This window comes from Pigmentiphaga sp. H8 (assembly GCF_003854895.1).
Lineage (GTDB): Bacteria > Pseudomonadota > Gammaproteobacteria > Burkholderiales > Burkholderiaceae_B > Pigmentiphaga.
Genome location: NZ_CP033966.1, coordinates 2930090 through 3156314, shown reverse-complemented (window position 1 = coordinate 3156314; position 226225 = coordinate 2930090). Strand labels below are relative to the sequence as shown.

At 68.4% G+C, this 226225-nt stretch carries 210 protein-coding genes and 1 pseudogene (2 of these 211 cut by a window edge); 111 read left to right on the top strand and 100 right to left on the bottom strand.

What is annotated here, in order from left to right; genetic code table 11:
- The 3 genes in view from EGT29_RS14985 to EGT29_RS14975 are tightly spaced (at most 60 nt apart) and all read left to right on the top strand, a layout consistent with a single transcriptional unit that may run on beyond the window.
- Positions 1 to 337, top strand: partial view of a DNA internalization-related competence protein ComEC/Rec2 gene (locus tag EGT29_RS14985; protein ID WP_124692372.1) — the 3' end only. It extends 2063 nt beyond the left edge of the window; the window shows 337 of its 2400 coding nt (coding positions 2064-2400); its start codon lies beyond the left edge, outside the window; the stop codon is at positions 335 to 337.
- Between the two features lie 46 nt (positions 338 to 383).
- Positions 384 to 1280, top strand: a complete 897-nt coding sequence (locus EGT29_RS14980; protein WP_124689736.1) for an alpha/beta fold hydrolase — start codon at positions 384 to 386, stop codon at positions 1278 to 1280.
- A 60-nt stretch (positions 1281 to 1340) separates the two neighbouring features.
- Complete coding sequence (locus tag EGT29_RS14975) at positions 1341 to 1688, top strand: RidA family protein (RefSeq protein ID WP_087837422.1); 348 nt, start codon at positions 1341 to 1343, stop codon at positions 1686 to 1688.
- A gap of 31 nt (positions 1689 to 1719) precedes the next feature.
- On the opposite strand, the gene EGT29_RS14970 is transcribed toward EGT29_RS14975, so the two are convergent.
- Positions 1720 to 2574, bottom strand: a complete 855-nt coding sequence (locus tag EGT29_RS14970) for a zinc-dependent peptidase (protein WP_124689735.1) — start codon at positions 2572 to 2574, stop codon at positions 1720 to 1722.
- A gap of 83 nt (positions 2575 to 2657) precedes the next feature.
- Between EGT29_RS14970 and EGT29_RS14965 the strand changes: the two genes are divergently transcribed.
- Positions 2658 to 4892 (top strand): bifunctional (p)ppGpp synthetase/guanosine-3',5'-bis(diphosphate) 3'-pyrophosphohydrolase, encoded by a 2235-nt coding sequence (locus EGT29_RS14965; RefSeq protein ID WP_124689734.1) that lies wholly within the window; start codon positions 2658 to 2660, stop codon positions 4890 to 4892.
- 41 nt (positions 4893 to 4933) lie between these two features.
- Here EGT29_RS14965 and EGT29_RS14960 read toward each other — a convergent pair whose 3' ends face one another.
- Genes EGT29_RS14960 through ompR form a run of 3 tightly spaced genes read right to left on the bottom strand, consistent with a single transcriptional unit; the run spans position 4934 to position 7648 of the window.
- Positions 4934 to 5491, bottom strand: coding sequence for a redoxin domain-containing protein (locus tag EGT29_RS14960; RefSeq protein WP_124689733.1), 558 nt, complete (start codon positions 5489 to 5491; stop codon positions 4934 to 4936).
- Between the two features lie 49 nt (positions 5492 to 5540).
- Positions 5541 to 6902 carry an ATP-binding protein gene (locus EGT29_RS14955; RefSeq protein WP_124689732.1) on the bottom strand — a complete coding sequence of 454 codons (1362 nt, stop codon included), beginning with the start codon at positions 6900 to 6902 and terminating at the stop codon, positions 5541 to 5543.
- A 17-nt stretch (positions 6903 to 6919) separates the two neighbouring features.
- On the bottom strand, positions 6920 to 7648 hold the full coding sequence (gene ompR, locus EGT29_RS14950; protein WP_087779290.1) for a two-component system response regulator OmpR: 729 nt from the start codon (positions 7646 to 7648) through the stop codon (positions 6920 to 6922).
- Positions 7649 to 7769: 121 nt separating this feature from the next.
- Here ompR and EGT29_RS14945 point away from each other — a divergent pair, with 121 nt between their 5' ends.
- From EGT29_RS14945 to EGT29_RS14930, 4 genes are read left to right on the top strand one after another with little or no spacing between them, the layout of a single operon-like run.
- Positions 7770 to 8204, top strand: coding sequence for a hypothetical protein (locus tag EGT29_RS14945; protein ID WP_124689731.1), 435 nt, complete (start codon positions 7770 to 7772; stop codon positions 8202 to 8204).
- 54 nt (positions 8205 to 8258) lie between these two features.
- Positions 8259 to 9029: a tRNA (adenosine(37)-N6)-threonylcarbamoyltransferase complex dimerization subunit type 1 TsaB gene (tsaB, locus tag EGT29_RS28650; RefSeq protein WP_124689730.1), complete on the top strand. Its 771-nt coding sequence runs from the start codon at positions 8259 to 8261 to the stop codon at positions 9027 to 9029.
- A complete protein-coding gene (gene rimI, locus EGT29_RS28645; RefSeq protein ID WP_202865539.1) occupies positions 9026 to 9559 on the top strand; it encodes a ribosomal protein S18-alanine N-acetyltransferase in 534 nt (177 codons plus the stop codon). The genes tsaB and rimI overlap by 4 nt, the downstream gene beginning before the upstream one ends.
- On the top strand, positions 9549 to 10406 hold the full coding sequence (locus EGT29_RS14930; protein WP_238159994.1) for a uracil-DNA glycosylase: 858 nt from the start codon (positions 9549 to 9551) through the stop codon (positions 10404 to 10406). Before rimI ends, EGT29_RS14930 begins: the two co-directional genes overlap by 11 nt.
- An 18-nt stretch (positions 10407 to 10424) precedes the next feature.
- Here the strand turns inward: EGT29_RS14930 and lplT are convergent, their stop codons facing one another.
- Entirely contained in the window at positions 10425 to 11744 is a 1320-nt protein-coding gene (gene lplT, locus EGT29_RS14925) for a lysophospholipid transporter LplT (RefSeq protein WP_124689729.1), read from the bottom strand.
- 127 nt (positions 11745 to 11871) lie between these two features.
- Positions 11872 to 12291: a preQ(1) synthase gene (queF, locus tag EGT29_RS14920; protein WP_124689728.1), complete on the bottom strand. Its 420-nt coding sequence runs from the start codon at positions 12289 to 12291 to the stop codon at positions 11872 to 11874.
- Between the two features lie 276 nt (positions 12292 to 12567).
- On the opposite strand from queF, the gene smc reads away from it, so the two are divergent.
- The 4 genes from smc (at position 12568) to EGT29_RS14900 (ending at position 20125) form a co-directional block, all read left to right on the top strand.
- Entirely contained in the window at positions 12568 to 16098 is a 3531-nt protein-coding gene (gene smc / locus EGT29_RS14915) for a chromosome segregation protein SMC (protein WP_124689727.1), read from the top strand.
- A 61-nt stretch (positions 16099 to 16159) separates the two neighbouring features.
- Entirely contained in the window at positions 16160 to 17251 is a 1092-nt protein-coding gene (locus EGT29_RS14910; protein WP_124689726.1) for a cell division protein ZipA C-terminal FtsZ-binding domain-containing protein, read from the top strand.
- A 20-nt stretch (positions 17252 to 17271) separates the two neighbouring features.
- Positions 17272 to 19329 carry an NAD-dependent DNA ligase LigA gene (gene ligA / locus EGT29_RS14905; protein ID WP_124689725.1) on the top strand — a complete coding sequence of 686 codons (2058 nt, stop codon included), beginning with the start codon at positions 17272 to 17274 and terminating at the stop codon, positions 19327 to 19329.
- A gap of 34 nt (positions 19330 to 19363) precedes the next feature.
- Positions 19364 to 20125 (top strand): S-methyl-5'-thioinosine phosphorylase, encoded by a 762-nt coding sequence (locus EGT29_RS14900; RefSeq protein WP_124689724.1) that lies wholly within the window; start codon positions 19364 to 19366, stop codon positions 20123 to 20125.
- A gap of 93 nt (positions 20126 to 20218) precedes the next feature.
- Here the strand turns inward: EGT29_RS14900 and gstA are convergent, their stop codons facing one another.
- The 4 genes from gstA to map all read right to left on the bottom strand — a co-directional run bounded on the left by gstA (position 20219) and on the right by map (position 26955).
- A complete protein-coding gene (gstA, locus tag EGT29_RS14895) occupies positions 20219 to 20821 on the bottom strand; it encodes a glutathione transferase GstA (RefSeq protein WP_124689723.1) in 603 nt (200 codons plus the stop codon).
- Between the two features lie 54 nt (positions 20822 to 20875).
- Entirely contained in the window at positions 20876 to 23392 is a 2517-nt protein-coding gene (locus EGT29_RS14890) for a glycogen/starch/alpha-glucan phosphorylase (protein ID WP_370282370.1), read from the bottom strand.
- A 136-nt stretch (positions 23393 to 23528) separates the two neighbouring features.
- Positions 23529 to 26129 carry a [protein-PII] uridylyltransferase gene (locus EGT29_RS14885; RefSeq protein ID WP_124689721.1) on the bottom strand — a complete coding sequence of 867 codons (2601 nt, stop codon included), beginning with the start codon at positions 26127 to 26129 and terminating at the stop codon, positions 23529 to 23531.
- Positions 26130 to 26142: 13 nt separating this feature from the next.
- A complete protein-coding gene (gene map, locus EGT29_RS14880) occupies positions 26143 to 26955 on the bottom strand; it encodes a type I methionyl aminopeptidase (RefSeq protein WP_124689720.1) in 813 nt (270 codons plus the stop codon).
- A gap of 316 nt (positions 26956 to 27271) precedes the next feature.
- Between map and rpsB the strand changes: the two genes are divergently transcribed.
- The 16 genes from rpsB (at position 27272) to EGT29_RS14800 (ending at position 43434) form a co-directional block, all read left to right on the top strand.
- A complete protein-coding gene (gene rpsB / locus EGT29_RS14875; protein ID WP_124689719.1) occupies positions 27272 to 28021 on the top strand; it encodes a 30S ribosomal protein S2 in 750 nt (249 codons plus the stop codon).
- A 258-nt stretch (positions 28022 to 28279) separates the two neighbouring features.
- On the top strand, positions 28280 to 29161 hold the full coding sequence (gene tsf, locus EGT29_RS14870; protein WP_124689718.1) for a translation elongation factor Ts: 882 nt from the start codon (positions 28280 to 28282) through the stop codon (positions 29159 to 29161).
- 209 nt (positions 29162 to 29370) lie between these two features.
- Entirely contained in the window at positions 29371 to 30102 is a 732-nt protein-coding gene (gene pyrH / locus EGT29_RS14865) for a UMP kinase (protein WP_124689717.1), read from the top strand.
- Between the two features lie 28 nt (positions 30103 to 30130).
- On the top strand, positions 30131 to 30691 hold the full coding sequence (gene frr, locus EGT29_RS14860; RefSeq protein ID WP_124689716.1) for a ribosome recycling factor: 561 nt from the start codon (positions 30131 to 30133) through the stop codon (positions 30689 to 30691).
- Positions 30692 to 30727: 36 nt separating this feature from the next.
- Entirely contained in the window at positions 30728 to 31507 is a 780-nt protein-coding gene (gene uppS, locus EGT29_RS14855) for a polyprenyl diphosphate synthase (RefSeq protein WP_124689715.1), read from the top strand.
- A 4-nt stretch (positions 31508 to 31511) separates the two neighbouring features.
- Positions 31512 to 32363, top strand: a complete 852-nt coding sequence (locus EGT29_RS14850) for a phosphatidate cytidylyltransferase (protein ID WP_124689714.1) — start codon at positions 31512 to 31514, stop codon at positions 32361 to 32363.
- A complete protein-coding gene (locus EGT29_RS14845; RefSeq protein ID WP_124689713.1) occupies positions 32360 to 33574 on the top strand; it encodes a 1-deoxy-D-xylulose-5-phosphate reductoisomerase in 1215 nt (404 codons plus the stop codon). The genes EGT29_RS14850 and EGT29_RS14845 overlap by 4 nt, the downstream gene beginning before the upstream one ends.
- 167 nt (positions 33575 to 33741) lie before the next feature.
- Positions 33742 to 35076 (top strand): RIP metalloprotease RseP, encoded by a 1335-nt coding sequence (rseP, locus tag EGT29_RS14840; protein ID WP_124689712.1) that lies wholly within the window; start codon positions 33742 to 33744, stop codon positions 35074 to 35076.
- Between the two features lie 120 nt (positions 35077 to 35196).
- Positions 35197 to 37491: an outer membrane protein assembly factor BamA gene (bamA, locus tag EGT29_RS14835; protein WP_238159992.1), complete on the top strand. Its 2295-nt coding sequence runs from the start codon at positions 35197 to 35199 to the stop codon at positions 37489 to 37491.
- Between the two features lie 157 nt (positions 37492 to 37648).
- Positions 37649 to 38212: an OmpH family outer membrane protein gene (locus tag EGT29_RS14830; RefSeq protein ID WP_087837430.1), complete on the top strand. Its 564-nt coding sequence runs from the start codon at positions 37649 to 37651 to the stop codon at positions 38210 to 38212.
- Positions 38213 to 38255: 43 nt separating this feature from the next.
- Complete coding sequence (lpxD, locus tag EGT29_RS14825; RefSeq protein WP_124689711.1) at positions 38256 to 39374, top strand: UDP-3-O-(3-hydroxymyristoyl)glucosamine N-acyltransferase; 1119 nt, start codon at positions 38256 to 38258, stop codon at positions 39372 to 39374.
- 52 nt (positions 39375 to 39426) lie between these two features.
- The gene (gene fabZ, locus EGT29_RS14820; protein WP_087837396.1) at positions 39427 to 39873 is read left to right on the top strand and encodes a 3-hydroxyacyl-ACP dehydratase FabZ; all 447 of its coding nucleotides are present in this window, start codon (positions 39427 to 39429) and stop codon (positions 39871 to 39873) included.
- A gap of 12 nt (positions 39874 to 39885) precedes the next feature.
- Complete coding sequence (gene lpxA, locus EGT29_RS14815; protein WP_124689710.1) at positions 39886 to 40674, top strand: acyl-ACP--UDP-N-acetylglucosamine O-acyltransferase; 789 nt, start codon at positions 39886 to 39888, stop codon at positions 40672 to 40674.
- A gap of 41 nt (positions 40675 to 40715) precedes the next feature.
- Positions 40716 to 41840 carry a lipid-A-disaccharide synthase gene (gene lpxB, locus EGT29_RS14810; RefSeq protein WP_124692368.1) on the top strand — a complete coding sequence of 375 codons (1125 nt, stop codon included), beginning with the start codon at positions 40716 to 40718 and terminating at the stop codon, positions 41838 to 41840.
- Complete coding sequence (gene rnhB / locus EGT29_RS14805; RefSeq protein WP_124689709.1) at positions 41833 to 42609, top strand: ribonuclease HII; 777 nt, start codon at positions 41833 to 41835, stop codon at positions 42607 to 42609. The genes lpxB and rnhB overlap by 8 nt, the downstream gene beginning before the upstream one ends.
- Positions 42610 to 42639: 30 nt before the next feature.
- On the top strand, positions 42640 to 43434 hold the full coding sequence (locus tag EGT29_RS14800) for an RNA methyltransferase (RefSeq protein WP_124689708.1): 795 nt from the start codon (positions 42640 to 42642) through the stop codon (positions 43432 to 43434).
- 4 nt (positions 43435 to 43438) lie between these two features.
- Here the strand turns inward: EGT29_RS14800 and EGT29_RS14795 are convergent, their stop codons facing one another.
- The 8 genes from EGT29_RS14795 to EGT29_RS14760 are packed head-to-tail and all read right to left on the bottom strand — an operon-like array spanning position 43439 to position 50540.
- A complete protein-coding gene (locus EGT29_RS14795; protein WP_124689707.1) occupies positions 43439 to 43852 on the bottom strand; it encodes a VOC family protein in 414 nt (137 codons plus the stop codon).
- Positions 43853 to 43883: 31 nt separating this feature from the next.
- Complete coding sequence (locus EGT29_RS14790; RefSeq protein ID WP_124689706.1) at positions 43884 to 44876, bottom strand: hydroxyacid dehydrogenase; 993 nt, start codon at positions 44874 to 44876, stop codon at positions 43884 to 43886.
- Between the two features lie 21 nt (positions 44877 to 44897).
- The gene (locus EGT29_RS14785; protein WP_124689705.1) at positions 44898 to 46148 is read right to left on the bottom strand and encodes a Zn-dependent hydrolase; all 1251 of its coding nucleotides are present in this window, start codon (positions 46146 to 46148) and stop codon (positions 44898 to 44900) included.
- A complete protein-coding gene (locus tag EGT29_RS14780; RefSeq protein WP_124689704.1) occupies positions 46145 to 46933 on the bottom strand; it encodes an aspartate/glutamate racemase family protein in 789 nt (262 codons plus the stop codon). The genes EGT29_RS14785 and EGT29_RS14780 overlap by 4 nt, the downstream gene beginning before the upstream one ends.
- A 35-nt stretch (positions 46934 to 46968) precedes the next feature.
- The gene (locus EGT29_RS14775) at positions 46969 to 47751 is read right to left on the bottom strand and encodes an HpcH/HpaI aldolase/citrate lyase family protein (protein ID WP_124689703.1); all 783 of its coding nucleotides are present in this window, start codon (positions 47749 to 47751) and stop codon (positions 46969 to 46971) included.
- A gap of 8 nt (positions 47752 to 47759) precedes the next feature.
- Positions 47760 to 48539 carry a creatininase family protein gene (locus EGT29_RS14770; RefSeq protein ID WP_124689702.1) on the bottom strand — a complete coding sequence of 260 codons (780 nt, stop codon included), beginning with the start codon at positions 48537 to 48539 and terminating at the stop codon, positions 47760 to 47762.
- 55 nt (positions 48540 to 48594) lie between these two features.
- Positions 48595 to 49551: a tripartite tricarboxylate transporter substrate binding protein gene (locus EGT29_RS14765; protein ID WP_124689701.1), complete on the bottom strand. Its 957-nt coding sequence runs from the start codon at positions 49549 to 49551 to the stop codon at positions 48595 to 48597.
- 38 nt (positions 49552 to 49589) lie between these two features.
- The gene (locus tag EGT29_RS14760; RefSeq protein WP_124689700.1) at positions 49590 to 50540 is read right to left on the bottom strand and encodes a tripartite tricarboxylate transporter substrate binding protein; all 951 of its coding nucleotides are present in this window, start codon (positions 50538 to 50540) and stop codon (positions 49590 to 49592) included.
- Positions 50541 to 50847: 307 nt separating this feature from the next.
- Here EGT29_RS14760 and EGT29_RS14755 point away from each other — a divergent pair, with 307 nt between their 5' ends.
- Complete coding sequence (locus tag EGT29_RS14755; RefSeq protein ID WP_124689699.1) at positions 50848 to 51762, top strand: LysR substrate-binding domain-containing protein; 915 nt, start codon at positions 50848 to 50850, stop codon at positions 51760 to 51762.
- Here the strand turns inward: EGT29_RS14755 and EGT29_RS14750 are convergent.
- A complete protein-coding gene (locus EGT29_RS14750; protein WP_087837383.1) occupies positions 51759 to 52607 on the bottom strand; it encodes a pyruvate, water dikinase regulatory protein in 849 nt (282 codons plus the stop codon). The two genes, EGT29_RS14755 and EGT29_RS14750, sit on opposite strands and share 4 nt — an antisense overlap.
- A 234-nt stretch (positions 52608 to 52841) precedes the next feature.
- Between EGT29_RS14750 and ppsA the strand changes: the two genes are divergently transcribed.
- A complete protein-coding gene (gene ppsA, locus EGT29_RS14745) occupies positions 52842 to 55205 on the top strand; it encodes a phosphoenolpyruvate synthase (RefSeq protein ID WP_124689698.1) in 2364 nt (787 codons plus the stop codon).
- 137 nt (positions 55206 to 55342) lie between these two features.
- Here the strand turns inward: ppsA and EGT29_RS14740 are convergent, their stop codons facing one another.
- Positions 55343 to 57271 carry a serine hydrolase gene (locus EGT29_RS14740; RefSeq protein ID WP_124689697.1) on the bottom strand — a complete coding sequence of 643 codons (1929 nt, stop codon included), beginning with the start codon at positions 57269 to 57271 and terminating at the stop codon, positions 55343 to 55345.
- A 145-nt stretch (positions 57272 to 57416) separates the two neighbouring features.
- On the opposite strand from EGT29_RS14740, the gene EGT29_RS14735 reads away from it, so the two are divergent.
- Positions 57417 to 57845, top strand: coding sequence for an NfeD family protein (locus EGT29_RS14735; protein ID WP_124689696.1), 429 nt, complete (start codon positions 57417 to 57419; stop codon positions 57843 to 57845).
- 53 nt (positions 57846 to 57898) lie between these two features.
- The gene (locus EGT29_RS14730; RefSeq protein WP_124689695.1) at positions 57899 to 58828 is read left to right on the top strand and encodes an SPFH domain-containing protein; all 930 of its coding nucleotides are present in this window, start codon (positions 57899 to 57901) and stop codon (positions 58826 to 58828) included.
- A 125-nt stretch (positions 58829 to 58953) separates the two neighbouring features.
- On the opposite strand, the gene smpB is transcribed toward EGT29_RS14730, so the two are convergent.
- Positions 58954 to 59412: an SsrA-binding protein SmpB gene (smpB, locus tag EGT29_RS14725; protein WP_124689694.1), complete on the bottom strand. Its 459-nt coding sequence runs from the start codon at positions 59410 to 59412 to the stop codon at positions 58954 to 58956.
- 57 nt (positions 59413 to 59469) lie between these two features.
- On the opposite strand from smpB, the gene EGT29_RS14720 reads away from it, so the two are divergent.
- From EGT29_RS14720 to EGT29_RS14700, 5 genes are all read left to right on the top strand, one after another.
- Positions 59470 to 59901 (top strand): type II toxin-antitoxin system RatA family toxin, encoded by a 432-nt coding sequence (locus tag EGT29_RS14720; RefSeq protein WP_124689693.1) that lies wholly within the window; start codon positions 59470 to 59472, stop codon positions 59899 to 59901.
- Positions 59894 to 60232 (top strand): RnfH family protein, encoded by a 339-nt coding sequence (locus tag EGT29_RS14715; RefSeq protein WP_124689692.1) that lies wholly within the window; start codon positions 59894 to 59896, stop codon positions 60230 to 60232. The genes EGT29_RS14720 and EGT29_RS14715 overlap by 8 nt, the downstream gene beginning before the upstream one ends.
- Before the next feature lie 122 nt (positions 60233 to 60354).
- Positions 60355 to 61815, top strand: a complete 1461-nt coding sequence (gene guaB, locus EGT29_RS14710; RefSeq protein WP_124689691.1) for an IMP dehydrogenase — start codon at positions 60355 to 60357, stop codon at positions 61813 to 61815.
- Positions 61816 to 61909: 94 nt separating this feature from the next.
- Positions 61910 to 63541, top strand: coding sequence for a glutamine-hydrolyzing GMP synthase (guaA, locus tag EGT29_RS14705; protein WP_124689690.1), 1632 nt, complete (start codon positions 61910 to 61912; stop codon positions 63539 to 63541).
- A gap of 112 nt (positions 63542 to 63653) precedes the next feature.
- Entirely contained in the window at positions 63654 to 64379 is a 726-nt protein-coding gene (locus tag EGT29_RS14700; RefSeq protein ID WP_238160454.1) for an HXXEE domain-containing protein, read from the top strand.
- Here the strand turns inward: EGT29_RS14700 and EGT29_RS14695 are convergent.
- A complete protein-coding gene (locus tag EGT29_RS14695; RefSeq protein WP_124689688.1) occupies positions 64363 to 64791 on the bottom strand; it encodes a helix-turn-helix domain-containing protein in 429 nt (142 codons plus the stop codon). The genes EGT29_RS14700 and EGT29_RS14695 overlap by 17 nt on opposite strands.
- Before the next feature lie 81 nt (positions 64792 to 64872).
- Here EGT29_RS14695 and EGT29_RS14690 point away from each other — a divergent pair, with 81 nt between their 5' ends.
- A complete protein-coding gene (locus EGT29_RS14690; RefSeq protein WP_124692367.1) occupies positions 64873 to 65367 on the top strand; it encodes a DUF2938 domain-containing protein in 495 nt (164 codons plus the stop codon).
- 13 nt (positions 65368 to 65380) lie between these two features.
- Here EGT29_RS14690 and EGT29_RS14685 read toward each other — a convergent pair whose 3' ends face one another.
- From EGT29_RS14685 to EGT29_RS14670, 4 genes are all read right to left on the bottom strand, one after another.
- Positions 65381 to 66358: an EamA family transporter gene (locus EGT29_RS14685; RefSeq protein WP_124689687.1), complete on the bottom strand. Its 978-nt coding sequence runs from the start codon at positions 66356 to 66358 to the stop codon at positions 65381 to 65383.
- Positions 66355 to 67899 carry a sensor domain-containing diguanylate cyclase gene (locus EGT29_RS14680; RefSeq protein ID WP_124692366.1) on the bottom strand — a complete coding sequence of 515 codons (1545 nt, stop codon included), beginning with the start codon at positions 67897 to 67899 and terminating at the stop codon, positions 66355 to 66357. The genes EGT29_RS14685 and EGT29_RS14680 overlap by 4 nt, the downstream gene beginning before the upstream one ends.
- A 283-nt stretch (positions 67900 to 68182) precedes the next feature.
- Positions 68183 to 69571 carry an ATP-dependent RNA helicase DbpA gene (dbpA, locus tag EGT29_RS14675; RefSeq protein WP_124689686.1) on the bottom strand — a complete coding sequence of 463 codons (1389 nt, stop codon included), beginning with the start codon at positions 69569 to 69571 and terminating at the stop codon, positions 68183 to 68185.
- Between the two features lie 85 nt (positions 69572 to 69656).
- Positions 69657 to 70805: a DJ-1/PfpI family protein gene (locus EGT29_RS14670; RefSeq protein WP_124689685.1), complete on the bottom strand. Its 1149-nt coding sequence runs from the start codon at positions 70803 to 70805 to the stop codon at positions 69657 to 69659.
- Positions 70806 to 70902: 97 nt separating this feature from the next.
- On the opposite strand from EGT29_RS14670, the gene EGT29_RS14665 reads away from it, so the two are divergent.
- Positions 70903 to 71868, top strand: a complete 966-nt coding sequence (locus EGT29_RS14665; protein ID WP_124689684.1) for a GlxA family transcriptional regulator — start codon at positions 70903 to 70905, stop codon at positions 71866 to 71868.
- Between the two features lie 76 nt (positions 71869 to 71944).
- On the opposite strand, the gene EGT29_RS14660 is transcribed toward EGT29_RS14665, so the two are convergent.
- The 5 genes from EGT29_RS14660 to EGT29_RS14640 are packed head-to-tail and all read right to left on the bottom strand — an operon-like array spanning position 71945 to position 76964.
- Positions 71945 to 72418, bottom strand: a complete 474-nt coding sequence (locus tag EGT29_RS14660) for a MaoC family dehydratase (protein WP_124689683.1) — start codon at positions 72416 to 72418, stop codon at positions 71945 to 71947.
- Positions 72419 to 72470: 52 nt separating this feature from the next.
- Positions 72471 to 73358: a hypothetical protein gene (locus EGT29_RS14655; RefSeq protein WP_124689682.1), complete on the bottom strand. Its 888-nt coding sequence runs from the start codon at positions 73356 to 73358 to the stop codon at positions 72471 to 72473.
- Positions 73355 to 75271 carry an iron-containing redox enzyme family protein gene (locus tag EGT29_RS14650; protein WP_124689681.1) on the bottom strand — a complete coding sequence of 639 codons (1917 nt, stop codon included), beginning with the start codon at positions 75269 to 75271 and terminating at the stop codon, positions 73355 to 73357. The genes EGT29_RS14655 and EGT29_RS14650 overlap by 4 nt, the downstream gene beginning before the upstream one ends.
- Positions 75272 to 75298: 27 nt before the next feature.
- Positions 75299 to 76198 (bottom strand): fatty acid desaturase, encoded by a 900-nt coding sequence (locus EGT29_RS14645; RefSeq protein ID WP_124689680.1) that lies wholly within the window; start codon positions 76196 to 76198, stop codon positions 75299 to 75301.
- Positions 76191 to 76964: a sterol desaturase family protein gene (locus tag EGT29_RS14640; protein ID WP_124689679.1), complete on the bottom strand. Its 774-nt coding sequence runs from the start codon at positions 76962 to 76964 to the stop codon at positions 76191 to 76193. The genes EGT29_RS14645 and EGT29_RS14640 overlap by 8 nt, the downstream gene beginning before the upstream one ends.
- A 494-nt stretch (positions 76965 to 77458) precedes the next feature.
- Here EGT29_RS14640 and EGT29_RS14635 point away from each other — a divergent pair, with 494 nt between their 5' ends.
- The 7 genes from EGT29_RS14635 to EGT29_RS14605 all read left to right on the top strand — a co-directional run bounded on the left by EGT29_RS14635 (position 77459) and on the right by EGT29_RS14605 (position 86605).
- Entirely contained in the window at positions 77459 to 78325 is an 867-nt protein-coding gene (locus EGT29_RS14635; RefSeq protein ID WP_124689678.1) for an AraC family transcriptional regulator, read from the top strand.
- A gap of 172 nt (positions 78326 to 78497) precedes the next feature.
- A complete protein-coding gene (locus EGT29_RS14630; protein WP_124689677.1) occupies positions 78498 to 81509 on the top strand; it encodes a molybdopterin cofactor-binding domain-containing protein in 3012 nt (1003 codons plus the stop codon).
- The gene (locus EGT29_RS14625) at positions 81506 to 82345 is read left to right on the top strand and encodes a xanthine dehydrogenase family protein subunit M (protein ID WP_124689676.1); all 840 of its coding nucleotides are present in this window, start codon (positions 81506 to 81508) and stop codon (positions 82343 to 82345) included. The genes EGT29_RS14630 and EGT29_RS14625 overlap by 4 nt, the downstream gene beginning before the upstream one ends.
- Positions 82342 to 82830: a (2Fe-2S)-binding protein gene (locus EGT29_RS14620; protein ID WP_124689675.1), complete on the top strand. Its 489-nt coding sequence runs from the start codon at positions 82342 to 82344 to the stop codon at positions 82828 to 82830. Before EGT29_RS14625 ends, EGT29_RS14620 begins: the two co-directional genes overlap by 4 nt.
- A 10-nt stretch (positions 82831 to 82840) precedes the next feature.
- A complete protein-coding gene (locus EGT29_RS14615; RefSeq protein WP_124689674.1) occupies positions 82841 to 84367 on the top strand; it encodes an AMP-binding protein in 1527 nt (508 codons plus the stop codon).
- A 39-nt stretch (positions 84368 to 84406) separates the two neighbouring features.
- Positions 84407 to 85213, top strand: coding sequence for an enoyl-CoA hydratase/isomerase family protein (locus EGT29_RS14610; protein ID WP_124689673.1), 807 nt, complete (start codon positions 84407 to 84409; stop codon positions 85211 to 85213).
- Positions 85214 to 85249: 36 nt separating this feature from the next.
- Positions 85250 to 86605: an MFS transporter gene (locus EGT29_RS14605; protein WP_192901755.1), complete on the top strand. Its 1356-nt coding sequence runs from the start codon at positions 85250 to 85252 to the stop codon at positions 86603 to 86605.
- A 28-nt stretch (positions 86606 to 86633) separates the two neighbouring features.
- Here the strand turns inward: EGT29_RS14605 and EGT29_RS14600 are convergent, their stop codons facing one another.
- From EGT29_RS14600 to EGT29_RS14585, 4 genes are all read right to left on the bottom strand, one after another.
- Complete coding sequence (locus tag EGT29_RS14600) at positions 86634 to 87035, bottom strand: OsmC family protein (RefSeq protein ID WP_124689672.1); 402 nt, start codon at positions 87033 to 87035, stop codon at positions 86634 to 86636.
- 10 nt (positions 87036 to 87045) lie between these two features.
- On the bottom strand, positions 87046 to 87921 hold the full coding sequence (locus EGT29_RS14595) for a sigma-70 family RNA polymerase sigma factor (RefSeq protein WP_124689671.1): 876 nt from the start codon (positions 87919 to 87921) through the stop codon (positions 87046 to 87048).
- A gap of 10 nt (positions 87922 to 87931) precedes the next feature.
- Positions 87932 to 88246 carry a putative quinol monooxygenase gene (locus EGT29_RS14590; RefSeq protein WP_124689670.1) on the bottom strand — a complete coding sequence of 105 codons (315 nt, stop codon included), beginning with the start codon at positions 88244 to 88246 and terminating at the stop codon, positions 87932 to 87934.
- Between the two features lie 109 nt (positions 88247 to 88355).
- Complete coding sequence (locus tag EGT29_RS14585) at positions 88356 to 89165, bottom strand: aminoglycoside N(3)-acetyltransferase (RefSeq protein ID WP_124689669.1); 810 nt, start codon at positions 89163 to 89165, stop codon at positions 88356 to 88358.
- A gap of 95 nt (positions 89166 to 89260) precedes the next feature.
- On the opposite strand from EGT29_RS14585, the gene EGT29_RS14580 reads away from it, so the two are divergent.
- From EGT29_RS14580 to EGT29_RS14565, 4 genes are read left to right on the top strand one after another with little or no spacing between them, the layout of a single operon-like run.
- The gene (locus EGT29_RS14580; RefSeq protein WP_124689668.1) at positions 89261 to 89524 is read left to right on the top strand and encodes a helix-turn-helix domain-containing protein; all 264 of its coding nucleotides are present in this window, start codon (positions 89261 to 89263) and stop codon (positions 89522 to 89524) included.
- Between the two features lies 1 nt (position 89525).
- Positions 89526 to 90866, top strand: a complete 1341-nt coding sequence (locus EGT29_RS14575) for a type II toxin-antitoxin system HipA family toxin (protein ID WP_124689667.1) — start codon at positions 89526 to 89528, stop codon at positions 90864 to 90866.
- Positions 90867 to 90885: 19 nt separating this feature from the next.
- Positions 90886 to 91623 carry an SDR family NAD(P)-dependent oxidoreductase gene (locus EGT29_RS14570; protein ID WP_124689666.1) on the top strand — a complete coding sequence of 246 codons (738 nt, stop codon included), beginning with the start codon at positions 90886 to 90888 and terminating at the stop codon, positions 91621 to 91623.
- 2 nt (positions 91624 to 91625) lie between these two features.
- Positions 91626 to 92396 carry a hypothetical protein gene (locus tag EGT29_RS14565; RefSeq protein ID WP_202865537.1) on the top strand — a complete coding sequence of 257 codons (771 nt, stop codon included), beginning with the start codon at positions 91626 to 91628 and terminating at the stop codon, positions 92394 to 92396.
- Here the strand turns inward: EGT29_RS14565 and EGT29_RS14560 are convergent.
- The gene (locus tag EGT29_RS14560; RefSeq protein WP_202865536.1) at positions 92377 to 93144 is read right to left on the bottom strand and encodes a glycosyltransferase; all 768 of its coding nucleotides are present in this window, start codon (positions 93142 to 93144) and stop codon (positions 92377 to 92379) included. The genes EGT29_RS14565 and EGT29_RS14560 overlap by 20 nt on opposite strands.
- A gap of 53 nt (positions 93145 to 93197) precedes the next feature.
- Between EGT29_RS14560 and EGT29_RS14555 the strand changes: the two genes are divergently transcribed.
- From EGT29_RS14555 to EGT29_RS14500, 12 genes are all read left to right on the top strand, one after another.
- Entirely contained in the window at positions 93198 to 94127 is a 930-nt protein-coding gene (locus EGT29_RS14555; RefSeq protein ID WP_124689665.1) for a hypothetical protein, read from the top strand.
- Between the two features lie 13 nt (positions 94128 to 94140).
- Positions 94141 to 95007: a glycosyl transferase gene (locus EGT29_RS14550; RefSeq protein WP_124689664.1), complete on the top strand. Its 867-nt coding sequence runs from the start codon at positions 94141 to 94143 to the stop codon at positions 95005 to 95007.
- Positions 95008 to 95172: 165 nt separating this feature from the next.
- A complete protein-coding gene (locus EGT29_RS14545; protein ID WP_124689663.1) occupies positions 95173 to 96141 on the top strand; it encodes a glycosyltransferase family 9 protein in 969 nt (322 codons plus the stop codon).
- Between the two features lie 181 nt (positions 96142 to 96322).
- Positions 96323 to 97699 (top strand): acyclic terpene utilization AtuA family protein, encoded by a 1377-nt coding sequence (locus EGT29_RS14540; protein WP_124689662.1) that lies wholly within the window; start codon positions 96323 to 96325, stop codon positions 97697 to 97699.
- A gap of 11 nt (positions 97700 to 97710) precedes the next feature.
- On the top strand, positions 97711 to 98037 hold the full coding sequence (locus tag EGT29_RS14535; RefSeq protein ID WP_124689661.1) for a hypothetical protein: 327 nt from the start codon (positions 97711 to 97713) through the stop codon (positions 98035 to 98037).
- A 12-nt stretch (positions 98038 to 98049) separates the two neighbouring features.
- The gene (locus tag EGT29_RS14530) at positions 98050 to 99654 is read left to right on the top strand and encodes a carboxyl transferase domain-containing protein (protein WP_124689660.1); all 1605 of its coding nucleotides are present in this window, start codon (positions 98050 to 98052) and stop codon (positions 99652 to 99654) included.
- 3 nt (positions 99655 to 99657) lie between these two features.
- A complete protein-coding gene (locus tag EGT29_RS14525; RefSeq protein WP_124689659.1) occupies positions 99658 to 101616 on the top strand; it encodes a biotin carboxylase N-terminal domain-containing protein in 1959 nt (652 codons plus the stop codon).
- Positions 101613 to 102881, top strand: a complete 1269-nt coding sequence (locus EGT29_RS14520) for a CaiB/BaiF CoA-transferase family protein (RefSeq protein WP_238159990.1) — start codon at positions 101613 to 101615, stop codon at positions 102879 to 102881. The genes EGT29_RS14525 and EGT29_RS14520 overlap by 4 nt, the downstream gene beginning before the upstream one ends.
- Before the next feature lie 36 nt (positions 102882 to 102917).
- Positions 102918 to 103433, top strand: a complete 516-nt coding sequence (locus EGT29_RS14515) for a MaoC family dehydratase N-terminal domain-containing protein (protein WP_124689658.1) — start codon at positions 102918 to 102920, stop codon at positions 103431 to 103433.
- Positions 103433 to 104395, top strand: a complete 963-nt coding sequence (locus tag EGT29_RS14510; protein ID WP_124689657.1) for a tripartite tricarboxylate transporter substrate binding protein — start codon at positions 103433 to 103435, stop codon at positions 104393 to 104395. The genes EGT29_RS14515 and EGT29_RS14510 overlap by 1 nt, the downstream gene beginning before the upstream one ends.
- A 55-nt stretch (positions 104396 to 104450) precedes the next feature.
- On the top strand, positions 104451 to 105242 hold the full coding sequence (locus EGT29_RS14505) for an enoyl-CoA hydratase/isomerase family protein (protein ID WP_124689656.1): 792 nt from the start codon (positions 104451 to 104453) through the stop codon (positions 105240 to 105242).
- A 2-nt stretch (positions 105243 to 105244) separates the two neighbouring features.
- The gene (locus EGT29_RS14500; RefSeq protein WP_124689655.1) at positions 105245 to 106057 is read left to right on the top strand and encodes an enoyl-CoA hydratase-related protein; all 813 of its coding nucleotides are present in this window, start codon (positions 105245 to 105247) and stop codon (positions 106055 to 106057) included.
- Here EGT29_RS14500 and EGT29_RS14495 read toward each other — a convergent pair.
- From EGT29_RS14495 to dkgB, 3 genes are all read right to left on the bottom strand, one after another.
- Positions 106054 to 106851, bottom strand: a complete 798-nt coding sequence (locus EGT29_RS14495; RefSeq protein WP_124689654.1) for an IclR family transcriptional regulator — start codon at positions 106849 to 106851, stop codon at positions 106054 to 106056. The genes EGT29_RS14500 and EGT29_RS14495 overlap by 4 nt on opposite strands.
- 2 nt (positions 106852 to 106853) lie before the next feature.
- Complete coding sequence (locus EGT29_RS14490; RefSeq protein WP_124689653.1) at positions 106854 to 107657, bottom strand: IclR family transcriptional regulator; 804 nt, start codon at positions 107655 to 107657, stop codon at positions 106854 to 106856.
- 87 nt (positions 107658 to 107744) lie between these two features.
- Complete coding sequence (gene dkgB / locus EGT29_RS14485) at positions 107745 to 108548, bottom strand: 2,5-didehydrogluconate reductase DkgB (protein ID WP_124689652.1); 804 nt, start codon at positions 108546 to 108548, stop codon at positions 107745 to 107747.
- Between the two features lie 240 nt (positions 108549 to 108788).
- Here dkgB and EGT29_RS14480 point away from each other — a divergent pair, with 240 nt between their 5' ends.
- The 5 genes from EGT29_RS14480 to EGT29_RS14460 all read left to right on the top strand — a co-directional run bounded on the left by EGT29_RS14480 (position 108789) and on the right by EGT29_RS14460 (position 111359).
- On the top strand, positions 108789 to 109088 hold the full coding sequence (locus EGT29_RS14480; protein WP_124689651.1) for a hypothetical protein: 300 nt from the start codon (positions 108789 to 108791) through the stop codon (positions 109086 to 109088).
- A 30-nt stretch (positions 109089 to 109118) separates the two neighbouring features.
- The gene (locus tag EGT29_RS14475) at positions 109119 to 109295 is read left to right on the top strand and encodes a ribbon-helix-helix protein, CopG family (RefSeq protein WP_124689650.1); all 177 of its coding nucleotides are present in this window, start codon (positions 109119 to 109121) and stop codon (positions 109293 to 109295) included.
- 1 nt (position 109296) lies between these two features.
- Complete coding sequence (locus EGT29_RS14470; protein WP_124689649.1) at positions 109297 to 109647, top strand: glyoxalase/bleomycin resistance/extradiol dioxygenase family protein; 351 nt, start codon at positions 109297 to 109299, stop codon at positions 109645 to 109647.
- A gap of 9 nt (positions 109648 to 109656) precedes the next feature.
- On the top strand, positions 109657 to 110517 hold the full coding sequence (locus EGT29_RS14465) for a class I SAM-dependent methyltransferase (protein WP_124692361.1): 861 nt from the start codon (positions 109657 to 109659) through the stop codon (positions 110515 to 110517).
- A 110-nt stretch (positions 110518 to 110627) separates the two neighbouring features.
- Entirely contained in the window at positions 110628 to 111359 is a 732-nt protein-coding gene (locus EGT29_RS14460; protein ID WP_124689648.1) for a hypothetical protein, read from the top strand.
- Positions 111360 to 111364: 5 nt separating this feature from the next.
- On the opposite strand, the gene ada is transcribed toward EGT29_RS14460, so the two are convergent.
- The 4 genes from ada to EGT29_RS14440 all read right to left on the bottom strand — a co-directional run bounded on the left by ada (position 111365) and on the right by EGT29_RS14440 (position 115253).
- On the bottom strand, positions 111365 to 112447 hold the full coding sequence (gene ada / locus EGT29_RS14455) for a bifunctional DNA-binding transcriptional regulator/O6-methylguanine-DNA methyltransferase Ada (protein WP_238159985.1): 1083 nt from the start codon (positions 112445 to 112447) through the stop codon (positions 111365 to 111367).
- A gap of 90 nt (positions 112448 to 112537) precedes the next feature.
- Positions 112538 to 113188, bottom strand: a complete 651-nt coding sequence (gene alkB / locus EGT29_RS14450) for a DNA oxidative demethylase AlkB (protein WP_124689646.1) — start codon at positions 113186 to 113188, stop codon at positions 112538 to 112540.
- Positions 113189 to 113197: 9 nt separating this feature from the next.
- A complete protein-coding gene (locus EGT29_RS14445) occupies positions 113198 to 113947 on the bottom strand; it encodes a 2OG-Fe(II) oxygenase (protein WP_124689645.1) in 750 nt (249 codons plus the stop codon).
- Between the two features lie 130 nt (positions 113948 to 114077).
- A complete protein-coding gene (locus EGT29_RS14440; protein WP_124689644.1) occupies positions 114078 to 115253 on the bottom strand; it encodes a hypothetical protein in 1176 nt (391 codons plus the stop codon).
- Between the two features lie 168 nt (positions 115254 to 115421).
- Between EGT29_RS14440 and EGT29_RS14435 the strand changes: the two genes are divergently transcribed.
- Positions 115422 to 116069: a TetR/AcrR family transcriptional regulator gene (locus EGT29_RS14435; RefSeq protein WP_238159982.1), complete on the top strand. Its 648-nt coding sequence runs from the start codon at positions 115422 to 115424 to the stop codon at positions 116067 to 116069.
- A 102-nt stretch (positions 116070 to 116171) separates the two neighbouring features.
- Positions 116172 to 118499, top strand: coding sequence for a mechanosensitive ion channel domain-containing protein (locus EGT29_RS14430; RefSeq protein ID WP_370282358.1), 2328 nt, complete (start codon positions 116172 to 116174; stop codon positions 118497 to 118499).
- Between the two features lie 10 nt (positions 118500 to 118509).
- Here EGT29_RS14430 and chrA read toward each other — a convergent pair whose 3' ends face one another.
- Together chrA and EGT29_RS14420 are read right to left on the bottom strand one after the other, a co-directional pair.
- Positions 118510 to 119727 (bottom strand): chromate efflux transporter, encoded by a 1218-nt coding sequence (gene chrA / locus EGT29_RS14425; protein WP_124689642.1) that lies wholly within the window; start codon positions 119725 to 119727, stop codon positions 118510 to 118512.
- Between the two features lie 5 nt (positions 119728 to 119732).
- Positions 119733 to 120668, bottom strand: a complete 936-nt coding sequence (locus tag EGT29_RS14420; protein ID WP_124689641.1) for a LysR family transcriptional regulator — start codon at positions 120666 to 120668, stop codon at positions 119733 to 119735.
- A gap of 99 nt (positions 120669 to 120767) precedes the next feature.
- Between EGT29_RS14420 and EGT29_RS14415 the strand changes: the two genes are divergently transcribed.
- The 3 genes from EGT29_RS14415 (at position 120768) to EGT29_RS14405 (ending at position 123171) form a co-directional block, all read left to right on the top strand.
- Positions 120768 to 121643 (top strand): aldo/keto reductase family oxidoreductase, encoded by an 876-nt coding sequence (locus tag EGT29_RS14415; protein WP_124689640.1) that lies wholly within the window; start codon positions 120768 to 120770, stop codon positions 121641 to 121643.
- Positions 121644 to 121696: 53 nt separating this feature from the next.
- Positions 121697 to 122176 (top strand): Rrf2 family transcriptional regulator, encoded by a 480-nt coding sequence (locus EGT29_RS14410; RefSeq protein WP_192901754.1) that lies wholly within the window; start codon positions 121697 to 121699, stop codon positions 122174 to 122176.
- A gap of 110 nt (positions 122177 to 122286) precedes the next feature.
- Positions 122287 to 123171, top strand: a complete 885-nt coding sequence (locus tag EGT29_RS14405) for an NAD(P)/FAD-dependent oxidoreductase (RefSeq protein ID WP_124689638.1) — start codon at positions 122287 to 122289, stop codon at positions 123169 to 123171.
- Between the two features lie 16 nt (positions 123172 to 123187).
- Here EGT29_RS14405 and EGT29_RS14400 read toward each other — a convergent pair whose 3' ends face one another.
- The 5 genes from EGT29_RS14400 to EGT29_RS14380 form a co-directional block, all read right to left on the bottom strand.
- A complete protein-coding gene (locus EGT29_RS14400; protein WP_124689637.1) occupies positions 123188 to 124393 on the bottom strand; it encodes an MFS transporter in 1206 nt (401 codons plus the stop codon).
- Positions 124394 to 124410: 17 nt separating this feature from the next.
- Positions 124411 to 125025 carry a TetR/AcrR family transcriptional regulator gene (locus EGT29_RS14395; RefSeq protein ID WP_124689636.1) on the bottom strand — a complete coding sequence of 205 codons (615 nt, stop codon included), beginning with the start codon at positions 125023 to 125025 and terminating at the stop codon, positions 124411 to 124413.
- A gap of 93 nt (positions 125026 to 125118) precedes the next feature.
- A complete protein-coding gene (locus tag EGT29_RS14390; RefSeq protein ID WP_124689635.1) occupies positions 125119 to 126621 on the bottom strand; it encodes a PepSY domain-containing protein in 1503 nt (500 codons plus the stop codon).
- A 9-nt stretch (positions 126622 to 126630) separates the two neighbouring features.
- Positions 126631 to 128829: a TonB-dependent siderophore receptor gene (locus tag EGT29_RS14385; protein ID WP_124692359.1), complete on the bottom strand. Its 2199-nt coding sequence runs from the start codon at positions 128827 to 128829 to the stop codon at positions 126631 to 126633.
- Positions 128830 to 128925: 96 nt separating this feature from the next.
- On the bottom strand, positions 128926 to 129336 hold the full coding sequence (locus tag EGT29_RS14380) for a DUF2946 family protein (protein ID WP_124689634.1): 411 nt from the start codon (positions 129334 to 129336) through the stop codon (positions 128926 to 128928).
- Between the two features lie 175 nt (positions 129337 to 129511).
- Here EGT29_RS14380 and EGT29_RS14375 point away from each other — a divergent pair, with 175 nt between their 5' ends.
- Complete coding sequence (locus tag EGT29_RS14375; RefSeq protein ID WP_161567823.1) at positions 129512 to 131044, top strand: M28 family peptidase; 1533 nt, start codon at positions 129512 to 129514, stop codon at positions 131042 to 131044.
- Positions 131045 to 131050: 6 nt separating this feature from the next.
- Here the strand turns inward: EGT29_RS14375 and nhaA are convergent, their stop codons facing one another.
- Both nhaA and EGT29_RS14365 read right to left on the bottom strand, forming a co-directional pair.
- On the bottom strand, positions 131051 to 132841 hold the full coding sequence (gene nhaA / locus EGT29_RS14370; protein WP_124689632.1) for a Na+/H+ antiporter NhaA: 1791 nt from the start codon (positions 132839 to 132841) through the stop codon (positions 131051 to 131053).
- Positions 132842 to 132918: 77 nt separating this feature from the next.
- A complete protein-coding gene (locus EGT29_RS14365) occupies positions 132919 to 134121 on the bottom strand; it encodes a low temperature requirement protein A (protein ID WP_124689631.1) in 1203 nt (400 codons plus the stop codon).
- A 155-nt stretch (positions 134122 to 134276) separates the two neighbouring features.
- Between EGT29_RS14365 and EGT29_RS14360 the strand changes: the two genes are divergently transcribed.
- Positions 134277 to 134909 (top strand): LysE family translocator, encoded by a 633-nt coding sequence (locus EGT29_RS14360; RefSeq protein WP_124689630.1) that lies wholly within the window; start codon positions 134277 to 134279, stop codon positions 134907 to 134909.
- 20 nt (positions 134910 to 134929) lie between these two features.
- Here the strand turns inward: EGT29_RS14360 and EGT29_RS14355 are convergent, their stop codons facing one another.
- Positions 134930 to 136834 (bottom strand): ABC transporter ATP-binding protein, encoded by a 1905-nt coding sequence (locus EGT29_RS14355; protein ID WP_124689629.1) that lies wholly within the window; start codon positions 136832 to 136834, stop codon positions 134930 to 134932.
- Between the two features lie 366 nt (positions 136835 to 137200).
- Here EGT29_RS14355 and EGT29_RS14350 point away from each other — a divergent pair, with 366 nt between their 5' ends.
- From EGT29_RS14350 to EGT29_RS14340, 3 genes are all read left to right on the top strand, one after another.
- A complete protein-coding gene (locus tag EGT29_RS14350; protein ID WP_124689628.1) occupies positions 137201 to 138094 on the top strand; it encodes a ketopantoate reductase family protein in 894 nt (297 codons plus the stop codon).
- Positions 138095 to 138163: 69 nt separating this feature from the next.
- Complete coding sequence (locus EGT29_RS14345) at positions 138164 to 138496, top strand: four-helix bundle copper-binding protein (RefSeq protein WP_124689627.1); 333 nt, start codon at positions 138164 to 138166, stop codon at positions 138494 to 138496.
- A gap of 106 nt (positions 138497 to 138602) precedes the next feature.
- The gene (locus EGT29_RS14340) at positions 138603 to 139493 is read left to right on the top strand and encodes an ion transporter (protein ID WP_238159978.1); all 891 of its coding nucleotides are present in this window, start codon (positions 138603 to 138605) and stop codon (positions 139491 to 139493) included.
- Between the two features lie 15 nt (positions 139494 to 139508).
- On the opposite strand, the gene EGT29_RS14335 is transcribed toward EGT29_RS14340, so the two are convergent.
- Genes EGT29_RS14335 through EGT29_RS14315 form a run of 5 tightly spaced genes read right to left on the bottom strand, consistent with a single transcriptional unit; the run spans position 139509 to position 144743 of the window.
- The gene (locus tag EGT29_RS14335) at positions 139509 to 140516 is read right to left on the bottom strand and encodes a TauD/TfdA family dioxygenase (protein WP_124689625.1); all 1008 of its coding nucleotides are present in this window, start codon (positions 140514 to 140516) and stop codon (positions 139509 to 139511) included.
- Between the two features lie 31 nt (positions 140517 to 140547).
- Entirely contained in the window at positions 140548 to 141447 is a 900-nt protein-coding gene (locus EGT29_RS14330) for an ABC transporter permease (protein ID WP_124689624.1), read from the bottom strand.
- A 34-nt stretch (positions 141448 to 141481) separates the two neighbouring features.
- On the bottom strand, positions 141482 to 142267 hold the full coding sequence (locus EGT29_RS14325; protein WP_124689623.1) for an ABC transporter ATP-binding protein: 786 nt from the start codon (positions 142265 to 142267) through the stop codon (positions 141482 to 141484).
- A 16-nt stretch (positions 142268 to 142283) separates the two neighbouring features.
- On the bottom strand, positions 142284 to 143261 hold the full coding sequence (locus tag EGT29_RS14320) for an ABC transporter substrate-binding protein (RefSeq protein WP_124689622.1): 978 nt from the start codon (positions 143259 to 143261) through the stop codon (positions 142284 to 142286).
- A 33-nt stretch (positions 143262 to 143294) separates the two neighbouring features.
- Positions 143295 to 144743, bottom strand: a complete 1449-nt coding sequence (locus EGT29_RS14315; protein ID WP_124689621.1) for an FAD-binding oxidoreductase — start codon at positions 144741 to 144743, stop codon at positions 143295 to 143297.
- Positions 144744 to 144939: 196 nt separating this feature from the next.
- Between EGT29_RS14315 and EGT29_RS14310 the strand changes: the two genes are divergently transcribed.
- Positions 144940 to 145665: a GntR family transcriptional regulator gene (locus tag EGT29_RS14310; protein WP_124689620.1), complete on the top strand. Its 726-nt coding sequence runs from the start codon at positions 144940 to 144942 to the stop codon at positions 145663 to 145665.
- Positions 145666 to 145678: 13 nt separating this feature from the next.
- On the opposite strand, the gene otsA is transcribed toward EGT29_RS14310, so the two are convergent.
- The 3 genes from otsA to EGT29_RS14295 form a co-directional block, all read right to left on the bottom strand.
- A complete protein-coding gene (gene otsA / locus EGT29_RS14305; protein WP_124689619.1) occupies positions 145679 to 147061 on the bottom strand; it encodes an alpha,alpha-trehalose-phosphate synthase (UDP-forming) in 1383 nt (460 codons plus the stop codon).
- Positions 147062 to 147072: 11 nt separating this feature from the next.
- Complete coding sequence (gene otsB, locus EGT29_RS14300; protein ID WP_124689618.1) at positions 147073 to 147840, bottom strand: trehalose-phosphatase; 768 nt, start codon at positions 147838 to 147840, stop codon at positions 147073 to 147075.
- Positions 147841 to 147978: 138 nt separating this feature from the next.
- Positions 147979 to 148935: a LysR substrate-binding domain-containing protein gene (locus EGT29_RS14295; protein WP_124689617.1), complete on the bottom strand. Its 957-nt coding sequence runs from the start codon at positions 148933 to 148935 to the stop codon at positions 147979 to 147981.
- Positions 148936 to 149058: 123 nt separating this feature from the next.
- Here EGT29_RS14295 and EGT29_RS14290 point away from each other — a divergent pair, with 123 nt between their 5' ends.
- The 8 genes from EGT29_RS14290 (at position 149059) to EGT29_RS28490 (ending at position 157536) form a co-directional block, all read left to right on the top strand.
- A complete protein-coding gene (locus EGT29_RS14290; RefSeq protein WP_124689616.1) occupies positions 149059 to 150027 on the top strand; it encodes a tripartite tricarboxylate transporter substrate binding protein in 969 nt (322 codons plus the stop codon).
- A 22-nt stretch (positions 150028 to 150049) separates the two neighbouring features.
- The gene (locus tag EGT29_RS14285; protein ID WP_124689615.1) at positions 150050 to 151351 is read left to right on the top strand and encodes a sulfatase; all 1302 of its coding nucleotides are present in this window, start codon (positions 150050 to 150052) and stop codon (positions 151349 to 151351) included.
- Between the two features lie 69 nt (positions 151352 to 151420).
- Positions 151421 to 152362, top strand: a complete 942-nt coding sequence (locus tag EGT29_RS14280; RefSeq protein WP_161567822.1) for a LysR family transcriptional regulator — start codon at positions 151421 to 151423, stop codon at positions 152360 to 152362.
- 162 nt (positions 152363 to 152524) lie between these two features.
- Positions 152525 to 154009 carry an aldehyde dehydrogenase family protein gene (locus EGT29_RS14275; RefSeq protein WP_124689613.1) on the top strand — a complete coding sequence of 495 codons (1485 nt, stop codon included), beginning with the start codon at positions 152525 to 152527 and terminating at the stop codon, positions 154007 to 154009.
- 73 nt (positions 154010 to 154082) lie between these two features.
- On the top strand, positions 154083 to 155057 hold the full coding sequence (locus tag EGT29_RS14270) for a tripartite tricarboxylate transporter substrate binding protein (RefSeq protein ID WP_161567821.1): 975 nt from the start codon (positions 154083 to 154085) through the stop codon (positions 155055 to 155057).
- A 344-nt stretch (positions 155058 to 155401) separates the two neighbouring features.
- Entirely contained in the window at positions 155402 to 156136 is a 735-nt protein-coding gene (locus EGT29_RS14260; RefSeq protein WP_370283041.1) for a hypothetical protein, read from the top strand.
- Between the two features lie 105 nt (positions 156137 to 156241).
- A complete protein-coding gene (locus tag EGT29_RS14255) occupies positions 156242 to 156625 on the top strand; it encodes a helix-turn-helix transcriptional regulator (protein WP_124689610.1) in 384 nt (127 codons plus the stop codon).
- Complete coding sequence (locus tag EGT29_RS28490) at positions 156622 to 157536, top strand: SRPBCC domain-containing protein (protein ID WP_161567820.1); 915 nt, start codon at positions 156622 to 156624, stop codon at positions 157534 to 157536. Before EGT29_RS14255 ends, EGT29_RS28490 begins: the two co-directional genes overlap by 4 nt.
- Before the next feature lie 182 nt (positions 157537 to 157718).
- Here the strand turns inward: EGT29_RS28490 and cyoD are convergent, their stop codons facing one another.
- The 9 genes from cyoD to EGT29_RS14205 all read right to left on the bottom strand — a co-directional run bounded on the left by cyoD (position 157719) and on the right by EGT29_RS14205 (position 166200).
- A complete protein-coding gene (gene cyoD, locus EGT29_RS14245) occupies positions 157719 to 158063 on the bottom strand; it encodes a cytochrome o ubiquinol oxidase subunit IV (protein WP_124689609.1) in 345 nt (114 codons plus the stop codon).
- The gene (gene cyoC, locus EGT29_RS14240; RefSeq protein WP_124689608.1) at positions 158063 to 158698 is read right to left on the bottom strand and encodes a cytochrome o ubiquinol oxidase subunit III; all 636 of its coding nucleotides are present in this window, start codon (positions 158696 to 158698) and stop codon (positions 158063 to 158065) included. The genes cyoD and cyoC overlap by 1 nt, the downstream gene beginning before the upstream one ends.
- A gap of 130 nt (positions 158699 to 158828) precedes the next feature.
- Positions 158829 to 160805 carry a cytochrome o ubiquinol oxidase subunit I gene (gene cyoB, locus EGT29_RS14235; RefSeq protein WP_124689607.1) on the bottom strand — a complete coding sequence of 659 codons (1977 nt, stop codon included), beginning with the start codon at positions 160803 to 160805 and terminating at the stop codon, positions 158829 to 158831.
- A gap of 4 nt (positions 160806 to 160809) precedes the next feature.
- Entirely contained in the window at positions 160810 to 161718 is a 909-nt protein-coding gene (gene cyoA / locus EGT29_RS14230; RefSeq protein ID WP_370283013.1) for a ubiquinol oxidase subunit II, read from the bottom strand.
- A 234-nt stretch (positions 161719 to 161952) separates the two neighbouring features.
- Positions 161953 to 162507 carry a response regulator transcription factor gene (locus tag EGT29_RS14225; RefSeq protein ID WP_124692356.1) on the bottom strand — a complete coding sequence of 185 codons (555 nt, stop codon included), beginning with the start codon at positions 162505 to 162507 and terminating at the stop codon, positions 161953 to 161955.
- Entirely contained in the window at positions 162507 to 163709 is a 1203-nt protein-coding gene (locus EGT29_RS14220; RefSeq protein WP_192901833.1) for an ATP-binding protein, read from the bottom strand. Before EGT29_RS14220 ends, EGT29_RS14225 begins: the two co-directional genes overlap by 1 nt.
- A gap of 82 nt (positions 163710 to 163791) precedes the next feature.
- Entirely contained in the window at positions 163792 to 164391 is a 600-nt protein-coding gene (locus EGT29_RS14215) for an HdeD family acid-resistance protein (RefSeq protein WP_124689604.1), read from the bottom strand.
- A gap of 73 nt (positions 164392 to 164464) precedes the next feature.
- Positions 164465 to 164962, bottom strand: coding sequence for an NUDIX domain-containing protein (locus EGT29_RS14210; protein WP_124689603.1), 498 nt, complete (start codon positions 164960 to 164962; stop codon positions 164465 to 164467).
- A complete protein-coding gene (locus EGT29_RS14205) occupies positions 164959 to 166200 on the bottom strand; it encodes an MFS transporter (protein WP_124689602.1) in 1242 nt (413 codons plus the stop codon). Before EGT29_RS14205 ends, EGT29_RS14210 begins: the two co-directional genes overlap by 4 nt.
- Before the next feature lie 166 nt (positions 166201 to 166366).
- Here EGT29_RS14205 and arsC point away from each other — a divergent pair.
- Positions 166367 to 166717: pseudogene (gene arsC / locus EGT29_RS14200) on the top strand (arsenate reductase (glutaredoxin)); the annotation flags it as partial.
- Between the two features lie 50 nt (positions 166718 to 166767).
- Here arsC and EGT29_RS14195 read toward each other — a convergent pair.
- On the bottom strand, positions 166768 to 167625 hold the full coding sequence (locus EGT29_RS14195; protein ID WP_124689600.1) for a PhzF family phenazine biosynthesis protein: 858 nt from the start codon (positions 167623 to 167625) through the stop codon (positions 166768 to 166770).
- A 10-nt stretch (positions 167626 to 167635) separates the two neighbouring features.
- A complete protein-coding gene (locus tag EGT29_RS14190) occupies positions 167636 to 168055 on the bottom strand; it encodes an Lrp/AsnC family transcriptional regulator (RefSeq protein WP_124689599.1) in 420 nt (139 codons plus the stop codon).
- A 188-nt stretch (positions 168056 to 168243) separates the two neighbouring features.
- On the opposite strand from EGT29_RS14190, the gene EGT29_RS14185 reads away from it, so the two are divergent.
- Together EGT29_RS14185 and EGT29_RS14180 are read left to right on the top strand one after the other, a co-directional pair.
- Positions 168244 to 169119 carry a dimethylarginine dimethylaminohydrolase family protein gene (locus EGT29_RS14185; protein ID WP_124692355.1) on the top strand — a complete coding sequence of 292 codons (876 nt, stop codon included), beginning with the start codon at positions 168244 to 168246 and terminating at the stop codon, positions 169117 to 169119.
- 9 nt (positions 169120 to 169128) lie between these two features.
- Positions 169129 to 170184, top strand: a complete 1056-nt coding sequence (locus EGT29_RS14180; RefSeq protein ID WP_124689598.1) for an ornithine cyclodeaminase — start codon at positions 169129 to 169131, stop codon at positions 170182 to 170184.
- Here the strand turns inward: EGT29_RS14180 and EGT29_RS14175 are convergent.
- From EGT29_RS14175 to EGT29_RS14155, 5 genes are all read right to left on the bottom strand, one after another.
- Positions 170174 to 171346 (bottom strand): putative sulfate/molybdate transporter, encoded by a 1173-nt coding sequence (locus EGT29_RS14175; RefSeq protein ID WP_238160413.1) that lies wholly within the window; start codon positions 171344 to 171346, stop codon positions 170174 to 170176. The two genes, EGT29_RS14180 and EGT29_RS14175, sit on opposite strands and share 11 nt — an antisense overlap.
- Before the next feature lie 83 nt (positions 171347 to 171429).
- Positions 171430 to 171786: an SRPBCC domain-containing protein gene (locus tag EGT29_RS14170; protein ID WP_124689596.1), complete on the bottom strand. Its 357-nt coding sequence runs from the start codon at positions 171784 to 171786 to the stop codon at positions 171430 to 171432.
- A 125-nt stretch (positions 171787 to 171911) separates the two neighbouring features.
- On the bottom strand, positions 171912 to 172949 hold the full coding sequence (locus EGT29_RS14165; RefSeq protein WP_124689595.1) for a nitronate monooxygenase family protein: 1038 nt from the start codon (positions 172947 to 172949) through the stop codon (positions 171912 to 171914).
- On the bottom strand, positions 172946 to 173389 hold the full coding sequence (locus EGT29_RS14160; protein ID WP_124689594.1) for an Rrf2 family transcriptional regulator: 444 nt from the start codon (positions 173387 to 173389) through the stop codon (positions 172946 to 172948). Before EGT29_RS14160 ends, EGT29_RS14165 begins: the two co-directional genes overlap by 4 nt.
- Positions 173380 to 173784 carry a group III truncated hemoglobin gene (locus tag EGT29_RS14155; RefSeq protein WP_124689593.1) on the bottom strand — a complete coding sequence of 135 codons (405 nt, stop codon included), beginning with the start codon at positions 173782 to 173784 and terminating at the stop codon, positions 173380 to 173382. The genes EGT29_RS14160 and EGT29_RS14155 overlap by 10 nt, the downstream gene beginning before the upstream one ends.
- Before the next feature lie 119 nt (positions 173785 to 173903).
- Here EGT29_RS14155 and EGT29_RS14150 point away from each other — a divergent pair, with 119 nt between their 5' ends.
- Positions 173904 to 174983, top strand: coding sequence for a sterol desaturase family protein (locus EGT29_RS14150; RefSeq protein ID WP_124689592.1), 1080 nt, complete (start codon positions 173904 to 173906; stop codon positions 174981 to 174983).
- A 10-nt stretch (positions 174984 to 174993) separates the two neighbouring features.
- On the opposite strand, the gene EGT29_RS14145 is transcribed toward EGT29_RS14150, so the two are convergent.
- Entirely contained in the window at positions 174994 to 175368 is a 375-nt protein-coding gene (locus EGT29_RS14145) for a hypothetical protein (protein WP_124689591.1), read from the bottom strand.
- Positions 175369 to 175571: 203 nt separating this feature from the next.
- On the opposite strand from EGT29_RS14145, the gene EGT29_RS14140 reads away from it, so the two are divergent.
- Genes EGT29_RS14140 through EGT29_RS14125 form a run of 4 tightly spaced genes read left to right on the top strand, consistent with a single transcriptional unit; the run spans position 175572 to position 178726 of the window.
- A complete protein-coding gene (locus tag EGT29_RS14140; RefSeq protein ID WP_124689590.1) occupies positions 175572 to 175883 on the top strand; it encodes a hypothetical protein in 312 nt (103 codons plus the stop codon).
- Positions 175884 to 175926: 43 nt separating this feature from the next.
- Positions 175927 to 176676, top strand: coding sequence for a glutamine amidotransferase (locus tag EGT29_RS14135; protein ID WP_238160412.1), 750 nt, complete (start codon positions 175927 to 175929; stop codon positions 176674 to 176676).
- Positions 176673 to 178001 carry a lytic murein transglycosylase gene (locus EGT29_RS14130; RefSeq protein WP_124689589.1) on the top strand — a complete coding sequence of 443 codons (1329 nt, stop codon included), beginning with the start codon at positions 176673 to 176675 and terminating at the stop codon, positions 177999 to 178001. Before EGT29_RS14135 ends, EGT29_RS14130 begins: the two co-directional genes overlap by 4 nt.
- Complete coding sequence (locus EGT29_RS14125) at positions 177998 to 178726, top strand: ROK family protein (RefSeq protein WP_124689588.1); 729 nt, start codon at positions 177998 to 178000, stop codon at positions 178724 to 178726. The genes EGT29_RS14130 and EGT29_RS14125 overlap by 4 nt, the downstream gene beginning before the upstream one ends.
- A gap of 11 nt (positions 178727 to 178737) precedes the next feature.
- On the opposite strand, the gene EGT29_RS14120 is transcribed toward EGT29_RS14125, so the two are convergent.
- Positions 178738 to 179073, bottom strand: coding sequence for a co-chaperone YbbN (locus EGT29_RS14120; RefSeq protein ID WP_087840277.1), 336 nt, complete (start codon positions 179071 to 179073; stop codon positions 178738 to 178740).
- Positions 179074 to 179157: 84 nt separating this feature from the next.
- Between EGT29_RS14120 and EGT29_RS14115 the strand changes: the two genes are divergently transcribed.
- The 3 genes from EGT29_RS14115 (at position 179158) to EGT29_RS14105 (ending at position 183337) form a co-directional block, all read left to right on the top strand.
- Positions 179158 to 179781, top strand: a complete 624-nt coding sequence (locus tag EGT29_RS14115; protein ID WP_124689587.1) for a DNA-3-methyladenine glycosylase I — start codon at positions 179158 to 179160, stop codon at positions 179779 to 179781.
- Between the two features lie 175 nt (positions 179782 to 179956).
- Positions 179957 to 181648 (top strand): aspartate-alanine antiporter, encoded by a 1692-nt coding sequence (gene aspT, locus EGT29_RS14110; protein WP_124689586.1) that lies wholly within the window; start codon positions 179957 to 179959, stop codon positions 181646 to 181648.
- 36 nt (positions 181649 to 181684) lie between these two features.
- Positions 181685 to 183337 (top strand): bifunctional aspartate transaminase/aspartate 4-decarboxylase, encoded by a 1653-nt coding sequence (locus tag EGT29_RS14105; protein WP_124689585.1) that lies wholly within the window; start codon positions 181685 to 181687, stop codon positions 183335 to 183337.
- A gap of 7 nt (positions 183338 to 183344) precedes the next feature.
- Here the strand turns inward: EGT29_RS14105 and EGT29_RS14100 are convergent, their stop codons facing one another.
- The 5 genes from EGT29_RS14100 to EGT29_RS14080 are packed head-to-tail and all read right to left on the bottom strand — an operon-like array spanning position 183345 to position 188384.
- Entirely contained in the window at positions 183345 to 184766 is a 1422-nt protein-coding gene (locus tag EGT29_RS14100) for an efflux transporter outer membrane subunit (RefSeq protein WP_124689584.1), read from the bottom strand.
- Positions 184763 to 185665, bottom strand: a complete 903-nt coding sequence (locus EGT29_RS14095) for an HlyD family secretion protein (RefSeq protein WP_238160452.1) — start codon at positions 185663 to 185665, stop codon at positions 184763 to 184765. The genes EGT29_RS14100 and EGT29_RS14095 overlap by 4 nt, the downstream gene beginning before the upstream one ends.
- A gap of 4 nt (positions 185666 to 185669) precedes the next feature.
- Positions 185670 to 185876, bottom strand: a complete 207-nt coding sequence (locus EGT29_RS14090) for a DUF1656 domain-containing protein (RefSeq protein WP_124689583.1) — start codon at positions 185874 to 185876, stop codon at positions 185670 to 185672.
- Positions 185866 to 187917, bottom strand: a complete 2052-nt coding sequence (locus EGT29_RS14085) for an FUSC family protein (RefSeq protein WP_124689582.1) — start codon at positions 187915 to 187917, stop codon at positions 185866 to 185868. Before EGT29_RS14085 ends, EGT29_RS14090 begins: the two co-directional genes overlap by 11 nt.
- Positions 187914 to 188384, bottom strand: coding sequence for a MarR family winged helix-turn-helix transcriptional regulator (locus EGT29_RS14080; RefSeq protein WP_124689581.1), 471 nt, complete (start codon positions 188382 to 188384; stop codon positions 187914 to 187916). The genes EGT29_RS14085 and EGT29_RS14080 overlap by 4 nt, the downstream gene beginning before the upstream one ends.
- A 131-nt stretch (positions 188385 to 188515) precedes the next feature.
- On the opposite strand from EGT29_RS14080, the gene EGT29_RS14075 reads away from it, so the two are divergent.
- Entirely contained in the window at positions 188516 to 190246 is a 1731-nt protein-coding gene (locus tag EGT29_RS14075; RefSeq protein WP_202865615.1) for a phosphoethanolamine transferase, read from the top strand.
- A gap of 20 nt (positions 190247 to 190266) precedes the next feature.
- Here the strand turns inward: EGT29_RS14075 and EGT29_RS14070 are convergent, their stop codons facing one another.
- Positions 190267 to 191283, bottom strand: a complete 1017-nt coding sequence (locus EGT29_RS14070) for a LysR family transcriptional regulator (RefSeq protein ID WP_124689579.1) — start codon at positions 191281 to 191283, stop codon at positions 190267 to 190269.
- 140 nt (positions 191284 to 191423) lie between these two features.
- On the opposite strand from EGT29_RS14070, the gene EGT29_RS14065 reads away from it, so the two are divergent.
- From EGT29_RS14065 to EGT29_RS14025, 9 genes are all read left to right on the top strand, one after another.
- Positions 191424 to 192662: an efflux RND transporter periplasmic adaptor subunit gene (locus tag EGT29_RS14065; RefSeq protein ID WP_124689578.1), complete on the top strand. Its 1239-nt coding sequence runs from the start codon at positions 191424 to 191426 to the stop codon at positions 192660 to 192662.
- 18 nt (positions 192663 to 192680) lie between these two features.
- Positions 192681 to 195872: an efflux RND transporter permease subunit gene (locus tag EGT29_RS14060; protein ID WP_124689577.1), complete on the top strand. Its 3192-nt coding sequence runs from the start codon at positions 192681 to 192683 to the stop codon at positions 195870 to 195872.
- A 16-nt stretch (positions 195873 to 195888) separates the two neighbouring features.
- The gene (locus EGT29_RS14055) at positions 195889 to 197364 is read left to right on the top strand and encodes an efflux transporter outer membrane subunit (protein ID WP_124689576.1); all 1476 of its coding nucleotides are present in this window, start codon (positions 195889 to 195891) and stop codon (positions 197362 to 197364) included.
- Between the two features lie 166 nt (positions 197365 to 197530).
- A complete protein-coding gene (locus tag EGT29_RS14050; RefSeq protein ID WP_124689575.1) occupies positions 197531 to 197989 on the top strand; it encodes a hypothetical protein in 459 nt (152 codons plus the stop codon).
- A gap of 126 nt (positions 197990 to 198115) precedes the next feature.
- Positions 198116 to 198838, top strand: coding sequence for a response regulator transcription factor (locus EGT29_RS14045; RefSeq protein ID WP_124689574.1), 723 nt, complete (start codon positions 198116 to 198118; stop codon positions 198836 to 198838).
- Entirely contained in the window at positions 198835 to 200511 is a 1677-nt protein-coding gene (locus tag EGT29_RS14040) for a FecR domain-containing protein (RefSeq protein WP_124689573.1), read from the top strand. Before EGT29_RS14045 ends, EGT29_RS14040 begins: the two co-directional genes overlap by 4 nt.
- A 15-nt stretch (positions 200512 to 200526) precedes the next feature.
- Positions 200527 to 202881: a CHASE2 domain-containing protein gene (locus EGT29_RS14035; RefSeq protein ID WP_124689572.1), complete on the top strand. Its 2355-nt coding sequence runs from the start codon at positions 200527 to 200529 to the stop codon at positions 202879 to 202881.
- 32 nt (positions 202882 to 202913) lie between these two features.
- Positions 202914 to 203108 carry a hypothetical protein gene (locus EGT29_RS14030; protein ID WP_124689571.1) on the top strand — a complete coding sequence of 65 codons (195 nt, stop codon included), beginning with the start codon at positions 202914 to 202916 and terminating at the stop codon, positions 203106 to 203108.
- Positions 203109 to 203181: 73 nt separating this feature from the next.
- Positions 203182 to 204390, top strand: coding sequence for an MFS transporter (locus EGT29_RS14025; protein WP_238160411.1), 1209 nt, complete (start codon positions 203182 to 203184; stop codon positions 204388 to 204390).
- A 19-nt stretch (positions 204391 to 204409) separates the two neighbouring features.
- On the opposite strand, the gene EGT29_RS14020 is transcribed toward EGT29_RS14025, so the two are convergent.
- A complete protein-coding gene (locus tag EGT29_RS14020; RefSeq protein ID WP_238160409.1) occupies positions 204410 to 206317 on the bottom strand; it encodes a choice-of-anchor I family protein in 1908 nt (635 codons plus the stop codon).
- A 138-nt stretch (positions 206318 to 206455) separates the two neighbouring features.
- Here EGT29_RS14020 and tadA point away from each other — a divergent pair, with 138 nt between their 5' ends.
- Positions 206456 to 206956 (top strand): tRNA adenosine(34) deaminase TadA, encoded by a 501-nt coding sequence (gene tadA, locus EGT29_RS14015; RefSeq protein WP_124689570.1) that lies wholly within the window; start codon positions 206456 to 206458, stop codon positions 206954 to 206956.
- On the top strand, positions 206953 to 207981 hold the full coding sequence (locus tag EGT29_RS14010; protein ID WP_124689569.1) for an LD-carboxypeptidase: 1029 nt from the start codon (positions 206953 to 206955) through the stop codon (positions 207979 to 207981). Before tadA ends, EGT29_RS14010 begins: the two co-directional genes overlap by 4 nt.
- A 10-nt stretch (positions 207982 to 207991) precedes the next feature.
- On the opposite strand, the gene mnhG is transcribed toward EGT29_RS14010, so the two are convergent.
- From mnhG to EGT29_RS13980, 6 genes are read right to left on the bottom strand one after another with little or no spacing between them, the layout of a single operon-like run.
- The gene (gene mnhG, locus EGT29_RS14005) at positions 207992 to 208426 is read right to left on the bottom strand and encodes a monovalent cation/H(+) antiporter subunit G (protein WP_124689568.1); all 435 of its coding nucleotides are present in this window, start codon (positions 208424 to 208426) and stop codon (positions 207992 to 207994) included.
- Positions 208423 to 208701 carry a K+/H+ antiporter subunit F gene (locus EGT29_RS14000; RefSeq protein ID WP_124689567.1) on the bottom strand — a complete coding sequence of 93 codons (279 nt, stop codon included), beginning with the start codon at positions 208699 to 208701 and terminating at the stop codon, positions 208423 to 208425. The genes mnhG and EGT29_RS14000 overlap by 4 nt, the downstream gene beginning before the upstream one ends.
- The gene (locus tag EGT29_RS13995) at positions 208698 to 209189 is read right to left on the bottom strand and encodes a Na+/H+ antiporter subunit E (protein WP_202865614.1); all 492 of its coding nucleotides are present in this window, start codon (positions 209187 to 209189) and stop codon (positions 208698 to 208700) included. Before EGT29_RS13995 ends, EGT29_RS14000 begins: the two co-directional genes overlap by 4 nt.
- The gene (locus EGT29_RS13990; protein ID WP_238160408.1) at positions 209186 to 210832 is read right to left on the bottom strand and encodes a monovalent cation/H+ antiporter subunit D; all 1647 of its coding nucleotides are present in this window, start codon (positions 210830 to 210832) and stop codon (positions 209186 to 209188) included. Before EGT29_RS13990 ends, EGT29_RS13995 begins: the two co-directional genes overlap by 4 nt.
- A complete protein-coding gene (locus tag EGT29_RS13985; protein ID WP_124689566.1) occupies positions 210829 to 211170 on the bottom strand; it encodes a Na+/H+ antiporter subunit C in 342 nt (113 codons plus the stop codon). The genes EGT29_RS13990 and EGT29_RS13985 overlap by 4 nt, the downstream gene beginning before the upstream one ends.
- Positions 211161 to 214076 (bottom strand): monovalent cation/H+ antiporter subunit A, encoded by a 2916-nt coding sequence (locus EGT29_RS13980; protein ID WP_124689565.1) that lies wholly within the window; start codon positions 214074 to 214076, stop codon positions 211161 to 211163. The genes EGT29_RS13985 and EGT29_RS13980 overlap by 10 nt, the downstream gene beginning before the upstream one ends.
- A gap of 382 nt (positions 214077 to 214458) precedes the next feature.
- Here EGT29_RS13980 and EGT29_RS13975 point away from each other — a divergent pair, with 382 nt between their 5' ends.
- Positions 214459 to 216060, top strand: a complete 1602-nt coding sequence (locus EGT29_RS13975) for an ABC-F family ATPase (protein ID WP_124689564.1) — start codon at positions 214459 to 214461, stop codon at positions 216058 to 216060.
- Positions 216061 to 216203: 143 nt separating this feature from the next.
- On the top strand, positions 216204 to 217133 hold the full coding sequence (locus tag EGT29_RS13970; protein ID WP_124689563.1) for a BMP family protein: 930 nt from the start codon (positions 216204 to 216206) through the stop codon (positions 217131 to 217133).
- On the opposite strand, the gene purT is transcribed toward EGT29_RS13970, so the two are convergent.
- The 8 genes from purT to EGT29_RS13930 form a co-directional block, all read right to left on the bottom strand.
- Entirely contained in the window at positions 217120 to 218343 is a 1224-nt protein-coding gene (gene purT, locus EGT29_RS13965; RefSeq protein WP_124689562.1) for a formate-dependent phosphoribosylglycinamide formyltransferase, read from the bottom strand. The genes EGT29_RS13970 and purT overlap by 14 nt on opposite strands.
- Before the next feature lie 81 nt (positions 218344 to 218424).
- On the bottom strand, positions 218425 to 218973 hold the full coding sequence (locus EGT29_RS13960) for a MarR family winged helix-turn-helix transcriptional regulator (RefSeq protein WP_124689561.1): 549 nt from the start codon (positions 218971 to 218973) through the stop codon (positions 218425 to 218427).
- Positions 218912 to 220624, bottom strand: a complete 1713-nt coding sequence (locus EGT29_RS13955; RefSeq protein ID WP_370283037.1) for an acyl-CoA dehydrogenase — start codon at positions 220622 to 220624, stop codon at positions 218912 to 218914. Before EGT29_RS13955 ends, EGT29_RS13960 begins: the two co-directional genes overlap by 62 nt.
- A 41-nt stretch (positions 220625 to 220665) precedes the next feature.
- Positions 220666 to 221403 carry an ABC transporter ATP-binding protein gene (locus EGT29_RS13950; RefSeq protein WP_124689559.1) on the bottom strand — a complete coding sequence of 246 codons (738 nt, stop codon included), beginning with the start codon at positions 221401 to 221403 and terminating at the stop codon, positions 220666 to 220668.
- Between the two features lie 11 nt (positions 221404 to 221414).
- Entirely contained in the window at positions 221415 to 223202 is a 1788-nt protein-coding gene (locus EGT29_RS13945) for an ATP-binding cassette domain-containing protein (RefSeq protein WP_124692348.1), read from the bottom strand.
- Positions 223203 to 223243: 41 nt separating this feature from the next.
- Positions 223244 to 224290 carry a branched-chain amino acid ABC transporter permease gene (locus EGT29_RS13940; protein WP_124689558.1) on the bottom strand — a complete coding sequence of 349 codons (1047 nt, stop codon included), beginning with the start codon at positions 224288 to 224290 and terminating at the stop codon, positions 223244 to 223246.
- A gap of 57 nt (positions 224291 to 224347) precedes the next feature.
- The gene (locus tag EGT29_RS13935) at positions 224348 to 225484 is read right to left on the bottom strand and encodes an ABC transporter substrate-binding protein (protein WP_124689557.1); all 1137 of its coding nucleotides are present in this window, start codon (positions 225482 to 225484) and stop codon (positions 224348 to 224350) included.
- Positions 225485 to 225565: 81 nt separating this feature from the next.
- On the bottom strand, positions 225566 to 226225 hold the 3' portion of the coding sequence (locus EGT29_RS13930; RefSeq protein ID WP_124689556.1) for an SDR family NAD(P)-dependent oxidoreductase. Its footprint extends 102 nt past the window's final position; only the last 660 of its 762 coding nucleotides appear in the window; its start codon lies beyond the right edge, outside the window; its stop codon occupies positions 225566 to 225568.

Genomic DNA, 226225 nt, shown 5'->3' with positions numbered 1-226225 from the left:
GCTGACGGGGGACATCGGCGCGGCCGAGGAAGCGGGCCTGGCGGGCGCCCGGGATCTGGCCGCCGATGTGGTGGCCGTGCCGCACCACGGGTCGCGGGGTTCGTCCAGTCCGGCGCTGGTCGCGGCCACGCGGGCCTCGCACGCCGTGGCGCAGGCGGGCTACCTGAACCGCTACCGCCACCCGCACCCCGACGCGCAGCGGCGGTGGCAGCGCGCGGGCGCCGTGTTCCACCGCACCGACCAGCACGGGGCGCTGGTGTTCACCTCGCAAGCCGGGGGGCTGCGGGTCGACCGCGAGCGCGAGTCCAGGCGCCGCTATTGGCACACCGCGCCGTGACGGCGGTGGCTACAATCCCGAGTCCGGCCCAGCAAGGAACGCCTTCATGAATCACGACGCCTCGCCCGACTCCCTCCAGCCCCGCCTGGAGTTCGTGACCTGCCTGAGCCCGGCGGGCCTGCATCGCATGGCGTACTGGGAGTGGGGGGATCCGTCCAATGACCACGTGCTGGTCTGCGCGCACGGCCTGACCCGCTCGGGCCGCGATTTCGACGCGCTGGCGCGGCGCATGGCCGGCCGCTACCGGGTGGTCTGCCCGGACGTGGTGGGGCGCGGCCGCTCGGACTGGCTCGTCAATTCCGCCTATTACACGGTGCCGCAATACGTGGCGGACATGATGCCGCTGCTGGCCCGGGTGCAGGCCGAGACCCTGCACTGGTTCGGGACCTCGCTGGGCGGCCTGATCGGCATGGCGCTGGCGGGCCTGCAGGCGTCGCCCATCGACAAGCTGGTGCTGAACGACGTGGGCCCGCATCTGGACCCGGCGGCGCTGTCGCGCATCGGGCAGTACGTGGGCAAGGCGCCGGCCTTCGGCAGTTTCGAGGAAGCACGGGCCTACGTCAGCACGGTATCGGCTTCGTTCGGCCCGCATACCGCGGAACAGTGGGACGAGCTGACGCGGCACGTGGTGCGCCAGGCCGATGGCCCGGCCGGTCCGTGGACCATGCACTACGATCCGGCCATCGCCGAGGCCTTCGCGGCCATGGACCCGGCCACGGCCGTCGCGGCCGAAGCCGCGCTGTGGCACGTCTACACCAACATCGAGTGTCCCATCCTGATCGTGCGCGGCGAACAGTCGGACCTGCTGACCCCGGACACCGTGGCGGGGATGCTCGCCCGCAACCCGCATGCGCAATACGTCGAGGTCGCCGGCGTCGGGCATGCGCCCACGTTCATGACGCCGGCGCAGCTGGATCTGGTGGACGGTTTCCTGCGCGACTAGCGGCCACCACGGCCTGCTATGCTTGCGGCTCCGAATCTGCTCCACAAAGAGGAAAACACCATGAGCATCGAGCGTTTCAGTGTCGGCAAGCGCATGTCCGAAATGGTCGTGCACGGCGGCGTGGCCTATCTGGCCGGCCAGGTAGCCGAGGATCCCTCCAAGGATCCGGCGGACCAGACCCGCCAGGTGCTGGCCGCCATCGACAAGCTGCTGGCCGCCGCCGGCACCGACAAGACCCGCATCCTGCGCGCGCAGATCTTCCTGGCCGACATCGCCGACTTCGCCGCGATGAACTCCGTCTGGGACGCCTGGGTGCCGGCCGGCCACACCCCCGCCCGCGCCACGGTCGAGGCCAAGCTGGCCGCGCCGGAATACAAGGTCGAGATCGTCGTCACCGCCGCGGTCTGATCCCGGTCTGCCCGGGCCGGACGCCGCCCGTTCAGCGGGGCAGCGCGGGCCCGGTTCCCAGCGGATCCTGCCGGTAGTACTGCGTCAGCAACGCATACCATTCGGGCATCGCGCGCCACAGCGGCTCGGGATGCACGAAGAACGCCTCGGAACTGACGGCGAAGAACTCGGCCTCGTCCGTGGCCGCATACGGATCCAGCGGCAACTGCGCATACCACTGATCCGCTTCCTCGGATTCCGGATCCACGTCGGGCGGGATGGCCGCCTCGATTTCCTCCAGCCGGGCCAGCAGGGCGTCGTAGCTGCGTTCCAGCACGCCGCGCCACAGCCTGGGCCGGATCCCCGCATGCGCGTGCAGGCTGGGCATGCCGTCGGCCTGACCGTATTGCAGGTCGAGTTTGTGGGCGAACTCGTGGATGACGACGTTGAAACCCGCCGGCCGCGCGAGGCCGGGGCTGGCGTCCTCCCAGGACAGCACGATGGGGCCGCCATCCCAGGCCTCGCCGGCGGCTTCCTCGACATATTCGTGCACCACGCCGTCCTCGTCCATGTCGGAGCGGGGGATCAGGAAGCCGCCCGGATAGACGATGACCTCGGACCACCCCTCGTACAGGCCCGGATCCAGGTACAGGATGGGCAGGCAGGCCTGTACCGCGATGGACAGGCGTATCTCGTCGGTCAGGACCTGGCCGGCCGCGCCGGTCATGGTCTTGCTGGCCAGGAACCACGCCGTCCGCGCCCGCAGTGCGTCGCGTTCGTCCTCGTTCAGGCGCGCGAGGAATGCATGCGAGGCCAGCGTTTGGGTCCATAATTCCGGATTGATGCGAGCCTGCATCTGCTCCACGCGGTGCTTCGATGCGCCGCGGGCAAACAGCCATCCCAACATACAATGAACTTCCCTGGTGGATAAGCGACTAGAGTACCGTGCCGGCGGCCAGGAAAGGCCGGCAGCGCCCCAAGTGTAAGACCATGAACTCATCCGCTCCCGAGACTTCCGCGACCGCGTCGGCGACCTTCGGTCCCGACTGGCAACAGGCGGCCAATGCCGGCCTGTCGGAGGCGGCGCAACTGGACTTGCAGAAGGCGCTCGAATGGTCGTTTCCCCGCTATGCGCGCGAACCGGCCGTGCCCGAGGGCGAGGGCTGGGCCGAGCACGCGGCCGGCGTGGTGGCGATCCTGGCGGGCTTGCAGGTGGACGGCCACACCCGCATGGCGGCGCTGCTGGCGATTGCCGTGGGCGACCGCGACGTCAGCGCCAATCCGCACAAGGATCCGGTCACGCTCCAGTTCGGTCCCGAGATCGGCAAGCTGGTGCACGGCTACCGTGCCCTGATCCGGCTGGGCCAGGTCACCCGCGACGCCAGCGATGCCTCGGCCGGCAGCGGCGCGCAGGCCGAGATGCTGCGCAAGATGCTGCTGGCCATGGCGGCCGACCTGCGCATCGTGCTGATGCGGCTGGCATCGCGCCTGCAGACCCTGCGCTGGCACGCCCAGCACAAGGTGCCGCTGCCCGAGGCGTTGTCGCGCGAGACGCTGGAACTCTACGCACCGCTGGCCAACCGCCTGGGTATCTGGCAGGTCAAGTGGGAAATGGAAGACCTGGCCTTCCGCTTCCTGGAGCCCGTCCGCTACAAGGAAATCGCCCGGCTGCTGGAGGAAAAGCGCATCGAGCGCGAAGCCTTCATCGCCGACGCCATCGCGCGGGTGCGCCAGGCATTGGCGGGCGCGGGCATTGCCGCCGACGTCACCGGCCGGCCCAAGCACATCTACAGCATCTGGAACAAGATGCGCAACCGGCGCCTGGATTTCGCCGACCTGTACGACCTGCGCGCACTGCGCATCATCGTCGAGGACATCCGTACCTGCTACACGGTGCTTGGGCTGGTGCACCATCTGTGGACGCCGGTGCCCGACGAGTTCGACGACTACATCTCGCGGCCCAAGCCCAACGGCTATCGGTCGCTGCACACCGTGGTCTACGACCACGACGGCCGGCCCTTCGAGGTGCAGATCCGCACGCGCGAGATGCACCAGTTCGCCGAATTCGGGATGGCCGCGCACTGGCGCTACAAGGAAGCGGGCGCCAAGGGCGGGCAGGTCAGCGCCGATTCGGAATACGACCGCAAGCTCAGCTGGATACGCCAACTGCTGGCCTGGAAGGCCGATGTCCAGGTCGACGACCAGATCGGACAGACGGCGCTCGACACGCTGGCCGACAACATCTACGTGCTGACGCCGCAGGCGCGGGTGATCGAACTGCCGCCGGGCGCGACGCCAGTGGATTTCGCCTACCAGGTCCATACGGATCTCGGGCACCGCTGCCGCGGCGCGCGCGTGGATGGCGCCATGGTGCCGCTGAACACGCGCCTGGCCACCGGCCAGACGGTGGAGATCATTGCCACCAAGTCGGGCGGGCCCTCGCGCGACTGGCTCAATCCCCAGCTGAACTACCTGGCCAGCCAGCGCTCGCGGGCCAAGGTGCGCGCCTGGTTCAACGCCATCGACATCCAGGAGCGCATCGCCCAGGGCCAGGGCATGCTGGAAAAGGAATTGCAGCGCCTGGGCAAGACCGCGACCAATCTCGAATCGCTGGCCCAGCAACTGGGCTTCGCGTGCGCCGAGGACTTGTACATCGCGCTGGCCAAGGACGAATTCAGCCTGCGGCACGTCGCGAGCGCCTTCGAGGCGCCGCCGCCCGATGCCGGTCCCGACCTGTCCGCGCTCACGCGCGACAGCCGGCCGGAAAGCGCGGTCCACGCGGGCAAGAGCGGCGTGCTGGTGGTGGGCGTCGATGCGCTGCTGACGCAACTGGCCAAGTGCTGCCGGCCGGCGCCGCCCGACCCCATCTCGGGCTTCGTGACGCGGGGCAGGGGCGTGTCCATCCATCGCTGCGATTGCAAGAGCTTTCGCTCGCTGGCCGCGCGCGAACCCGAGCGGGTCATCGACGTGACCTGGGGCGACACGCGCGACGCCGTCTATCCCGTGGACATCGTGGTGCTGGCCAACGACCGTCACGGGCTGCTGCGCGACATCTCGGAAGTCTTCGCGCGGCAACGCATCAACGTCATCGGCGTCAATACGCAAAGCAGGCAGGCCATCGCCCGCATGGTCTTCACCGCCGAGGTCGGCAACGGCGAGCACCTGGTGCGCGCGCTGGCGGGCATACGCGAAGTGCCGGGGGTGCTGGAGGCCGACCGGCGCTGATCCGGCCGGCCATGCAGCTCCGGTCGCGGCTTGCCTGGCGCTCAGGGCCTTTTCGACGGGGGATCGCCCACAGGGCGGTTGGGGGGGCAGAACTGGCCCGTCAGCAGGGCGTCGAGCACCCGCAGCGTTTCCTCCGGACAGCGGCCGACCTTCAGGTTGTTCACTGACACGTGCTGGATGGTGTTGTCCGGGTCGACGATGAACGTGGCGCGCAGGGCCACGCCTTCGCCGCGGTCGCGGATGCCTAGTTGGTCGACCAGCGCGCCCGCGCCGTCGGCGAACTGGTAGTGGTTCAGGTTCGCCAGCGCGGGCACGGCGCGGCGCCAGGCCAGCTTGGCGTATTCATTGTCGACGGACCCGCCCATCAGGACCGCGCCGCGCTGCGCCAGGGGCTCGGCCAGCGCGGCATAGCCCTCGATCTCGCTGGCGCAGATGTCGGAGAAATCCTTGGGGGTGAAATAGATGACCTTCCACTTGCCTGGAAACGAGGTCTCGCTCAGGGTCTCGAAGGCCGAGGCGCCGTTTTCCTCGGCCTCGTTGAAGCCTGGCTTGACGCCATGCACCTTGAAGGGTTCGAGCTTGGCTCCGATGGTTTTCATGCACGCTCCTCGGACAGCGCCGGCCTCGCGCGCCGGCGGCCGGGGCCGCCTACTTGGCGTCGACCGATTTTTGCGAGGAGGCCGGCAGGGTGATGCGGGCGGTCAGACCGCCGCCATCCCGGTTCAGGAGGTTTAGGGTACCACCTGCGCGTTGCAGCAGCCGCTTGACGATGGCCAGGCCCAGTCCGGCGCCGCCGGCGTTGGTCCGCGCATCCGAGCCCCGGGTGAAGGGGCGGGTCAGGCGGGGCACGTCCTCGGCCTTGACGCCGGGGCCGTGGTCGGACACGTCGATCAGCACGTTGCTGCCCTGGCTGCTGACGGTCAGGTCGATGTGGGGTGCTTCGCCCGGCTTGTGGCCGTAGCGCCGCGCGTTCTCGAGCAGGTTGCCGACCACGCGCTGCAGGTCGGGGGCGGCGATGCGCGCCCACTGATTGGGGGTGATCGTGACCTGCAGCGAACCGCCCAGCGTCTCGGTGTGGCTGCATTCGCGCTCGACCATTTCGGACACGAGTTCGGAAATATTGGTGTTGCGGTCGGGCGCGCTGGAGGGGCGGGCATATTCCATGAACTGCCCGATGGTGCGGTCGATCTGGGCCAGGTCCTCGTCCACGGCGTCGCGGCTGGCTTCGGAAACGCCGCTCAGCTCGATCTCCAGCCGCAACCGGGCCAACGGTGTGCGCAGGTCGTGCGAGATGCCCGCCAGCATCAGCGCGCGGTCCGCCTCGGCGCGGTCCAGTTCCTCGACCATGCGGTTGAAGTTGGTGTTGACCCGGCGGATTTCCTCGGGGCCGCTTTCCGGCAGCGGCGTCGGGGTCTCGCCGCGCGACAGCGCCAGCGTGGCCCGCGACAGGCGCGACAGCGGCCGGTTGACGAAGCCGACGATGACCGCCGCGCCCAGCAGCGACAGCAGCAGCGCGGCCGCGCCCCAGCCCAGCCATTCGACGCCGGGCACGCGTTCGGCGCGGTCGCGCTCGACCACCATCCAGTAGTCGTCGTCGTCGATGGAGAAGCTGACCCACAGGCCGGGGATGCGGTTGACTTCCCAGGCCACGATGGTTTCGGGCCCCAGGCGGTCGATCACCTGTTCTTCCACCCGCTGCAGGACCTGGCGGTCGGGCAGGCGGACGGTGATGTCATCCTTTTCATGGGGATAGATCTGGATGCCTTCGTTGGTGGCCAGGTCCAGAAGCAGATAGCGGCGTTCCTGCGGCGCGGAATGGATCAGGGCGGCGCGGGTGATGTTGACGACGGTGACGATCTGCTGGGCCACCTGCTGCGCGCGCGGTTCGACCTCCATGCTGCGGAAAGCCTGGAGCCATGCTGCCAGGCTTGCCGTCATCAGGACGGTAAGCAAAAGGAAGGTCCGGCTGAATAAACCCAGCCTGGACGCGACGCGCAGGGCGACCGACATGAATGCCTACGAGCGGATCAACTGCCCCCATCGGGCACGAATACGTAGCCGAGGCCCCACACAGTCTGGATGAACACGGGCTTGGCCGGATCGGGCTCGATCAGCTTGCGCAGCCGGGAGATCTGCACGTCCAGGCTGCGATCGAAGGCTTCGTATTCGCGGCCGCGCGCCAGTTCCATCAGCTTGTCCCGCGACAGCGGGATCTTGGGATGGCGGGCGAAGACCTTGAGCACGGAGAATTCGCCCGTGGTCAGGGCCACGGGTTCGTTGTCGCGCGTCAGGGTGCGGGTCGCCAGGTTCAGCACGTAGGGGCCGAACGTAACCGATTCATTGTCCTGGCTGGGCGCGCCGGGATGCTCTTCCGGACCCCGGCGGCGCAGCACCGCGTTGACGCGCGCCAGCAGTTCGCGGGGATTGAAGGGCTTGGGCAGGTAGTCGTCCGCGCCCATCTCCAGCCCGACGATGCGGTCGACATCCTCGGCCTTGGCCGTCAGCATGATGATGGGCGTGCTGTCGCGGGCGCCGCGCAGGCGGCGGCAGATCGACAGGCCGTCCTCTCCCGGCAACATCAGGTCGAGCACGAGCAGGTCGAAACGCTCTCGCTGCCAGAGCTTGTTCATGGTCTGGGCGTTTTCCGCGACCCAGACGGAGAAGCCCTGTTCGGCAAGGTAGCGGCGCAGCAGATCGCGCAGCCGCACGTCGTCGTCGACGACGAGGATTTTCTTGGGGGCGTTGGCTAGTGACATGGCGCGAATGTAACGGAGGAGTTTGTATCAATCCAGGGAGGGACATTGGTTGTTACATAAATGCCCGTTTGGTCACGCAGGCATCTATGACGCTGTCATGGGTACATCGTATGATTGAAACGTGAACAAAGTATTCGACTCCACTCGTACGGCAGGCTCCAGCGCGGCGATCATGCTGGGTGGGCTGTTCGTGATGATAACGGTATTGGCTGGTGGCGCGGCGATCGGCCAGGTCCGCGACCCCCGCGCAGCGCTGCCCCGTGCCGACGCGGTACGCCCCGTCGACCCCGCCTCCGGCGGATTCGCCGGCCAGGTCGAAAGCGCGGTTTCACGGGCCGACGAGCAGGTCGATGCGGCGCGCGCGGCCAACGTGCCCCCGGCGGGACAGTCCGGCGTCGTGCGCGCCTCCATGGATCCCTGGGCAGGTCCGGTCAGCCAGGACGAACGGCGGGTCGGGCCGCGCAAGCTGTCTTCCGAGGAAAGGGTGCTGTTGCGGCAGGAAATCCGCCGTGCCAGCGAAGAAGTGTACGAACCCTATCGCAAGCACAAGCACTGAAAACCGGGTGCAGATCCCGGTATTTCCCCTCATCTGGTCTTACAATTGCAGCCCATGTCGCTGCATATCCTTTCCCTGGAAACTTCCTCCGCCTGGTGCGGCGTGGCCTTGTTGCGCGCCGCGGATGCCGGTGCCGTCGACCTTCTCGTGCGCGAGCACCAGGGCGTGCAGGAGCACTCGGCCCGGCTGCTGCCCATGGTGCAGGAGGTGCTGGACGAGGCCGGCATCGCCCGGACGCAGCTCGATGCCATCGCCTTCGGGCAGGGGCCCGGGGGATTCACCGGGCTGCGGGTCGCCTGCGGGGTGGCGCAGGGTCTGGGGTTCGCCCTGGGCCGGCCGGTGATACCCGTGGTGTCGCATGCCGCCGTGGCGCAGCAGGTCCGGGATCCCGGCCAGCGGCCGCTGGTGGTGGCCATGGATGCGCGCATGCAGGAAATCTATCTGGCGGTCTACCGCCGCGAATCGGCCGACCGGCTGGCCTGCCTGATCGAACCGCAACTGATGGCGGGCGACGGGCTCGAGGCCTGGCTGCGCGGGCGCCTGGCGGCCCTGGGCGCGCAGGCGCCCTGGCTGTGCGGCGACGCGGCGGCCGCCTATCCGGAAGTCTTCGCCGGCTTCGGCCCGGACGAGCGGGCGGACGTTGCCCGGCCCACCGCCGCCGCGGTCGCCCGACTGGCGCATGGCGCCTACCTGCGCGGCGAAACCGTCGCGCCGGAGCTGGCCGCGCCCTTGTACGTGCGGGACAAGGTGGCTTTCACCACCGCGGAAAGGCAAGCCGGGGCGGGGGGCAATCCCCGTGTCGCCACATCGGGAGCGCAATCATGAACGCGGTGCAGGGCCGGGCATCGATCGACGCGGCGAGCATCCTGGCGGGCTGGGGGCAGGCCTGCCGTCCCATGACGGAACAGGATCTGGACCAGGTGGACGCGGTCGAGCGCCAGATCTATTCCTTTCCCTGGACGCGCGGCAATTTCGCCGATTCGCTGCGCTCGGGCTACGACGCCTGGGTGGTGCGCGACGGCGAACGCCTGCTGGGCTATTGCATCGTGATGGTGGCGCTGGACGAGGCGCACCTGTTGAACATCAGCGTGGCGCCGCAGGCGCAGGGCCTGGGGCTGGGCCGGCGGTTGCTGGCCTGGGTCGAGCAGTGCGCCGCCGCGCGCCAGGCGCACAGCCTGCTGCTGGAGGTGCGGCCCTCGAACCTGGTGGCCAAGGGCTTGTACGAACGCTCGGGCTACGAACGCATCGGCTTGCGCCGCGGCTACTACCCGTCGCTGCGCGGGCGGGAAGACGCGATCGTCATGCGCAAGGCGCTGGCAGTCCATCCCATTCCCGGAGGTTTCCATGGCGACTGAGCGCAACGGCGCCGATGGCATGAGCGCGGTCCGGCGCGCCTGGCTGCGCGAGCTGGGCGTGGAGCGGCTGTGGAACCTGCCCGGCGCTGCCGCGCCGGCGGCCGCACCCGAGCTTGCGCCGGCGGCGGAGGTGCCCGTGGCACCTCCGCAGAGTCCGGTGCGGGAATCCGTGGCGACCGTCCCCGCCGTCGAGCCCGAGAGGGCCGAACCCGTGGCCCTCGTGCAGGAAATTCCCATGCAGGAGCTCCCGGCGCCGGCCGCCATGCCCGCCGATCCCGAGCAGGCCTGGGCCGCGTTGCAGGACGAGGTGCGCGACTGCGTGGCCTGTGGCCTGTGCAAGGGGCGCACGCAAACCGTGTTCGGCACCGGCTCGCCCAAGGCGCGCTGGCTGCTGGTGGGCGAGGCGCCGGGCGAACAGGAAGACAAGCAGGGCGCGCCTTTCGTGGGGCGCTCGGGCAAACTGCTCGACAGCATGCTGGCCTCCATCGCGCGCTCGCGCCAGCACGATGTATTCATCGCCAACGTCATCAAATGCCGTCCGCCCGGCAACCGCGACCCGCTGCCCGAGGAAGTGGCGCGCTGCAGTCCCTACCTGATGCGGCAGATCTCGTTCATCAACCCGGAAATGATCCTGGTGCTGGGGCGGTTCGCGGCGCAGACCCTGCTGGAGACCGACGCGCGCATAGGCAGCCTGCGGGGCAAGGTGCACAGCCTGTCGGTGGCGGGAAGGAAGGTGCCGGTGGTGGTGAGCTACCATCCGGCCTATCTGCTGCGCAGCCCGGCCGAGAAGGTCAAGGCCTGGCAGGACTTGCAGCTGGCCCTGTCGGTGGGGCGGCCCGGGAACTGATGGCCGCCGCGCGCGGGGCTAGTCCCCGCGCAGCGCCGTGCCGTGCGCGCGGCTGCCTATCACCAGGTCGAGGTCCGGGTGGGTGCGGTGGTTGTGGCGGTTCCAGCCCATGATCAGCAGCATCAGGCAGGCTACCAGCGTGCCGAAGATGATGATGATGGTGTTGATGGGAATCTGCATGCCCAACATCAGCGAATAAACCGCCACCATCAGCAGGATGTTCAACTGCTCGTTGAAGTTCTGGACCGCGATCGAGTGGCCGGCCGACAGCAGCACGTGGCCCCGGTGCTGGAGCAGGGCGTTCATCGGCACGACGAAGAAGCCCCCCAGGCCGCCGATGGCGATCAGCAGCGCATAGACGAACCAGGGTTCGTAGGCCAGCGGCATCAGCATCACGACCAGGCCCATCACCACCCCCATGGGCAGCACGGCCAGCGCATGGTGCAGCGGCACCTTGCCGGCCAGCGTGGCGCCCAGGATGGTCCCTACCGACGCCACGCCCATCAGGATGGAGGCCTTGTTCAGCGGCAGCCCCAGCTGCACGCGGCCCCATTCGATCACGATCAGCTGCAGCGTCGCGCCGGCCCCCCAGAACAGGGTGGTCACCGCCAGCGAGATCTGGCCCAGCTTGTCGCGCCACAGCGTGGCCACGAAGCAGCCGAAGGTGGTCATGAGCCTGATGGGGTTGCGCTGCTGGCGCGGGTAGCACACGCCGGTGGACGGGATGAGCAGGTTGAAGAAGGCGGCCACCAGGTACACCAGCGCGATGACCATGATGGCGGCCTCGGCCGGCGTCTGGATGTCGGGACCGAAGCCGGGGCTGAGGTCCAGCGACAGCAGCCAGGCCGAGACCTTGGGGCTGATGAGCGCGCCGCCCAGGACCACGCCCAGGATGATGGACACCACGGTCAGCCCTTCGATCCAGCTGTTGCCCTTGACGAGCTGCTCGGGCGGCAGCAGTTCGGTGATGATGCCGTACTTGGCGGGCGAGTAGGCCGCCGCGCCTATGCCCACCAGCGCGTAGGCCGCGCACACCGTATAGACCTGGTGGTGGTCGGCCAGCCCGAAGCTGGCATGGGCGAACATGGTCAGGCAGCCGATGATCTTCACCGAGTTGGTGGCGAACATCACGCGGCCCTTGGGGAAGGAGTCCGCGAACGCGCCCACGAAGGCGGCCAGCAGGACATAGGCCAGGGCGAACGACCACTTGATCATGGGCGTCATCCAGTCCGGTCCGTCCAACTGCTGGATCAACGCGATCGCGGCGATGAAAAGCGCATTGTCGGCGAGCGAGGAAAAAAACTGCGCCGCCATGATCAGGTAAAAGCCGCGTTTCATCGGTAGGCGTGGACTCGTGTGCCTTTGAGTGGATCGGAAAGTGCCTCACTCGGGGCACTACGGCAGGAATGCGTGCCGCGCATCGTAGCGCAGGTTCCGCATCGCGTCCCGGCCGATCCGGTGGTAGTTACCCGCGGATATTGCTGCCGGGCGCGAATTCCTGCAGTTGCACGGCGGGCTGCGGTGTCCACCCGGGTTGGCGGTGCTCGGCGACGACGTTGGTGAAGATGCCGCCGCGCACGTACCACTTGGCGGTGATCCGCATGAAGCGCGGGGACAGCGCGCGCACGAGGTCGTCCAGGATCTCGTTGGTGACCGCTTCGTGGAACTTGCCTTCGTTGCGGAAGCTCCAGGCGTAGAGCTTCAGGCTCTTGAGCTCGACGCACAGCTGGTCGGGGATGTAGTCGATGATCAGCAGGGCGAAGTCCGGCTGTCCGGTCATCGGGCACAGGCAGGTGAATTCGGGCACCTCGATGTGGATCTGGAAGTCGCGCCCCGGGCTGGGGTTGGTGAAAGTGTCTAGGCTCTTGCTGGGTTGAGAGGGCATGTCTCTTGCGATCTATACGTAACGAAAATGAAAAAACAGGCTGGGCGGCGGCTCCTGGCGTAACCTTGCCGATGACCCTTTGGTATTATACGAAGGTGTATGGGCCCCACCCCCTCCGCGCTTCGCGCGGCCCCCTCAAGGGGGCGGCACTGGCGGACCGGCGGAGCCGGATCCTCGGTGCCCTGAGTCGGAGGTAGGGCGCGTTTTGCCATATCCGACCGGCTCGGGAGCGGATCGGTTCCTTTTCCTGTCTTTTTAAGCGAAGCTTCGTTTCCGGTGCGACTTACCCAGATCAAACTCGCAGGTTTCAAGTCGTTCGTCGACCCCACGTCCATCCAGGTGCCGAGCCAGCTGGTCGGCGTGGTGGGGCCCAATGGCTGCGGAAAGTCCAACATCATCGATGCCGTGCGCTGGGTCCTGGGCGAATCCAAGGCCTCCGAGCTGCGCGGCGAGTCCATGCAGGACGTGATCTTCAACGGATCGGTCAACCGCAAGCCGGCGGCGCGGTCCTCGGTCGAACTGGTGTTCGACAATGCCGAGGGCCGGGCGTCCGGACAATGGAGCCAGTACGGCGAAATCGCCGTCAAGCGCGTGCTGACCCGCGACGGCACCAGCAGCTATTTCGTCAACAACCAGCAGGTCCGCCGCCGCGACATCCATGACATCTTCCTGGGCACCGGCCTGGGGGCGCGCGGCTACGCCATCATCGGCCAGGGCATGATCTCGCGCATCATCGAGGCCCGGCCCGACGAACTGCGCGTGTTCCTGGAAGAGGCCGCCGGCGTGTCGCGCTACAAGGAACGCCGCCGCGAGACCGAGAACCGCCTGTCCGACACGCGCGAGAACATGACCCGGGTCGAGGACATCCTGCGCGAACTGGCCACCCAGCTCGAAAAGCTCGAGGCGCAGGCCGAAGTCGCCCAGCGCTACCAGGGATTCCAGGCGGAAAGCGAACAGAAGCAGCGTTTCCTGTGGCTGCTGAAGAAGCGCGAGGCCGACGGCGACCGCATGAAGCACGCGCTGGCCATCGAACAGGCCCAGACCGACCTCGAGGCCGCCATGGCCGGCCTGCGCAAGCTGGAGTCCGACCTGGAGGGCACGCGCCAGGCGCACTATGCCGCCAGTGATGCCGTCCATGCCGCGCAGGGCGGGCTGTACGAGGCGAATGCCGAGGTCAGCCGGCTCGAGGCCGAGATCAAGTACGTGGTCGAGGCCCGCAACCGCATGCAGGCCCAGCTGGCGCAGCTGCAACAGCAGATCGCCCAGTGGAACGAGCAGCACGAGACCGGCAGCGACCAGCTGGCGCAGGCCGAGGAAGACCTGGCCGTGGGCGAGGCCCGGGCCGAGGAAGCGCGCATCGTGGCCGAAGAGGCGCAGGCCCAGTTGCCCGACGTCGAGGCCAAGGTGCGCGATGCCGCGTCCGGCTTGTCCGAGCTGCGCGGCGCGTTGTCCCAGGTCGAGCAGAACCTGGCCCTGACCGCCCAGGAGCAGCGCGAAGCCGACCGCCAGTTGCAGGCCCTGGCGCAGCGCCGCGAGCGCCTGGAGCAGGAAGAACGCAACCTGCAGCGCCCCGATCCGGTGCGGCTGGAACAATTGACGGGCGACCTGGCCGATACCGAGCAGCGCGTCGAGCATGCCCGGCAGGAACTGTCCACGCTGGACGCCCAGCTGCCGCAGGTCGATGCCGGCCGCCGCCAGGCCCAGGAGCTGGTGCAGAGGGAAGCGGCCGCCGTCTCGCAGATCGAGGCCCGGCTCTCGGCCCTGACCCGCTTGCAGCAGGACGTGCAGAAGCAGGGCGCGCTGCATCCCTGGCTGGAAAAGCATGAACTGACGCAGCTCGGCCGCCTGTGGCAGAAGCTGCATATCGAGCCCGGCTGGGAAACGGCGCTGGAAGCCGTGCTGCGCGAGCGGCTGGCCGCGCTGGAAGTCAGCAATCTCGAATGGGCCAAGGCTTTCTTCGGCGACTCGCCGCCCGCGCGGCTGGCCTTCTACCAGATGCCGCCGGCCACGGCGCCGGCCGCCGCGCCGGCGGCGCTGACGCCGTTGGCCTCGCTGTTGCGCATCACCGATCCGGGCCTGCGTTCCCTGATGGCCGACTGGCTGCGCGACGTCTACACGGCCGCCGACGCCACCCAGGCGCTGGCCGCGCGCACCCAGCTGCCCGAGGGCGGCCAGTTCGTGGTCAAGGAAGGGCACCTGATCGGGCACAACAGCGTCCGTTTCTACGCCCCCGATTCCGAGCAGGCCGGCATGCTGGCGCGCCAGCAGGAGATCGAGAACCTGCAACGCCAGTTGAAGGCGCAGCAGCTCATCGCCGACGAGGCCCGCTCCGCCGTGGCGCGCGCGGAAGCCGGCTACCAGCAGGTGGCCCAGGCCTTGCCCGCCTCACGCCAGCGCCTGGCCGAGGTCACCCAACGGCTGCACGCCATCCAGCTCGAGCATTCCAAGCTGTCGCAGCAGGCTGCCCAGTCCGAGGAACGCGCCGGGCGCATCCGCGAAGAACGCGCCGAGCTGGAAGCCCAGGAAGAAGAAGCCCGCATCCGCAAGGAAGAGGCCGAAGGCCGCTTCGAGATCCTGGATACCCAGCTGGGCGACAAGCAGTCCGCGTTCGAGGACGCGCAGATGGCCCAGGAACAACGCGAAGCCGACGTCCAGCGCGCGCGCGACCGCCTGCGCGAACTCGAACGGTCGGCCCAGGAGGCCAGCTTCGCCGAGCGGGGCCTGCGCGCCCGCATCGACGAACTGCGCCGCAGCCTGCAGCTGGCGGGCGAGCAAAGCCAGCGCGCCGCCACCGAGGCCGAGCGGGTGCAGCAGGAACTGCGCGTGCTGGACGACGCGGCGGCCCAGGCCGGCCTGCAATCCGCGCTCGAATTGCGCAGCGAGCGCGAACAGGTGCTGAACCGCGCCCGCATCGAGATGGATACCCTGGCCGCGCAACTGCGTGCGGCCGACGAGCAGCGCCTGGGCATCGAGCGTTCGCTCGAGCCGCTGCGCAGCCGCATCACCGAGCTGCAACTGAAGGAACAGGCGGCCCGCCTGGCGCAGGAACAATATGCCGAGCAACTGGCCGGGCAGGAACTGGACCTGGCGGCGCTGGGCGAGCAGCTCGACGCGCTGCCCAAGGAGTGGCAGCGCCCCAACTGGCTGCAGGCGGAAGTGCAGCGCCTGGCCCGCGAGGTCGCCGCCCTGGGCGCGGTCAACCTGGCCGCGCTGGACGAGCTGAACGCCTCGCGCGAACGCAAGACCTATCTGGATGCCCAGCAGGCCGACCTGCAGTCCGCCATCGACACGCTCGAGGACGCCATCCGCAAGATCGACCGCGAGACGCGCCAGTTGCTGCAGGAAACTTTCGATACCGTCAACCGCAACTTCGGCGAACTCTTCCCGTCGCTGTTCGGCGGCGGCGAGGCCAAGCTCGTGATGACCGGCGAAGAAATCCTGGACGCCGGCGTGCAGGTCATGGCCCAGCCTCCGGGCAAGCGCAACAGCACCATCCACCTGCTGTCCGGCGGCGAGAAGGCCCTGACCGCCACCGCGCTGGTGTTCGCCATGTTCAAGCTCAACCCGGCGCCGTTCTGCCTGCTGGACGAGGTCGACGCGCCGCTGGACGACGCCAACACCGAGCGCTACGCGAACCTGGTGCGCCGGATGAGCGAACAGACCCAGTTCCTGTTCATCTCGCACAACAAGATCGCGATGGAAATGGCGCACCAGCTGGTTGGCGTGACCATGCAGGAGCAGGGCGTCTCTCGCATCGTGGCCGTCGACATCGACTCGGCCATGCAACTTGCCGTCGAGGCCGCCTGATGAGCCGGCAGCCCGCGAACCGGCACTCTTTCCACCATGCCCCGCCATCGGGAACACACCAATGAGTGATCTACAAACCGGGCTCATCGCCCTTGGCGTTCTGGCCATCGTCGTCGTGCTTGGACTGAACTGGTGGCAGGACCGCCGCGCCCGCAAGCAGATACAGGACGGCTTCCCGGATTCGGGCAAGGACCCCTTGCTGCACGGCATCGAAGCGGGCCTGCCCAAGGCGGAAGGCGTACGCCGCGAGCCGGGGCTCGGCGCAGCGGAAGCCGCCGAGGCCAACATCGTCGGGGGCATGGACGCGCCGGTGGAGGGCGCGGCCGCGGTGCAGCAGCACGACACCGACGAGGCCGACGAGGCCTGCGAGACCGTCATCGACGTCTCCTTCCTGGAACCCGTGCCGGGCGACGAACTGGCGGCCTTCACGCAGGGCATCCGCCACGCCGGCCAGAAATCGCTGCGCGTATTCGCGGAAACCGCCGAGGGTTCGCACCGCTCCGCCATCCGCGGCGGCGAGAACTATGCGTCGGTCCAGGTGGCCGTGCTGCTGGCCAATCGCAGCGGTCCGCTCAGCGCCGGCGAATGGGCCGAGGCGCTGTCGCGCTCGCGCGTGCTGGCCGATCGGTTCGACGGCACGGTGGAAGCCAGCGATACCCAGGCGGTGCTGGATCGCGCCAACAAGCTCGATGCGGTGTGTGCCGCGCTCGACGCGCAGGTCGGCTTGACCCTGGTGGCCAGCAGCCGCCGCTGGTCCTCGGGCGACGTGCTGACCGCCGCCCGTGAAGCCGGTTTCTCGTCCATCCACGACGGCCGCCTGCCCTGGGTCGACCAGGACGGCGCGATCCGCTTCACGCTGGGCCGCAGCGACGGCGTGTCGCTGGGTTCGGCCGGACCGGCCACCATCGGCCAGCTCAGCCTGATCCTGGACGTGCCCCGCGCGCCCGCCCATGAGCACGCCTTCGCGCAGATGGCCCAGGTCGCCCGCGGGCTGGCCACGCGCCTGGAAGCCACGGTGGTCGACGACAACGGCCGGCCGCTGGCCGACGGCGCCGAGGCGGCCATCGACAAGCAACTGCTGGCGCTGTATGCGCGGCTGGAGCAGTCCGGCCTGAAGGCCGGTTCGGTGCGTGCCCTGAGGGTATTCGGATAAGGCACGCAGGCGGAGTGGATATGGTGTCGGGGGTCGATCGGGAAAACCAGGCCATGCAGCGGGCGGCGCAGTTGCGCCAGGAGCTGGCCTTGCACAACGCCCGTTACTACGTGATGGACGATCCGCTGATCAGCGACGCCGAGTACGACGCGCTGTTCGCGGAGCTGGTCAAGCTCGAGCAGGAGTTCCCGCTCCTGGCCACGCCCGATTCCCCCACCCAGCGGGTGGGGGGCGCGCCGCTGTCGGCTTTCGGTTCGGTGCGCCACGCGGTGTCCATGCTGTCCCTGAACAATGCCTTCGACGACGAGGACATCCAGGCCTTCGACAAGCGGGTGCGCGACGGCCTGGAAACGGAATCCGCCGTCGAGTACGCCTGTGAACTGAAGCTGGACGGACTGGCCGTCAGCCTGCGCTACGAAGACGGCAAGTTTGCACGGGCCGCGACGCGGGGCGATGGACAGACGGGCGAAGACATCACCGCCAACATCCGGACCATACGATCCATCCCGCTCACCTTGGCGGGCCCCGTGCCCGACGTGCTGGAGGTTCGCGGCGAGGTGCTGCTGTTCCGCAAGGATTTCGAGCGCCTGAACGACGCCCAGCGCGAAGCCGGCGAGAAAGTCTTCATCAATCCCCGCAATGCCGCGGCGGGCAGCCTGAGGCAGCTCGATCCGCGCATCACCGCCCGCCGTCCGCTGCGATTCTTCGCCTACGGCTGGGGCGAGATACGCGGCAGCCTACCGGGCAAGGAGGCCCGTGCCGACGCGCCGCCCTTCGATACCCACATGGGCATGCTGGACTGGCTGCAGGAATTGGGCATGCCGGTCAACCGCGAGCGCCAGCTGGTGTCGGACGCGGCCGGTTTGCTGGCGTTCTACCGGCGGGTCGAGGGGCTGCGAGCCTCGCTGCCCTATGACATCGACGGCGTGGTCTACAAGGTCAACGCGCTCGAGGCGCAGCGCGCGCTGGGGTTCGTTTCGCGCGCCCCGCGCTTTGCCGTTGCCCACAAGTTCCCGGCAGAAGAAGCCACCACCGAGCTGCTCGGCATCGAGGTGCAGGTCGGCCGCACCGGGGCCATCACACCCGTGGCGCGCCTCAAGCCGGTGTTCGTGGGCGGCGTCACGGTCACCAACGCGACCCTGCACAACGAGGACGAGATCGAGCGCAAGGACGTGCGCATCGGCGATACGGTGGTGGTCCGCCGCGCCGGGGACGTCATTCCCGAGGTCGTGACGCCGGTGCTGGACAAGCGTCCCGCCAACGCCCGCAAGTTCGTCATGCCCAGCCAGTGCCCGGTGTGCGGATCGGCCATCGAGCGGCCCGAGGACGAAATCATCGCGCGCTGCACCGGCGGCCTGTTCTGCGCCGCGCAGCGCAAGCAGGCGCTGTGGCATGCCGCCCAGCGCCGCGCGCTGGACATCGAAGGGCTGGGCGAGAAACTGATCGACCAGCTGGTCGAGCGCGGCCGCGTGCACACGCTGGCCGACCTCTACACGCTGAACGAGGAAGAACTGGCCGGCATGGACCGCATGGGCGAGAAGTCCGCGCGCAACCTGGTCGAGTCCATCGCCGCGACCCGTACGCCGCCGCTGGGCCGGTTTCTTTTCGCGCTGGGCATACGGCACGTGGGCGAGTCCACGGCCCGCGACCTGGCGCGCCATTTCGGCAACCTGGACGCGGTGATGAACGCGGCCGAGGCCGAACTGCTGGCGGTGCCGGACGTCGGACCCGTGGTGGCCGCGTCCATCTTTCGCTTCTTCGCCGAACCGCACAACCGCGAGGTCGTGGCCGACCTGCTGCGCAACGGCGTGACGCCCGGCACGGAAACCGTCGTGGACCGCACGGCGGGCCCCATAGGCGGCAAGATCTTCGTGCTGACCGGCACGCTGCCCACGCTGGCCCGCGAGGACGCGGCCGAACTGATACGCGCCGCCGGCGGCAAGGTCACCGGCTCGGTATCCAAGAAGACCCACTATGTCGTCGCCGGCGCCGACGCCGGCAGCAAGCTCGCCAAGGCCCAGGAGCTCGGCATCGCCGTGCTCGACGAAGACGGCCTGAAGGCCTTGCTGCAGTCTTGACAGGGCGAAGCGCCGCTTCGCGGGAAGGAAAACCATGCAGGCAATCATCGGAGGCACCGGCCTCTACCATTTGACCGGGCTCGTCGTGACGCGCCGCCAGGTCGTGCGCACGCCCTATGGCGAACCTTCGGGGGCGCTGACCTACGGCCGCATCGGCGACGGCGCGGAAATCGTCTTCCTGGCCCGCCATGGATACGGCCATACGCTGGCCCCGCACCGCATCAACTATCGCGCCAACCTCTGGGCCCTGCACGAAGTCGGGGTGCGGCGCATCGTGTCGGTGGCGACGGTGGGCGGCATCACGGGTCCTCTCGTGCCCGGCGTCATCGTCGTGCCCGACCAGATCATCGACTACACCACCGAACGGCCCCGCACCTTCTTCGAAGGCGGCGACCAGCCGGTGGCGCACGTGGACATGACCCAGCCCTACGGGACCGCCATGCGGCACGACCTGCTGGAATCGGCGCGGACCTGCGGGATAGACGTGGTCGATGGCGGCGTCTATGGCTGCACGCAGGGCCCGCGGCTGGAGACCGCCGCGGAAATCCGCCGCATGGGGCGGGACGGCTGCGACATGGTGGGCATGACCGGCATGCCCGAGGCGGCCCTGGCGCGGGAACTCGACCTGGACTATGCGGCGCTGTGCCTCGTCACCAACGATGCCGCGGGCCAGCGCGCCAGCGTGGGCGAGATTTCCATGCAGGGCATGCGCGTGGTGGTGGACGACAGCATGCAGAACGTCCACCGCATCCTCGGCCAGCTGGTGGGCACCACCTGCGGCGACGGAGCCACCTGATTCGTCAGTGATCCAGGGCACAGCGGATCCGGCTTTGCCGGTCCGCCAGTGCCGCCCCTGGGGGCGCGCGTCAGCGCGTAGGGGGGGACCTATTCACAAGCCTTCGGCCTTGAGCGCCGCCTGCACGGCGGGGCGCTGCGCGATGCGCTCGCGGAAGGCCACGATGGCGGGCCAGCGCGACAGGTCGTAGTTCAGGCGCGAGGCCCAGCCGGTGGTCACGAACAGGTAGATGTCGGCCACGGAAAAACCGCCGGGCATCAGGTATTCGCGCTGCGACAGTTCGCTTTGCACGTAGTCCAGGCGCGTGGCCAGGATCTGGCGGAACACGTCCTTGCCTTCCTCGCTCAGCGCGGGCTTGAACATGGGCGAGAAACCCTTGTGGATCTCGGTGGCGATGAACACCAGCCAGGTTTGCAGCGCGTAGCGCTCGGCGCTGTCGGGCGGGGGCGCCAGCTTGCGCGCCGGCACGAGGTCCGCGACGTATTGCAGCAGCACGGCCAGCTCGGTCATCACCACGCCGGGGGACACTTCCAGCGCCGGCACGTAGCCCTTGGGGTTGACCTTGCGGAAGTCCTGGCCGGTCTCGGTGGTCTTGGCCCTGAGGTCGACCTTTTCCCAGGTGAAGTCGATGCCTGCCTCGCGCAGGGCGATGTGGGGGGCCTGGGAGCAGGCGCCGGGGGAGTAGTAGAGTTTCATGGGGCCTCGATGAAAGGGGGGTAGAGCGGCTATTCTCTCACCGCTTGCCAGCTTTCACCGCAGCGTGTGCTCCATTTCGGCCTCGTCGTACAGTTCGACCGGCACCGGCTTCACGTTCCAGATCTGCTCGGCGTATTCGCGGATGCTGCGGTCCGACGAGAACTTGCCCGAGCGCGCGGTATTCAGGATGGACATGCGCGTCCAGCTTTCGGTGTCGCGATAGGCCTGACTGACGAGATCCTGGCATTCGATGTAGGACTGGTAGTCCGCCAGCAGCAGGTAGGGGTCGTGCCGCAGCAGGTCGTCGACCAGCGGCCGGAACAGTTCGGTGTCGCCGCGCGAGAAGAAGCCGCTCTGGATCAGGTCGAGGCAGGTCCGCAGTTCGCTGTGGCTGTGGTAGTAGTCGCCGGGGTGGTAGCCCGCGGTCTTGATGTGGCGCACTTCCGCGGCGGTATGGCCGAACAGGAAGAAGTTCTCGGCCCCGACCTGGTCGCGCAGCTCGATGTTGGCGCCATCCATGGTGCCTATGGTCAGCGCTCCGTTCATCGCGAATTTCATGTTGCCGGTGCCCGAGGCTTCCTTGCCCGCCAGCGAGATCTGCTCGGACAGCTCGGCGGCCGGATAGATGCATTGGCCCTGAGTGACGTTGAAGTTGGGGATGAACACCACCTTGAGCAGGTCGCGCACGTCGGGATCGTTGTTGACCACTTCGCCCACCGAGGTGATGAGCTTGATCATCAGCTTGGCCGTGTGATAGCCGGGCGCGGCCTTGCCGCCGAAGATGAAGGTGCGGGGCAGGGGGTCGCGCGCCCGTCCGGACTTCAGGCGGTGGTACAGGGTGACGATGTGCAGGACCGCCAGGTGCTGGCGCTTGTATTCGTGGATGCGCTTGACCAGCACGTCGAACATCGAGTCGGGATCGACCTTCACGCCCGTGCGGCGCAGCATCAGCGCGGCCAGGTCCGCCTTGTTGGCGCGCTTGACCGCGCGCCATTCCTGCCGGAAGGCGGCATCGTCGATATAGTCCTCGATCAGGCGGATGCGGGGCAGGTCGGTCACCCAGCCGTCGCCGATGGCGCTGGTCACCAGCGAGGTCAGCCGCGGATTGCTCAGGACCAGCCAGCGGCGCGGCGTGACGCCGTTGGTGACGTTGGTGAACTTCTCGGGCCACATCTCGTAGAAGTCCTTCAGCAGTCCGTGCTTGAGCAGGTCCGAGTGCAGTTCGGCCACGCCGTTGATGGCATGGCTGCCGACGCAGGCCAGATGCGCCATGCGCACGTAGCGCTCGCCGCTTTCGTCGATCAGCGACAGGCGGGAGATGCGGGACTCGTCCCCCAGGAAATGGATGCGCACGTCATTCAGGAAGCGCGCGTTGATCTCGTAGATCAGTTCCAGGTGGCGCGGCAGGATGCGCTGGAACAGGTCCAGCGGCCAGCGCTCCAGCGCCTCGGGCAGCAGCGTGTGGTTGGTGTACGAGAAGCAGCGCGTGGTGATGCTCCAGGCCTGGTCCCACGGCAGCAGGTGCTCGTCCACCAGCAGCCGCATCAGTTCTGCGATGGCGATGGCCGGGTGCGTGTCGTTGAGCTGGATGGCGAACTTCCTGTCGAAGTCGCCGATGGCGCCGCCCCGGGCGAGGTGGATGCGCAGCATGTCCTGCAGCGAGCACGACACGAAGAAATACTGCTGCTCCAGCCGCAGTTCCTTGCCCTGGGTGGTTTCGTCGTTGGGGTAGAGCACCTTGGTCAGGTTCTCGGACGTCACCTTCTTGTTGACCGCGCCCAGGTAGTCGCCCTGGTTGAAGACGGAAAAGTCGAAGGATTCGGTGGCCTCCGCCCGCCACAGGCGCAGCGTGTTGGTGGTGTTGACGCGGTAGCCGGGGATGGGCGAATCGAACGGCACGCCCACCACGGTCTTCTCGGGGGCCCAGCGCACGCGCAGGTAGCCGGCGTCGTCGGTGTACTGCTCGGTGTGGCCGCCCAGCTTGATCTCCACCGCCCATTCGGCGCGCTGGATTTCCCAGGGGTTGCCGTAGCGCAGCCACTTGTCGGTGTTCTCGACCTGCCAGCCGTCGATGATGGTCTGGAAGAAGATGCCGTATTCGTAGCGGATGCCATAGCCGAAGGCCGGGATCTGCCCGGTAGCCAGCGAATCCAGGAAGCAGGCGGCCAGGCGGCCCAGGCCGCCGTTGCCCAGGCCGGGCTCTTCTTCCTGGCGCAGGATCTCGCCGAAATCCAGCTTCAGTTCGGCCAGGGCCTCGCGCACGCTGTCGGCGATGCCCAGGTTGATCAGGTGGTTGCCCAGGTGCGGACCCATCAGGAATTCGGCCGACAGGTAGGCGACGGTGCGCGGCGCGCTCTGGTTGTACTGGGCCGTGCTGCTGATCCAGCGCTGCAGGCTGCGATCGCGTATCGCATGGGCCAGGGCCAGGTAGAAGTCGTTCTTGCCCGAGATCTTCGGAAACTTGCCTATCGTGTAGAGCAGGTGGTCGAAGAAGGCGCGCTTCAGGCTTTCCTTGGAGAACGACGTGCGGTCGTCATCGTCATTGGCCGGCAGGGGAACGGGTGCGGACACGTGCGGAGCTCCCATCGGTACGCCGCCCCAGGAGCAGGGCAACCCGGCTATTGTTGCTTTTGGGATCCGGACGGCGCAAGCCGCGCTTTCAATTGGTTAAGCATGCGACAGCCCCGTGAACGGGGCTGGGCCCTAGTCATTGCAGCGCTTCCAGCAGGTCCTGCTCGAACTGGATCTGGCTGCGCGCGTTGTTCAGCGCGTCGCCGTCGATCAGGAAGGTGTCCTCGACCCGTTCGCCCAGCGTCATGACCTTGGCGGTCTTGAGGTTGATGCCGTGCTTGACGAAGGTGCGCGCCAGCGCGTGCAGCAGCCCGGTCCGGTCGGAGGCGGTCACGCTTAGTATCCACGACTGTCCGCGCTCGTCCGGCCGCAGTTCGATCGCGGGCGTGATCGGGAACATGCGCGACTGCCGCGACTGGCGGGGGCCGAGCGGCACGGTCTGGCCGGCCGCGGCGGGGCCGGCGGCATTGGGCGTGGCCAGCCGCTGGGTCAGTTCGTGTTCGACCAGGCTCAGCAGCGAGCGCTGCTCGCTGGGCGTGCCCTGGGCCAGCACGATGAAGCTGTCCAGCGCCCAGCCGTGGCGGGTGGTGTGAATGCGGGCGTCCTGGATGCTGAGGTGCCGTTCGTCGAAATAGCCGCAGATGCGGGCGAACAGGTCGGGCTGGTCCTTGACGTAGGCCACGATCTGCAGGCCTTCGCCGATGGGCGCCAGACGGGCGCGCACGATGGGTGCCTCGCTGTTGACCTTGTTGTACAGGTGCCGGGTCTGCCAGGCGATCTCGGGGGCCTCGTGGCGCAGGAAATAGGCCACGTCCAGCTGCTTCCACAGGGCCTCGTGGGCGTCCTCCGTCAGTCCCGCCAGCCGCAGCGCGCCCAGCGCCTCTTCCTTGCGGTTTTCCAGGATGGCGCGGGAGTCGGGGATCTCGCCGCCCAGCGCTCGTCGTGTCTTGACGAACAGGTCCTCGAGCAGCTTGCCTTTCCAGGCGTTCCAGACCTTGGGGCTGGTGCCGCGTATGTCGGCCACGGTCAGCAGGTAGAGCGCGGTCAGGTGCCGCGTGTCGCCCACCAGCGCCGCGAATTCCTGGATGACCTGCGGATCCGACAAGTCCTTCTTCTGCGCCACCGACGACAGCGTCAGGTGCTGGCGCACCAGGAATTCCAGCAGCGCCGCGTCGTCCTTGGCCAGGCCGTGCTCGCGCGCGAACTTGCGCGCTTCGGCCGCGCCCAGCTCGGAGTGGTCGCCGCCGCGGCCCTTGGCGATGTCGTGGAACAGGGCCGCCGCGTACAGGATCCAGTGGCCGTCGAAATTCGCGATCAACTGGCTGCACAGCGGGTATTCGTGCGCGTGCTCGGGCATCGTGAAGCGGCGCAGGTTGCGCACCACCATCAGGATGTGCTGGTCCACGGTGTAGGCATGGAACAGGTCGTGCTGCATCTGGCCGACGATGCGGCGGAAGGGCAGCAGATAGCGCGGCAGGATGCTGAGTTCGTTCATCCTGCGCAGTTCATGCACGATGCCGCGCTGCTGTTGCAGGATGGACAGGAACAGATGGCGGTTGACCGGATTGCGCCGGAACTGGGCATCGATGCGCCGGCGCGCGTGCCAGATGGCGCGCAGCATGCGGGCCGACATGCCCTTGAGCGCGGGCTGCTGCTGCATGACCAGGAAGGCGCGCAGCAGCAGCGTCGGGTTGCGCTCGAAGGCGTCGTCCCGGTACATGTCCAGCCGTTCGTGCAGGCTGCGGAAATCCTCGTCGATGGGCTGGGCCTCTTCGCCGGGCCGCGCGAACAGGCGCTCTTCCAGGTTCTGGACCAGGATGGTATTGAGCTGGGTGACCAGCTTGGCCGCCCAGTAGTACCGCTGCATCAGCATTTCGCTGGGGCGGCGCGCGCCGCCGGCCTCGATGCCGTACACCTTGGCCATGGCCGGCTGGATGTCGAACACCAGCCTGTCCTCGCGGCGGCCGGTCAGCAGGTGCAGTTCGATGCGCAGGCGCTTGAAGGCCTGCTCGGCGCGCCGCAGGTGGCGCGCCTCGTCGGCCGTCAGCAGCCCCGCGCGGGCCACCTGGGCCCAGGTCTTGCCGAAGCCCGCCGCCCGCGCCATCCACAGGATGACCTGCAGGTCGCGCAGGCCGCCGGGCGATTCCTTGCAATTGGGTTCCAGCGCGTACGGCGTGTAGTTGTACTTGGTGTGCCGCTGCTGCATCTCCAGCTGTTTGTCGTGGAAGAAGGCGCGCTTGTCCAGCCGGCCGCGCATCGCGGTTTCGAACTGGCGCATCAGCGTCCGGCTGCCGGCCAGGTAGCGGGCCTCAAGCAGCGCCGTCTCCACGGTGATGTCCCGGGCCGCCTCGGCCATGCATTCTTCCACCGTGCGGACGCTGTGGCCGGGTTCCAGCCCGATGTCCCACAGCGCCGTGATCAGCGCGCCTATCCTGGCCTCGTCCTCGGCGCCGGGCGGCTGGCGCAGCAGCACCAGCACGTCCACGTCGGAATAGGGGTACAGCTCACCCCGGCCGTAGCCGCCTACGGCCGCCAGCGTCGCACCCTCGGGCAGCGGATGGCGTTCCAGCAGCGCCAGCAGCGTGCGGTCGACGATGCGCCGCAGCTCCGTCAGCAGCCCGTCGGCGCGCAGGTTCTCGCGGTAGGTGGCGATCGCGCGTTCGCGCGCCGCCCGCATGGTGTTGCGCAAGTCCTGCAGTTCGTTCAGGGCGGGCGAGGTCAGCGTGGCGGTGGACATGGGGCGGGAGGGGTCAGGCGGCTTTGGCGGCGACGAAGCTGGGCGGGGCGGGCATGCCGGGCGAGACGGTCAGGGTCTCGTAGCCCGTGTCCGTCACCACCACCGTGTGTTCCCACTGGGCCGACAGGCTGTGGTCCCGGGTCACGATGGTCCAGCCGTCGGCCAGTTCGCGGATTTCCCGGCGTCCGGCGTTGATCATGGGTTCCACCGTGAAGATCATGCCGGGCAGCAGCTCGATGCCGGTGCCGGGCTTGCCGTAGTGCAGCACCTGCGGATCTTCGTGGAAGACCTGGCCGATGCCGTGGCCGCAGAACTCCCGGACCACGCTGTAGCCATGGGCTTCGGCATGTTTCTGGATGGCGTGGCCGATGTCGCCCAGATGGGCGCCGGGCCGGACCTGCTCGATGCCCAGCCACATGCATTCGTAGGTGACCTGCGCGAGGCGGCGCGCCAGGATGGACGGTTCGCCGGCGAAGAACATCCGGCTCGTGTCGCCGTGCCAGCCGTCCTTGATGATGGTGACGTCGATGTTGAGCGAGTCGCCGTTCTTCAGGACCTTGTCTCCGGGTATGCCGTGGCAGACCTGGTGGTTGACCGAGGTACAGATCGCCCCGGTGAAGGGCGGGTAGCCCGGCGGCGCATAGCCGATCGTGGCCGACTTCACCTTCAGTTCGTCGGTCATGTATTCCAGGCAGAGCCGGTCCAGTTCGCCGGTGGTCACGCCCGGCTTGACGTGGGGCGCGATGAAATCCAGCACGCTGGCCGCCGTCCGGCAGGCCTCGCGCATTTTCCCGATTTCCTCGGCCGACTTGATGGTGATGCTCATGATCTGCTTCCCGCGCTGTGTGCGCTCCATTATGGCCCCGGACCGCCCGTCGCGACCCCGCAGCCAGCCTGGAACGCCCTCCGAAGGGGGCGTGGCGAGGCTTTCTTGTAACAGGAAGCGACGAAGGCCAGGGCCGGGCCGGGCAGGTCGCTTGAGCAGGTGGTCCGGAAAATAGTAGAATTATAGGCTTCCTGTGATTTCAGGAAGTTTTTCAACGCTATTTTCAACCGCGCGCCGTGTCGTCCAGGGTGCCGGCCGGGCCTCATGTGGCCGGGCGGGTGCTGATACGGTGCAAGACCCAACCCTCGGAGTCAATATGTCCGTTAGCATGCGCGAAATGCTGGAAGCCGGTGTCCACTTCGGCCACCAAACCCGCTTCTGGAACCCCAAGATGGCCCCCTATATCTTCGGCCATCGCAACAAGATCCACATCATCAACCTCGAGAAGACCCTGGCCCTGTACCAGGACGCTCTGAAGTTCGTGCGTCAACTGTCGGCCCGTGGCGGCACGATCCTGTTCGTCAGCACCAAGCGCGCGGCTCGCGAGATCATCGCCGAGGAAGCGCAGCGCTGCGGCATGCCCTACGTCGACAGCCGCTGGCTGGGCGGCATGCTGACCAACTTCAAGACGGTCAAGACCTCGATCAAGCGCCTGAAGGACATGGAAGCCATGCAGGCCGAGGGCGCGACCGAGCGCATGAGCAAGAAAGAAGCGCTGATGTTCCAGCGCGAGCTCGAGAAGCTGAACAAGTCCATCGGCGGCATCAAGGACATGAACGGCCTGCCGGACGCGATCTTCATCATCGACGTCGGGTATCACAAAATTACCGTCACCGAAGCCAAGGCGCTTAACATTCCGGTCGTCGCCGTGGTCGATACTAACCACTCGCCGGACGGCGTGGCCCATGTCATCCCGGGCAACGACGACTCGTCCAAGGCGATCGCCCTGTACGCCCGTGGCGTGGCCGACGCCGTGGCCGAAGGCCGCGAGCAGGCCCTGCAAGGCGTGGTCGATGCCGTGACCGAAGGCGGCGACGAGTTCGTGGAAGTCGAAGGCGAGGAATAAGGTCCCCCCCTACGCGCTTGCGCGCGCCCCCCAGGGGGCGATGCGGGTGGACCGGAAGGGAAACCCACCCCCTACGCCCTTCGGGCGCCCCCTCAAGGGGGCGATGCGGGTGGACCGGCGGAGCCGGATCCACCGCATCCTGGGTCTGGGCCGGGGCTGGGCTTTCGCAGGTGAATGCTTGAAGGGGCCTTGTGCCCCTTCTTTATAGTCAAACTATATTTCCGCCTTTGTGAAGGGCGGAAGATGTCAGGAGTAATCATGGCCGAAATTACCGCAGCAATGGTCAAGGAACTGCGCGAGAAGACCGACGCGCCCATGATGGAGTGCAAGAAGGCGCTGACCGAGGCCGGTGGCGATCTGGCCAAGGCCGAGGAAATCCTGCGCGTGAAGCTGGGCAGCAAGGCCAGCAAGGCCGCCGCCCGCGTCACCGCCGAAGGCCTGGTGGCCCTGTATGTCTCGGCCGATGCCAAGACCGGCGTCGCCGTCGAAGTCAACAGCGAAACCGATTTCGTGGCCAAGAACGACGATTTCGTCCAGTTCGCCAACGATATCGCCGAGCTGATCGCCAAGGCCAACCCGGCCGACGTCGCGGCCCTGTCCGAGCTGGCGTTCCGTGACGGCACCGTGGAAAGCGTGCGTACCGCCCTGGTCGGCAAGATCGGCGAGAACATCTCCATCCGCCGCTTCACCCGCATCGCGACCGAGAACAAGCTGGCCCAGTACGTGCACGGCGGCCGCATCGGCGTGCTGGTCGAGTACTCCGGCGACGAAACGTTGGGCAAGGACATCGCCATGCACGTCGCGGCCACCAAGCCGAAGGCGCTGGACGCCTCGGGCGTGTCGCAGGACGACATCCAGCGCGAGCGTTCGGTGGCCGAGCAGAAGGCCGCCGAATCGGGCAAGCCCGCCGACATCGTCGCCAAGATGGTCGAAGGTTCGGTCCAGAAGTTCCTGAAAGAGGTTACGCTGTTGTCGCAACCGTTCGTCAAGGACGACAAGCAGACCGTGCAGCAGGTGCTCAAGGCCAAGAACTCCGCCGTCCAGCAGTTCGTGCTGTACGTCGTGGGCGAAGGCATCGAGAAGAAGGTCACCGACTTCGCCGCCGAAGTCGCTGCCCAGGCTGCTGCTGCTAAAAGCTGACCCCTGTAGTTTGACCCCCCTACGCGCTTGCGCGCGCCCCCCGGGGGGCGGCCTCGAGGGACCGGCGGAGCCGGATCCCTCGTGCCTCGTCTGGGGGAAGTGGGGCTGTTGTAAAGATGTAGATGTGACGCAGCGCAGAAGGGTGGGCCTCTGCGGGCGGGGAAGGGCCGGATGTCGGCGATTGCGCGGGAGCATGTATGACGGTGGAAATGAACGCATCTGGAACGAAAACGGGGGCGTACAAGCGCGTCCTGCTCAAGCTGTCGGGCGAGGCCCTGATGGGTGACGATGCGTTCGGTATCAACCGCGCGACCATCGGCCGCATGGTCGAGGAAATCGCCGAAGTGGCCGAGTCGGGCGTCGAACTGGCGCTGGTCATCGGCGGCGGCAACATCTTCCGCGGCGTGGCGCCGGGTGCCCAGGGCATGGACCGCGCCACCGCCGACTACATGGGCATGATGGCCACCATCATGAACTCGCTGGCGCTGCAGGATGCGCTCAAGCGCCGCGGCGTCGATGCCCGCGTGCAGTCCGCGCTGACCATCGAACAGGTGGTCGAGCCCTACATCCGCCCCAAGGCCCTGCGCTACCTGGAAGAGGGCAAGGTCGTGATCTTCGCGGCCGGCACGGGCAACCCGTTCTTCACCACCGATACGGCCGCCGCCCTGCGCGGCGCCGAGGTCGGTGCCGAAATCGTATTGAAGGCAACCAAGGTCGACGGCATCTATTCCGCCGATCCCAAGAAGGATCCCACGGCCACGCGCTACAGCCGCATCAGCTTCGACGAGGCCATCGTGCGTCGCCTGGAAGTGATGGATGCGACGGCGTTCGCGCTGTGCCGCGACCAGAAGCTGCCGATCAAGGTTTTTTCGATCAACAAGCCTGGCGCCCTGAAGCGCGTCGTCGCGGGCGACGACGAAGGCACGCTGGTGCACGTTTGATCGATTGTTCAGCATTTAGGAGACCGCAATGAGCGCTTCCGACGTCAAGAAAAACGCCGAGACCAAGATGGGCAAGTCCATCGACACCCTGAAGGGCAGTCTCGCGAAGATCCGTACGGGTCGTGCCCATGCCGGCATACTGGACCACGTCCAGGTCGAGTACTACGGCTCCATGGTGCCGCTGAGCCAGGTCGCCAACGTGAGCGTGCTCGATGCGCGCACCCTGAGCGTCCAGGCCTGGGAAAAGAAAATGGCGCAGGTGGTCGAGAAGGCCATCCGCGAATCCGATCTGGGGCTCAATCCCCAGTCCATGGGCGACTTGATCCGCGTGCCGATGCCGGCGCTGACCGAAGAGCGCCGCCGCGAACTGACCAAGGTGGTCAAGGGCGAGGGCGAGGATGCCAAGGTCGCCGTGCGCAACCTGCGCCGCGACGCCAACGAACAGCTCAAGCGCCTGGTCAAGGACAAGGAAATCTCCGAGGACGAAGAGCGCCGCGCGCAGGACGACGTCCAGAAGCTGACCGACCGTTTCGTCGCCGAGATCGACAAGGTGGTCACGCAGAAAGAAGCGGAGATCATGACGGTTTGAATTCCGCCATGTACATTCGGTCCCAGCGGAGCTGACATGGCCCTGAGTTCAACCCTCGGTGTTCCCCGTACCGACGCCGTGCCCAGGCATGTGGCGATCATCATGGACGGCAACGGCCGCTGGGCCACGCAGCGCTTCCTGCCCCGCGTGGCGGGCCACAAGAAGGGCGTGGATGCCGTCAGGGCGGTGGTGGAAGCCTGCGCCGCCCGCGGCGTCGAATACCTGACCCTGTTCGCCTTCAGTTCCGAGAACTGGCGCCGGCCGGCCGACGAGGTCTCGCTGCTGATGCGCTTGTTCGTCCATGCGCTGGAGCGGGAAGTCGCCCGGCTGGCCCGCAACGGCATCAAGCTCAAGGTCGTGGGCGACGTCAGCGCGTTCGAACCCCGGCTGCGCGAGCTGATCGCCGACGTGGAAGCGCGTACCAGCGGCAACGACCGCCTGACGCTGACCATCGCCGCCAACTACGGCGGACGCTGGGATATCCTGGAGGCCACGCGCCGCCTGCTGGCCGCGCGTCCGGACCTGGCCGCCCATCCCGAGCAACTGGACGAGGCCATGCTGTCGCCGTACCTGTCGATGGCCTACGCGCCCGAGCCGGACCTGTTCATCCGCACGGGCGGCGAAAAGCGCATCTCCAACTTCCTGGTCTGGCAACTGGCCTATACCGAGCTGTATTTCACCGATTGCTTCTGGCCCGATTTCGATGCCGAGCAACTGGACCTGGCGTGCAAGTCGTATCGCAGCCGCGAACGCCGCTTCGGCCGTACCAGCGCCCAGTTGAAGGCGCCGGCGGACGTCTCCTCCAACGGCGGCTGAGTCCATGCTCGGGCAACGCGTCGTCACCGCCATCGTCCTGCTGATCGTCCTGGTCGCCGTGCTGGCGGTTGCCGATCCGCGGCCCTTCGAGATATTGATGGCCGTGTTCGTGGGTTGCGCGCTGTGGGAGTGGTGGCGCCTGACGCTGTCGCCTCGCGGCGGCACCGGCCGTCCCCACCTGCCCGCCATCGCGGCGGGCGCGGCGCTGGGCGCGGCCCTGATCGCCTGGCGCTGGAACAGCGGCGGCGCCGACCTGTCGGCCGGGCCCGCCGGCGATGTCTGGCGCGGCCTGTGGATCGCCGTCTCGGCGGTCTGGCTGGGCCTTCTGGTGCCCATGCTGTTCCGCGCCAGTCCCGACGCCGAGCCCTGCAACCCGTGGCTGACCGCGCTGGCGCCGTTCGCGCTGCTGGCCGCCTGGTCGGCGCTGACCGCGGCGTTCGCGCGCAGCATGCCGTTCCTGCTGACCCTGATGGCGGTGGTCTGGATCGCCGACATCTCCGCCTATTTCGTCGGCCGGGCATTGGGACGCAACAAGCTGGCGCCGCACATCAGCCCGGGCAAGACCCGCGAGGGCGCGCTGGGCGGCATCGTCTGCGTGGCGGTCTTCGTGCTGGCCTGCGGCTTCTTCCCCGGTACCTTCGGCGCCGCCCTGGTCGCGCGCTGGGGATGGGCCGGGGCGCTGATCCTGGCGGTGGTGCTGGCGGCGCTGTCCATCGCGGGCGACCTGTTCGAATCGCTGATCAAGCGGCGCGCCGGCATCAAGGATTCCAGCAGCCTGCTGCCGGGCCATGGCGGCGTGCTGGATCGCATCGATGCCCTGATTCCCGTCCTGCCGCTGGCCGTCCTGCTGTCATGACCTTCCGTACCGTCACCCTGCTGGGCGCCACCGGCTCCATCGGCGCCAGCACGCTGGACGTGATCGCGCGCCATCCTCAGCGCTACCGCGTCCATGCCCTGAGCGCCCACAGCCGCATGGAGCAGCTTGCCGCCCAGGCGGAAGCCAGCCAGGCCGCCGTCGTGGTGGTGCCCGACGACGCGGCGCGCCAGCGTTTCGTCGACGCCTGGCGGGGCCGGGCACGGCTGCCCGAGATCCGCGTGGGTGCCGAGGCGCTGGCCGAGACCGCCGCCGACGAGGCCAGCGACACGGTCATGGCCGCCATCGTGGGCGCCGCGGGGCTGCCTTCGGCGCTGGCGGCCGCCAGCGCGGGCAAGCGGGTGCTGCTGGCCAACAAGGAAGCCCTGGTGGTGGCGGGGCGCCTGTTCATGGACGCGGTGCGCGACAACGGCGCCGAACTCCTGCCTATCGACAGCGAACACAACGCCATCTTCCAGTGCCTGCCGCATGGCGCCCGTGCTTCGGCGGCCCAGGCGCCGGCGCCGGGCGTGCGCCGGCTGCTGCTTACCGCCTCCGGCGGCCCGTTCCGCACCCGGCCGCTGGACAGCCTGGCGGACGTCACGCCGGACCAGGCCTGTGCCCATCCCAATTGGTCCATGGGGCGCAAGATCTCGGTCGATTCGGCCACCATGCTGAACAAGGGGCTGGAGGTCATCGAGGCGCACTGGCTGTTCGCGATGCCGCCGGAGCGCATCGACGTCGTGGTCCACCCGCAAAGCGTGATCCATTCCATGGTCGAGTACGACGACGGCTCGGTGCTGGCGCAACTCGGCCATCCCGACATGCGCACCCCCATCGCGTACGGCCTGGCGTTTCCCGAACGCATCGCCACGGGCGTGGGGCCGCTCGACCTGGCCCGCCTGGGCCGGCTGGACTTCGAGGCCCCTGACCTGGCCCGTTTCCCCTGCCTGCGGCTGGCCTTCGAGGCGCTGCGCGCGGGGCAGGGTGCCTGCGTGGCCCTGAATGCCGCCAACGAAGTGGCGGTCGAGGCTTTCCTGCGGGGCGCCGCCCCCTATCCGGCAATCGCGGCTATCATCGAGACCGTGCTGGAGGGCGCATGGACGAGCGTGGCGGGCCGGCTGGGCAGCCTGGATGGCTTGCTCGACCTGGATGGCGAGGCCCGCGCACGGGCCCGCGAGGCCCTGGCCCGGAACGCCGGGACGGGCCGCTAGGAGGCGCGCTTGCCGCGCCGCCAGGCTCCCGGTCACCGGCCTTTGGCCGATAATCCTGTCATGTTCGCTTACCGAGATTCCCCGCGTGTTTCCGGAGCCGGCGTGCATTTCCGTGTTAAATCGTCGGTTCGGCTGCCAGGGCAGGGCGCCGGAGCAAGGAGATTTCCATGTTGTTGACGTTGGCGGCCTTCGCCGTCGCGCTGGGCGTGCTGGTGGTGATCCATGAACTTGGGCACTACCTCGTGGCCCGCGCATGCGGGGTGCGCATCCTGAGGTTCTCGGTGGGGTTCGGCAAGGTGCTGTGCAAGCGCACCGACCGCCACGGCACGGAATGGGCCCTGTCGGCGATCCCGCTGGGCGGCTACGTGAAGATGCTGGACGAGCGCGAGGGCGAGGTCTCCGCCGCCGAACGTGGTCGGGCGTTCAACGCCCAGCCGGTGGGCAAGCGCATCGCCATCGTCGCGGCCGGACCGGTGTTCAACCTGGTGCTGGCGGCGCTGCTGTACGCGGCGCTGAACATGGCCGGCGTCAAGGAGCCCGCCGCCGTGCTGGGCGCTCCCGCGGCCGGCACGCCGGCCTTCGCGGCGGGCGTCCAGGCGGGCGACCGCATTCTCGCCATCGACGGCGCCGAGGTGGGTACCTGGGGCGACGCGCGCTGGATGCTGCTCAAGAGCCTGACCGACAAGGGGCGTCCCGCGGTCGAGGTGCAGACGGCCAGCGGCGAGCGCCGGGTGCGTCCGGTCGATTTCTCCCAGGCCGCGCTGGGCCAGATGGAAGGCGACGTGCTGGGCCGCGAGGGCTTTGGCCTGGCCAGCCCGAAACCCGTGATCCGCGGCATCATGCCCGAGAGCGCCGCCGCCCAGGCGGGCCTCCTGGCCGGCGACAGGGTGGTGGCGGTGGGCGACAAGAAGGATCCTTCGGCCACCGAGTTGATCACGCTGATCCAGGCCCACGCCGGCCAGCCGCTGCGCCTGTCCGTGGTGCGCGACGGCGCGGCGCTGGCGATCGACGTCCTGCCGCGCGAGGAACGCCTGGCGGACGGTACGCTGGTGGGCCGCATCGGCGCCCAGATCGGCGGCGACATCCAGCTCATCACCGTGCGTCACGGCCCGGTCGAGAGCCTGGCCATGGGCGCCCAGCGCACCGCCGAGGTGTCCTGGTTCTCGCTGCGGATGCTGGGCAAGATGCTGGTGGGGGACGTGGCGCTGAGCAACCTGAGCGGGCCGGTCACCATCGCCGACTACGCCGGCCAGACCGCCAGGATGGGGCTGGAAGCGTACATCGCCTTCCTGGCGCTGGTCAGCGTCAGTCTGGGCGTGTTGAATCTCCTGCCCATCCCCATGCTGGACGGGGGGCACCTGCTGTATTATCTCGTCGAGATCATCCGGGGCAGTCCGCCGCCGGAACGCTGGATGGAAGTGGGGCAGCGCGCCGGGTTCGGCATCCTGATGGTGCTGATGGCCGTTGCCTTGTTCAACGACTTTACGCGACTGCTGACCTAGAACCCATGCGCGCCGCCTTGCCCGCCGCCCCCGTGGACCGTGCCTCGACCGCCCGGGCCGGATCGAGCCGCACGCCGCGCTTTCGCATATCACTCAATTAAGAAAACTCCGGGATTACGCATGACCAATCGCACCCGGCGCATGCCGCGTCTGCTGTCCATTTTGCTGGCCATGGCGGTCACTCCGCTGGCCTACGCCTTCGATCCCTTCGTCGTCCGCGACATCCGGGTGGAAGGCATCCAGCGCACCGAAGCCGGCACGGTATTCGGGTACCTCCCGGTCAAGGTGGGCGAACGCTTCACCGAAGAGCAGGCCACGCAGGCGGTGCGCGCGCTGTATGGCACGGGCTTCTTCCGCGACGTGCGCATCGAGGTCGAGAACGACGTGGTGGTGGTCATCGTCGACGAACGCCCCGCGATCGCCGCGATCTCCTTCAACGGCATGCGTGAATTCGAGTCCGCCAACGTGCTCAAGTCGCTGGCCGAAGTGGGCTTCGCCGAGGCCCGCATCTTCGACCGCGCCTTGCTCGACCGCGCCGTGCAGGAGCTCAAGCGACAGTACCTGGCGCGCGGCAAGTACTCGGTCGAGATCGTGCCCACGATCACGCCGCTCGAACGCAATCGCGTCGGAATCACCTTCGACATCTTCGAAGGCGACGTGGCGCGCATCGCGGGCATCAAGATCATCGGCGCCAAGGCCATCCGCGAAAGCGAGCTGCTGGACCTGCTGCAGCTCACCACGCCGGGCTGGCTGACCTGGTACACCAAGGCCGACCAGTATTCCCGCCAGAAGCTGCAGGGCGACATCGAAACCCTGCGCTCCTACTACATGAACCGCGGCTACCTCGAGTTCAACGTCGATTCGCCGCAGGTCACGATCTCGCCCGACCGCAAGGACATCTTCATCACCCTGTCCATCACCGAGGGCGACAAGTACTCGGTCAGCGACGTCAAGCTGGCGGGCGACCTGCTGGGCCTGGACGAAGACCTCAACAAGCTGATCACGGTCAAGCCCGGCGAGACCTTCTCGGCCGAGAAGGTCAACGCTTCCAGCAAGGCCATTACCGACCACCTGGGCAAGCTGGGCTACGCCTTCAGCAACGTCAATGCCACGCCCCAGGTCGACCGCGAGAAAAAAACCGCGGCCATCACCTTCTTCGTCGATCCCAACCGCCGCGTGTACGTGCGCCGCGTGAACATCGGCGGCAACACCCGCACCCGCGACGTCGTGATCCGCCGCGAGATGCGCCAGCTCGAGAGCGCCTGGTACGACGCCGGCAAGATCCAGCTGTCGCGCGACCGGATCGACCGCCTGGGCTATTTCCAGAACATCAACATCGAGACGCCGCCGGTGCCGGGCACGCCCGACCAGATCGACGTCAACGTGAACGTCCAGGAAAAGCCCACGGGCATGATCAACCTGGGCGCGGGCTTCAGCAGTACCGACAAGGTGGTGCTGTCGGCGGGTATCAGCCAGGACAACATCTTCGGCAGCGGCACCACCGCCGGCCTGGAGCTGAACACCGGCAAGACCTACCGCACGATCGCGATCAGCCAGACCAACCCGTACTTCACGCAGGATGGCATCAGCCGGTCGACCAGCCTCTACTACCGTACGCTGCGTCCGCTGTCGATCAACACCGGCGACTACCGCATCAAGACCATGGGGGCGAGCCTGACGTTCGGCGTGCCCTTCACGGAAACCCAGCGCGTGTTCTTCGGCACCGCGCTGGAAGCCAACGACATCGACACCTACGACAGCAGCCCGCAGCGCTTCATCGACTACGTCAACACCTTCGGTGCGCGCAGCAACGCCGTCATCTTCTCGGTGGGCTGGAGCAACGACCGGCGCGACAGCGCGCTGGCGCCCACGCGCGGCACGTACCAGCGCGCCGCCGGCGAAACCTCGCTGTTCGGCGACCTGCGCTACTACAAGGCCAGCTACCAGCACCAGTACTACTGGCCCATCACGCGCAGCATGACGCTGGCGCTGAACGGCCAAGTCGACTACGGCAAGGGCTTCGGTGGCCGGCCGTACCCGCTGCTCAAGAACGTGTACGCCGGCGGTATCGGGTCGGTGCGCGGCTACGACGGCGGTTCGCTGGGCCCGCGCGACAGCAAGAACGGCGACAGCCTGGGCGGCGCCAAGCGGGTCATTGCCAATGCCGAACTGCTGCTGCCGTTCCCCGGCACCCAGCAGGACCGCACGCTGCGCTGGTTCCTGTTCGCCGACGCGGGTAACGTCTACGCCGACGAGGAGAACATCAACCTGGGCCAGCTGCGGTACTCGGCCGGTATCGGCCTGAGCTGGCAATCGCCCATCGGTCCGCTGAAGATTTCCTTCGGCAAGGCGCTCAACGCCAAGCCCCAGGACCGGACCCAGAGCTTCCAGTTCCAGATCGGCACGGGGTTCTGACGACGCGAAAGAGGCGGGTGGCCGCAAGGCCTATGCCCGCCCGGGAATTTTTCTGCTACAACCAATTACCAGGGCCAGGCCCCGGGCGCTTGCCCGGCCCGGCGCCATTAGTGGCAAAATACACGACTACCTTCCTAGCGAGAAATAAATGATCCGCATGTTTTCGACATCTGCTACCAGTCTGACCGCGTCCTCTGCAGTCAAGGGTGCCGGCCGGGTGCTGGCGGCTCTGGTGCTTTCTAGTGCCGCTGTCGGCGCGGCTCATGCCCAGGCATCCCAGGCCCCGGTCAAGATCGGCTTCGTCAACACCGAGCGGATCTTCCGCGACGCCGCCCCGGCCAAGGCGGCCCAGGCCAAGATCGAGGCCGACTTCAAGAAGCGCGATGCCGAGCTGCAAGACATGGCAAATCGCCTGCGCACCCAGTCGGAACAGTTGGACAAGGACAGCGCCGTGCTGTCCGAATCCGACCGCACCCGCCGCCAGCGCGACCTGAGCGACCTCGACAAGGACTTCCAGCGCAAGCGCCGCGAGTTCCAGGAGGACCTGAACCAGCGCCGCAACGAGGAACTCTCGCAGATCCTCGAGCGCGCCAACCGCGTGATCAAGCAGATCGCCGAGCAGGAAAACTACGACCTGATCTTCCAGGAAGCCGTCGTGGTCAGCCCGCGCGTCGACATCACCGACAAGGTCCTGAAGGCCCTGAACAGCGGCGCCAAGTAATTGCGCCGCTCTCGCATGTTCCTGTCGTCCGCGCGAGCTTCGCATGCCCATCCTGCTTGACACGACCGCGCCGGCGCTGCAACGGCTGCTCGACGAAACCGATACCACCGGGTTGACGTGGACGATCGAGCCGGGGGGCGCGCAAGCGCTTCCCAGCGGCGAAGTCGTGGTCGCGGGCATCGCGAACCTCGAGCATGCGGGACCGCGGGAACTGAGTTTCGTCGCCAATCCTCGTTACCAGTCGCAACTGATCGATGCCCAGGCAGCGGTCGTGCTGGTTACGGCCGAGGTGGCGCAAGCCTATCGCGAAAGCCTCGCGCAGGCCGGCCGCGCCGACCAGGCGCTGCCGCTGGTGGTGTGCAATTCGCCCTATCTGCTGTTCGCCCGGATCGGGCAATGGTTCGACCGGCAGCTGCATCCCCAGCCCGCCGGCGCCATCCACCCGTCGGCCGTCGTCGCGCCCGGCGCCAGCATCGATTCCAGCGCCCACGTGGGGCCGCTCGCGGTCATCGAGGCCGGCGCGGAGATCGGGCCGCGCGCCCGCATCGGCGCGGGCTGCGTCGTGGGCGAGGGCTGTCGCATCGGCGCCGATACGGTATTGCATGCGCGCGTCACGCTGTACCGGGGGGTCAGCATGGGAGCGCGCTGCATCGTTCTGTCCGGCGCGGTCATCGGCGGCGACGGCTTCGGTTTCGCGCCGGATCCGTCGCGGGCCAAGGGCGCCTGGACCAAGATCCCGCAGTTCGGCGGCGTGCGCATCGGCGACGACGTCGAGGTCGGCGCCAACACCACCATCGACCGCGGCGCGCTGGACGATACCGTCATCGGCAATGGCGTCAAGATCGACAACCAGATCATGATCGGCCACAACTGCCGCATCGGCGACCACACCGCGATGGCCGCCTGCGTGGGCATCGCCGGATCGACCACCATCGGCCAGCGCTGCTCCATCGGCGGCGCCGCGATGATAGGCGGCCACCTGAAGATCGGCGACGACGTCTTCATCTCGGCGGCCACCCCGGTGCACAGCAACATCGACAAGCCGGGGCAGTACACTGGTTTCTTCCCGATGACCGAGCACGCCCAGTGGGAGCGCAACGCCGTCGCTGTCAGGCACCTGGCCACGATGGCCAAGCGTATCAAGGCGCTGGAAAAGAAGTAAAAGGCGGGTGGGCGCCGCAGCGGCCCGCCGCGCATCAAATACTGGAATCTGTATGGAAATGGACATCAAGGGGATACTCGACCATTTGCCGCATCGCTATCCGATGCTGCTCATCGATCGGGTCATCGACGTCAAGCCCGGGGAATCGATCCTCGCGATCAAGAACGTGTCGATCAACGAACCGTTCTTCACCGGCCATTTCCCGCATCACCCCGTCATGCCGGGCGTGCTGATCCTGGAGGCCATGGCCCAGGCGGCCGCCATCACGTCGTTCACCGCGGCCGGCAAGAAGCCCGACGACAACACCGTGTACTACTTCGTCGGCATCGACGGCGCCCGCTTCAAGCGGCCGGTGGTCCCGGGCGACCAGCTCCGCCTGGAAGTCAATGTGGAACGTTCGTCGCGCGGCATCTGGAAGTACAACGGCAAGGCGCTGGTGGACGGACAGGTCGCGGCCGAGGCCGACCTGATGTGCACCATGCGCATCCTAGAACCCTGACGGAAGCTTTTCGTGGCGAGGATACATCCCACCGCACTCGTCGACCCGGCCGCGCAGCTGGACGACAGCGTGACGGTTGGCCCGTTCAGCATGATCGGGCCGAACGTGCGCATAGGCGCCGATACCGAGATCGGGCCGCATTGCGTCATCGACGGCCATACGACGATAGGGCGGGGCAACCGCTTCTTCCCGTCGTGCTCGGTCGGCGCCGAGCCGCAGGACAAGAAGTACGCCGGCGAGCCCACCCGCCTCGAGATCGGCGACCGCAACACCATACGCGAGTGCTGCACCCTTAATACCGGCACGGTGCAGGACGCCGGCGCGACGCGCCTGGGCAATGACAACTGGATCATGGCCTACGTGCACGTGGCGCACGACTGCCAGCTGGGCAGCCACATCATCCTGGCCAACGGCACGCAACTGGCCGGCCACGTGCACATCGGCGACCACGTCTTCCTGGGCGGCATGACCGGCGTGCATCAGTTCGTCAAGATCGGGGCGCATGCCATGACCAGCGTCCATTCGACGCTGCTGCAGGACCTGCCGCCTTTCGTCACGTCCTCGGGCAGCCCGGCCCGCGCCGTGGGCATCAACGTCGAAGGCCTGAAGCGGCGCGGCTTCACGCCGGCGCAGGTTTCCGGCCTGCGGGCGGCCTACAAGACGCTGTACCGCCAGAACCTGACGCTGGACGAGGCGCGTACGGCACTCCAGGCCAAGCGCGCCGAGGATCCCGAGCTCGACGCCCCGCTGTCCACCTTGCTGGCCTTCCTCGATACCGCCACCCGCGGTATCGTGCGCTGACGGAGGCCGGCGTGCCGGGTGAGGGCAAGGCGTCCATCGGCATGGTGGCGGGAGAGCCTTCGGGCGATCTGCTGGCGGCCACGGTGGTCGAGGCCCTGCGCGAACGGGCGCCGCAACTGGCGCTGGCGGGCATAGGCGGCCCCAAGATGCAGGCCCAGGGGTTCGATGCCTGGTATCCCATGCACAAGCTGGCCGTGAACGGCTACGCCGACGTGCTGATGCACCTGCCGGAACTGCTCGGCATCCGCCGCACCCTGCGCGAGCGCTGGCTGGCCGAACGGCCGGCGGCCTTCGTCGGGGTCGACGCGCCCGATTTCAATTTCGGCCTGGAGCATGCCCTGCGCGAGGGCGGCATCCCCACCGTGCATTTCATCGGGCCCTCGCTGTGGGCCTGGCGGGGCGAGCGCATCAACAAGATCCGCGAGGCCGTTTCGCACATGCTGGTGGTGTTCCCGTTCGAGGAACAGATTTACCGCGACGCCGGCGTTCCCGTGACCTATGTTGGCCATCCGCTGGCACGCATCGTCGACCGCGTGCCCGACCGTGCCGCGGCCAGGGCCCGTCACGGCATGGCCGCCGACGCGCGGGTGCTGGCGCTGATGCCCGGCAGCCGGGCGGGCGAGATGCGGCACCTTGCCCCGCGCTTCCTGGCCGCCGCCAAGCTGCTGCAGGCGCGCGATCCGGGCCTGCAACTGTGGGCGCCCATGGCCAATGCCGAGCGCGAGCGCGAGTTCCTGGCGCATGCCGCGGCCGTGGGCGGGCTGGCCAACCTGCACACCGTCATAGGCGGCACGCACGACATCCTGGCCGCCTGCAACGCGGTCCTGGTTGCCAGCGGCACCGCCACGCTGGAAGCGGCCCTGTTCAAGCGCCCCATGGTCATTTCCTACGTGCTGCCCAGGCTGTCCTGGTGGATCATGCGGCGCCAGGCCTATCTGCCCTGGGTCGGGCTGCCCAACGTGCTGTGCCGCGACACGGTCGTGCCGGAACTGCTGCAGGACGAGGCCACGCCGCGCGCGCTGGCCGACGCGGCCTGGAAGGCGATGACCGACGAGGCCGCCATCCGCCGGCTCGAGGAACGCTTCACCGCCTTGCACGACGACCTGGTACGCGACACGCCGGCCCTGGCCAGCCAGGCGATCCTGGAGGTGGCCGGCCATGGCTGAGAAGGGCTGGGTGCAGACCGAACTGGGCTGGACCGCCGTGGAATCGCCGGGCGCGGACCTGCTGTCGGCCTTCGATGCCGAGACGTTGCTGACCCTGCGCGTGGCCGGCGTGGACGAAGCCGGCCGGGGGCCCCTGGCCGGGCCGGTCTACGCGGCGGCCGTCATCCTGGACCCGGCTCGTCCGGTCGATGGCCTGAACGATTCCAAGATGCTGAGCGAGCGCGCGCGCGACGAACTCGCCCCCCTGATCCAGGAACGCGCGCTGGCCTGGTGCGTGGCCAGCGTCAGCGTGACCGAGATCGATACGCTGAACATCCTGAACGCCACCATGCTGGCCATGCGGCGAGCGGTCGACGGGCTGGGCTGCGTGCCCGACCTGGTGCAGGTGGACGGCAACCGCGCGCCGGCGCTGGCCTGCCGGGTGCAGACCGTGATCGGCGGCGATGCGCAGGTGCAGGCGATCTCGGCTGCCTCCATCCTGGCCAAGACCGCGCGCGACGCCGAACTGGTCCGGCTGCACGCCAGCTATCCCATGTACGGCTTCGATCGGCACAAGGGCTACGGTACCCCTGACCATCTGCGCTGCCTGCTGGAGCACGGCCCGTGTCCCGAGCACCGCCGCAGCTTCGAACCCGTGCGCCGCGCCCTGGGCATTCCCGAGCCCGAAACGCTGGTTGCCCAGGTGATGGACAGCCTGCTGCCCTGGGACGACCTGCCCGAACCCGAGGCGCCGGCTCCGCGCCGCCGCCGTGCCAAACCGCGCGCCTAGCCGCGCGGGCCGCCGCCTGGAATACCGACCATGAAACGCATCGCCTCGCGCGACAATCCGCTATTCAAGTCGCTGCGCAAGCTGACGCAGGCCTCTCAGGCGCGGCGCGAGGCCGGCCTGTCCGTGCTGGAAGGCGTGCATCTGTGCCAGGCCTACCTGCAATGGCGGGGCCTGCCCCGCCATGCGGTCTTCGATGCCCGGCGGCTGGAAGGCGAGCGGGCCAGCGCCGAAGTCATGGCCTTGCGCGACGAGATACCGGCCGACCGCCAGGTCTGGCTGGACGGCAACCTGATCGACGACCTGGAGCACGTGCAGGCCGGTCAGGGCGTGGTGTTCGTGGTCGAGACCCCGGCGCCGCCGCTGCCCGAGCGCGTGACGGACAACTGCGTGCTGCTCGATCGGGTCCAGGACCCGGGCAACGTCGGCTCCATCCTGCGTACCTGCGCGGCGGCCGGCGTGCGCCATGTCTTCCTGTCGGACGAGACCGCCTTCGCCTGGTCGCCCAAGGTGCTGCGCTCGGGGCAGGGCGCGCATTTCTCGCTGACCATCCATGAACGGGTCGATTTGCAGGCCCTACTCGCGCGCCTGGACGTGCCGCTGGTGGCGACCACGCTCGAGGATGCCGTCGGCCTGTACCAGGCCGCGCTGCCGCGGCACTGCGCCTGGGTATTCGGCAACGAAGGGCAAGGCGTGCGCGCCGGGCTTCAAACCGCCGCGGCGCTGCGGGTGCGCATCCCGCAGGAACCGGCGGCCGAGTCGCTGAACGTGGGGGCGGCCGTGGCCGTGTGTCTGTTCGAACACCGGCGCCGGTTCGCGCCGGACTAGATCCTCAGGCGGCGTACACCGACTCGAAGGACTTGAACCCCTTCACCTCGATGGGGTTGCCGAACGGGTCGGTGAAGAACATGGTCCATTGTTCGCCGGGCTGGCCCTGGAAGCGGACCTGCGGTTCCAGCACGAATTCCGTGCCGGCTTCCCGCAGGCGGCGCGCCAGCGCCTGCCAGTCGTCCAGCAGCAGGATCACGCCCAGGTGCGGCATGGGCACGAGCTTGTCGCCCACGTGGCCCGTGCGTTCGGTCTGGAACGGCGTGCCCAGGTGCAGCGAGATCTGGTGGCCGAAGAAATCGAAGTCGACCCAGGTGTCGGTGCTGCGCCCTTCGGCGCAGCCCAGGACGTCGCCGTAGAAGCGGCGCGCCTGATCCAGGTCGGTGACGTTATAGGCCAGGTGGAAGATCGATTGCATGATGACGGTCGGTGAATGAAGGATGACGGGGTCAGGCCGGAACGGGCAGGCGCCGGGTTTCCCAGACCTGCGGATTGACCAGATGGCCCGGCCGGCGTGCCGCCAGGACCTCGATGATCTGGTCGGCGCACTGCTCGGCGGCGGCGCGCAGGGCCTCGTCCGTGCTGCCGGCAGTGTGGGGCGTCAGCAGCGCGTTGTCCAGCCCGCACAGGGGATGTGCGGCGGGCAGGGGCTCCTGCTCGAAAACGTCCAGCGCGGCGCCAGCGATACGCCGGTCGCGCAGCGCCGCGGCCAGCGCGTCGGTGTCGATCAGGTCGGCGCGCGCGGTGTTGACCAGGATGGCCGTCGGCTTCATGCGCGCCAGCGCGCGCGCGTCGATCATGTGCCGGGTATCGGCCCGGGAAGGCCGGTGCAGCGAGACCACGTCGGCCTGCGCCAGCATGTCGTCCAGCGCCGGGCAGGCCAGCGCGCCTTGGGCGGTGATCTCGCCGGCGGGCACGGCCGGCGAATACACGATGACCCGCATGCCCAGGCCGTGCAGCGCGATGGCGGCGGTCAGCCGGCCGATGGTGCCGAAGCCGACGATGCCCAGGGTCTTGCCGTGCAGTTCCTGCAAGCCGGGCCGGTAGCGGTAGTCCCAGTCGCCGGTGCGTACCGCGTGGTCGCAGGCGGCCAGTCGCTTGCCCACCGCCAGCATCTGCATGATGGCGTGCTCGGCCACCGAGCGGGCATTCGCGGTGGGGGTGTAGACGATGGGAATCGACAGCGCGGTGGCGCGTGCCACGTCGATCTTGTTGGTGCCTATGCCATGGTTGGCGATCACGGCCAGTTGCGTGCCGGCCTCGACGGCGGCCGTGTCCAGCCCGGCGTTGCGCGTGATCACGGCCTGGCAAGGCGCGATCTCGCGGGCCACGGTGGCCATGTCGGCCGAGCTGGCCATGCGGGCTTCGATGCCGGCGGCCCGCAGGCGGGCGATGCCGGCGGGGTGGATGGGCTGGACGACCAGGCAGACGGGTGGGTTCATCGTGTTCCTAGGAAAAGAAAGTCAGGGAGCGGCCAGGACGTCGGCCAGCAGGCGCGTGCCCAGCGCGAAATCGTCCATGTCCATGTGTTCGTCGGGATTGTGCGAGCCGTGGTCGTTGCGTACGAACACCATGCCGGTGGGCACACCGCGCTGGGCGAACACCGCCGCGTCGTGCCCCGCGCCGCTGGCCATGCGGCGCGCGGCGATGCCGTGGCGGGCCGCGGCGGCTTCCAGCGCCTGCTGGATGCCCGCGTCCATCAGCGCGGGTTCCGAGCCGGTGCGCGGGCCCAGTTCGATGCGCGTGCCGGTCGCCTGTTCCAGCCTGCGCGCGTGGACCTCCAGCAGGGCATCGACCTCGTCCAGCGCCGGGCGGTCCTGGCTGCGCACGTCCACGCACAGGTCCACTTCGCCGGCTACCTTGCTGAACGCGTGCTGGGCGGGGTTGGTGCAGAACTTGCCGAAGGTCACGACCAGGTCGAGGCCTTGCGCCTCCAGCCGTTCCCAGTCTTCGTCGATGGCCGCCACCAGCAGGGCGGCGGCGAGCACGGCGTCGCGCCGCCCGGCGCGCGGCACCGCGCCCGAATGGGCGTAGCTGCCCAGGACCCGGGCATCGCGATAGCGCAGGCTGCCCCGTATGCCGGTGACGATGCCCACGGGCAGCGCCTCGTCCACCAGCACGGGGCCTTGCTCGATGTGCAGCTCGACGAAGCGGGCGATGCGCGCGGGATCCAGCCAGGCGCCGCCGAACGCGGCGGGGTCGCCGCCGCATTCGGCCAGATGCTCGGCCAGCGGGCGGCCGGTGTCGGCGCGCCGCAGTTGCAGCGCGTCGCGGCCCACCAGTCCGAAGGCGGCCTTGCTGCCCAGGTAGGAATAGGGGAACCAGGTGCTTTCCTCGGCGCGCACGGCCATCACCGTTACGTCCGCCGGCGGCACGAATCCGGCCGCCCGCCAACCCGCCAGCACCGCCAGCCCGGCCACCACGCCGGCGGCGCCATCGTAGTTGCCGCCGGCCGGCACCGAGTCCAGGTGCGACCCCGTCATGACGCGGGGCGCGCGCCGGTCCCGGCCGGGCAGCGTCAGGTACAGGTTCAGCGCGGCGTCGCGCGCGATCTCCAGGTCCAGCGCGCGGGCCAGGCGCACGGCCTCGTCATGCGCGCGCTGTTCCCCCGGGCCGTAGGCATCGCGCGTGATGCCCACGCCGTCGTGGCCGTCGCGGCGCAACTGCGCGAACAGCGCCGGGGCCAGCGCGAGGTCGGGAGGCGGGACGTTCATCGCGCGGACGGCAGCGCGTAGCTGGATTCGTCGATGGGATCGAGCTGGTGCTCCAGCAGCGTGCCGTGGCCGCTGATGGACGTGCGCAGGCCCAGGAGGCGCAGGCAGGCCCAGAAGCAGGCCTGGTTGCTGGTCACGACCGGCTTGCCCAGCTCGCGCTCGATCTCGGCAATGACGTCGAAGGTCGCGAGGTTGGTGCACGAAATGAAGATCGCGTCGGCGTCGGGCCGGTCGATCGCGCGGGCCAGCCGGAACACCATCTCGGGCGGCACGCGGCCGATGCCGCGCCGTTCCTCCTGGGTTTCACCCAGGCGCAGGCCTTGCAGCGTCAGCACGTCGAAGCCGTAGTCGCGCAGGAATTTGTCCTCGCTCTCGTTGACGAAATCGACGTAGGGCGTGCCCACCGCGATCTTGCGGGCGCCCAGCGCGCGCAGCGCGGCCACGACCGCGCCGGCGGTGGCGATGGCCGGGGTGCCGGTGCGCTGGCTCATGTTGCGGATCAGTTCCGGCAGCGGGCAGATGATCGAGCCCGAGGTGCAGCCGTAGGCCACCACGTCGACCTCGGCCGTGGCCAGTTCGTCGGCGGCGCCGTTCACCGCTTCGGCCATCTTGTAGTAGGACTCCTCGGTGGCGGGACCCAGCAGCATGGCGCGGGCGGTGTGGATGGTCACGCCCTCGGGCGCGAGGCGCCAGAATTCGGGTTCGTTGACGGTGTTGGTGGACGGCACGATCAGGCCGATCTTGGCCTTCCAGCCGTAGGGGCTGTACATGGCGACTGCTTTCATCGAAGACTCCTGGTCTCTATGAGGGAATGAGAGGATCAGCGGCCCGCCGCGCGCTTGAGTTCCTGCGCGGCCGAGCTGAAGGTGTTGAACAGTGCTGCGGCATCGTTGGCATAGGGCATCCACCGGATGCCGCGGGCTATCCATTCGGCGGCGCTGGCCGCGTCCTGGCAGCTGAAGCCCCAGGGCACGTCGTGGCGCTGGCAGGTGGCGATGACGTGCTCGGTGGCCTCGACCATGCGCGCATGTTTCATGTCGCCGGGCACGCCCAGCGCCTGCGACAGGTCGTCGGGGCCGATCATCACGGCGTCCAGCCCCGGCACGCCGCAGATGGCGTCCAGGTTGTCCAGGCCGCGCTGCGACTCCATCATCGCCACCGTCAGCGTGTGCTCGTTCATGGCCTGGATCTGTTCCAGAGGCCGGGTCAGCCGGACGTAGTCGGTGTGCGGGCCGCGCATGTTCAGGATGCGTTCGCCGCGCGGGTGGTACTTGGTGGCGCGCAGGATGGATTCGAGCTGTTCGGCCGTCTCCACGTTGGGCAGCAGGAGGCCCATCGCGCCGGCGTCCAGCGGCCGCGTGTAGTCGTGCGGCTGCATGCCCGCCGGCCGCACGATGGGCACGATGCCGGCTTCGCGCGCGACCAGGCACAGCGTGCCGACCTCGGAAATGGTGAAGTCGCTGTGCTCCATCTCGATCAGCACGAAGTCCAGGCCCGTCACGGCCAGCAGCTTCATGAAGCGTGGATGGTGCACCAGCGTGGCCCAGGTGCCGAAGGCCGGCTTGCCGGCCTGCCAGAGCGCTTTCAGCGGATTGGTGCGCATGGCCGCCCCTAGGCCTGGAACGACATCTGGCTGAACTTCCTGGCCGCCTCGGCCAGGTAGTCCACCGCGGCGTTCCATATCTGGTGCCCCTGCTCGGCGGTGGCGCCGGTCGGGTCGCCCTGGGTGCCGATGGGCGCGTAGTCGCTGATGTCGCTGAACACCGAGAAGCTGGACTTGCCCAGGCTGACCTTGCCGCTGGAGACTGTCTTGACGCCGTCCACGAAGGGCCGCAGCGATTCGGTGGCCTGGGCGCGGTCCATGAAGACCAGTTCGGGACACTTGGCCAGCGCGACCGATGTCACCATTTCCGAGGCATGGCCCGAGGGCGATTTCCTGGTCTTGAATTCGACGCCGCCGACGTCGCGCATCACCGTGAAGACGTCGATGGTGCCGCCCACCGCGCCGTGGCGCCGGCGCAGGTTGCGGCAGACGCTTTCGATGGGACCGAGCGAGCCGGCATGAATGTTGACGAACATGAAATGGCGAAAGCCCTGGCCGGCCAGGCCGTCGCACATTTCGTCCAGGTAGCGTTCGAGCGTGGCCATGGACACCGACAGCGTGCCGGGATAGTCCAGGAACATGGCCGAGTAATTGACCGGGACGATGGGCGTCACGGCCAGGCCCGTCAGCGCGCCGACCTCGGTGGCGATCATCTCGCACAGCCGCAGTTCCGTGCCCGTGGCCAGGTGCGAGCCGTACTGCTCGGTGGCGCCCACCGGGACCAGCAGGGTGTCGTGATTCTTCAGGTAGGCGCGGATGTCCGCGTAGGTGCTGTGGTCGGTTCTCATGAAGCGTTCGTCTCGTTCAGGGATGGCGGAAGGTCCGCCGTTGGGGTGAAAGGGGTCATTGGTTCCAGGGCTTGGCCTTCCACAGCTCGCGCAGCGAGGTGTCCAGCCGCCGCAGGCTGCTCAGGTATTCCTGCGGCGGCAGGTAGCGCACCGGCAGGAAGGATTTCTGCGCGCGGTCCAGGAACACCGGGTCGGCGGCGCAGGTGCGGATGGCGTCGGACAGGGTCTTGACCACCTCGCGGGGCATGCCCTTGGGGCCGGCGAAGCCGCGCATGGAGCCCGCCACGATGTCGTAGCCGGCTTCCTTGAAGGTGGGCAGCTCGGCGGCCACGGACGAGCGGGCGTCGCTCATCACGCCCAGGATGCGCCACGGCGAGCCGTTGCGGAAACTCACGGCCTCGTCCACGTTGGCCATGGTGGTGTCGATCACCTTGCCCAGCAGCGCGGTGCGCGCGGGCGCCGCGCCCTGGAACGGCACCGGGGTCAGTTCGATGCCGGCCGACTGCTCCAGCAGCAACAGGGCGATGTGCCCGGCCGAGCCCACGCCCTGCGTGCCCACGGTGATGGCGCCCGGCTTCGCCTTGGCCGCGCGCACCAGGTCCTGGATGGTGTGGATGCCGCTGTCGGCATGGACGCTGATCGTGCCCGGCGCATCGGCCACGGCGCCCAGGAAGTCGAAGCTCGCGACCGTATAGCGCGTCTGGCGCTCGATCGGGATGCTGACCACGCCGGGCGTGTTGACGATGCCCAGGGTGTAGCCGTCGGGCGCGGCCGTGGCCAGGGCCGACAGGCCGATGTCGCCGCTCGCGCCGGGGCGGTTGGTGACGACGATCGAGGCACCCTTGATCTGGCCTTCCATGCATTGGGCGACGGTGCGCGCGGTCAGGTCGGTGCCGGCGCCGGCGCTGAACGGCACGATCATGGTGATGGGGCGGTCGGGGTAGCCGGCGTGCGCGGCGCAGGCGCCGGCCAGCGCGAAGGCAAGGGCGAGGAAACGGAGGGCGGTTTTCATGGAGGCGGTCCGGTGCGTGGAAAACGAGGGGGTCGGCATCATTGGTTCCAGGGCGAGGCCGCCCACAGTTTCTCGAACCGGCCCTGCATGCCCGTCAGCAGGAGCGAGTAGTCGTCGCGCGGCAGGTAGCGGACGTTCTGCTCGGCTCCCTTGGCCGCCTGGCGGAAGTCGGGGTCGTTGATGGCCTTGTCCACCAGCGCGGCCAGCGCCTTGAGCGTTTCCGGCGGCGTGCCGCGCGGCGCGCCCAGCCCGCGCAGCGAACCGCTTTCGATGGGATAGCCGGCCTCGGCGAAGGTGGGCAGGTCCGCCGCCATGGGCGACCGGCCGGGCGCCATCTGGCCCAGGATGCGCCACTGCTTGCCCTTGGAGAAACCCAGGGCCTCGCCCAGGTTGGCGGTGGCGATGTCGATGTGCCCGCCCAGCAGCGCCGTGGCGACGTCCGCCGTGCCCTTGAAGGGCACGTGCCGCAGCCGTATGCCGGCGGCTTGTTCCAGCAACAGCATGGAAATGTGGCCGGCCGAGCCCACGCCGGCCGTGCCATAGGTCAACGTTCCGGGAGCCCGGCGGGCCGCTTCCACCAGGTCCTGCACGCCGCGCAGGGGGCTGTCCCCGCGTACGCTCAGGGTGCCGGGGTCGTCCACGATGTTGGCCACCACGTCGAAGCTGGACAGGCTGAACTGCGCCCGGCGTTCGATGGGGATGGTCAGCACGTTGGGCGTATTGAGGATGGACAGCGTGTAGCCGTCGGGCGCCGCGTTGGCCACCGAGGCCATGCCGATCTCGCCGCCAGCGCCCGCGCGGTTCACCACCACGACGCTGCGGCCCGCGTGCTTCTCCATGGTGCGCGCCAGGAGGCGGGCGGTCAGATCGGTGCCGGCGCCGGCCGAGAACGGCACCACGATGGTGATCGGCCGGTCCGGGTAGGCATGGGCCGGCAGGGCAACTGCCAGGGCCAGTGCGGCCGCCGCTACAAAGGAGGGGATCTTCATACCTGCTGTTCCATTCAAGAGAGAGGGGTGGCGTACGCGGGATTGCGTGCCGTCTCCTGGGTTATCAAGCAAGTGCTGTGCCATGAAGTTGGTTGGAATTGATGGAAGTTAAATTTATTTGTCTTCTATTGATTGTTTTTGGGTGAAGTTATTCCCACTGCGAGTAACCAGTGTCGGGGACGTCGAGAGTGGGATGGAATGCCAGGGCAGGCATCCATGGCACCCATGGTATAAACAAAAATCCTTAGACGAAAACGCTTTGTTTTTCGTCTGAGGTCAAATTTTTTAGATCAATTGGGGGCGGGACGTGTTGCGCGAGCTGAAGACGTTTCTTGCGGTCGTGCGCTGGGGCACGTTCGCCGCGGCGGGGGCCCGCATCGGCCTGACGCAGTCGGCCGTCAGCGCCCAGATGCAGCGCCTGGAAGAGGCGCTGGGCGCGCCGTTGTTCACCCGGACCGGACGCTCGGCCACGCTGAACGAGGCGGGCGAGGAGGCGGTGGAAATGGCCCGCCAGATCGTCGGCCTGTTCGACGAGCTGGCGGTGCGGGTGACCAGCCGCGATCTGCGCGGCACGGTCAGGATGGGGGCGATCCAGACCGCCCAGGTGGGCATGCTGCCGGCGGCGCTGGGCATCCTGCGGGACCGGCACCCCCTGGTGTCGGTGCGGCTGGTGCACGGTTCCTCGTTGTTCCTGATCGGCCAGGTCGACAGCGGCGAGCTGGATGCCGCGCTGATGATCGCGCCGCCCTTCATGCTGCCCCGGGAACTGCTATGGCAGCCGCTGGTGCGCGAACCCTTCGTCCTGGCGGTGCCGGGGGACGTCCCGGGCGAGGACTGGCGCCAACTGCTGGCGGCCCACCCCTTCATCCGCTACGACCGGGCGTCGTTCGGCGGGCGGGGGGTGGAGCATTTCCTGCGCCGGCACGACCTGCAGGTCGAGGCGATGCTGGACATCGAGGATGTGGATGCCATGGTGGCGATGGTGGCGGCCGGGCTGGGCGTGTCCCTGGTGCCGATCACGCGCCGGAACTGCCTGCCGCCGGGCGTGCGGGCGGTCTCGCTGGGCAAGGATATCTTCCACCGGGAACTGGGCATGGTCATGCCCCGCGAGCCCAGGCGGCGCGAACTGCTGAACGTGCTGCGCGAGTGCCTGGAGGTCGCGGCCCAGCCCCATGCGGCCGAGAGCGAGGCGCTGGCGCGCCCGCCGCAGCCGGCTGCTTAGTAGAAGCGGCCTTCCAGCCCGATCTTCTGTAGCACCGTGGTCGAGATTTCCTCTATCGACTTGGTGGTGGTCGACAGCCAGCGGATGCTTTCCCGGCGCATCAGCTTCTCGGCCTCGGCCACCTCGTAGCGGCACTGTTCCAGCGACGCGTAGCGGCTGTCGGGGCGGCGTTCGTTGCGGACCTCGGCCAGGCGTTCGGGCTGGATGGTCAGCCCGAACAGCTTGTTGCGGTGGGGCAGGATGGCCGAGGGCAGGGCGTCGCGCTCGAAATCGTCGGGGATCAGCGGCACATTGGCGGCCTTGATCCCGTACTGCATGGCCAGGTACAGGCTGGTGGGCGTCTTGCCGCAGCGCGACACCCCCACCAGGATCACGTCGGCCTGCTCCAGGCCCTTGATGAACTGCCCGTCGTCGTGTGCCAGGCTGAAGTTGATGGCTTCGATCCGGCTTTGGTACTGCTTGGTGTTGGCCATGTTGTGCGAGCGGCCGATCGAATGGCTGGACTTGATGTTCAGTTCCTGCTCGATGGGCTCGACGAAGGTCGAGAACAGGTCCAGGAACAGGCCGTTGGCCTGGCGCACGCGGGTGTTGATCTCGGAATTGACCAGGGTGCTGAAGACGATGGGGCGCTGCCCGTCCGCCGTGAAGGCGGCGTCGATCCGGGCCGCGACATCGGCGGCCTTGTCGACCGAATCAATGAAAGGAAGCCTGATATGGCGGAAACGGGCGTTCTCGAACTGGGCCAGGACCGAATGGGCGAAGGTCTCGGCGGTGATGCCGGTGCCGTCGGAAACCACGAAGACGGTGCGCAGGTACGAATTCGCGGCGGGGGCGGGTTGAGGCATGGGGTTTCTCGCAAAAACGGGGTTTCCGGGGATGGGAAAGGCAAACGAAGCAAGCGATGTGCAGAAAGGCCGGCGGCCGGCGTACAATTCGAGGATTACCCCCCGGTTACGCATGGCGCACGCCCAAGGCTTTCGAAGCCCTGGGCCGCGGCGGAGGCGGGTTTGGCCAGCACACCACGCACCGCGCGTGTGCTCGCCAAACAAGCTTTCTTGCCATTGTAATAGGGGACTTTCATGTCTTATGTTGTGCCGTTCGAGCAGCTCCGCATGACGGATGTTGACTCGGTAGGAGGGAAGAACGCTTCACTAGGAGAGATGATCAGCCAACTGACCGGCGCCGGTGTCCGCGTTCCGGGCGGTTTTGCCACCACGGCAGAGGCTTTCCGTGATTTCCTGAAGGATTCGGGCCTGGATGCCCGTATCAACACGCGCCTGTCTTCCTTGAATCCGGAAGACGTGCGCGCGCTGGCCGAAACCGGCGCGGAAATCCGGCAATGGATCATCGACGCTCCGTTCTCGGCCCGGTTCGAGAAAGACATCCGTGAATCGTTCGCCAAGCTCGACGCCGACGGCAAGGGCTCGTTCGCCGTCCGTTCGTCCGCCACCGCCGAAGACCTGCCCGACGCCTCGTTCGCCGGCCAGCAGGAAACCTTCCTGAACGTGGTCGGCATCGACGACGTGCTGGACAAGATCCGCCACGTGTTCGCGTCGCTGTACAACGACCGCGCCATCTCGTATCGCGTGCACAAGGGCTACGCCCATGCCGACGTGGCCCTGTCCGCCGGCATCCAGCGCATGGTCCGCTCCGACACCGGCGCGGCCGGCGTCATGTTCACCATCGACACCGAATCGGGCTTCCCCGACGTCGTCTTCATCACCTCGTCCTACGGCCTGGGCGAAACGGTGGTGCAGGGCGCGGTCAACCCCGACGAGTTCTACGTCTTCAAGCCCACGCTGGAAGCCGGCCACTATCCCATCGTCAGCCGCCGCATCGGCTCCAAGCTGATCAAGATGGAATTCGACCCGGCCCGGACCGAAGGCCGCGCCGTGCGCACGGTCGACGTCGCGCCCGAGCTGCGCAACCGCTTCTCGCTGTCCGACGAGGACGTGATCGAGCTGGCGCGCTACGCCGTCATCATCGAGAAGCACTACGGCCGTCCCATGGACATCGAATGGGGCCGCGACGGCAACGACGGCAAGATCTACATCCTGCAGGCGCGTCCGGAAACCGTGAAATCGCAGCAGTCCGGCAACGACGTGCAGCAGCGCTACCGCCTGAAGGCCACCGGCAACGTGCTGGTCACGGGCCGCGCCATCGGCCAGAAGATCGGCTCGGGCCCCGTGCGCCTGGTGGGCGACATCGCCGACATGGACAAGGTCCAGCCGGGCGACGTGCTGGTCACCGACATGACCGATCCCAACTGGGAACCCGTCATGAAGCGCGCCTCGGCCATCGTCACCAACCGCGGCGGCCGTACCTGCCACGCGGCCATCATCGCGCGCGAACTGGGCATCCCGGCGGTCGTCGGCAGCGGCGACGCCACCGATGTCCTGAAGGACGGCGCCATGGTCACCGTGTCCTGCGCCGAAGGCGACGAGGGCCGGATCTACGACGGCCTGCTGGAAACCGAGGTCGAGGAAGTCCGTCGCGGCGAAATGCCCGCCATCGACGTCAAGATCATGATGAACGTCGGCAACCCGCAGCTCGCCTACGATTTCGCGCAGATCCCGAACGGCGGCGTGGGCCTGGCCCGCCTGGAATTCATCATCAACAACAACATCGGCATCCACCCCAAGGCCATCCTCGACTATCCGAATGTCGATAGCGACCTGAAGAAGGCGGTGGAATCGGTGGCCCGCGGCTATGCCAGCCCGCGTGCGTTCTTCGTCGACAAGCTGGCCGAAGGCATCGCCACGATCGCGGCGGCCTTCTATCCCAAGTCCGTCATCGTGCGCATGTCCGACTTCAAGTCGAACGAATACCGCAAGCTGATCGGCGGCTCGCGCTACGAGCCCGAGGAAGAGAATCCCATGCTGGGCTTCCGCGGCGCGTCGCGCTACATCGCCGACGAGTTCGCCGAGTGCTTCCGCATGGAGTGCGAGGCGCTGCGCCGCGTGCGCCAGGACATGGGCCTGACCAACGTCGAGATCATGGTTCCCTTCGTGCGTACGCTCAAGCAGGCCGAGCGCGTGGTGGGCCTCTTGGCCGACAACCAGCTCAAGCGCGGCGAGAACGGCCTGCGCCTGATCATGATGTGCGAAGTGCCGTCCAACGCGGTGCTGGCCGAGCAGTTCCTGGAGCACTTCGACGGCTTCTCGATCGGTTCGAACGACCTGACCCAGCTCACCCTGGGCCTGGACCGCGACTCGGGCCTGGAACTGCTGGCCGCCGACTTCGACGAACGCGATCCGGCCGTCCAGGCGCTGCTGCAGCGTGCTATCGAGGCTTGCCTGAAGGCCGACAAGTACGTCGGCATCTGCGGGCAGGGCCCTTCCGATCACCCCGATTTCGCGGTGTGGCTGAAGAACCAGGGCATCAAGTCGATCTCGCTGAATCCGGATACTGTCGTCGACACCTGGAAGAAATTGGCTGAGTAGGGGACCCCCCCTACGCGCTTGCGCGCGCCCCCCAGGGGGCGGCACTGGTGGACCGGCGGAGCCGGATCCACTGTGCCCTGGGGGGAACCGGCTGATGGAGAGCGGCGTTCCTTTTGGGGCGCCGCTTTTTTTCGGGGTCAGCCGGCGGCTGCTTCGTAGGTCCAGCTGCCGATGGTCAGCGTTTCCTTGCCGCCGGCGGTGGCGAAGTGCAGCTCGTACAGGTCGCGGCCGGCGTTGGCGGGGATCTTGACGGTCATGCCGGCGCGGTCGGCGGCCAGCGGGGCCAGGAGCTGGTATTCGGGCGAGCCGTCGTCGTAGCTGCTGTTGCGCACCAGGATGTAGCCCGGCAGTTCGGGCAGGCTGCCCAGTGTGGCGTAGGGCGTGCCGGTCAGGGTGGACGGCATGGTCGTGGAGGATTCGTTGGTGACCGTCCAGGTCTTGCCCAGGCGCGCCTGCCAGGTGGCGCCCAGCGGCGCCAGCGGCAGCAGTTGCTGGCCCACGGGCAGCGTCGTCTCGCTGTAGCCGGCGCCGAACAGGGGGCCGCGCAGCATCAGGTAGCGATAGCGATAGGGCTGGCCGTTCGCGTCGGTGCCGGACACGACCTCGAAACGGTAGCTGATGGGGGCATCGCCACCCCACCACCAGCCGTCGCTGCGCAAGCTGTATCTGGCGCCGCCGTTCATCGGCTGCCAGGCCGTGCCGTTCCAGGACGACAGCGAGAAGCTGCCGTCCTGGTTGGCCGTGACTCGCATGGGCTGGTTGTAGTTGGCGTAGATGCCCTCGGCATCGGCCAGTCCGGGCGCCGCCGCCTCGGGCGGCGCGGCATGGGCGACCAGCGGTGGCAGGGCGCGTATCGTCCCGTCCTCGACCAGGGCGCGCAGCAGCACGCCTTCGGCCAGCGCGCCGGCGCGGTAGGTGTCGGCGCGCTGGGCATTGCCCGTGTTGCCGGTCACCATCAGGGCCAGCCGCTGGTCCGGCAGTACGTAGAAGTCGCTCGAGAAAAACGTCGTGCCGCCGTTCTTCTGCCAGGCCCGGATGCCGGCCGCGGCCAGCCCGGGATGCCGCACGCTGTCCCAGCCCAGCCCCCATACCCATTCCGGCGAAGGATTGATGGCCAGGCCCGTGGTCTGGTCGGTGCCCATCTGCGCGATGCCGTCGGCCGACACGATGCGCCGCGACTGGTAGGTGCCTCCTTCGAGGAACAGGCGCGCCAGCTTCAGCATGTCGCCGGGCGTGGCGGTCAGGCCGCCGGTGGCCAGCGGATTGACGAACTCCTGGGGATACTGTCTGCCGCCCGAATAAGGCAGCGCGAATGAGCCGCCCGTGGGTTTCTTCGTCAGGAAGCCGGAGTCGGCCATGCCCAGGGGCGTGAGCACGTTGGCCTGGACGAAGGAGGCGTAGTCCTGCCTGGCCAGGGCCGCCACCACCCGTTCGATCATCGTGAAGCCGTCGTTGCAATAGACCGCCAGTTCGCCGGGCAGGTGCTTCAGGTGTTCGCCGGCCAGGGCGGCTTCGGCGTTGGCCGCGTAGCCCGGTATGGGCTCGAAGGCGAAGGCGTTGCGCATGCTGGTGCCCGGCAGGCCCGAGCAATGCGAAAGCAGGTGCCGGGTCGTGATCTGCGCGTATTCGGGCGACAGCATGGTGAAGCCGGGCAGGTAGCGCGCCACGGGCGCATCCAGGTCCAGCAGTCCGCGGTCCCGCAGGATCATCGCGGCCAGCGCCGCCAGCACCTTGCTGACCGAACCGATGTTGAAGCGCGTCTGGATGCCGGCCGCGACGTTGTCCTTCACCGAGGCGCGGCCGAAGGCCTGCTGCCAGACCACGGTGTCGTTCTTGAGCAGGGCGATCGAGACCGCGGCCACGTTGTCGGGATCGCCGGCCAGGGCGCGCGCGATTTCCTGGCGGCCCCATTCGATGGTCTGCGCGTAGGAGGCGGGCGTCGGGCCGTCGCCCCCGCCGCAGCCGGGCAGGACCGCGGCCAACAGGCCGGCGCCGCCGTAGCCCAGGAATTGCCGCCGGCCGGCGGACGAAGGACCGGCAGGCATGGGGGTGGGCGTTGCGCGCATAGGGGTTCCTCCGGTTGCCGGGGGCCTGCCCGGGCGGCGTTTCCCCCACGCAGGCATAATAGCGGTAGATACGTCACTGCGGCACGTTTCGCGCCGCACGGCCGAGCCGGCGGGCCGCGTCCGCTCTCGCTCGAAGGAGGCAACTATGAATCCCGCCTGGGTATGGTTCGGTCTGATGGCCCTGGCCCTGATCGGCGAAGTCATGACCGGCACCTTCTATCTGCTCATGGTCGCCGTCGGCTTCGCCGTGGCCGGCATCGCGGCCTGGCTGGGCGTGGACATCGCCTGGCAACTGGTGCTGTGCGCGGCGGCGGTGGTGCTGTGCACGCTGCTGCTCAAGCGCCTGAACGTGCTGAAGAAGCGCGGTTCGCCGCCGTCTTCCAACGCCAACGTCAACATGGACATCGGACAGACCGTGAAGGTCGAGGCCTGGAACGAAGACCGCACCGCACGGGTCTGGTATCGTGGGGCGCACTGGCAGGCCGAGCTCGCGCCCGGGGCCGAGCCGGTCGCCGGGCAGTTCGTGATCACCGAGATGCGCGGCAACAGCCTCGTTCTTTCGCCCCCTCGCTAAGGCCGTTGCGGACGGCCTTCCCGTATCGCTGGCAATACCCACAAGGAAGCACCATGAGCGCATCCACCATCGTCCTGCTGGTCATCGTTTTCCTGGCCATCCTCATCGTCGTCAAGGCCATCGCCATCGTGCCGCAGCAGCATGCGTGGGTGGTCGAGCGCCTGGGCAAGTTCGACCGCGTGCTGTCGCCCGGCGCGGGCTTCGTGATCCCGTTCATCGAGCGCGTGGCCTACAAGCATTCGCTCAAGGAAATCCCGCTGGACGTGCCCAGCCAGGTCTGCATCACGCGCGACAACACGCAATTGCAGGTGGACGGCATTCTGTACTTCCAGGTCACCGACGCGATGCGCGCCTCGTACGGCTCGTCCAACTACATCGTGGCCATCACCCAGCTGGCCCAGACCACGCTGCGCTCGGTCATCGGCAAGCTGGAACTGGACAAGACCTTCGAGGAACGCGAGCAGATCAACAGCAGCATCGTCAGCGCGCTGGACGAGGCCGCGCTGAACTGGGGCGTGAAGGTGCTGCGCTACGAGATCAAGGACCTGACGCCGCCGGCCGAGATCCTGCGCGCGATGCAGGCCCAGATCACCGCCGAGCGCGAGAAGCGGGCCCTGATCGCGGCTTCCGAGGGCCGCCGCCAGGAACAGATCAACATCGCCACCGGCGAACGCGAGGCCGCCATCGCGCGTTCCGAGGGCGAGAAGCAGGCCCAGATCAACCAGGCCCAGGGCGAGGCGAACGCCGTCGTCACCGTGGCGGACGCCACCGCCAAGGCCATCATCCAGGTGGCCGAGGCCATCAAGCACCCCGGCGGCATGGAAGCGGTCAACCTCAAGGTGGCCGAGCGCTACGTCGATGCCTTCGGCAACCTGGCCAAGACCAACAACACCCTGATCGTGCCGGCCAACGTCAGCGACATCAGCGGACTGATTGCCTCGGCGCTGACGGTGGTCAAGGGCACCCAGGCCGGGCAGGGCTGAACGCCGCCGCCCTCAGCCCGAGGGCAGCCCCGGCACGGCCTTGGCCGGGACGTTGCGCGGGATCTCGTTGCCACCGGCGAAGATCCCCGCGCCTGGCGCGTTGAACCGCGGCCACGTATTCGGGCTCAGGAGTGCTTGCGCGTGTCGTGCTTCATGATCTGCGCCTTCTCGCGCAGCCAGTCGCGTTCGCGCTCGGTGTCCCGCTTGTCGAACTGCTTCTTGCCCCGCGCCAGCCCGAAATCCAGCTTGATCAGCGAATTCTTGAAATGCAGGTTCAGCGGCACCAGCGCGAAGCCGCGCTGTTCCACCTTGCCGATCAGCTTGTGGATTTCCTCGGCCTTCAGCAGCAGCTTGCGCGTGCGGGTGGCGTCCGGATGGATGTGGGTGGAGGCCGTTTCCAGGGGGCTGACGTGCATGCCCAGCAGGTAGAGTTCGGCATCGCGGACGATGACGTAGCTTTCCTTGAGCTGCACGCGCCCGGCACGGATCGCCTTCACTTCCCAGCCTTCGAGCACCAGGCCGGCCTCGAAACGCTCGTCGATGAAGTAGTCGTGGAATGCCTTGCGGTTCTCAATGATGCTCATTCGTCACGCCGTTAAAATGCGTCATTCTAGCAATTTGCCCAATCGGATCCTCTACGCATGCATAAAGTGCAACGTTCGGTGTTGGTCCCCTATAGCGCCGCCCAGATGTTCGACCTGGTGGCCAAGGTCGAGGACTACCCCAAATTCATGCCCTGGTGCGGCGGCACCGAGGTGCACGAACGGGACGAGAACGGCCTGCGCGCTTCGGTCGTGATCCAGTTCGCCGGCCTGCGCCAGCGCTTCACCACCCGCAACACCCATCATTATCCCGACCGCATCCAGCTCGATCTGGTCGACGGACCGTTTTCGATGCTCGAAGGTGTCTGGGAGTTCCAATCCCTGGCCGACGACGCCTGCAAAGTGGTCTTCACCATGCAATACCAGTTCTCCAGCCGCGCGCTGGAAGCTCTGGTCGGCCCGGTGTTCAACCGCATCGCCACCAGCTTCATCGACGCCTTCACCCAGCGGGCCGAAGCCTGCTATGGATAGCCAGGGGGGGCAGGGCGGTACCGTGGCCGTCAGCATCTGTTATGCGGATGCAGCGGAAACCTGGATGCGGGAGCTCGTCCTGCCCCAGGGCGCGACCCTGGCCGACGCCATCCAGGCCAGCGGCTTTCGCCAGGCCTACCCGGGCGTGGACCCCGCCCGCGCCGGCACCGGCATCCACGGCCGCCGCCGGCCGCTGGACCATGTCCTGCACGACCATGACCGGGTCGAGATCTACCGCCCGCTGGTCTTCGACCCCAAGGAATCCCGCCGCCGGCGGGCGGCCCACAAGGCGGCCTCGGCCGGCGCCAAGGGGCACGGACGAACCCGGTAGGCAGGTCGGCTGGACAGACCGTGGGTTTTCCCGCATATAAACCCTCTTGACAGCAAGGCTGAACAGCGCAGCCCCCCGCTCTGATTTACAATACTGGGTTTATTGCGGCCAGGGGTTACTCGATGCGTCTCGTACAAAATGCGCTTACTTTCGATGACGTGTTGTTGGTGCCCGCATATTCTGCGGTGTTGCCCCGCGATACCAGTCTTCGAACCCGCCTGACCCGTGAAATCTCGCTGAACATTCCCCTGGTGTCCGCCGCCATGGACACCGTCACGGAATCGCGCCTGGCCATCGCCATGGCCAAGGAAGGCGGGATCGGGATCATCCACAAGAACCTCACCGCCGACGAGCAGGCGCGCGAAGTCGCCAAGGTCAAGCGCTACGAGGCCGGGGTCGTGCTCGATCCCATCACCATCGCGCCCCACATGAAGGTGCGCGAAGTCATCGAACTGCAGCGTCAGCACGGCATCTCCGGCCTGCCCGTGGTCGAGGGCCGCCAGGTGGTCGGCATCGTCACCAACCGCGACCTGCGCTTCGAAGACCGCTACGACGAACCCATCCGCACCGTCATGACGCCGCGCGAGCGCCTCATCACCGTGCGCGAAGGCGCCTCGCTGGACGAGGCCCAGGCCCTGATGCACAAGCACCGCCTGGAGCGCGTGCTGGTCGTCAACGACAACTTCGAACTGCGCGGCCTGATGACCGTCAAGGACATCATCAAGACCACCGAGAACCCCAACGCCAGCAAGGACGAGCACGGCAAGCTGCGCGTCGGCGCCGCCGTCGGCGTGGGCGAGGGCACCGACGAACGCGTCGAGAAACTCGTCGCCGCCGGCGTCGACGTCATCATCGTCGACACCGCCCATGGCCATACCGCCGGCGTGCTCGACCGCGTGCGCTGGATCAAGAAACACTACCCGCAGTTGCAGGTCATCGGCGGCAACATCGCCACCGGCGCCGCCGCCCGCGCGCTGGTCGAAGCCGGCGCCGACGGCGTCAAGGTCGGCATCGGCCCCGGCTCCATCTGCACCACCCGCATCGTGGCCGGCGTGGGCGTGCCCCAGATCACCGCCATCTCCAACGTGGCCGAAGCCCTGGAAGGCACCGGCGTCCCCCTGATCGCCGACGGCGGCGTGCGCTACTCCGGCGACATCGCCAAGGCCCTGTCGGCCGGCGCCTACACCGTCATGATGGGCGGCATGTTCGCCGGCACCGACGAAGCCCCCGGCGAAATCGTCCTGTACCAGGGCCGCTCGTACAAGTCCTACCGCGGCATGGGCAGCCTGGGCGCCATGGCCGACGGCTCGGCCGACCGCTACTTCCAGGACCCGGCCAACAACTCCGACAAATTCGTGCCCGAAGGCATCGAAGGCCGCGTCCCCTACAAGGGCAGCGTCATCGCCATCGTCTACCAGCTGGTCGGCGGCGTGCGGGCCTCCATGGGCTACTGCGGCTGCGCCACCATCGACGACATGCGCACCAAGAGCGAATTCGTCCAGATCACCGCCGCCGGCATCCGCGAATCGCACGTCCACGACGTGCAGATCACCAAAGAAGCCCCCAACTACCGGATGGACTGATATGGTCCCCCCCACTCACACTCCGCGTTCGCGGCCCCCCAGGGGGCGCTTGTCGCTCGCCTTGGGGCGGCCCGGCGGCTCGCTCGGGTAACCTATGTCTCACGACCGCATCCTGATCCTAGACTTCGGCTCGCAAGTCACCCAACTCATCGCCCGCCGCGTGCGCGAAGCGCAGGTCTACTGCGAAATCCACCCCTACGACGTTTCGGACGATTTCGTCCGCGAAGAACTCGCCAAAGGACTGAAAGGCGTCATCCTTTCGGGCAGCCACGCCTCGGCCTACGACGAAGCCTCCATGCGCGCCCCCCAGGCCGTGTTCGAGTCCGGCGTGCCCGTGCTCGGCATCTGCTACGGCATGCAGACCATGGCCATGCAACTGGGCGGCAAGGTCAGCTTCAGCGACCACCGTGAATTCGGCTACGCCGAAGTCCGCGCCCACGGCCACACCCCGTTCCTGAACGGCATCCAGGACTTCGCCACCCCCGAAGGCCACGGCATGCTCAAGGTCTGGATGAGCCACGGCGACAAGGTCACCGAACTGCCCCCGGGCTTCAAGCTCATGGCCTCCACCGCCTCGTGTCCCATCGCCGGCATGGCCGACGTGGAACGCGGCTACTACGCCGTCCAGTTCCATCCCGAAGTCACCCACACCGTCCAGGGCCAGGCCCTGCTGGCGCGCTTCGTGCACGACATTTGCGGCTGCGGCGACGACTGGAACATGCCCGACTACGTCAGCGAAGCCGTCGAGGCCATCCGCAAACAGGTCGGCAGCGACGAAGTGATCCTGGGCCTGTCCGGCGGTGTCGATTCTTCCGTGGCCGCCGCCCTGATCCACAAGGCCATCGGCGACCAACTGACCTGCGTGTTCGTCGACCACGGCCTGCTGCGCCTGAACGAAGGCGAACAGGTCATGAAGACCTTCGCCGAGAACATGGGCCTGAAGATCATCCACGTGGATGCCACGGATGACTTCATGGGCAAGCTGGCCGGCGAAACCGACCCCGAAGCCAAGCGCAAGATCATCGGCAAGGAATTCGTCGAAGTCTTCCAGCGCGAGTCCGGCAAGCTCAAGAGCGCGAAGTGGCTGGCGCAAGGCACCATCTACCCCGACGTGATCGAATCGGCCGGCGCCAAGACCGGCAAGGCCGTCACCATCAAGTCGCACCACAACGTGGGTGGCCTGCCCGATACCTTGCACCTGAAGCTGCTCGAGCCGCTGCGCGAACTGTTCAAGGACGAAGTGCGCAAGCTGGGCATCGCGCTGGGCCTGCCGCACGGCATGGTCTACCGGCACCCGTTCCCTGGGCCGGGCCTGGGCGTGCGGATCCTGGGCGAGGTGAAGAAAGAGTACGCGGACCTGCTGCGCCGCGCGGATGCGATCTTCATCGAAGAACTGCGGGGCACGCGGGCGACCGAACAGGATGCCGCCGCGGGCCTGTGCGCGGCGGAAGAGGTCGGGAAGAACTGGTACGACCTGACCAGCCAGGCGTTCGCCGTGTTCCTGCCCGTGAAGTCCGTGGGCGTGATGGGGGATGGGCGGACGTACGACTACGTCGTCGCGCTACGCGCGGTGCAGACCACCGACTTCATGACGGCGCATTGGGCGCATTTGCCTTATGAGTTGTTGGGAAGGACTTCGAACCGGATCATTAACGAGGTTCGGGGGTTGAATCGGGTGGTTTATGACGTGTCGGGGAAGCCGCCGGCTACGATTGAGTGGGAGTGAAATCGGGTCCCGCATCGACCGGCACCAGATAGCACGAAACCATCACTAAGCCCGCGTAACTGCGGGCTTTTTTATCCTCGGCGCCGGTTTCACGGAGAAATTACCCTTGAACATGTCGTTCCCATGGTTAGGGCTGATAGGCGCAATTTCGCTACTCCTGCTCCTGTTCGGATCCGATTTTCTCCGTAGTGATAAAGCGATCTCGCGATGGCGGGACCTGACTTGGCTGTCATGGGCAGGAGTGACGGCGTATCTAATCCATAACGTCGAGGAATACGGGATCGACGTGTTCGGCCGGACGTACGCGTTTCCAACGTCGATGTGCCAGCTGTTTGGTTTCCAGGACGCCGCGCATTGTCCCGCGTCACCGGCATTCTTTACCGCAGTCAATGTGCCGATGTTCTGGTTTGCTGCGCCGATCGCCGCCTTGCTAAGCCGGCGTCATCCTCTGGTCGGACTCGCCATTTATGGCGTGATGTCGGTGAACATTGTTGCGCATGTCATTGGCGGCATCGTCGCCGGATCGATCTACAATCCTGGCTGGTTGACAGCGATGTTGCTGTTCCTGCCGCTGACGGCATGGGTGGTTCGCACTCTTTTCGGAAGGGGCGGTTTTCGCCATGGCGCATGGGTGTTCCTGATCGGATGGGGAATCGCTCTGCACCTCATCTTGGCGGGCTCGCTTGTCCCGCTCATGAAAGGCTGGATAAGCATCTCCGCTCCCGCGATGGTCATGCAGGTGGTAAACGCCGGACTTCTTATCGCCGTACCTTGGTTGGCCGAACGCTGGCTCTTCTACCCCCAGTGCGACAGGTCCCCAGCTACCCCAGGCTCGTAAGGTTGCCTGTCGCCTTGCGCTGTTTCAACCTGCCCGCCGCCGCAACCTTGAGCAAACGCTGAAATGTCGGACATTGCGTATGATTGGCCGCAGGACACTCCGCGGCATGGCGCAAGCCCTCGCTCATGGCACGCAGGCGTTTGATGGTCGCATCGATTTCGTCGGCTTTGGCTGCCAACACCTTTCTATCCACCTTCGGCGCGCCGGCAGGGGAGAGCATGGCACCAATTTCGTCCAACGACAGGCCGCCAGCTTGCCCCAGTGCGATCAGCGCCAACTGATCGAGCACGTCTGGCGTAAAACGCCGGCGTTCGCCAGCGGCGCTGGTCGCACAGATCAATCCCTTTTTCTCGTAGAACCGCAATGTCGAGGAAGGCACGCCGGTGCGCCGGGCGACTTCTGAAATGTCCACGCTGCACCCCTTGACTTGAAGTTGACTTCAACTTCTATCATGCCTTCGAACGATGGTTACATCAATCGAAAAGGAATGGGCATGGTCTCGACGGGCGAAGTGGCAAGGGTGGTTCTGGTGGGGATCGGCGCGACAGCGGTGTTGGACGTCTGGTCCATGATTCTGAAGGGCCTGGGTGTTCCCACGCTGGACTACGCGTTGGTGGGCAGGTGGGCGGGGCATCTGTGCCGGGGCAGGTTCGCGCACGCCAGCATAGCGAAGGCGGCGCCCATACCCGGCGAAGCGCCACTGGGGTGGGCGATCCATTACGTCGTCGGCATCGTGTTCGCGGCCTTGCTGGTGGGTGTTTACGGCGTGGCGTGGCTGCGCGATCCGGCATGGCTGCCCGCTCTGGCGGTGGGCGTGGCGACTGTCATGGTTCCCTGGTTCGTCATGCAGCCGGCCATGGGCGCGGGCATCGCCTCATCCCGCACGCCGACACCGATGAAGAATCGCCTGCGCAGCGTGGCAACGCATGCGGTTTTCGGCTGCGGGCTTTACTTGTCGGCGGCCTTGCTCAAGCTGGTGTGGGCATGAGCGGGGTGTTCCGCTATTTCATCCCGAACCAGGCCGGATCCGCCGCCAAGGCCACCGCGCCAATCAACGACACAAGCGTCGCCAGCAGCACCGGCCCGTCAAACGACTCCAGCTCCGGATTCAGCACCCGTGCAAACCACACCCGCATGACGAGCGACGTTCGTTGTATGGGTATCACGACCGACGCCGGCGCGATGGCAAGGGCCATGTAGACAAAGATCTGCGAGGCCGCGGCGGTCGCGCCCGCGACCGAATACCATCCGAGCGTAGGGCGCGACATGGTCAGCGACTGGCCCAGGCCGCCCTGGCAGATGACGATGGCCACCACGCCCACGGTCGCGGCGGTATAGGCCACGGCGGCGCCGGCCAGCCCTCCAGCCATCCCGTTCCCCTCCACCATGGCCTGCCGGACCAGGATGGGGCTGGAGCCATACGCCAGCGCCGAGAAGGTGGCGAACAGGTAGCCTTCGCCCAGTTTCGGCTGGAAACCGCTGGCGGCGGATTTCGTTCCGACCGGGGGCGATTCAACGGACGCGCGCTTGAACGGGCGGAAGGAAGCTGGGGCGTGAGCCCGAGCAGCCAGCATAGGCGCCGCGATGATGAGCGCAATGCCCACGATATGCAGCGTGGTCAACCGCTCGCCCAGCAGGACTATGGCCAGCACCAACGTGATCAGCACGCTGGTCTGCTGCACGGGTCCGACCAGCACGGTGCCCATGGCCCGCGTCGCGCGGTAGTTGCAATAGCGGCCGAAGCCGAAATGCAGCAGGCCGGCGGCGGAGAAGAGTAGCGTCGAGCGCAGCGGAAACGCTTGCAGATGTTCGGTTCCGCCCACCGCCAGCACCGCGATCCAGACCATTACCGTACCAAGCAGCAACGTGACCACCATGGCCTGTGACAGCGTTCCGGCGACGACCCCGCGGCGCAGCGTGGCGTTGTTCGCGGCGAAGGTGAAGGCCGCCAGGAGCGCGAGCACGGTCGGCAGGATCATGTCATTCGCTGGGTCCGCCGCGCCTGTTTGTCGGCATACATGAGCTGGTCGGCCACCTTGAGCACGGCTTGCAGCGAGCTGACGGAGGGGTCGACGCTGGCGATGCCGAAGCTGGCGCCGGGGTAGTCGAAGCTGCACTCGGTGAAGGTATAGGTGCCGATCAGCAACGGCGCTAGCCGCTGTCGCATGGCCTCGACCGGGCCGTCCGGGTCGTCGGGGCGGGGCGGGTCGACCAGTCCGATCACGACGAATTCGTCGCCGCCCAGCCGGCCCAGCATGTCGCTCTTGCGCAGGCCGGCGGACATGCGCTGGCCGACCTCGATCAGGAATTTGTCGCCGACGACGTGGCCGTACGTGTCGTTGATGGCCTTGAAGCCGTCCAGGTCGATGAAGGCGACCAGCACCCACCTCTGGGTGTCCTTCGCCAGCGTGAACAGGCGGTCCAGTTCGGCCAGGACCGAGCGGCGGTTGGGCAGGCCGGTCAGGGCGTCGTAGTTGGCGGCGTATTGTTCTTCCTGGCGTCGCATCACCATTTGTCCGGCCGCCTGGCCGGACAGCAGGATCAGGACCAGGCCGAACACGGCCGCCAGTGCGGCCGTATAAAGATGGCGCTGGCGCATGGGCGCCACGTGGTCCAGCGTGGCCAGCGTGATCAACTGGTATTGCGGATTGGTCAACGGCTGGCGCCGCATCAGGTAAGGCTTGCCGTCGATGACCCATTGGCCGGCATCGGAGCCGGCGTTGGCTATCGGATGCGCGTCCATGGGTACGCCGGGCGCTTCACCGCCGTCCGGCGGCAGCACGGTGCCGGCTGGCAGGAGCGCCGCCAGGTTGCGCAGCATGAAGGGCTCGGACGAAGCGGTGATCACGCGGCCCTGGCGGTTCACGATCAGGGCGATGTGCCGCCCGGTCAGGTAGGCCGCCATCTCGGGCGCGTCGAATTTCACCGTGACCGAGCCTTGCGGCACGTCGTTGGCATCGTCGATGCGGCTGCTGACGAAATAGGAGGGGCTGTTGTTGAGGCGGGCGATGCCGAATTGTTGGCCCGTGCCGTGGCGCAGCGCGTCGATCAGGTAGGTGCGGCCGGAGTAGATCATGCCCACGATGCTGTCGGACTCGGCCCAGTTGCTGGCCGTGACGGTATCGTCCGACATGTTGTTCATGTAGATGCGGGCATAGCGCAGATCGCTGGCCAGCGCGTTCATGTAGTCGCCGACCCGGCGTACCAGCGGATCTTGCGTGAATTGCGCGGCGCGCTGCTGGCGGGTCAGCTCGGCCGCGCCGGGCGGGTCGGTGCGGTAACGGGCGGCAAGCTGGATGACCTGGCCCTGGCGGGCGACCATGTTGGCCACGCTGACCATTTCGGTGAACAGGCGGTCGATGACGCGGGCGGTGGTCGTGGCCTCGTATTCGGCGCTGGTCGCCACGCTGTCCAGCCGCGCCGCCAGGATCCGCTGCGAGGTCCACCAGCCCAGGCCGGCCACCAGCGCCAGCCAGGCCAGGGCCAGGCCCAGGGTCAGCCGGAGCACGATGGGCGGCATTTTCCGGGCACGCCGGCCTTGCGGCGGCACCGTGTTGCCCGCGCCATGGCCCGCGAAAAGACGATGATCCAAAACAGCTTCATTCTGCATTCGTGATCTTCTCGCGCGGCAAGGGTTGGGGCGGCGGTGTCAATCCGGTTTCATCAAGGTATGGATTCTAAAAGAGTTGATGTTTCAAGTAATACTGGAAAAAGGGGGTAAATGGCGGTTGCCAGCCGGTTTTTCCCTTTGTTTACCGATCCGCCCATGCCGGGGGGCATGAGACGCGGCAAACCCCGACGGTTCAGAACTCTTCCAGAAACCGCATCCGAAACCGCCGCCCCTTGATATTGCTATTGGAAATCCGCGAGAACGCCTGTTTGGCAATCTGCCGGTCCAGCGCCACATAGGAGTTGAACTCGGTGATATTGATTTTCCCGACCTGCTCGAAAACCAGCCCTCCATCCCCGGTCAGCGCACCCAGCAAATCCCCGGGCCGCAGTTTGTCCTTTTTGCCCCCTTGTATGCACAAGGTGATCATGCGCGCCCGCAGCGGGCGGGCGGCCTTGACCCGCAGCGATTTGAGATCGCCCCATTTCAGCGGCGTACCCTGGTATTGCTCGATCAGGTTGGCCCAGCGCATTTCCTCGGGTGAGCACAGGCTGAGCGCCAGTCCCTTCTGGTCGCCGCGGCCGCTGCGGCCGATGCGGTGCACGTGGACCTCGGTGTCCTTGGTCACGTCCACGTTGATCACGGCGCCCAGGTTCTGGATGTCCAGGCCGCGGGCGGCGACGTCGGTGGCGACCAGCACGGCGCAGCTCTGGTTGGCGAACTGGATCAGGATTTCGTCGCGCTCGCGCTGTTCCAGGTCGCCGTTCAGCGCCTGGGCGCTGATGCCCTCGGCCCGCAGGCGTTCGACCAGCTCATGGCTGCGGATCTTGGTGTTGCAGAAGGCCAGGGTGGACACGGGGCGAAAGTGCGCCAGCAGGGTGACGACGGCGTCCAGCCGTTCGTCTTCGCCGATCTCGTAGAAGACCTGTTCGATGCGGCTGGCGTCGTGCTGGGCCTCGACCTTGACTTCGGCCGGGTTGCGCAGGAAGCGGGCGCTGAGCTTGCGGATGTTGTCGGGGTAGGTGGCCGAGAACAGCAGGGTCTGGCGCTTGGCGGGGCAGTGCGAGGCGATGGCGGCGATGTCGTCGTAGAAACCCATGTCGACCATGCGGTCGGCCTCGTCCAGCACCAGGGTGTTCAGGGCGGACAGGTCCAGGCTGCCGCGCTCCAGGTGATCCTGGATGCGGCCGGGCGTGCCCACGACCAGATGGGTGCCGCGGGCCAGCGATTCGGCCTGGGGGCGGGCGGCGGTGCCTCCGCACAGGGTCAGGACCTTGACGTTGGGAATCAGGCGGGCCAGCCGGCGCAGCTCCTGGGCGACCTGGTCGGCCAGTTCGCGGGTCGGACAGACGACCAGGGCCTGCGGAACCAGGCGGTCGACGTCCAGCTTCTGCAGCGCGCCCAGGCCGAAGGCCGCGGTCTTGCCGCTGCCGGTCTTGGCCTGTGCGATCAGGTCCCGGCCTTCCAGGATGAGCGGCAGGCCTTGGGCCTGGATGGGCGTCATCTGTTCGAAGCCCAGGCCTTGCAGGTTGTCCAGCAGGGCGGGCAAGAGGGGCAGGGAGGTAAAGGACGTGTCGGTCACGATAGGGCGGGTCGCAAGACCCGCGAAAAGACTGGTTGACCGACAGTGTATGCCGTGGCGTCCGGGTTGAGGGGGCGGGCCCGGATCACGGCAGGGCGCCCCAGGGATATTCGAGTTGCAGGGCGACGACGTGGGCGGTGCGGGCGCCGTAGCGCATGGCTATGGCTTGCAGCGTCTGGTCCAGGGCCTGGGCCGGTCGCTGGTCGGTGAACGGGGCCAGGTGCCAGGCCGGCGGCTGGCCGGCCGACGCTACGTCCGGAATGACGCGAACCTTGTTGCGGGTTTCGACGGCTGGCGACGCCTCCGCGAACGATACGGCCCGTGACCGGTAGGTGCGCGACCAGGCGTCGGCGGCCAGGGCCAGCGAGACTTCGTCCATGCCGGGCTGGAGATCCACGCCGACGCGTTCCCGGTTCCAGAACGCCAGGAGGTTGCCCAGCACGGTCGTCGTGAACGCCCGGGTCTGCCTGAAGGCCTGGCTGGCATGGCGGATATCCCACGAGGCCAGGCCCAGGTCGCGGGCCACCGCTTCGGCCTTCTCCCGCCCGGCCATGGCCTCGATCAGGATCAGCATCATGGGCATCGATGCGGAAATGCCCGTGCTGGTCGCGACGCCCCGGTCCGCCACCACGCGCCGGTCGGCAACGTAGGCGATCGAAGGGTGCTTGGCCAGCATGTCCTGCAGGTAGTACCAATGCGTGGTCGCGCGCTTGCCGTCCAGCAGGCCGGTCGCGGCGACGACCTTGGCGCCCGCGCACACGCCCAGGATGGTCGCGCCCTTGCGGGACTGTTCCTGAAGCCAGGCCAGTACCGCCGGATCGTCGTCGCGGCTCATGGCGGGCACGATGACGTAGTCGGCGCCCGCCGGATGCTGTGCGTCGAAGCGTGCGAGGGTGGCGTCCGCCTGGACGGTCAGTGCCGGGAAAAGCTTGACCGGCCCCGGTCCGGTTGAAAGCGATACGACGTCGGCCACGCCGGCGCGCCGCAGGATGCCGGTGGGCATCAGGTAATCGGTGGTTTCGGTGGCATCGTTGATACCTACGACCGCCACCAGCGGGCGCTTGCGCCTGGGCGGTTTCAAGGCGGCCAGCATGGCCTCGATTTCGCCTGCCGCGACCTGTGGCATGTCGGCCAGGGCGGGCGCCGGCGGCAGGCTGTATAGCCAGGCGCCCAGGCCCGCCAGCGCGAGCAGGATGAGTGCCAGCGCACCCCGGATCACATGGCGGTTGAGCATGATCGGAATTCTCCCAGCCCTAGGCATGGTCTGTCAGGTCTCAATCTACCCGCTGCGCGTCATGGCGGAAATGTCAAAAATGTATTAATTTCTGCCAATGCGCCACATCGTATTCGTCGTCTATCCGGGGTTCGAGATCCTCGATGTCTCAGGGCCGGGGGCCGTGTTCAGCGGCGCCAATCGCGCACTGGGCGGCGCCGTGCCTGCCTACGGCGTCGAGCTGGCGTCGGCGCGGGGCGGGCCGGTGGCCAGCAGCAGCGGCATCGTCGTCGAGACCCGCCCCGTCGGTGCGCTGTCCATGCTGGCGGCCGATACCTTGCTGGTCGTGGGGGCCGAGCGGGAGCCGCTGTTGCGGGCGATGGCCGATCCGGCCTTGAGGCAGGCGCTGCCACAACTGGCGGACACGGCCGGGAGATGGGGCTCGATCTGCAGCGGTGTCTTCGTCCTCGCGGCGCTGGGCCTGCTCGATGGCCGCCGCGTCGCCACGCATTGGGATGCCTGCGCGCCGCTGGCGGGGGCTTTTCCCAAGGTGGTGGTGGACCCGGACTCCCTTTACGTCGTGGACGGAAGCCTCTGGACCTCGGCCGGCGTGACGACCGGCATCGACATGACCCTGGCGATGATCGCCAGCGACCTGGACGCGAAGATCGCCGGCGAGGTCGCGAAGCGGCTGGTGCTGTACGCGCGCCGCCCGGGGTATCAATCCCAGTTCAGTCCCGTGCTGCAGGCGCAGGCCAGGGCCGGCAGCCCCTTTGGCGACCTGATCGCCTGGATACAGGACCACCTTCAGGAGCCGCTGGACGTGCCGGCGCTGGCGGCTCGCGCGGGCCTTGCCGAACGCACCTTTCATCGCAAGTTCGTCGCGGCCACGGGGGTGACGCCGGCCCGCTACGTCGAGACCGCGCGGCTGGATGCCGCCCGCATGTTGTTGTCCCGGGGGCTGTCGTTGAAGGCGGTGGCGGTGCAGGTGGGTCTGTTCCCGGCCGCGCGTTTCACCGAAGCGTTCGAGCGCCGGTTCGGAATGTCTCCCCGATTGTTCAGGGATATGCATGCCGAAGGATGAGTCAGGTCTTCCTTGGCGGGATAGGAACAGGGCCGCCAGCGGATTGCGCCGTAATCCTGCGCGCGTTCCCGTATGACTAATAGCGGACCATGATCTGCCACTCCGCATGTATCGACGGCCGCGACGCCCCCTCGGCCTCGACCGTGACGTTCCAGGAGCAGCGTGCTTCGCCGGGCCGGGTTTCCTTCACGTCGGCCAGCGCGAACCTGGCCGACACCCGCGCCCCGGAAGGCACGGGTGCCGTGAAGCGGACCTTGTCGAAACCGTAGTTCAGCACCAGGACCGCGCCGGGAAAGGCGACGCAGCTCGCCTGCCAGCAGGTCAGCAGCGACAGCACGAGAAACCCATGCGCGATGGTCTGGCCATATGGCGATTCCGTCCGTGCTCGTGCCGGATCCACATGGATCCACTGGGTATCGCGTGTGACTTGTCCGAAGCGGTCGATCATCTCCTGATCCACGACGAGGGGGGCGGAGACGATCGCCGGTTTTCCCACGAAGTCCGTGAGCGCCTGCACGGAGTCGAAGGAAACGGGGGAATGGCTGTCCATGGTCAGATCCGTTCAAAGATGGCGGCGATCCAAGGCCTTGGACGCCCCTGGCCTAGTTTACTGGCGGGGGTTCCTGCGCCGCCTTCCTGTCCATCAGCAAACTATGCAGCATCTCCGTCGACAACCCGTGCAGCACCAGCCGGTATCCCGCCCGCAAGGTGGACATGGGCACCAGCGGATGCTTGTTGTTGACCAGGATGAGATGCTCCGGCGCACCCATCAGCTTGGCGGCGTAGATGCCTATGGTCTCGTCCAGCTGCAGCGAGTTGGCGGCACGCCAGAAGTCGTTGTCGGTCAGCATGAGCTGGTACAGCGGCGTGAACAGTTCGATCGCGCTTTGCAGGTCCAGGAAGTTCAGCCGCGTGCGAGGCATGTCCTCCAGCCGCAGGCCCGGGTCGCGGATCATGGAGAAGTCCACGCGGGCCGGCGGATGCATCTCGACGCCGGCGTCGCGCAGGGCCTGGTTCAGGCGGATGACGAAGTTGAACAGGTTCAGGTCGTGCTTGACGAACAAGTCGTCCTTCAGGTCGTCGATGTTGCGCGGCTCCAGCGGCGTGGTCGTGATCGGCACCGGCGAGTTGGCCGCGATGAAGGCCAGGATCTGCGCGCCCAGGTGGAAGTGCCGCAGGATCAGCCAGTTGGCTTCGGGCGAGACGAAGCGCGTCAGCCCCCACGCCAGCACGCGATGCAGCAGCCGGGAATGCGACCAATTGCGGGGCAGGAAGATCTTCAGCATCTGGATCAGGATGATGAAGCCGCGTGCGAGGGGGCGCAGCAGGGGCAGCAGGTACTGGCGCGAATTGCTGCTGGAATCGGTCAGCCAGCTTTTCTTGACCGCGTCGGGCAGGGGCGTGCTGCGGTCCAGGTACAGGGCCAGCCAGGGATTGGGATCGGCGGGGTCGTGCGCCTGGGCCAGGAAGTCGGGCGGGGCTTTTTTCATATGGCCTCATCCTCCATGACGTGGTGGAATTGCAGCAGGTACAGGGCCGCGGTGTGGCGGGCGGTGTCGATGATGCGTTGCGCGGCGTGGCCGTCGGGGTCGCAGTCCAGGGCCAGTTCGACGGCGGCCAGCCAGCGGGCCAGGTGGTTTTCGTCGTTGTGGCCGTGGTATTCCAGGAAGCGGTAGGTGTCCGGCGGCAGCGACAGGCTGGCCTTCAGCAGGGGTAACAGGGCGGGGATGATGCGCTGGCCGGTGCCTTCGATGATGTAGATGGCGCCCAGCAGGCCGATCGGATCGCGCGTGGCGGCCAGGCCGTGCAGGTAGGCGTTCAAGGCTTCGCCGCCGGGATTGCGGCGCAGGGCGTCCAGATCGGTGATCCGTCCGCCCGCGTTCAGGTAGTCCTGGAACAGGATCTTGAAGTCGTTCTGCTCTTCGCCCGCGTGGGTCTCGATCAAGGCCGCCAGGGGCTGGTAGTCGGGCCCCAGCGAGGCCACGCCCTCGCGCATCCATTTGCTGCCTTCGCGGACCTGGGGAATCCAGTTTTCCATCCAGTTCAGGTAGTCGGCGGCCTGGAAGCGCCGGGTGCGCAGCTTGTGCACGACGGGGGTGCGCCAGACGCGCGAGCGGTAGTCGTGCCAGATGGAGGCCAGTTCGGTCAGCAGCGGTCCCAGTTCCGGCGACGCCGTGGCCGGGTCGTGGGGCGGGGCGATGGAGGCGGTGTCGGGCATGTCGGCCACGCGCGCCGCGGGCGGGGCGGCGGCCGCGGCGCGCGCGGCAGACAGGCTTTCCACTTCCCATAGCATGTAGGCGGTGGTGAAACGTCCGGACTCGGGGATGTAGCAAAGGATCTGCTGGCCGGGTTCCACCGCGCGCGTTTCCAGGAATTCGGCCAGCATGATCAGGATGGACGCGGCGCCGGTGTTGCCGCGCCAGGCCAGGTTGCTGTACCAGCGCTCGTGCGGGATCTCCAGGCCGGCTTTCTCCAGCAGGTCCTTGACCACGGGAATGAATTTCTCGGACGAGTAGTGGCACAGGAAGTGGTCGATCCGGTCGGACCGGACCCAGCCGTCCCGGACGAGCCGGGCGTATTCGTGGATGCCGATGTCGAACAGGTGGGGCAGCAGGCGGATGTCCTGGCGCAGCGCCAGCGCGCCGTCGGCCTCCGCCTCGGTCCACGAGGGGTAGTCCAGGTGCGCGCGTTCGCGGTCCGCCGACAGGCCCAGTTGCATGCACACTGGATAGTCGCCGGAGAACGAGCGCTGGTGCACCCATTTCAGCTTCAGGCGCACGCCTTGCGAGGCTCCGGGCAGCGCCGATCCTGTGTTGCCCAGCAGCAGCGCGCCGGCGCCGTCCGACAGCATCCAGCGCAGGAAGTGGGAGTCGAAGTCGGCGTCGTAGCCGCGGGCGCTGAAGCGCGACCGCTTGAACAGCCGCGACGGCAGTTCGCTGGCCACGGCCAGGGCGCGATCGTGGCCGCCCATTTCCACGGCCTGGGCGGCGGCCTGGATGGCCGAGACGCCAGCGGCGCAGATGCCGTGCACCGACAGGGTCTCCATGGGGTGGGCGGCCAGTTCGCCCTGGATCATGTTGGCGAAGCCGGGCATCAGGGCATCGCCGCCCGAGCTGCCGCTGGCCAGCAGCGATACGTCGGCCAGCCGGGCGTCGGCGCGTTGAAGGCAGTCCTGGATGGCATTGACGGCCATCCGGGCGTTGCTGTACACGGTACCGCCTTCGGCGTCGATGGCGTAGTAGCGCTGCTTGATGCCGTTCTCGGCCAGGATGCGCTGCTTGATGCGTCCCGAGATGCGGTTCAAGGGCGCGATGTAGCGGTCCAGTTCGTCGTTGGACACCGGCTGGCCCGGCATGAAGTAGCCGGCGCTTTGCAGGTAGACGCGGTCGAAGGCGATGGGCATGGAGGTCTCTTGAGGGGGCGCGGCGGCCTAGCGTGGAGTGGTTCGCGCCATCAGGGGCCGCGAGCGAAAGCGCGGGCTGAGGCTTCCCAGGATGAAGACGCGGAACATGTAGGACGCAAGGCCGCGCTCGTTCAGCGCGCCCGGCACGCGGTGCCGGTAGCGCCGGTGATGCAGGCGGGTCAGTTCGGACCAGTGCGCGCGCGAGTGTTCGTGGTGGGCGGTGTGCAGCCCGATGTTGAACAGCAGCGGGTTGACCAGTCCTTCGAAATTGCGGGCATAGCCCAGCGTGCGGCCACGCGTGGGGCCGCCGTCGGCGTGCGCGTGCTGCAGGTAGTTGGTCGCCAGCAGCCAGTGCAGGCCGTGCAGCTGCGGCACGATCACGAACACCAGCGCCTTGGCCGGGTTCAGCGCCAGCAGTCCGGCCCACAGGCCAAGCCACGCGGCATACTGGGCCATGCAATAGCGCCAGGCGCCGGGCCGGTGCCGGTACAGGCGCCCCAGCCAGCGGGCGAAGACGGGGTAGAGCACCCATGCCGCCTGCACCGGGTGCGCCAGGTAGCCCCACAGGTGATTGGTGTCGCCGCCGAAGCGATAGGTGCGGGCGATGTCCCGGGGGCCGTGCCGATGGCGATGGTGGTTGGCCACGTGCGCGGGATAGAACACGAAGGTGGGATGCCCTTGCAGCAGCGTGATCCAGAAATCGGTGGCGCGATTGGCCCAGCGGCCGTGCCACATCCGCACGTGGGTGTGGTTGTGATGGATGACGCCCGTGCCCAGGGTCAGGAACAGCATCAACGCGTAGAGCGGCAGCGAAAAACCGTGGCGCCATTGCCAGCCGGCAAGCGCAGGCAGGGCGGCCAGGTACAGCAGGCTCTGCCAGTCGCGGCGGTTGCGCAGCGCGGGCAGGAAGGGGCGTCCGCTATTCATGGGCGGCCGCGGTCCGGCGTTCGTGGGCTTTCAACAGGAGCGCCGCCGCGTCGGCCTGCAGGCGCGTGCGGAACAGGCGGTCCATGAAGGTGAACTGGAACCCGTAGTTCCCGTTGAAGCAGGCATGGTGCAGATGATGCCGGCGGCTGGCGGCGAACCAATGGGCGTAGGACACCTGGGGGAAGAAGTCGTAGTTGGCGTGGCCGATGCAGTTGAAGAACAGGCTGAACAGCGGCACCGAGGCCAGCGACCAGAAGCTGAAGTCGTGCACCACCATGGGCAGCAGGATCACGTTGCCCAGCATCAGCGCCTCGACCGGATGAAAGCTGTAGGTCGAGAACGGCGTGGTGACGATGGAGCGGTGGTGGGGCAGGTGGAAGCGGCGCAGCAGTTTCGTGTGCAGCAGGCGGTGGTTGATCCAGAAGTGCACGTCGTTCCAGGCCACCAGGGCCAGGATCTCCAGCGCGATCTTCCCGCCGCTGGCGGCGGGATCCAGCCGGGCCCAGCCGAGTTGCAGCAGGCCCCACGGAAAGATCATGCCCGTGCCGAACAGCAGGATGGACATGCCCGACTGCAGCCACTCGCGGCGCAACTGGCCCGGCGCGAGCGGGCGGGGGTCCAGCGGGCACCCCAGGCCCAGTGCGGGCAAGAGGTGGCGGGTAAGCAGCCAGGTCGCGGCGCCGAACAGCAGGTAGATACCACCGAAGAACAGCAGGCCTGCCAGCATGACCTGCAATGCCGATAGCTCCTGGAAGGCTTGGCCCATGGATTGTTGTCGTTGTGATGCCGGGAACGGCCCCTATGATAAGCAATCCGCCAGGCGGATCGCGGCCCCGGGGCGGGGTGTCGATTGCACTCTTCAGACGAATTCATTACAAAATGTTTGCCGCGCCGGCGGCAGGCGTGGTTTTCGTTGCCGTGCGACGATCGGCAACTCGACTCGACGGCACGCCGGGCCTTGTTCCTGGCGGGATATATTAAAATCCCATGACTCGCCGCACGCCTTCGCGCCGTGAATATTTCAGCGAGCGGCATCTTCCAGGCAACACAAGGAGCACCCAGGGCTCTTGTCGCATACCGGTTACGTGGAGCATCCCCCATGTCAGCTTCCCCTGAAGAACACCGCCCCTTATCCAGGGCACAGCGGATCCGGCTTTGCCGGTCCGCCCCCAGGCGGGCCCACGCCCCCGTGGGGGGCTGCCGCGGAGCGGCTGGGGGCTCAACATGCGGGGCGCGCCTCAGCGCGTAGGGGAAGGCCCCATGTCCGCTGCAATCAGGATCCTGCAGGGAAAGTTCGGGCGCGTTGCGCTGCTCGACATGAACATGCTTCTCGTGTCGCATGCGCATCACCATTGCCACGTGTTGATCAAGGCCTTCGGCGCGGACACGTATTTCTCGGTGCGTGGCCAGCCGCAGCCCCTGACGGACGACAGCGCGGTCCTGATCAACGCCTGGGAGCCGCATTCATACAGCCATAACGGCGCGGAAGTGCAGCGCACGGTCATTCTGGCGCTGTACATCGAACCCGGCTGGCTGGCCGGCATCCAGCAGGCGCTGACGGTCAGCGCCCATCCCCATTTCTTCCAGCAGCCGTGCGTCGCGCTGCCGCCCGCGGCGCGCAAGCTGGCCGATGCGCTGGCGCGGGACATGTTGCTGATGGCGGAGCTGCCGTCCGGCCAGTTGGAAGAGCGCCTGTTCGAACTGATGATCGCCACCATCGAGCATCATTCCGAGTGGCGCAGCTACCAGTCGCTGTTGGGCACTCTGCGGCAGCATCACGGCGACGTGCGCATCCGCAAGGCCATCAGCCGCATGCGCGAGAACATCGGGCAGTCGGTGGACATGGACGTGCTGGCGGCCGAGTGCGGATTGTCGCGGGCGCATTTCTTCGAGCTGTTCCGCAAGACGACCAAGCTGACGCCGCGCGTGTACGCCAACGTGCTGCGCATGGAGGCGGCCATCACCGCGCTGACCGCGGGCGAGACGCCCATCGCCGATCTGGCCTACGACATGGGCTTTTCCGCGCCCGGCCACTTCACCCGCTTCTTCCGCGAGCATCTGGGCACCACGCCCACCGAGTACCGCCGCGTGGTGGACCTGCTCGAACCCGCCAAGGACGGGCGCTGACGGCCGGCCCGCGGGCCGCTTTCCCGTCGGAAAACCGAAAAATCAGACTCCATGGTAAGTGAGCCGATGCGGCGGTAACGGCCGCGGGCAGGGTGCCGCTTATCTTTCTCCTCGCGCAGACCGCCTGTAGGCGGCATGCAGGAAACAGGAGGAAGAGACATGGAGTGCTTGCATGAGTGACGCGAGCGTTCTGCCCACGGCACAGGCGCCGTTCGTCGGGCGGCGGCAGGAGCGGGTCGAGGACACGGCGCTGCTGTCGGGGCGCGGTGCCTATGGCGACGACCTGCCGGTCAAGCCGGGCACGCTGCACGCCGCGATCCTGAGGTCGCCCCATGCCCACGCCCAGGTGCTGCGCATCGACGCGGGCGCCGCCGAGGCCCATCCGGGCGTCCGGGCGGTGCTGACGGGCGCCGACGTGAAGCGCTGGTCGCAGCCTTTCGTCGTGGGCGTGAAGTCGCCCATGGAGCACTGGTCGCTGGCCCAGGATCGCGTGCGCTACGTGGGCGAACCGGTCGCCGTCGTGGTGGCCGAGGACCGCTATGTCGCCGAGGACGCGCTGGAATTGATACGCGTCGACTACGACGTGCTGCCGGTGGCCGTGGAGATCGAGGCGGCCATCGCCGAGGATGCGCCGGTGCTGCATCCGGCGGTGGGCAGCAACGTCGTCAGCGACCGCAGTTTCAGCTATGGCGAACCGGACGCCGCCTTCGCCGCGGCCGAACACCGCGTCGGGCTGACGGTCCTCTATCCGCGCAATTCCTGCACGCCCATCGAGGGGGCGGTGGTGATCGCCGAACACCTGGCGGGCGACGACGGCTATGAGGTCAGTTCCAATTTCATGGGACCGTTCTCGCTGCATTCGGTCATGGCGCTGGCGCTGAAGATTCCCGGCACGCGCCTGCGCCACAAGCTGCCGCGCGACTCGGGCGGCAGCTTCGGCGTGAAGCAGAGCGTGTTTCCCTACGTGGTGCTGATGTGCCTGGCGTCCCGCAAGGCGGGCGCGCCGGTGAAGTGGGTGGAGGACCGCCTGGAGCACCTGGTGGCCGCGACCTCGGCCACGTCCCGCCTGTGCACGATCGAAGCGGCCGTGGACGGCGAGGGCCGGATCAGCGCGCTGTCCTACGACCAGTTCGATGACGTGGGCGGCTATCTGCGCGCCCCCGAGCCGGCCACGTTCTATCGCATGCACGGCTGCCTGACGGGCGCCTATGCGATTCCCAACCTGAAGGTGCGCAACCGCGTGGTGCTGACCAATCGCACGCCCGCCGGATTGGTGCGCGGCTTCGGCGGGCCTCAGGTGTATTTCGCGCTGGAGCGCCTGGTGCAGCGCATCGCGCAGCAACTGGGGATCGATCCGCTGGCGGTGTACCGGCGCAATTTCGTGCAGCCGGGGGCGTTTCCGTACCGGGCCGCGGCCGGCGCCTTGCTGGACTCCGGCAACTACCCGCTGGCGGTCGAGATGGCCGAGCGCGAAGGCGGGCTGGACGAACTGCTGCGACGGCGCGACGCCGCCCGGGCCGAGGGCCGGCTGTACGGCATCGGCTATGCAGCGATCGTGGAGCCGTCCATCTCCAACATGGGCTACATCAGCACGGTCATGACGGCGGAACAGCGCGCCAAGGCCGGTCCCAAGAACGGCGCCACCGCCAGCGCCACCGTCAGCATCGATCCGCTGGGCGGGGTGTCGGTGGTCGTCGCTTCCTCGCCAGCCGGGCAAGGGCATATGACCGTGTGCGCGCAGGTCGTCGCGGACGTGTTCGGCCTCGTGCCGGAGCAGGTGGCCGTGAACGTGGACTTCGACACGCAGAAGGATGCGTGGTCGGTGGCCGCGGGCAATTATTCCAGCCGCTTCGCCGGCGCCGTGGCGGGCACCGTGCATCTGGCGGCCAGCCGTCTGCGCGAGAAGGTCGCGCGCATCGTGGCCCATCAGCTGAAGTGCGATCCGGCCGACGTGGTGTTCGCCGGCGGCAAGGTGGGCCTGCCGGACAGGATGCTGGCGTTCGCGCGCGCGGCCAGCAGCGCGCACTGGGCGCCGGGGCAACTGCCGGAGGGGGAGTCGCCGGGGTTGCGGGTGACCGAGTTCTGGACGCCGCCCCAGCTGACGGCGCCGGACGAGCAGGACCGCGTCAACACTTCCGCGGCCTACGGATTCGCCTTCGACATCTGCGCGGTCGAGATCGACCGCGATACCGGGCGCGTACGCATCGATCGCTACGTCACCACGCACGACGCGGGCAAGCTGCTCAACCCGGCGCTGGCGGACGGCCAGATCCGCGGCGCCTTCGCGCAGGGACTGGGTGCCGCGCTCATGGAGGAATTCCGCTACGCGGGCGACGGCAGTTTCCAGTCCGGTACCTTCGCCGACTATCTGGTGCCGACCACCTGCGAGGTGCCGGACCCCGTCATCGTCCATCTGGAAACGCCGTCGCCGTTCACGCCGCTGGGCGCCAAGGGCCTGGGCGAGGGCAACAACATGAGCACGCCGGTGTGCGTGGCCAATGCCGTCGCCGATGCCCTGGCGCCGATTCGGGGCGCCTGCGACGTCAGGCTGCCGCTGACGCCGCTCAAGGTCATGGAGCTGATCGGGTTCGACGATCCGCCGCCCAGTGCCGGCGCGGACGCGGCCTCCGCGCCGCCCGCAAGCCCCGCCACGCCGGGCGGCTCGGGCAAGGCCTTGTCCGCCACGGGCAGCGTGCAGATCGCCGCGACGCCCGAGGTCGTCTTCAACGTGCTGCTCGATCCGCAGGCGCTGGCCAAGGTGGTGCCGGGCTGCCATTCGCTGGAGGCGATAGGCGAGAACCGCTATCGCGCCGACGTGACCGTGGGCGTGGGCATGATCAAGGCCCGCTATGCGGCGGAGATCGCGCTGTCGGAACTCGATCCGCCGCATTCCCTGCGCCTGGCCGGCTCGGGCAGTTCGTCGCTGGGCGCGGCGCGCGGCAGCGGCAAGGTGCGGCTCGAGCCCGACGAGGGCGGCACGCGCCTTCTTTACGACTACAGCGCCGAGGTCAGCGGCAAGGTGGCCGCCGTGGGCAGCCGCATGCTGGAAGGGGCGGCCAAGATCGTGCTCGGGCAATTGTTTGAACAACTGGGCCGGCAGGCCAGCGGGCAACCGGCCCGGGCCGGATCGCGAGGCTGGTGGCGCAAGGTGCTGGCGCTGTTCGGATGGAGGGGGGCGGCATGAAGCCGGCGGCTTTCGATTACGTGCGCCTGGAGGACGAGGCGCAGGCCTGCGACCTGCTGGCGCGGCATGGCGACGAGGCCCGCATCCTGGCGGGCGGGCAGTCGCTGATCACGGTGCTGAACATGCGCCTGGCGCAGCCGTCGGTGCTGCTGGATGTCTCGCGCTGCGAGGCGCTGGACTACGTGAAGGTGGCGGGCCGGATGCTGGAGGTGGGGGCCGCGGCCACCCAGGCCAGCGTGGAGTGGCGGCCGGACCTGGCCGCGGAGGTGCCGCTGCTGGCCTGTGCGTTTCCCTACATCTCGCATTTCCAGGTACGCAACCGGGGCACCGTGTGCGGTTCGGTCGCGCATGCCGACCCCAGCGCGGAACTGCCGTTGTGCCTGGCGCTGCTGGGCGGTGAAGTGGTGCTGTCGTCCCGGCGAGGCCGCCGGACCCTGGCGGCCCGGGATTTCTTCCAGGGCATGCTCACCACCGCACGAGCCGGCGACGAACTGATCGCCTGCGTGCGCTATCCGCTGCGCGTGGCCGGCACGGGCTACGCGTTCGAGGAGTTCTCGCTGCGCCACGGCGATTTCGCCATCGCCGCCTGCGCGGCCGCCGTCAGCAGGGACGTCATACGCCTGGGCGTGGGCGGCGTGGCGGATCGGCCGACCGTGGTGCAGTGGCCGCGCCTGCCGAAGCCGGAACTGGAAACCGCCATCAACGATTTCGCCTGGACGCTGGGCGCGCAGGACGACGCGCACGCCAGCGCCGCCTACCGCCGGCGGCTGGTGCGGCAACTGGCGGCCCGCGCCATCGCGACCGCCGCGTCGCGGACGCAAGGAGACACGCAATGAGCGCGGAAAAGACCCATCGCATCCGCTGCACGCTGAACGGCCGGCAGCGCGAGGGTACGGCCGAGAGCCGCATGCTGCTGTCGGATTTCCTGCGGCACGAGCTGGGCGCCACCGGCACCCACGTGGGGTGCGAACACGGGGTGTGCGGTGCCTGCACCGTGCGCATCGACGGCGTGGCCGGCCGCTCATGCCTGACGCTGGCCGTGCAGGTGGACGGCCGCCAGGTGGACACGGTGGAGGGCCTGGCGTGCGAGGGCGAACCGAGCGACCTGCAACAGGCCTTCCGTCGGCACCACGCGCTGCAATGCGGCTTCTGCACGGCGGGCATCCTGATGTCGTGCGACGACTTCCTGGAACGCGTGCCGGACCCGACCGAGCAGCAGGTGCGGGACATGCTTTCGGGGCACCTGTGCCGGTGTACGGGCTACACGCCCATCGTGCAGGCCGTCCTGGACGTGGCCGCCTCGCGCAACAAGAACACATAGGAGGCATCTGATGCTGGATTTGGGACGTACATTCCTGCAGAGCGTGGAGCGCAACCCGGACGCGATCGCGGCCGTGGAAGGCGATACCCGCCTGACCTACGCCGCATGGCTGGAGCAGATCCTGCGCGTCGCGCAAGGGTTGGACGAACTGGGGCTGGAACACGGCGATCATCTGCTGGTGGTGTTGCAGAACCGCCTGGAAATGGCCACGCTGCACTGGGCCTGCCAGTTCCTGGGGGTGATCGTCACGCCCTTGAACTGGCGCGCCAAGCCCGAGGAAATCGACTATTGCCTGATCGATGCCGCGGCCAGGGCCATCGTCTACGAAGAAGTCAGCGCCGAGGCCGTGGCGCAGTCGGCCGAGGCCTCGAAGGTGCCGCGCATCGTGGTCGGCGCGGACGATGCGGCGACCCACGCGTACGCCGGCCTGCTGGCCGCCCGGCCCTGGACGGCCGGCCCGCGGGCCGCGGCGGATGACATCTCGCTGATGCTCTACACGTCGGGGACGACCGGCAAGCCCAAGGGCGTGCCGCGCCGCCATCGCCAGGAGCGGGCGGCCGCGCTGGGCCACGTGGCGCAGAACCAGTACGGAATAGGCGAGTGCACGCTGGGCGTGATGCCGCTCTACCACACCATGGGGGTGCGCTCGCTGCTGGCCATGGCGCTGGTGGACGGGTGCTTCGTGTGCCTGCCGCGCTTTGCGCCTGCCACCGCGCTGGCCCTGATCCAGCACGAGCGGGTCAGCAACCTGTATCTGGTGCCGACGCTGTATCACGACCTGCTGGCGCACGCGGATTTCGCAGGCACCGACATCTCCAGCGTCCGCAAGCTCGGCTTCGCCGGAGCACCCATGCATGACGCGCTGCTGCTGCGCCTGGACGAAGCCTTCCAGCCCGAGCTGTTCGTCAATCACTACGGCAGCTCCGAGGTCTACACCATGGCCGTCAACCCCGATGCGCGCCGCAAGCCAGGCAGCGCGGGGCGCGCGGGCATCAACACGCGCCTGCGCCTGGTAAGGCTGGAGACGACAGATCCCGACGACCTGGCGCCGCGCGGAACGGAAGGGCAGATCATCGCCGACCTGGCTGGCGACGAGGCGTTCGAGGGCTATTGGAACCGGCCCGATGCCAACGCCAAGTCGCTGCAGGGCGGCTGGTACTTCACCGGCGACACGGGCTACCTGGACGAGGACGGCGAGCTGCACGTGACCGGGCGCGTGGACGACATGATCATCAGCGGCGGCGAGAACATCTCGCCAGTCGACATCGAGTCGGTGCTGTCCCTGCATCCCGGCGTGGACGAGGTGGCCGTGGCGGGCCTGCGCGACGAGCGCTGGGGCCAGCGCGTCGTCGCCTTCATCAAGCGCAAGGACGCTGTCGACGGCGAAGCGCTGGACGCGTATTGCCGGGGCACCGATCTGGCCAATTTCAAGCGTCCGCGGGAATACGTCTTCGTCAGCGAGATTCCCAAGTCCCCGGTGGGGAAGATCCTGCGCCGCAAGCTGACGGCCGGCGAGTTCGACCCGGACCGTTCCTGATTCCGAAATCCCGTGCATGACCTACTGAAGGATATCTCCATGCCCAAGCTCAACCATCCGGCCCAGACCCTGCTCGAACAACTCGACGGCTTCGACGTCATCGTCGATGCGGAGCGCGAGCGCGCCGACATCGTCCTGAAGCGCCCCCCGTTCAACATCATCACCATGCCCGAGCGCGAGCAGTTGCGCCTGGTGTTCGAGGCGCTGGACGAAGATCCGCGCGTGCGGGTGATCGTGCTGCGCGCCGAAGGCGAGCACTTCTCCAGTGGCGGCGACATCCGCGGCTTCCTGGAGGCCACGCCCGAACACGTTTCCAAGCTGGCCTGGAACATCGCGGCGCCGGCACGCTGCTCCAAGCCGGTGATCGCCGCCAACCGCGGCTATTGCTTCGGCGTGGGATTCGAGATCTCGCTCGCCTGCGACTTCCGCATCGCCAGCGTCACGGCGCAATACGCGCTGCCCGAACAGAAGCTGGGGCAGATTCCCGGATCGGGCGGCTCGGCGCGCCTGCAAAGCATGATCGGCATCGCCCGCACCAAGGACGTCGTGATGCGCTCGCGCCGCATCCCGGGCCAGCAGGCCTACGACTGGGGCTTCGTGGTCGAGTGCGTGGCCGACGACCAGCTCGAGGCCGCCACCGACAAGCTGGTAGACGAACTGCGCGGGTTCTCGCCGCTGGCGCAGCGCACGGTCAAGAAGCTCCTGAACGATTCGGAAGACTCGCCGGTGTCCATCGCCATCGAACTCGAGGGCCATTGCTACAGCCGCCTGCGCACCTCCGAGGATTTCCGCGAAGGCGTCGAGGCGTTCCACGCCAAGCGCAAGCCCCAGTGGAAAGGGCGCTAAGCCAGGGCACTGCCTCATTCCAACAACGGAGACATCATGAATACGACCACGGATACCGTTGCGGGCGCGGGCCCGCTCGAGCCGGCCGCCGATCCCGCGCAGTCGCGCAAGGCCTTCATGGCGGGCCTGGCCTCCACCTTCGGGTGGGCGCTGGACCTGTTCGACCTGTTCATCCTGCTGTATGTGGCGCCCATCATCGGGCGGCTGTTCTTCCCCTCGGACAAGCCGACCCTGTCGCTGGCGGCGGTCTACGCCTCGTTCGCGGTGGCGCTGCTGGTGCGGCCGCTGGGCTCGGCCGTGTTCGGCGCCTATGCCGACAAGCACGGACGCAAGCGGGCGCTGATGATCTCGATGGTGGGCGTGGGGCTGAGCACGGCGGCGTTCGGCCTGTTGCCGACCATCCACCAGGCCGGCGTGATCGCGCCGGTCATCTTCCTGGCGCTGCGCATCGTGCAGGGCCTGTTCGTGGGCGGCATCGTGGCCTCGACGCACACTATAGGCACGGAGTCGATCGCGCCGCGCCACCGCGGCCTGATGTCGGGACTGGTGGGCAGCGGCGGCGCGGGCATGGGCGCGCTGATGGCCTCCATCGTGTACTTCGCGCTGTCCTACGTGTTCCCCGGTGATCGCTTCGACCAGATCGGCTGGCGCGTCATGTTCTTCTCGGGCCTGATCAGCACCGTCTTTGGCCTGGTGATGTACCGGCTGCTGGATGAAACGCCTTCGTTCAAGAAGATCCAGGCCGAGCGGGCCAGGCAGAAGGGTGGGGCGGCCAGGCAGGCTTCCCCGCTGAAGACGCTGTTCGCGGGCGAATACCGCAACGTGCTGCTGGTCAACCTGCTGATCACCTTCGGCGGCGGCGCGACCTACTACATCACCGCGGGCTATCTGCCGACGCTGCTGAAACTGGTCGCGAACGTGCCGCACGAAAGCTCGGCGCTGATACTGATGATCAGCTCGGTGGGCACCATCGTCGGCGCGCTGGCCTTCGGCGCCCTGAGCGACATCATCGGCCGCAAGAAGACCTTCTACGCGCTGGGGGTCTTCTGCCTGGTGCTGCTGCCGTACCTGTTCCTGCTCATCGCCAAACCCGCGTCCCTGCCGCGGATCACGATGATCGCCTCGGCCATCGCCCTCTTGGGCGGCGCCATCATCGCGCCCGTCATGATCTTCCTGAACGAGCGCTTTCCGGCCAAGATGCGCGCCAGCGGCACCGGACTGTCCTGGAACATAGGCTTCGCCGTCGGCGGCATGATGCCCACGGTGGTCTCGCTGCTGAGCGGTTCGCCGCAGGACATCCCGCATGTGCTGGCCATCACCTCGGCCTTGCTGGCGGTGGTCTACCTGGTGGGCGCCAAGGTCGCGCCCGAGACCCACGGCCAGTTCGACTAGGACGGAGGCGGCTGGGCGAACATGGGATCTACGCCCCCGCCTCGGGAGCTTCGCTGGTGATCACCGCGCCGTTGCGCATGACCTTGGTGACCGGCGTATTGGCCACGATCTCCAGCAACCGTTTCCATTGCTCGGCGGTGAGCGGCTGGTCCGAATACAGCCTGCGGTGGATGTGCGCCGTGCCCTGCTCGTCGAAGCGCAAGGCCAGCTCGGCGCGGAATTCGCCCAGGTTCCAGCCCTTGCGCTGCGCGTACATGCGCAGGGTGATCGCGGTGCAGGCGGATAGCGACGCCAGGTAGTAGTCGAAGGGCGCCGGAGCGCCGCCCTGGCCGCCCAGGGACTTGGGCTCGTCGGTGTCCAGGCCGAAGGGGCCGGCCTGGATTCGATGCAGGTAGTCGGTGCCGGTGGAGACGATGGTGGCCTTGTGCATGGCGAGTCCTTCAGGAAATGGAGTCGAGCCGCACCCAGTCGGCGGTTTCCATGACGTAGGGCGCGAACAGGTAGTCCCGGATCCGGGCCACGCCTTCCTCGCGCCACGTCAGCAGCACGAAATGGGCGGGCTGGTCCATGGGGCCGCGAGCGTCGTAGACCAGCATCGCCGGCCGTCCTTCGACCGCGCCCGGCGCGAATCGCCAGTGCACCGCCTCGTCATAGCGGGTGAAATAGAAGTCTACTTCCTTGCGCCCCTGCAGCTTGAGGCGGTTGACGAGGTCCAGGCGGGCGTCGTCGGCCAGCATGCGGCGTATCGCGTCGAAGTCGCCGGCCTGGAAGCGGGCGACGTAGTGCCGCAGGCGCTCGTGGTCGTCGTCCGACAGCGGCACGGGCCCAGGCCGGTCCCCGCCCTGGGCCACCAGTTCCCGCAGTCGCTGCCTGCCGCGTTGCAGGGCCGATTTGGCGGCCGGCACGCTGCAGTCCGCGACCTCGGCGATCTCTTCGACGGAATGGCCCAGGACGTCCTTGAGGATGACGGCACAGCGCTGGAGGACCGCCAGTTGCAGGAAGGTCCGGAACCCCACCGCGACGATGTCGGACTGGGGGAGTTCCGTTCCCGGTTCCATGTCTTCGGATAAGGGTATTTCCTGGGTCCGGGCGCGGGCGCGCAGGAAGTCCAGGCTGGCGTTGTGGGCGACGCGGAACAGCCAGCCTTCGATGTTGGCGGTGTCCGCGACGGACGAACGGACGGCCAGGGCCTTGATGAGCGTTTCCTGGACGACGTCCTCGCCATCGATGGTCGAGCCGGTCATGCGGGCGCAATAGCGGTGGAGCCGTGGCCGCATCCCGGCCAGCAGAGTGGCGAACGCGTCGTCGTGGTTCATGGATTTCCTGTCAGCGATGATGCGAGAGTACGTCCGTGCCCAGGATGGAGTCGAACGAGGCGAGGTCGCGGATGGTCGGGAAATAGGCTTGCATGCGCGGATCGGCGCGCATCGCCTCGACGTCGGCGGCGCTGTCCCATTGGGAGTGGATCACGATGCGCTTGCCGTCGCCGCTGGCGATCAGGCGGGTCGAAATCCAGCCCGGCAGCGTCCTGATGACGGTTTCCGTGTTCTGGCGCAGCGAGGCGAGCAGCTCCTGCTGCTTGCCGGGATGGACCGACAGGACGTTGACGAGAGTGACGGCTTGCTGGGCGGCGATGGTCATGGAGAGGCTTCCTACAGGGATGGAACCGGCACGGGCGTGTCCGGTACTCCCAAGACGAATCGGACGAGGAAAACGGATCGGTCGGCGGGAAAAATTTCCTGGCTGCTGTTCAGTGATCGGTTTTCGTCATGAGCCTGGCCGCCGCGTCCACCGCTGGCCGCAGGTCCAGCAGGTGGCAGGATGCGGAGCCGACCTGTCCGGTCCTGGCCAGGCCCTGCCGGACGAGTGTCTCGCCCAGGGAAGGGAAGCGGTCGGCATCGCCCGCGGGCAGGTCGAAGGCCACCCAGCGCCGCTGGCCGTCCACCCATAGGGGCGCGCCTTCGGGAATCCTGGGCGGCGCAGGCGAAGCCAGGGTCTCGGCCATGTGAAAGGCCGTGCATGCGCCGAAGCCGGTGCCCAGCAGCAGGATGCCGGCGCGTTCGCGGTACAGGCATCCCAGCGGCCCGCCGTGGCCGAAGGGGTCGTCCAGCGCCTGGGTGGTCGTGATCGCTTCGGCCAATGGGCCCAGCGCGGCGAAGGAGCACAGGGGGTGGGGGCTGCGGCGGGCGCCGGGCCAGGTCCGGAACAGTTCCGCTACGGCGCCCATGCCGCGCGTCGGGGTGGTGGACGGGTCGAACGGCGGCAGCGTGGCCCGGATCGTGTCGGTCCAGGCGGGCGGAACGGCGGGCGCCTGCCAGTTGGCGGGATCGCTCAGTTGCGACGACTGTGCGGGCATCACTAGCGTGCCGGTCGGACCCACGGCGTCGAGCAGGGCGCGCACGACGGTTTCGGCTCCGCCCGAGATCCAGCCGAGCCGGCTCAGGGCGCAGTGCACGAGCAGTGCCATGCCGGGCGCGACACCCAGCCGGGACAGGTCCCTGGCCAGGCTTTCCCGGGTCCGGGGCTCGGGCGTGGCGGTGATGATGGCGTGTTCGGTCACGAGGGTGGGCAGTCAAGAATATTTGAATAACGGATATTTGACGTATATCTGAATTGCAAATATTATGGTTTTATTCGAATTCCAGGTATCTTGCCATGTCCATGCCACCTCAAGTCCTGGCGACCGCCACGCAACTGGGAACGGTGCTGCAGGCCGCCCGCAAGTCCCAGGGGATGACCCAGTCGGCCCTGGCCGGCCGTATCGGCCTGAGCCAGTCGCGGGTGTCCCACCTGGAACTGCACGCCCATGAGCTGAGCCTGGAGCAGTTGCTGGCCTGGTGTGCCGCGCTGGGGCTGGAATTGACCCTGGGGCCGCGCGGCGGCCAGGCGCCACCGCCCACTGTACACGCGGACTGGTGACATGGGCCGCCGATCGCATGGCCGCAGCCTGTACATCTGGACCAATGGCATCCGCGTCGGCCGCTGGACGATTCCCGCGCGGGGCGAGATGGAGCTGCACTACGACGCGGACTGGGTGGGCGCCGACATCGGCCGACCGCTCTCGCTGTCGCTGCCATTCAACCTGCACAACCTGCCCTTGAAGGGCGAAAGGGTCGCCAATTATTTCGACAATCTCCTGCCCGACAGCGATGTGATCCGCCGGCGCGTGGCCGAGCGTTTCCGCACTGGCTCGACCGATCCCTTCGATCTCCTGAAGGCGGTCGGCAGCGACTGCGTGGGGGCGGTACAGGTACTGGGCGAGCACGAGACGCCTGACGGCCACGATCGCATCGAAGGCGTTCCCCTGTCCGACGAGGACATCGAACGGCATCTGATCGAGACGGTGTCGCCGCGGGCCTTCGGCGCCCAGGGGGATCCGGATGCGGATTTCCGCATCTCGCTTGCGGGCGCGCAGGAGAAGACCGCCTTCCTGTGGTGGAATGGCCGATGGCACGCGCCGCGCGGCGCCACGCCCACCAGCCACATCTTCAAGCTGCCGCTGGGATTGATGGGCGGCCGGCAGGCGGATTTCACCACCTCGGTCGACAACGAATGGCTGTGTCTGAGGCTGCTGAAAGCCTATGGGCTGGATGTGGCCGGCGCTGACATCGCGGCTTTCGGCCAGCAGCGCGTGCTGGTGGTCGAGCGCTTCGACCGGCGGATCGCGCCCGATGGCCGCTGGATCATGCGGCTGCCGCAGGAGGATTTCTGTCAGGTGGCGGGATGCTCGCCGCTGCGCAAGTACGAGAACGAGGGCGGGCCGGGGCTCAAGGCCTTGTTCGCCACGCTGCGGCAATCGGTGAACGCCGACGCCGACATGAAGACCTTGATGGCCGCGCAAGTCCTGTTCTGGCTGTTGCGCGCGCCCGACGGCCATGCCAAGAACTTCAGCATCCATCTGCTGCCGCGCGGCCGTTTCCGCCTGACCCCGCTGTATGACGTGATGTCGGCCTACCCGGTGCTGGGGGAGCGGGCCAACCAATGGTCGCCCCGCGAGATCAGGCTGGCGATGGCGCTGCTGGGCAAGAACCGGCACTATGCGATGCACGGCATCCAGCGCCGCCACTTCGACAGCACGGCGCGGCAGGCCGGCTACGCGCCCACGGCCGAGCCGGTCATCGGGGAAATCCTGGCGCGCACGCCCGCGGCCATTGCCCAGGCGCAGGCGGCGCTGCCGCGCGGTTTTTCGCCGCGTGTCGCGGACACCGTGCTGGGCGGGCTGGAACAGGCCGCCGGCGCGCTGGCGGCGATGGGGTCCTGATTCCCATGGGAGCTTGGCAATGTCTCGAATCTTCATCACGGGCTCGGCCGACGGGCTGGGCAAGGCGGCGGCCGGCACGCTGCTCGCCGACGGCCACGAGGTCGTGCTTCACGTGCGTGGCCCTCGGCGGCTCGACGCGGTCCAGGACTTGCTGGACCGGGGCGCCCGCGCGGTGGTCGGCGATCTGTCGGACCAGGGGCAGGCCGAGGACGTCGCCGCCCAGGTAAACCGGCTCGGCCGCATGGACGCGGTAATCCACAACGCCGGGGTCTATACCGGGCCGCAGATACTGCCGGTCAATGTGGTCGCGCCCTATGTCCTGACGGCCCTGGTCACCCGGCCGGATCGCCTGGTGTATCTGAGCAGCGGCATGCATGCCGGTGGCCGTCCGGAGCTGGACGGCCTGGACTGGCGCGGGCGCGGCGAGTCGGCGTCCTATTCGGACAGCAAGCTGTTCGTGACGGCGCTGGCGATGGCGATTGCCCGGCTGTGGCCCGGGGTCGTCGCCAGCGCGGTCGATCCGGGATGGGTGCCGACGAAAATGGGCGGCCCCAACGCGCCCGACGACCTGCGCCTGGGCCACCTGACCCAGGAGTGGCTGGCCGCCGGCGGGGACGCGCGGGCCCGCGCGAGCGGCGGATACTGGCATCACCAGCAGCGGCTCGACCCGCATCCGGCCGCGCGCGACGCGGCTTTCCAGGACGAGCTGTTGCGCGAGCTGGAACGGGCCACGGGGATCGCCTTGCCCAAGGCCTGACGATGACGGCGAGCAAGATGCGGCAACGGTTCATCGATACGAAAAAGCGCCTGTATCGGTGGATGAAGTACCGTCTGACCCGGCCCGCGCCGCCTCCGCTGCCTTTCGACATCAAAGGCCCGGTGGTGGTGGTCGGCTCCGCGCCGCGGGCCAGTCGGCCGGTGGGCCTGGATGGCGGCTATGCCATCATCACGGTGAACGGATCCCAGGCGGTGGCCGCGCGCTGGGGCATCGAGGTGCCCGACATCACGATGATGATGTTCAACCAGATCGAGGGAACCACGCACAACGCGCGCGAGGTCCGGCGGGTCCTGGGCGGGCGGCGGACCCGGGCGCTTTACGTGCTGCTGTGGCGCAAGAGCGAACGCGAGCGGCTGGAGCGCGGGCTGGCGTCGTTCGACTACCGCTACGACCATCTCTACATCGTCGACCGCTATGAACGGATGGCGCTGCTCGACAAGGTGGCGGGCCTGCATTCGCTGGAGATCGATGCCGAGTCGAAGTGCTCGAACGGCATCAACGCGGTGCTGTACGCCCTCCATCATGGCGCGCCGGCGGTCATCATCTCCGGCATCGACCCGGGCTCGGCCGGGCACGCCTACAACGATGCGGGCCTGGCGCGGCTGCATGTGCGCATGGATCTGATCATCCTGCAACGCCTGCTCGATGCGGGGCGGCCCATTTTCACCGCCGATCCGCAGGTTGCCCGCGCGACGGGCATCCCCTTGTGGGATGAGGGATGCGCGCAGCGAGTCACCGGCCGCGCTGCCTGACATGCAGAAGGCGATCGCGGGTGGCGAACCATTCGTCCGCATAGTCGTCGTGCCTGCGTTCGTCGAAGTAGGGGCCGCCGGTGGTGAAGTGCACCAGCCTGGCGTCGGCCAGGTAGTGGTATTCATTGACCAGCCAGTTCCACGCAGTGGGCAGTTCACCGATGAGGTCGTCTGACTCGAGCCACTTGAACTGGTGCAGGTCCAGCCCGGTCGCGGTATTCACGTAGTAGGGGTCGAGCCGGCGGCATTTCGCGTTATTGAAGAGCAGAACGCTGGACCAGTTCTTCTTCGTGTATTTGGCCTGGACCTGCCCCAGGAACTTGGTCTCGCTTTTGGGCACATAGTCGTGCTTGACGCACATCGCGGCAAAGCGCTCGTCCCTCAGGGCCCAGAGCTCCGCGATGTCGGTACGTACCAGCGTGTCGCAATCGATGAACAGGGACCAGCCCTGGAAGCCGCTCAGGTAGGGCACCAGGAAGCGCGAGAACGAGAACTCGGTCGACTGCAGCGGATTTCGCGGTCGGGCGAAGACGCCCTCCAGATGATCCAGGGCGACCGGGGTGATGGAAACAGGCATGGAGCTTTTCTCCAGGATGCTCTGACACAGCACGTGATAGGCGACGACTTCCTTGCTGTCGAAGCCTATGTAGATGCGGGCAGTTTCTATCATGGCCGGCCGGGTCGAGTTCTGCTGGAACCCCATGTTGTACCGGGCCGCCGCCCGGGCGGGCGTATCACAACGTTTCATAAGAAACAGGCGCCGCCTCGACATTCCCGGCGGATCAGCAAACAATTGGCCACATGCCCGTCGCCCGCCGATTCGCCAACACCGCGCTGAAGCTGTTGTACCGTTACACCCACGGTCCGGGCCAGCGCCACAACGAGCGCCTGTGGCCGCACGTGTCGGTCGGACGCGACGCCCAAGGCCATGTGGCCGGCTATGCGTACCGGCGCCGGCCGCTGCCCTTGGCCAATGCGAGCGTGGCGCGGGGAGCCTCGTCCGGAACGGGGCACATCATCGCCTGCGGCCCGTCGATCAACGAGATCGACTACGGCCGGCTGTCCTTGACCAACGTGATGGGCGTGAACGGCGCCATCGCGCTGCTCGACCGTTACGCCCTGCGCTTCGACTATTACTGTTTCAACGATACGGGCTTTGTGCGCGCCCGCCCCGAGCTGGTCCGCCGCATCGTCGGGCAGGACCTGCTGTTGTTCACCACGCCGTTGTGCCTGTGGCACGTGCTGCAACGGATACCACCCGAGGCGCTGCGCTGCCGGCTGTTCCTGATCGAGAATCCCCAGCGGCGCGCGTTGTTGCCGGCGCGGACGATGGCGCAAGTGCGGCGCGATCATCCCGACGGCGAGCTGGCCGTTTTCGACCCGGACCGGGCGTTGGGATTCAGCCGCGACATCCGCAAGGGCGTGTTCGACGTCGGGACCGTGGCTTACACTGGCCTTCAGGTCATGGCCTGGCTGGGGTTCTCGGAAATCGTGCTGCATGGCGTCGATCTCTGCAATGCCGCCACCGCGGCCCGCTTCTACGAGTCGCCCGCCGATCGCCTTCCCACCACGCTCGACCAATACCTGCCCGGCCATATCCTGCCATCGTTCACACGGGCCGCGGCATTGCTGCGCGAATCGGGCGTGCGGATCGTCAACCTGTCGCCGGGCGGCGCGCTGTCGGGCGGCATGTTCCATCAGCAGGATTGGCGCACGCTGGCCGGGGGTTGATGCCGAGGAGCATATGGAAGACCGGATCAGGCTTTTCGTCGGATGCGATCCGAACGACTGTGATCTCGAACAGATGATGGTGCTGGAATACAGCGCGCGCAAGCACTGTTCGCTGCCCATCGACATCGAGTGGATGCGGCTCTCCAGGGATCCGTCCAGCTTCTGGCATGCCGATCCGGAGCGGGGGTTGGGCTGGCGGACGCAAGCGTGGGCCACGCCGTTCTCGGGATTCCGCTGGGGCGTGCCGGCGTTCTGCGGCTATCAGGGCCGGGGTATCTACCTGGACACCGACATGCTGGTGCTGTGCGACCTGGCCGAACTCTGGCGCATGCCGTTCGGCGCGGGCAAGGTCCTGAGCGGCAAGGGACGCAAGGCCTCGTGGCGTTTTTGCGTGACGGTATGGGATTGCGCCGCCGCGCGGGCGCATCTGCCGCCCATCGAAAGCCTGCGCGCCGAGCCCGACGCGCACCAGCGCATGATGCGGTATTTCACCGGACATCCCGAGCTGATCGAGCCTATGCATTCCGACTACAACAACATCGATGGCGAGCGAACGCCGCTTGATGACATTCGCATCCTGCATTATTCGGACATGGGAACGCAGTTCAGCCACAAGTACGCCTTCCCCAGGCTGGAGCGGGAAGGCCGCGAGCATTGGTTCGACGGCCGGGTGCTGCCGCATCCGAGGGCCGACCTGGCCGGGCTATTCGATACCTGCTATCGGGAAGCGCTGTCCGCGGGATATGCGCTCGACAGCTATCGGGCCCCGCAGCCATTCGGCGACGTGATGAAGTCCACGCAGCGCGACTATGCCGGCAACCACCGCACCCGCAAGCGCTCGTTCTGGTCGCGCCTGGGCCTGGGCGGCTCCGCCGATTGATCGTTCACTTGCGAATATCCGGTGACGATTTGGTTACGATAAAAAACAAGTCGCACCGGAGGGCAGAGTAGAGTCGATTACATCGACCTGGACCATTGCACAAAGGGGGCTGCCATCAACCATCCCCGACATCCGATCCAGCCAGGCTGGTCTGTTGCCTTCGTGATGTCGCCGCGCATCGGCGACACGCTGATCTCGATGGTGGTCGCCAACAATCTCGTCCGCCATGGGATCGATGTCACGGTCTTCAGCCGCCATCTGCATGCCATGCGCACGTGGTTTCCCGGCTTTCGCATAGAGCCCGCCCTGCATGCGACGCAGGCCCGGAGCCGGCTCGAGCGTTTCGACGTGGTGCTGCACGCCTACGAAACCGACGTGCCGGACGATGTGCACGACTGGCATCCGCGCGTCTGGGGCATGGACGGATGGCCCACGTATCGCCAGGTCAAGCCCATGGTGGACATCCAGCTGGACGTATGTCGCCATTGTTTCGGGCTGGATGCCCTGACGCGCGACAACGGCCTGGCCGTGCCGGTCGACGTCGGCGTGTCGGGGGTGGGCAATCGGGTAATCATTCATCCCACGGCAAGCGACATCCAGAAGCAGTGGCTGCCCGGTCGTTTCCTGAAACTCGCGCGCCGGCTGCGCGGCCGGGGCTACGAGCCGAGCTTCGTCGTCGCGCCGCGCGAGCGCGAGGAATGGGCATGGGTAGAAGCACAGGGCTTTCGCCTGGTCTCGCACGAATCCCTTGACGACCTGGCGCGCTGGCTCGCAACGGCTCGTCTTTTCGTGGGGAACGATTCGGGCCTTGCCCACCTGGCCTCCAACGTGGGAGTACCGGCCGTCTCGCTCGCGATGCGGCCGCGAATCGCGGTGCGCTGGGCGCCGGGCTGGGCGCCCAGCGTGACGGTTACCGCGCCGCCGCTGATGCCCGGCCGATGGATGCGGGAACATTCATGGAAGTACCTGTTGTCGGTCCGCAAGGTCGAGGCCGCGATCGAGAGGCTGCGCCGGCGGGTCTCGGAGGCTGTGCTGGCTTTCGATCAAGGCAGCACGGGCGAGCGGACGACGAGCAAGTCCATGATCAGTGCCAGCCCCATCGCGCAGACGCCGATGACGAAGAGCCGCGCATAGCCGAAGACGAACGGGGGCAGGGGCAGCAGCCCGGTCCCATGTACGCTTACCGCCAGCAACCGCGCAATCCCCAAGCAACCTGACCCCGGACGAGCCTGGATCTCGCGCTTGACGTTTTCGTCGAATGAAAAATATAATGAAATTAGACAAAATAAAACGAAATTAGAAAGCGGAGGCAGATATGGGCCGCATCGTGCGGATGGGTGCCGGGTCGGGTTTCTGGGGCGACGCGCTGGACCCCGCGGAAGAACTGCTGGAACGGGCGAACCTGGACTACCTGTGTTTCGACTATCTGGCCGAACTGACCATGGCATTGCTGCAGCGGCAGAAGCTGAAGCGGCCCGATGCCGGCTACGTGCCGGATGCGGTGCAGGCCATGATCGCGTTGCTGCCGAAGGCCAAGGCCGCCGGCACGCGCTTGATTTCCAATGGCGGCGGCGTCAATCCGCGCGCCGCGGCTGACCGGATCGCCCAGGGGGCCCGCCAGGCGGGACTGGGCGGCGCCCGCATCGCCCTGATCGAGGGCGATGACATGCTGGACAAGCTGGATGCCCTGGCCGCGCAAGGCGTGCCGCTGCGCAATCTCGATACGGGAGACGAGGATTTCGCGGCCATTCGCGATCGCGTGGTCTGCGCGAACGTCTATACCGACAGCTCGGGGATAAGCGAGGGGCTGGCCGGCGGGGCCGATGTCGTCATCGCCGGACGGGTGTCGGACAACGCGCTGTACGTCGGTCCGTTGGCGCACGAATTCGGCTGGCGCCGCGACGCGGCGCACGTGGACCGGTATGCCGCGGCGGTCACGCTGGGGCATATCGTCGAATGCGCGGCGGGCTGCTCGGGCGGCATGTCGTCGCGGTTCGCGGAAATGCCGCACATGGGCCGGGTCGGTTTCCCCATCCTGGAGGTCGGCGAGACGGGCGATGCCACCGTCACCAAGCTGCCGGGCAGCGGCGGCCGGGTCGATCAGTGGACCGTCAAGGAACACCTCGTCTACGAAATCGGCGATCCCCGCCGCTATCTGATGCCCGACGCGGTGGCGGATTTCACGTCTCTCGCGCTGAATGACGAAGGCCAGGACCGCGTCCGCGTCAGCGGCATGCGGGGGGAGCCCGCGCCCGACCAGTGGAAGATGGTAGTGGGCTACCAGGACGGCTGGATAGGGGAGACGATGGCCTTTTTCCCGTGGCCCAATGCCTACGACCGTGCCGTGAAGGCGCGCGAGACCCTGCTCGAGCGTTTCGAGCGGATGGGGCTCGCGGCCGACCAGGTGCATTTCGATTTCGTCGGCCTGAACACCCTGCATGGGCCGGCGGCGGCGTTTCCCGGCCGGGAGTGGGCCAACGAACTGCCCGAGGTGGGGCTGCGCTGCGCGGTGCGTACGCGTACCCAGGAGGAAGCCGACAAGGTGCGGCGGGCCGGGACGAATCTTTGGATCATGGGGCCGGGCGGCACGTCGTTCGGCACGCCGATGAAGCCGCGTCCCGTCATCGCGCTGTGGCCGACGCTGATCCCGCGCGACGCCGTCGTACAGAAGACCGAGATCCTGGTGGCTTGAGGAGCATGCCGATGACACTGCAAGTGAAAGATATCGCCTACGTGCGGTCCGGAGACAAGGGGGACGTCTGCTCCGTGGGCCTGGTTGCCCGCGGCCCGCGAGAATATGCGTGGCTGCGCGCCAGCGTGACGCCGGCCGACGTGAAGCGGATCTACGGCGACTGGGTGCGGGGCGAGGTGGAGTGCCATCCCATGGACAACATCGGCGCGGTGGTCGTGGTCATGCGCCACGCGTTGGGCGGTGGTGCCACGCGCACCCTGCGGCTGGACCAGACCGGCAAGTCGCTGGGCTATGCCTTGATGCGTTTGCCGGTGCGTGGCGCCGAGACGCTTTCCTGACGATTCGACGCCATGGCCATCCTATCCTCCCGCACGCGCACCGACGGCAAGGAGTTCGCCGCCAACGCCGCGGCCTATGCCGAACTGCGCGTACCGCTGGATGCCGCGCGCCGGCGCGCCATCGAAGGCGGCGGCGAGCGCGCGCGCCAGACGCATCTCGCGCGGGGCAAGCTGCTGCCGCGCGAACGGATCAATACCTTGCTGGATCCCGCAACGCCGTTCCTGGAGATCGGGCAACTCGCGGCCGATGGCTTGTACGACGGCCAGTCGCCGGGCGCGGGCATGATCACCGGCATCGGGATGGTGGCGGGCCGCGCCTGCGTGGTCATGGCCAACGACGCGACGGTGAAGGGCGGCACCTACTATCCGCTCACCATCAAGAAGCAGTTGCGCGCGCAGGCCATTGCCCGCGAGAACGGGCTGCCGTGCGTCTACCTGGTGGATTCCGGCGGCGCCTACCTGCCGCTGCAGGGGGACATCTTTCCCGACGAACATCATTTCGGCAAGATCTTCCGCAACATCGCCGAGATGTCCGCCCTGGGCCTGAAGCAGGTCGCGGCCGTGCTGGGAGCGTGCACGGCGGGCGGCGCCTACATTCCCGCGATGTGCGACGAGACCGTCATCGTCGACCAGGCCGGCACGGTCTACCTGGGTGGGCCGCAGCTCGTGCAGGCGGCCACCGGCGAACGGGTCGATGCGCAGGCGCTGGGCGGGGCCGACGTTCATACGCGCCTGTCCGGCGTCGCCGATCATTTCGCCCACGACGAGCTGCACGCGCTGACACTGGTCCGGGACATCGTGGCGCGTGGCAAGACCGGTGCCTTGCCGGCACCGCCACGGGCGCCGGTTCCGCCGCGCCACGATCCGGCCGAACTGCCCGGGCTGATTCCCGCCAATCCGAAGCAGGCCATTCCGATCCGCGACGTGCTGGCGCGGCTGCTGGACGGCAGCGAGTTCGTCGCCTACCGGGAGCGCTACGGCGCCAGCCTGATCTGCGGCACGGGCGCGATAGGCGGCTATCCGGTCGGCATCCTGGCCAACGACGGGGTGCTGTTCGGCCAGAGTGCGCAGAAGGCGGCCAACTTCATCGAGCTGTGCTGCCAGGAGAATATCCCGCTGGTGTTCCTGCACAACATCAGCGGCTTCATGGTCGGCGTGCAGTACGAGCAGGGCGGGATCGCCAAGGACGGTGCCAAGATGGTCAACGCGGTGTCCACCGCGCGCGTGCCCAAGTTCAGCGTGGTCATAGGCGGCAGCTACGGCGCGGGCGCCTATGCCATGTGCGGGCGCGCCTTCGGGCCGCGCCTGATGGCGATGTGGCCGAACGCGAGGACGTCGGTGATGGGGGGCGAGCAGGCCGCCACGGTGCTGGCCCTGGTGCGCGCCGAGCAACTGGCGCGCCAGGGCAAGGCATTTTCCGCCGAGGAGTCCGAGGCCTTCAAGGCCCCGGTGCGCGCCGTCTACGATGCCGAGAGCACGGCCCTGCATGCGGCGTCGCGCCTGTGGGTGGACAGCGTGATCGAGCCCGCCGATACGCGCGCATGGTTGACGCTGGGCCTGGCGCTGGCGGCGGGCAGCCCCGAGGAATCGACACGCTTCGGCGTTTTCAGGATGTAGGACATGTGGAAGAGAATCCTGATCGCGAACCGGGGAGAGATTGCCCGGCGCATCGCGCGCACGTGCAGGCGCCTGGGCATCGAGTATGTGGCGGTCCACTCCGAAGCCGACTCCGCCGCGGCCCATCTGGGCGGCGCGGTGGAAACGGTGTGCCTGGGACCGGGGCCGGCCGGCGACAGTTATCTGCGCGGCGACCGGCTGGTCGAGGCGGCGCTGCGCACGAACTGTGAAGCGGTGCACCCGGGCTACGGCTTCCTGTCCGAGAACAGCGAATTCGCCGCGGCCGTCGAGCACGCGGGACTGGTGTTCATCGGACCCGCGCCCGAAACCATTTCCATGCTGGGCGACAAGGCGCGAGCCAAGGCACTGATGCGCGCGGCGGGCGTTCCCGTGGTGCCGGGCACCGACGAAGCCAGCGACGATCCCGGGCAGCTCGAGGCGCAGGTGCGCGCCATCGAACTGCCGGTATTGCTCAAGCCCTCGGCCGGTGGCGGCGGCAAGGGCATGCAGGTCATCACGCGCCATGAAGGATTGGCGGACGCGATCGAGTCGGCGATCAGGGTGGCGCGCAGCAGTTTCGGCGACGGCCGCATGATCGTCGAGCGCTACATCGGCCAGCCGCGCCACATCGAAGTGCAGATCTTCGGCGACGGCCGGGGCGGGGCGGTGCACCTTTTCGAACGCGAATGCTCGCTCCAGCGCCGCCACCAGAAAGTGGTGGAAGAGGCGCCCGCGCCGGACCTGCCCGCCCAGGCGCGCGAGCGTCTGCTGGAGGCGGCGCTGCAAGGCGCGCGCAGCCTGAACTACCGCAACGCCGGAACCTTCGAGTTCATCGTCGGCCGCGATCTCCAATGCTACTTCCTGGAGGTGAATACGCGCCTGCAGGTCGAGCATCCGGTTACCGAGGCCGTTACGGGCCTGGATCTCGTGGAATGGCAACTGCGGGTGGCGGCGGGCGAGGCCTTGCCGCTGGCGCAATCCGCCATCGCATGCCATGGCCATGCCATCGAGGCGCGCGTCTACGCCGAGGATCCCGCGCAGGATTTTCGGCCGTCGCCGGGCACGGTGGTCCACGCGCGATGGCCCGCCGGCCTGCGGGTGGACACGGCGCTGGACGCTTCGGGCGAGGTCCCGTCTTTCTATGATCCCATGGTGGCCAAGCTCATCGCCCACGCCGGCGACCGCCAGGCCGCGCTGGCTGCGCTCAGGGCGGGCCTGGACGACACCGTGCTGCTGGGCGTGGCCGCCAACGTGGGTTACTTGTCGCGCGTTCTGGGCGATCCGGCGGTCGGTTCGGGGCACGTTCACACGCGTTACCTGGATGAGCGCAAGGATCTGCAAGCGCCGCGCAGCCGCGAGGCGGCCGTGGCGGTGGGCGCCGCGCTGCATTTTCCCGTGGCCGCGGAGCCAGGTTCGCCGTGGACGCGGGAGGCCGGGCAGGGGGCAATGGACCGGCATTGCCTGGATGCCGAGGCGCCGCTGGGGCGCGCGCATTTCGAGCTGGACCAGGAACCGGTCGCGGCGGGCTTCGCGGCGGCCGATGGCCGGGGCGTGACAGTGGAGGCGGCCGGCAGGGCGTCGCATGTCGTGCGCGACGCCTCGAACCTGCGCGGACAGGTGGACGGCCGCTACTGGGAAGCGTGCCCGGCCGAATCCGGCTGGCATGTGCAGGTGGACGGCGACCACTACACCGTGCGTCCGCGCAGGACTCGCGAGGCCGATGGCGCGGACGCGGACCGGCTGGCCACGGCGCCGATGTCGGGCGTCGTCGCGGCGCTGCCGGTGCGGCCCGGCGACCGGGTCCAGCCGGGCGACACGCTGGCCATCATCGAGGCGATGAAGATGGAGCATGCCATCACCGCCCGCGAGGCCGGCATCGTTCAGGCCTTGCGCTATGCGCGGGGAGAGAGCGTCCGCGAGGGCGATCTCATCGTCGAGGTCGACTACGGCGCCGCGCCATGACCTTCCATTCCGAGCCGGCGGGCGCCGGCCGTACCGAGACCACCATGAACAAGCCGCTGAGCCATCTTCGCGTCGTGGACCTTTCCCGTATCCTGGCCGGCCCCTGGGCCACGCAGAATCTGGCCGACCTGGGGGCGGAGGTCATCAAGATAGAAAAACCCGGCGCCGGCGACGATACCCGGCAGATGGGACCGCCGTTCCTGGCCGACGAACGCACGGGGGAAGACGGCGACGCCGCCTATTTCATGAGCTGCAACCGTGGCAAGAAATCGGTGGCCGTCGACTTTTCCGATCCACGCGGACAGCGGATCGTCCGGGACCTGGCGCGGGGCGCCGATGTGTTCGTGGAGAACTACAAGGTCGGTGGCCTGAAGAAATACGGACTGGACTACGACTCGCTGCGCGAGATCAATCCGCAACTGGTCTATTGCTCGGTGACCGGCTTCGGGCAGACCGGCCCCTACAAGGATCGCGCGGGCTACGACTACCTGATCCAGGGCATGGGCGGCCTGATGAGCGTGACGGGCGAGCGCGACGACCTGCCAGGCGGCGGGCCGCAGCGGGCGGGGGTGGCGGTGGCCGACCTGCTGGCCGGCATGTACGCCACCACCGCCATCCTGGCCGCGGTGCAGCACCGCGACCGGGGCCACGGCGGCCAGCACATCGACATCAGCCTGCTGGACTGCATGGTCGGCTCGCTGGTGAACCAGTCGATGAACTACCTGGTCAGCGGCCAGGTGCCGCAGCGCATGGGCAGCGGCCATCCCAACATCGCGCCGTATGCCGTCTATCCGGCGGCGGACGGCCATCTGGTGCTCGCGGTCGGCAACGACGCGCAGTTCCGCCGCCTGTGCGAGGCGGTGGGCCAGCCCGGCGTCGGCACCGACGCCCGCTTCGCGACCATCGCGGACCGGGTGCGCAATCGCGCGGAGCTGGATGCGTGGCTGGTGCCCGTCACGCGTTCGCGCAGCCTGGCCGACTGGACTTCGCTGCTTGAACGGGCCCAGGTGCCCGGCGGCCCCATCAACCGCATGGACCAGGTCTTCGCCGACGAGCAGGTCGTCGCGCGGGGCCTGCGCGCCGAGCTGCCGCATCCGCGCTATGGCCGGGTGCCGACGGTGCGCAATCCCATGCGCTTCTCGGCCACGCCGCTGGAGCCGGGAAGCGCGCCGCCGCTGCTGGGCGAGCACACCGACGAGGTCCTGCGGACGGTGGGCGTGACGCCCGAGCAACTGGCGGCGCTGCGCGAAGCCGGCGTGCTTTGATCAAGAGAACATTCAAGAAACCAGGAGGAGAAAGGCATGCGTAGAGCAATCACGACCGACGCCAACGGGCTGGAGGTCCTGGGCATGGGGTTCTATTGGGACGATGTCGAGGTCGGCTATCGCTTCCGCACCCTGGGGCGGACCATCACCGAGGCGGACATCACCCTGTTCATCGGAACGGTGGGCATGGTCGAGGAAATGTTCACCAACCTCGACTACATCGGCTCGCAATCCATCATCGGATCGCGTCCGGCGCCCGGTTCGCTGGTCTTCTGCATGGCCGAGGGCCTGCTGATGCAGAGCACCATGCAGCGCACGGGCATGGCGTTCATGGAGGCGGACATCAAGGTGCACAAGCCGACCAATGCCGGCGACACCATCCATGTCGAATGCGAAGTGGTCGAGGCCAGGGCAACGAGCAAGGCCGACCGCGGCCTGGTGCGTACCGCCAACCGCGTGGTCAACCAGCGGGGCGAGACCGTGCTGACCTACTCGCCGCTGCGCATGGTCAAGACCCGACCGAACGAATCCACCCCTGCGGGAGACCAATGATGAAAACCTTGCGATCGATGGGCCTGTGCGCCGTGGCGTTTGCCGCGCAGGGGCTGCCGGCGGCCCAGGCCGCCTATCCCGACAAGCCGGTCACCATCGTCGTGCCGTTCGCGGCCGGCAGTCCGACCGATGCCGTGGCGCGCGTGGTGGCCGAGGCGCTGAGCAAGCGCCTGGGCCAATCCATGGTGGTTCAGAACCGGCCGGGCGCCACGGGCATGATAGGCAGCGAATACGTCGCGCGCGCACAGCCGGATGGCTACACCCTGTTGTTCGGCACCAATACCACCCAGGTGGCGAACCAGTACTTTTTCAAGAAAGTGTCCTACGACGGCCTGAAGGACTTCGCGCCGGTGGCCGTGGTGGGCGGTGTCCCGCATGCGCTGGTGGTCAACCCTTCGGTGCCGGTCAACTCGGTGGCCGAGCTGATCGCCTATGCCAAGGCGCATCCCGGCAAGCTGTCCTTCCCCTATGCCAACAGCACCACTCGCATCACCGGCAGCACTTTTCGCGTGATGACGAAGACGGAGATCAACGCCATCCCGTACAAGGCTTACGGCCAGGCCATTGCCGAGCTGCTGGGCGGGCAGACGCAGATGATGTTCATCGATTTCTCGACCGGTCTTTCCTACATGATCACGGGCAAGCTCAAGGCGCTGGCCATCACGCCGGACCGCTCGGCCAAGCTGCCGGGCGTGCCCGCCATGAAGGAGGTGCTGCCGGGCTTCGAGATCGGCAACTGGAACGGCCTGTTCGCGCCCGCGGGGACGTCGCCCGAGATCATCGACCGGCTCAATCGCGAGGTCCGCGCCGTGCTGGAGCAACCCGAGCTGCGCAAGCAGGTGGACGGCGTGGGCTACGAACTGCTGCCGCCGATGGCGCCGGCCGAATTCGGCAAGTACATCGCCGAGGAAAGCCGGCACTACGCCAGGCTTACCAGCGCCGCCGACATCAAGCCCGAGTGAGGGGCAAGCGTGGAGCCATCTTTCGAGCCGTCTTTCCGACTCCAGGAGGCCTGACATGACGACACCCACCGATGCCCCCGTGCAGTATGCGCTGACATCCGGCATCGCCACGATCCGCATCAACCGGCCGGACCAGCGCAATGCGCTGTCGATCGCGGTCTGCGAACGGCTGCTGGATCTCTGGGACGAGGTCGACCGCGACGAGGCCGTGCGCGCCGTCGTGCTGACCTCGGCCGATTGCGGGACGTTCTCGGCCGGCATGGACCTGAAGGAAGCCGCGAGAGTACGCGCGGAATCGGGCAAGGACATGCTGGAGCTGCTGCGCGATCCGTTCCACCAGCGCATGCGGCGGGTGGCCAAGCCCATCATCGCCGCCATGACGGGCCATTTCACCGCGGGAGGCATGGTCCTGGCTGCCAACAGCGACATCCGGGTGGGCCTGCAGGGAACGCGCGGGGGGATCTCCGAGGCCAAGGTGGGGCGGGGCTCGCCGTGGGGCGTGCCCATGCTGTGGATGCTGCCGCAGCCCTTCCTGCTGGAGATGATGATGACGGGCGACATGCATCCCATCGAACGCTTCCATCAATTGGGGTTCGTCAACTACGTGGAGGCGACGCCCGCAGCGGTGCGCGAACGGGCGCAGGCGGTCGCCCGCACCATCGCGGACAATGCGCCGTTGACCGTATGGGCGGCCAAGAAAAGCGTGGGGGCGGCGATGGACCTGGGGTGCGATCGCGGCTTCGAGGCGGCCTGCAAGTTCCACGAGCGCGTCTATGCCAGCGCGGATGCCATCGAGGGCCCGCGCGCCTTCGCCGAAAAGCGCCCGCCGCGCTGGATCGGAGCCTAGCCATGGCGGCGGACCAGGGGTTCGTCCAGCGCGAGGACCGGGACGGCATCGTCACCCTGACGCTCTGCCATCCCGACACGCTGAACCGTTTTTCCAGCACCGAGCAATTCCTGGAGCTGGCCGGCCACGTTCGCCGCGCCAACGCCGATCCCGCTGCGCGCGTGCTCGTCATCACCGGCCAGGGCAGGGCGTTCTGCGCGGGCGGCGACCTGAGGCAGATGGCGCGGCGCGAAATGTTCTCGGCCGGCTCCGTATCGCAGGTGCAGGCGCGCTACCGGGACACGGTGCACCAGGTGCCGCTGGCCCTGAGCGAGACCGAGATCCCCGTCATCGCCGCGGTCAACGGGCCGGCCTATGGCGCGGGCTGCGACCTTGCCTGCTTCTGCGACATACGCATCGCGGCGCGCAGCGCGCGTTTCTCGGTCAGCTTCGCGCGGCTGGGCATCGTCGCCGGGGACGGCGGGGCGTGGATGCTGCCCCGCCTGGTGGGCCGGTCCAAGGCCATGGAGCTGGCTTTCACGGCCGATCCCATCGACGCCGACGAGGCACTGCGCATCGGCCTGGTGTCGGATGTCGTGCCCGACGACGAACTGCGCGCGCGGGCCGACGGCCTGGCCCGCCGCATCGCCAGGCATCCCGCCCAGGCCATGCGCATGCACAAGCGCCTGCTGCGCGATGCGGAGCAACATACGCTGCCGACCCACCTGGACGTCGTGGCGGCGTTCCAGGCGATCGCCCACGTCTCGGAGGAACACCTCCAGGCGGTGCGCGACGCGCTGGGGTCGCTGGACGAGGGGCGCCGGCCGGGGTCTTAGCGGCCAGCGTCCTTGTCGAGCGCGATGCGCTGGGCCACCGCGAAGAGTTCGGGCGCCACCTGCTGGCGCAGGTTCTTTTCCGTCAGGCTGGCGCCCACGGCCATGGCGGCCAGGGCGAATTCCACGCCGTCGCCGGCGTGCACCGGCGTGGCGATGGAGGCGGTCTGGTTGGCGACCGGCGAGGCCAGATAGCACCAGCCGTTCCTGTCCAACTCCTGGAAGGCCGCATGGGTGTCGGCGATCTGTCGCTGCATGCCCGCGCCGGCCTCGTCCTCGATTTGGGCCAGCAGGACGCGGCGCTGTTCCTCTGGCTGTCCCCACAGGTAGGCGCGCCCGGACGCGGACGCCACCATGGAGAAGCGCGAGCCGGTGGTCAGCCCTAGGCGGACCTTGCCGGAGGGAACGCAGTGCTCGACCACCAGCATGTGCAATCGGTCGCGGGTGGTCAGCGTCACGTGGACGCCATAGCGTTGGGACAATTCGAGCATCAGCGGCCGTGCCGCCTGGGCAATGGGCAGGCGGCGCTTGACCGCGCGTCCCAACGCCAGGCAGGCGACATGCGGCTGGTAGACGTCGTTGCTCAGCGGTTGCAGGAAATGGTGGTTCAGCAGCGTCTGCACGAGCTTGTCCGTGGTCGCTCGCGTCAGGCCGAGCCTGTTCGAGATGTCGTCCAGCGACAGCCTGCGGTGGCGCACGTCGAACAGCCGGAGGATCTCCAGGCCCCGGCGCAGCGAATCGACCTGGATATCGGCAGCCTGGGGCGATTCGGGGGCCGGTTGGCGGGTCCTGACCATGCCTACTCCTGGCCGGCGCTGAGCTCGGCTTCCAGCCTGGCCTTGAGCGCCAGCAGTCCGGGGGCCACTTCCTGCTTCAGCCGCGCCATGGCCAGCGCGTTCGAGGGCGCGGCGCAGCCCAGCGCATAGGTGTGCGGTCCCTCGGGCGTATCTATCACGACCGCCACGCCGTTGGTTCCTTCCTCCAGTGTGCCCGCCGCCACGCAATAGCCCTGGCCGGCCATCTGGGCGACGGCGTGAGGCACTTCGCGGCTCAAGGATTCGCAGGCCGACGGATCCGCAACGCCGAGCCTTTCGAGATAGGCCAGGCGTTCGGCATCGCCCATGGCGCCGACCAGCGCCCGGCCCAGGGCCGAGCGGTCGATGCGCAGGCGCGAGCCCGCGCGCACGCGCAGCGTGAACAGCATCTCGCGGCTGTGGGCGACCTCGTTGCACACCATGCTGCTGGCGTCGGGGGAGGCCAGGACCACCGACACGCGGTGCTTGTCGGCGAACTGCTGCATCAGCGGCCTGGCCAGCACGACGAAATCGCTATGGGAGGCCGCGGCGAAACCCAGCGCGAGCACCGGCATGCCCAGGCGGTAGGCAGCCCGCTGGGCCGAGTATTCCAGATAGCCCGCTTCCAGCAGATTGGAGGTCAGCCGCGAGACGGTGGGCTTGGGCAGGTCGGTAAGCGCGGCCAGTTCGGAGTTGGTCAACCAGCCGTTCTCCGGCTCGAAAGCGGAGAGTATCGTGAGTCCGCGGGCCAGGACGCGGACGTCCCGGGTGCCTGGTTGCCGAGATGACGGGTTGGCGACGTTCTGCATGAGGCTGGGAAAGAAAATGGCCTCAATTGTATATGTGAACCTTCGCCGGATCGTGCAGGCGGGCGACCCGGATGCGCGCCCTTGCCATCAGTCCCACTCGGGCGCGAGCCCCTGGGGATCCACCTCGCGGCCATTGCGCTCCAGCGCGGCGATCCTCGCCATGTCGTCGGCATCGAGCCTGAGATCGCGGGCGAGCAGGTTGCCGGCCAGGTTCTCGCGCTTGGTGGAAGAGGGGATCACCGCATAGCCGAGCTGCAGCGCCCAGGCCAGCGCGACCTGCGCCACGGTGGCATGGTGCTTGGCGGCGATCGCGGCCAGTACCGGATCCTTCAGCACCTTGCCGTAGGCCAGCGTCATGTACGAGGTCACGGTGATGCCTTGTTCCTGCAGGAACGCGGTCAGCTTGCGGTTCTGCAGATACGGGCTGAGCTCGATCTGGTTGGTGGCGATCTCGCCCTTGCCGACCATCGAGATGGCTTGCTGCGTCAGCGCGATGTTGAAGTTGGAGATGCCGATCTGCCGGGTCAGGCCCTGCGCCTTGGCCTCGGCCAGCGCCGCCATGGTCTCGCCCAGTTCGACGCCGTTGCCCGGCGCCGGCCAGTGGATCAGGGTCAGGTCGACGTAGTCGGTACGCAGCTTCTCCAGGCTGGCGCGCAGGCTGGGCGCCAGCTTGTCCTTGGCGTAGCTGTCGGTCCAGATCTTGGTGGTCAGGAAAAGGTCGGCGCGCTTGACGCCGCTCTGGGCGATGGCCTGGCCGACCTCGGCCTCGTTGCCGTAGATCTGCGCGGTGTCGACGGCGCGATAGCCCACGTCCAGGGCGTTGCGCACCGAGTCGATGACGGTCTGGCCGGTCAGGCGGAAGGTGCCGACGCCGAAGGAAGGAATGCTCATGGAAGATCTCCTGGATAGCGGGGGTATGGCTGGCATTGTGCCGGCTTTACCTTTGCGGATGAAGCGCGGTATAAGCCAAATACATTTGAATTAAAGTCAATAAAACGCGTGCGTTTCGTCGGGTTCTAGAATTCCTCTCGCAGTGTTCCTTCGGGCGCGGCCGTAAGCGTTTACGTCAACCAACGCATCACCAGCGGCACCCGTGGCCGGCAGGCCGACGAGCGCGGCGGCAAGTCGGGCATGTTCCGGGGCCTGGCCCTGTACGCGCTGGCTTCCCTGCTGAGCCTGGCGTCGGCGCTGCCGGTGCTGGGGCATGGCATGGTGTCCTATGCGGTCCTGCTCGCCGGCCGGCTGCTGCTGGGCCTGTGGCTGTTGCAGGACGCGGGGTTCGCCGGCCTGATGGCGATCTGCGTCGCGCTGCCGCTGCTGGGCGCGTTCTTCCCGCTGTATTTCCTGGCCAAGGGGTGGGAAGGCGCCGGTTATGGGCCGACGTGCTTCGGCCTGGGCTTCGACTTGACGGAGGCAAACCGGAGTTTCTAGAATGCTAGCAATCTAGCAAACAGGGTCGCCATGGCCGAGGAAGAGGTCAAGCAGTTCAACGTCTATCTGCCGGTCGGCCTGATCCGGCAGGTCAAGCATCACGCCATCGAATCGGAGTCCTCGCTCTCGGCCCTGGTGGCCGAGGCGCTGCGCGCCTATCTCGACGCGCAGCGGCCCGGGCGCCGATCTACCAGAAAGGAGAAGTGACATGAAGTCCGAGCGGATCGAAGCCGTGTTCCTGACCACCCACAACTGGGGCAAGGCGGCCAGGTTCTTCCAGGCCCTGGGCTTCAAGCTGGAGTTCGAGACCGACCACAACTCGGGCCAGCTGCGCAATGGCGACGGTCCTTATCTGTTCATCGCCGAGGTCCCTGAAAGCGAGAAACCCGAGTCGCAAATCGTGCTGAAACTGCCCGACGCGGACGCGTTCCAGCCCGAGCCCATCGTCGAGGTGGTCACGCCGTTCGAGGACACGCACTGGGGCACGCGGGACATGACCGTGCGCGATCCCGATGGTCGCGTCTGGCGCTTGCAGGCTCCGGCCCAGGCCGGAAAGTGAGTGGCGATCGTGACTGACGAACAGGATGTGGCGCCCGACAGCACCGCGGCGCGGGTAGCCTTGTGGCGCGCGCTGCATGTCGAGGTCGATGCACGGCCGCACGTGCTGGACGATGAAGTCGGCCTGCGCCTGCTGGCGCCGGAGCCGGGCTGGCAGCGCCGCGGCGACATGGACCAGGGGTTCACCCGGCCGTTTCGCGCGTCCATCGTGGGCCGGGCCCGTTTCATCGAGGACCTGGTCGTGGATCAGGCCGGCCGTGGCCTCGAGCAGTACGTGATCCTGGGCGCCGGGCTGGACAGCTTCGCGCAGCGCCGGCCCGAGGTGGCATCGCGGTTGCGGATGTTCGAAATCGATAAACCGGGGCCGCAGGAATGGAAACGGCGGCGGCTGGCCGAACTGGGCTTGGGGATACCGGAGTGGTTGCGCTTCGTGCCGGTCGACTTCGAGGCCGGCGAGTCCTGGTGGGAACGCTTGCTGGCGGCCGGGTTCGACGGCGGCAAGCCGGCGGTCGTGGTATCCACCGGGGTCAGCATGTACCTGACGAAAGAGGCGAACGCCGCCACGCTGCGCCGGATGGCGACGCTGGCGCCGGGGTCGACGTTTGCGATGTCGTTCCTGCTGCCGCTGGACATGGCCGATCCGCAAGTGCGTCCGGGCATGGAGATGGCGGAGAAGGGCGCGCGCGAGAGCGGAACGCCGTTCGTGAGCTTCTTCCTGCCGGCGCAGATCCTGGCGCTGGCCCGCGAGCAGGGATTCAAGGAGGCGCGCCACGTCTCGGCCGACGAGCTGGCCCGGCGGTATTTCTCCGGCCGCGCGGACGGCCTGCGGCCGCCGGCCAATGCCGAGGAACTGCTCGTGGCGACCACCTAGCCGGCCCTCGCAAGATCCGTTCACCATTGTTGTGAAAACCTGTTTCACAACGGTGCGGCAATCGCCGCGCATTGGGTTATTCTCGCGGCAACGCGAAGAACGGATCCCGCATGACCAGCTTCAGGACAGTGGGCGCGGCGGCGGTGGCTTTATCCCTGCTGGCCGGCTGTGCCCAGTACACCGCGCTGCCGCGCCCCGGCTACGAGTCGCGGGGTACCGAGGACATGTCCTCGGACCAGATGATGCAGACCGATTTCAATCGGACCCTGACCATCGCCATGCGTGACAACCTGTCCAGCCTGATGTCGCTGATGACCAAGCTCTACAAGCGCAACCCGCGCGAGTGGCGCAAGTCCGGCAAACCCAGCATGGAGTCCGCCGCCGAGACGGTCAGGCGGTCCATCGATGCCCACACGCCGCCGGCGGGGCTCCAGGGCCTGCGCGACGTCGAGATCCTGGCCGTGGCGCTCGATCCCGCTTACCCCGGCGATCGGGTCGCCGCCTTCATCTACGGCATGGCCGACACCATCGTCGCGGCGCACGACGGCAAGACGCGCTTCTATGCCTTCGACCTGCTGGACGGAGGCCGGGTCTACAACGCGGCTCGCAACGTCGAGGCCGCGGCCTGGCTGCTGGGCAGCCGGCGCGATGCGCGCGGGGAGCCGCTGCTGCTGGCCAACGAATGGACGGACACGCAGGCCAACCTGAGTTTCGAACGGGAGTTCGGCGCCATCATCGGGCGCCTGGACCTGATCGCCAACCTGCTGGGCGAGAATTCGCGCCGGCTGGGCATCAACTACGCGCAGAACCTGATGCTGTTTTCCTTCCTGCCGGTGCGCTAGGGCCGTCATTTGCGGTCGCGCGAGCCTCCGGCCTCGCGCCCGAGCAGCGCGCGCTTGCGCTCCACGCCCCAACGGTAGCCCGACAGGTCGCCGTCGCGCCGGATGACCCGGTGGCAGGGGATGGCCACGGCGATGTGGTTGGCGCCGCAGGCCTGGGCGACGGCGCGTACGGCCCGGGGCACGCCTATGCGCTGCGCGATCTCGGCATAGCTCGCGGTCCGGCCCGGCGGGATCTCGCGCAGGGCCTGCCAGACGCGTTCCTGGAAGGCCGTGCCGCGCACGTCCAGCGGCAGGTTCAGGCCGATGGAGGGCGCCTCGATGAAACCCACCACCTGGGCCACCAGACGTTCGAAGCCGGCGTCGCCGCCGATCAACCGGGCCTTGGGGAACCGGTCTTGCAGGTCGCGCACCAGCGCGTCCGGATCGTCGCCCAGCAGGATGGCGCAGATGCCGCGTTGGCTTTGCGCGACCAGGATGGCGCCCAGCGAGCATTGACCCACCGCGAAGCGGATGACCGCGCCGGCGCCGCCCGCTCGGTAGTCGCGCGCGCGCATGCCCAGCAACTGGTCGGAGGCTTCGTAGAACCGGCTGTTGGAGTTGAACCCCGCCTCGTAGATGGCATCGGTGACCGAGGCATCGGCTTCGCCCAGTTCCTCGCGCAGCCGGCGGGCGCGCCGGGCCGAGGCATAGGCCTTGGGCGTCAGGCCGGTCTCCGCCTTGAATACCCGATGGAAGTGGAAGGGGCTCATACCCGCCCAAGCGGCCAGTTCCGCGAGGCCGGGCGGCGTCTCGGCGTTTTCGATCAGGCGGCAGGCACGGGCGATCAGCGCCGCGCGTTCGCGCGCGGCTTCGGGTCCGTCCTGCTGTCGCCGGCTGGCGCGGTAGCCGGCCGCCTCGGCGTCCCGGGGCGAGTCGAAGAATTCGACGTTGGCGCGGCGGGGCAGGCGTGTGGGCGAGCTGGGGCGGCAATACACGCCGGTCGTGCGCACGGCATAGACGAAGTGGCCGTCGGCATCGGCGTCGCGCGCCTGGACCGCCCGCCAGCGGGCGTCGTCGGTGGCATAGTCGGAGGGTGGGCGCGTACCCATGGCGGCTGTTCCGGGGGACGTGGTCATGTCATCAGGATAGAGAATAGTCCGGGCGCAAGCGCTCCGTTTCTTGCGCCCGAATCCGAGGTGTCATCCCGCGTTCCTGAACGTGAAGTTGATGCGCTGGCGGCCCAGGACCGGATGCGGGACGTCGGCCAGCGGCATTACGCCGTGGTAGCGCAGGCGGTCCGGGCCGCCCCAGACGGCGATGTCGCCGTGATGCAGTTCGAGCCGCGCCGCCTTGTCCGAACGCTGGTGGCCGCCGAACAGGAAGATCGCCGGCATGCCCAGGGACACCGAGACGATGGGGGCGTCGAGGTCGCGTTCGTTCTTGTCCTGGTGCAGCGACATCCGTGCGCCGGGCAGGTAGCGGTTGATCAGGCAGGCATCGGGCTGGAAGCGCGGAAAGCCCGCCGCGTCGGCCGCCTCTTGCGCCAGCGCGGCGAAAGCCTCCGGCATGGCGGGCCAGGGCAGGCCGGTGGCGGGGTCGGTGCGCGAGTACCGGTAGCCGTGGCGGTCGGTGGTCCAGCCCAGCGTGCCGCAATTCGTCAGTGCGACCGACATGGTGAAGCCGCCGGGCGTCACCATGTGGCGGAACGGCGCGGCGTCCGTGACGCGGGAGATGGCGGGCAGCAGTTCGTCCACGCGGGGCAGCGCGAAGCCGCGCAGCAGGAAGGCGCGCGGTCCCATGGGCACGGGCTGGCCGGAGATGGCGTCGGAGAAGAGATCGAATGTCTGCATGGTCCTGCGCTAGCGCGCGTCGTGGAAGATCAGGCCCACGGTGTACCGCCTGCCGCTGTGGACGCGGCTGACGCCGTGGCGCATCGCCACCTTGCGTACGCCGCCGCGCCGGCCCGGCGCCGGGCGCTGGTTGACGGCGAATACCACCGCGTCGCCCTGGCGCAGCGCGATGACATCGGCGCGCTGGCCGTCATTGGCGGTTTCCGTCATGACGAATTCGCCGCCGGTGAAATCGCGTCCCGGTTCGGACAGCAGGATGGCCACCTGCAACGGGAACACCCGTTCGCCGTAGAGATCCTGATGCAGGCAATTGTAGTCGCCGGCTTCATACGCCAGGATCAGCGGTGCCGGACGCAACTGGCCGGCCTCGTGGCAGTACGCCAGGAAGGTATCCAGGTCGCCGGGATAGCAGGCGGCTTGGCCCATCAGGCGGTTCCAACTATTGGCGATGGGCGCCAGCCGCGGGTACAGCGCATGCCGCAACGCGTGCAGCGGGGCGGGCAAGGGGTAGGCGAAGTATTTGTATTCGCCGCGTCCGAAGCCGTGGCGGCTCATCACGACGCGGCTGCGGTACAGCGCGTCCTGCGGGTAGCGCGCGGCCAGCCGGACACATTGCGCGGGTTCGAGCAGCGCGGGCAGAACCGCATGGCCTTGTTCGCCCAGCGTCCGCTCGATACCGTGCCAGTCGTACGCCGGCAGGCCGGGCGCGTCTGGCGCCTGCGAGTTGCGGCGGGGCGGAGAGCGGGATAAGGAGTGCATCGCGTGCGTCCGGTTGACAGGATCGGTCCAGTCTACGTCCGCCGCGCGACCGTCGACACTCCGCTCCTTGCGCTGGAATTCGCCCGCGTAAGGGCCCCTCATGCAATGCGTTTCGCTCCTGGAGGATTGCTCATGCCGTCGCGCGCCCGGCCTCCACCTTCATCTCCACCGCCGTTTCCATCGCGCGGTGGGCGTAGCAGGTGCGGGCGGCAACCAGCGGCAGCGGAGCCGCGGCCGATTCGTCGATGTCGCCGTTCAGGAAAACGTGGGTATCGAAGGCCGACGCGGTGCCCCGCGCGCCCTCGGCGCCGGCCGCGACCGTGTAGCTCGTGGTCTGCACCAGCGTGGTGGATGCCAGCGGCAGCCGGCGCACGTCGATGTAGCGGCAGAACTGCGTGTGATAGCAGAACGCGGTACCGACCGAGAAATAGGCGAGCGGGGTGGGCGCCAGTCGGCCGCTGCCGTCGCTGACCAGGGTCCAGCGGCTGGCCGCGCCGGCTTCGGGAAAACCGACGGTGGAATGGACGAGGCCGGTCGCCGGGTCCAGTGCGCCTTCGGCCTGCATGTGCCAGCCCACCGAGGCCGTGCTGTCGTTCTGCAGGACCATGCCCGCGGTGCCCGTGCCGGGCAGGCGCGCCAGGATGTCGGGGTGGGCCGCTTCGTCCGTGGGGACGAAGGCCGAGGCGTGGGCCGCGAGCGGATCGGTTTCCCGGTTGGCGCTGGGATGCAGGCCTTCCGCCTCGACGGGCCGGCCGTTCAGGTAGAGCGCGAAATGGCCTTCGCGCGGGGTCAACATGGCATCGACGGCGGGGGAAGCCGCCAGGGCCTCCCGCACGGCGCGGGCGATGGTGCCGGCGTCGCCGTCGGCGTCCAGATCAACCAGCCATGACAGGCCGTACACCAGGCCCACCGCTTCGCCCTTGACGAAAGAGCCCTTGGATGCGAACCCCTGGCGCACCCGCACGAACAGGCCGCGCAGCGCCAGGCCGTGCTCACGCGCCCGCGCCGCGATGCGCAACACGGCGTCGGCATGCAGCCCCGCGCCCCAGTGCATCAGCGGCGCGGGCGCCATGTCCGTGCCGCGCAGGTACTTGCCCTCGTCGGCGCTCAGCCGCCAGGTGCGGCCGCTGGAGATTTCGCGCACCAGTCCCTCTTTCTGGAAATGGCCGATGCCGATGATCTCGCACCGGTAAGTGTCGCTGCCCGCCTCGGAATAGGGCAGTCCTTGCGGGGCGGTGGCCGCGGCGAGGGGGAAGGCGGTGGGGTAGGGACTGGCTTCGAGCGGAACGGACGAACGGATAGACATGGCGGCCTTGAGTGGGTGATCAGTATGGTTGACTGTACGTTCGTTCAGTTTTTTGTCGAATAGGGGATTTCCCGCCGTACCCAGGCTCGGCAGACTGTACGTACAGTCGGTCTTCCTCTACGCTAGGCGGTTTCTGATGGCGGAGCAGGCAACACGATGGGAAAGTCCGTGGCATCCCGGAGCAAGGAGCCGGCCGGAGCGGAACTGGCCCGGCGTGAACGGGTGATCGTGGCGGCGGAGCGGCTGTTCGCCGACGAGGGCTATCACGGCGTCTCGATGCGCGACATCGCCAAGGCGGCGGAAGTCGGCCTGCCCTTGATCGTCTATCACTTCGAAACCAAGCTGGGGCTGTACCGGGCCATCTTCGAGTACCGGCGCGACCTGTTCGATGAACGGCTGCGGCAGCTCGAACGGATCGATTTCGGTGCGCCCGACGTGCTGGGGCATATCGCCACCGCCTTCGTCGGTCCCATCATCCGCAGCCATGCGACGCCCGAGGGCCGGGAGTACGCGCGCCTGGTCGTGCGCGAGGCCTCCGATCCGCAGGAAGAGACCCGCGGCATCATCGAACACTACTACGATCCCATCGCCAAGGCCTACATCGCGGCCACGCGGCGCGCATTGCCCGAGGCCTCGCACGAATACCTGTGCTGGGCCTACATGTTCGCGGTGGGAGCGCTGGTGATGAGCGTGTTCGACCACCGCATCGCCCGGCTGTCGGACGGCGCGTTCACCGCTATCGACGTCGAGACCAAGACCCGCATGCTGGCCGCGTTCATCGCCGATGGCTTGCGTGCAGGCGCGCGGCTGAGGTAGGGGCGGCGATTTGTCTGTGGTCCGCGTGTGTTTTACCCTGTGGCGTCATGAGCGGGCGCAGGCCCCGCCTTTCACCTTCCTTTTCATCCAGGAGACCCCCTAGTGGTTCGACTCGCGACGACAGCATGCACACTTCCCCTGCAATCCCACCGCGACGTCTCGCTGAGTCGCCGCAGGCTGTCCAAGCCCTGGTTGGCCCACTTCGCGTTCCTGATCCTGCTGCTGTTGGCGACACTGGCGTCGGCCCGCGTCGCGATGGCCGCGCAACCCGCCGAGGCGCCCACGCCGGCCGCGCTGGCCGACCTGCTCGAGAACCCGGACAGCCGCAAGGCGCTGATCGACCAGTTGCGGGCGCACGAGCCTGGAAGCGGTACGAAGCAAGCCGGGGCGGCGGCCTCCGATGCGCCGCCGGCTCACGCGTCCCCCACGCTGCGTGCACGGCTGGCGGACGGCACGCAGCGCTTCCTGTCGAGCCTGGTTGCTGATCTGGGGCAGGGCGCCGCGGACCTGCGCGCCATGGCCGAAGGCGACGGCCCGTCCATGGATAGCAACGAGGCGCGGGCATTGCAGCCGCTGGCCATGTCGGTCGTGACGGCCATCGTCGCCTTCGTGCTGCTGCGGCTGGTGGCGTTGTGGATCTACCGGCGCATCGACGATTGGGTGGCGGGCCTGGGATGGGATGCCACGGCATCGCCACGGGCCGATGCGCCCGTTGGCATGCCGGTCCTGTACCGGCGCGCGGGCGCGATCATCGGCGCGGTGGTGATCGATGCGCTGGTGGTGCTGCTGGCCGCCGCGGCGGCGTACGCGGCCGGCGTCCGGGGCGGTCCGGACGGCGTCGCCGTCGATCCGCTGGTGGCCGTGTTCCTGAAGGCCTTCCTGGCGGTCGAGATCACCAAGGTCCTGGTCCGCACCGTGTTCTCGACGCGCTATCCGCACCTGCGCCTGCTGCCGATGTCGGACGAGATGGCCCGCTACTGGAACCGCTGGCTGATCGTGCTGGTCATGGCGGCGGGCTACGGCACCATGCTGGTCGATCCGGTGCTGGCGGCGGCCCTGTCTCCCGCGCTGGGCCGGCTGGCCGCGCTGGTGATCATGCTGGGCGTCTACGTGTACGCGGTGGGCGTGATCTGGCGCAACCGCCAGCGGGTGCGCGAGAAGCTCGAACACAGCGGTTCGCGCAGGACGACCTTCCTGGGCACGTCGCCGCGCCTGCTGGCGCGCGTCTGGCACTGGCTGGGCATCGGGTACTTCACCGTGCTGCTGGTGGTCAGCCAGATCGATCCGGCCAATGCGCTGCCGTTCATGGTGGCCGCCACGCTTCAGACCCTGCTGGCGACCGGCGTGGGCAGCCTGGCCATCGTGCTGCTGAACGCGCTGCTGGCCAAGCCCGTACGCGTGTCCGACGAGCTGCGCGCGCGCCTGCCCATGCTGGAGAACCGGCTGAACTCCTATGTGCCCGCGACCATCCGCTTCGTGGGATGGGCGGTCCGCATCGTCGTGGTGCTGCTGGTGCTGGATGCGTGGCGCGCCTTCAATCTGTCGCGATGGATCGCCTCGGACGCCGGCGCGGCGGCCATAGGCGTGGCGGTGAACGTGGCCATCGTGCTGCTGGCCGCGGCGCTGGCGTGGACGGTGGTGGCCAGCATCATCGAGCATCGGCTGAACCTGCGCGAGGGCGGGCGCATGCCCACCGCGCGCGAGAAGACGCTGCTGTCGCTGTTCCGCAACGCGGCGCTGATCGTGATCGTGACCATGACGGTGATGGTGGTGCTGTCGCAGATAGGCATAGACGTGGCGCCCCTGATCGCGGGCGCCGGCGTGGTCGGCCTGGCCGTGGGCTTCGGCGCGCAGAAGCTGGTGCAGGACATCATCACCGGCGTCTTCATCCAGCTCGAGAACGGCATGAACGAGAACGACGTCGTGCAGGTAGCCGGGGTGTTCGGTACGGTCGAGAAGATGACGATCCGCTCGGTGGGCATACGGACGCTGGACGGCGGCTACCACCTGGTGCCGTTCTCGTCGGTGGACGTGGTGTCCAACCACATGCGGGACTTCTCCTACCATCTGGGCGAGTACACGATCGCCCACCGGGAAAGCATCGACGATGCCATGCAACACATGCGCAACGCGTTCGCGGAACTGATGACCGACGAGGCGCTGGCGCCGGAGATCCTGGAAGACATCAGTATTCCAGGCGTCACCGCGGTCAACGAGAAGGGCGCGACCATACGGGTCCTGATCAAGACCCGGCCGGGCATGCAGTGGGCGGTGCAGCGCGCCTACAACCGCCTGGTGAAACAGCACTTCAACGCCGCCGGCATCGAGCTGCCCTATCCGCACATGGTGGTCTACTTCGGACAGGACAAGCAGGGCGCGGCGCCGCCGGTGCGGGTGGCCATGGAAGGGGGGCCGGCCGAGGCGAGCTGATCCCCGGCCTTCAACCCGCCAGCAGCCAGCCTCCCAGCGCCGCCAGCGCCACCACCAGGACGGGCGGCACGCGGCCCAGGACCAGCAATCCGAAGGCGGCCAGCGCCAGCGCGAAGTCGGCGCGGCCGTGGATGGCGCTGGTCCATACCGGGTCGTACAGCGCCGACAGCAGGATGCCTACCACGCCGGCGTTGACGCCGGCCAGCGCGGTCTGGATGCCGCGGCGCTGGCGCAGTGGTTCCCAGAAGGGCAAGGCACCCGCCAGCACCAGCAGCGCGGGCAGGAAGATCACGGCCAGCGCGGCCAGGCCGCCGGCCCAGCCGTGCAGTGGGCCAAGGGACACCGCGCCCAGGTAGGCGGCGAAGGTGAACAGCGGCCCGGGCACGGCCTGTGCCGCGCCGTAGCCCGCCAGGAAATCCGCGTTGTCGACCAGGCCCGTGGGTACGACCGTGGCTTGCAAGAGCGGCAGCACCACGTGTCCGCCGCCGAAGACCAGCGCGCCGGCGCGATAGATGCCATCGAAGAACGCGACGAGCGAGGAACCGCTGGCGGCGGCCCAAACCGGCAGCGCCGCCAGCGGCAGCGCGAACAGCGCCAGGGCGGCGATACCGGCGCGGCGGGAGATGGGGTAGGAATGCGGATGCGCGGGAGTGGGCGCGGGCAGGTCCAGCAGCCATCGGCCGAGCAGCCCGCAAGCCACGATCGCGCCGATCTGTCCCGCCGCCGAGGGCAAGGCCAGCGTCGCCAGCGCGGCCAGCATGGCCAGTCCCGCTCGTGTCCGGTCCGGGCATAGCGACCGGGCCATGCCCCAGACTGCCTGCGCGACCACCGCCACGGCCACGACTTTCAGGCCGTGCACCCAGCCGGAGGCGGCCAGATCGGGGTAGCCGGCCATGCCGTAGGCGAACAGGATCAGGACCAGGGCCGAGGGCAGGGTGAAGCCCAGCCACGCGGCCAGCAGGCCGGGCCAGCCGGCGCGCCGCAGTCCCACCGCCATGCCGACCTGGCTGCTGGCCGGCCCGGGCAGGAACTGGCACAGGGCCACGAGATCCGAGTAGCTGCGATCGTCCAGCCAGCGGCGGCGTTCGACGAATTCGGTACGGAAGTAGCCCAGGTGCGCGATCGGTCCGCCGAAAGAACTCAGCCCCAGCCGCAGGAAGACCAGGAATACCCGCCAGGCGCTGTCGCGCGAGTCGTCGTGTCTTGCCGGGGGCGCGTCGGTGGGCATGGTCGTCAACGTGGGGAGGGTTTTCGTGAGGGCTTGCCGGTGCCTTCGTGCGCGCGGACGAAGTCGATGAAGGCCCGCAGGGGCGACGGCAGGTGCCGGCGGCCGGAATAATAAAGGAAGGGGCCGGTGAACGGGCGCCACCAGGACTTGAGCACGGGCTCCAGCGCGCCGCTGTCCAGGTCGGGCTGCAGCCAGCCCTCGAACAGGTGGATGATGCCCAGGCCGTCTCGCGCAGCCTGGACGGCCAGTTCGACGCCGCTGCCCAGGCTGACCAGCAGCGGCCCGGCGGGCTCCACGCGCAGCACTTCCCCCTTGCGTTCGTACTCCCAGGCGGGCATGGCGCCGCTGGAGAACTGGCCGCGCAGGCAGACGTGGCCGAGCAGGTCGCGCGGATGCGTGGGCCGGCCGCGCGCCGCCAGGTAGGCGGGCGCGGCGGCGGTGGCGAAGCGCTGCCAGCGCGGCCCGATGGGAATCGCGATCATGTCCTGCTCCAGCCGCTCGTCGTAGCGGATGCCGGCGTCGCAGCCCGCGGCCAGCAAGTCGACGAAGCCGTCCTCGACCACGATTTCCAGCTTGATGTCGGGATAGGCTTGCAGGAAGGGGGTGACGAGGGGGGCAAGCACCAGCCGCGCCGCGCTGAGCGGAACGTTCAGGCGCAAGGTCCCGGCGGGCCGGTCGCGGAACCCGTTGACGACGTCGAGCGCGGTTTCCACTTCGCCCAACGCGGGGACCAGCCGTTCGACCAGCCGGGCGCCGGCCTCGGTCGGCGTCACGCTGCGGGTGGTGCGATGGAGCAGCCGGACACCCAGCCGAGCCTCCAGCCGCCGCACCGCTTCGCTCAGGCTCGAGGCCGAGGTGCCGCTGGCGCGGGCGCCTTCGCGAAAGCCCCCGGCGCGAACCACGGCCAGGAAGGCGAACAGGTCTTGGAGCGGTGCTTGCATTGTGCGGAATTCCGTACAGCCTGTGCTGATTACACCAGATTATCGATCGAAGCGGCTGTGTCTATAGTGTGATCCATCCACGCTTTCCGGAGAAATGCCATGACCGATCTGCAAGCAGCGGGCAGTTTTGCCCTGGGGGACCGACCCGTGCGCCGCATGGGCTACGGCGCGATGCAACTGGCGGGACCGGGGGTGTTCGGGCCGCCGCGGGACCGCGCCCGGGCGCTGGCGGTGCTGCGCGCCGCGGTCGAGGCCGGCGTCGACCATATCGATACCAGCGACTTCTACGGCCCCCACGTCACCAACCAGTTGATCCGCGAGGCCCTGCATCCCTACCGGGACCTGACCATCGTGACCAAGGTCGGCGCCGTGCGCGGGCCCGACGCTTCGTGGAATCCGGCGCAAAGCCCCGAACAGCTCACGCAGGCCGTGCACGACAATCTGCGCAATCTGGGCCTGGACGTGCTGGACGTGGTCAACCTGCGCATCATGGGGGACGTGCACGCGCCGTCCGAAGGGTCGATCGAGCAGCCGTTCACCGCGCTGGCGCAATTGCAGCGGCAGGGGCTCATCCGCCACCTGGGCCTGAGCAACGCCACGGCCGCGCAGGTGGCCCAGGCCCGGCGCATCGCCCCGGTCGTGTGCGTGCAGAACCATTACAACCTGGCGCACCGCGCCGACGACGCGCTGATCGATCAACTGGGCGGCCAGGGCATCGCCTACGTGCCGTTCTTCCCGCTGGGCGGTTTCTCGCCGCTGCAATCGGGCATCCTGACCCGCGTGGCGCAGCGGCTGGAGGCGACGCCCATGCAGGTCGCGCTGGCCTGGCTGCTGGCGCGCGCGCCCAACCTGCTGCTGATACCGGGAACGTCTTCGCCGGAGCATCTGCGGGAGAACCTGGCGGCGGCCGCGCTGACGCTGCCCGCCGATGCGATGGCGGACCTGGACGGCATCGCGGCGCAAGCGCGGGCGTAGGCCGCGCGGGCACGGCGGCGAAGATGAGTTATCGTCGCGGGTGGATCCCATTCATGCCCCCGACAAGACCCCGCGTGAGAACCGATAGCCGCCTTTCCCGGATGCTGCACGTGCTGCTGCACATGGCCAGGGACGACCAGCCCGTGACGTCCGCCCAGATCGCCCGGATGCTGGGCACCAATGCCGCCGTGGTGCGCCGGACCATGGCGGGCCTGCGCAAGGCGGGCTACGTGCAGTCCGAGAAAGGCCACCATGGCGGCTGGCGGCTCGATTGCGACCTGGCCGACGTCACGCTGCTGGACATCCACCGAGCGGTGGGCGGGCCCAGGGTCTTCGCGATCGGCGCGGACCACGCCCATCCCGATTGCGCGGTCGAACGCGTGGTCAACGCCGCGCTGGCCGACGCGCTGGAAGAGGCGCAAGCCTTGCTCGTCCGGCGCCTGGGCGCGGTGACATTGGCCGATCTGGCCCGGGAATTCGACCAGATCTGCCATGCGGCCTCGTGGGGCCTGGCGGACCACCCGCAGTCTTGAACATGCCCCGGTAGGGATGGCCCCGCGCGCCGAAGGGATATCGAGGCCTTGCCGCGAATCTTTATGTATCATTTAAAGGTACATGAATTCGACAGAGCATGGAGAGCGATATGGACCACGACGTAATCATCATCGGCGGAAGCTACGCCGGGCTTTCTGCGGGCATGCAACTGGCCCGCGCCCGGCGCCGCGTGCTCGTGATCGATGCCGGCGAGCGCCGCAACCGGTATGCGCCGCTGTCCCATGGTTTCCTGACGCGCGACGGCGAGGCGGGAGCCGACATCGCCGCCATTGCCCGGGACCAGCTGCTCAGGTACGAAACGGTGGAGTGGCTGGATGCCCGCGTGGACGCGGTGGCCCAGGCAGGCGAGGGCTTCGCGGTGTCGGTGGGCGCGCAGGTGCGCACGGCGCGGCGCCTCGTGCTCGCGACGGGCGTGAAGGACGAATTGCCGGACCTGCCGGGACTTGCGCCGCGCTGGGGCATCCATGTGTTCCATTGTCCGTATTGCCATGGCTACGAGTTGCAGCAGGGCCGCATCGGCGTGCTGGCCTTGTCCGAGATGTCCATGCACCAGGCGATGATGCTGCCTGACTGGGGAGCGACGACGCTGTTCCTGAACGAGGCCTTCGAGCCCGATGCCCAGCAGCTCGCGCTGCTGGCCGGGCGCGGCGTGGCCCTCGTGCGGGGACGGGTGGCGCGGCTGGACGGTGAAGGCGTGGCGGTGGTCATGAGCGACGGCGAAGTCCATGCGCTGGATGGACTGTTCATCGCGGCCCGGGTCCGTTCCTCGGGATTGGCCGAGCAACTGGGCTGCGTGATGGAAGAGGGCCCGTGGGGCAGCACGATCAAGACCGATACGACCAAGGCCACCAGCGTGCCGGGTGTGTTCGCGTGCGGCGATACGGGCCGGCCCGCCGGCTCGGTGGCGGCGGCGGTGGGCGATGGCGCGATGGCGGGCGCCGCGGCGCATCGCTCGCTGATGTTCGGGTTGTAGAAGAGCGGCAGGGCCGTCAGGCCCCGGTGTGCGCGGGCCAGGCGGCCACCAGCACCAGCAGGACGGCGGCCAGCGCATAGGGCACGCCTGGACCGGCCTCGTACAGCAGGGTGCCGGCCAGCGGGCCCAGGACGATGCCCAGTCCTTGCGCGGCGCCCACCGATCCGGCGGCCGCGCCTTGTTCATGCGCCGCCACGGCGTTCGAGGCCATCGCGGCGAATGCGGGAAACATCCAGCCCATGCCCGCCGCGGCAACGAAGAAAGCGGCTTCCAGCATGGCCCCGCTGCTGGCCAGCGGCACGGCGCCGAAGCCCGCCGCGCTGACCAGCGCGCCGGCGCGGATCAGGCGCTGCGTGCTCCAGCCCAGGCGGCGCACCGCCAGCTGCGCGACGATGAGCGCCACGCCCACCATGGCCAGCGCCAGGCCGGCGGTGCGCGCGGCGGCCTCGGGCGCCAGGCCCAGTTGGTCGATCGCGAAGAAGCCGACGGTGATCTGCGCCATGGAGACGCAGAACATGCAGACGAAGGCCACCGTCATCGGCCGGCGCAGCCTGGGTTCGACCAGGCGCAGTGCCGTCGTGGCGGTGCCATGGGCGGGGGGCGAATCGGGCAGCGCTTTCCACAGCAGGCCCAGGCCGAGCAGCGGCAGCAGCGCGATTAGGGCCAGCGGCAGCGACAGGCCCAGCGGTGTGAGCGCCGCGACGATGGCCGGTCCCAGCACGAGGCCGATGGCATTGGCCGCGCCCAGCGAGGCCATGGCGGCGGCTCGCCGTTCGGCGGGCAGGTGATCGGCCACCAGCGCCTGGCTGACCGAGGGGATCGCGGCGAAGAACGCGCCCACCGCGCCCCGGGTCAGGACGAGGCCGGCGAAGACCAGTCCGGCGGCGGGAAAGAAATAAAGCGAGGCGATGGCGACGGCGCACATCGCCCAGTAGCTCAGGGCGAAGCCCCCCACGCCCGCAAGCAGCACGCGCCGCCGGCCCAGCCGGTCGCTGGCGGCGCCCCAGGTCCGGGCCAGCAGCATCCACAGCACGCCGCCCACGGTGATGACGGCGCCGGCCTGCCATGCCGCCAGATGCAGCAATCGTGCGACGGGGCCGATGACCGAGACGAAGCCCATCATCGCCATGGTGCAGGTCATGTAGGCCGCCAGCAGGGGGCGGAAGTCGAAGGCCGGGCCGGCTTGCGGGGCCGGCGCGGCGGGCGCGGGTATCGGAGTCATGGCGGCGACGCGTGATGTCAACAGGAGCGCAGCGCCGCGGCGAAGGTATCGGTCAGCCGGCGCACGATGCGCGCGCGCTGCGCGGTGGCGCCGCGCGCGACGGCGTCGTCGGCCAGTCCATGCATGGAGTGGAACATCATGATCGCCATGGCGTGGCTGTCGGCCACTCGCCAGGCTCCGGCCGCGGCACCGGCTTCCAGCAGGGCTTCCAGCTGGACGATGATGGGGTTGTCCTTCATGAGTTCGCGGCTGGCCGGATGGGGATCGTGGAACAGCATGTCATGCAGCATGACCTGGTCCAGCAGTCCATCCAGCATGGCGGAGAACCAGGCGCGCAGCCGGGCGTTCCATCCCTTTTCGCCGGGGGCCGCGCGGCGCCGCACGGCCGTATCCACGCGCAGGCAGAAGCCCTGGATGAAGCGTTCCCTGAGCGCGCCCAGCAGTTCTTCCCGAGAGGAAAAATACAGGTAGAACGTACCCTTGGAGACCTGGGCGCCGGTGGTGATGTCGTCGACGCTGGTCTGGACCACGCCTTTTTGCAGGAAGAGGCGTTCGGCCGCGTCCAGCAGCTCGGCGCGCCGGTTCTGCGGCGCGCGCACGCGCGGCCGCTGGCCTGGATCGTGACCTTGCATGACGAGCCTCTTATCCGTTGACGAGCGAATGACGGCTTCCAATTAATGAGAATCGTTTTCGTTAAAGGATAATGACCGCCGGTCATTAACTTGTCAAGCCCGGAAGCGATGCCCGGACAGGCGCAGCCGGCGCCAGCCGATGACGAGGCCGGTGGCGCTCAACGCGATGCCGCCCAGGCTGAACAGGATCAGCACCGCGTCCCACAGCGGCCGGCGCTCCAGCAGCGGCAGCCAGTCCCAGCTGTGCAGCATGGCGAACAGCCAGCGCGAGGCGCGGCGCGGGCGGTCGGTGCTGTTCAGGATGGAGCCGGTGTAGGGGTCGAGGTGCACCCAGGTCGCGGCGGGATCGTCGAACTCGATGCGCCAGACCGGCAGCGGTTTGTCGCCGCCGCCCGTCATGGTGTGCGGAGCCCGGTCGTAGTAGTGGAGGTCGTAGCGGTCGAGCCGCTGGATGCGGGCTACGGGAGCGGGCATGAGTTCCGTCGCCGCGCGGCGCAGTTCGTCCGGGTCCAGGTTGACGGCCTGCGCGGTCCGGGCGTCGAGCAGCGCGAGGCGGCCGGCCGGGCCGTAGGCCAGGACGAGTTCGTGCCCCAGGCGATGGACCCAGCGCAGCTCGCGGACGTTGCCGCCGGCCAGCAGCGCCTGCACGGGAGCGGCACCGGCGGGCATCGCGTCCGTGTCGCCGTACACGGCGGCCACGGAAGGCCCGCCGCGGCCGCTGCTGAACAGGCCCCACGGATTCATGGACATCAAGCCGCTGAATATCCAGGTGAGCGTGGTCAACGCGAATGCCAGTCCCGCCAGATGATGCCAGCGCATCATGCCGGCCCGGTACGGCGAGCGCGAGCCGCTGCGGTAGGGGCGGGCGAAGCGCCAGCGCAGCAGCCCGACGATGGTGCCGGTCAGCGCGACGGCGATGCCGGCGATGGACAGGCCATCGACGATGGCGGCCCAGTGGCGGTCGAAGAAATTGCCGCGGAATGGATAGAGCCAGTGGATCCACGCGCCCGCGTAGTTCCAGGCACGCTCGGTACGCGTCGCATCGCGCACCACTTCGCCGGTGTGGCTGGAGACGTACAGTAGCGTGCCCGCTTCGTCGTCCAGTTGCACCCGGTGCAGCGGCCGGTGCGGGTCCAGGGCACGCGAGTGCGTGTGCGCGTCCTCGTCCACCAGGCCCGCATAGCGCGCCTGGACGGCGCCGCCGGCATAGGCGGCCGCGCTGGCCACGGCATGCTCGGTATCGATCGCGCGCAGCAACGTTCCGGTCGCGGCGTCGATGGCCACGGGCGCGCCGGCCCGCGAGCCATCCGCCAGCGTGGCCAGGTAGACCGGCCGGCCGGCGCTGGCCGCCGACAGCCGCAGGTTTTTCGGTGTCGAGTCGATGCCGGCCGCCGCCAGCGCCTGCGCGGGCCCGAGCAGAGGCGCCGCCGGGTCCAGCGCGGGAAGGTGTTGCAGGCGCTCGGCCGCGGTGAGCTTGGGATAGCCGACGTACATCATGACCACGCCCGAGGCGAACCACATCACGAAGAACGCGCACATCACGATGCCCAGCCACCGATGCAGCAGATAGAGCCAGCGCTTGAGGCGTGTACGCATGGCCGTCTCCTAGAAAGCGATCCGCAGGCTGACGTCGGCGGTGCGCGGGGCGCCCAGGTAAGCCATGGTCGGTGTCATGTTGGCCGCATAGACCTTGTCGGTCAGGTTGCGGATGCGCGCCACGATCGCGGTCCGGCGGTCGATGCGGTAGCTCACCCCCAGGTCCACCAGCAGGTAGGCGGGCCAGGACACGGTGTTGGCCGCGTCGGCGTACACGCGGCCCACGCGGCGCAGTCCTAGGCTGGCCTGCAGCGCGGGCGTGACGGCATAGGACACCCACAGGTTGGCGACCGTGGCCGGCGTGTTGGTCGGGCGTTTGCCCGCCAGCGACACGCCGCCCTGGGTGTAGTCGTCGTAGCGCGCGTCCACGTACGCGATGTTGCCCTGGATGGACCAGCGCCGGTCGGGCTGCAGGCCCACGGCCAGTTCCAGCCCCCGGGACGACTGCTCGCCCACGAGCACGGTCATACTGCTGTCGTTCGGATCCTGGCTGGCGATGTTCCGGCGCGAGATGCGATAGGCGGCCAGCGTGGCCGTTCCCTTGCCTTCCCAGAAATCCAGCTTGCCGCCCACCTCGGCCTGGCGGCCCGAGGTCAGTTCGCTGTTGTTGCGCACGTCCGCGAACGAGGCGGTGGACAGCACGCCCGACGGTGGATCCGCGGCGGTGGCGTACTGCGCGTAAAGCGCGGCATCCTGGGTGACGTCCCAGACCAGGCCGATGCGCCCCGTGGTCGGGTGATAGCCGCGACGGAACTCGGCCGGATTGGCGGCCGTGATCTCGCGCCGGTTGGTCAGGTCGAGCTGGATGCGCTCGTGGCGCAGCGCGGTGACCAGGTGCAGGTCCGGCCGCAGCGCGGTACGGTTCTCTGCATAGACCGCCAGGGTGCGTACCTTGTTGTCGCGGTCCGGCCGGAAACCCGGCGACATGCCGGGAATGTCGAAGAAGCGCTCGGTGCCGTAATCGTAGGGATTGACCGTGCCGATCGTGCCGGACAGGCTGTTCGGAAAGCGGGTCTGGCGGTTCACGCTGGCATCGACGCCGAAGGCCCAGTCGCTTTTCCTGCCGGCGATCTCGCCGTGGTAGATGCCGTCGATGCGGTTGCCCACCAGGTGCTGGTCGTGCCGTTGCAGCAGCGCGCTCGACCGTATGACCTGGGTGTTGTCGGCGTTGAAGCGATAGTTCTCGACGTTGCGGTAGTCGCGCAGGGCGTCGTAGACGTAGAAGGTGTTCCGCCATTGCAGCTTGTCGCTGACCCGCCACTCGGCGATGGAACGCAGCCACTGCACGCGCTGGATGTACACCCCGTCGGCGCTGTTGTAGTTCTTGAAGCGGGTGCCTTCGTCGATGCTCGCGGTGCCGGCGATCGGGTTCAGCAGCGGCGTGCCCCAGTAGGGGCGGTCGACATGCTCGTGCTGGTACTCGTAGGCCAGGGTGTGGGTGAAGCCGTTGCCGAAGTCGGACAGCACCGAGGCCGCGAGCTGCGTGGCGCGCGTGCCGGTGCCGTCGACCCAGCTGTCGGCGTCGCGATGGTTGATATCCAGGCGCAGGTAGTGGCCGGGGCCGCCGGCCTCGCCCGCGATGCGCCGGTTCAGTCCGACCGAGGCTTCCTTGAGTCCGTTGCTGCCCAGCCGCAACTGGCCTTCCGAGATGTCCTCGCGCCGGGCCAGCTTGGTCACATAATTGATCGATCCACCCACCGCGCCGGCGCCGAACAGGAAGCTGGACGGGCCGCCGATGGCTTCGACGCGCTCGTAGATCCAGCTGTCCACGGGACGGGCGGCGATCGAGTACTGGACGTTGATGCCGTTGAACAGCTGGCTGATGGAGCCGGTGCCGAAGCCGCGATAGCTCACGCCCACGTTGCCGGGCGCATCGTGGGCGGTCACACCGGGGATGGCGCGCAGGATCTCCTGCGTGTTCTGCGCGCCCCGCGCATCGATCGTGGCGCGATCGACCACGGTGACCGAGGCGGGGGTCTCGCGGGCGGTCAGGCCGAGATTGCTGGCGGCCGCGGCGGGCGTGTCGAGGTTGAGCTTGCCGTTGGGCCGGTCGGCGCTGCCGCTGACTTCGATGGCGGGCAGGGCCTGTTCAGGGGCGGCCTGGGCATGAGCGGGCGCCACAAGCGACTGGCAGGTGGCGAGCAGGCCGGCGCACAGGGGGCCGGACAGGGATGGGCGCGGCGCGGCGCGATGCGCGCGCCGGCGCATCGGAGAAACGGTGGGGAACACGAACGACTCCTGGTCGGCCGCGCGCGCGGCGCGGCTGGGCGAAGCGGCGCTGCCACGCGGGCAGGCCGGGCGGGGTCAGGAAACGGACGTGGAAGGCGGGGCGCGGGAGGGCGGCGGGCGCGAGATGGGCGCCGTGCCCAGAAGCGGAGCGGGAGGAAGCGCTGGCGCCTCGGCCGAGACGACGAGGCCCACCAGGACGAGACCGCCACGGGGGGAGGGCAGTGCGACGGCGGCATGGAGCCGGCAATACGGGCAGTCGGCAGGCGTCGTGGCCGAGTCGTCCTGCGATGGCTGGGAGCCGTCGTCCGACAGCTTGATCAGTTTCGGACCGTAGACGCTGCAAAGCTCGACCCAGGCATCGTTGGGCCGGGCCAGCGTATTGGCGATGGCCGGCGCCAGCATCCCCCAGAGCAGCGCGAGCAGGACCAGCATCGCGATGCCGCGATGGCGGTCCTGGCTGGTGGATCGGAGGAATGGCCGATGCATGCTCGAGTCGCGGGACGATCAGGCCCGGGGGCCTGGGAGACGCGGCAGTATGGGCAGGAAATCCGGTGGCGTCAATTTGGGCCTGCAGCCGGGCCCTCGGGCGGTCCCGCCCCGGTCTGCTATCTCGCTCGGATACCTTCTGTTACGATCGCCGTCGATTTTTCAAGGATGCTCCATGGCTTCGTATTTCATCGAACCGCGTGTCGCTCGGCTGGCGGCGCTGGCCGCCGCGGTGCTGCTGCTTGCCGGCTGCGGCGGCGACGGGGCCGTCGCGCCCGAGACCGCCTGTGCCGGGCGCGTCAACGACACCGAAGACAAACTCCTGGCGTGCATGACGCTCGACGGCGTCATGAGCCATCTGCGGGAGTTCGACCGCATCGCCAGGGCGAACGGGGGCCATCGGGCTTCGGGATCGCCGGGCTACGAGGCCTCGGGCGCCTACGCGGAGCGCGTGCTGCGTGACGCCGGCTATGCCGTGACCCGCTCGTCATTCGACTTCGTCAGGTACGAGAACCTGGGGGCGAGCGTGCTGCGCCAGGTCGGACCCGGGGCCGCGGTGGATTTCGCGCATCGGGTCATGGACTATTCCGGTTCGGGCGATGTCTCGGCGGCGGTGGGCGTCGTCGGTGGCAGGGGGTGCCGCGCCGACGACTTCGCCGGATTTCCGCCGGCCAGCATCGCCCTGATCGAACGCGGAGATTGCAGCTTCGACCAGAAGATCGGGCTTGCCGAAAAGGCGGGTGCCGTGGGGGCCGTCGTCTACAACAACGCGGAAGGCATGGTCCATGGCGCGTTGAGCCCGCGGGCTGGCGTCGATATCCCGGTACTGGAGGCAACCCAGGCCCTGGGCCGGCAACTGGCGGCGACGCCCGGCCTGGTGCTGCGGGTGGCGGCCTCGACCCGGCGCGATCCCGCGACCACCTTCAACCTGGTCGCCGAGGGCCGCAGTGGCGACGAGAACCACGTGGTCATGGTGGGCGGGCACCTGGATTCGGTGCAGGCCGGCCCGGGCATCAACGACAATGGCAGCGGATCGGCGGCCGTGCTCGAGACCGCGGTGCAACTGGCGCGCACGACGACGCGGTACAGGCTGCGCTTTGCCCTGTGGGGCGCCGAGGAAGAAGGCGTGCTGGGCTCGGCCGACTACGTCGGCGGGCTGGCGCCCGAGGCCCTGGCCAAGATCGCGATGTATCTGAACTTCGACATGATCGGATCACCCAACCCGGGTTATTTCATCTACGACGGCGACAACTCCGATGGCCGCAGCCAGGGGCCGGGGCCGGCCGGCTCCGAGGTGATCGAGCAGACCTTCGAGCGTTTCTACGCCGCCCGGAACACGCCGTTCAAGGGAACGCCGTTCGACGGCCGTTCGGACTACGGCCCGTTCATCGAACTGGGCATTCCCGCGGGCGGCATTTCCTCGGGCGTGGACGAGATCAAGACCGAGGCGGATGTCGCGCTATGGGGCGGCAAGGCCGGCATCACGTTCGATCCCTGCTACCACGCTGCCTGCGACGACCTGGCGAACCTGGATCCGGCCGCGCTGGAGTTCAACAGCAAGGCGGTGGCGGCGGCAACGCTGCACCATGCCAACGACCTGCGGGGCATCCTGCGCACGGCCCCGCAGGGGGGCGCGGCGCGTACGGTACGCAAGGGCTACACGCCGCCGGCCGACATGCGGCCGCGGCACCTGCCCGCGCTGCGCTAGCCGGCCTCAGCCTTCGGCGGGCGGCCGGGCTCCCCAGAGTATGGCCAAGCCGATCAGCGAGGACAGGATGGAGCCGATGAAGACCGCGACCTTGGCCGCGGCGAAATCGGTTTCCACCGGGAAGGCCTGGCCGGAAATGAACAGCGACATGGTGAAGCCTATGCCGGCCAGCGCGCCGGCGCCCACCAGTTGCCGCCACGAGTAGTCGGCGGGCTTGCGCGCGATGCCCAGCCGGACGGCGATGACCGAAGCCAGAACCAGCCCCAGCGGCTTGCCCAGGACCAGTCCGGCGATGATGGCCAGCGACAGCTGGCCGTGGCTGGACAGCACGTCGGGCGCCAGCGCCACGCCGGCGTTGGCCAGCGCGAACAGCGGCAGCACGACGTAGCTGGAACGCGCGCCCGTGGTGCGCAGCAGCCGGTCGGCGGGCGATTCCAGCCGGTCGTGGATGGCGTCGAACGCCGCCAGCGCGGGCAGCGACGGCCCCTGCCGCAGGACTTCGCCGCTGCGGCGCGCTTCGGCCGTCAGAATGGCGTCGGCCTGCGCCACCAGCGTGGGCAGGTTGGGAGGCGGCCGCGTGGGGATGAACATCGCCAGCAGCACGCCGGCCATGGTCGCGTGCAGTCCACTCGCGTGGACACAGGCCCACAGCAGGATGCCGGTCAGCGCATAGGGCGCGACGCGATAGATGTGTGCCTTGTTGAGCAGCGCCAGCACGCCCACCAGCGCCGCGGCGGCGGCCAGGTAGCCCAGGTTCAGCGAGCCGGAATAGAACAGCGCGACGACCACGATGGAGCCGATGTCGTCGACGATGGCCGCGGCGGTCAGGAACACCCGCAGCGCGGTGGGGACGCGGCTACCCATCATCGCGATCAGCGCGATGGCGAAGGCGGTGTCGGTGGCCATGGGCACGCCCCAGCCGTGCGACCACGGGCCGGCGGGAACGATCAGGCTGTAGACCAGCGCGGGCACGAGCATGCCGCCCAGGGCCGCCGCGACCGGCAGCGCGGCCGAGCGCAGGTTGGCCAGGTGGCCCACGGTGAACTCGCGCTTGATCTCCAGCCCCACGACCAGGAAGAAGATCGTCAGCAGGCCGTCGTTGATCCAGTGCAGCAGCGACATGCCGAAGCCGGCCTGCCCCAGCGAGATCGCCAGGGGCGTTTCCCACAGCGCGGCGAAGGCCTCGCCCAGCCCGGAGTTCGTCAGCAGGACCGCCAGCGCGGCGGCCAGCAGGAGCAGCACGCCGGCCGAGGGCGCCCAGCCCGCGAAGTCCTGCGCCACGCTGCGCAGGCGATGGCCCGGTGTGCGCAGCATGGCGTCGGTGAACGAACTTTCGTCCCAGGGGCCGTCGTAGCGGCGCCCGTTGATGAAGAAGGTGGGCGTGACCATGACCCGGCTGGCCCGGGCGCCGGCGACATCGGCATCGACCCGGGCCCGGGCCGGATCGTCATCGCCCGCCTGCCGCGCGCCGGCGGGCGGGACACCGAGTTCGCTCGCCACCAGGGACAGGTCTTCCTCGGACAGCGTGCGCGAATGCGTCATCAGCGTGACGTGGGCGTCCCAGAACTGACGGGAGTCGCGCGCGTGCTCGGCCAGCTCCGCCGCGCGGCGCGCGATGTCGCTGCCCGGCAACGGATAGTGGCGGAATACATAGCGCAGCCGGTCGCCCAGCTGATGCCGGATTTCCGCGATGCGTTCGTTGGCGGCGCGGCAGTACGGGCAGGCGTAGCTGCCATATTCGACCAGGGTGATGGGAGCATCGGCGGGGCCGAGGACGTGGTCCCGGTTGTCATCCACCGGTTGTTCCAGCCTAGCGGTCAAGCTTTCTTGCGACACGTGAATCCCTTGTGTGTTGTCGGGGGCACCCGGCCCGTTCAATGAGCCAGCGGCGGCGCGGGCTGGCGGGCGCGCCGCTGCTTGAGCCGCCGTGTCTCCCACAAGCCCACGGCCGTCAGGACCGCGGTCGTCAGCCAGCCCATGACGAGCAGCGTGGCGGCATAGCCCATGGGCACCAGCACGAGCAGCGCCACCGCGCCGGCCAGGTGCGAACCCGGGACGGCGCCGTAGACGACCTTCTTGTAGATGGCGCTGCCCAGCAGGTAGATGGCCGGGCCGGCCACCAGCACGACGACCTGCGCCGTGCCGAGCGCCTCGTGGGGGTGGGCCATGACGAGATCGTTGCCGACGGCGGTGACGATGATGCCGGCCACCAGGATGGCGTGGATATAGTGGAAATAGGCGCCGATGCGTCCGGGATCGGCCGAGCGTGTGATGGCTTCGGTGGCATCCTTGCTGGACGTGCCGAAATACAGCCACCACATCGCCAGGGTGCCGAGGAAGGTGGCCAGCACGCCGGAGACGATGGCGGTGTTCCAGGACTGGGTGTCCGCCAGCATGACGCCGGTGGCGAGCAGCGTCTCGCCCAGCGCCACGATCACGAACAACTGGCAGCGTTCGGCCAGGTGGCCGCCCTCGATGGTCCAGTCGCGGGTATGGGAGCGGCCCATGCCGGGCAGGGCGAAGCCGAACATGGGCGAGCCGTATTCGCACAGCACCGCCACCAGCCACAGCAGCGCGCGCAGCTCATGCCCTTCGGCCATCGCCCCGGCGATCCAGAAGACCGCCGCGATAGCCAGCCATCCCAGCATGCGGCGGTAGTTGGCCGCCAGCGGATGGCTGGCCGGCAACTGGCAGACGATGTAGGCGGTCCGGCCCACCTGCATCGCGGCATAGGACCCGGCGAACAGCAGCGCCCGGTCGCCGAAGGCCTCGGGCAGGCTGGCCGCCATGCACAGCGCGAGCAGCATGGTGGCGAAGAGCAGGCCCCGGATGCGCGGGGTTTCCGGGTCGAACCAGTTCGTTACCCAGCAGGTGTATTGCCACCCCAGCCACACCGCCAGCCAGAGGATCAGCGACTCGATCACGCCGGTAAGCGTCAGGTGATGCAGGAGCTGGTGGCTGATCTGGGTGACGGCGAAGACGTAGATCAGGTCGAAGAACAGTTCTTCGAAGGTGACGCGGGCGTGATGCCCGTCGCGGTGCCGCAGCGGGGGATGGCGGTGGGTGTCGGATGGCATGATGGACGCGGCCTGGCCGGCCGGGGATCGAATACGCGGCTTAAGATAGCCGGAAATTCCCGCGCCGCCTACTGTTCTTGTCGGGGTCGCAGGATGGACCCCCAGGGCGTATGCTGGTCGACATGTTCCATGGGTATCCGCGCCCGGAGAAAATCATGCCCGATACGTCCAGCCTGCTCGCCTTTGGCCTGGTGGCGCTGGGAATGGCGCTGACGCCAGGCCCCAACATGATCTACCTCGTCTCGCGCTCGATCTCGCAGGGGCCGCGCGCCGGGCTCGTCTCGCTGGGCGGCGTGGCGCTGGGCTTCGTGTTCTACATGCTGTGCGCGGCATTGGGCATCACCGCGCTGGTCATGGCGGTGCCCTATGCCTACGATGCGCTGCGCGCGGGCGGCGCGATCTATCTGCTCTATCTGGCATGGCAGGCGGTCAGGCCGGGCGGGCGTTCGCCGTTCCAGGTGCGCGAATTGCCACGCGACGGCCCGGGCAAGCTGTTCGCGATGGGCTTCCTGACCAACCTGCTGAACCCCAAGATCGCGGTGATGTACCTGTCGCTGCTGCCGCAGTTCATCCGGCCCGAGCAGGGCAGCGTGCTGATGCAGTCGTTCATGCTGGGCGCGACGCAGATCGCGATCAGCATGAGCGTCAACGCCACGGTGGCCATCATGGCCGGCTCGATCGCGGCCTTCCTGGCGCGCCGCCCGCTGTGGCTGGTCGCGCAGCGGTGGCTGATGGGCACGGTGCTGGCGGGGCTGGCCGTGCGCATGGCCACCGAGGCGCGCCGCTAGCGGGGCAGCCCCGCCGGCGGCTACCTGCCGGGCGGCATCGGCGCGTCGGCGGGGTTCTCCACCAGCGCATCCGGTTCGGCCAGCCAGTCCTCGTCGTCGGCGCGGCGCAGCGCGTTGCCATCCAGCAACAGACCCTTGGTCAGTTCCAGGGCCTGCTTCTCGAACAACCGCCGATAGACGCCATTCCTGATCCGGATCAGCGCCTCGTGCGTGCCTTCCTCGATGACGCGGCCCTTGTCCATTACCAGCAGCCGGTCGAGCGCGCGCACGGTGGACAGCCGGTGCGCGACCACCAGCGTGGTGCGGCCTTCCATCAGGCGCTCCATGGCTTGCTGGATCAGGACCTCGCTTTCGCTGTCCAGGCTGGAGGTCGCCTCGTCCAGGATCAGGATGGGCGCATCGGCCAGGAAGGCGCGAGCCAGCGCCACGCGCTGGCGCTCGCCTCCCGACAGCTTGACGCCGCGCTCGCCCACCAGGGTCTCGTAGCCGTGGGGCAGGGCCATGATGAAGTCATGGGCGCTGGCCAGGCGCGCCGCACGCTCGACCTGCGCCCGCGTGGCGTCCGGCCGGGCATAGGCGATGTTCTCGGCCAGCGAGCGGTGGAACAGGATGGGTTCCTGCTGGACGATGGCGATCTGCTGGCGCAGCGAGGCCTGGCGGACGCAGGAGATGTCCTGTCCGTCGATGGTGATGCGGCCGCCGCTGACGTCGTACAGGCGCTGGATCAGCTTGATGAACGTGGTCTTGCCCGAACCGGAGTGGCCGACCAGCCCGACCCGTTCGCCCGGCGCGATGCGTATCGAGAAATCGCGGTAGAGCGGCGTGTCGTGGGTGCCGTAGCGGAAGTCCACGTGCTCGAAGCGGATCTCGCCGGGGCCGATGGCGATGGCCGGAGCGTCCGGACGGTCCTCGATGCCCAGCGGCTGGCGTTCCAGCGCGACCAGTTCCTCCATGTCGTTGATGGAGCGTTGCAGGTTGCGGATGTCCATGCCCACGTCGCGCAGGTAGCCCTGGAGCATGAAGAAGGTCGTCAGCGCGAAGGTGATGTCGCCCACGCTGGCCTGCCCGCGCGACCACAGCAGCAGCGCGGTGCCCAGGATGGCGGCCTGCATCAGCACGAGCATGGTGCCCTGGACGCCGCCGTTGATCGTGCCGCGCACCCAGGTGCGCCGGGTACGCAGGCGCCACTTGCCGATCACGCGCGCCAGGCGCGTTTCCTCGCGGTCCTCGGCGCCGAAGGCCTTGACCACCGCGTTGCAGGTGATGGCGTCGGCCAGGGCGCCGCCCATGCGGGTATCCCAGGCGTTGGCCAGGCGCGCGGCGGGCGCGACGAAGCCCAGCGACAGCATGACGGTCAGCATCACATACAGCAGGGATCCCACGCCGATGACGGCACCCATGAGCGGCCAGGTCGCGCCCAGCAGGATGGTCGCGCCGGCCAGCATGACCAGCGACGGCAGCAGGGCCACCAGCAGCGTGTCGTTCAGCAGGTCGAGCGCCCACATGCCCCGCGTGACCTTGCGCACGGTCGAGCCGGCGAAGCTGTTGGCATGCCAGTCGGTCGAGAAGCGCTGCACGCGATGAAAGGCGTTGGCGGCGATCTTGCTCATCATCTTGAGCGTAAGGAAAGTCAGGCTCAGGAATACGACCTGGCGCAACGCCGTGGCGCCCACGCCCAGCGCGGCCAGTATCCAGAAGGCGGCGATGGCGGCTTGCCACGCGGCCGGGTCGCTGGCCGCGCCCGACGCCACGGCATCGACCAGGCGGCCCGCGTACAACGGAGTCGCCACGCTGGCCAGCGTCGAGAGCAGGATGGCGACGATGATGGTCAGGATGCGCCAGGGCTGCTCGGCCCAGTGGCGGAAAGTAAAGCCAAGGACGTCCTTGTAGGACTGTCCACGGAAGTCGAGTTTCTTCGATGCCATTTGCGACAGCCCCGGCTCGCGGTGGAGCGGGGTCTCCAAAGTCGGGAGAGAACAGACGGGCCATCGCGCGCTTGTGGCGTGCGTGGGGCAAAAACCGTCCGGGAGTATGTGCGGGCAGGAAAACCGCCCGCGGCGGGGCAACCTAGAGGTGCCGGGGAGCCGGTCCGGAGACGACGATGCGCGTGTTGATCATTTTGCGTCTCCTTGGATGGGGGGATGGATGTGAAGGCAAAAAGCCGAAAATGAAGTCTATCAGCCCGCGCCGGGCGAGGCAACGGCGGCGAAGGGAGGATGTGGCCGTCGGCATACACTTGCCGCTGCGGGCGCGGCCTGCCGGAATGAAGGATTCCAGTTTCAGGGGTGGACATGAAGATTGCAGTGATGGGAGCCGGCGCGGTCGGCAGCTACTACGGCGCGATACTGGCCCGCGCCGGCCACGACGTGGTGCTGGTGGGCCGTCCCGCGCACGTGGAGGCGGTCCGGCGGCAGGGGCTGTTGCTCGAGACGAAGTCCTTCCACGGCCATGTGCCGGCGCGGGCCAGCGAGCATCCCGGGGACGTCGCCGGCGCCAAGCTCGTGCTGTTCTGCGTGAAATCCACCGACACCGAGGACGCGGGCAGGCAGATCGCGCCGCACCTGGATGCCGATGCCGTCGTGCTCAGCCTGCAGAACGGGGTCGACAATGCCGAGCGCCTGCAGGCGCTGCTGCCGCAGCCGGTGGTGCCGGCCGTGGTGTACGTGGCGGTGGAGATGGCGGGCGCGGGCCACGTGCGCCATCACGGGCGCGGCGAACTCGTGCTCGGGCCGTCGCCCCGCAGCGAGGAAGCGGCGGGCGTGCTGAGCGCGGCCGGTATCCCGGCCACGGTGTCCGGCAACGCCATCGGCGAACTCTGGGCCAAGCTCATCCTGAACTGCGCCTACAACGCGCTGTCGGCCGCGGCGCAGTTGCCCTATGGCCGGCTGATCGAGTGCCAGGGCGTGCCGGATGTCATGCGCAACGTGGTGGACGAGTGTTTGGCGGTGGCGGCGGCCTCGGGCGTGACGGTGCCCGGCGACACCTGGGAAGCGGTAATGCGCATCAGCCGCAGCATGCCGACCCAGTTGTCGTCGACGGCGCAGGACCTGGCGCGCGGCAAGCCGAGCGAGATCGACCATTTGAACGGCTACATCGTCCGCCGGGGCGGCGAACTGGGCGTGTCGACGCCGGCCAACCGCGTGCTGCACAGCCTGGTCAAGCTGCTGGAGTCGCGCCAGGACTGAGCCTGGGGGCCGGGAACGGAACGTGCTGCCTGGCGGGGCCATCCGTTCGACGTTATCCGGAGGTCAATGATGAATGCCGTGCCGAAGGAAATGCAGCTGTGCGTGGATGCCTGCCTGCGTTGCTACCAGTCCTGCCTGGGATCCGCCATGAACCACTGCCTGGAGCGGGGCGGGGCGCACGTCGCACCGCCCCATTTCCGCCTGATGATGGCCTGCGCCGAGATGTGCCGCACCGCGGCCCACTTCATGCTGACCAGCGTTCCGCAGCACCGCCACGTGTGCGCCGACTGCGCCTCGATCTGCCGCCAGTGCGCCGACAGCTGCGACGGCCTGGACGGCATGGACCAGTGCGCCGCCGACTGCCGCAGCTGCGCCGACGCCTGCGAGCGCATGGCCGCCTGAGCCTGCGGCCCGACGGAGCGCCTTGGCGGGCGCCCGGCGCTTCCCCTATGATTCCGCATGCCAGAGGATGCGGGCCCGCCGGGCCGTGGCTGGCGCGGGAGCGGGCGTGGTCCAGGAAACTCCATCGACGAAGCGTGATCATGACATCGCCGAGGCCTTCGGCAGGCCCGAGCGGGGATGGAGGCGGTCGCTGTACGCGGTGATGTTCGAGACCGGTTCGTCCGCCGGACGGCGATTCGACCAGTTGCTGTTCGTGCTCATCCTGGCCAGCCTGGCGGTCGTGATGGCCGATAGCGTGGCCTTCCTGTCGCAGCGCCTGGGCGGCCTGTTCGGTCCGCTGGAGTGGGCCTTCACGGTGCTCTTCACGATCGAATACGTGCTGCGGCTGCTGTGCGTGCGGCGCCCGCTGCGCTATGCCACGAGCTTCTACGGCGTGGTGGACCTGCTGGCCTTCCTGCCCACCTACGCGGCGCTGCTGACGCCCAGCCTGGCCTTCCTGATCGGCATCCGCGTGCTGCGTCTGCTGCGCATCTTCCGGGTGTTCAAGCTGCGCCTGTTCACCGAGGAATACCTGATGATGGCCCGGGCGCTGCGCGCCTCGTCCCGCAAGATCATGGTCTTCCTGTCGGTGGTGCTGCTGATCGTGCTGGTCATGGGCACGATCATGTACGTGGTCGAAGGCCCGCAGTACGGCTTCACCAGCATTCCGGTGGGTGTCTACTGGGCGATCTCGACCATCGCGACGGTGGGCTTCGGCGACATCACGCCGCACACCGCGCTGGGGCGGCTGATCGCCTCGGTCATGATGCTGCTGGGCTGGGGCATCCTGGCCGTGCCGACGGGCATCGTCACCATGGAGATGACGCTGGCCGAAAGCGCGCGGCGCCGGACCGCGGCGCGCACCTGCCAGGTGTGCCTGACGCCCGGGCAGGACCACGACGCGAACTACTGCAAGCACTGCGGCGCCGGGCTGGCGGGGCAGGAGCGGGAGGCCTGAGCCTCCCGCCGGCCGTCATTTCGCGTCGGGCGCGATGCCGTAGTAGCCGTAGGTGTCGGTATAGCGGTTGCGCTCGCGCCGGTTCAGCCACAGGCGCATCAGCCAGCGCCTGCGCTCGTCCTCTTCCCAGTCCAGGAACTCGGTGCGCGAGTGCAGCGTCATGTGATTGTTCAGCCACTGGATGTCGCCGGGCAGGAACGCCATGGACAGGCACAGCTCGGGCGACTCCGCGTAGTGGTCGATCAGGTCCAGCAGCTTGCGGTGGCGCTCGGTCAGCGGGGGCGCGCCTTCGTAGCGCTGCGCCGACTCGATGAAATTGCGCAGGTACATCATCGACAGCTTGCCGTGGGTCCAGCCGCAGATGGACGTGACCCAATAGGGCTTGCCGGTGACCGCGTTGTGCTCGCCCCGGTGGTCGAACCACAGAGGCTCGTACAGCAGCGGGATCATGTCGGGGTGGTCGCGCAGCAGCGCGTTGTAGATGCTGGTGGAACTGACCACCAGGCTGGCGCCGCCGGCCTTGGCGGTGCGCACGCACATCAGGCCGACGATGTCGGCGCCGTCCACGTGGAAGGGCGCCGCGCGGTTGGTGTGATAGAAGCGGGTGTTGGCGTTGGTCTGCGGGTCGGCGCCGGCGGTGGTGTCGCGTACGTGGCCGAACAGCTCGCCGCGCGCGTTCTGCACGACCGCATCGCCCAGGTACTGCCCCAGTCCCCAGTAGGCGATGCTGCGTTCCTCCAGGCTCCAATCCTCGACCGGCAGCCCGCGCCACATCTCGAAGCCGCGGCCGTTCTCCAGTTCTTCTCCCAGCGTCGCCAGCCGGCCCGCCAGGCCGGCAAGCGGGAAATCGGCGCGGGAAATGGATTCCAGCGGCTTGCCCGTGGCCAGGGCGGTGGCGACCGCGGCGCGGATCTCGGCGACCTCGGCCGGCGACAGGGTGTAGATCCAGCTCTGGTCGGCCTCCATCTGGGCGCGGGTCCAGGCACTGGGGCCGGTATAGGGCTGTTGCAGCATTTCCGTCATGGGTGGCTCCTGAGTGGGGGGGGCGGAGGGCTTATCCGGCGATCGAGCCGGCGCGGGCGCGGCCCCTGAGAATGGGCCAGCCTATGGTGACGAGGACGAAGAGGCCGGTGACCAGCTTGAGGTCGGAGGGCATCAGTCCGAAGGACAGCACCAGCGAACTGAGCTGGTAGTACAGCAGCGAGCCGACCACCGGCGCGCACAGCTGGCGCAGCAGCGTACGGCGGCCGATGATGGCTTCGCCGATGATGAGCGCGGCCAGGCCGTTGATCAGCATGCCGAAGCCCATGTTGACATCGCCGTAGCCCTGGCTCTGGGCCAGCAGCGCGCCCGCCGCGGCAGTGATGGCGTTGGCCAGCCCCAGGCCGACCACGATGTAGCGCGTGGAGTTGACCGCGAGCGCCGGTGCGAGCTGGCTGTTGGCGCCGACGCCGCGCAGGGCCAGGCCCACGTCGGTGTGCAGGCCCCACCACAGCAGCAGCACCAGCACCACCAGCGCCGCCAGCAGCAGGCCACCCTGCAGCGCGAGGCTTTGCATGATGGCCGGATCTATCCAGTCGTACAGATTGGGCAGGCCGAACAGCGGCGTATTGGGCTTGCCCATCACCCGCAGGTCGACGCTCCACAGCATGGTGATGGTCAGGATGCCGGCCAGCAGCGAATGGACGCGGAACTTCAGGTGGATCAGCGCGGTGACGGCGCCGGCCAGGAAGCCCGCGCCGGCCGCCGCCAGGGTGCCGAGGAAGGGATGGAGCCCGGCCGTGATCAATGCCGCGACCAGGCAGCCGCCCAGCGGAAAGGCGCCCTCGGCGGTCAGGTCGGGCACGTTCAGCAGGCGGAAGGGAATCATCACCCCCATGGCGACGAAGGCGTACAGCAGTCCCTGGACGGCCGTGATGGGGACGAGGTGATAGAAGGTGTTCAGGACTTCCACTTTCGGCTCCGTAGGGGCATGCGCGGGGACGCGTTCATGCGCTGGCCTGCAGCAGGATCTGGTCGTCGGCCTGGCCGAAGCGCTGGACCAGGTCGTTGATCGTCAGGCGCGGTTTCTCGTCGCGGCCGATGTCCAGCTTGATGCGCCCGCATTCCATCATCAGCAGGCGGTCGCCGTATTCCAGCGCATGCGCCATGTTGTGCGTGATCATCAGGGTGGTCAGCCGCTGCTCGGCCACGATGCGGCGCGTCGCCTCCATGACGAGCTGCGCCGTGCGCGGATCCAGCGCGGCGGTGTGCTCGTCCAGCAGCAGGATGCGGGGGCGGTTCAGCGCCGCCATCAGCAGCGCGAGCACCTGCCGCTGTCCGCCCGACAGCAGGCCGGCGGCGGCGCCCATGCGGTTCTCCAGCCCCAGGCCGAAGCGCGCCAGTTCATCGCGGAAATGGGCCCGGTTGCGGGGGTTGAGCGCCATGCGCAGTCCGCGCCGGCGGCCGCGCATGGCGGCGAAAGCCAGGTTTTCTTCGATGGACAGCGCGGGCGCCGTGCCGACCACCGGGTCCTGGAACACGCGCGAGACCCATTGCGCGCGCCGGTGCACCGGCCAGGACGAGACGTCGGTGCCGTCGATGACGGTACGGCCCGTGCGCGGCCGGACGGCGCCGGCCAGCACGTTCAGCAGGGTGCTCTTGCCGGCGCCGTTGGTGCCCACGACGACGCAGAAACTGCCGTTCTCCAGGTTCAGGTCCAGTCGGTCGAGCGCGATGCGTTCATCAGGAGTGCCCGGATAGAACACGACGTCGACGGCTGCAAGCTCGATCATGCGGGGCTCCGGCGCGTCAGTCGACGACGCAGTTGCAGTTCTTCAGCGATTCGGGCAGCGCGATGCCCAGGTCCTTCAGCCTGCGCCCGCTGATCTTGACCGCGTGGTCCTGCACCGCGGGTACCGACACGGGAATGTCGGCCGGCTTCTTGCCGCGCAGCACATCGGCGGCGATGCGGCCGACGTTGGTGCCCAGGCTGGTGTATTCGACCGTCATCGCGGCCAGGAAGTGGTGCTGGGCCACGTTGTCGACGTTGGGGCTGTAGGTGGGCAGCTTGATGCGGTTGGTGACCGAGGCGATGGCCGCGGCGGCGGGTATCAGCATGCTGGAAGCCGGCACCATCAGCGCGTCGGCGCGCCCTTGCAGCGACGCGACCCGGGTGGGAATGTCGTTGGCGTTGTCCACGCCCACCTTGACCAGGGTGAGGCCGTACTTGCCGACGACTTTTTCCAGCGCGTTCAGGTAGCCCAGGTCGGCATCGTCGCCGGGGTTGTAGATGAAGCCCAGCCGCTTGACCCCGGGGGTGAGCTGCTTGATGAAGCCGACCGACGCATCCATGTTGGGAAGGTTGGAGCCGCCGGTCATCAGCGTGTCGCCCCGGTCCCAGGACGGCACCAGCTTGGCCGCGACGGGATTGGCGACGGCGCCGAACACGATGGGGAAGCTGCGGTTGGCCAGCACCTGCTTGGCGGTCTGCGTGAGCGGCGTGGTAATGGTGAGCATGAGGTCGGGCTTGCCGGCGGCCTCGCGATTCAGCAACTGGGGCGCGAGCGAGCGGTCGAAGTTCACGTGGCCTTCGTCGTAGGTCACCTTCAGCCCCTGCCTGGCCAGTTCCTGCTTGAAGCTCGACACCAGCGTGTCCAGCGTATGGTCGGGACCGAACTGCGCGATCGCGACCTTGTAGGTCTGTTGGGCGTGGGCGAGCGAGGCGGCACAGGCCAGCGGCACGCAGGCGGCGAGTCGCGCGGCTTGGAGAATCAGGGCAGGCTTCATGGCAGCTCCGGGGCAGGACGGGTGGAGGAGAGGTCAGGACAGGCCGAAGACGCGATCCCGGCCGAGCAGGGCGCCGGGATCGAAGGCAAGCTTGATGCGGCGCATGGCGTCGAGTTCCGCGGCCGGATAAAGCCGCTGGAAGGCCTGGTTCTTCTCGAGTCCGATGCCGTGTTCGGCCGAGATCGAGCCGCCGCAACGCATCACCTCGTGATAGACCAGATGTTCGACGCGCTCGGCGGCGGGGCCCGCGCAGCCGACCAGCAGGTGCACGTTGCCGTCGCCCAGGTGGCCGTAGGTCAGGCGCCGCAGCGCCGGATCGATGGCGTCCAGCCCTGCGTAGATGCGTGGCAGGCAGTCCTGGAGTTCGCCGGCCGGGATGCTGACGTCGAAGGACAGGTAGGCGCCCAGGTGGCGGGCCGCTTCGCCGGAGGCATCGCGCATGCGCCAGAGTTCGGCCGCCTCGGACAGTGACTTGGCGACGACGACGTGAGGCGTGTCCAGGTTCTCGGACAAGGCTTGCAGCGCCTCCATGATCCGTGCCTCGTCGCGTTCGGGCTGGCGGTCGTAGCAGGAGAGTTCCAGCAGCACGACGTGGCCGCAGGCGCCGGCGAACGGGTCGCGGCCGATGCCCAGTCCGCGCGCGACGAAATCCACGAAGTCGCGCCACATGACCTCGAACGAGGTCAGCATGGGACCGAAGTCGGCGCGGCAGGCGGCCAGCGCGCGCAGCACCTGGTCCAGGTCCTGGAGGCCGAGCGCCACGGTGTAGCGCTGGCGCGGCAGCGGATGCAGCCGCAGTACCGCGCGCGCGACGATGCCCAGCGTGCCTTCGGAGCCGATGAACAATTGCTTGAGATCGTAGCCGGCGTTGTCCTTGGCCACCCGGCCCATGCGGGAGACCAGCGTGCCGTCTGGCAGCACGACTTCCAGGCCCAGTACCGAGGCGCGCGTCATGCCGTATTGCAGGACGCGGTTGCCGCCGGCGTTGGTGGCGATGTTGCCGCCCACCGTGCAACTGCCCCGGCTGCCCAGGTCGACAGGGTAGAACAGGCCCTGGCGTTCGGCTTCTTCCTGTACCGCCTGCAGCGTCGCGCCCGCCTGGACCGTCATGGTCGCGCCGTACAGGTCGCAGGACTCGATGCGATTGAGCAATTCCAGCGACACGACCACTTCGCCGCGCATCGGTGCGCCGCCGCCCACCAGCCCGCTCATGCCGCCCTGGGCGACGATGCGCAGCCCCGCGCCATGCAGGCGGCGCACCGTCTCGGCCAGGGCCGCGACGGTACGGGGCCGCAGGACCGGCGCGGGAGCGCCGAAAGCGCCCGTCCAGTCTTCCTGGTAGCGGGGACCGGCGTCGTCGGAGGACATGAAGCTGACGCTGTCCGACAAGTCGGCGAACAACTCGGACACCCGCCGATCCTGGCCGATGCCCGAAGAGAGGCTTTCCGAGGCGGATGGGTTGGATTTATTGTCGGACAACATTTCCGATTTCATTCCGAATTAACCAGGAATTTCGCGTTGGATTGAAAACATTGTCGGACAGAAAGTGCGCTCTTCCATATCGGGAAAACTACCCGGTTCGAGAGGAAAATGCCTGCTTGCCGGATCGGAATGGCTGGAGGAAGATGCATCCTGTCCTACAATCTCCGGTATCCCCCGCGGTTCGTCCCTTCCGACCATGCCGAAAGATCCGACTTCCTTCGTTCCCTTCTATCAGCCGCCGCAGGCCGAGCCGGCCCGCTCCGGCAGCGTGTCGGATTTCGTTCTGAACGAGATTGCGCGCCGCATCGTCGACGGGATCTACAAGCCGGGCCAGCGTATCGTCGAGGCGGATGTCACCCGCGATCTGGGCGTCAGCCGCAGTTCGGTCCGGGAAGCCTTCCGGCGCCTGGAGACCAATCGCTTCGTGCGCATCGAGCCCAATCGCGGCGCCACGGTGGCCACGCCCCGGCGCGAGGACATCGTTGCCCAGTTCCGCATCCGCGAGGTGATCTCCGGCCTGGGGGCGCGCGCCGCCGCGGAGCACGCGCACGAGCCGGGCAACCGGGAAATCATCCAGGAACTGCTGGACGACATCGAGGCCCAGCGGCGCGCCGACGACCCGCGCAACCACCGCGCCGAGAACGGCCGCTTCCATCGCGCCATCAACAACATGTCGGGCATCCCGGACGTGGGCGAACTGCTGGACCAGTACAACTACCCGATCCTGCACACGATCTATTTCCGCGACCTGAACCGCGAGAACTGGCTGCTGAATTTGTCGGACCACGTCGACATCGCCCGCGCGGTGCTGCACGGCGATCCGGTCGCGGCCGAGCATTTCGCCCGCCAGCACATGCACCGGATGGTCGACATCGCGATCGAGATCGCCGAACGGCTGTTGGAGGAAGCGCGCCAGCGCTGAACGGCGGGCGCCCTCAGGCCGCGGCGGCGGGCGGCTCCAGGTCCGTCAGGAAGTGGTCGCGCCATTCCTTGATGCCGTTGCTCCTGAGCACTTGCATCATGTGTTCGTGGCGCTCGCGCCGTTGCGCCAGCGGCATGTCCAGGGCGCGGTCCAGGGCGCAGGCCATGGCGTCGACGTCGTAGGGATTGACGATGATCGCGCCATCGGCCAGTTCGTCGGCGGCGCCCGCGAATTCCGACAGGACCAGCACGCCGGGATCCTCGGGGTCCTGGGCCGCCACGTATTCCTTGGCCACCAGATTCATCCCGTCGCGCAGCGGCGTGACGAAGCCCACTTGCGAGGCGCGGAAGAACGACAGCAGCGCGGCGCGCTCGTAGGCGCGGTTCATGTAGCGGATGGGGGTCCAGGCCAGTTCGGTCCAGCGGCCGTTGATGTGGCCCGCCGTGCTTTCGAGCTGCCGACGGATGTGGCGATAGCCTTCGACGTCCGAACGCGAGGGCGGCGCGATCTGCACGAAGCTGACGTGGCCGCGGTACGCCGGCCGCGATTCCAGCAGCCGCTCGAAGGCGTTGAAGCGTTCGACCATGCCCTTGCTGTAGTCCAGGCGGTCGACGCTGATGATGAGCTTGCGCTCCTGCAACCCCTGTTTGAGCGTGGCGACCAGCTTGGAGCGGCTGCGCGCCTTGGACTTGCTCTGGACGTCGTCGGTCAGGATGCCGATGGGATAGTGGCCCACGCGCACCGGCCCGGACGGCCCGCGCAGCATGTCGCCGTCCCGGGCCAGGCCGAGACGTCGCTGTGCATAGTCCAGGAAGGCCTGCGCGTCGCCCCGGGTCTGGAAACCGACCAGGTCGTATTCGCACATCGCCTCGACCAGGTCGCGGTGAGGCGGGACGGTGCGCAGGATGCCCTCGGGAGGAAAGGGCGTATGCAGGAAGAAACCGATGCGGTTGCGCAGCCCGAGGCGGCGGCAGGCGCGGGCGAAGGGAAGAAGATGGTAGTCGTGTATCCAGAGCCGGTCGTCCTCGCCGACGAGTTCCCGCAGCATGCCGGCCAGCCGCTCGTTGACGGCCAGGTAGCCCGCGTATTCGCGCGCGTCGTAGCGGCTCAGGTCGATGCGGTAGTGGAAGGTGGGCCACAGCGTGCCGTTGGAGAATCCCCGATAGTAGAGGTCGTACTCGCTGCGCGACAGGCCGGTGGTCGCGCAATCGATGCGGCCGATGCGGTGGAAGGCGAGCTCGGTGCCGGCCGTGTCCTCGATCTTGCCGTTCCAGCCGAACCAGAGTCCGTCCTGCCGCTTCAGCGCGTCCAGTACGCCCACCGCCAGGCCCCCGGCGCTGCGCTTGCCCTCGGCCGCGGAGGCCACGCGATTGGAAACGATCACGAGTCTGCTCATGTCCTGATCCTTTATTCGTGGCGTGGGGGACCGGACGGCCCCCGCGCGGAGAGGTCGTCCAGCCAGCGGGCAAGGGCGTCGGGATCGGGCAGCTGCCATGGCGCCGAGGTGTCGCCGTCGCCGATCTTGATCGCGATTCCGCCCAGGCGCGCCACGACGGCGAAGGCCGCCTCGTCGGTCAGGTCGTCTCCCGCCATGACGGGCAGGCGGGACGCGAAGGGCGCGACGGCCATGAAGCGCTCGACGGCGCTTCCCTTGTCCACGCCGCGCGGCTTGACCTCGGCCACCATCTTGCCGAACTGCAGCGTGTAGTCCGATGCGAAGTCCGCGGCCGCCGCGGCGACTTCGGCGCGGATCCGCGCTTCCTCCCGGGGCGCATGCCGGTAGTGGATGGCGAATGAAATATCCTTGTCCTCCACGTATATGCCCGCCTGTCCGGCGGCGATGTCCCGCAGCCGCGCCAGCAGCCGGGCCGCCCGGTCGCGGTCCACGGGCAGTTCCCATGCCTGGCTGCCGGGGCCGCGCCACTGGGCGCCGTGCAGGCCCGCCACGGGCAGCCGCAGCGGCTGCAGCAGGCGGTCAATGACTTCGATCGAGCGGCCCGAGACCACGGCCAGCGCGCCGCCCGTCGCGCAGACCAGGCGCCGCAGCAGCGCCACGGTGGCGCCGGGCACCCGGGCCGCGTCGGGGCTGGGTGCGATGGGGGCCAGCGTGCCGTCCAGGTCGAGGAACAAAGCGCATCGCGCCAGGTCCGGCGGGCGAGGTGTGCGTGCTTCCATCTGGACATCGTCCGTTGACGCGTCATCCGCGTATCGTTTTGACAACAGCCACAGATGGAATGGTAGGGAAGGGGGCCTCGGGGAGGGTGTTCATTTTGCGCATTTTTGTTTCCAGTTATCTCCTCGCCCCCGCGCGCCTCACCCCTGCTGCATCAACGAGCGCCGGTTGCGGTTGCGCATCTCGCCGGCCACCTCGCGCATCACATCGATGAAGAGCCGCACGCCCTCGGGCAGCTCATCCGTGCCCAGCGTGGTCAGTCCCACCGCCGCGGACGTGGGGCTGGTGTCCACCGGCAGGGTCCTGGCTTGGCCATCGTCCAGGTCGGTCTCGATCACGCCGTAGGGCACGAACCAGATCGCGTCGCCGGTACGCATCAGGCTGCGCGCCATGGTGGACGACAGGGTCTCCACCAACTGCTGCGGCATCCCTATGCCGCTCGATTGCAGGAAGGTCTCGGCCGCGGGGCGGATGTAGGTGCCCTTCATGGGCAGCACCATGGGATAGGCTCGCACGTCGGCCGGCTGGAGCGCGGCAGCATCCAGCAGCGGATGGCCGGGGCGAACGGCCATGACCAGCGGTTCCATGTACAGGTGCTCGAAAGAGATGCCCACCATTTCCGACGGATGGCTGATGCGGCCGATGACCAGATCCAGCTCCCGCAGTTTCAAGCGCACCAGCAGGTCGGCGTTGGTGCCGCCATGCGCCGTGACGACCAGGTGGGAGTAGCGCGCCTGCATCTGGCCGATCGCGTTCGGTACCAGGGTGGCGGCCGCGGTGGGCAGAATGCCGATGCGCACGTGCTCGGGCGCCTTTTCCCCCGCGCCCAGCAGCTCGAAGCCGTCGCGCAGCGCGCCGATGGCTTGCGCGGCATGGCGCAGCAGGGTGTGGCCGGCGGGCGTCAGTTCCAGTCCCTTGCGGTGCCGCAGCGCCAGCGTCTCGCCGGCGATCGCCTCCAGTTCGGCCAGGCTCTTGGACACCGCCGACGGCGTCTGTGCCAGGGCATCGGCGGCCTTGAGCACGCTGCGATGGCTGGCCAGGGCGACCAGGCATTGCAGGTGGCGCAGGCGCAGGCGGGGGTCGAGAGGGCGCAGCATGATTTCCTTCCACTCAATCAATTTTCAAAAAGATCAACCAATATTATGGCTTACGCTTCTATGATGGCGCGGACAGAAGGGTGTCCGATGGCTGGACGTCCGCACAATCAGGAGGAGTGGGAAATGTCGAAATCCGTGGTCCGCGCGCTGGGACTGGCACTTGCATTGTCGGCCGCGACGGGCGCTGCGTCGGCGCAGGGCAGCTATCCGGACAAGCCCGTCCGGTTCGTCGTCAACTTCACGGCCGGAGGTCCCCTGGACATCATGGCGCGCATGATGGGCGAGCGCCTCAACGCCATCTTCAAGCAGCCCTTCGTGGTCGAGAACAAGACCGGCAGCGGCGGCAACATCGGTGCCGCCGCGGTGGCCAACGCCGCACCCGACGGCTACACGGTGCTGATCGGCCTGGATTCGACCTTCACGGTCAACCCCAGCCTGTATGCGTCGCAGGGGTTCAGCCTGGACCAGCTGAAGCCGGTGATGCGCCTGGCGTCCTCGGGGATGCTGATCGCCGCCCACCCGTCCGCCAAGGCCGATACGCTCAAGACTCTGGTCGAGCGGGGCCACAAGGACCCGGTCACGTTCAGTTCGGCGGGCAACGGTTCGCCCGGCCACCTGAGCCTGAGCATGCTGCAACAGGCCACCGGCATGAAGATCAACCACATCCCGTACCGCGGCAATGCGCCGGCGGTGCTGGCGCTGGTGTCGGGCGAGGTCCAGGCGGCCGCGCTGGCCACGCCGGGCCTCTTGCAGCACGTCAACGCCGGAACGCTGAAGGCATTGGCCGTGACCGGCAGCCAGCGTTCGCCGCTGCTGCCGTCGGTGCCGACCACGGCCGAACTGGGCTACCCCGGGGTGCGCCAGGATGTGTTGTATCTTGCGATGGTGCCGGCGCAGACGCCGGACGCCGTCGTCCAGACCCTGCGCAAGGCGATGGAGCAGGTGCTGGCGCAGCCTGACGTGCAGCAGCGCCTGCGCGCGATGGACTTCACGCTGGGCACGCTGGACGGCGAAGCCGCCGCCAAGGAATTGGTGAGCGTGCGGGAACGCTATGCAAAGATCATCAAGTCGGCCGGCATGAAGGTCGACTGACAACGGAGCCGGTACAGTTCGCATGACCAATTTCATCTTCATCCTGGCCGACGACCTGGGCTACGCCGACCTGGGCTGCTACGGCGGCCGCAAGCCCGTCTCGCCCAACCTGGACCGGATGGCCGCGCGCGGCATCCGCTTCACGCAGGGCTATTCCAATTCGCCCGTGTGCTCGCCCACGCGCTTCGGCCTGATCACCGGGCGCTACCAGTACCGCCTGCGCGGCGCGGCCGAGGAACCCATGACCGGCAGGTTCCGCGGCAGCACCGAGATCGGCCTGCCGCCGGCGCATCCGACGCTGCCGTCGTTGCTGCGCGAGCGGGGATATCGAACCGCGCTGATCGGCAAGTGGCACCTGGGCTATCCGCCGCACTTCGGTCCGGAGAAAAGCGGGTACGAGTACCACATCGGCCCCTTGTCGGGGGGCGTGAGCTATTTCAGCCACGTGGACCGCATGGGCAAGCACGACCTCGTGCGCGACGGCGAGCCCGTCAACTACGACGGCCACTATCTGACGGACCTCCTGACCGACGAGGCCGAGACCTATCTGCGCGCGCGCGCCGGCGACCGCCAGCCCTTCCTGCTGAGCCTGCACTACACCGCGCCGCACTGGCCCTGGGAGACGCGCGAGCAGGGCAGTTCCAATCCCGAGACCGACCAGGACATCCGCCACCTGGACGGCGGTTCGGTCCACGTCTACGGCGAGATGATCAAGGCGCTGGACGAGGGCTGCGGACGCGTGCTGAAGGCGCTGGACGACCTGGGCCTGGCCGACGATACGGTGGTCATCTTCACCAGCGACAACGGCGGCGAGCGCTTCTCGGACACCTGGCCGCTGGTGGGGGGCAAGATGGACCTGACCGAAGGCGGCATACGCGTCCCCTACATCGTGCAGTGGGGCGACCGGATCGCGCCCGGCTCGGTCTCGGCGCAGCACTGCATGACGATGGACTGGACGGCGACCATGCTGGACATCGCCGGCGTGCCCGCCCATCCCGATTATCCGTTCGACGGCGTGTCCATGCTGCCGGTGCTGCGCGACCCGGCGCAGGAGTTCCCGCGCGAGCTGTTCTGGCGCATGAACTACCGTGGCCAACGCGCCCTGCGCGACGGGCCATGGAAATACCTGGCCATCGAAGGCAACGAGTATCTGTTCGACCTGTCCGCGGACGAGCGCGAGCGGGCCAACCAGGCGCACCGTCAGCCCGAACGCCTGGCCAGGATGCGCGGTCGCTGCGACGACTGGGATGCCGTTTTCGGCGCGATTCCGGCCGATGCCCGCAGCGAACTGGTCTATACGGACAAGGACATGCCCAGCCGGTGATCCGCTCCGTGCGCCCGGCGCACGGGCCATGTCACAATGCGGGCAGCAGGCCCGCCCCTCGAAGGGCGCATGGCGCTTGGGGGGGCCACCTTGAACCTGAATCAGCTCGACCTGAATTTGCTCCTGATCTTCGATGCGATGATGCGCACTCGCAGCGTCACGCAGACCGGAGAGCGGGTGGGGCTGTCGCAGTCGGCCACCAGCAATTCCCTGCAGCGCCTGCGCCAGGCCTTTGGCGATCCGCTGTTCGTGCGAACGCCCGCGGGCATGCAGCCCACGGCGCTCGCGCTGGACATGGAAGCCGATATCCGCGCAGCGCTGGATCGGCTGCGCTTCGCCGTCGAGCGCGACCGCCAGTTCGATCCGGCCGCCTCGCGCCGTACCTTCCGGCTGCTGTTGAGCGACATCGCCCAGCACTCGCATCTGCCGGCCTTCGTTGCCATGATGCGCGGCCAGGCGCCGGGGGTGGACCTGATCAGCCTGTCGCTGCCGCTGCGGGAGGCGCGCCAGGCCATGGCCGATGGCGAACTGGACCTGGCGGTGGGCTTTCTGCCGGACCTGGGAGCGGATTTCCACCGGCAGGCCTTGTTCACGGAACGCTGGGTGTGTCTGGTCAGTGCCCGCCATCCCTTCATAGGCACGTCCATGACACGCGACCAGTACCTGGACGCGCCGCACCTGAGCTATCGCCCCTCGGCCTCCATACACGCGTCGCTCGACGCGCTGCTGGAGAGCCAGTTCTCGGGGCAGGGGGTACGCCGGAGGGTCGTGCTGTCGGTGCCGTACTTCAGCGGACTGGCCGCGACCATCGCGCAGTCGGACCTGGTCCTGACCGTGCCCCACGGGCCCGCGCTGTCTCTGTCGCGCCAACAGGAACTGCGCATCGTGCCGCTGCCCGTCGAACTGCCGCCCATCGATCTCAACATGCAGTGGCATGATCGCATGCACCGCGACCCGGGCAATGCCTGGTTCCGCCAGATGTTCGCCGCCAATTACTGCGCCGAGCGCTGAGCGCCGCCATGCGCGCGGCGGCGGTTCAGGGATATCCCTCGATATCCGCGCCGTCCATTTCCACCATTCAGACTTTCCATTGGACCGGGTTGGGGCTGCTTCCTAAGATGGCCGGCTGTGGCGGTATTGCCGCCCGATCGAGCATCGATACAAGGAAGAAACATGTCGGGACCCCAGCTTGCTCCAGAAATCGTCATTCCCTCTTCGCCGGCGTTGCCGGTTCATCGCGAGCTTTACTACGGCGGCCAGTGGCAGCGTCCGCGGGGCGGCTACGCGCCCACCTGGAATCCCGCGACGGGGGAGTCGCTGGGCGATTGCGCCCAAGCCAATGCCGAGGACGTGGATGCCGCCGTGCAGGCGGCGCGGGCGGCCTTTCCCGCGTGGAGCCGCATGAAGCCGATCGAGCGCGCCGCGCGGATGCGGCGCGTGGCCGGCGTGTTGCGCGAACACGCCGGCGAGCTCGCGATGCTGGATGCCGCCAACTGCGGCAGCCCCGTGGCCGAGATGGTGCGCGACGCGATGCTGGCTGCCGCGCAGTTCGACTTCTTCGCCGGCCTGGTGACCGAGATCAAGGGCGACACCGTTCCCATGGGCGAGGGCATGGTGAACATGTCGGTACGCGAACCCTATGGCGTGGTGGGGCGCATCGTGGCCTACAACCATCCCTTGATGTTCACGGCGGCCAAGAGCGCGGCCCCGCTGGCGGCGGGCAATACGGTGGTGATGAAGCCGCCGGTGCAGGCGCCGCTGTCGGCCTATCGATGGATGGAACTGATCGACGGCATTCTCCCTCCGGGCGTGCTCAACGTCGTCACCGGGGGAACCGAGTGCGGCGCGGCGCTGGCGGCGCATCCCGATGTTCCCTTCGTTTCGCTGATCGGTAGCGTGGGAACCGGACGAGCGGTGGCCAGGGCCGGTGCCGAACGTCTCAAGCGCATCACCCTCGAGCTGGGAGGCAAGAACGCCTGCATCGTCTATCCCGATGCAGACCTGGAACGTGCCAGCTCCGGCGCCGTGGCCGGCATGAACTTCACATGGAGCGGCCAGTCCTGCGGGTCAACCTCGCGGCTGTTCGTGCACGAGTCCGTCCACGACGAGGTGGTCGCGCGGGTACTGGAGAAAATCCGTCACTACCGGCCGGGCATGCCGACCGATCCGGCCACGACCATGGGAGCCATCGTTTCCCAAGCCCAGTTGGACAAGATCATGCGCTACATCGACCTAGGCATCGGTGAAGGCGCCACCCTGGCCTACGGCGGCAGGCGGCCGCAGGATCCTGAACTGGCCAGGGGCTTCTTCGTCGAGCCCACCGTTTTCACGGGCGTGACGGCCGGCATGCGTATCGCCAACGAGGAGATCTTCGGACCGGTCCTGTCGGTGCTGAAGTGGTCCGACGAGGAAAGCATGTTCGAGCAGGTCAACGCCGTCGAGTACGGGCTGACCGGCGCGGTGTTCACCCGCGACCTGGCGCAGGCGCACCGAGCCGCCGGACGCATCCAGTCGGGTTTCGTCTGGGTCAACCACGCCGGGCCGCATTTCCTGGGCACCAGCTACGGCGGCTACAAGCAGTCGGGTATCGGCCGCGACGAGTCCATCGAGGAACTGCTTTCCTATACGCAGGGGAAAAACATCAACATCGTGTACTGACCTCTTCATGGCCGGCGCCGCGGCCGGCTTTCCAACTCATGCGCCGGCCCAGCCGGCAGACAAGGATAACGATATGAGACACCTTCTGGGCGGCCTGTGCGCCGCATTGGGCATGATCGCGCCGGTGGCCGCGCAAGCACAGGCTTGGAGTCCTTCCCGGCCGGTCACCATCGTCGTGCCGGTGCCGCCGGGTTCGAGCACCGACATCCTCGCCCGGATCCTGGCGGAACGGCTGCCATCGGTACTCGGGCAGACCGTGGTCGTCACCAACCGGCCAGGCGCGAGCGGCCTGATCGGCGCGGCGGCCGTGGCGCGGGCCGAACCGGACGGACATACGCTGCTCCTGACCGCCAGCACGCTGTTCGGCGCGCCCCATGTGCTGCCCAAGGGGGCGGGCGGCGGCGTCGACGTGGTCCGCGATCTGACGCCCGTGGTCAAGACCGCTTCCTCGCCGCTGGTCATCCTGGCCAATCCACAGCTTGGAGTGAAGACGCCGCGGGAACTGGTGGCCTACCTGAAGAAGCATCCCGGCCTGCCGTATGCATCCTCGGGCAATGGGTCGCCGCAGCACATCGCGGGCCAGCTGTTCATGAAGGCGACCGGGACCACCATGATCCACGTCCCGTACAAGGGCGTGATGCCCGCCGTGACCGATACGGTCAGTGGACAGATCAAGCTGGCTTTCGGCGCGCTGGGAGGAGTGGGCGGGTTCATCGACGGCGGCCAACTGGTGGCCGTGGCGGTGGCCGAGAAGCAGCGAACCAGCCTGCTGCCCAACGTGTCGACCCTGACCGAGGCGGGGATAGACGGCGTGGAACTGAACGTGTTCTTCCCCGTGCTGGCGCCGGCCGGCACGCCGGCCACGGCGATCCGGCGCCTGAACCGCGAGATCACCGCGATCATGCAGGCCCCCGAGGTCAAGGAAAAGATGCGTGCCTCGGGGGTCGAGACGTTGGGGGGATCCGTGGAGGACGCCGTTCGGGACGTAAGGGCCGAGTACGACCGCTATGGCAGGGTCGTGGCAGAGTTCGGCATCAAGGAGGAGTAAGTACGGGGGGAACCGGTGCGCCGCCCGGCAGGCGGCACATGGCCGAATGGTCATGGACCTGTAACCGCCCCGCGGATAGAATCGCGCCGTTCAGCAACCGTGGACGCCCTGACGTGGGTACTTGTTCGAGAGGCGGGAGCCGGCCGGTTCTCGTGATCGGTGGACTCTCGGCGAGATAGCGCGCAGGTTTCCTCTGCCGCCGTTTCGCCACAAGGCCGAAGGCGGTTCCGGCCGCGGCGTCCGCGCGTGGCCCATCCCCCCTGATGCTGTCTGTCGCCAGGCGCGGCGGCCCTGCCACGTCCATGTCATGCCTCCACCTCGATTTCCGAAGAGGATCCGTGCGCATCGATCGTTTCCCGTCCCGTGGCCGCCGTGCCGCCGGCCCGCCGCCGTGGCGGCTGGCGCTGGCGCTTGCGGCCTGCTGCGGCGCCAGTTCCGCCCAGGCGGCGCGTCCCATGATCACCGACGATGCCCGCATCGTCGATGCCAAGTCCTGCCAGGTGGAAAGCTGGGTCCGGCGCAATGACGACAGCACCGAGTACTGGGCGATGCCGGCCTGCAATCCCACCGGCAACCTGGAGCTGACGCTGGGCGGCGCGCGCGGCCGGGTGGACGGGCACGTGCGCACGACGGACGTGCAGTTCCAGGTCAAGACGCTGCTCAAGCCGCTGGAAACGGACGGCTGGGGCGTGGGCGTGGCGGCCGGGACGGTGCGCCATCCCCATGCGGCGGGGGCGTCGCGCGACTGGTACGCCTACGTGCCGGCCAGCGTTTCCTTTGCCGGCGACCGGCTGGTCGTGCATGGCAACCTGGGCTGGATGGACGCCGCCGACACGGGCGGCCGCCACGCGACCTGGGGCCTGGGATCCGAGACCCGGTTGGCCGAGCGCACGTGGCTGATCGCCGAGGCTTTCGGACAGGATAGACGCCGGGCGTCCTACCAGTTCGGCGTGCGCCATTGGCTGGTGCCCGACCGGGTCCAGGTCGACGTGACCTATGGCAACCGCATGGGCATGGGCAGGGAAGAGCGATGGATCTCGCTCGGCCTGCGCCTGTTGTCGCCGGCCTTCCTGCCCTGACGCACTTTTTCTCGTTCCTGCCGGAGATCCCGCGGGCCTGGGCGGGCCGGAAGATACTCAACTGAAAGGTTGAATATTTTTCCGGCCCGATATATATTCAACTATATGGTTGAATATCACGCTTCATCGCTGGATCGCGTCTTTCACGCGCTTGCCGATCCCACCCGCCGCGAGATGCTGCGGCACCTGGCGCAAGGCGAGCGCAAGGTGGGGGACCTGGCCGCGCCCTTCACGATGTCGCTGGCCGCCGCGTCCAAGCATCTGAAGGTGCTGGAGGGCGCCGGCCTGGTACGCCGGCGCGTGCAGGGACGCCTGCATTTCTGCCAGCTCGAGCCCGGGCCCCTGGCCGATGCGCAGGCGTGGCTGAGTGTCTATGAACGCTTCTGGAACACGCGGCTCGACGCCTTGCAGGCGCTGCTGGAAGCCGAAGAAGCAGGGACGCCGGCATCTTCTTCCCGAAAACAGACCCGCAAAGGAACCCGGAAATGAGCAAGCATCCCGATACCGAACTGCGGCTGGAACGCCGCTACGACGCGCCCGCGGAGCGGGTGTTCGCCGCCTGGACCGATCCGGCGCTGGCACGCCGCTGGCGGTCCACGGCCGCCCACGGCGAGTTCCTGGCGCTCGACCCGCCGCGCCGCTTGTCCATGCGCTTCGCGATGCCCGGGCTTGCGCAGGACAGCGACGTGCTGACCGTGGAAATCGTGGCCGACGGCGAAGGCGGCAGCCTGATGCGCTTCGCCCAGTCCGGCCCCGGCATCGCCCGGGAACTGGCGAAGGCGCCCGCCGGGCAGGACAGCGAGTCGGCGGCGGGCTGGCGCGGCATGTTCGACAACCTGGCCGGCGTGCTGGCGAGCCAGGGCGGCCACGGCAGGGAGGAGGCCGAGGGCACGGTGCGCTTCGAACGCCTGTTGCCCGGGCCGATAGAGCGCGTCTGGCGCTGGATTGCCGATTCGGACAAACGGGCGCAGTGGCTGGCGCCGGGCGAACTGCCCACGGCGCCGGGACAGTCGTTCGAACTGGTGTTCGACAATGCCCGGCTGTCGCCGCACACCGCGCCGATTCCCGAGCGGCTCAGGAAGTACGAAGGCATCTTCCACAGCCGCCACGAAGTGCTGCGCCTGGACCCGCCGCGCCTGCTGGCGATGACCTGGGGCGGCGGCAAGGAACCGCCGTCCGAGGTCGTGTTCGAACTGACCCCGGAAGGCGACCGGACCCGCCTGACCATCACCCACACCCGCCTGAAGGACCAGGCCACCCGCCTGGACGTCTCCGGCGGCTGGCACGCCCACCTGGCCGTCCTGACCGAACGCCTGGCCGGCCGCACCCCTCCCGCCTTCCTGGCCATGGTCGCCGCCATCGAAGACGACTACGCCCAGCGCGAGCCCCGGCATCCGTAGAAAAACAAAAGCCGGAGCAAGCTCCGGCCAAAAAACACCCCAAGACGGCAACAGGAAAGGCGAACCGCAGATTCGCCCCCCCCCCGCCAGCCTGGTAGTCCCCCAGGATGCGGTGGATCCGGCTCCGCCGGTCCACCCGCATCGCCCCCTGGGGGGCGCCCGAAGGGCGTAGGGGGGGACCCCTACATCGGCATCATGTTCGCATTCATGTTGTGCAGCACCCAGGCGGAGCCGCCCACGATGATCGCGATGATGAGCACGGTGAAGACGAAGGACGACAGGTTCTCGCGCTGCTCGGGCGAGGTGCCCATGTGCAGGAAGAACACCAGCTGGACCAGCAGTTGCAGCACGCACAGCACGACGATGGCCGATACCGCGGCAAAGCCCGTCAGCGCGCCGGTCATCACCACGCCGAAGGACAGCGCGGTCAGTACGATGCAGAGGACGAAGCCGACCACATAGGACTTGACCGAACCATGGCTGGCGTGGGAATCGTGGCCTTCGGCGGTGGAGGAGTGTTGCGCCATTACAGGGCTCCCATCAGGTAGACGAAGGTGAACACGCAGATCCAGACCAGGTCCAGGAAGTGCCAGAACAGGCTCAGGCAGGCCATGCGCCGGCGCACGATCGGATCCAGGCCGTGGCGGCTGATCATGTGCATCATCACGGCCATCCAGATCAGGCCCGAGGTCACGTGCAGGCCGTGGGTGCCGACCAGGGTGAAGAAGGCCGACAGGTAGGCGCTGCGCTGGGGACCGGCGCCCTCGGCGATCAGGTGATGGAATTCATAGATTTCCATGCCGATGAAGCCGGCGCCGAACAGGAAGGTGACCGCCATCCAGGCCAGCACCTTGCTTCGCTGACCGGCATGCAGGGCCAGCATCGCCATGCCGAAGGTCACGCTGCTGACCAGCAGCAGCATGGTCTCGGTCAGCACGAACGACAGGTCGAACAGCTCGCTGCCATGCGGCCCGCCCGCGGTTGCTCCCGACAGCACGGCGAAGGTCGCGAACAGCACCGAGAAAATGAGCAAGTCGCTCATCAGATAGATCCAGAACCCCAGTACGGTCTTGGACCCATCGTCGTGATGCTCATGCCCCCCATGGGCATGATGATCGCCACCATCCTGGCGATGCGTATGAAGAATTGCTGCGCTACTCATATTGATCTTTAAAAAACCGGCGCTTCGCACCGATACACTGCCACACGACCCAGGATGCGGTGGATCCGGCTTTGCCGGTCCACCCGCATCGCCCCCTGGGGGGCGCGCGTAAGCGCGTAGGGGGGATTTTCTACGCGGCCTGCTTCAGCGACTCGTAGTGGGCGTTCTCGATGCGCGTCACCTCGTCGGCCTTGACGTAGTAGTCCACGTCGCGGTCGTAGGCGCGGGCGATGAAGGCGCCGATCATGCCGGCCAGGCCCAGGCCGGCCAGCCACCAGATGTGCCAGACCAGGGCGAAGCCGAGCAGGGTGCCCGCCACGCCGATGTAGACGCCGGCGCCGGTGTTGCGCGGCATGTGGATGTCTTCGTAGTGGGCGGGACGCTGGTAGGCGACGCCGGTTTCCTTGTCATGCCAGAACTGATCGAGGTGGGACACTTGGGGCACCTTTGCGAAGTTGTAGAACGGCGGAGGAGAGGGAATGGACCATTCCAACGTACGGCCACCCCAGGGGTCGCCGTCGAAGTCGACGTTCTTCTTGCGGTCGCGGATGCTGACGAAGATCTGCAGCAGCAGGAAGAAGATGCCCAGCGCGATGATGACCGCGCCCACCCAGGCGACGATCAGGTACGGCTGCCAGGCCGGGTTGTCGTAGTGGTTCAGGCGGCGCGTCATGCCCATGAAACCAAGGATGTACAGCGGCATGAAGGCCATGAAGAAGCCGATGAACCAGCACCAGAACGAATACTTGCCCAGGCGCTCGTTCAGCTTGAAGCCGAAGGCCTTGGGGAACCAGTACACCATGGCGGCGATACACCCGAACACGACACCGCCGATGATGGTGTTGTGGAAGTGGGCGATCAGGAACAGGCTGTTGTGCAGCACGAACGAGACCGCGGGAATCGCCATCAGCACGCCGGTCATGCCGCCGATCACGAAGGTGATCATGAAGCCCAGCGTCCACAGCACGGGGGTGGTGATCTCGACCCGGCCGCGGTACATCGTGAACAGCCAGTTGAAGATCTTCACGCCCGTGGGCACCGAGATGATCATCGTCGCGATGCCGAAGAAGGCATTGACGTTGGCCCCCGAGCCCATGGTGAAGAAGTGGTGCAGCCAGACCAGGAACGACAGCACGCCGATCGCGGCCGTGGCGTAGACCATGGACTTGTAGCCGAACAGCGACTTGCGCGAGAAGGTGGCGATGATTTCCGAGAACGCGCCGAAGCAGGGCAGGATCAGGATGTAGACCTCGGGGTGGCCCCAGATCCAGATCAGGTTCACGTACATCATCACGTTGCCGCCGAGCTCGTTCGTGAAGAAGTGCATGCCCAGGTAGCGGTCGGCGGTCAGCAGCGCCAGCGTGGCCGTCAGCACCGGGAAGGCGGCGACGATCAGGATGTTGGTGACCAGGGCGGTCCACGTGAACACCGGCATCTTCATCATCGTCATGCCGGGCGCGCGCATGCGCAGGATCGTAACGATGAAGTTGATGCCGCTGAGCGTGGTCCCCAGCCCTGACAGCTGCAAGGCCCAGATGTAGTAGTCGACCCCCACGCCAGGGCTGTAGTCCAGTCCCGACAGCGGCGGATAGGCCAGCCAGCCGGTGGCGGCGAATTCACCCACGAACAGCGACATCATGATCAGCACGATGCCGCCGCCGAACAGCCAGAAGCTGAGCGAGTTCAGGAACGGGTAGGCCACGTCGCGGGCGCCGATCTGCAGCGGCACGACGATGTTCATCAGGCCCGTGATGAAAGGCATGGCCATGAAGAAGATCATGATCACGCCGTGGGCGGTGAAGATCTGGTCGTAATGGTGCGGCGGCAGGTAGCCGGCCGAGTCGCTCGAGGCGATGGCCAACTGCGTGCGCATCATGATGGCATCGGCGAATCCGCGCAGCAGCATGATCAGCGCCACGATGATGTACATGATGCCGATGCGCTTGTGGTCCACCGTGGTCAGCCATTCTTTCCACAGGTAGGTCCACTTGCCGTAATAGGTGACGACGCCAAGCATGGCGGCACCCAGAATGACGACCGCTGCCAGCGTGACCATGACGATGGGTTCATGGTACGGGATGGCATCCAGGGTCAGTTTCCCGAACATCGATTTACTCCGACAAGGCTATCTTGGGGGTGTTGGCAGGCGTGCACATTCCGGTATCCATGCCTGCGGAGGCCATGTACTGGTAAATGATGCCGTCGAACATGGTGGGTTCGGCGCCCGAGTAGTAGGCGACGGGCTCGTGCTCGCTGGGCGAGACCAGGGCCTGGTAGGTTTCGGGGGTCATCTTGCTGGTCGAGGCCTGGGCATTGCGGACCCACTCTTCGAAGTCCGCCTGGCTGCTGGCGATGGCCTTGAAGCGCATGCCCGAGAAACCCGCGCCGCTGTAGTTGGCGGAGATACCCGCATAGGTGCCGGCTTCGCGCGCGATGAGATGGAGCTTGGTCTCCATGCCCGCCATGGAGTAGATCTGGCTACCCAGGCGCGGGATGAAGAACGAGTTCATGACCGAGGCGGAGGTGATGCGGAAGTTGACGGGCGTATCGACCGGGAACTGGATCTCGTTGACGGTGGCGATCTTGTACTCGGGATAGATGAACAGCCACTTCCAGTCCAGCGACACGACATCGATCTCGATGGGCTTGACCTCGGATTGCAGGGGGCGGTAGGGGTCCAGCGCGTGCGAGCTCTTCCAGGTCAGCACCGCCAGGATGCCGACGATGATGCAGGGGATGGTCCAGACCACGACTTCGATGGCGGTGGAGTGCGACCACGTGGGATCGTATTTGGCCTTCGTGTTGGAGGCGCGGTATTTCCAGGCGAACCACAGGGTCAGGATGATGACCGGCACTACCACCAGCAGCATCAGCCCGGTTGCCGTCAGCAGCAGGGTTTTTTCCTGGGCGCCGATGTCGCCCTTGGGATCGAGGATGTCCATGTTGCAGCCAGCCAGCAGCAACATCATGGCGCCGACACACAATGTGCGTCCCGCGTTCGCGAAGAAGGATTTACTCACGTCCAGCCTTGGTGTGTAGAAACGTTGGCGAAATCCGCCAGTTCCGCATCCTACTGAACGTGTCTAGAGGGAGCCTGCGACAAATAGTCGCGCGCGGTGGGGGCCGGGCACGGCCCTCCGGGGTGGCGTGGCCGGTCGCGCCTTGCATCGCACCATTTGTGGCGAATTGTGACCGGCCGCCCTAGGGACTAGCCCTGCGACAATATGTCGCAGCGATGTACGCCAGGCGGGCGCTTATTCGGGTTCCGGACCGCGTTCGGGCCCGGGCCGCTTGGCCAGCTTGCGCTGCAACGAGCGCCGGTGCATGTTGAGCAGGCGGGCGGCGGCCGAGACGTTGCCGCCGGTTTCGTGCAGCGCCTGCTGGATGTGTTCCCACTCCAGGCGATGCAGGGGAATCATGGTCGATTCCACCGCGACGGCCTCGGCTTTTTCCCGCCCCAGCGCGCGCAGGATCATGTCGGCGGTGGCCGGCTTGGGCAGGTAGTCGTCGGCGCCGCGCTTGATGGCGTCGACGGCGGTGGCCACGCTGGCGTAGCCGGTCACGAGCAGGATGCGCATGTCGGCGCGCAGGGCGCGCAGCGGCTTGATCAGCGTCAGGCCGGAGTCGTCGCTGCTGAGCTTGAGATCGACCAGCGCGAAGCCGGGGCGGATCTCGTCGGCGATGCGCAAGGCCTCGGCGATGGTGGTGGCGGTGCGGGTTTCGAGGCCGCGCCGGGCCAGGCTGCGCTGCAAGGTGCGCAGGTAGAGTTCGTCGTCGTCGACCAGCAGGCCGATATCCAGGTCAGTCATCATGAGGTCACAGTGGTTTCCACGGGCAGTTGGAACTGGATGCGCACGCCGCCGCCTTCGGCGGCGGTCATGGTCATGTCCCCGCCCAGGCGTTCGACGGTGGCGTGCGACAGCGCCAGGCCCACGCCCAGGCCGCCGGGCTTGCCGCTGCGGAACAGCGTGGCGGGCAGGAGCGGCTGGTCGGGGTTCAGGCCGCGTCCGTAGTCGCGCACCACGCCGCGCACCATGCCGCCCTTGCATTCCAGGTGCAGGTCCACGTAGGGGGCGCCGGCCTGGACGCCGGCATCGGCGGCATTGTTCAGCAGCGCCTGGAGCAGGTGGGCGACCGAGGGTTCGACGCGCAGGCCGCGCGGCAGGACGCCGGTGCGGTGCATTTCGACCGTGGGGCGGACCAGTTTCCACTGTTCCACCACGCGTTCCAGTTCCACTTCGGTTGGGACAGCCAGATTGCGCACGCGTTCCCGGCACAGGGCCAGCAGCTCGGTCAGCATCTCGGTGTCGGCGCGCAGGTCGTCGGTATCGGCCTGCGCGGCGATTTCGTCGGCCAGCAGCGTCATGGTGGCCAACGGGGTGTTCAGTTCGTGCGCCATCGAGGCGGCGTGGGTGGCCAGCGCCACGATGCCCTCGTTGCGGGCGAAGCGTTCGCGCAGGTCGGCCAGTTCGCGCTCGCGGTTGCGCAGGTCGGCGGCCAGCCGGGTCGAGAAGATCAGGATCACGCTGACCGAGATCAGGAAGCTGGCGGCGATGCCCCATAGAAGCAGTTCGTAGGCGTCGCCCGGGGCATGCAGCGGATGGCCGAAGATGGCCGCCGCGGCGTAGCCGACCACGCCCGCGCCGGCGGTGGCGTAGGCCCACCGGTTGGGCAGGGCCATGGCGGCCAGGGCGATCAGGACCAGGAACAGCAGGCCGAAGGGATTGCTGATGCCGCCGCTCCAGGCCACCATCCAGGCCAGCACGACGATGTCCACCAGCATGTGCAGGAAGGCGGTGGCGTGCGAGGGTTCGTCGCCGGTGCGCAGGCGCCAGCCGGCGTAGAGGTTGAACAGCACCAGGGTGGCGACGCCGCTCCACAGCATGCCCAGGGGCAGGTCCACGCCCAGCGGTCCGCTGGCGATGAAGATGGTGGCGGCCTGGCCGCCTATGGCTAGCCAGCGCAGGCTGGACAGCGTGCGGAGGAAGGAGATTTCTGTGCGGCTCATGATGGGGCGATGGCCGGCGGCGGGCGCGCCGGCAGGCTCCATTATGACGCACGCGGCATGGGCGACGCCGGGCGGCGGCTTGCGCTCAGGCGCGGGAGGCGGGCGGGCCCCGGCGCAGGGCCAGGCCCAGCATGACGAGCGTGATGCCCTGGAACAGCAGGTCCAGCGACAGCAGCAGGCCCAGTATCCACAGGCTGTTCTCGGGCCAGCCCATGGCCACCAGCAATCCGGCCAGCAGCGTGACGGCGCCCGACAGCGCCAGCCAGCCCCAGCCCTGCTGGCCGCGGTGCTGGAACCAGATCCACAGGCGCAGGGCGCCCGAGGCGATCAGGAAGGCGCCCAGCAATAGCGTGAGCATCGCCGCGCCGGCCAGCGGGTTGTACAGGGCGACGCCGCCGGCGATGGCGTAGAGCAGGCCGCCCAGGGTCCAGAACAGGAAGCCGCGCCAGTCCTTGACGCGCCAGGCCTGCACCAGTTGTCCGATGCCGGCCACCAGCATCATGGCGCCGACGAACAGGACGCTGGCGACGGTGGCGGCCAGGACGTAGGCCCCGGCCACGAACCCGAGGACCAGCATCAGCACGCCCAGCGCGACGAACCAGCCCCATCGGGCGCCCAATGTCTTCAAGGTTCCGGTCAAGTCGACGCCACCCGGCACGGGCGTGGGATTCGGAGCATCTGCCATGTCTGTTCCCTCCGTGGTCGGGGACGCCGGGCGTCCCCATACGCGGTGTATCCACCGCATACGGTACCAGCGTCTAGCCGGCGGCGCGCAGCCAATCTTGTAACCGCTGGATCAGGGGACGCTGCCCCTCGATCAGCTTTTCGCGCGCGGCATCCAGGTCGAACCATTCGGCGCGGTCGACCTCCGGGAAGGCCTGGAGGCGGCCGCTGTGCGGAGGCCATTCCAGTTCGAAGGTGTTGCTGCGCAGCGTGGCGGGATCGAAATCGCCATGCAGGGCGAAGGCCACGACTTCCTTGCCGGCCTTCTGCCGGATCCGGCCCAGGGGCACCGGCGTGCCCGCGGGCAGGCTGCCCGTTTCTTCGCGGAATTCGCGCAGCGCGGCGGCGGCGTCGTCCTCGCCGGGCTCGGGCGCGCCCTTGGGGATGGACCAGGCGCCGGCATCGCGCTTGCGCCAGAAGGGGCCGCCCGGGTGGACCAGCAGGACTTCCCAGCCGCGCGCCCCCTGGCGATACAGCAGCAGGCCGGCGCTGGACGCCCGGGCGGGCGTGGCGGACCGCTGGGCGGGGGTCATGACCGGCTGCCCTGGGTGGCGGGTGGAGCGGCGCGGCGCATGTCGGCATAGGCCAGGCCGAAGATGGCCAGGCCGCCCACGGCCAGCAGCAAACCGACCCAGCCGGTCGAGGCCCAGCCCAGGCCGGCCGAGATCGTCAGGCCGCCCAGCCACGCGCCCAGCGCGTTGGCGAGGTTGAAGGCGGAATGGTTCAGGGCCGCGGCCAGCGTCTGCGCGTCGCCGGCGACGTCCATCAGGCGGATCTGCAAGGCCGGGCCGATGGCCACGACGGTGCCGATCAGGAACACGTTGAAGGCACCCAGCCAGATGTTGGAGGCGGTCAGGCAGAACAGGCCCAGCACCAGTCCCGACCAGACCAGCAGTCCGCCTATGGTCGGCATCAGCGCCTTGTCCGCGAGCCGCGAGCCGACCAGGTTGCCGGTCACCATGCCCACGCCGAACAGCGCCAGGACGAAGGGAACCCCGTGCACCGGCAGGCCGGCGAGTTCCATCAACGTGGGCTTGATGTAGCTGAACACCGCGAACATGCCGCCGAAGCCGATCGCGCCTATGCCCAGCGTCAGCCAGACCTGCTTGCGGCGCAGCGCGCCGAGTTCGCGCCAGGGGCTGGCGCCTTCGCTGGCCGGGATGTCGGGAATCCAGCGCCAGACCAGCAGCGAGGCCAGGACGCCGATCACGCCCACCAGGGCGAAGGCGGCGCGCCATCCCAGCCATTGGCCCAGGCCCGTGGCCAGCGGCACGCCGACCAGCGTGGCCACGGTCAGGCCCAGCATGACGTAGCCCACGGCTCGCGCGCGCTGGCCAGCCGGCGCCAGGTGCGCGGCGACCAGGGCGGCCACGCCGAAATAGGTGCCATGGGGTAGCCCTGTCATCAGCCGCATCAGGATCATGGACAGGTAGCCCGGTGCCGCCGCGCTGGCGAAATTGCCCAGCGCGAAGAAGACCATCAGCGCCACGAGCAGCGCGCGGCGCGGCATGCGGGCGCCCAGCACCGCCAGCACCGGCGCGCCCACGACGACGCCCAGCGCATAGGCGCTGATCAGGTGTCCGGCGGCGGGGATGGAGATGCCGAGATCCTGGGCCGCGTCGGGCAGCAGCCCCATGATGACGAATTCGCCGGTGCCGATGCCGAATCCGCCCAGTCCGAGCGCGAGCAGGGCGCGGCCGAAGGAGGGCGGCGGCGTGGCTCCGGGGGGCGAATCGGGAAGGGCGGAAGGCGGGGAGGAGGGGGCGTGCATGGAGGGGACGATGTGGCCGCGCGAGCGCGGCGAAGACGGGTCCGATAGCTTAGCAGGTGCAAGTTGCAGCGCACAAAAACGTCGCCGCAGGCCCCGGGCTATGATGCGGGGCGAGAACGCGGCCTTTCTCCCACGGCCGCGACGCCGGAACCATGACGGAGGCCCCATGAGCGACATCACCATCTATCACAACCCCGCGTGCGGCACCTCGCGCAAGGTCCTGGCCCTGCTGGAGGAGCGCGGCCTCGAACCCACCGTCGTCGAGTACCTGAAGACGCCGCCCAGCCGCGATACGCTCAAGGGCCTGATCGCCGCGATGGGCTTGCCGATACGCGAAGCGATGCGGGTCAAGGGCAGTCCCTACGAGGAACTGGGACTGGGCGACCCGAAGTGGAGCGACGACGAATTGCTCGACTTCATGATGCAGCACCCCATCCTGATCAACCGTCCCATCGTCGTGACGCCGCGCGGCACGCGGCTGTGCCGGCCGATGGAGACGGTGCTGGAACTCCTGCCCTAGCAACCGGCCGCGGTTCCCGTACCGAGGCTGTCGGCGTTCGACGCGGATCAGAGCAGGATCCGGCCTTCGATGCAGTCGGCCACGTCGCCGCCCACCCAGATGTCGTCCGCTTCGCGGCTGACGTGCACCCGTCCGGCCCGGCCCAGGGCGGTGCCCTGGCTGGCAATGTAGCGGTCGGGCGCAAGCCCCGCGCCGATCAGCCACTGCGCGATGCCGGCGTTCAGGCTGCCGGTCACGGGGTCTTCGGGCACGCCCAAGCCCGGGGCGAAGGCGCGTACTTCGAACTGGGCCTCGGTGCCGTCCACGGCGGAATCCCAGGGCGCGACGACGCCGAGCTTGAGCATGCCCAGGGCGGCGTGGTCCGGCTGCACGGCCAGGACCTGCGCGCGCGAGGCGAGCATGACCGCCATCCAGGCGGGCCCGTTGTCCACCCAGTTGGCGGCGCGTATGGCTGCCGGTGGAATGCCCAGGCCCCGCGCGGCCTGCGCGAGCGTGGCGGGATCGACGTCGCCGGCCCGGCGCAGCGGCGGCGCCGCGAATGCCAGGCGGCCCCGCGCGCGCCGTATCCGGACCAGCCCCACGCCGCATTCCTGAACGATGTCCGGCCCTTGCGGCTGGCCGCCCGCCCGCAGCCAGGCATGGCAACTGCCCAGCGTGGGGTGGCCGGCGAAGGGCAGTTCGCCGCCGGGCGTGAAGATGCGTACCCGATAGTCGGCACCAGCCTGGGTGGGGCGCAGCAGGAAGGTGGTCTCGCTCAGTCCGGTCCAGCGGGCGAGCGCGGCCATGCGTGCTTCGTCGAGATCGTCGGCGCCGTGCACGACGGCCAGCGGGTTGCCTCGCAGCGGGACGGCGGTGAACACGTCCACCTGGCTGAAGTCGTGGGAAGAGGGGGCCGGTGTCGTCATGGGTATCGAATCAAACGTAGCTGGACAGCAGGATATTGGTTTCGGTGTTGGCGATGCCGGGAATCAGCCGGATGCGTTCGAGCGCGCGATCGAAGTCCTCGAGGTTCTCGGCCCGCAGTTCGGCCACGATATCCCACCTGCCGTTGGTGGTGTGCAAGGCCTGGATGGCCGGTTCGCCGCGCAGGGACTGCAGGACGCGGCGGGCCGTGTTGCCCTCGATTTCTATGCTCGTCCACGCACGTATGCCGCGGGGCTCGGCGTCGGGCCGCAGGCGCACGGTGTAGCCCACGATGACCCCCTGTTCCTCCAGGCGGGCAAGGCGATTCTGGACCGTGCCGCGCGAGACGCGCAGTTTCTGGGCAAGGGTGGAGACCGGCGTGCGCGCGTTGTCGCGCAGCAGGGCGATCAGGCGATGGTCGACGTCGTCCATGGCGTATCCCCAGTGCGTAAGAGGATGCCAAAACGATAGCAGAGTCTGGCGTTATGGCAATCCATGGGCAGAAATGCCCAATTTCTTGCACTCCTTCTTGACGGCACGGACGAGCAGAATGAGGGAAAGGCCAGCCCGGCCGCAGCAGGTGGAAAGGAGCGCACGTGAAGACCGAAGCCAGGATCCTGATGGTCGAGCCCCGGTATTTCGACGTCAGCTATCGCATCAATCCGTGGATGCAGCCCGATGCGTGGGCGCGCGACCCCAAGGGGTGCGCGGCCGCCGCGAACGCAGCGTCGCGGGCCCTGCGCCGCGCGCTGGAGCGCGCCGGCTGCGAGGTGGTCGTGCGCGCGGGCAGCCCGGGCCTTCCCGACATGGTCTTTCCCGCCAATGCCGCCATCGTGCTCGACGGACGGGCCCTGCTGGCCCGCTTCCGCTATCCGCAGCGCCAGGGCGAGGAAGCCGCCTTTCTGGCGATGTTCCGCGCGCTGCGCGATGAAGGCCTGCTGGCGGAGGTGGAGCAGTTTCCCCAAGGATGCTTCCAGGAAGGGGCGGGCGACGCCATCTGGGATGTCCGCCGAAACTGGTTCTGGGCTGCCTACGGCCCCCGGTCTTCGCGCGAGTCGCTGGCCCGCATCGGCGAGTTCTTCGGCAGGGAAACGGTGGCGATGGAACTGGTGTCCGACCGCTGCTATCACCTGGACGTGTGCTTCTGCCCGCTGGCGGGCGGCGAGATCCTGTATTTCCCGCCGGCGTTGACTCCCCAGGCCTTGCGCACCCTGCGCGAACGCGTGCCGGCGGACCTGCTGATCGAGGCCACGGAGGACGACCTGGCGCGCTTCAGCGTGAACGCGGTCAGCGTGGGCCGGGAAGTCGTCATGGCCACGCCCGCCGACCGCCTGCGGGCCGTGCTGGCCGAGCGTGGCTATCGCGTGACGCCGGTGGATCTCGCGCCCTTCATGATGTCCGGCGGGGGCGCTTATTGCATGACCTTGCGCCTGGATCGCGCGAGCCAGGCCGATGGCGCCCGGCCCGCGCTCGCCAGGGAGGCCGCGACGGCCTGAGGAGGGCATATGAAGACGCGCTATCTGGATGCGGGCACGGTGGCCCGCATGATCGGCGAATACGGAACGGTGCGCGTGCTCGAACTGCTGGCGCGCGACATCCGCGACGACTATCTGCGCTGGCCGGAGTTCGAGAAGTGCGCCAGGATGGCGCATCATTCCAGCATGGGCGTGATCGAGCTGATGCCCGTGTCCGACGGCAGGCGCTATGCCTTCAAGTACGTCAACGGCCACCCCGGCAACGCGCTGAGCGGCCTGCCCACCGTGCTGGCGTTCGGCGTCCTGGCCGACGTGGCGACCGGATATCCCCTGCTGCTGGCGGACCTGACCCTGGCGACGGCGCTGCGCACCGCGGCGACCTCGGCGCTGGCGGCCCGCGCCATGGCGCGTCCAGGCGCCCGCGTCATGGCGTTGATTGGCAACGGCGCGCAGAGCGAGTTCCAGGCGCTGGCATTCCATACGCTGGTGGGCATTACCGAGATCCGCGCCTACGACATCGACCGCCACGCCACCGACAAGCTCATGGCCAACCTGGCCGGGGTCGAGGGGCTGCGCGTGACGGCCGCGGGCACGGCCGAGGCGGCCGTGCGGGGCGCGGACATCGTGACCACCGCGACCGCCGACAAGCGCCGCGCCTCGGTGCTGCGGCCGCAGTGGCTGGCACCGGGCACGCACGTGAACGCGGTGGGGGGCGACAGTCCCGGCAAGACCGAGCTGCATCCGGCCATCCTGCGGCAGGCCCGCATCGTGGTGGAGTACGAGGCCCAGACCCGCATCGAGGGCGAGATCCAGCAGCTGCCGGCCAGCGCGCCGGTGGTGCCGCTGTGGCAGGTGCTGTCCGGTGCGCGGCCGGGACGGGAAACGCCGGAACAGACAACGGTGTTCGATTCGGTGGGCTTCGCGCTGGAGGATTTCTCGGCTCTGCGCTGCCTGCTGGACCTGGCCCTGGCCACCGGGTCCGGACAGGACGTGCAACTGGTGCCCGAGCTGGCGGACCCGCGCAACCTGTATGCGCTGCTGGCCGCCCGGACCCGGGCCGCCGAGCCGGCGGTCGCTACATCCTGACCCAGCCGCGCGCGACCATCACGTGCAGGGCCAGGCCCAGCAGGAAGCCCGCGGCGACGTTCCACATGCACAGGGCGGCGGTGGCCAGCGCCACCAGGCGCTGGTTCTTGTCCGCCGGCAGGATGCTGCTGCCCAGCGCCAGCTGAGCGCCGGTCAGGAACAGGATCACGCCCAGGATGGACAGCGGGAAGAGTTTGAACAGCAGCGAAACGCCGGCGCTGAAGAACAGCGCGAGCACCAGCAGGATGACACCCAGGATGACCAGCGCGCCGCCCGTGCGGGCACCGAAGGCCACGTGGCCGGCCATGCCACCCGCGCCGTGGCACATGGGCACTCCGCCGACCACCGAGCTGAACACGTTCATGACGCCGGTCGAGGTCGCCAGGCCGTTCTCGGTCACGGGGCGCTGGGGGAACAGGCGGTTGTTTTCCTCCTTGACCGCGATGACGGCGTTGCCCAGCGTGAGCGGGAGCTGGGGCAGGGCCAGCAGCACCGCGCCTATCGCCAGTTCGTGCAGGCCGACGTCCGACAGCGCGAACGAGGGCGAGGGCAGCCCGAACGGAACCTGCGCCAGTTCATGCAGCAGCGCGGGCTGGCGCCAGGCCCCCACCGCCGCGCCGAAGACCAGCAGCACGAACATCGCGGGCAGGGTGCGGTTGCCCATCAGCAGCAGCGTGCCCACGCCCGCCACCGCCGCGATGGGCCAATCGGTCTGCATCATCTTCACGCCTTCCAGCATGAAGCCGAAGCCCAGCCCCAGCATGATGCCCAGCACCACGGCGGGCGGGACCAGGCGCGTGACGCGCGCGGCCATGCCGCTCAGTCCGAGGAACAGCCATGCCACCCCGGTCGCGAGCGCGGCGCCGTAGACGGCCCCCGGGGTCACGACAGCGGTCTGGGCGGCCTGCGTGACCGCTACCGCGCCTATGGCCTTCATGGGCTGCACGGGGATGGGGGTCTTGTAGTGGAGGCCGCAGGCCAGCATGCACAGGCCGAAGGCGAACAGCACGCCGAACGGATCGAGCTTGAGCACGCCGATGTAGGCGGCGACGAAGGGAATCAGGGTGCCGAGATCGCCGAAGGCGCCCGCCCATTCCATGCGGTCGTAGCGATTGCCCGTGGCGGTTGGTTGCGGCACGGAGTGGCTGGCGGGTTCTTGCACCCGGACCCCCTTGCTATGCGGACGAAAGAAAAGGCGATTGTCGGCCACCCCGCCAGGCATGTAAACACGGGGGCCGCGGTGGCCTAGGCGCAGGCCCGCGCGCGCAGCGCCCGGGACATGGCCTCCAGCATGCGTGCCCAGTCCTGGCGGACACGCTCGGCCTCGGCAGCCCGGCCGGCGTCCAGTTGCTGCGTGACCTTGATCTTGCAGCCGGGTTCGGCGTCGATCAGCGCCACGGTGACCAGCTCGGCCCGGGGGGCGTCCGCCGCGTGCCATTCGAAGGCCACGCAATAGGGCCGGTCCATGATCAGGTAGTTGTCCTGGCACCCGGCTTCGCCGTCGGTCCGCCGTTGGGCCAGGGCGGCGATGCAGGCATCGAAGACCGACTCGGTGGGCACGGGGAGATGCCGGACTGTGCAGACGTCTATCGTTCGGCTCATGCTGGCGTTTCCTGACAAGCGGGACCTCCGGCGGGGGCCGCCGGAGAGGGAGACGCGCAGCGTAGCGAATTTTGTGTACAGTGTCCACAATACCCCGGACGAGGTGTCGGGAAAGGCTTGCGGCATCAGCCCCAGGCGGCCCCCAGTTCGCGCGTGACCTGGGCCGCCGGCAGTTCGCGGCCCGCACCGGGGTTCTGTCCGCACCACAGCGGAGAGAAATCGCCCGAGCCCTGCGCCTCGGCCTTGGCGCGCAGGGGCGCGATCGCCGAGGTCGCGAGCGGGAAGGCCGGCGCTGCCGGCGACATGGGGCCGAGTTCGCGCATCACCCGGTTCACGATGCCACGCGCCGGGCGCCCGGAGAACACGTTGGTGAGCGCGGTGTGGGCGGCGGGATGCTTGAGCGCGGCGCGATGGATGGCGCTGATCGTCGATTCGGGGCAGAGCAGGTAGGCCGTGCCGGCCTGCACGCCGGCCGCGCCCAGCGCCCGCGCCGCCGCGACCGTGCGCGCGTCGGCGATGCCGCCGGCCGCGACCACCGGCACGCGCACGGCCGCCACGATTTGCGGCAGCAGCGCGAAGGTGCCCGACTGGGTGTCCAGGTCGTCGGACAGGAAGATGCCCCGGTGGCCGCCGGCCTCGTTGCCCTGCGCGATGATGACGTCGGCGCCGTGGTCTTGCAGCCAGCGCGCCTCGTCGACGGTCGTGGCGGACGACAGCACCCTGGACCCCCAGGACTTCACGCGGGCCAGCAGTTCGGCCGAGGGCAGGCCGAAATGGAAGCTGATCACGGGAGGCCGATAGGGCTCGACCAGGTCGGCGATCTCGGCCGTGAACGGCGCGCGTCCGGGACCGGGCTGGATGCCGGACGGATCGATGCCGAACTCGGCGTAGTATGGGCCGAGTGCCTGGCGCCATTGCGCTTCGCGCGCGGCATCGGGCACGGGCGGCGTATGGCAGAAGAAGTTGACGTTGTAGGGCCGGTCGGTGCCCGCCCGCAGCTTGTCGAGTTCGGCGCGAAGCGCGTCGGGCCCCAGCATCGCGCAGGGCAGGGAGCCCAGTCCGCCCGCGTTCGACACGGCGATCGCCAGCGCGCTGGCCTGCGAGCCGGCCATGGGTGCCTGGATGACGGGAAGGGCGATGCCCAGCAGTTCTTGCAGATTCATGAGGCGGCCTTGATCGGAAACGAAGGAAGAAGGGGGAGTTCGCCCACCGGCAGGAGATCGGCCAGCGTGTAGTGGTCCAGATGGTGCAGGAAGCGCTGCAGGGCGGCATCCAGGATGCCCGTCAGCCGGCAGTGGCCGGTCAGCACGCAGGTGCTGCCGGTGCCGTGGCATTCGACCAGATGGAAGTCCGGTTCCAGGTCGCGCAGCACGTCGCCCAGCCCTATGCGCTCGGGCGGGCGGGCCAGCCGCATGCCGCCGCCCTTGCCGCGCACCGTCTCGAGGTAGCCCAGCTGCCCCAGGCGGTGCGTGACCTTCATCAGGTGGGCCGCGGAAATGCCGTGGGCCTGCGCGATCTCGGCGATCGTGCACAGCCTGTCGGCATGCGCGCCCACATGCATCAGCAGCCGCAGCGCGTAGTCGCTCTGGACCGTCAGGCGCATGGCAGCTCGCGCGCCAGGCGGTCGGGATGGCGCTGCATCTGGTAGCCCAGCCACAGGCTTTGCGCGATGCGGCGGGCCATGACCCGCGCACGCGCGGCCATGGCCTGGTTTTCCTGTTCCCCGGCTGTCAGGTCGAACAGCTCCAGCCAGCGCGCGAACAAGGTCTCGTCCAGGCCGGGCAGGGCGGCATGCCGCGTCATGGGCGTACCGCCGTAGCGCCGCGTGCCGCGCAGGATGGAAGACCAGAAATCGGTGAGCTTGGACAGATGGCTGTCCCAGTCGTCCACATGGGCTTCGAAGATGGGGCCCAGCTTGTCGTCCCGCCGCACCCGCGCGTAGAAGGCCGAGACGAGGCGCGCGATTTCCTCGTCGGTGCATAGATTGAGGTCGAGCATGGGGGGCCGCCGATAAACATATATATTGAATACATCTTATCAGACGCCCCCGAGGCCGGGCCAGTCCCGGCCAGCCCGGTGCTACAGTATGCGCAGCCTCGAACCCCATACCGATTTCCATGTCCCTCCTGGCATCGCTCTGGACCCAGTTGATCGCCTGGGTCAGCACTCATCTCGTCGAACCGGCCGTCGTCTTCCTGCACATCGCCGATAGCGCGGGCAATCCGCTGGAGATCTCCGAGGCGCTGTTGATCGCGCTGTTGCAGCTCTTCATCATCGGTTTCATCTTCCGTCCGCTGGAAACCCTCGCGCCGGCCGAGCGCTGGGAGGAACGAGGGCTCACGCGCATCGACCGGCTGTACACGCTGCTGATGCTGCTGGGCCTGTTCCCGCTGTTCAGCTACCTGATCCTGACGCCGTTCGCCAACATGCTGGGCGGGCTGGGGGGCGAGGCCGACGCCGGGTCCGCAGTGTCTTCCGGGCTCAAGCACTGGGTGCCCTGGTTCGAGGACCATCCCTATCTGCTGTTCCTGGTCTATTACCTGGTCTACGACTGCGTCTACTACTGGATGCACCGCGCCCAGCACGCCATCCCGTGGTGGTGGGCGCTGCACAGCATGCACCACAGCCAGCGCCAGATGAGCTGCTGGACCAACGACCGCGGCAGCTACATCGACGGCGTGCTGCAATCCTTCATCCTGGCCACCGTCGGCCTGGCGATGGGCGTGGAGCCTTCCGAGTTCGCGCTGTTGGGTCTATTGAGCGAACTGGTGCAGAACCTGTCGCACACCAACGTGCGCTTCGGCTTCGGCCGCATCGGCGAACGCGTGCTGGTCGACCCCAAGTTCCATCGCCTGCACCACATGGTGCGGGACCCCGAGCGTCCCTCGCTGCACAACTGCAACTTCGGGCAGGTCCTGCCCTTCTGGGACATGCTGTTCGGCACGGCCCTGTATGGCGAGAAGATCCGCCCGACGGGCGTCAGCGATCCCATGGTCGACGCCGACAACGACCATGGCCTGGTCGGTCAGCAGTGGCAGGCCGCCCGGCGCTTCTGGGGAGCCGTGCGGCGGCCGGCGGGATGGAAGCTGGGCGAGGTGTCGTTCGGCCCGGACTATGCCCCCATCCCGAGCGACCAGGCCGAGCACCTGCCCGTCCGCGCCGACACGGGGCCGGCGGGCGGGGCGCCTGCGGCCTGAAGCCGGCCCCTCAGGGCCGGGCCAGGTGCCAGATGCCGTTGACCCCGTCGCCGGTGCGGTCGCCGGGCGTCCGGTCCTTGGTCCAGAAATACAGCGGCTTGCCGCGGTAGGCCCACTGCCGGACGCCGTCCTGGCGGGTGATGACCATCCAGTCCCCGGTGCGGGTGGCGCCCGAGGGGGCGGTCAAGGGCGGCCAGTTCTGCGCGCAGACGCCGTTGCAGGCGCTCTGGCCCACGGGATCGCGATCGAAGGTGTACAGGCTCATGCCGTTGGGGGCCACCATCGCGCCGTCGCTGATCTTCGCGGGTTCGCTCACCATCAGCGATGAGCAGCCCGCCGCGAGGACGGCGGCGGCGCAAGTGGCGTGGACGAAAGCTCGAACCATGATGCCTCCTTGAGTGGGTCGGTATTCCAGGGAGAGGATCACCGGCCAGTATGGTGGCTTTCGGCGCGTCGCCATATGTCCGCCGCCGGCATGGGTTGTAAGGTTTTGCAACCGGCGCCGGCGCGATGTTTCCAACGATGTCGGCCATCATGGCGTTGCGGCGCATGCGCCATAATGGCCGCGTTCCAATCACGTCGCCGCACATGAAAAGCGAATCCACTTTCGAATGGCTGGGGGCCATGCTGGGCGAAGCCATCCGCACCATCGTCGCCGCGCTGAAGACGGTGTTCGGCGGTTTCGGCGAAGCCGTCGGCGCGTTTTCCTCGGGCCTGGCCGAGGCGCTGGGCATGAGCCCGACCCTGTTCAATTTCGCGCTGCTGGTCCTGGGGCTGCTGCTGCTCTACGCCGGCATACGTTCGCTGATGAACCGCTCGGTGCTGGGCGCCATCTTCTGGTTCCTGCTGGCGGTGCTGCTGCTGGGCGGACTGATCGGCGAAGCCGGCACGCCCGCCTGAGGTTGCCGCGGCGCGGGAAATAAGGTGTCATGGAAGGATGTCCATGGCAGAGGTGCCCCAGATGCTTCCCATCCTCATCCTTCAGACCGGCGGTCCGCCGCAGGCGGTCGGCGCGGCCTACGGCGGCTTCGATCGCATGGTGGGCGAGGTGGCCGGCCTGAACCCCGCGCGCCTGGCCCGCGTGGCCGCCTACAAGGGCGAGACGCCGGAGGCGCCGTCACGCTACGCCGCGGCGCTGATCACCGGCTCGCGCGCCAACGTGACCGACCATGCGCCGTGGAGCGAGGCCTGTGCGGGCTGGGTGCGCGATGCCATGGACGTGTCGCTGCCCGTGTTCGGCATCTGCTATGGCCACCAGTTGATGAGCCATGCGCTGGGCGGACGGGTGGACTACCTGGACGGAGGCCGGGAGATCGGCACCCAGCAGGTCGAGCTGACGGCCGAGGCCGCTGGCGACGCGCTGCTGGACGGCATGCCGTCCCTCTTCGCCGCCCACTTCATCCACGAACAGACCGTGGCCGAGCCGCCCGCCGGCGCGGCCGTACTGGCCCGCAACGGCAAGGACAGCCACCAGATGCTGCGCTATGGCCCGAACGCGGTCTCGGTGCAGTTCCACCCCGAATTCACCGTGCCCGTCATGCGGGCGTATTTCGACGTGATGCAGGCCGGGCTGGCCGACGAAGGACTGGACGTGCCGGCGCTGCGCGCGGGCGTGGCCGAGACGCCCGTGTCCCATGCCATCATGCGGCGCTTCTTCGAGCGCCTGGCCCCGGCATCCGCGGATGCCGGATGACCGCTATCCCTATCCGCGATTCGACCAAGGAGACCGCCATTTCCACGCAGGTTCTTTCCCGGACCAGGCTGCTGGCCGCAAGCCTGGCGATGCTGGCCGCCGCCCAGGCCCATGCCCAACTCGACACCGGCGCCTGCCTGGCCAGGCTGCGGCCGGCGGCTCCCGCCAACGGCATCCAGGTGGCCGATTTCGATACCTACACGCAGGGCGCGACGCTGCTGGCTTCCACGGTAGCCTCGGCCCGCGCCCAGCCCGAGGGCAAGGAAACCTGGTGGGACTATCTGGCCAAGACCGTGGACGAGGAACGGGTGGCCGATGGGCGCAAGCTGATGGAGGCCGAAGCCGCGCCGCTGTCGCAGATTGCCGCGCGCTACGAGGTGGACGGGGAGGTGATGGTGGCCATCTTCGGCATCGAGACCAACTTCGGCCGGGTGCTGGGCAAGACCCGGGTGCTGGATGCGTGGCTGACCCGCGCGTGCACCGAGAATAAGCCGCTGTGGACCAAGAACGTCTATGCCTCGATACGGATGCTGCGCGACGGGCTCGTGCAGCCGGACAGCTTCGTGGGATCGTGGAGCGGCGCCTTCGGCATGACCCAGTTCATTCCGACTTCGTACTATGAACTCGCGGCCGACGGCGATGGGGACGGCAGGATAGACCTGTATGGATCGCTGCCCGACGCGCTGGCGTCCACGGCCAGCCATTTGCGCAAGCGGCGCGCGCAATGGACGCGGGGCCTGCTGCCGGTCATCGAGGTCAAGCTGCCCGCGGGCGTGGCGGCGGGCGTACCCGCCGACCAGGAGTTCGCGGGCTCGGAGCGCCGCACGCTGGCCGAATGGACGGCCCGCGGCGTGACCCGCGTGGACGGCGGCCGGCCGGACCAACTGCGCGGCGGCGAGCCGGCCCCGCAGTCGCCGGCCTATCTGTTCGCGCCGACCGGCGCGGGCGGTCCGATCTTCCTGGCCACGCGCAACTTCGACGCCATCCTGAGCTACAACGGTTCGCACAAATACGCGCTGGCGGTCAGTCTGCTGATCGACCGGCTGCGCGGCGAGCCGCCCATCGCCACGCCCTGGCCGACCGACGACCCGGGCCTGTCGCGCGCCGAGATCCGCGAATTGCAGGTCTTGCTGCTGGCAAGGGGCCACGACATCGGCACGCCGGACGGCATCCCGGGCAGCCGCACGCGCGACGCCGTGGCCGCCGAGCAGTTGCGGGCGGGCCTGACCGTCGACGGTCGGGTGGGCCAGCGCATCCTGCAGACGCTGCGGCGGGATCCGTTGCCGCGTACCGGGCCGCGGCCGGAGCAGCGGGGCGGTGCATGAAAGCCGCGCCCGCGCCGGGCATCCTGGCCGTCGACATCGGCGGTACGGGGCTGAAAGCCGCCGTCATCGACGATGCGGGCCGGCTGCTGGGCCAGCACCTGCGGGTGCCCACGCCCCGGCCGTGTCCGCCGGACCGGCTGGTGGACGAGGTGGCGCGGCTGGCTGCTCCGCTAGGCGGCTACGACCGGATCTCCATCGGTTTTCCCGGAGTCGTCAGGCGGCAGCGCGTGCTGACCGCCGTCAATCTCGATTCGCCGGCCTGGGTGGGCTTTCCGTTGGCGCAGGTACTGGGCGACCGGCTGGGCCGTCCGGCGCGGATGGTGAACGATGCCGACATGCAGGGCTACGGCCTCGAGCAGGGCGACGGCCTGGAGTTCGTCATGACGCTGGGCACCGGCGTGGGCACGGCGCTGTTCCGCGACGGCGGGTTGATGCCGCACCTGGAGCTTGCGCACCATCCCATGGAGGACGGCAAGACCTACGAGGAATGCCTGGGCGACGCGGCGCTGCGGGCCGAGGGCAAGGAGCGCTGGAACCGGCGCCTGGCGCGCGCGCTGGCGCTGGTCGACATCCTGCTCAAGCCGGATCGCATCCACCTGGGCGGAGGCAATGCGCGCGAAGTGGATGCGGCCTGCCTGCCGCCCCATGTCCGTGTGGGCTCGAACGATGCCGGGCTGACCGGCGGGGCGGCGCTGTGGAGAAGCTGGGACCCGGCCCACGCCTGAGAGGCGCCGGGCTAGGGCAGTTCGGCCGGGTAGCTGTCCAGCGCCAGCGAGACCTGGCGGCGGATGTCCCAATCGGCCAGGGTCGCCTGCACCGCGCCGTAGTAGACCCCGTTCTTGACCACGAACATCGAGGGCAGGTGGAACACCTCGTAGCGTTCGACCAGCCCCCGGTTGCGGCCCGCGTCGATCCAGCAGATGCGGGCCACCGGCAGGCTCATGTCGGGAAGCTGGGCGCGCGCCAGCCGGCAGTTGGGGCAGGTGTCGCTGGTGAAGACCAGCAGCGAGGTGCCGGGTGCGTCCAGCAGGAAGCGGTCGGCCGTGCCGTCGTCGATGTCGATCTGTTCCATGGCGAAAAAAAGCGGCGGCCGGTGGGCGCCGCGCTGTGTTCATGCGCGAGAATATATCGGATTTCTCTTTTCGGGCCCGTGTCCATGCAAGCCAACGACCATGATGAACCGCCGCGCCGCTGCGCGTGGGCCGGCAATGATGCCCTGTATGTCTCCTATCACGACGAGGAATGGGGGCGCCCCCTGGACGGCGAGGCGGCGCTGTTCGAGCGCATCAGCCTGGAGGGGTTCCAGGCCGGCCTGAGCTGGCTCACCATCCTGCGCAAGCGGCCGGCTTTCCGGCGGGCCTTCGCCGGTTTCGAGATCGACGAGGTGGCCGCTTTCGGCGCCCGCGACGTCGAACGCCTGCTGGCCGACACGGGCATCGTGCGGCACCGGGGCAAGATCGAGGCGGTGATCAACAACGCATCCCGGGCGCGCGAGCTGCGCGCCGAGGAAGGCTCGCTCGCGGCCTTCCTGTGGCGCTACGAACCCGCCGGTGCCTACGAGGGACCGCCGCGCGCCGAGTCGCCGGAATCCAGGGCCCTGTCCAAGGAACTCAAGCGGCGCGGCTGGCGCTTCGTGGGCCCGACCACGATGTATTCGCTGATGCAGGCCGTGGGCATGGTCAACGACCACGGGCCGGATTGCGCCTGCCGGAAGACGGTCGACGCCCTGCGCGCCGCCTTTTCGCGGCCGGGTGCCGCGGGCCGGCGCAAGCGGGCCTGAGTAAGCCCCGCCTCCTATGAAGCAGCGTGCACAGGTAGCACGTTGTGATGACTTCGGATAGAGTATCCGGGCTGGATGCAGTGCCTTGTCGCGTTACCGGTTGGTTTCCCTGTCCGATCCCCGGTGTCACGAATGCCGCGGGTAACGGACCGAAGCATTCGTACGGGGGCAGGTCATGACGTGGGTACTCGAGGCCATCAGGCAGTCGCCGGAGATCCTGCTGTTTCTTTCGCTGGCGATCGGTTTCTGGATAGGCAGATTCCAGTTCGGCAGGTTCCAGCTCGGGGGCGTGGCCGGGTCGCTGCTGGTGGCCGTGCTGTTCAGCCAGCTCGGCGTCTCCATCGACAACGGCGTCAAGGCGGTGCTCTTCGCGCTGTTCATCTATGCGGTCGGTTTCGAGAGCGGCCCCCAGTTCTTCAAGTCCCTTGGACGCCAATCCCTGAAGGAAATCGCCATGGCGGCGGTGCTGGCCGTCACGGGCCTCGTGACCGTGGTGGTGCTGGCGCGCCTGTTCGGCCTGGACAAGGGCCTGGCCGCCGGCGTGGCGGCGGGGGGGCTGACGCAGTCGGCCATCATCGGCACCGCCGGCTCGGCGCTGGCCAAGCTGGGCCTGCCGCCCGACGAACTCCAGCGCCTGCAGGCCAACGTGGCCATCGGCTACGCCGTGACCTACATCTTCGGTTCGTTCGGCGCCATCATCATCTGCGTCAACGTGCTGCCGAAGTTCATGGGCCGCGACATCCGCGAGGACGCGGTGAAGGCCGAGACGGCCATGAGCGCCGGCATGATCGTGCCCGGCGCGGGCGAGCAGCTCGCGGCGCCCGAGGTGGTGGGGCGGCTTTATCGCGCCGGCCCGGGGGCAGGCAGCACCGTGGCCGAGATCGAGGCGCTGGCGCCCGACGGCATGGCGGTGACGGTCGAGCGCATCAAGCGCGACGGCCAGATCATTCCCGCGCAGGCCGACCTGAAGCTGCACGCCACCGACATCGTGCTGCTGGCCGGCAGGCGGGCGGCCGTGATGGCGGCGCGCCAGGCGCTGGGGGACGAGGTGTTGTCGTCCAGCGGCATGGACATGGTCATGGTCACGCGCGACGTGCTGATCACCGGTGCCGGCTACCTGGGCAAGACCGTCGCGCAGATACGGACGGGCATCGCCGCCGACATCCGCCACGGCATCGTGGTGCTGGGCCTGAAGCGCGACGGCCGGCCGCTGCCGATGGAGCCGGGCACGGTGATCCGGGCCGGCGACGTGGCGGTGCTGTTCGGCACCGGCAACGACATCCAGCGCGCGGCGCACAGCGTGGGCACCGTGATCGTGCCCAGCGACAAGACCGACTGGATCTATCACGGCCTGGGCCTGGCGGTGGGACTGATCATCGGGCTGGCGGTGCTGCGCATCGGATCGATTCCGCTCACGCTGGGCAGCGGCGGCGGGGCGCTTCTGTCCGGACTGCTGTTCGGCTGGTACCGCACGCGGCGGATGAGCCTGGGCAACATGCCCTCCGGCGCCTCGACGCTGCTGCGGGACCTGGGCCTGGCGGGGTTCGTCGCCGTGGTGGGCCTGCAATCCGGACTGCAGGCCGTCGACACCATACGTACCAGCGGCCTGTCCATCTTCCTGATCGGCGTGGCGGTCACCATCGTGCCGCTGCTCATCACCATGCTGTTCGGCCGCTACGTGCTGCGCTACGACAACGCGGCGGTGTTCGCCGGCGCGCTGTCCGGATCGCGCAGCGCCAATCCGGCCTTCGGCGAGGTGCTGGACAAGGCCGGCAACTCGGTGCCCACGGTGCCTTTCGCCGTGACCTATGCCCTGGCCAACGTCTTCCTGACCCTGCTCGGCCCACTGGTCGTCGCCTTCGCCTAGGGTCCCATCGCAAGCCATCCACGCACGGAGGCCATCATGTCGACAGCGGATTACAGCCGGTACGCGAAACTGAGTCCTTTCGAACTGAAGGACGCGCTCATCGAACTGGCCTCCAGCCAGCAGAACCGGCTCATGCTCAACGCGGGGCGGGGCAATCCCAACTTCCTGGCCATCGTGCCGCGGCGCGCGTTCTTCCGGCTGGGGCTGTTCGCGGCGCTGGAGTCGGAATTGTCCTTCTCGTACATGCCGCACGGCATAGGCGGCCTGCCACGGATCGAGGGCATCGAGAACCGTTTCAACGCCTACATCGCCGAGAACCGCGACCAGGAGGGCGTGGTGTTCCTGGGGCGCGCGCTGAGCTACGTGCGCGACCAGATGGGGTTGTCCGCCTCCGGATTCCTGCACGAGATGGTCGAGGGGGTGCTGGGCGACAACTACCCGGTGCCGCCGCGCATGCTGCGGATCACCGAGGAAATCGTCCGGACCTATCTGGTCAAGGAGATGGTAGGCGGCTTGCTGAGCAACCAGAACATCGATGTCTTCGCCACCGAGGGCGGCACCGCCGCGATGACCTACGTCTTCGACACGATGAAGGAGAACGGGCTGATCAAGGCGGGGGACAAGGTGGCGATCGGCATGCCGGCCTTCACGCCCTACATGGAGATCCCGCGCCTGAACGACTACCGGCTGGAGCCGGTCTACGTCAACGCCGACCCCGACCAGGGCTGGCAGTATCCCGACGCCGAGATCGACAAGCTGCTCGATCCGGCGGTGAAGGTCTTCTTCTGCATCAATCCCAGCAATCCGCCGTCCTGCAAGATCAACGGCCATGGGCTCGAGCGCATACGCGGCATCATCGAGAGCCGGCGGCGCGACCTGATCGTGCTGACCGACGATGTCTACGGGACCTTCGCCGACGGCTTCCAGTCGCTGTTCGCCACGTGCCCGCGCAACACCATCCTGGTCTATTCGTATTCGAAGTACTTCGGCGCGACGGGCTGGCGGCTGGGAGCCATCGCCGTGCACCAGGACAACGTCATGGACGAGCTCCTGCGCGGGCTGCCGGCTTCGACGAAGAAGGCCTTGAACGAACGCTATGCCTCGCTCACGCCGGACGTGCCAGGGTTGAAGTTCATCGACCGGCTGGTGGCCGACAGCCGGTCCGTGGCGTTGAACCACACGGCCGGGCTGTCCACGCCGCAGCAGGTGCAGATGGCCTTGTTCTCGCTGTTCGCGCTGATGGACGAGCAGGACGGCTACAAGGCCGAACTCAAGAAGCTGATACGCCGGCGGCAGGCGGCGCTGTACCGCGAGCTGGGCATCGCCCGGCATCACGACGAGAACGCGGTCGACTACTACACGCTGCTCGACCTGGGCGCGATCGCGAAGGACCTGCACGGCCCGGATTTCGCCACGTGGATACAGAAGAACGTGGCGCCCACCGATCTCTTGTTCCGCATCGCGGACGAGACCGGTATCGTGATGCTGCCGGGCAGCGGCTTCGGTACGCTGCGGCCCGCCGGACGCGTATCGCTGGCCAATCTGAACGAATACGAATACGCCGCGATCGGCCGGGCCTTGCGGCAGATGGCCGAACAGTTCTACGAGGACTACCGCAAGGGCCGGCCCGGACCCGCCGCCAAGCGCGGCGCGGGCAAGGGCAAGGCGAAGAAGAGCGGCAAGAAGTAGCTGGCCGTTATTCCCAGCCGCCGCCCAGCGCCAGGAACAGCGCCGCCTGGTCGGCGGCCAGTTGTCCTTGCGCGGCGGTCAGCGCGCTTTCCGAACCGGCCAGGGTGCGGTCGGCGTCCAGCGCCGTCAGGAAATCGGTACGCCCCAGGCGGTACAGCGTGCGCGCCTGTTCGGCGGCCTCGCGGTTGCGGTCGCGGGCGGCGCGCAGCGCGTCGGTCCGGTCCAGGTCCCGGGCATAGACGGTCAGCGCGCTGGAGGTCTCGCGCAGCGCGTTCAGCACCGCGGCGTCGAAGCGGGCCAGCGCCGCCGCGCTGCCTGCCTCGGCCTGTTCGATATGGCTGCGCGCCAGGCCGGTGTTGGGCAGGCTCCAGGAGATGAGCGGCCCCAGGCTCCAGCGCAAGCTGTTGTCGGCGCCCAAGCGCGAGAGCGTGCCGGTGCTGCCGGCCGACAGGCCCAGCGAGATGCTGGGATACAGCTCGGCCGTGGCCACGCCTATGCGGGCGGTGGCGGCGGCCAGCGAACGCTCGGCCTGGCGGATGTCGGGCCGCCGGCGCAGCAGCGCCGCGCCATCGCCCACGGGGACGGGATCGCGCAGGGTGGGCGGCGCGTGACACGTGGCCAGGGAAGCGGGCATCGAACCCGGCACCTTGCCCACCAGGACGGCCAGCCGGTAGAGCGCGGTGGCGCGTTGCGCTTCCAGCGGCGGCACGGCCGCCCGCAACTGTTCGAGCTGGCCCTGGGCGCGACTGACGTCCAGCGAGGTCCCCCGGCCCATGCCGGCGCGCTTGCGGGTGAGATCGGCGAACCGTTCCTGCAGCACGATGGAATGGCGGGCCACGTCCAGTTGCTGCCCGGCGGCGCAGGTGTCGGCATAGGCACGCACCGTGCCTGCGGCGACGTTGACGCGAGCCAGGTCGTAGGCGGCCTGGGCGGCATCGGCGTCGGCATGGGCGGCCTCCAGGCCGCGCGAGAGCTTGCCGAACAGGTCGACCTGATAGGACACGGCGGCGCCCGCGTCGTAGGTGCCGATGTCGGGCAGGGCATAGGGCACGCCCTTGGCTGCGCCGGAGGCGCGTCCATAGGCGGGCGCGGCGCTGACCGAGACGCTCGGACGCCGGCCGGCACCCGCTTCGTCGACGACGGCGGCGGCGCGTTGCAGGTTGGCGGCGGCCACGCGCAGGTCGGTATTGGCGGCGAAGGCCTGCCCGACCAGATCGTCCAGCACCGGGTCGTCGTACAAGCGCCACCAGTGGGCAGGCAATGGCGCCGACCGGGCGGACGAGGCCGCGAGGCCGGCCAGCGGACCGTTGGCGGCATCGAGCCTGACCGCGGCCTGGCCGGGAACCTGGTAGTCGGGGCCGACGGTCGAGCATGCCGCCATCGCCGTCAGCAGCGCGGCGGCCAGGCCGCGCAAGGCATGGGTCTTCATGAAGCCGCTCCTTCGGGACGGCGGGGCGCGGGCGGCTCGCGGACTTCCACCGTGGCCGTCTGGCCGGCCACCAGCCTGACCGAGTCCGGCACACGGTCGATGGCCACGCGCACCGGAATGCGCTGGGCCAGCCGCACCCAGTTGAAGGTCGGGTTGACGTTGGGCAGCAGGTTGGCGGCGGTGCTGCGGTCGCGGTCGGCGATGCCCTCGGAGAAGCTCTCGACGTGTCCTTCCAGCGCTTCGCCGGCACCCATCAGCAGCACCGACGCCTGGTCGCCGACGTGGATGCGCGGCAGCTTGTTTTCCTCGAAATAGCCTTCGACGTAGAACGAGTCGCGATCGACCAGCGCCATGACGGCATGGCCGGCGGTGACGTAGGCGCCGCCTTGCAGGTCCAGGTTGGTCACGTAGCCGTTCACGGGCGAGACCACCGTGCTGCGCGCCAGGTTCAGTCGCGCCAGGTCCAGGCTGGCCTGTGCCTGGGCCAGCGCGGCGCGCAGTTGTTCGGTGCGCGACTGGGCCTGTTCGCGGCTTTCCTGGGCGACCAGTTCGCCCAGTTCGCCGTTGCGGCGGACTTCGCGCGTGGCCTGGGCCAGTGCCGCGCGCTGCGACTGTACGGCGGCCTCGGCCTGGCGCACGGCCAGCTCGTAGCGGGCCTTGTCGATCTCGAACAGGACCTGTCCGGCGCGGACGGCCTGGTTGTCGCGCACCATTACCTTGGTGACCGGGCCGGTGACGTCGGGCGCGACCTGCACCACGTAGGCCTTCACGCGGCCGTCGCGCGTCCAGGGGCGTACCTCGTAGCGCTGCCACAGGGTCCAGCCGGCGGCGATGGCGATGGCCAGGACCAGCAGGGTCAATGCGAACCGGCCCAGCGCCGGCAATGAAATCTTGGGTATCACGTTAGAACTCGCGAGTGAACAGGAGCGACAGGCAGGCCAGCACGATGACGAACAGGCAGGCGTCGAACAGCGGGGGGTGCCAGACCAGGCGGTAGAACCCGAGGCGGGCCAGCCCGTGTCCGAGCAGCCGTGCCACGACGATGGCCGCGAAAGTCAGCAGCAGCAGGGCGGGCACGTACAGGCCATAGACATTGACTTCAGCGAACATGGCGGGGCTCCGGTAACAGGGACGCCGGCTGGTAATCGTCGGCATCGGGATGCAGGTCGCGGCGGATGCCGCACAGCGCGGCCACGGCGTCGCGCTGCGCGGTTGAAGCCGGCAACGCGCACACGGCGCGCAGCAGGGCGTCGATCCGCGCGAGCAAATCGGGGGCGGGGCGCTGGGTGGGCAGGCGCCGGCCGGCGAAGAACGAGGACAGCGCGGTCAGCAGCGGCCGCACGCGGACCTGTTCGCGGTCCAGTTCGGGCTGCAGGCGCAGCAACTGCGTCATGTTCAGGCCCACGCGCAAGTCCGCCAGCACGTCGGCGCCTTGCAGGTCGGCATTGGCGCGGGCGGCCGCCATGCGGGGCGCAAGCAGCGCCAGGCGGTCCAGCATGCGGGCCGAGATCTCGGTCACAACGATGTTGCGGGCCGAGTCGGCGCGGCCCAGTTCGGCCAGTTCCCGCCAGTTCGCGCGCAGCAGCCTGAGCGCGCTGTGGTCGACGCTGATGGTGCGGAACAGCCGCGTGCAGACGGCGGCGGCCACGATGCCCGCCACCTGTGCCAGCATGCTGTTGGCGAAGGAAACGAGATCGGCGGTCTGGGTGTCGTGCATGGCCAGCGCCGACGCGACGCCGAACAGGAAGGCCATCGCGCGGCCGGTGGTGGGGGGACGCGCGATCAGGACGCCCAGCAGGAGGAACAGCGGCGCGGTGGTCAGCACCAGCATCTCGAAGCTGTGCACGGCCGGCAGCACGACCAGCAGGTAGAAGGCCGAGCACGGGATGGACAGCAGCGTGAACTTCAGGAACACCCGTATCGCCGGCACCGGGTTGTCCAGGGTGGCGAACAGGCAGCAGAAGATGGCGGCCATCAGCGCCGCGCCCGATCCCGCCTGCCAGGCGGTGGCGATCCAGAACAGGCAGCAGGCCAGGATGGCCACGGTGGCCGCGAAGGCCGACAGCAGGGCCAGTCCGCGGTCGGTATGCAGCACGCGCGGCGAGCTGGGCTGTTCGCGGATGGATTCGGAACGCGCGTCGTGCAGGCCCGCCTCGATATGCGTGCGCAGCGCGCTGGAATCGGCGTAGGCATGGATCAGGGCCTTCAGGCGCGAGCCCAGGCTGAGTTCGACCATGTCGCGCCAGCCCATGTCCGGCGAGACCGCGGGGTGGTTCGCGTCGATGGCCCGCACCAGTCCGGCCAGCCGCACCGGGTCCCGGGGCTGGGGATCCCCGGTCCACGCGGCCACGTCCCGCATCACCGTTTCCCAGCGGCGCGCCAGGCCGGCGGGCATCTCGCGCAGCACGGCCAGGCGGTCTTCGATGGCGGACATCAGCGGCATCATCAGCGAGATGCGGTCCTGCACGGCGTGGATGGCATTCGAGGTCCAGCGCAGGTGCGAGGTGTCGAAGGGCAGGTGGGTCGCCATCAGCCGCAGGTCGGTGACGTCGGCGGCCAGCTTGCGGCGGTCCAGCTGGCCGGCGTCTGACTTGCCGCCCAGCGTGTCGGCGATCCAGCGCTGGGCGTCGTCGTAGGCGCGCTGCACGCGGGAGACGAGGACGGGACCGATGCCCTGCGGCATGACCAGGCTGTGGATGAGCGTGGCGCAGGTGATGCCCAGCAGGATCTCCTCGACGCGGGCCAGCGAGATGTCGAAGATCTGTTCGGGCTGCGTGACGGCGGGAAAGCCGATCAGCGCGGCGGTGTAGCCCGCCAGCATGAAAAGATAGGACCTGGGCGTGCGATCGAGCAGCGAGATGTACAGGCACAACCCCACCCACAGCGCGAATGCGAGCGACAGCAGTTCCGGCGCGTTGGCCAGGAGCGGCACGGCGGCCAGGGCCATGGCCGACCCCAGCGTGGTGCCGGTGACACGGTAGACCGCCTTGGAGCGCACCGCGCCGGCCAGCGGGCTGCTGACCACGTAGGCGGTGGTCATGGCCCAGAACGGACGCGGCAGGCCCATGCGCATCGCGAGATACAAGGCGAGGACCGCGGCGGCGTAGCTCTTGAGCGAGAACAGCGTTTCGGAAAGGGTGGGGAGCTTCATGAGGACGACGCGGGACCGGCTTCCTGGGCGAGTTGTTCGATCGCGGTCTGCAAGCCTTCCAGCGTGCGCAGGCAGGCTTCGATGTCGTCCTTGCTCCTGCCGGCGAACAGGGCGCGGCGGAAGGGGATGAGGGCGGCTTCGACCCGGTCGGCGCACTGCCGGCCGGCGGCCGTGAGATACAGGGACTTGGCGCGGCGGTCGGAAGCGTCTTCGCGGCGCTCGACCAGGCCCAGCTCGACCACGCGGTCGATGACGCGCACCACCGACGAGGGCTCGATGCCCAGCGCGTCGGCGACGGCGCCGGGGCGGGCGCCGTCGCCCAGGCGGCCGATCATCACCACCGGCCAGGCGGTGGCCTGGGACAGGCCGAAATCCGCGGTCAAGGTGTCGGCCGCGGATTTGTAGGCCCGAGCCGTGCGGCCCAGGGCCATGGTCAGGGTGGCGAGCTGTTTGTCAATTTTGTCCATGCAAAATATTAGCATGCAAACTATTTGTATGTGAACAATTTGTCGATTCGACAAAAATTCGACAAGCTTTCGACGTTTATTCGATGGCGCCCCCGATAGTCTTGCCGGCATTGCTTCAAGGGAGCACCGGTTTGTCTTCCGTACTGCACGAGCGTCGCTCGGGGACGTTCATTTGGGGCCTGCTCCTGGCCGGCCGGGATCGCGGCTGGGGACTTCGAAGCAGCACGCGGCTGGCGCTCGCCATCGCCGCCGGGTTGATGCTTTTCTACAACGTCGCGGTCTGGCGCGAGATCCTGCGCATCGTTCCCTGGAACGGCACGGGCTCGGCCGTCTTCTATCTGTCGTTCGCCATCCTGATGTGGTCGGCGTTCGGGGCGCTGCTGACGCTGTGCTCGTTCAGGGCCGTGTTCAAGCCGCTGCTGACGCTGCTGTTGCCGGTTTCCGCCGTGGCGGCTTATTTCATGTGCACCTACGGCATCGCGATCGACAACGTGATGGTGCAGAACCTGGCCGAGACCGACGTGAGCGAGGCCAGCGCCTTGCTGAGTCCGGGGCTGCTGGGCTATCTGCTGGTGCTGGGCGTGCTGCCGGTGGCGGGGCTGTGGCGCCTGCGCGTGGAGTACGCGACGGGCGCGCGGGGCGTGGCGGCCCGCCTGCTGGTGGCCGCGGCCTGCCTGGTGACGGGACTGGCGATGCTGGGCGGTTTCTATTCGGTGTATGCGCCGCTGTTCCGCGAGCACCGGCAGGTGACGCAGAAGATCAATCCCACGAGCTATCTGTACGCGCTGGGCAAGTACGCGCGCCAGCGCTGGGGGAGCAAGGAAGCCGCCCTGGTCGTGGCGCCCATCGGCCTGGACGCTACCCGTTCGGCGGGCGCCTCGGCGCGGCCCCGCAAGTCCCTGGTGGTGTTCGTGGTGGGCGAGACGGCGCGCGCGGACCACTTCGGGCTCAACGGCTATGCGCGCGATACGACGCCGGAGCTGTCGCGCCTGGGCGTACTCAATTTCTCCAATGTCTCGTCATGCGGGACCTCCACGGCGGTGTCGGTGCCCTGCATGTTCTCGGACCTGGGCCGGATGGGTTATTCGGACCGCGCGGCCAAGACGCGCGAGGGCTTGCTGGACGTGCTCCAGCGGGCCGGCGTGGCGGTCTACTGGCGCGAGAACAACAGCGACTGCAAGGGCACCTGCCTGCGCGTGCCCAACGACAGCGTCATGGGCAAGCCCCGCCATCCCCATTGCGATGCCGAGGGCTGCCGCGACGAGGCCTTGCTGGAGGGCCTGTCCGCCTATATGGACGCCCACCAGGGCGACGCCTTCATCGTGCTGCACACCATGGGCAGCCACGGGCCGGCCTACTACCGGCGCTACCCGCCGGAGTTCGAGCGCTTCAAGCCGGTCTGCCGCATCAACCAGCTGGGCGATTGCCCCAAGGAAACGCTGGTCAACGCCTATGACAACTCCATCCTCTACACCGACTACTTCCTGGCACAGGTCGTTGGCCTGTTGCAGAAGCAGGCCGCCACGCGGGATACGGCCATGGTCTACGTGTCCGACCATGGGGAATCGCTGGGCGAGAACGGCCTTTACCTGCACGCGGCGCCGTATGCGATCGCGCCGCGCGCCCAGACCCACGTGCCCATGGTGATGTGGATGTCGCCCGGCGCGGCGCGCGACTGGGGCGTGGACACGGCCTGCCTGGCCGCCCGCCGCGACGAGCCCTACAGCCACGACAACCTGTTCCATTCCTTCCTGGGCATGTTCGAGGTACGCACGGGCGTGTACAAGCAGCAGCTGGATCTGCTCGCGCCTTGCCGCGCGGCGCTGGAGGCCCGGGTGGGCAAGGGCCGCGCCCGGGGCTAGGGTCGACCGGCCAAGGGGCCTTAGAAGACGCTTTCGGCCAGGTTGTGCTGTTCGATCACAGACCGGACCGTATGGCCGCTGGGCTGGCAGGCGAACTCGCATTCCTGCGGCATCTCGTCCGTGTGGCACTCGCCGCCCAGCAGCGGGCACCGGCCGAACAGTTCGCTGACCCAGTCGACGAAGGCCCGAACCTTGGGCGACAGGTGCCGGTTGTGCAGGTAGACCACCGAGATCGGCATGGGGGAAGGCTTCCAGTCGGTCAGCACCTCGCGCAGCAGGCCGGACTCCAGGTGCGGCCGCACCATGTAGCGGGCGGGCTGGATGAGGCCGAAGCCTTGCAGGCCGCAGGCCACGTAGGCGTCCGAATCGTTGACCGAAACGATGCCCTTGACCTTGACCTCGGTGGAGACGCCGTCCACGACGAAATCCCAGTCGATGGTGCGGCCGGTGCGGGCGGAGAAATAATGGACCGCGTGGTGGCGCTCCAGGTCCCGGAGCGTGCGCGGCTCGCCATAGGCTTCGAGGTAGGAGGGCGCGGCGCAGGTCAGGCTCTCGAAGGTGCCGATGCGCCGGGCCACCATGGAGGAGTCCTGCAGCTCGCCGACGCGGATGGCGCAGTCCACGGCTTCCTGGACCAGGTCGACCGGGCGATCGCTCATGCCTATCACCAGCTCGATGTCCGGGTAGCGCTCATGGAATTCGCACAGCGACGGAATCAGGATGGAACGGCCGATCGAGGCCGGCGTATCGATGCGCAGCCGGCCGCGAGGCCGGCGCGCGACGTCTCGAAACGAGGTCTCGGCCTCCTCCAGGTCGGCCAGCAGCCGTATGCAGCGCTCGTAGTACGAGGCGCCGTCGGGCGTGAGGCTGATCTTGCGGGTGGTCCGGTTCAGCAGCCGGACCTGCAGCGCGCGTTCGAGATTGCGGATGGTGGTGCTGACGGTGGCGCGCGGCAAGCCGAGGTTGTCGGCCGCCAGGGTGAAGCTGTTGGCTTCGACGACGCGCGTGAACACCTGCATGGCCTGAAATTTATCCACGGAAGGCTCCTGCCGCCTGTTGGGCAGCGATTGTTCGTTCTGGATGAATAGTGTTTGTAAAAACGCAGGATTTATCGGCAACACAATAACACTCAGAATCGGGCATCGCTGTATTCACCCATACGAGCCCGAGGTTTTTCATGTTTCGTTTTCGCAAACGCGCGCTGGCGGTCACGCTGGGCGTTGCCGTGCTTGGCGCTGCCGGCGGCATCGCCGTGCAGAGAATGCCGGCCCTGGCCGGCCAGGAAGCCCCCGCCGCTGCGGCCCCCGCGGCGGCCGTGGACGTGGCCGAGGTCGTCAGCCGTACCATCACGGACTGGCGCGGCTACTCCGGACGGCTGGAAGCGGTCGACCGCGTCGAGATCCGGCCCCTGGTGTCCGGAACGCTGACCGCGGTGCATTTCCAGGACGGCGCCCTGGTCAGGAAAGGCGAGGTGCTGTTCACCATCGATCCGCGCCCCTACGCGGCCGAAGTCGCCCGGGTCCGGGGCCAGCTTGCCGCGGCCGAGGCCCGTGATGCCTATGCCGCCTCCGAACTGGCGCGCGGCCAGCGGCTGTTGTCGGACAACGCGATCGCCAGGCGCGATTTCGAGGAAAAGCAGAATGCCGCGCGCGAGGCGGTGGCCAACCTGCAGGCCGCCCGGGCTGCCCTGGAAGCCGCCCGCCTGAACCTGGAATACACGCGCATCACGGCGCCGGTCAGCGGCCGCATCTCGCGCGCGCAGGTCACCGTGGGCAACGTGGTCGCCGCCGGGGCGGCGTCGGCTCCGCTGACCACGCTGGTCTCGACGGCGCGCATGTACGCGGCCTTCGACGTGGACGAACCCACCTACCTGAAAATGGCGCAGGCCAGCCGCGCGGGCTCGGGCGCCATCCCGGTCTACCTTGGCCTGGCCAACGAGGAGGGCCATCCCCGCAAGGGCACGGTCAGCTTCATCGACAACCGGCTGGACGTGGCCTCGGGCACCATCCGCGTGCGCGCGGTGTTCGACAACCCGGACGGGCAACTGATTCCCGGTCTGTACGCGCGCGTGCAACTGGGCGGCGGCAAGCCGCGCGACGCGCTGCTGATCGACGAGCGTGCGGTCGGTACCGACCAGGACAAGCGTTTCGTGCTGGTGCTGGACGAGGGCAATCGAACCAGCTATCGCGAAGTCCGGCTGGGCAACGCCAACGGCGGCCTGCGCGTGGTCGACGCCGGCCTGAAGGCGGGCGAGCGCATCGTGGTCAATGGCCTGCAGCGCGTGCGGCCGGGCGAACCGGTGGCGCCGCGCGAGGTTCCCATGGCGGGGCAGCCGGGCCGGTTCGCGGGCGATGGTCCGCCGGTCGACGACCAGCCGGCCGGTGCGCAGGCCGGCCGCCAGCCGAAGCAGGTTTGAGGCGGCCCGGACATCATCATGAATATCTCCAAGTTTTTCATCGACCGGCCCATCTTCGCGGGCGTGCTGTCGGTCCTGATCCTGCTGGCGGGCGCGCTGGCGATGTTCCAGCTGCCCATCTCGGAGTATCCGGAAGTCGTTCCGCCCTCGGTGGTGGTGCGCGCGCAGTATCCCGGCGCCAATCCCAAGGTGATCGCCGAGACCGTGGCTTCGCCGCTGGAGGAGTCCATCAACGGCGTCGAGGACATGCTGTACATGCAGTCCCAGGCCAACAGCGACGGCAACCTGGCCGTTACCGTCACCTTCCGCCTGGGCATGGATCCGGACAAGGCGCAGCAACTGGTGCAGAACCGGGTGTCGCAGGCGCTGCCGCGCCTGCCCGAGGACGTGCAGCGGCTGGGCGTCACGACCATCAAGAGCTCGCCCACGCTGACGATGGTGACGCACCTGATCTCGCCGGACGACCGCTACGACATCACCTACCTGCGCAACTACGCGCTGATCAACGTCAAGGACCGCCTGGCGCGTATCCCGGGCGTGGGCGAGGTGCAGCTGTGGGGCGCCGGCAACTATTCGATGCGCGTCTGGCTGGATCCGCGGAAGGTCGCGCAGCGGGGGCTGACGGCCTCGGACGTGGTGGCGGCGATACGCGAGCAGAACGTGCAGGTCGCGGCCGGCGTGATCGGCGCTTCGCCCAGCGCGTCCGACGTGTCGCTGCAATTGTCCGTGAACACGCAGGGGAGGCTCCAGACCGAATCGGACTTCGCCAACATCGTGCTCAAGACCTCGCCCGACGGCGGCGTGACGCGCCTGTCGGACGTGGCGCGGATCGAGCTGGCGGCGGCCGAGTACGGCCTGCGTTCGCTGCTGGACAACAAGCCGGCGGTGGCGCTGGCCATCATGCAGTCGCCCGGCGCCAACGCGCTGGCGGTGTCGGACCAGGTGCGGGCGGCCATGAAGGACATGGCCAAGGACTTCCCGCCCTCGGTGGACTACCGCATCGTCTACGATCCGACGCAGTTCGTGCGCGCCAGCATCAAGGCGGTGGTGGTCACGCTGCTGGAAGCGGTGGCCCTGGTCGTGCTGGTGGTGATCGTGTTCCTGCAGACCTGGCGCGCGTCCATCATTCCGCTACTGGCGGTGCCGGTCTCCATCATCGGCACGTTCTCGCTGATGCTGGGCTTCGGCTATTCGATCAACGCGCTGTCGCTGTTCGGGATGGTGCTGGCCATAGGCATCGTGGTGGACGATGCCATCGTGGTGGTGGAGAACGTCGAGCGCAACATCGCGGCCGGGCTGACCCCGCGCGAGGCCACGTACCGGGCCATGCGCGAGGTCAGCGGCCCCATCATCGCCATCGCGCTGACGCTGGTCGCGGTGTTCGTGCCGCTGGCCTTCATGACCGGCCTGAGCGGGCAGTTCTACAAGCAGTTCGCCATGACCATCGCCATTTCCACGGTGATCTCGGCGTTCAACTCGCTCACGTTGTCGCCGGCGCTGGCGGCCTTGCTGCTGAAGTCGCACGATGCCCGGCCCGATGGCCTGACGCGCGTGATGAACCGTTTGTTCGGCGGCTTTTTCCGCCGCTTCAACGACATGTTCGGCCGGGCCTCCGATCGCTACGGCGCCGGGGTCACGGGGGTGATTTCGCGCAAGGCCATGGTCATGGGCGTGTACGGCGTGCTGCTGGCGCTGACGCTGGGCGTTTCGTCCATCGTGCCGGGAGGCTTCGTGCCCGCGCAGGACAAGCAGTACCTGGTCGCCTTCGCGCAGTTGCCCAACGGCGCCTCGCTCGACCGCACCGAGGACGTCATCCGGCGCATGTCCGACATCGCCCTCAAGCAGCCGGGCGTGGAAAGCGCCATCGCGTTCCCGGGGCTGTCGATCAACGGCTTCACCAACAGCTCGAGCGCCGGCATCGTCTTCGTGTCGCTCAAGGACTTCCATGAACGCAAGGGCAAGGACGTCTCGGCCGCCGCGATCTCGGACGCGCTCAACCAGCAGTTCTCGGCCATCAAGGAATCGTTCATCGCGGTATTCCCGCCGCCGCCCGTGATGGGGCTGGGCACGCTGGGCGGATTCAAGCTGCAGATCGAAGACCGGGGCGCGCTGGGCTACGCCGAACTCGACGCGGCGGCGCAAGCCTTCGTGGCGGCGGCGCAGAAGGCGCCCGAACTCGGGCCGACGTTCAGCAGCTACCAGATCAACGTGCCGCAGCTGGACGTGCAGCTGGACCGGGTCAAGGCCAAGCAGCTGGGCGTTGCCGTCACCGACGTGTTCGACACCATGCAGATCTACCTGGGTTCGCTGTACGTGAACGACTTCAACCGCTTCGGCCGGGTGTATCAGGTTCGCGCGCAGGCCGACGCGCCGTTCCGCGCCCACCCGGACGACATCCTGGCGCTGAAGACCCGCAACGCCGCGGGCGAGATGGTGCCGCTGTCGTCCCTGGTGGACGTGCGTCCGACCTTCGGGCCGGAGATGGTCGTGCGCTACAACGGCTACACCGCCGCCGACATCAACGGCGGGCCGGCGCCCGGCTATTCCTCGGACCAGGCCCAGGCCGCCGCCGAGCGCATCGCCGAGCAGGTCCTGCCACGCGGCATGAAGCTGGCCTGGACGGACCTGACCTACCAGCAGATCCTGGCGGGCAATGCCGGCGTCTGGGTGTTCCCGATCAGCGTGCTGCTGGTGTTCCTGGTGCTGGCGGCCCTGTACGAGAGCCTGACGCTGCCGCTGGCGGTGATCCTGATCGTGCCGATGAGCATCCTGGCCGCGCTCACGGGGGTCTGGCTGACGCGCGGGGACAACAACATCTTCACCCAGATCGGCCTGATGGTGCTGGTGGGCCTGGCTTCGAAGAACGCCATCCTGATCGTGGAATTCGCGCGCGAGCTCGAATTGCAGGGCAGGTCGGTGGTCGAGGCGGCCATCGAGGCCAGCCGGCTGCGCCTGCGCCCCATCCTGATGACGTCCATCGCGTTCATCATGGGCGTGGTGCCGCTGGTGACCTCCTCCGGCGCGGGCTCGGAGATGCGGCATGCCATGGGCGTGGCGGTGTTCTTCGGCATGCTGGGCGTGACCCTGTTCGGCCTGTTCCTGACGCCGGTCTTCTATGTATTGCTGCGGCTGGCAGGGGGTGCGCGCAAGCTGCACTCGGCCGCGCAGCACGAGGCGCCCATCGTGGCGGCCCATCATCCGGGGCACTGAAGTGAAAGAGAATTCCATGAAGAAAAGTCTGCGCGGCGCGGCGCTGGCCGCCTTGCTGGTCCTGGCGGGCTGCGCGGTGGCGCCGCCCTACGATCCCCCCCGCGCCGACGTGCCGGCCTCGTTCAAGGAAGCGGCCGGCGGCAACTGGAAGACCGCCCAGCCGGCCGAGGAAGCTCACCGGGGCCGCTGGTGGGCGGTGTTCGGCGATCCGGTACTGGATCAGTTGCAGGAGCGGGCCGCGGACGCGAACCAGAACCTCAAGGCGGCGGTGGCGCGCCTGGCGCAGGCCAGGGCGCGGCTGGGCGAGGCGCGGGCCGACCGGTATCCCCGCGTGGACGCGGGCGTGGGGCCCACGCGGCAGCGGCCGTCGCCGGCATCCAGGGGGCTGCCGGCCGAGGCGAACACCTCGCCGTCGACGCTGTGGCGGGCCCAGGCTTCCGTGGCCTACGAGGTGGACCTGTTCGGCCGGGTCGCGGCCGGCGTCGACGCGGCGTCGGCCCAGGCGCAGCAGGGCGAAGCCCTGCTGCGTTCGGTGCAACTGGCCGTGCAGGCCGACGTCGCGCAGGCCTATTTCCTGGTGCGCGAACTGGACGCGGGGCAGGAGCTGTACGGCGGCACGGTGGCCCTGCGTGAACGCACGCTGGCGCTGATCCAGCGCCGCTACGACGAAGGCTACATCAGCGAACTGGACCTGGCGCGGGCGCGCACGGAACTGGCTTCGGCACGGTCCGAGGCGCTGGACATCGCCCGTCAGCGCGCGGCGGCCGAGCACGCGCTGGCCATCCTGCTGGGCGAGGCGCCGGCCGCCTTCAGCCTGCCCGCGCGTCCGCTGGCCAGGCTGGCGGTGTCGGTGCCGCCGGGCCTGCCGTCCGACCTGCTCGAGCGCCGGCCCGACATCGCCGCGGCCGAACGCGCGATGGCCGCCGCCAACGCCCGCGTCGGCGTGGCGCGCACGGCCTTCTTCCCCAGGCTGGAGCTGACCGGCGCGCTGGGCTACGAGTCCGCGCAGCTGGGCGATCTGTTCAACTGGTCCAGCCGTACCTTCCTGTTGGGGCCGCTGGTGGGCACGATGCTGACGCTGCCCATCTTCGATGGCGGACGACGCGAGGCGGGACTGCAGGCCGCGCGGGCGGCCTACGAGGAAGAGGCCGCCAATTACCGGCAGACGGTGCTCACGGCCTTCAAGGAAGTCGAGGACAACCTGGCGAACCTGCGCATCCTGGCCGACCAGTACCGCGCGCAGGACGAGGCGGTGGCGTCCGCCGCGCGCGCGGCGCGGCTGTCGCAGATCCAGTACCGCGAAGGATCGGTCAGCTACCTGGACGTGATCGACGCCGATCGCAGCGTGCTCCAGCAGCGCCGGGTGGCGACCCGCCTGGATGGGGAACTGGCGCGTTCCACGGTCAACCTGATCCGTGCGCTGGGCGGCGGCTGGGAAGGGCAGGCCCCGGCCCCCGCGGCGGCGCTGTTGCCCGCGCGCCAACCTTCGTAACAAGCCGTGGCCGCGGCCCGCCGGCCCCGGGGGCTGCGGTCTTTGCTGTACGGAACGCTTACATAGTCGCGATCCGCGTCCATCGCGGGCGGCCATGCCACGCCTACACTGGATCGACGCGCCGGTCCCGCGCGCCGGGACCTTTGCTGCGCGAAAGGAGTCAGGCATGGACATGAAGATCAAGCATCGCGCCCTGGGGCTGGCGGCGGCCGCCCTGGGGGCTGTTCTGTTTACGTCGGCGCAGGCCGCATCCGGCACCGATTCCACCTACCAGGAGGAAATGGCGCGCTGCAACAGCGGCCTGTCCGGACAGGACCGCGCGACATGCCGGCGGGAAGCCGGCGCGGCCCTGCAGGAGTCGCGCCGCGGCAACCTGCGCGGCGCCAGCGATTCGGCCTACGAGCAGAACCGTACCCAGCGCTGCAACGCCTTGCCGCAAGCCGACCGGGCCGCCTGCATGGCCCGCGTGGACGGAAGAGGGACGGTCAGCGGCAGCGTCGAAGGCGGAGGCGTGCTGCGGGAATACCGGGAAGTGGAGACGCCCGCGCCCGGTTCCCCGACGATGCCGTCGGGCTCGCCAGGCCCCGCGATGCCTCGTCCCGGCGACGGACCCGGCATGCGCTGACGCCTTCCCCCAGGCGGTTTTCCCCTTGATCCGCCGCGAAATCCCCCGGAAAGTGAGGCTTTCCGGGCGTCGCGGCGCGCCCCGTTATAAAATGCGCTGGCTTTACATCGATCTTTGGGGGGCCAGGTGCGCATCGCCATACTGGAAGACGATCCGGCACATGCCCGGATCATAGAAAAGACGCTGCTGCAGGCGGGGCACGACTGCCATCTGTTCGAGGATGGCAGGGCGATGTTGCGCGACCTCCATCGCCAGAGCTATGACATGTTCGTGCTGGACTGGCACGTGCCGCACATCGAAGGCCCCGAGATCCTGGGCTGGATCCGCCGCAACCTGCCGCCGCACCTGCCGGTGCTGTTCGTCACCAGCCGCGACGAGGAACAGGACGTGGTCGACGGCCTGCAGGCGGGCGCCGACGACTACATGTCCAAGCCCATCCGTCCCATCGAACTGCAGGCCCGGGTGGCCGCGCTGCTGCGCCGGGCCTATCCCGAGGCCTCGCGCCCGAGCCAGCCGGGCTTCGGCGCCTATACCTTCGATCTGCACCGCCGCGAGGCCCGGATCAACGGCGAGCCGGTCGAACTCAAGCCCAAGGAATACGAACTGGCGCTGTACCTGTTCCGCAACCTGGGGCGGCTGCTGACGCACGAACACCTGCTGGAAGAACTGTGGGGCACTAGCGCCATCGACACCCGCACCGTGACCACTCACATGTCCCAGCTGCGCCGCAAGCTCGATCTGCGCCCGCATAACGGCGTGCGGCTGGTGCCGGTCTACGGCCTGGGCTACCGCTTCGAGATGCTGGCCGATCCACCCGCCCCGAACGACTCCAACGACGACTCCCCATGAAGAACCTATCCAGCATGGATGCCGGCATCCGGCTGTCCGCGTGGGCGATCGCCGCCGCCTGCGCGTTCGGCACGATGGCGGCCCACGCCCAGCAGGCCGAACCGGTGCGCCACCTGGTGCGCGACGGCGACACCCTGTATGACCTCGCCCAGGCCTACCTGGAAGATCCCGGCCAATGGCAGGCCCTGGCCCGCGAGAACGGCAACCCCAATCCGCACAGGCTCAAGCCCGGCTCCGTGATCGTCGTGCCCGACGAACTGCTGCGCAAGAAACCCGGCGGCGCGCGCGTGGTCCACGTCTCGGGAGGCGTGCGCTATACGACGCGCAGCGGCTCGACGGGCGCGCTGGAACGTGACATGCGGCTGATCGACGGCGACCGCCTGAGCACCGATGCCGGCGGCTTCGCCACGCTCGAGATGGCCGACGGCTCGGTGGTCCGCGTGGCGGGCGATTCCGAGCTGCGCCTGGAGCGCCTGAAGTACAGCCTGACGAAAAAACGTGCCGACACCTCGCTGGTCCTGGACAAGGGTCGCGTCGAATCGCGCGTGGCGCCGCAGCGGCCCACGGGCAGCCGCTTCCAGGTCGATACGCCGTTGATGGCCGCCGGCGTGCGCGGCACCGAATTCGGCGTTTCGATGCGGGAAGGCAGCGCGGCCACCAGCGACGTCCTGGAGGGGGAGGTCGAACTGCGCGTGGCGCGTTCGGGCGCCACCGCGCGGGTCGCGGCGGGCGTGGGCGGCGCGGTCGCCACCGATGCGCCGGCGGCCACGCTGACGCCGCTGCTGGCGGCGCCGGACTTGTCCGGTGTCCAGGCCCTGCAACAGCGTCCCATCATCGACCTGGCGTTTCCCGCGCTGGCCGGCGCGGCCTCCTACCGCGCCTTCATCTGGCCCGCCAGCACCGCCGAACAGGTAGCCAGCAACCTCGTGACCACCACGCCGCGCGTGCGCTTCGCGGGGCTCGACGACGGCGACTACGTGGTGCGGATCAACGGCGTCGACGCGCAGGGTATCGAAGGCCGTCCGGTCACCTGGCCGATCAAGCTCAAGGCCCGGCCCGAACCCCCGGTCACCATCGCCCCGCCTGACGGCGGCGTGGTGGAGCAGACCGAGGCCGTGCTTCGCTGGACGGGAGCGGACGGCACCATCGGCTATCGCCTGCAGGTGTCGCGCGACCAGGCCTTCACCCATCCCTCCGTCGACGAAAACATGTTGTCGGCGGACTCCCACGCCGTGGGCGGACTCACCTCGGGCAACTATTTCTGGCGCGTGGGCAGCGTCATCCAGGGCAAGGACGGCAAGCCGGACGCCGGGCCCTACAGCGACCCGCGCCGCTTCATGGTGCGCCTGCCCGTGGGCGGCAAGCTCGGCATGAGCCAGCAGGGCGACGAAGTCGTGTTGAGCTGGGACGGCGAGGAAGGCCAGAACTATCTCGTCCAGGTCGCGCGCGACACCGGCTTTGCCGGCATCGCCGCCGAGCGCCGCACCACGGAGCGCAAATGGGCGCTCGAGGCCTTGCCCGCTGGCGAATATTTCGTCCGTATCCGGGCGACCGACAGCGACGGCTACGTGCGCGACTTCACACGTCCGCAACGTTTCCGCGTCAACCGTACCGTCCGCAGCGGAGACGGTTCGCTGCGTTCGGGTGACGGCCAGGAAATCCAGCTTCCCTAGCGCGGCCTTTCCCGCATGGACCGCCAGGTACCATCCGCCACGCAGCGCCCGGGGCCCCGGCGGTCCCGGTCTGCGATCCGCGGCATCGCGGTCGTCGCGGGACTGCTGCTGGCCGCCTTGCTGGCCTGGCAGAATGGTCTGGGCCGCCTCGACGCGGCCGTCTACGACTTCTTCAGCAGGCTGGACCCCGCCGCGCCCAGCCAGGACATCGTGGTGGTGGCCATCGACGAGTCCAGCCTGGCGAAAGTGGGCCGCTGGCCCTGGAGCCGCGACCAGCAGATCGACCTGATCGAGCGCATCGCCCAGCAGTCGCCGGCCGCGCTGGGGCTGGACCTGTTGTTGTCCGAGCCTGCGGCCGACCCGTCGGTGGACCTGCGCATGGCCGAGGCCATACGCCGCAGCGGCAACGTCGTGCTGCCCGTGTTCACCGCCGAAGCGGGGACCAGGGTGCAGGCCATGCTGCCGGTGCCGCCGCTGGCGTCCGCGGCCCGGGCGCTGGGGCATGTCTCGGTCGAGCCCGATGCCGATGGCGTGGTGCGCAGCGTTTTCCTGCGCGAAGGCACCCGGGATCGGCAATGGAACCATTTCGCGCTGGCGTTGCTGCGGGTGGCCGGCCACCCGGTCGCCGATCCGCTGCCCGGCAACCGGGCGCCGGCCGACCCGCAGGCCGCGCCGGGCGCGTGGTTGCGGGACTTCTGGATGCACATCGACTATGCCGGGCCCGCCGGCACCTATCGCACGATTCCCGCCGCCCAGGTGCTGGCGGGCGAACTGCCCGACGGTGCGCTGGATGGGCGCATCGTGCTGGTCGGGTCCACGGCCGCGGGCCTGGGCGACGTGTATCCCACGCCCTTGTCGGCGCGCCAGCGTTTCACGCCGGGGGTCGAGATATCGGCCAACGTGATCGACAACCTGATGTCGGGCACGTCGCGCCGCATCATCGAGCCGTGGATGGGCGCGCTGCTGACGGTGATGCTGGTGGCCGCGATGCTGCCGGCGCTGTGGCTGTTCGCGCCGGGCTGGGCGCTGGCGGCGTCGGTGGCGGGCATAGGCGTGGCGGCGGCTGCGAGCGGCGGCCTGTTGCTGGCCGAGGGCCTGTGGTGGCCGCCCGGCGCGGCCGTGCTGGCCATCGCGGCCTTCTACCTGGGATGGAACTGGCGGCGCCTGGAGCGCGCGGCCAGTTATCTGGTCGACGAACTGGGCAGGTTGAAGCGCCATGGCGCGGTGCTGCCGCAGGACGCGGCGGCCCCCGCCGGCGATCTGATCGACCGGCGCATCCACGACCTGGCCCGGGCCACGGGACGCCTGCTGGATGTGCAGGCCTTCATGTCGTCCGTGATAGAAAGCCTGCCCGAGGCGGCGCTGGCCGTGGGCGAGGACGGCCGAGTCCTGCTGGCGAACCGGCAGGCCGTGCGGCAGTTCGGCGCGGCCGCGGCCAAGGGGGCGGACATGGCCGGCCTGCTGGCGGGCTTCACGCTGGTGGGCGGCGGCCCGCTCAGCTGGCCCGCGGCGGTCGCGCCGGGACATTTCGCCGAATGCCGCGATGCCGCCGGGCGGGCCTTTCTGTTCGAGTACGCGCGGTGCGCGGGAGAGGAGGGCGGCGAGACCGCCTGGATCGCCACCCTGGTGGACATCAACCCGCTGCGCGAGGCCGAGCGCAAACGCGATCAGGCCCTGCGTTTCCTGTCCCACGACATCCGCTCGCCGCAAGGCGCCATCCTGGCCTTGCTGGAACTGCACCGCAGCGACCCGGGCGAACTGGCGCAGGACGAGTTGCTGGACCGCATCCGGCGCTACGTGCTGCGCACGCAGTCCCTGGCGGAGTCCTTCGTCGAACTGGCCCGGCTGGCGACGGCGCCGGTCCGGGACGAGCTGGTCGAGGGCACGGACGTGCTCCTGGACGCCGCCGACGAGTGCTGGAGCCTGGCCCAGGCCAAGCACATCGCGCTCGGCACCGACGTACCGGAGGACGGCGCGCCGCTGCGCGGCGACCGTTCGCAACTGACGCGCGCGCTGATCAACCTGATCGGCAACGCCATCAAGTACAGCCCGCCCCACACGCGCGTGGATTGCCGCCTGGCCCGCCGGGGCAAGCTGTGGTGTTTCGCGGTGCGGGACCAGGGGCGGGGCATCGCCGCCGAGGACCAGGCCCGCCTGTTCCAGGAGTTCTCGCGCGTGGGCGGCGCGGAGGACGGCGACGAGCCGGGCTTCGGGCTGGGACTGGCCTTCGTCAAGGCCGTGGTCGACCGGCATGGCGGACGGGTAGAGTGCGAGAGCGCGCCGGGGCAGGGCAGCGAATTCCGCCTGCTGCTGCCCGCCACGGTAAACAACGCTGAACCGCAGGGGCAGCCGCGCGACGGGAACGCGTAGACTGCGGGCTGTTTACGAGGTCTGTGGTACGCATGACTGAACGGCTATTGGTGGTACTCATCCTGTGCGCGGCCGTGGCCGCGCCGTTCTGCCTGGTCTGGCTGAACGCACGGGCGCTCCAGACGGACTTCAGCGTGATCCATCCGCTCCACGCAGCGGGTCCGAAAGGGGGCCTGGCCACGGGCGAATGGTATGATGCGGCCCGGTCTTCCTGTTTGCAGTCGTAAGCGTAAACGTCATCCCATGCGCTGAACGCCGCGCCGGCCCACTGGGGCCATGCGCGCCGCTTATCGACATCCGATGATGAACAACGCTACGCCTTCCGTCTCCTCTCCCTCTTCCCACGAATCCACGCTGCGCCTGCTGCCGCTGGTCGCCATCGTCTTTTCCGGCTTCCTGGCCGTCGGCCTGCCGCTGCCCGCCTTGCCGCTCTATGTCAACGGCGTGCTCGATTTCAGTCCGCTGGCGGTGGGCTGGATCATCGGCCTGCAGCCGCTGGCCACGATTCTTACCCGCAAGTTCGCCGGCACCTACGTCGACAGGCACGGCCCGCGCCAATCCGTGATGATGGGCCTGCCCATGGCCGCGATGGCGGGCCTGCTGTACGTGGCCTCGGCCCTGATTCCGCACCCGTCGGTCGCGCTGGCCGTGCTGGTTGCCGGCCGCCTGTTGATGGGGCCGGCCGAGAGCCTGTTCCTGACCGGCACCATGACCTGGGGCATAGGCAGGGTGGGCCCCCAACGCACGGGCATCGTGATGTCCTGGCAGGGCATCGCCATGTTCGCGGCGCTGGGCCTGGGCGCGCCGCTGGGCGTGTGGGTCATGCAGAACGTGGATTTCCTGGCGGTGGGGCTGGCCACGGTGGCCTTCCCGGTGGTGGGCCTGCTCATCGCCTCGCGGGTGCCGCCCGTGCCCGTGGCGGCCGGCGCCAGGAAACAGGTGCCGTTCCTGCGCGTGATCGGCATGATCTGGCGGCAGGGCGGCGCGCTGTCGCTGGCCTCGGCTCCCTTCGCCGTGCTGACCGCCTTCGTCGTGCTGTATTTCGCCAGCCGCGGGTGGGAAGGCGCGGGCCTGGCCCTGACCGGTTTCGCCGCGGGCTACATCCTGGTGCGGCTGTTCTTTGGCCGGCTGCCGGATCAGTTGGGCGGACGCAAGGTCGCGGCGGTCTCGCTGGTAATCGAGGCGCTGGGCCAGTTCCTGTTGTGGATGGCGCCCAGCCCCGGTTTCGCGCTGGCCGGCGCGACCCTGACGGGCGTGGGGTTCTCGCTGGTGTTCCCGGCCATGGGCGTGGAAGCCATGCGCCGCGTGCCCCCCGAGAGCCGTGGCGTCGCCGTGGGCGGATTCCTGGCCTTCGTGGACATCACCTCGGGCGTGACCGGACCGTTGGCGGGCCTGCTGATCGGCGCCTACGGCTATCGCGCCGCCTTCCTGGCCGGCCTGGCCGCCTGCGCCGTGTCCTTCGCCGTCATCGTGTTCGGCATGGGCAAGGAACCGCAGCGGGGCGCCTGAATCCGGCGCCCCGGCTTGCCTACTCCAGTACGCGCGCGACTTCGTAGATGGCCGTCGTGCCGCTGACCTCGTTGCCGACCAGCAGCAGCGGCTGGCCGGTGGGCGATTTCGCGGCGGGCACGAACTTCAGGCCTTCCGGGCCAAGGTCGCCCATCTTGGCGAGGTTGTCGTTGGACGGCGCTTCGGTCCAGTTCGCGCGGGTGTTGAAGTAGTCCATGAACACCGGTGCCTTGGGGTCGGTGATGTCGTAGACCATCACGCCACCCATGCGCTCCAGGCCGATGAAGGCGAAGGTCTTGTCGCCCATCACGCCGATTTCCACGCCTTCGGGCTCGGGCCCCTTGGCGTCGCTGCGGCTGTCGAAGGTGGCCTGTTCGTCATGGCCGGTGTTGAAGTAGGCGGCGCAGGGCACGTCGCGGTCGGGGCCCACCTTGCACGCGTCGCTGGCCAGCATGCGCTCGAACTGCGCGCCCGAGTCCCACACCAGCTTGCCGTCCTGGTCCCAGATCGAGAACGAGCGGCCGCCGTAGGCATACAGGTGGTCGTACATGATGCGGTCGCCGGTGGGGTCCTCGATGCCCTGGGCGTTGAACTTGACCGGCTTGCCGGTGGCGTCCTGGCGATAGCCCATGGTCCACGAGATCTGCAGGCGGCCCAGGATGTCGTCATCGCGGCAGGCGCCCGGCTTGTCGGCCGTGGCGCCGCAATAGGCGAAGGTCTCGGGGTTCAGCAGGGCGCCGGCGGCCAGCGCGTCGAGCTGCGGCGGCAGATCGTCGCCGCGGCGGCGGGCGAAGCCGCTGCTATGAACCAGGTGCTTGACGCGGAACTCCTCGACGAAGCCCTTGCTGGCGTCGCCTTCCCAATAGGCGTCGTCGTCCTCGCCCCAGGCCCGGGCGTCGCCTTCGTTGGCGGTCACGAGATAGGTCTTGCCGCCCGCCGTGTACGAGGCGATGGCGTCGGGCAGGTACATGCCGCGCACGCCGGGGAAGGTGCGGATATCCAGCTTGGCGGGCTCGTCGCTGGCGTCCATCGCGTTGGCTTCCAGGCCATGGTCCTTGTAGCCCAGCGGCAGGATGTCGGTCACGGTGGCCGTGGCGATGTCGATGCGCGCCAGGGCGTTGTTCTCCTGCAGCGTGGCCCATGCGGTCTTGCCGTCGGCGGACACGGCGATGTATTCGGGCTCGAAGTCCTGCGAGGCGCTGGCCTTGGGGCCGAAGATGCGCACGCCCTTGGCGCGCAGCTCGGCTTCCTTGCCGTTCCACGCGGTGAAGCCGGCCACCCGGGCCGACGGCGCCGCCGGATTCGAGACGTCGATGACGCTGACCGAGCCGGCCGGATCGATCTGGTAGTCGTCGCTGGGCTCGCCCTCGTTGGCGACCAGCAGGGTCTTGCCGTCGGGCGTGAAGGTCAGCATGTCGGGCAGGGCGCCCACGCCGACCTTGCCTAGCAGGGCCAGCGTGTCGGCCTTGTACAGCGCGGCGAAGCCCGGATCGGTCTTCGTCGCGGCCTGGATGGCGACCGCGACGATGCCGTCATGGACGGCGACGCTGTTGATCTCGGCGCCGGTCGAGATGGTCGAGGCGTCGATGGTGCCGATGTGCTTGGGGCTGGCGGGCGTGCTCAGGTCCAGTACGTCGACCACGCCATTGCGCGCGTTGACGACGAAGCCGCGCTTGCTGGCCGCGTCGAAGGCGGGGATTTCGGCGGCGCTGACACCGAACTGTCCGGCGGAATAGCGACCCAGCATCTTCAGGCTGATGCTCTTGGGCGTCGGCTCCGCGGCCGGAGGCGGGGTGACGGGCGGCGTCGCGGGGGCCGCGTCGTCGCCGCCATCGCCCAGGCAGGCCGCCAGGGGAAGGGCGACCGCCAGGGCGCACAGGCTGCGGGCAAGGATCGTCATGCGCGAGGGCTGGGTGGCGAGTGTCATCGTTCGGTCGGGTGGGTTGGACAAGCGCCGCATCATGACGGAGTAACATGACAGTCATATGTAAGGACTCCAGGCCGTTCCCGAGCCGAACGGGGCCGCCCCGCGCGGTAGAATGCGGCGGTTCATTCCTTCCCTCCCATGTCCGATTCTCCCGATGTCATCCTGATGCGGCGCGCGCTGGCGCTGGCCGAACAAGCCTGGCGCGACGGCGAGGTACCGGTCGGTGCCGTGCTCTGCGACGCTTCGGGTCGCATCCTGGGCGAGGGCGCCAACCGCCCGGTCGGCAGCCACGATCCCACCGCGCACGCCGAGATCCAGGCCCTGCGCGCGGCCTGCCTGGCCGCCGGCAACTACCGCCTGCCCGGCGCCACGCTCTACGTCACCCTGGAACCCTGCGCCATGTGCATGGGCGCCATGCTGCACGCGCGGCTGGCGCGCGTGGTGTATGGCGCGTCCGATCCCAAGACCGGGGCCTGCGGCGGCGTTCTCGACCTGCCGTCCATTGCCGTGCTGAATCACCAGACCCGGGTCGAGGGCGGCGTGCTCGCCACCGAATGCGGCGAACTGCTCCGCGCCTTCTTCCGCCAGAAACGCGAGGCCGCCCGCGGCGGCCCGCCACTTCCTTCCGAGTCCGCATGAACCGACGCCGCTCTTCCCCCGCCGACGCCCACCCCGGCCACGATGCGCACCCCGGCCATGATCATGGCGATGCCGGCGGCCACGATCATCACCACGACCACGACCATGGACCCGGCCTGGAGTTCCCGCCCTTGGGAACCCGGCCCGGCGTTTACCTCGTCTCGCCCTCGGGCGCGGTGCCCGACCCGGAGGTCATCGCGCGCGCTCGAGGCCACCTGAAGGCGCAGGGCTTCCATCCGGTCGCCGACCGCGGCGCGCTGCTGCGCCATGAACGCTTCGCCGGCACCGACGACCAGCGGCTGGCGGCGCTGACGCGCGCGATCACCCAGAAGCATCCGATCGTGATGGCGACGCGCGGCGGCTACGGCCTGTCCCGCATCCTGCCGCGCATAGACTGGAAAGCCATGGCCGACAGCGGCAAGCGCTTCGTCGGACACAGCGATTTCACCTTCTTCCAGCTAGCCTTGCTGGCCAGGACCGGCGCCGTCAGCTATGCCGGCCCGATGGCGGCCTTCGATTTCGGCGGCAAGCGCGTGGACGACCTGACCGCGGCGATGTTCGGCGAAACCCTGCGCGGCGAACTCGAGATCCTGAGCTTCGAGTCCGAGGAGGCCGACCCGGTCGACTGCCGCGGCGTCCTGTGGGGCGGCAACCTGGCGGTGCTGGTTTCGCTGCTGGGCACCCCGTATTTCCCGCGCACCCGCGGCATCCTGTTCCTGGAAGACGTCAACGAACACCCGTACCGGGTCGAGCGCATGCTGGTGCAACTGGCCCAGGCAGGCGTACTGGCGCGGCAGCAAGCCATCGTGCTGGGCAGCTTCACCGACTACAAACTCACCCCGCACGATGCCGGCTATGACCTGCGCTCGGTTGTCGAATGGCTGCGGCGCGAGGTGAAGGTGCCGGTCGTGACCGGCCTGCCGTTCGGCCATGTGAAGACCAAGGCGACGCTGCCGGTGGGAGCGAAGATTGGCCTGGCGACCGAAGCCGGCATGGCCTATCTGGTCTTCCCGCACGGACACTGAAGCCTGTTGGTCAGGGCGCGGGGGGCGGGCCTTCCTTCTCGTCCACGGAGTAATAGTGCTCGTCATCCAGCGTATCGGTACGGAACCTTGCCGCCGTGGCCCCACCGTCGGGCAACGGTACGTCCTTGCCCGCACGCCGATGCCGATACAACGCCGCCCGCGCCAGCATCAAGGTCGTGGCCGGCACCGTCAAGGTCAGGAACACGGCGATCAGCACCTCGTGCAGCGCGGGGCCCTCGTCAGCCATCGTGAAATACAGCATGGATGCCAGCACGATGAACACCATTCCCATCGTCGCCCCCAGCGTCGGCCCGTGCATACGCTGGTAGAAACTGTGGAAGCGCCATAACCCCAGGCAGCCGACCAGCGTCAGCACGCCGCCCGCCACCATTAGCAGCGAGACCACGATTTCCGCCCACAGCGGCAATACCATCTCGCCCGTCATTCGATCACCTCGCCGCGCAGCAGGAACTTGGCCAGCGCCACGGAACTGACGAAGCCCAGCAGCGCGATCGTGACCGCGGCCTCGAAATACTCCGTGCTGCCGGTCCGTATGCCCAGCACCAGCAGCATCAGCATCGCGCAGATGTACATGGTGTCCAGCGCCAGCACCCGGTCCTGCGCGGCCGGGCCCTTCAGCAGCCGCAGCGTGGCCAGCAGCATGGCGATGGCGATGCACAGCAGCGAGAACAGGCTGGCCCATTCGAGCATGCCATTCATTCGAAGATCTCCATCAGCGGTTGTTCATAACGGGTATGGATCGTATCGATCCAGTACTGTTCGTCGTTCAGGTCCAGCACGTGGATCAGCAGCCAGCTCTTGTCGTCGGCCAACTCGACGCAGACCGTGCCGGGGATCGCGGTCAGGATCAGCGCCAGGGTGGTCAATCCGTGCGAGTCCCGAAGGGCCAGCGGCATCCGGATGAAGCCCGAGTTGTCGCGCCTGGCCTTGGAGCCCAGGATGACCCGCGCGACGTCGAAATTGGACTTGACGCTGTCCAGGATCACGACGCCCAACAGCTTCAGGGCCACGCCGGGCCGGCGCAGGCGGGCCCTGACCGGCCGCAGCGGAGCGGTCCACAGCGGCACGGCGATGGCCAGCAGGGCGCCCAGCAGGACGTGGCCGAGCGAGAGCGTCTGGTTGAGCAGCAGCCACATCGCCAGCAGGAACAGCGAGGTAAGCGGCCAGGGAACGATGCGTCTGATCATGGGGTGGCGCCTCCTGGGCCGGCCTGCCGGGCCGACATGATGCCGCGCACGTAGTCGTCGGGATGGTGCAGGGCGCGGGCGGTGTCGGTGAAATAGCGCATGGCGGGCTGGGCCTGGACCATTAGCACGATGCCCAGCACCAGCATGGCGGCGATGGGAAAGACCTCGATCACGCGCAACCGGGGCTGGGCGCGGCCGGAGGGAACCCAGAAGGCGCGTATGCCGATGCGGGTCAGCGACACCACGGTCGTCAGGCCCGAGGCCACCAGCAGGCCCAGCAGCACCCAGGCCAGCACGGGCTCGGGGCTGCCGACCTCGGGCGTGAGCCCCTCGGGGTTCAGGATGGTGGTCAGCAGCGCGAACTTGGCGACGAAACCCGACAGTGGCGGCAGCCCGGACAGCACCAGCGCGCACGCGATGAAGCTCAGCCCCAGGAAGGCCATGGCGGCGGGGATGGCCACGCCGATGTCGGTCGTGCTCATGTCTTCTTCGGTGTCGACCGGGCGGTCCAGGCCGAAGGCTTCCAGCGTGACCGCCAGCAGGTCGGCGCCGAAGGTCCGGCTGCGCTCCATCAGTTCCTGCAGCAGGAAAAAGGCGCCCAGTGCCAGCGTCGAGCTGACCAGGTAGAACAGGGCGGCGGCCGTCACGCTGTCGCGGCCGAAGCCCACGGCCGACAGCAGCGTGCCGGAAGAGATGATGACCGCGAAGCCCGCCAGCCGCCCGGTGTTCTGCGAGGCCAGCATGCCCAGCGTACCGAAGGTCAGCGTGGCCAGCCCGACGTACAGGATCCATTGCTGGACGAAGCCGCTGGATTCGCCGGCCTGGTCGCCGAACATCAGCAGCGACAGCCGCAGGATCACATACACGCCCACCTTGGTCATGATGGAGAACAGGGCGGCGGCGGGCGGCGAGGCGGCGGCGTACGAGGGCGGCAGCCAGAAATTCAGCGGCCAGGCGCCCGCCTTGATCAGGAAGGCCACGCCCAGGATGGCGGCGCCTGCTTCCATCAGCATGCGGTCGGACCCCGCGACCTGGCCGATGCGCACGGCCACGTCGGCCATGTTCAGCGTGCCGGTCACGCCGTAGATCAGCGCCACGCCGATCAGGAACAGCGAGGACCCGGCCAGGTTGACGGCGATGTAGTGCAGGCCGGCCTTGACCCGCTGCGGCCCGGACCCGTGCAGCAGCAGCCCGTAGGAGGCCGCCAGCAGGATCTCGAAGAACACGAACAGGTTGAAGAGGTCCGCGGTCAGGAACGCGCCGTTGAGCCCCATCAGCTGAAGCTGGAACAGCGGATGGAAATGGACCCCCGCGCGATGCCACCTGGCCAGCGAATACAGCAGCGAGCCCAGCGCCATGATGGCGGTCAGCAGCAGCATGATGGCCGACAGCCGGTCCAGCGCCAGCGCGATGCCGAAGGGCGCCGGCCAGTTGGCGGCCAGGTAGACGGCCACCCGCACCGGGCCGGTGTCCGCCTGCCGCAGCAGCGCGATCGCCACGGCCAGCAGCGCCAGCGTGGCCGCCACGTTGACGACGGCCTTGGCCGTGGCGCGGCCTTCGCCCAGCAGCAGCATGAAGCCGGCCACCAGCATGGGCAGGACGATGGGGACGATCATGAGATGGTCATGCCAGGACAGCATCATTCACCCTCCCTGCCGTCCACGTGGTCGGTGCCGCTCAGGCCGCGCGAAGCGAGCATGAGGACCAGGAAGAGCGCGGTCATGGCGAAGCCGATGACGATGGCGGTCAGCACCAGCGCCTGGGGCAGCGGGTCGGCGTAGTCGGCGACCTCGCTGGCGCGGCTGGCCCGCAGGATGGGGATCTGGTCCAGGGACAGCTTGCCCATCGAGAAAATGAACAGGTTCACGGCATAGGACACCAGCGAGATGCCCATGATGACCTGGAAGGTCCGGGGCCGCAGCAGCAGCCAGATGCCGGAGCCGCCCAGCGCGCCGATGGCGATGGCGATGATCACTTCCACCGGGCACCTCCCCGGGGAAGCTCGGCCTCGGCCTGCTGCGCGGCGCGGTGGCTGCGTATGGACTGGTGGCCCAGGGCGGTAAGGATAAGCATCGTGGCTCCGACGACCAGGCTGAACACGCCCAGGTCGAAAAGAAAGGCGCTGGGCACGTGGATCTCGCCCACCAGGGGCAGGTGCAAGTGGGCACCGTGCGAGGTCAGGAAGGGGTAGCCGAACAGCCAGGCGCCCATGCCGGTCAGCACGGCGAACAGCAGGCCCAGGCCTATCCAGCGCTGCGGATGCAGGCGCATCTTGGATTCGACCCAAGCGGTGCCGCCCACCATGTATTGCAGGATGAAAGCCACCGACAGCGTCAGCCCGGCGACGAAGCCGCCTCCGGGCAGGTTGTGCCCGCGCATGAACAGGAATACGGCGAACAGCGCGATGATGGGCAGCGCGAGCCGGATCAGCACCGACGGCATCAGCAGGTAGCCCACCGCCGGGTCGTCGCCGGCGCGCGCGGCGGCGTCGGTCTTGCCCTGGTCGATCTGCTGGTGCGGCAGGGCGATGCTTTCGGGAGCGGGGCGGAAGCGCCGCAGCAGCGCGTAGACGGTCAGCGCGACGATGCCCAGCACCGAGATTTCGCCCAGCGTGTCGAAGCCGCGGAAATCCACCAGCAGCACGTTGACGACGTTGGTGCCGCCGCCCTCGGTCAACGCCCGCTCCAGGAAATAGTTGGAGATGGTGTCGGGATAGGGGCGCGTCAGCACGGCATAGGCCAGCAGCGCCATGCCGGCGCCGCCCGCCACGGCGATGGCTAGGTCGCGCACCCGGTGTAGCCAGGCGATGGCGGGCACGCGTATGCCCAGTTCCTTGGGCTCCTTGCGGCGCGGCAGCCAGCGCAGGCCGAGCAGCAGCAGGATGGTGGTGACCACCTCGACCAGCAGCTGGGTCAGCGCCAGGTCGGGGGCCGAGAACCAGACGAAGGTGATGCAGGTGACCAGCCCGGCACCGCCCATCATGATCAGCGAGGCCAGCCGGTGGTACTTGGCCTGGTAGGCGGTGCCGATGGCGCAGGCGATGCCGATCAGCCACAGGATGGCGAAGGTCGGGTCGATGGGCGAGGTCTGCACGGCGGGCATCAGCAGCGGCCGGCCATACAGCGTGACGACCGCCACCAGGATGGCGAAGGCGACGATGCCCAGCAGTTGCGATTGCAGGCCGCGCGCGCCCAGGCTGTTGGTCAGCCGGTCGGCCAGGCCGATGGCGAAGCTCATGACGCGTTCGAAGGCCCGCTTGCCATTGAATTTGTAGAACAGCGGCAGGCGCTCGACCGTGCTCAGGCGCAGGGTCTTCTGCAGGATCATGTACAGCGCCGATCCGCCCACCAGCGCGACGAAGCTCATGACCAGCGGCAGGTTGAAGCCGTGCCAGATGGCCAGGCTGTAGCTGGGCACCGCGTCGCCCAGGATGGCGCGCACGGCGGTCGCCAGGAAGGGGGCGATGGTATAGCCCGGGGCCACGCCCACGGCCAGGCACAGGAAGGCCAGGACCTCGGCGGGAAAGCGCATCCAGCGCGGGGCCTCGTGCGGGGTGCGGGGCAGGTCGTGCGGCGCCGGCCCGAAGAACACGTCGTGCAGGAAGCGCCACGAATAGGCCACGCTGAAGGCGCCGGCCACGGTGGCGGCGATGGGCAGCGCGTGGCTCATGCCGACGGCGTTGCCGACCACCACGGCTTCGGTGAAGAACATCTCCTTGGAGATGAAGCCGTTCAAGAGCGGCACGCCGGCCATCGCGGCCCCGGCCACCATGGCCAGCGTGGCCGTGATGGGCATGACCTGGGCCAGCCCGCTAAGCCGGCGGATGTCGCGCGTGCCGCATTCGTGGTCGATGATGCCGGCCGCCATGAACAGCGAGGCCTTGAAGGTCGCGTGGTTCATGATGTGGAAGACCGCGGCCACCAGCGCGAGCGGGCTGCCCAGCCCCAGCAGCAGCGTGATCAGGCCCAGGTGGCTGATGGTGGAATAGGCCAGCAGCCCCTTCAGGTCCTGCTGGAAGATCGCCGTGTAGGCGCCCAGCAGCAGCGTGCACAGGCCCGCTCCCCCGATGATCCAGAACCATTCCTCGGTGCCGGCCAGCACCGGCCACAGCCGGGCGAGCAGGAACACCCCGGCCTTGACCATGGTGGCCGAGTGCAGGTAAGCGGACACCGGGGTCGGCGCCGCCATGGCGTGGGGCAGCCAGAAGTGGAAGGGGAATTGCGCGCTCTTGGTCAGCGCGCCCAGCGCGATCAGGACCAGCGCGACCTCGTAGACGGGGTGCGAGCGGATCAGGTCGCCCGAGGACAGCACCGTTTCCAGGTCATAGCTGCCGACGATGTGCCCCAGCACCAGGATGCCCGCGAACAGGCACAGGCCGCCGGCGGCGGTGACCGTGAGCGCCATGCGCGCTCCGCGCCGTGCGTCGGGCCGGTGGTGCCAGTAGCCGATCAGCAGGAAGGACACCAGGCTGGTCAGTTCCCAGAACAGCGCGAGCTGGATCAGGTTGCCGGACAGGACCACGCCCAGCATGGCGCCCATGAAGGCGAGGAAGAAGGAGAAGAAGCGCGGCACCGGATCTTCCGGCGACATGTAGTAGCGCGCGTACAGCACCACGAGCAAACCGATGCCGGTGATCATCAGGCTGAATATCCAGGCCAGCCCGTCCATGCGCAGGACGAAGTTCAGCCCCAGCGATGGCAGCCAGGCGAGCTCGTAGCGGACCACGCCGCCGTACGAGATCTCGGGGTAGAGCAGGGCGGCCTGTACCGTTCCCGCCAATGCGACCAAACCGGCAAGCCAGGCTTCCCGGTTTCGCGCATTGGCGGGCAGCAAGGCCGCCAAGACACTGCCGGCGAAGGGAAGCGCGAGGAGAATCAGCAAGGACATGGAGGGCGGTCACTCTCTTTGATATAGGTATGGGTGGGGCAACGCAGAAGCGAGCAACAAAGAACGCACCTCGCCAGGCCACGGGGCGGGTATGGTCCCGCGCTCGGTCTTGCGCCATGGGCATCCGCCTGGGGATGCCATCGTATCCAGGAGAGGCATGCGCACGTTGCCGGCCGCAGTTCCGGCTTCGTGGCTATGCGCCCAATGGTAACAAACGGCGGAGCTGCGCTGCGCGCGGGGACGCGCCGCTCGGCCGTTGGCGGCCATTGTGTAAATGTTCGGGTCAACCCGAATCGGGGCTGTTACACTAATAGGTTGATCTTCGCGCTTTCGTCATGCTTGCGCGCGACGTTTCTCCTTTTCTTGCGAGCCCGTTTCCGCCGTGATTTCCACCGCCAACCTCACCATCCAGTTCGGTCCCAAACCCCTGTTCGAGAATGTCTCGGTCAAGTTCGGGGAAGGCAACCGCTATGGCCTCATCGGTGCGAACGGCAGCGGCAAGTCCACGCTGATGAAGATCATCGGCGGCGATCTCGAACCGTCGGCCGGCAACGTCTCGCTCGAGCCCAACACCCGCCTGGGCAAGCTGCGCCAGGACCAGTTCGCCTTTGAAGACGTGCGCGTGCTGGACGTCGTGCTGATGGGCCACGCCGAAATGTGGCAGGCCATGAGCGACCGGGACGCCATCTACGCCAATCCCGACGCCACCGACGAAGACTACATGCGGGCGGCCGACCTCGAGGCCAAGTTCGCCGAATACGACGGCTATACGGCGGAAGCCCGCGCCGGCGAGCTGCTGCTGGGCCTGGAAATCCCGGTCGAGCAGCACCAGCAGCCCATGCGCGAGATCGCGCCGGGCTGGAAGCTGCGGGTGCTGCTGGCGCAGGCGCTGTTCTCGAACCCCGACGTGCTGCTGCTGGACGAACCCACCAACAACCTCGACATCAACACCATCCGCTGGCTGGAAACGGTCCTGAACCAGTACCAGTCGACGATGATCATCATCAGCCACGATCGCCACTTCCTGAACCAGGTCTGCACCCACATGGCCGACCTGGACTACCGCGAGGTGCGCATCTACCCCGGCAACTACGACGACTACATGCTGGCTTCGGCCCAGGCGCGCGAGCGCCTGATGAGTTCCAACGCCAAGGCCAAGGAACGCATCACCGAGTTGCAGGATTTCGTGCGCCGCTTCTCGGCCAACAAGTCCAAGGCCCGGCAGGCCACTTCGCGCCTGAAGCAGATCGACAAGCTCAAGGCCGATACCGTCGAGGTCAAGCCCTCGTCGCGCCAGAACCCGTACATCCGCTTCGAAATGGCCAAGGTCATGCACCGCCAGGCGGTCGAGATCGAGGGCATCGTCAAGGGCTACGACCACCCCGTCATCCCGAAGTACTCCGCGATGGTCGAGGCAGGCGAGAAAATCGCCATCATCGGCGCCAACGGCGTGGGCAAGACCACGCTGCTGCGCATGCTGGCCGGCGATCTGGCGCCCGACCAGGGCACGATCAAATGGTCCGAGAACGCCAACCTGGGCTACATGGCGCAGGACGTGTCCGACAACTTCCAGACCGACGACAACGTCTTCGACTGGATGGGCCAGTGGCGCCAGCCCGGCGACGACGACCAGGCCATCCGCTCGGTGCTGGGGCGTCTGCTGTTCTCCAGCGACGATATCGGCAAGGCCGTGGGCGTGCTGTCGGGCGGCGAGAAGAACCGGATGATGTTCGGCAAGCTCATGCTGCGCAAGCACAACGTGCTGCTGCTGGACGAGCCCACCAACCACCTGGACATGGAGTCGATCGAGTCGCTGCAACTGGCGCTGGAGAAATTCCAGGGTACGCTGTTCTTCGTGTCGCACGACCGCGAGTTCGTATCGGGCCTGGCCAGTCGTATCATTGAAATACTGCCCGACGGCCAGTTGATCGACTACAAGGGCACGTACGACGAGTACCTGGCCTCGCGCGGCATCGAGGACTGACCGGGGCGGAACGGCACGAAGATTGCTTGGTCTGCTTCGAGTCCGGTGGCATCCGTTCCGCCGCCAAGGAGAAGACGATGCGGAAATCTTTGTCTATCGCCACCCTCATGGCGCCGGGAGCCCCCGGCGTGGCGGGCTGAGCCATGCGGGTCAAGGTCCTGCTTTTCGGCTCTCCCGGCTACGGCAGCTTCAACCAATGCGGCGTGGCCGGCGTGGAAATCGCCCGGCGCGCCGGCCGCCAGGTCGAACTGATCTGGATCGAATCCACCGGCCCGGCCATACGCGCGGCGCGCGTGATCGACGTCTGCCATCGCGGCGCGGACCTGGTCGTGGCCTACGGCAGCGCCGGCGACTATCCGGTGGCCATGGCCGCCGAACGCTTTCCCCACATCCATTTCGTCGTGGTCCAGGGCTCGCACCTGGCCGAGAACTGCGCGGTCTATGGCGTCCTGCAGGAGCAGTCGGCCTTCCTGGCCGGGGTCGCGGCGGCCGCCGAGAGCCGTACCGGCGGGCTGGGCCACCTGTCGGCGGTCAAGACCGACGCCGCGCTGTCGGCCCGGGCGGCCTATGTGGACGGGGCGATGCGGCAGTCGCCGGGCATGGGCATGATGACGTCCTTCTGCGGCAGCCAGGACGACGAAGGCCTGGCCTTCGAGACCTGCGAGGCCATGGCCAAGCGCGGCGTGGACGTGGTGTTCGCGGCCATCGACGGGGGCCGGCCGGGCGCGGTGCTGGCCTGCCAGAAATTCCGGCTGCGCCAGATTGGTGCAATCGTCGACTGGACCGAGACCGATCCGAAGCTGTTCGTGGGCTCGGCCATTTCGGACACCGGCCGCTGCATCGCGGCGGCCATCCAGGACCATGCCGAGGGCAATCTGCCTTTCGGCACCCGTATCGACTATGGCGTGGAGCGCCCCGAATATGTCCGGCTGGCGCTCAGCCCGCTGGCCGGGCCGTCCACGCGGCAGGCCGTGGACGAATGGAGCCAGGCGCTGGTGCGGGGCGAGGTCGCCCCGAGCCGTGAATACGTGGGGCGGGAATTCGACCTGAGCGGGCTGCTTAGCCGGATATAGCGCGCGGCCTGACCGCCGACGAGACGCGCTTGGCCTTGGTCCGGGCCTCGTCCACGGTGGCGGCCGAGGCCAGCCCGACGCCCATGCGGCGCTTGACGAAGGACTCCGGCTTGCCGAACAGCCGCAGGTCGGTGCCGGGCTCGGCCAGCGCCTGGGCCACGCCGTCGAAGGCCACCGCGCCCGCCTCGATGCCCCCGTAGATGACGCTGCTCGCACCGGGCTGGCGCAGCGAGGTGTCCACCGGCAGGCCCAGGAAGGCCCTTGCGTGCAATTCGAATTCGTTCTGGACCTGCGAGATCATGGTGACCATGCCGGTGTCGTGCGGACGCGGGCTGACTTCGGAGAACCAGACCTCGTCGCCCGCCACGAACAGCTCGACGCCGAAGATGCCATAGCCGCCCAGCTCGCCGGTGACCTTGGCGGCGATCTCGCGGGAACGGGCCAGGGCGGCGGGCGACATGGGATGGGGCTGCCAGCTCTCGACGTAGTCGCCGTCCACCTGCATGTGGCCGATGGGCTCGCAGAAATCGGTGCGGTCCTGGCCGTCGGCCCCGCGCGAGCGGACGGTCAGCAGGGTGATCTCGTAGTCGAAGCGCACGAAGCCCTCGACGATGACCCGGCCGGCGCCCACGCGGCCGCCTTCCTGGGCGTAGCGCCAGGCATGTTCCACATCCTGCGGGCCGTCGAGCTTGGACTGGCCCTTGCCGGACGACGACATGACCGGCTTGACGATGCACGGGTAGCCGATGTGCTGGTCGATGGCCGCCTGCAATTCTTCCCGGGTCGCGGCGAAGCGGTAGGGCGAGGTGGGCAGGCCCAGGGTCTCGGCCGCCAGGCGCCGTATGCCCTCGCGGTTCATCGTCAGCTGGGCGGCGCGGGCGGTGGGCGTGACGCGCGCCACGCCGGCGGCTTCCAGCTCGACCAGCAGATCGGTGGCGATGGCCTCGATCTCGGGGACGATGATGTCCGGGCGCTCGGCCTCGATCAGCGCCTTGAGCGCGTCCCGGTCGGTCATGGTGACGGTGCGGGCGTGATGCGCGACCTGGTGGCCGGGGGCGTCCTCATAGCGGTCGACGGCGATGACTTCCACGCCCAGCCGCTGGAGGGCGATGATGACCTCCTTGCCGAGCTCGCCTGAACCCAGGAGCATGACGCGCACGGCTGCGGGGGAAAGCGGGGTGGCCAGGGTGGGAAAACGGGTGGCGGTCATCGCGGGGGTCGTCCAGAAGCGAAAACCGAAATGTAGCGCGAACCGGCCGGTCTTGCTGCGCCCGTCCGCACGGGCCGGCGCCTACGCCGGGCGGCCGCCGGTGGCGATCTTGCGCAGCAGCTCGAACAGCAGCAGTTGTTCGCCCGCGGTCAGCACCGACAGCGCCTCGGCCTCCATGGCCAGGGACCGGGCATGGGCGAGATCCGCCAGTTGCCGGCCCTGGCCGGTCAGTTCCACGTGCTGTTCGCGCCGGTCCTCCTCGCTGCGTATGCGGCGCAGCAACCCGCGCTCCTGCAGGCGGGTCAGGACCACGACCAGGTTGGGGGCGGGCGTGTCCAGCGCCAGGCAGAGTTTTTTCTGCGTGACCCGCTGGTTGACCGCCAGCAGCGCCAGGATGGAGAACTCGACCGGGCGCAGCTTCAGGTCGCCCATGTGCGCGACGAAGGCCTTGCGCAGCGTGGCGTCCGCCAGCGAGGTCATGAAGCCGAGCAGATGGTCCAGCCGGCTCCGGTCCAGGCCGCCGCGCCGGCTCCTTCCGTCGTGCGGCCGCTCCACGGCGGGCGTGGCGTCAATCGCAGTCATCGAGTTCAGGCAGGGCGCGGCGGGCGCACCGTATGCGATGTTCGACATGGGCTATCCCGGGCAATACGGTATCGAAGAAATGGCAGGCCGTCGCGGTCTTGCCGCGCGGCGCCGCGTCGTCCTCGCGGGACAGCGCCAGCACCTTCAGCCACCAGCGGCCCAGGCAGAGCAGGGCGGCTGCGCGCAGGAAATCGTCGGCGGCCCGGTAGGGGTAGCCGGGGTCCTGCGCCGATGCCTGCACGAGCTCGGCCAGCAGGCGGCGATGCGCGGCCAGTGCTTCCAGCTGGATGGCCTGTTGTGCCAGGCCCTGGCCGTCGTGGCGGGCCGCGGCTTCCAGGTCGTCCAGCAGGCGGCCGTAGGCGGCGCCGCCGTCCGCGACGACCTTGCGCACCAGCAGGTCCACCGCCTGGATCTCGTTCGTGCCTTCGTAGATGAGCGGGATGCGGCTGTCCCGCAGCGCCTGCGCCGCGCCGGTCTCCTCGATGTAGCCGTGTCCGCCGAACACCTGCAGGGCCTGGTCGGCCACCTCGAATCCCGCCCGCGTGCACCAGGCCTTGACCAGGGGAGTCAGCAGGGCCAGGCGTTCGTGGGCGTCGCGTCGCCGGTCGGAGGTGGGCGCGTACTCGGATTCGTCCAGCAACTGCGCCGTCCAGTAGGCCAGCATGCGCGCTCCCTCGACCGCGCAGCGCTGCGCCGCCAGGCTGGCGTGCACCGCCGGATGGCGCGCGATCGGCACCGGCTCCGTGCCCTCGGCGGCGCCGGGCGCGGGGCGTCCCTGGATGCGGTCGCGGGCATAGCGCAGCGCGTGCTTGTAGGCGGCTTCGCCGTGGGCCACGCCTTGCAGCCCGACGCCCAGCCGCGCGGCGTTCATCATCACGAACATGGCCGCGAGGCCCTTGCAGGGTTCGCCCAGCAGCCAGCCGCGCGCGCCCTCGAAGCGCATCGAGCAGGTGGCGCTGCCGCGTATGCCGAGCTTGCTTTCCACGCCGTCGCAGTACACCGCGTTGCGCTCGCCGGTATCGGGCAGGACCTTGGGCACCACGAACAGCGACAGCCCGCGCGGCCCCGCCGGGCCGCCGGGATGGCGGGCCAGGACCAGGTGGACGATGTTGGCGGTCAGGTCGTGCTCGCCGCCCGAGATGAAGATCTTGCCGCCGTCGATGGCGTAGGCGCCGTCGCGCTCGGTGGCGCGGGTGCGTATGCGCCCCAGATCGGAGCCGGCCTGGGGTTCGGTCAGGCACATGGTGCACAGCCATTCGCCGCTGGCCAGCCTGGGCAGATAGCGCGCCTTCAGGGCGGCGTCGCCATGGGCCACGAGGCAGGCGTAGGCGCCGTGCAGCAGGCCCGGGTACATGGACCACGCGTGGTTGGCCGATACCAGCATTTCCTGGACGGCGGCCTCCAGCAGGTGCGGCAGGCCCTGGCCGCCCCATTCGGGCGCGCAGCCCAGGCTGGCCCAGCCGGCCTCGACATAAGCGCGATAGGCGCTGGCGAAACCCGTGGGTGTCACGACCCGTCCGTCGGTCCAGGCGCAGCCTTCGCGGTCGCCCACGGCGTTCAGCGGTGCCAGTACGTCGGCGGCGAAGCGTCCAGCCTCGGACAGCACCTGGCGGGCCGTCTCCACGTCGTGCTCGGCCAGCGCGGGCAGGTCCGGCCATTGCGCGGGGGCGCGCAGCACGCGTTCGATCACGAACTGCATGTCATCCAGAGGCGGTACGTAGCGTCGCACGGCGCGTTCCCTCAGGCGGCGGGGGCCGGCGCGGCCCCCAGGTAGCTGTCGACCACACGGCCGTCGCCAGCCAGTTCCCGGGCCGGGCCATGCAGGGAAATCTCGCCCATCTCCAGCACGTAGCCGTAGTCGGCCACCTCGAGCGCGGCGCGGGCGTTCTGCTCGACCAGCAGGATGGTCACGCCGGTGCGGCGCAGGCGCTCGATCACCTCGAACACCTCGGCGACGATGCGGGGCGCGAGCCCCAGGCTGGGTTCGTCCAGCATCAGCAGCTCGGGACGGCTCATCAGCGCGCGCCCCACGGCCAGCATCTGGCGTTCGCCGCCCGACAGCGTGCCGGCCAGCTGGCGGCGCCGCTCGTGCAGGCGGCCGAACATGGCGTAGACCTCGTCCAGGGTCTCCATGCACGCGCGGTTGCGCAGCCGCACCTGGCGAAAGGCGCCCAGGACGAGGTTGTCCTCGACCGTCATGCTGGAGAACAGCTCGCGCTTCTCGGGCACGAGCGAGATCCCCAGCATGGCCCGGTCCTCCAGGCGCATGTGGGTGATGTCCCGGCCCTCGTACCGGATGCGGCCGCGCGCGCCCACGGCGCCGATCAGCGTGTTGAGCAGGGTCGACTTGCCCGCGCCGTTGGGGCCGATCACGGTCACGACCGAGCCCCGCCCGGCCCGCAGCCCGATGCCGTGCAGGACCTCGGCCCGGCCGTAGCCCGCGTGCAGGTCCGAGACTTCCAGCAATGCCTGGTTCATGCCTGGCTCCATCAATGTTCCGTGCCCAGATAGGCCGCGCGCACCGCGGGGCTGGCGCGTACTTCGGCGGGCGTGCCTTCCATCAGCCGGGTGCCGAACTCCATCACGACGATGCGGTCGGCCACGTTCATCATCAGGTCCATGTCGTGCTCGACCAGCAGGATGCCCATGCCTTCGCCGCGCAACTGCCGCAGCACCTTGGCCAGGGCCTGTTTTTCGAAGTGGCGCAGGCCGGCCGCGGGTTCGTCCAGCAGCAGTACGGCGGGGTCGCTGCACAGCGCGCGGGCGATCTCCATCAGGCGTTGCAGGCCCATGGCCAGGTTGCCGGCGGACTCGTGCAGGTGGTCGCCCAGGCCCACCCGCGCCAGTTGCGCCTCGGCTTCCCGCAGCAGGCTGCGCTCCTGCGGCCGATCCAGCCGCAGCATGGAGCGCAGGGCGCCCGTGCCGCCGCGCAGGTGCGCGCCCAGGGCGACGTTCTCCAGCACGCTCATGTCGGGAATCATCTTGACGTGCTGGAAGGTGCGGGCCAGGCCCCGGCTGGCGATGGTGCGCGAGGGCAGGCCGTCCACGCGCCGGCCGTGCAGCAGGATCTCGCCCGCGCTCGGCGCCAGCACGCCGCTCAGCAGGTGGAAGGTGGTGGACTTGCCGGCGCCGTTGGGGCCGATCAGCCCGACGATGTCGCCGGCGCGCACCGCCAGGTCCACGTCGTTGACCGCGACCAGGCCGCCGAACTGGCGCCGCAGTCCCTTGCCCTCGAGCACGACGGCGCCGCATTCGGGCTTGGGCCGTACCGGCAGCGGCGCGGCCCCGGTCCAGTCGTGCTTGCGGCGGGCACGCGGGGCGAGGCCGTCCAGGAAGGACCAGACGCCTTGCCGGGCATACTTGAGCACCAGCACCAGGATGATGCCGAAGGCGATGACCTCGAAGCTGCCGGTGCGGCCCAGCAGCGCGGGGATCAGCACCTGGAGCTGGTCCTCGATCAGCTTGACCGCCGCCGCGCCGGTCAGCGCGCCCCAGACCGATCCGAGTCCACCCAGCACCGCCATGAACAGGTACTGGATGCCCATGTTGAGCCCGAAGGGCGAGGGGTTCACGCTGCGCTGGAAATGGGCGAACAGCCAGCCCGAGACCGAGGCGAACAGCGCGGCCAGGACGAACACGCCGATCTTGTAGCGCAGCGTATCCACCCCCATGGCCTCGGCCAGCACGGTGCCGTCGCGCAGGGCGCGGATGGCCCGCCCGGTACGCGAGTCCAGCAGCCAGGCTGCCACCAGCATGGCGGCCAGCGCGAAGGCCCAGATCAGGTAGAACTGCGAGCGGCCGGTGTCGAAGACCAGGCTGCCGATGGACACCGGCGCGATGCCCATCAGGCCGTCATACTTGCCCAGCCAGTCGATGCTGCTCAGCAGGTAGAACACCGCCAGGCCCCAGGCGATGGTGGCGACGGGCAGGTAGTGGCCCGACATGCGCAGGGTGAGCGGACCGATCAGCAGCGCCGCGCAGGCCGTGACGGCCAGCCCCGCCAGCAGGCCCAGCCAGGGCGAGACGCCGTAGGTGACCGACAGCACGCCGGTGGCATAGGCGCCCAGGCCGACGAAGGCCGCCTGGCCGAAGGACGTCAGGCCGGCCATGCCGGTCAGCAGCACGACGCCGACCACGACGATGGCGTACAGGCCGATGTAGTTGAGCTGGGTGATCCAGAACTCGGGCACGGGCAGCAGCGGCAGCGCCAGCAGTGCGGCGACGAACAGCGCGAGGACCGCGGCGCGCACCGGGTAGCCGCCGGGCCGGCGGGCCATGTCGGCCGCGGGCGCGCGCAGGGTATCGGAATGGGGCTTCATCAGTGTTCTTCGTGATGAGGGGTGTAGAGCGAGCGCCACAGCAGCACCGGCAGGATCAGCGTGAAGACGATGGCTTCCTTCAGGGAGCTGGCCCAGAACGAACCGAAGGACTCGGCCACGCCCAGCAGCAGCGCGCCCACGGCGGTGGCCGGATAACTGGCGAGCCCGCCGCCGACGGCAGCGATGAACCCCTTCAGGCCGATCAGGAAGCCCGAGTCGTAGAAAATCGTCGTGGTCGAGCCGATCAACAGGCCGGACAACGCACCGATGAAGGCGGCCATTGCGAACGCGAGCTTGCCGGCTGCATCGGCCGAAATCGCCAGGAGGCGGGCGCCCAGGCGGTTGACGGCGGTGGCGCGCAGGGCCTTGCCGTACAGCGTGCGGCCGAAGAAGAGCTTGAGCAGGGCCATCAGCAGCACGAAGACGACGAAGATCGCGATGACCTGGCCGGACAGGTTCAGCGGCCCCAGCGCATAGCGGGCATCGACGAAGGGCGGGTTGCGGAACCCTTCGGCGCCGAAGAAGAACAGCGCCAGGCCCAGCAGCACGAAATGCACGCCCACCGAGACGATCAGCAGGACCAGCACGCTGGCCTCGGCGATGGACTGGTAGGCCAGGCGATAGGTAAGCGGCCCCAGCGGCGTGACGATCAGCAGCGTCAGCAGGCCCTGGAGCAGGATGGGCAGGTCCCGGGGCGCGGCCCAGACGCAGACGGCGGCGATCAAGGCCGGCAGGACCAGCTGGCCCAGCGCCAGGCGCAGGACGGCCCGCGCGCGGCCCGGCGCGGCCGGCGTGCGCAACAGCATGCGCAGGTCGAGCAGGAAGGCCGCGGCGGAGGCCACCAGCAGCAGCCAGACCGTGCCGGGGACCTGGCCGGTCTGGAACAGGGCGAGGGTGAGCGCGCCGAAGGCGACGAACTCCCCCTGGGGGATGAACAGGATGCGCGTAACGGTGAAGATCAGGACAGTGGCGATGCCCAGCAGCGCGTAGATCGCGCCGTTGGTCAGGCCGTCCAGCGTCAAGACGCCGGCTATCGTCAAGTCCATGTGCAAGCTCTTGGTCTGGGGTGGAAAAGGCCGGCGTCCGCACGCCGGCCGGGGGGCTTATTGTTCGACCTTCCAGTCGCCGTTGACGACCTTCATGATCAGCCCGGTTTCCTTGGTGAAGCCCCAATGGTCCTGGGGCGTGTAATGGATGATGCCCTGTGAGACCGGCGTGACGCCGCCGTTCTCGAGTGCCTCCTTCAGCGCGGCGCGGAACTCCGGCGTGCCCGGGCGGGCCTTCTTCAGCGCGGCGGGCACCGCCTTCTCGAGCAGGAGGGCGGCGTCGTACATGTGCGCGGCGAACTGGTTGCGCGAACCGGCGCCATGGATCTTCTCGTAGCGGGCGATGTAGTCCACGCCGAATTTCTTGGACGGATTGCCGTCGGGCAACTGGTCCGCCACGGTGGCGGGGCCGGACACGACGAACGCGCCTTCGACATCCTTGCCGCCCACCCGCATCAGATCGCGCGAGGCGGCCGAGTGGGTCTGGTAGATCTTGCCGCGATAGCCGCGGTCGATCACCGCCTTGTGGGGCATCGCCGCGCCGCTGCCCGAGGCGGCGATCAGGATGGCGTCGGGATTGGCGGACGTCAGCTTCAGCGCCTGCGCGGTCACGCTGGTGTCGGTGCGGGCGAAGCGCTCGGCGCCGATCACCTTGATGCCGGCGGCCTTGGCCTCCTTGGTGAAGTCGTTCAGCCAGCTTTCGCCGTAGGTGTCGGAGTAGCCCAGGAAGCCGACGGTCTTGACGCCATGCTTCTTCATGTGGGCGACGACGGGGATGGCCATGACCGCGTTGGACTGGGCCAGCCGGAACGACCATTCATCCTTGCCCGGGGCGGTCACGATGGGCGAGGCCGCCAGCTGCACCGTCCTGGCCTGGGCGGCGACGTCCGACATCGCCAGCGCGACGGGCGTGGCCGCCGAACCGACGATCAGGTCCACCTTGTCCTCGGACACGAAGCGGCGCGCGTTCTTGACGCCTACCGTGGGATCGGAGGCATCGTCGAGCACGATGACGCGCAGCGTTTCACCGCCGATGGACTTGGGCCACAGCGCCAGGCCGTTGTTGCAGGGAATGCCCAGGCCCGAGGCGGGGCCGGTCAGCGGCAGGCTGACGCCTATGGTGATCTCGGCTTGCGCCGTGGACTGGAACAGCAATGCGACGAGGGCGGGAACGAGCAGCTTGCGTAAGGTCATGGTGTCTCCTTTGGGGCTTTCATGGGACGGCGAGCGTGTCTGGGACGCCCTTGCGCCGGTTCGACTACAGGTGCCTGGACGTCATCGCGGCGGCATGCGCAGCGCGCCGTCCAGGCGGATCACCTCGCCGTTCAGGTAGGCGTTCTCGACGATGTGCGCCACCAGGGCGGCGAATTCCGCGGGCTGGCCCAGCCGCTTGGGGAAGGGCACCGAACCGCCCAGGCTGGTCTGGACCTCCGGCGGCAGTTCGTCCAGCAGCGGCGTCCGGAACAGGCCGGGGGCGATGGCCATGACGCGCACGCCGAACTGCGCCAGGTCGCGCGCCGCCGGCAGGGTCAGCGCGGCGATGCCGCCCTTGGAGGCGGCGTAGGCGGTCTGGCCCATCTGGCCGTCGTAGGCGGCGATGGAAGTCGTGTTGACCATGACGCCGCGTTCGCCATCGTCCAGGGGATCGAGGGCGGTCATCCCGGCCGCGGCCAGGCGCATGACGTTGAACGTGCCCACCAGGTTGATCTGCACGATCCGGCTGAAGTCGGCCAGCGGCATCGGCCCCTGTTTGCCGGTTATCCGGTGCGCGCCGCCGACCCCGGCGCAGTTGACCAGGACGCGCGCGGGGCCATGTTGCCCACGTGCCGCGTCCAGCGCCTGCTGCACGCTGTCGGCGTCGGTCACGTCGCAGGTCAGCGCGAGGCCCCCGATGTCGGTGGCCACGGCCTGGGCCTGCGCGGCGTTGCGGTCCAG

Bases quoted from the DNA above. Each gene is read 5' to 3' on its own strand.
- EGT29_RS14690 (WP_124692367.1), top strand. From the start codon at position 64,873: ATGGTCTCGACGGGCGAAGTGGCAAGGGTGGTTCTGGTGGGGATCGGC.
- EGT29_RS14395 (WP_124689636.1), bottom strand. From the start codon at position 125,025: ATGCAAGGTCACGATCCAGGCCAGCGGCCGCGCGTGCGCGCGCCGCAG.
- EGT29_RS13940 (WP_124689558.1), bottom strand. From the start codon at position 224,290: ATGGACTTGACGATAGCCGGCGTCTTGACGCTGGACGGCCTGACCAAC.
- EGT29_RS14600 (WP_124689672.1), bottom strand. From the start codon at position 87,035: ATGCACAAGGCCACCATCGTCTCCACCGGCACCGACTACCTGCATCGA.
- EGT29_RS14290 (WP_124689616.1), top strand. From the start codon at position 149,059: ATGTCGAAATCCGTGGTCCGCGCGCTGGGACTGGCACTTGCATTGTCG.
- EGT29_RS14125 (WP_124689588.1), top strand. From the start codon at position 177,998: ATGAAAGCCGCGCCCGCGCCGGGCATCCTGGCCGTCGACATCGGCGGT.
- EGT29_RS14720 (WP_124689693.1), top strand. From the start codon at position 59,470: ATGCATAAAGTGCAACGTTCGGTGTTGGTCCCCTATAGCGCCGCCCAG.
- EGT29_RS14555 (WP_124689665.1), top strand. From the start codon at position 93,198: ATGCCCGTCGCCCGCCGATTCGCCAACACCGCGCTGAAGCTGTTGTAC.
- EGT29_RS14060 (WP_124689577.1), top strand. From the start codon at position 192,681: ATGAATATCTCCAAGTTTTTCATCGACCGGCCCATCTTCGCGGGCGTG.
- EGT29_RS14025 (WP_238160411.1), top strand. From the start codon at position 203,182: ATGATGAACAACGCTACGCCTTCCGTCTCCTCTCCCTCTTCCCACGAA.
- EGT29_RS14385 (WP_124692359.1), bottom strand. From the start codon at position 128,829: ATGCGCCGGCGCGCGCATCGCGCCGCGCCGCGCCCATCCCTGTCCGGC.
- EGT29_RS14405 (WP_124689638.1), top strand. From the start codon at position 122,287: ATGGACCACGACGTAATCATCATCGGCGGAAGCTACGCCGGGCTTTCT.
- EGT29_RS14495 (WP_124689654.1), bottom strand. From the start codon at position 106,851: ATGGTCAGGACCCGCCAACCGGCCCCCGAATCGCCCCAGGCTGCCGAT.
- EGT29_RS14470 (WP_124689649.1), top strand. From the start codon at position 109,297: ATGAAGTCCGAGCGGATCGAAGCCGTGTTCCTGACCACCCACAACTGG.
- otsB (WP_124689618.1), bottom strand. From the start codon at position 147,840: ATGGAAGCACGCACACCTCGCCCGCCGGACCTGGCGCGATGCGCTTTG.
- EGT29_RS14700 (WP_238160454.1), top strand. From the start codon at position 63,654: ATGTCGTTCCCATGGTTAGGGCTGATAGGCGCAATTTCGCTACTCCTG.
- EGT29_RS14440 (WP_124689644.1), bottom strand. From the start codon at position 115,253: ATGTCTATCCGTTCGTCCGTTCCGCTCGAAGCCAGTCCCTACCCCACC.
- purT (WP_124689562.1), bottom strand. From the start codon at position 218,343: ATGACCGCCACCCGTTTTCCCACCCTGGCCACCCCGCTTTCCCCCGCA.
- EGT29_RS14910 (WP_124689726.1), top strand. From the start codon at position 16,160: ATGAGTGATCTACAAACCGGGCTCATCGCCCTTGGCGTTCTGGCCATC.
- EGT29_RS14365 (WP_124689631.1), bottom strand. From the start codon at position 134,121: ATGCCATCCGACACCCACCGCCATCCCCCGCTGCGGCACCGCGACGGG.
- EGT29_RS14900 (WP_124689724.1), top strand. From the start codon at position 19,364: ATGCAGGCAATCATCGGAGGCACCGGCCTCTACCATTTGACCGGGCTC.
- EGT29_RS14655 (WP_124689682.1), bottom strand. From the start codon at position 73,358: ATGAAAAAAGCCCCGCCCGACTTCCTGGCCCAGGCGCACGACCCCGCC.
- EGT29_RS14730 (WP_124689695.1), top strand. From the start codon at position 57,899: ATGAGCGCATCCACCATCGTCCTGCTGGTCATCGTTTTCCTGGCCATC.
- EGT29_RS14520 (WP_238159990.1), top strand. From the start codon at position 101,613: ATGACCTTCCATTCCGAGCCGGCGGGCGCCGGCCGTACCGAGACCACC.
- lpxD (WP_124689711.1), top strand. From the start codon at position 38,256: ATGCCCATCCTGCTTGACACGACCGCGCCGGCGCTGCAACGGCTGCTC.
- EGT29_RS14360 (WP_124689630.1), top strand. From the start codon at position 134,277: ATGCCCGATACGTCCAGCCTGCTCGCCTTTGGCCTGGTGGCGCTGGGA.
- EGT29_RS14355 (WP_124689629.1), bottom strand. From the start codon at position 136,834: ATGGCATCGAAGAAACTCGACTTCCGTGGACAGTCCTACAAGGACGTC.
- EGT29_RS14120 (WP_087840277.1), bottom strand. From the start codon at position 179,073: ATGGAACAGATCGACATCGACGACGGCACGGCCGACCGCTTCCTGCTG.
- EGT29_RS14190 (WP_124689599.1), bottom strand. From the start codon at position 168,055: ATGGACGACGTCGACCATCGCCTGATCGCCCTGCTGCGCGACAACGCG.
- ligA (WP_124689725.1), top strand. From the start codon at position 17,272: ATGGTGTCGGGGGTCGATCGGGAAAACCAGGCCATGCAGCGGGCGGCG.
- EGT29_RS14390 (WP_124689635.1), bottom strand. From the start codon at position 126,621: ATGCGTACACGCCTCAAGCGCTGGCTCTATCTGCTGCATCGGTGGCTG.
- EGT29_RS14770 (WP_124689702.1), bottom strand. From the start codon at position 48,539: ATGAGAACCGACCACAGCACCTACGCGGACATCCGCGCCTACCTGAAG.
- EGT29_RS14760 (WP_124689700.1), bottom strand. From the start codon at position 50,540: ATGAAGATCCCCTCCTTTGTAGCGGCGGCCGCACTGGCCCTGGCAGTT.
- EGT29_RS14160 (WP_124689594.1), bottom strand. From the start codon at position 173,389: ATGCGCCTGACGGTCCAGAGCGACTACGCGCTGCGGCTGCTGATGCAT.
- guaA (WP_124689690.1), top strand. From the start codon at position 61,910: ATGTCTCACGACCGCATCCTGATCCTAGACTTCGGCTCGCAAGTCACC.
- pyrH (WP_124689717.1), top strand. From the start codon at position 29,371: ATGAACGCATCTGGAACGAAAACGGGGGCGTACAAGCGCGTCCTGCTC.
- EGT29_RS14415 (WP_124689640.1), top strand. From the start codon at position 120,768: ATGACCGATCTGCAAGCAGCGGGCAGTTTTGCCCTGGGGGACCGACCC.
- EGT29_RS14785 (WP_124689705.1), bottom strand. From the start codon at position 46,148: ATGAACGTCCCGCCTCCCGACCTCGCGCTGGCCCCGGCGCTGTTCGCG.
- EGT29_RS14225 (WP_124692356.1), bottom strand. From the start codon at position 162,507: ATGACTGACCTGGATATCGGCCTGCTGGTCGACGACGACGAACTCTAC.
- EGT29_RS14955 (WP_124689732.1), bottom strand. From the start codon at position 6,902: ATGTCGGTCGCCCTGCGCGTCGCGTCCAGGCTGGGTTTATTCAGCCGG.
- EGT29_RS14620 (WP_124689675.1), top strand. From the start codon at position 82,342: ATGAGCGCGGAAAAGACCCATCGCATCCGCTGCACGCTGAACGGCCGG.
- EGT29_RS13935 (WP_124689557.1), bottom strand. From the start codon at position 225,484: ATGACCTTACGCAAGCTGCTCGTTCCCGCCCTCGTCGCATTGCTGTTC.
- EGT29_RS13945 (WP_124692348.1), bottom strand. From the start codon at position 223,202: ATGGCCCGCCGGCCCGGCGGCTACCCGGTGCGCGCCGCGGTCCTCGCG.
- EGT29_RS14540 (WP_124689662.1), top strand. From the start codon at position 96,323: ATGGGCCGCATCGTGCGGATGGGTGCCGGGTCGGGTTTCTGGGGCGAC.
- EGT29_RS14885 (WP_124689721.1), bottom strand. From the start codon at position 26,129: ATGTCCACCGCCACGCTGACCTCGCCCGCCCTGAACGAACTGCAGGAC.
- EGT29_RS14135 (WP_238160412.1), top strand. From the start codon at position 175,927: ATGGCAGAGGTGCCCCAGATGCTTCCCATCCTCATCCTTCAGACCGGC.
- EGT29_RS14130 (WP_124689589.1), top strand. From the start codon at position 176,673: ATGACCGCTATCCCTATCCGCGATTCGACCAAGGAGACCGCCATTTCC.
- EGT29_RS14850 (WP_124689714.1), top strand. From the start codon at position 31,512: ATGCTCGGGCAACGCGTCGTCACCGCCATCGTCCTGCTGATCGTCCTG.
- EGT29_RS13955 (WP_370283037.1), bottom strand. From the start codon at position 220,624: ATGCAGTTCGTGATCGAACGCGTGCTGCGCGCCCCCGCGCAATGGCCG.
- EGT29_RS13995 (WP_202865614.1), bottom strand. From the start codon at position 209,189: ATGATCAGACGCATCGTTCCCTGGCCGCTTACCTCGCTGTTCCTGCTG.
- cyoB (WP_124689607.1), bottom strand. From the start codon at position 160,805: ATGTTCGGGAAACTGACCCTGGATGCCATCCCGTACCATGAACCCATC.
- EGT29_RS13960 (WP_124689561.1), bottom strand. From the start codon at position 218,973: ATGTCGAACATCGCATACGGTGCGCCCGCCGCGCCCTGCCTGAACTCG.
- dkgB (WP_124689652.1), bottom strand. From the start codon at position 108,548: ATGAGCATTCCTTCCTTCGGCGTCGGCACCTTCCGCCTGACCGGCCAG.
- map (WP_124689720.1), bottom strand. From the start codon at position 26,955: ATGAGCATCACCATCAAGTCGGCCGAGGAAATCGGGAAAATGCGCGAG.
- EGT29_RS13970 (WP_124689563.1), top strand. From the start codon at position 216,204: ATGCGGGTCAAGGTCCTGCTTTTCGGCTCTCCCGGCTACGGCAGCTTC.
- EGT29_RS14605 (WP_192901755.1), top strand. From the start codon at position 85,250: ATGAATACGACCACGGATACCGTTGCGGGCGCGGGCCCGCTCGAGCCG.
- otsA (WP_124689619.1), bottom strand. From the start codon at position 147,061: ATGAGCAGACTCGTGATCGTTTCCAATCGCGTGGCCTCCGCGGCCGAG.
- EGT29_RS14275 (WP_124689613.1), top strand. From the start codon at position 152,525: ATGTCGGGACCCCAGCTTGCTCCAGAAATCGTCATTCCCTCTTCGCCG.
- EGT29_RS14735 (WP_124689696.1), top strand. From the start codon at position 57,417: ATGAATCCCGCCTGGGTATGGTTCGGTCTGATGGCCCTGGCCCTGATC.
- EGT29_RS14215 (WP_124689604.1), bottom strand. From the start codon at position 164,391: ATGGCAGATGCTCCGAATCCCACGCCCGTGCCGGGTGGCGTCGACTTG.
- EGT29_RS14545 (WP_124689663.1), top strand. From the start codon at position 95,173: ATGTCGCCGCGCATCGGCGACACGCTGATCTCGATGGTGGTCGCCAAC.
- EGT29_RS14170 (WP_124689596.1), bottom strand. From the start codon at position 171,786: ATGAGCCGAACGATAGACGTCTGCACAGTCCGGCATCTCCCCGTGCCC.
- EGT29_RS14575 (WP_124689667.1), top strand. From the start codon at position 89,526: ATGGGCCGCCGATCGCATGGCCGCAGCCTGTACATCTGGACCAATGGC.
- mnhG (WP_124689568.1), bottom strand. From the start codon at position 208,426: ATGACGGGCGAGATGGTATTGCCGCTGTGGGCGGAAATCGTGGTCTCG.
- EGT29_RS14970 (WP_124689735.1), bottom strand. From the start codon at position 2,574: ATGTTGGGATGGCTGTTTGCCCGCGGCGCATCGAAGCACCGCGTGGAG.
- EGT29_RS14790 (WP_124689706.1), bottom strand. From the start codon at position 44,876: ATGAACCCACCCGTCTGCCTGGTCGTCCAGCCCATCCACCCCGCCGGC.
- EGT29_RS13990 (WP_238160408.1), bottom strand. From the start codon at position 210,832: ATGATGCTGTCCTGGCATGACCATCTCATGATCGTCCCCATCGTCCTG.
- EGT29_RS28490 (WP_161567820.1), top strand. From the start codon at position 156,622: ATGAGCAAGCATCCCGATACCGAACTGCGGCTGGAACGCCGCTACGAC.
- rimI (WP_202865539.1), top strand. From the start codon at position 9,026: ATGAACGCGGTGCAGGGCCGGGCATCGATCGACGCGGCGAGCATCCTG.
- EGT29_RS14780 (WP_124689704.1), bottom strand. From the start codon at position 46,933: ATGAAAGCAGTCGCCATGTACAGCCCCTACGGCTGGAAGGCCAAGATC.
- EGT29_RS14975 (WP_087837422.1), top strand. From the start codon at position 1,341: ATGAGCATCGAGCGTTTCAGTGTCGGCAAGCGCATGTCCGAAATGGTC.
- EGT29_RS14155 (WP_124689593.1), bottom strand. From the start codon at position 173,784: ATGCTCGACCTCAATCTATGCACCGACGAGGAAATCGCGCGCCTCGTC.
- EGT29_RS14480 (WP_124689651.1), top strand. From the start codon at position 108,789: ATGTTCCGGGGCCTGGCCCTGTACGCGCTGGCTTCCCTGCTGAGCCTG.
- EGT29_RS14380 (WP_124689634.1), bottom strand. From the start codon at position 129,336: ATGCATCGGCCATTCCTCCGATCCACCAGCCAGGACCGCCATCGCGGC.
- tsf (WP_124689718.1), top strand. From the start codon at position 28,280: ATGGCCGAAATTACCGCAGCAATGGTCAAGGAACTGCGCGAGAAGACC.
- EGT29_RS14050 (WP_124689575.1), top strand. From the start codon at position 197,531: ATGGACATGAAGATCAAGCATCGCGCCCTGGGGCTGGCGGCGGCCGCC.
- EGT29_RS14635 (WP_124689678.1), top strand. From the start codon at position 77,459: ATGTCCGCTGCAATCAGGATCCTGCAGGGAAAGTTCGGGCGCGTTGCG.
- tsaB (WP_124689730.1), top strand. From the start codon at position 8,259: ATGTCGCTGCATATCCTTTCCCTGGAAACTTCCTCCGCCTGGTGCGGC.
- EGT29_RS14685 (WP_124689687.1), bottom strand. From the start codon at position 66,358: ATGATCCTGCCGACCGTGCTCGCGCTCCTGGCGGCCTTCACCTTCGCC.
- EGT29_RS14065 (WP_124689578.1), top strand. From the start codon at position 191,424: ATGTTTCGTTTTCGCAAACGCGCGCTGGCGGTCACGCTGGGCGTTGCC.
- queF (WP_124689728.1), bottom strand. From the start codon at position 12,291: ATGCCCTCTCAACCCAGCAAGAGCCTAGACACTTTCACCAACCCCAGC.
- EGT29_RS14040 (WP_124689573.1), top strand. From the start codon at position 198,835: ATGAAGAACCTATCCAGCATGGATGCCGGCATCCGGCTGTCCGCGTGG.
- EGT29_RS14195 (WP_124689600.1), bottom strand. From the start codon at position 167,625: ATGACGACACCGGCCCCCTCTTCCCACGACTTCAGCCAGGTGGACGTG.
- EGT29_RS14965 (WP_124689734.1), top strand. From the start codon at position 2,658: ATGAACTCATCCGCTCCCGAGACTTCCGCGACCGCGTCGGCGACCTTC.
- EGT29_RS14460 (WP_124689648.1), top strand. From the start codon at position 110,628: ATGACCAGCTTCAGGACAGTGGGCGCGGCGGCGGTGGCTTTATCCCTG.
- EGT29_RS14505 (WP_124689656.1), top strand. From the start codon at position 104,451: ATGACGACACCCACCGATGCCCCCGTGCAGTATGCGCTGACATCCGGC.
- EGT29_RS14185 (WP_124692355.1), top strand. From the start codon at position 168,244: ATGGTCGAGCCCCGGTATTTCGACGTCAGCTATCGCATCAATCCGTGG.
- rseP (WP_124689712.1), top strand. From the start codon at position 33,742: ATGTTGTTGACGTTGGCGGCCTTCGCCGTCGCGCTGGGCGTGCTGGTG.
- EGT29_RS13980 (WP_124689565.1), bottom strand. From the start codon at position 214,076: ATGTCCTTGCTGATTCTCCTCGCGCTTCCCTTCGCCGGCAGTGTCTTG.
- EGT29_RS14410 (WP_192901754.1), top strand. From the start codon at position 121,697: ATGCCCCCGACAAGACCCCGCGTGAGAACCGATAGCCGCCTTTCCCGG.
- EGT29_RS14180 (WP_124689598.1), top strand. From the start codon at position 169,129: ATGAAGACGCGCTATCTGGATGCGGGCACGGTGGCCCGCATGATCGGC.
- EGT29_RS14270 (WP_161567821.1), top strand. From the start codon at position 154,083: ATGAGACACCTTCTGGGCGGCCTGTGCGCCGCATTGGGCATGATCGCG.
- EGT29_RS14145 (WP_124689591.1), bottom strand. From the start codon at position 175,368: ATGGTTCGAGCTTTCGTCCACGCCACTTGCGCCGCCGCCGTCCTCGCG.
- EGT29_RS14665 (WP_124689684.1), top strand. From the start codon at position 70,903: ATGCGCCACATCGTATTCGTCGTCTATCCGGGGTTCGAGATCCTCGAT.
- EGT29_RS14335 (WP_124689625.1), bottom strand. From the start codon at position 140,516: ATGACGGAAATGCTGCAACAGCCCTATACCGGCCCCAGTGCCTGGACC.
- EGT29_RS14830 (WP_087837430.1), top strand. From the start codon at position 37,649: ATGTTTTCGACATCTGCTACCAGTCTGACCGCGTCCTCTGCAGTCAAG.
- EGT29_RS14610 (WP_124689673.1), top strand. From the start codon at position 84,407: ATGCCCAAGCTCAACCATCCGGCCCAGACCCTGCTCGAACAACTCGAC.
- EGT29_RS14020 (WP_238160409.1), bottom strand. From the start codon at position 206,317: ATGACACTCGCCACCCAGCCCTCGCGCATGACGATCCTTGCCCGCAGC.
- EGT29_RS14090 (WP_124689583.1), bottom strand. From the start codon at position 185,876: ATGTTCGCTGAAGTCAATGTCTATGGCCTGTACGTGCCCGCCCTGCTG.
- EGT29_RS14640 (WP_124689679.1), bottom strand. From the start codon at position 76,964: ATGGGCCAAGCCTTCCAGGAGCTATCGGCATTGCAGGTCATGCTGGCA.
- EGT29_RS14515 (WP_124689658.1), top strand. From the start codon at position 102,918: ATGCGTAGAGCAATCACGACCGACGCCAACGGGCTGGAGGTCCTGGGC.
- EGT29_RS14375 (WP_161567823.1), top strand. From the start codon at position 129,512: ATGGCTTCGTATTTCATCGAACCGCGTGTCGCTCGGCTGGCGGCGCTG.
- EGT29_RS14085 (WP_124689582.1), bottom strand. From the start codon at position 187,917: ATGAAGCTCCCCACCCTTTCCGAAACGCTGTTCTCGCTCAAGAGCTAC.
- EGT29_RS14670 (WP_124689685.1), bottom strand. From the start codon at position 70,805: ATGCTCAACCGCCATGTGATCCGGGGTGCGCTGGCACTCATCCTGCTC.
- aspT (WP_124689586.1), top strand. From the start codon at position 179,957: ATGACGTGGGTACTCGAGGCCATCAGGCAGTCGCCGGAGATCCTGCTG.
- EGT29_RS14625 (WP_124689676.1), top strand. From the start codon at position 81,506: ATGAAGCCGGCGGCTTTCGATTACGTGCGCCTGGAGGACGAGGCGCAG.
- frr (WP_124689716.1), top strand. From the start codon at position 30,131: ATGAGCGCTTCCGACGTCAAGAAAAACGCCGAGACCAAGATGGGCAAG.
- EGT29_RS14055 (WP_124689576.1), top strand. From the start codon at position 195,889: ATGAAGAAAAGTCTGCGCGGCGCGGCGCTGGCCGCCTTGCTGGTCCTG.
- EGT29_RS14775 (WP_124689703.1), bottom strand. From the start codon at position 47,751: ATGCGCACCAATCCGCTGAAAGCGCTCTGGCAGGCCGGCAAGCCGGCC.
- rnhB (WP_124689709.1), top strand. From the start codon at position 41,833: ATGGCTGAGAAGGGCTGGGTGCAGACCGAACTGGGCTGGACCGCCGTG.
- EGT29_RS14285 (WP_124689615.1), top strand. From the start codon at position 150,050: ATGACCAATTTCATCTTCATCCTGGCCGACGACCTGGGCTACGCCGAC.
- EGT29_RS14445 (WP_124689645.1), bottom strand. From the start codon at position 113,947: ATGCACTCCTTATCCCGCTCTCCGCCCCGCCGCAACTCGCAGGCGCCA.
- EGT29_RS14630 (WP_124689677.1), top strand. From the start codon at position 78,498: ATGAGTGACGCGAGCGTTCTGCCCACGGCACAGGCGCCGTTCGTCGGG.
- EGT29_RS14615 (WP_124689674.1), top strand. From the start codon at position 82,841: ATGCTGGATTTGGGACGTACATTCCTGCAGAGCGTGGAGCGCAACCCG.
- EGT29_RS14345 (WP_124689627.1), top strand. From the start codon at position 138,164: ATGAATGCCGTGCCGAAGGAAATGCAGCTGTGCGTGGATGCCTGCCTG.
- EGT29_RS14010 (WP_124689569.1), top strand. From the start codon at position 206,953: ATGAACCGACGCCGCTCTTCCCCCGCCGACGCCCACCCCGGCCACGAT.
- EGT29_RS14500 (WP_124689655.1), top strand. From the start codon at position 105,245: ATGGCGGCGGACCAGGGGTTCGTCCAGCGCGAGGACCGGGACGGCATC.
- EGT29_RS14400 (WP_124689637.1), bottom strand. From the start codon at position 124,393: ATGACTCCGATACCCGCGCCCGCCGCGCCGGCCCCGCAAGCCGGCCCG.
- EGT29_RS14115 (WP_124689587.1), top strand. From the start codon at position 179,158: ATGCAAGCCAACGACCATGATGAACCGCCGCGCCGCTGCGCGTGGGCC.
- EGT29_RS14350 (WP_124689628.1), top strand. From the start codon at position 137,201: ATGAAGATTGCAGTGATGGGAGCCGGCGCGGTCGGCAGCTACTACGGC.
- ompR (WP_087779290.1), bottom strand. From the start codon at position 7,648: ATGTCACTAGCCAACGCCCCCAAGAAAATCCTCGTCGTCGACGACGAC.
- EGT29_RS14660 (WP_124689683.1), bottom strand. From the start codon at position 72,418: ATGGACAGCCATTCCCCCGTTTCCTTCGACTCCGTGCAGGCGCTCACG.
- EGT29_RS14035 (WP_124689572.1), top strand. From the start codon at position 200,527: ATGGACCGCCAGGTACCATCCGCCACGCAGCGCCCGGGGCCCCGGCGG.
- EGT29_RS14105 (WP_124689585.1), top strand. From the start codon at position 181,685: ATGTCGACAGCGGATTACAGCCGGTACGCGAAACTGAGTCCTTTCGAA.
- EGT29_RS14325 (WP_124689623.1), bottom strand. From the start codon at position 142,267: ATGATCGAGCTTGCAGCCGTCGACGTCGTGTTCTATCCGGGCACTCCT.
- uppS (WP_124689715.1), top strand. From the start codon at position 30,728: ATGGCCCTGAGTTCAACCCTCGGTGTTCCCCGTACCGACGCCGTGCCC.
- EGT29_RS14000 (WP_124689567.1), bottom strand. From the start codon at position 208,701: ATGAATGGCATGCTCGAATGGGCCAGCCTGTTCTCGCTGCTGTGCATC.
- ppsA (WP_124689698.1), top strand. From the start codon at position 52,842: ATGTCTTATGTTGTGCCGTTCGAGCAGCTCCGCATGACGGATGTTGAC.
- EGT29_RS14550 (WP_124689664.1), top strand. From the start codon at position 94,141: ATGGAAGACCGGATCAGGCTTTTCGTCGGATGCGATCCGAACGACTGT.
- EGT29_RS14510 (WP_124689657.1), top strand. From the start codon at position 103,433: ATGAAAACCTTGCGATCGATGGGCCTGTGCGCCGTGGCGTTTGCCGCG.
- ada (WP_238159985.1), bottom strand. From the start codon at position 112,447: ATGGGTACGCGCCCACCCTCCGACTATGCCACCGACGACGCCCGCTGG.
- EGT29_RS14845 (WP_124689713.1), top strand. From the start codon at position 32,360: ATGACCTTCCGTACCGTCACCCTGCTGGGCGCCACCGGCTCCATCGGC.
- EGT29_RS14030 (WP_124689571.1), top strand. From the start codon at position 202,914: ATGACTGAACGGCTATTGGTGGTACTCATCCTGTGCGCGGCCGTGGCC.
- rpsB (WP_124689719.1), top strand. From the start codon at position 27,272: ATGTCCGTTAGCATGCGCGAAATGCTGGAAGCCGGTGTCCACTTCGGC.
- bamA (WP_238159992.1), top strand. From the start codon at position 35,197: ATGACCAATCGCACCCGGCGCATGCCGCGTCTGCTGTCCATTTTGCTG.
- EGT29_RS14420 (WP_124689641.1), bottom strand. From the start codon at position 120,668: ATGCAAGCACCGCTCCAAGACCTGTTCGCCTTCCTGGCCGTGGTTCGC.
- EGT29_RS14680 (WP_124692366.1), bottom strand. From the start codon at position 67,899: ATGCCGCCCATCGTGCTCCGGCTGACCCTGGGCCTGGCCCTGGCCTGG.
- EGT29_RS14560 (WP_202865536.1), bottom strand. From the start codon at position 93,144: ATGAAACGTTGTGATACGCCCGCCCGGGCGGCGGCCCGGTACAACATG.
- EGT29_RS14100 (WP_124689584.1), bottom strand. From the start codon at position 184,766: ATGAAGACCCATGCCTTGCGCGGCCTGGCCGCCGCGCTGCTGACGGCG.
- lplT (WP_124689729.1), bottom strand. From the start codon at position 11,744: ATGAAACGCGGCTTTTACCTGATCATGGCGGCGCAGTTTTTTTCCTCG.
- EGT29_RS14475 (WP_124689650.1), top strand. From the start codon at position 109,119: ATGGCCGAGGAAGAGGTCAAGCAGTTCAACGTCTATCTGCCGGTCGGC.
- EGT29_RS14140 (WP_124689590.1), top strand. From the start codon at position 175,572: ATGAAAAGCGAATCCACTTTCGAATGGCTGGGGGCCATGCTGGGCGAA.
- EGT29_RS14535 (WP_124689661.1), top strand. From the start codon at position 97,711: ATGACACTGCAAGTGAAAGATATCGCCTACGTGCGGTCCGGAGACAAG.
- EGT29_RS14310 (WP_124689620.1), top strand. From the start codon at position 144,940: ATGCCGAAAGATCCGACTTCCTTCGTTCCCTTCTATCAGCCGCCGCAG.
- cyoC (WP_124689608.1), bottom strand. From the start codon at position 158,698: ATGAGTAGCGCAGCAATTCTTCATACGCATCGCCAGGATGGTGGCGAT.
- smpB (WP_124689694.1), bottom strand. From the start codon at position 59,412: ATGAGCATCATTGAGAACCGCAAGGCATTCCACGACTACTTCATCGAC.
- EGT29_RS14570 (WP_124689666.1), top strand. From the start codon at position 90,886: ATGTCTCGAATCTTCATCACGGGCTCGGCCGACGGGCTGGGCAAGGCG.
- EGT29_RS14525 (WP_124689659.1), top strand. From the start codon at position 99,658: ATGTGGAAGAGAATCCTGATCGCGAACCGGGGAGAGATTGCCCGGCGC.
- chrA (WP_124689642.1), bottom strand. From the start codon at position 119,727: ATGCCCACCGACGCGCCCCCGGCAAGACACGACGACTCGCGCGACAGC.
- EGT29_RS14590 (WP_124689670.1), bottom strand. From the start codon at position 88,246: ATGACCATCGCCGCCCAGCAAGCCGTCACTCTCGTCAACGTCCTGTCG.
- EGT29_RS14080 (WP_124689581.1), bottom strand. From the start codon at position 188,384: ATGGACAAAATTGACAAACAGCTCGCCACCCTGACCATGGCCCTGGGC.
- EGT29_RS14740 (WP_124689697.1), bottom strand. From the start codon at position 57,271: ATGCGCGCAACGCCCACCCCCATGCCTGCCGGTCCTTCGTCCGCCGGC.
- lpxB (WP_124692368.1), top strand. From the start codon at position 40,716: ATGGTGGCGGGAGAGCCTTCGGGCGATCTGCTGGCGGCCACGGTGGTC.
- EGT29_RS14280 (WP_161567822.1), top strand. From the start codon at position 151,421: ATGGCGCTTGGGGGGGCCACCTTGAACCTGAATCAGCTCGACCTGAAT.
- EGT29_RS14980 (WP_124689736.1), top strand. From the start codon at position 384: ATGAATCACGACGCCTCGCCCGACTCCCTCCAGCCCCGCCTGGAGTTC.
- EGT29_RS14210 (WP_124689603.1), bottom strand. From the start codon at position 164,962: ATGACCCCCGCCCAGCGGTCCGCCACGCCCGCCCGGGCGTCCAGCGCC.
- EGT29_RS13950 (WP_124689559.1), bottom strand. From the start codon at position 221,403: ATGAACCAGGCATTGCTGGAAGTCTCGGACCTGCACGCGGGCTACGGC.
- EGT29_RS14530 (WP_124689660.1), top strand. From the start codon at position 98,050: ATGGCCATCCTATCCTCCCGCACGCGCACCGACGGCAAGGAGTTCGCC.
- EGT29_RS14960 (WP_124689733.1), bottom strand. From the start codon at position 5,491: ATGAAAACCATCGGAGCCAAGCTCGAACCCTTCAAGGTGCATGGCGTC.
- EGT29_RS14795 (WP_124689707.1), bottom strand. From the start codon at position 43,852: ATGCAATCGATCTTCCACCTGGCCTATAACGTCACCGACCTGGATCAG.
- EGT29_RS14315 (WP_124689621.1), bottom strand. From the start codon at position 144,743: ATGTTGTCCGACAATAAATCCAACCCATCCGCCTCGGAAAGCCTCTCT.
- guaB (WP_124689691.1), top strand. From the start codon at position 60,355: ATGCGTCTCGTACAAAATGCGCTTACTTTCGATGACGTGTTGTTGGTG.
- EGT29_RS14580 (WP_124689668.1), top strand. From the start codon at position 89,261: ATGTCCATGCCACCTCAAGTCCTGGCGACCGCCACGCAACTGGGAACG.
- cyoD (WP_124689609.1), bottom strand. From the start codon at position 158,063: ATGGCGCAACACTCCTCCACCGCCGAAGGCCACGATTCCCACGCCAGC.
- EGT29_RS14645 (WP_124689680.1), bottom strand. From the start codon at position 76,198: ATGAATAGCGGACGCCCCTTCCTGCCCGCGCTGCGCAACCGCCGCGAC.
- EGT29_RS14930 (WP_238159994.1), top strand. From the start codon at position 9,549: ATGGCGACTGAGCGCAACGGCGCCGATGGCATGAGCGCGGTCCGGCGC.
- EGT29_RS14800 (WP_124689708.1), top strand. From the start codon at position 42,640: ATGAAACGCATCGCCTCGCGCGACAATCCGCTATTCAAGTCGCTGCGC.
- gstA (WP_124689723.1), bottom strand. From the start codon at position 20,821: ATGAAACTCTACTACTCCCCCGGCGCCTGCTCCCAGGCCCCCCACATC.
- EGT29_RS14565 (WP_202865537.1), top strand. From the start codon at position 91,626: ATGACGGCGAGCAAGATGCGGCAACGGTTCATCGATACGAAAAAGCGC.
- alkB (WP_124689646.1), bottom strand. From the start codon at position 113,188: ATGCAGACATTCGATCTCTTCTCCGACGCCATCTCCGGCCAGCCCGTG.
- EGT29_RS14490 (WP_124689653.1), bottom strand. From the start codon at position 107,657: ATGCAGAACGTCGCCAACCCGTCATCTCGGCAACCAGGCACCCGGGAC.
- fabZ (WP_087837396.1), top strand. From the start codon at position 39,427: ATGGAAATGGACATCAAGGGGATACTCGACCATTTGCCGCATCGCTAT.
- EGT29_RS14650 (WP_124689681.1), bottom strand. From the start codon at position 75,271: ATGCCCATCGCCTTCGACCGCGTCTACCTGCAAAGCGCCGGCTACTTC.
- EGT29_RS14595 (WP_124689671.1), bottom strand. From the start codon at position 87,921: ATGAACCACGACGACGCGTTCGCCACTCTGCTGGCCGGGATGCGGCCA.
- EGT29_RS14320 (WP_124689622.1), bottom strand. From the start codon at position 143,261: ATGAAGCCTGCCCTGATTCTCCAAGCCGCGCGACTCGCCGCCTGCGTG.
- EGT29_RS14255 (WP_124689610.1), top strand. From the start codon at position 156,242: ATGGTTGAATATCACGCTTCATCGCTGGATCGCGTCTTTCACGCGCTT.
- EGT29_RS14715 (WP_124689692.1), top strand. From the start codon at position 59,894: ATGGATAGCCAGGGGGGGCAGGGCGGTACCGTGGCCGTCAGCATCTGT.
- EGT29_RS14150 (WP_124689592.1), top strand. From the start codon at position 173,904: ATGTCCCTCCTGGCATCGCTCTGGACCCAGTTGATCGCCTGGGTCAGC.
- EGT29_RS14765 (WP_124689701.1), bottom strand. From the start codon at position 49,551: ATGAAAACCGCCCTCCGTTTCCTCGCCCTTGCCTTCGCGCTGGCCGGC.
- EGT29_RS14165 (WP_124689595.1), bottom strand. From the start codon at position 172,949: ATGAATCTGCAAGAACTGCTGGGCATCGCCCTTCCCGTCATCCAGGCA.
- EGT29_RS14295 (WP_124689617.1), bottom strand. From the start codon at position 148,935: ATGCTGCGCCCTCTCGACCCCCGCCTGCGCCTGCGCCACCTGCAATGC.
- EGT29_RS14750 (WP_087837383.1), bottom strand. From the start codon at position 52,607: ATGCCTCAACCCGCCCCCGCCGCGAATTCGTACCTGCGCACCGTCTTC.
- tadA (WP_124689570.1), top strand. From the start codon at position 206,456: ATGTCCGATTCTCCCGATGTCATCCTGATGCGGCGCGCGCTGGCGCTG.
- EGT29_RS14205 (WP_124689602.1), bottom strand. From the start codon at position 166,200: ATGCACGCCCCCTCCTCCCCGCCTTCCGCCCTTCCCGATTCGCCCCCC.